The organism is Arthrobacter sp. AG1021, assembly GCF_003633665.1.
Taxonomy (GTDB): Bacteria; Actinomycetota; Actinomycetes; order Actinomycetales; family Micrococcaceae; genus Glutamicibacter; species Glutamicibacter soli.
In genome coordinates this window covers 57,027-285,416 of sequence record NZ_RBLB01000007.1, presented here as the reverse complement: position 1 = coordinate 285,416, position 228,390 = coordinate 57,027, and the positions used below count along the sequence as shown (strand labels likewise).

Annotated in this window: 211 protein-coding genes, 4 tRNA genes, 5 pseudogenes and 1 riboswitch (2 of these 221 running past the window's edge); of the genes and pseudogenes, 143 read left to right on the top strand and 77 right to left on the bottom strand. The window is 63.8% G+C overall.

What is annotated here, in order from left to right; all coding sequences use genetic code 11:
• The 12 genes from DFO58_RS06815 to DFO58_RS06760 form a co-directional block, all read left to right on the top strand.
• Positions 1-506: the end of a formimidoylglutamate deiminase gene (locus tag DFO58_RS06815; RefSeq protein WP_120989834.1), read on the top strand. Its footprint begins 724 nt before the window's first position; only the last 506 of its 1,230 coding nucleotides appear in the window; its start codon lies beyond the left edge, outside the window; its stop codon occupies positions 504-506.
• A complete protein-coding gene (hutI, locus tag DFO58_RS06810; protein WP_047118553.1) occupies positions 503-1,702 on the top strand; it encodes an imidazolonepropionase in 1,200 nt (399 codons plus the stop codon). Before DFO58_RS06815 ends, hutI begins: the two co-directional genes overlap by 4 nt.
• Positions 1,703-1,747: 45 nt before the next feature.
• Positions 1,748-2,245, top strand: a complete 498-nt coding sequence (gene tpx / locus DFO58_RS06805) for a thiol peroxidase (RefSeq protein WP_047118554.1) — start codon at positions 1,748-1,750, stop codon at positions 2,243-2,245.
• Between the two features lie 274 nt (positions 2,246-2,519).
• Positions 2,520-3,422 carry an SIS domain-containing protein gene (locus tag DFO58_RS06800; protein ID WP_120989832.1) on the top strand — a complete coding sequence of 301 codons (903 nt, stop codon included), beginning with the start codon at positions 2,520-2,522 and terminating at the stop codon, positions 3,420-3,422.
• Positions 3,423-3,427: 5 nt separating this feature from the next.
• Positions 3,428-4,366 (top strand): ROK family protein, encoded by a 939-nt coding sequence (locus DFO58_RS06795; protein ID WP_047118556.1) that lies wholly within the window; start codon positions 3,428-3,430, stop codon positions 4,364-4,366.
• The gene (locus DFO58_RS06790; RefSeq protein ID WP_053797591.1) at positions 4,363-5,295 is read left to right on the top strand and encodes a 1-phosphofructokinase family hexose kinase; all 933 of its coding nucleotides are present in this window, start codon (positions 4,363-4,365) and stop codon (positions 5,293-5,295) included. The genes DFO58_RS06795 and DFO58_RS06790 overlap by 4 nt, the downstream gene beginning before the upstream one ends.
• Positions 5,296-5,309: 14 nt before the next feature.
• On the top strand, positions 5,310-6,161 hold the full coding sequence (locus DFO58_RS06785) for a class II fructose-bisphosphate aldolase (RefSeq protein WP_053797592.1): 852 nt from the start codon (positions 5,310-5,312) through the stop codon (positions 6,159-6,161).
• A 193-nt stretch (positions 6,162-6,354) separates the two neighbouring features.
• Entirely contained in the window at positions 6,355-7,614 is a 1,260-nt protein-coding gene (locus DFO58_RS06780) for an extracellular solute-binding protein (RefSeq protein ID WP_120989830.1), read from the top strand.
• A gap of 132 nt (positions 7,615-7,746) precedes the next feature.
• Positions 7,747-8,664, top strand: a complete 918-nt coding sequence (locus DFO58_RS06775) for a sugar ABC transporter permease (RefSeq protein WP_286163511.1) — start codon at positions 7,747-7,749, stop codon at positions 8,662-8,664.
• Between the two features lie 2 nt (positions 8,665-8,666).
• Entirely contained in the window at positions 8,667-9,524 is an 858-nt protein-coding gene (locus DFO58_RS06770; RefSeq protein WP_286163510.1) for a carbohydrate ABC transporter permease, read from the top strand.
• Positions 9,524-10,231, top strand: a complete 708-nt coding sequence (locus tag DFO58_RS06765) for a copper homeostasis protein CutC (protein ID WP_120989826.1) — start codon at positions 9,524-9,526, stop codon at positions 10,229-10,231. Before DFO58_RS06770 ends, DFO58_RS06765 begins: the two co-directional genes overlap by 1 nt.
• A 12-nt stretch (positions 10,232-10,243) precedes the next feature.
• Positions 10,244-11,023 carry a DeoR/GlpR family DNA-binding transcription regulator gene (locus DFO58_RS06760; RefSeq protein ID WP_120989824.1) on the top strand — a complete coding sequence of 260 codons (780 nt, stop codon included), beginning with the start codon at positions 10,244-10,246 and terminating at the stop codon, positions 11,021-11,023.
• 40 nt (positions 11,024-11,063) lie between these two features.
• Here DFO58_RS06760 and DFO58_RS06755 read toward each other — a convergent pair whose 3' ends face one another.
• The gene (locus DFO58_RS06755; protein WP_060617033.1) at positions 11,064-11,918 is read right to left on the bottom strand and encodes an aminoglycoside phosphotransferase family protein; all 855 of its coding nucleotides are present in this window, start codon (positions 11,916-11,918) and stop codon (positions 11,064-11,066) included.
• Positions 11,919-12,009: 91 nt separating this feature from the next.
• On the opposite strand from DFO58_RS06755, the gene DFO58_RS06750 reads away from it, so the two are divergent.
• The 3 genes from DFO58_RS06750 to DFO58_RS06740 all read left to right on the top strand — a co-directional run bounded on the left by DFO58_RS06750 (position 12,010) and on the right by DFO58_RS06740 (position 14,656).
• Positions 12,010-12,792 carry a CPBP family intramembrane glutamic endopeptidase gene (locus DFO58_RS06750; RefSeq protein ID WP_120989822.1) on the top strand — a complete coding sequence of 261 codons (783 nt, stop codon included), beginning with the start codon at positions 12,010-12,012 and terminating at the stop codon, positions 12,790-12,792.
• Between the two features lie 20 nt (positions 12,793-12,812).
• Positions 12,813-13,226: a GNAT family acetyltransferase gene (locus DFO58_RS06745; RefSeq protein ID WP_120989820.1), complete on the top strand. Its 414-nt coding sequence runs from the start codon at positions 12,813-12,815 to the stop codon at positions 13,224-13,226.
• A 125-nt stretch (positions 13,227-13,351) separates the two neighbouring features.
• Positions 13,352-14,656 carry a hypothetical protein gene (locus DFO58_RS06740; RefSeq protein WP_120989818.1) on the top strand — a complete coding sequence of 435 codons (1,305 nt, stop codon included), beginning with the start codon at positions 13,352-13,354 and terminating at the stop codon, positions 14,654-14,656.
• Positions 14,657-14,742: 86 nt separating this feature from the next.
• Here DFO58_RS06740 and DFO58_RS06735 read toward each other — a convergent pair whose 3' ends face one another.
• Positions 14,743-15,387 carry a VOC family protein gene (locus DFO58_RS06735; protein WP_120989816.1) on the bottom strand — a complete coding sequence of 215 codons (645 nt, stop codon included), beginning with the start codon at positions 15,385-15,387 and terminating at the stop codon, positions 14,743-14,745.
• Positions 15,388-15,560: 173 nt separating this feature from the next.
• Positions 15,561-15,679, top strand: a riboswitch (SAM riboswitch).
• A gap of 91 nt (positions 15,680-15,770) precedes the next feature.
• Here DFO58_RS06735 and DFO58_RS06730 point away from each other — a divergent pair.
• Both DFO58_RS06730 and DFO58_RS06725 read left to right on the top strand, forming a co-directional pair.
• Positions 15,771-17,114 carry a bifunctional o-acetylhomoserine/o-acetylserine sulfhydrylase gene (locus tag DFO58_RS06730; protein ID WP_120989814.1) on the top strand — a complete coding sequence of 448 codons (1,344 nt, stop codon included), beginning with the start codon at positions 15,771-15,773 and terminating at the stop codon, positions 17,112-17,114.
• 2 nt (positions 17,115-17,116) lie between these two features.
• Positions 17,117-18,265, top strand: coding sequence for a homoserine O-acetyltransferase (locus DFO58_RS06725; protein WP_120989812.1), 1,149 nt, complete (start codon positions 17,117-17,119; stop codon positions 18,263-18,265).
• A 65-nt stretch (positions 18,266-18,330) separates the two neighbouring features.
• On the opposite strand, the gene DFO58_RS06720 is transcribed toward DFO58_RS06725, so the two are convergent.
• Together DFO58_RS06720 and DFO58_RS06715 are read right to left on the bottom strand one after the other, a co-directional pair.
• The gene (locus DFO58_RS06720; protein WP_120989810.1) at positions 18,331-19,188 is read right to left on the bottom strand and encodes an SGNH/GDSL hydrolase family protein; all 858 of its coding nucleotides are present in this window, start codon (positions 19,186-19,188) and stop codon (positions 18,331-18,333) included.
• A gap of 49 nt (positions 19,189-19,237) precedes the next feature.
• Positions 19,238-19,618, bottom strand: coding sequence for a hypothetical protein (locus DFO58_RS06715; RefSeq protein WP_053797598.1), 381 nt, complete (start codon positions 19,616-19,618; stop codon positions 19,238-19,240).
• Between the two features lie 182 nt (positions 19,619-19,800).
• On the opposite strand from DFO58_RS06715, the gene DFO58_RS06710 reads away from it, so the two are divergent.
• The 3 genes from DFO58_RS06710 to DFO58_RS06705 all read left to right on the top strand — a co-directional run bounded on the left by DFO58_RS06710 (position 19,801) and on the right by DFO58_RS06705 (position 21,748).
• Positions 19,801-20,454 (top strand): alpha/beta fold hydrolase, encoded by a 654-nt coding sequence (locus tag DFO58_RS06710; protein WP_053797599.1) that lies wholly within the window; start codon positions 19,801-19,803, stop codon positions 20,452-20,454.
• A 76-nt stretch (positions 20,455-20,530) separates the two neighbouring features.
• Complete coding sequence (locus tag DFO58_RS18180; protein WP_147407211.1) at positions 20,531-20,818, top strand: class I SAM-dependent methyltransferase; 288 nt, start codon at positions 20,531-20,533, stop codon at positions 20,816-20,818.
• Positions 20,819-21,193: 375 nt separating this feature from the next.
• Positions 21,194-21,748, top strand: coding sequence for a GNAT family N-acetyltransferase (locus DFO58_RS06705; RefSeq protein ID WP_120989808.1), 555 nt, complete (start codon positions 21,194-21,196; stop codon positions 21,746-21,748).
• Positions 21,749-22,048: 300 nt separating this feature from the next.
• On the opposite strand, the gene DFO58_RS06700 is transcribed toward DFO58_RS06705, so the two are convergent.
• A complete protein-coding gene (locus DFO58_RS06700) occupies positions 22,049-22,279 on the bottom strand; it encodes an RNA-binding S4 domain-containing protein (RefSeq protein ID WP_047118645.1) in 231 nt (76 codons plus the stop codon).
• A gap of 181 nt (positions 22,280-22,460) precedes the next feature.
• Between DFO58_RS06700 and DFO58_RS06695 the strand changes: the two genes are divergently transcribed.
• From DFO58_RS06695 to chrA, 4 genes are all read left to right on the top strand, one after another.
• Positions 22,461-23,846, top strand: a complete 1,386-nt coding sequence (locus DFO58_RS06695) for a glycine--tRNA ligase (RefSeq protein WP_047118567.1) — start codon at positions 22,461-22,463, stop codon at positions 23,844-23,846.
• Positions 23,847-23,853: 7 nt separating this feature from the next.
• On the top strand, positions 23,854-24,783 hold the full coding sequence (locus tag DFO58_RS06690; RefSeq protein ID WP_120989806.1) for a GNAT family N-acetyltransferase: 930 nt from the start codon (positions 23,854-23,856) through the stop codon (positions 24,781-24,783).
• An 82-nt stretch (positions 24,784-24,865) separates the two neighbouring features.
• On the top strand, positions 24,866-25,873 hold the full coding sequence (locus DFO58_RS06685) for a DMT family transporter (protein WP_120989804.1): 1,008 nt from the start codon (positions 24,866-24,868) through the stop codon (positions 25,871-25,873).
• 55 nt (positions 25,874-25,928) lie between these two features.
• On the top strand, positions 25,929-27,152 hold the full coding sequence (gene chrA / locus DFO58_RS06680) for a chromate efflux transporter (protein WP_120989802.1): 1,224 nt from the start codon (positions 25,929-25,931) through the stop codon (positions 27,150-27,152).
• Positions 27,153-27,336: 184 nt separating this feature from the next.
• Here chrA and DFO58_RS18415 read toward each other — a convergent pair whose 3' ends face one another.
• From DFO58_RS18415 to DFO58_RS06665, 4 genes are all read right to left on the bottom strand, one after another.
• Positions 27,337-27,489: a hypothetical protein gene (locus DFO58_RS18415; protein ID WP_181728039.1), complete on the bottom strand. Its 153-nt coding sequence runs from the start codon at positions 27,487-27,489 to the stop codon at positions 27,337-27,339.
• 252 nt (positions 27,490-27,741) lie between these two features.
• Positions 27,742-28,026 carry an antibiotic biosynthesis monooxygenase gene (locus DFO58_RS06675; RefSeq protein WP_120989800.1) on the bottom strand — a complete coding sequence of 95 codons (285 nt, stop codon included), beginning with the start codon at positions 28,024-28,026 and terminating at the stop codon, positions 27,742-27,744.
• A 209-nt stretch (positions 28,027-28,235) separates the two neighbouring features.
• Positions 28,236-29,909, bottom strand: coding sequence for a DUF5671 domain-containing protein (locus DFO58_RS06670; protein WP_120989798.1), 1,674 nt, complete (start codon positions 29,907-29,909; stop codon positions 28,236-28,238).
• Between the two features lie 2 nt (positions 29,910-29,911).
• On the bottom strand, positions 29,912-30,373 hold the full coding sequence (locus tag DFO58_RS06665; RefSeq protein ID WP_147407210.1) for a hypothetical protein: 462 nt from the start codon (positions 30,371-30,373) through the stop codon (positions 29,912-29,914).
• 103 nt (positions 30,374-30,476) lie between these two features.
• Here DFO58_RS06665 and dusB point away from each other — a divergent pair, with 103 nt between their 5' ends.
• The 4 genes from dusB to DFO58_RS06645 all read left to right on the top strand — a co-directional run bounded on the left by dusB (position 30,477) and on the right by DFO58_RS06645 (position 35,032).
• Positions 30,477-31,661 carry a tRNA dihydrouridine synthase DusB gene (gene dusB / locus DFO58_RS06660; RefSeq protein ID WP_120989796.1) on the top strand — a complete coding sequence of 395 codons (1,185 nt, stop codon included), beginning with the start codon at positions 30,477-30,479 and terminating at the stop codon, positions 31,659-31,661.
• 65 nt (positions 31,662-31,726) lie between these two features.
• Complete coding sequence (locus DFO58_RS06655; protein WP_120989794.1) at positions 31,727-33,010, top strand: deoxyguanosinetriphosphate triphosphohydrolase; 1,284 nt, start codon at positions 31,727-31,729, stop codon at positions 33,008-33,010.
• A 9-nt stretch (positions 33,011-33,019) separates the two neighbouring features.
• Positions 33,020-34,903 carry a DNA primase gene (dnaG, locus tag DFO58_RS06650; protein WP_120989792.1) on the top strand — a complete coding sequence of 628 codons (1,884 nt, stop codon included), beginning with the start codon at positions 33,020-33,022 and terminating at the stop codon, positions 34,901-34,903.
• Positions 34,904-34,956: 53 nt separating this feature from the next.
• Positions 34,957-35,032, top strand: a tRNA-Asn gene (locus DFO58_RS06645).
• Positions 35,033-35,086: 54 nt separating this feature from the next.
• Here DFO58_RS06645 and DFO58_RS18745 read toward each other — a convergent pair.
• Together DFO58_RS18745 and DFO58_RS06640 are read right to left on the bottom strand one after the other, a co-directional pair.
• Positions 35,087-35,224 carry a hypothetical protein gene (locus tag DFO58_RS18745; protein WP_286163508.1) on the bottom strand — a complete coding sequence of 46 codons (138 nt, stop codon included), beginning with the start codon at positions 35,222-35,224 and terminating at the stop codon, positions 35,087-35,089.
• On the bottom strand, positions 35,224-35,907 hold the full coding sequence (locus DFO58_RS06640) for a hypothetical protein (protein ID WP_286163507.1): 684 nt from the start codon (positions 35,905-35,907) through the stop codon (positions 35,224-35,226). Before DFO58_RS06640 ends, DFO58_RS18745 begins: the two co-directional genes overlap by 1 nt.
• Before the next feature lie 196 nt (positions 35,908-36,103).
• Between DFO58_RS06640 and DFO58_RS06635 the strand changes: the two genes are divergently transcribed.
• Positions 36,104-36,925 carry a DUF4190 domain-containing protein gene (locus DFO58_RS06635; RefSeq protein WP_120989790.1) on the top strand — a complete coding sequence of 274 codons (822 nt, stop codon included), beginning with the start codon at positions 36,104-36,106 and terminating at the stop codon, positions 36,923-36,925.
• Between the two features lie 75 nt (positions 36,926-37,000).
• Here DFO58_RS06635 and DFO58_RS06630 read toward each other — a convergent pair whose 3' ends face one another.
• Genes DFO58_RS06630 through DFO58_RS06615 form a run of 4 tightly spaced genes read right to left on the bottom strand, consistent with a single transcriptional unit; the run spans position 37,001 to position 39,248 of the window.
• Positions 37,001-37,768 (bottom strand): ABC transporter permease, encoded by a 768-nt coding sequence (locus tag DFO58_RS06630; protein ID WP_120989788.1) that lies wholly within the window; start codon positions 37,766-37,768, stop codon positions 37,001-37,003.
• Between the two features lie 2 nt (positions 37,769-37,770).
• Positions 37,771-38,535, bottom strand: coding sequence for an ABC transporter ATP-binding protein (locus DFO58_RS06625; protein ID WP_120989786.1), 765 nt, complete (start codon positions 38,533-38,535; stop codon positions 37,771-37,773).
• Between the two features lie 2 nt (positions 38,536-38,537).
• The gene (locus tag DFO58_RS06620; RefSeq protein ID WP_047118256.1) at positions 38,538-38,909 is read right to left on the bottom strand and encodes a DUF1048 domain-containing protein; all 372 of its coding nucleotides are present in this window, start codon (positions 38,907-38,909) and stop codon (positions 38,538-38,540) included.
• Positions 38,910-38,912: 3 nt separating this feature from the next.
• A complete protein-coding gene (locus DFO58_RS06615) occupies positions 38,913-39,248 on the bottom strand; it encodes a PadR family transcriptional regulator (protein WP_047118257.1) in 336 nt (111 codons plus the stop codon).
• A 181-nt stretch (positions 39,249-39,429) separates the two neighbouring features.
• Here DFO58_RS06615 and DFO58_RS06610 point away from each other — a divergent pair, with 181 nt between their 5' ends.
• A complete protein-coding gene (locus DFO58_RS06610) occupies positions 39,430-40,059 on the top strand; it encodes a maleylpyruvate isomerase family mycothiol-dependent enzyme (RefSeq protein WP_120989784.1) in 630 nt (209 codons plus the stop codon).
• A 56-nt stretch (positions 40,060-40,115) separates the two neighbouring features.
• Here DFO58_RS06610 and DFO58_RS06605 read toward each other — a convergent pair whose 3' ends face one another.
• From DFO58_RS06605 to DFO58_RS06595, 3 genes are read right to left on the bottom strand one after another with little or no spacing between them, the layout of a single operon-like run.
• Positions 40,116-42,467 (bottom strand): GNAT family N-acetyltransferase, encoded by a 2,352-nt coding sequence (locus DFO58_RS06605; RefSeq protein WP_120989782.1) that lies wholly within the window; start codon positions 42,465-42,467, stop codon positions 40,116-40,118.
• 8 nt (positions 42,468-42,475) lie between these two features.
• Positions 42,476-43,786, bottom strand: coding sequence for a SidA/IucD/PvdA family monooxygenase (locus DFO58_RS06600; RefSeq protein ID WP_286163506.1), 1,311 nt, complete (start codon positions 43,784-43,786; stop codon positions 42,476-42,478).
• A complete protein-coding gene (locus DFO58_RS06595; RefSeq protein WP_120989780.1) occupies positions 43,783-45,303 on the bottom strand; it encodes an aspartate aminotransferase family protein in 1,521 nt (506 codons plus the stop codon). Before DFO58_RS06595 ends, DFO58_RS06600 begins: the two co-directional genes overlap by 4 nt.
• Before the next feature lie 334 nt (positions 45,304-45,637).
• On the opposite strand from DFO58_RS06595, the gene DFO58_RS06590 reads away from it, so the two are divergent.
• The 8 genes from DFO58_RS06590 to DFO58_RS06555 all read left to right on the top strand — a co-directional run bounded on the left by DFO58_RS06590 (position 45,638) and on the right by DFO58_RS06555 (position 51,749).
• Entirely contained in the window at positions 45,638-46,315 is a 678-nt protein-coding gene (locus DFO58_RS06590) for an MFS transporter (protein ID WP_120989778.1), read from the top strand.
• 2 nt (positions 46,316-46,317) lie between these two features.
• On the top strand, positions 46,318-46,902 hold the full coding sequence (locus tag DFO58_RS06585; RefSeq protein WP_183043121.1) for a hypothetical protein: 585 nt from the start codon (positions 46,318-46,320) through the stop codon (positions 46,900-46,902).
• Between the two features lie 51 nt (positions 46,903-46,953).
• Positions 46,954-48,069, top strand: coding sequence for a glycosyltransferase family 1 protein (locus DFO58_RS06580; protein WP_120989774.1), 1,116 nt, complete (start codon positions 46,954-46,956; stop codon positions 48,067-48,069).
• 96 nt (positions 48,070-48,165) lie between these two features.
• Positions 48,166-48,238: transfer RNA gene (locus DFO58_RS06575), tRNA-Asn, on the top strand.
• Between the two features lie 269 nt (positions 48,239-48,507).
• Positions 48,508-49,350 (top strand): phage holin family protein, encoded by an 843-nt coding sequence (locus DFO58_RS06570; RefSeq protein WP_052772603.1) that lies wholly within the window; start codon positions 48,508-48,510, stop codon positions 49,348-49,350.
• 69 nt (positions 49,351-49,419) lie between these two features.
• The gene (locus DFO58_RS06565) at positions 49,420-50,340 is read left to right on the top strand and encodes a DMT family transporter (RefSeq protein ID WP_120989772.1); all 921 of its coding nucleotides are present in this window, start codon (positions 49,420-49,422) and stop codon (positions 50,338-50,340) included.
• 49 nt (positions 50,341-50,389) lie between these two features.
• On the top strand, positions 50,390-51,577 hold the full coding sequence (locus DFO58_RS06560; RefSeq protein ID WP_120989770.1) for a glycosyltransferase: 1,188 nt from the start codon (positions 50,390-50,392) through the stop codon (positions 51,575-51,577).
• Between the two features lie 98 nt (positions 51,578-51,675).
• Positions 51,676-51,749 (top strand) — tRNA-Ile (locus DFO58_RS06555).
• Between the two features lie 265 nt (positions 51,750-52,014).
• Here the strand turns inward: DFO58_RS06555 and DFO58_RS18175 are convergent.
• Positions 52,015-53,229 carry a hypothetical protein gene (locus DFO58_RS18175; protein WP_147407209.1) on the bottom strand — a complete coding sequence of 405 codons (1,215 nt, stop codon included), beginning with the start codon at positions 53,227-53,229 and terminating at the stop codon, positions 52,015-52,017.
• A 128-nt stretch (positions 53,230-53,357) separates the two neighbouring features.
• Here DFO58_RS18175 and DFO58_RS06550 point away from each other — a divergent pair.
• Positions 53,358-54,748: pseudogene (locus tag DFO58_RS06550) on the top strand (IS256 family transposase).
• Positions 54,749-56,134: 1,386 nt separating this feature from the next.
• On the opposite strand, the gene DFO58_RS18170 reads toward DFO58_RS06550, so the two are convergent.
• The 6 genes from DFO58_RS18170 to DFO58_RS06520 all read right to left on the bottom strand — a co-directional run bounded on the left by DFO58_RS18170 (position 56,135) and on the right by DFO58_RS06520 (position 60,069).
• A complete protein-coding gene (locus tag DFO58_RS18170) occupies positions 56,135-56,779 on the bottom strand; it encodes a hypothetical protein (RefSeq protein WP_147407208.1) in 645 nt (214 codons plus the stop codon).
• Between the two features lie 46 nt (positions 56,780-56,825).
• Positions 56,826-57,485, bottom strand: a complete 660-nt coding sequence (locus DFO58_RS06545; protein WP_120989768.1) for a hypothetical protein — start codon at positions 57,483-57,485, stop codon at positions 56,826-56,828.
• 66 nt (positions 57,486-57,551) lie between these two features.
• Entirely contained in the window at positions 57,552-58,205 is a 654-nt protein-coding gene (locus DFO58_RS18165) for a hypothetical protein (protein WP_147407206.1), read from the bottom strand.
• A 126-nt stretch (positions 58,206-58,331) separates the two neighbouring features.
• Positions 58,332-59,057 (bottom strand): hypothetical protein, encoded by a 726-nt coding sequence (locus tag DFO58_RS18160; RefSeq protein WP_147407205.1) that lies wholly within the window; start codon positions 59,055-59,057, stop codon positions 58,332-58,334.
• A gap of 119 nt (positions 59,058-59,176) precedes the next feature.
• The gene (locus DFO58_RS06525) at positions 59,177-59,770 is read right to left on the bottom strand and encodes a hypothetical protein (protein ID WP_120989760.1); all 594 of its coding nucleotides are present in this window, start codon (positions 59,768-59,770) and stop codon (positions 59,177-59,179) included.
• Positions 59,771-59,775: 5 nt separating this feature from the next.
• On the bottom strand, positions 59,776-60,069 hold the full coding sequence (locus DFO58_RS06520; RefSeq protein WP_147407204.1) for a hypothetical protein: 294 nt from the start codon (positions 60,067-60,069) through the stop codon (positions 59,776-59,778).
• 20 nt (positions 60,070-60,089) lie between these two features.
• Between DFO58_RS06520 and DFO58_RS18870 the strand changes: the two genes are divergently transcribed.
• Complete coding sequence (locus DFO58_RS18870; RefSeq protein ID WP_120989756.1) at positions 60,090-60,764, top strand: ISAs1 family transposase; 675 nt, start codon at positions 60,090-60,092, stop codon at positions 60,762-60,764.
• A 473-nt stretch (positions 60,765-61,237) separates the two neighbouring features.
• Complete coding sequence (gene ltrA, locus DFO58_RS06505; protein WP_286163505.1) at positions 61,238-62,203, top strand: group II intron reverse transcriptase/maturase; 966 nt, start codon at positions 61,238-61,240, stop codon at positions 62,201-62,203.
• A gap of 30 nt (positions 62,204-62,233) precedes the next feature.
• On the opposite strand, the pseudogene DFO58_RS06500 reads toward ltrA, so the two are convergent.
• A pseudogene (locus tag DFO58_RS06500) lies at positions 62,234-63,444 on the bottom strand (IS3 family transposase).
• A 93-nt stretch (positions 63,445-63,537) separates the two neighbouring features.
• On the opposite strand from DFO58_RS06500, the gene DFO58_RS06495 reads away from it, so the two are divergent.
• From DFO58_RS06495 to DFO58_RS18410, 4 genes are all read left to right on the top strand, one after another.
• A complete protein-coding gene (locus tag DFO58_RS06495) occupies positions 63,538-64,083 on the top strand; it encodes a hypothetical protein (RefSeq protein ID WP_147407203.1) in 546 nt (181 codons plus the stop codon).
• A 5-nt stretch (positions 64,084-64,088) separates the two neighbouring features.
• Positions 64,089-64,667 (top strand): hypothetical protein, encoded by a 579-nt coding sequence (locus DFO58_RS06490; protein ID WP_120989750.1) that lies wholly within the window; start codon positions 64,089-64,091, stop codon positions 64,665-64,667.
• A gap of 58 nt (positions 64,668-64,725) precedes the next feature.
• Positions 64,726-65,214, top strand: a complete 489-nt coding sequence (locus DFO58_RS06485; protein WP_147407202.1) for a hypothetical protein — start codon at positions 64,726-64,728, stop codon at positions 65,212-65,214.
• A gap of 262 nt (positions 65,215-65,476) precedes the next feature.
• Positions 65,477-65,583: transfer RNA gene (locus tag DFO58_RS18410), tRNA-Met, on the top strand.
• Positions 65,584-65,685: 102 nt separating this feature from the next.
• Here the strand turns inward: DFO58_RS18410 and DFO58_RS06480 are convergent.
• On the bottom strand, positions 65,686-66,405 hold the full coding sequence (locus DFO58_RS06480) for a M23 family metallopeptidase (RefSeq protein ID WP_286163504.1): 720 nt from the start codon (positions 66,403-66,405) through the stop codon (positions 65,686-65,688).
• A gap of 202 nt (positions 66,406-66,607) precedes the next feature.
• Here DFO58_RS06480 and rpsB point away from each other — a divergent pair, with 202 nt between their 5' ends.
• The 6 genes from rpsB to DFO58_RS06450 all read left to right on the top strand — a co-directional run bounded on the left by rpsB (position 66,608) and on the right by DFO58_RS06450 (position 71,928).
• Complete coding sequence (gene rpsB / locus DFO58_RS06475) at positions 66,608-67,423, top strand: 30S ribosomal protein S2 (RefSeq protein WP_047121036.1); 816 nt, start codon at positions 66,608-66,610, stop codon at positions 67,421-67,423.
• A gap of 141 nt (positions 67,424-67,564) precedes the next feature.
• Positions 67,565-68,401: a translation elongation factor Ts gene (gene tsf, locus DFO58_RS06470; RefSeq protein WP_047121193.1), complete on the top strand. Its 837-nt coding sequence runs from the start codon at positions 67,565-67,567 to the stop codon at positions 68,399-68,401.
• A gap of 192 nt (positions 68,402-68,593) precedes the next feature.
• Positions 68,594-69,316 (top strand): UMP kinase, encoded by a 723-nt coding sequence (gene pyrH, locus DFO58_RS06465; RefSeq protein ID WP_047121037.1) that lies wholly within the window; start codon positions 68,594-68,596, stop codon positions 69,314-69,316.
• A gap of 77 nt (positions 69,317-69,393) precedes the next feature.
• Positions 69,394-69,951 carry a ribosome recycling factor gene (gene frr / locus DFO58_RS06460; protein WP_047121038.1) on the top strand — a complete coding sequence of 186 codons (558 nt, stop codon included), beginning with the start codon at positions 69,394-69,396 and terminating at the stop codon, positions 69,949-69,951.
• Between the two features lie 50 nt (positions 69,952-70,001).
• On the top strand, positions 70,002-71,204 hold the full coding sequence (locus DFO58_RS18735) for a phosphatidate cytidylyltransferase (RefSeq protein ID WP_286163502.1): 1,203 nt from the start codon (positions 70,002-70,004) through the stop codon (positions 71,202-71,204).
• A gap of 151 nt (positions 71,205-71,355) precedes the next feature.
• A complete protein-coding gene (locus DFO58_RS06450) occupies positions 71,356-71,928 on the top strand; it encodes a DivIVA domain-containing protein (protein WP_047121039.1) in 573 nt (190 codons plus the stop codon).
• Between the two features lie 98 nt (positions 71,929-72,026).
• Here DFO58_RS06450 and DFO58_RS06445 read toward each other — a convergent pair whose 3' ends face one another.
• From DFO58_RS06445 to DFO58_RS06430, 4 genes are read right to left on the bottom strand one after another with little or no spacing between them, the layout of a single operon-like run.
• Positions 72,027-73,451, bottom strand: coding sequence for a cation acetate symporter (locus tag DFO58_RS06445; protein WP_053799343.1), 1,425 nt, complete (start codon positions 73,449-73,451; stop codon positions 72,027-72,029).
• 43 nt (positions 73,452-73,494) lie between these two features.
• Positions 73,495-73,887 (bottom strand): hypothetical protein, encoded by a 393-nt coding sequence (locus tag DFO58_RS06440; protein WP_053797619.1) that lies wholly within the window; start codon positions 73,885-73,887, stop codon positions 73,495-73,497.
• Positions 73,888-73,902: 15 nt separating this feature from the next.
• Entirely contained in the window at positions 73,903-74,619 is a 717-nt protein-coding gene (locus tag DFO58_RS06435; RefSeq protein ID WP_047121040.1) for a LytTR family DNA-binding domain-containing protein, read from the bottom strand.
• A 49-nt stretch (positions 74,620-74,668) separates the two neighbouring features.
• The gene (locus DFO58_RS06430; protein WP_053797620.1) at positions 74,669-75,850 is read right to left on the bottom strand and encodes a sensor histidine kinase; all 1,182 of its coding nucleotides are present in this window, start codon (positions 75,848-75,850) and stop codon (positions 74,669-74,671) included.
• A gap of 211 nt (positions 75,851-76,061) precedes the next feature.
• Here DFO58_RS06430 and DFO58_RS06425 point away from each other — a divergent pair, with 211 nt between their 5' ends.
• From DFO58_RS06425 to DFO58_RS06405, 5 genes are all read left to right on the top strand, one after another.
• Complete coding sequence (locus DFO58_RS06425; protein WP_047121042.1) at positions 76,062-76,409, top strand: DUF485 domain-containing protein; 348 nt, start codon at positions 76,062-76,064, stop codon at positions 76,407-76,409.
• Positions 76,406-78,028: a sodium/solute symporter gene (locus DFO58_RS06420; protein WP_181728037.1), complete on the top strand. Its 1,623-nt coding sequence runs from the start codon at positions 76,406-76,408 to the stop codon at positions 78,026-78,028. Before DFO58_RS06425 ends, DFO58_RS06420 begins: the two co-directional genes overlap by 4 nt.
• Before the next feature lie 805 nt (positions 78,029-78,833).
• Positions 78,834-79,751, top strand: coding sequence for a PIG-L deacetylase family protein (locus tag DFO58_RS06415; protein WP_120989747.1), 918 nt, complete (start codon positions 78,834-78,836; stop codon positions 79,749-79,751).
• The gene (locus DFO58_RS06410; RefSeq protein WP_120989745.1) at positions 79,752-80,648 is read left to right on the top strand and encodes an ATP-grasp domain-containing protein; all 897 of its coding nucleotides are present in this window, start codon (positions 79,752-79,754) and stop codon (positions 80,646-80,648) included.
• On the top strand, positions 80,645-81,928 hold the full coding sequence (locus DFO58_RS06405; protein WP_113606683.1) for a glycosyltransferase family 2 protein: 1,284 nt from the start codon (positions 80,645-80,647) through the stop codon (positions 81,926-81,928). Before DFO58_RS06410 ends, DFO58_RS06405 begins: the two co-directional genes overlap by 4 nt.
• 87 nt (positions 81,929-82,015) lie before the next feature.
• On the opposite strand, the gene DFO58_RS06400 is transcribed toward DFO58_RS06405, so the two are convergent.
• The gene (locus DFO58_RS06400; protein ID WP_053799345.1) at positions 82,016-82,498 is read right to left on the bottom strand and encodes an Lrp/AsnC family transcriptional regulator; all 483 of its coding nucleotides are present in this window, start codon (positions 82,496-82,498) and stop codon (positions 82,016-82,018) included.
• Between the two features lie 150 nt (positions 82,499-82,648).
• Here DFO58_RS06400 and pdhA point away from each other — a divergent pair, with 150 nt between their 5' ends.
• The 11 genes from pdhA (at position 82,649) to DFO58_RS06345 (ending at position 98,391) form a co-directional block, all read left to right on the top strand.
• Positions 82,649-83,767: a pyruvate dehydrogenase (acetyl-transferring) E1 component subunit alpha gene (gene pdhA, locus DFO58_RS06395; RefSeq protein ID WP_120989743.1), complete on the top strand. Its 1,119-nt coding sequence runs from the start codon at positions 82,649-82,651 to the stop codon at positions 83,765-83,767.
• Positions 83,767-84,768 carry an alpha-ketoacid dehydrogenase subunit beta gene (locus tag DFO58_RS06390; RefSeq protein ID WP_113606681.1) on the top strand — a complete coding sequence of 334 codons (1,002 nt, stop codon included), beginning with the start codon at positions 83,767-83,769 and terminating at the stop codon, positions 84,766-84,768. The genes pdhA and DFO58_RS06390 overlap by 1 nt, the downstream gene beginning before the upstream one ends.
• Positions 84,768-86,102 carry a dihydrolipoamide acetyltransferase family protein gene (locus DFO58_RS06385; protein WP_053797624.1) on the top strand — a complete coding sequence of 445 codons (1,335 nt, stop codon included), beginning with the start codon at positions 84,768-84,770 and terminating at the stop codon, positions 86,100-86,102. The genes DFO58_RS06390 and DFO58_RS06385 overlap by 1 nt, the downstream gene beginning before the upstream one ends.
• 196 nt (positions 86,103-86,298) lie before the next feature.
• Complete coding sequence (locus DFO58_RS06380; RefSeq protein WP_047121047.1) at positions 86,299-87,945, top strand: ABC transporter substrate-binding protein; 1,647 nt, start codon at positions 86,299-86,301, stop codon at positions 87,943-87,945.
• 190 nt (positions 87,946-88,135) lie between these two features.
• Positions 88,136-89,062 carry an ABC transporter permease gene (locus tag DFO58_RS06375; protein ID WP_047121048.1) on the top strand — a complete coding sequence of 309 codons (927 nt, stop codon included), beginning with the start codon at positions 88,136-88,138 and terminating at the stop codon, positions 89,060-89,062.
• A complete protein-coding gene (locus DFO58_RS06370) occupies positions 89,055-90,065 on the top strand; it encodes an ABC transporter permease (protein ID WP_082124092.1) in 1,011 nt (336 codons plus the stop codon). The genes DFO58_RS06375 and DFO58_RS06370 overlap by 8 nt, the downstream gene beginning before the upstream one ends.
• A 3-nt stretch (positions 90,066-90,068) precedes the next feature.
• Positions 90,069-91,712, top strand: a complete 1,644-nt coding sequence (locus DFO58_RS06365) for an ABC transporter ATP-binding protein (protein WP_113606679.1) — start codon at positions 90,069-90,071, stop codon at positions 91,710-91,712.
• A 458-nt stretch (positions 91,713-92,170) separates the two neighbouring features.
• Positions 92,171-93,973, top strand: coding sequence for an ABC transporter family substrate-binding protein (locus DFO58_RS06360; RefSeq protein ID WP_120989741.1), 1,803 nt, complete (start codon positions 92,171-92,173; stop codon positions 93,971-93,973).
• Between the two features lie 139 nt (positions 93,974-94,112).
• Complete coding sequence (locus tag DFO58_RS06355; RefSeq protein ID WP_047121051.1) at positions 94,113-95,630, top strand: ABC transporter permease; 1,518 nt, start codon at positions 94,113-94,115, stop codon at positions 95,628-95,630.
• A 17-nt stretch (positions 95,631-95,647) separates the two neighbouring features.
• Positions 95,648-96,703 carry an ABC transporter permease gene (locus DFO58_RS06350; protein ID WP_047121052.1) on the top strand — a complete coding sequence of 352 codons (1,056 nt, stop codon included), beginning with the start codon at positions 95,648-95,650 and terminating at the stop codon, positions 96,701-96,703.
• Positions 96,700-98,391, top strand: coding sequence for an ABC transporter ATP-binding protein (locus tag DFO58_RS06345; RefSeq protein WP_120989739.1), 1,692 nt, complete (start codon positions 96,700-96,702; stop codon positions 98,389-98,391). Before DFO58_RS06350 ends, DFO58_RS06345 begins: the two co-directional genes overlap by 4 nt.
• Before the next feature lie 90 nt (positions 98,392-98,481).
• On the opposite strand, the gene DFO58_RS06340 is transcribed toward DFO58_RS06345, so the two are convergent.
• Both DFO58_RS06340 and DFO58_RS06335 read right to left on the bottom strand, forming a co-directional pair.
• Positions 98,482-98,943 carry a GNAT family N-acetyltransferase gene (locus DFO58_RS06340; protein WP_047121054.1) on the bottom strand — a complete coding sequence of 154 codons (462 nt, stop codon included), beginning with the start codon at positions 98,941-98,943 and terminating at the stop codon, positions 98,482-98,484.
• 67 nt (positions 98,944-99,010) lie between these two features.
• Positions 99,011-99,631 carry a TetR/AcrR family transcriptional regulator gene (locus DFO58_RS06335; RefSeq protein WP_047121055.1) on the bottom strand — a complete coding sequence of 207 codons (621 nt, stop codon included), beginning with the start codon at positions 99,629-99,631 and terminating at the stop codon, positions 99,011-99,013.
• 228 nt (positions 99,632-99,859) lie between these two features.
• Between DFO58_RS06335 and DFO58_RS06330 the strand changes: the two genes are divergently transcribed.
• The 14 genes from DFO58_RS06330 (at position 99,860) to DFO58_RS06265 (ending at position 114,628) form a co-directional block, all read left to right on the top strand.
• Positions 99,860-101,014: an acyl-CoA dehydrogenase family protein gene (locus DFO58_RS06330; protein ID WP_113606677.1), complete on the top strand. Its 1,155-nt coding sequence runs from the start codon at positions 99,860-99,862 to the stop codon at positions 101,012-101,014.
• Positions 101,015-101,074: 60 nt separating this feature from the next.
• Positions 101,075-102,289, top strand: a complete 1,215-nt coding sequence (gene dxr, locus DFO58_RS06325; RefSeq protein ID WP_120989736.1) for a 1-deoxy-D-xylulose-5-phosphate reductoisomerase — start codon at positions 101,075-101,077, stop codon at positions 102,287-102,289.
• Positions 102,286-103,641: a site-2 protease family protein gene (locus tag DFO58_RS06320; protein WP_060617057.1), complete on the top strand. Its 1,356-nt coding sequence runs from the start codon at positions 102,286-102,288 to the stop codon at positions 103,639-103,641. Before dxr ends, DFO58_RS06320 begins: the two co-directional genes overlap by 4 nt.
• Positions 103,642-103,664: 23 nt before the next feature.
• Positions 103,665-103,964, top strand: a complete 300-nt coding sequence (locus DFO58_RS06315) for a YciI family protein (RefSeq protein WP_120989734.1) — start codon at positions 103,665-103,667, stop codon at positions 103,962-103,964.
• A gap of 89 nt (positions 103,965-104,053) precedes the next feature.
• A complete protein-coding gene (gene arfB, locus DFO58_RS06310; protein WP_047121060.1) occupies positions 104,054-104,476 on the top strand; it encodes an alternative ribosome rescue aminoacyl-tRNA hydrolase ArfB in 423 nt (140 codons plus the stop codon).
• Positions 104,477-104,600: 124 nt separating this feature from the next.
• Positions 104,601-105,155 carry an NAD(P)H-dependent oxidoreductase gene (locus tag DFO58_RS06305; RefSeq protein ID WP_047121061.1) on the top strand — a complete coding sequence of 185 codons (555 nt, stop codon included), beginning with the start codon at positions 104,601-104,603 and terminating at the stop codon, positions 105,153-105,155.
• A gap of 152 nt (positions 105,156-105,307) precedes the next feature.
• Positions 105,308-106,474: a flavodoxin-dependent (E)-4-hydroxy-3-methylbut-2-enyl-diphosphate synthase gene (gene ispG, locus DFO58_RS06300; RefSeq protein WP_047121062.1), complete on the top strand. Its 1,167-nt coding sequence runs from the start codon at positions 105,308-105,310 to the stop codon at positions 106,472-106,474.
• Positions 106,475-106,511: 37 nt separating this feature from the next.
• The gene (locus tag DFO58_RS06295) at positions 106,512-107,324 is read left to right on the top strand and encodes a DUF4081 domain-containing GNAT family N-acetyltransferase (RefSeq protein ID WP_120989732.1); all 813 of its coding nucleotides are present in this window, start codon (positions 106,512-106,514) and stop codon (positions 107,322-107,324) included.
• Positions 107,325-107,420: 96 nt separating this feature from the next.
• Positions 107,421-108,107, top strand: coding sequence for a hypothetical protein (locus DFO58_RS06290; protein WP_113606674.1), 687 nt, complete (start codon positions 107,421-107,423; stop codon positions 108,105-108,107).
• A 49-nt stretch (positions 108,108-108,156) separates the two neighbouring features.
• Positions 108,157-108,870, top strand: a complete 714-nt coding sequence (locus DFO58_RS06285) for a hypothetical protein (RefSeq protein WP_120989730.1) — start codon at positions 108,157-108,159, stop codon at positions 108,868-108,870.
• A 78-nt stretch (positions 108,871-108,948) separates the two neighbouring features.
• Positions 108,949-109,695 (top strand): hypothetical protein, encoded by a 747-nt coding sequence (locus DFO58_RS06280; protein WP_053797633.1) that lies wholly within the window; start codon positions 108,949-108,951, stop codon positions 109,693-109,695.
• A gap of 302 nt (positions 109,696-109,997) precedes the next feature.
• Positions 109,998-111,809, top strand: a complete 1,812-nt coding sequence (locus DFO58_RS06275; RefSeq protein WP_120990191.1) for an amino acid transporter — start codon at positions 109,998-110,000, stop codon at positions 111,807-111,809.
• Positions 111,810-111,984: 175 nt separating this feature from the next.
• A complete protein-coding gene (locus DFO58_RS06270; protein ID WP_120989728.1) occupies positions 111,985-113,772 on the top strand; it encodes a proline--tRNA ligase in 1,788 nt (595 codons plus the stop codon).
• A 46-nt stretch (positions 113,773-113,818) separates the two neighbouring features.
• Positions 113,819-114,628 carry a TSUP family transporter gene (locus tag DFO58_RS06265; RefSeq protein WP_082124093.1) on the top strand — a complete coding sequence of 270 codons (810 nt, stop codon included), beginning with the start codon at positions 113,819-113,821 and terminating at the stop codon, positions 114,626-114,628.
• A 317-nt stretch (positions 114,629-114,945) separates the two neighbouring features.
• Here DFO58_RS06265 and DFO58_RS06260 read toward each other — a convergent pair whose 3' ends face one another.
• The 3 genes from DFO58_RS06260 to DFO58_RS18155 are packed head-to-tail and all read right to left on the bottom strand — an operon-like array spanning position 114,946 to position 117,145.
• Positions 114,946-115,620 carry a response regulator transcription factor gene (locus DFO58_RS06260; RefSeq protein ID WP_120989726.1) on the bottom strand — a complete coding sequence of 225 codons (675 nt, stop codon included), beginning with the start codon at positions 115,618-115,620 and terminating at the stop codon, positions 114,946-114,948.
• Positions 115,617-116,819 carry a histidine kinase gene (locus tag DFO58_RS06255; RefSeq protein WP_183043118.1) on the bottom strand — a complete coding sequence of 401 codons (1,203 nt, stop codon included), beginning with the start codon at positions 116,817-116,819 and terminating at the stop codon, positions 115,617-115,619. Before DFO58_RS06255 ends, DFO58_RS06260 begins: the two co-directional genes overlap by 4 nt.
• On the bottom strand, positions 116,813-117,145 hold the full coding sequence (locus DFO58_RS18155; protein WP_147407199.1) for a hypothetical protein: 333 nt from the start codon (positions 117,143-117,145) through the stop codon (positions 116,813-116,815). Before DFO58_RS18155 ends, DFO58_RS06255 begins: the two co-directional genes overlap by 7 nt.
• 306 nt (positions 117,146-117,451) lie before the next feature.
• On the opposite strand from DFO58_RS18155, the gene DFO58_RS06245 reads away from it, so the two are divergent.
• On the top strand, positions 117,452-118,597 hold the full coding sequence (locus tag DFO58_RS06245; RefSeq protein ID WP_286163501.1) for a YihY/virulence factor BrkB family protein: 1,146 nt from the start codon (positions 117,452-117,454) through the stop codon (positions 118,595-118,597).
• Positions 118,598-118,674: 77 nt separating this feature from the next.
• Here the strand turns inward: DFO58_RS06245 and DFO58_RS06240 are convergent, their stop codons facing one another.
• Together DFO58_RS06240 and DFO58_RS06235 are read right to left on the bottom strand one after the other, a co-directional pair.
• On the bottom strand, positions 118,675-119,124 hold the full coding sequence (locus tag DFO58_RS06240) for a hypothetical protein (RefSeq protein ID WP_082124095.1): 450 nt from the start codon (positions 119,122-119,124) through the stop codon (positions 118,675-118,677).
• A gap of 502 nt (positions 119,125-119,626) precedes the next feature.
• On the bottom strand, positions 119,627-120,697 hold the full coding sequence (locus DFO58_RS06235; RefSeq protein ID WP_147407198.1) for a hypothetical protein: 1,071 nt from the start codon (positions 120,695-120,697) through the stop codon (positions 119,627-119,629).
• A 174-nt stretch (positions 120,698-120,871) separates the two neighbouring features.
• Here DFO58_RS06235 and DFO58_RS06230 point away from each other — a divergent pair, with 174 nt between their 5' ends.
• The 5 genes from DFO58_RS06230 to rbfA all read left to right on the top strand — a co-directional run bounded on the left by DFO58_RS06230 (position 120,872) and on the right by rbfA (position 126,531).
• Positions 120,872-121,438: a hypothetical protein gene (locus DFO58_RS06230; protein ID WP_082344667.1), complete on the top strand. Its 567-nt coding sequence runs from the start codon at positions 120,872-120,874 to the stop codon at positions 121,436-121,438.
• A gap of 2 nt (positions 121,439-121,440) precedes the next feature.
• Positions 121,441-122,424 (top strand): transcription termination factor NusA, encoded by a 984-nt coding sequence (nusA, locus tag DFO58_RS06225; protein ID WP_047121075.1) that lies wholly within the window; start codon positions 121,441-121,443, stop codon positions 122,422-122,424.
• A gap of 138 nt (positions 122,425-122,562) precedes the next feature.
• On the top strand, positions 122,563-122,883 hold the full coding sequence (locus DFO58_RS06220; protein ID WP_082124096.1) for a YlxR family protein: 321 nt from the start codon (positions 122,563-122,565) through the stop codon (positions 122,881-122,883).
• Between the two features lie 167 nt (positions 122,884-123,050).
• Positions 123,051-125,990: a translation initiation factor IF-2 gene (gene infB, locus DFO58_RS06215; RefSeq protein ID WP_113606668.1), complete on the top strand. Its 2,940-nt coding sequence runs from the start codon at positions 123,051-123,053 to the stop codon at positions 125,988-125,990.
• A 100-nt stretch (positions 125,991-126,090) separates the two neighbouring features.
• On the top strand, positions 126,091-126,531 hold the full coding sequence (gene rbfA / locus DFO58_RS06210; protein WP_047121077.1) for a 30S ribosome-binding factor RbfA: 441 nt from the start codon (positions 126,091-126,093) through the stop codon (positions 126,529-126,531).
• A 132-nt stretch (positions 126,532-126,663) separates the two neighbouring features.
• Here rbfA and DFO58_RS06205 read toward each other — a convergent pair whose 3' ends face one another.
• From DFO58_RS06205 to argE, 8 genes are all read right to left on the bottom strand, one after another.
• Entirely contained in the window at positions 126,664-128,217 is a 1,554-nt protein-coding gene (locus tag DFO58_RS06205) for a molybdopterin-dependent oxidoreductase (RefSeq protein WP_053797641.1), read from the bottom strand.
• Positions 128,218-128,321: 104 nt separating this feature from the next.
• A complete protein-coding gene (locus DFO58_RS06200) occupies positions 128,322-129,137 on the bottom strand; it encodes an anti-sigma factor (protein ID WP_120989718.1) in 816 nt (271 codons plus the stop codon).
• Positions 129,137-129,739, bottom strand: a complete 603-nt coding sequence (gene sigK, locus DFO58_RS06195; RefSeq protein ID WP_286163499.1) for an ECF RNA polymerase sigma factor SigK — start codon at positions 129,737-129,739, stop codon at positions 129,137-129,139. Before sigK ends, DFO58_RS06200 begins: the two co-directional genes overlap by 1 nt.
• A 155-nt stretch (positions 129,740-129,894) precedes the next feature.
• Positions 129,895-130,578 (bottom strand): fasciclin domain-containing protein, encoded by a 684-nt coding sequence (locus DFO58_RS06190; protein WP_053797642.1) that lies wholly within the window; start codon positions 130,576-130,578, stop codon positions 129,895-129,897.
• Positions 130,579-130,786: 208 nt separating this feature from the next.
• Positions 130,787-130,912: a putative transporter small subunit gene (locus DFO58_RS18665; RefSeq protein WP_047121081.1), complete on the bottom strand. Its 126-nt coding sequence runs from the start codon at positions 130,910-130,912 to the stop codon at positions 130,787-130,789.
• Entirely contained in the window at positions 130,913-132,613 is a 1,701-nt protein-coding gene (locus DFO58_RS06185) for a sodium:solute symporter family protein (protein WP_286163498.1), read from the bottom strand.
• Between the two features lie 926 nt (positions 132,614-133,539).
• Entirely contained in the window at positions 133,540-134,817 is a 1,278-nt protein-coding gene (locus tag DFO58_RS06180) for an MFS transporter (protein WP_053797644.1), read from the bottom strand.
• On the bottom strand, positions 134,814-136,031 hold the full coding sequence (gene argE / locus DFO58_RS06175) for an acetylornithine deacetylase (RefSeq protein WP_120989714.1): 1,218 nt from the start codon (positions 136,029-136,031) through the stop codon (positions 134,814-134,816). The genes DFO58_RS06180 and argE overlap by 4 nt, the downstream gene beginning before the upstream one ends.
• Before the next feature lie 304 nt (positions 136,032-136,335).
• Between argE and DFO58_RS06170 the strand changes: the two genes are divergently transcribed.
• Positions 136,336-138,198 (top strand): HNH endonuclease signature motif containing protein, encoded by a 1,863-nt coding sequence (locus DFO58_RS06170; RefSeq protein WP_120989712.1) that lies wholly within the window; start codon positions 136,336-136,338, stop codon positions 138,196-138,198.
• A 253-nt stretch (positions 138,199-138,451) separates the two neighbouring features.
• Here the strand turns inward: DFO58_RS06170 and DFO58_RS06165 are convergent, their stop codons facing one another.
• A complete protein-coding gene (locus tag DFO58_RS06165) occupies positions 138,452-139,573 on the bottom strand; it encodes a ScyD/ScyE family protein (RefSeq protein ID WP_052772609.1) in 1,122 nt (373 codons plus the stop codon).
• 581 nt (positions 139,574-140,154) lie between these two features.
• Here DFO58_RS06165 and truB point away from each other — a divergent pair.
• From truB to rpsO, 6 genes are all read left to right on the top strand, one after another.
• The gene (gene truB, locus DFO58_RS06160) at positions 140,155-141,078 is read left to right on the top strand and encodes a tRNA pseudouridine(55) synthase TruB (protein WP_082124099.1); all 924 of its coding nucleotides are present in this window, start codon (positions 140,155-140,157) and stop codon (positions 141,076-141,078) included.
• A 48-nt stretch (positions 141,079-141,126) separates the two neighbouring features.
• Positions 141,127-141,480 carry a hypothetical protein gene (locus DFO58_RS06155; RefSeq protein ID WP_047121207.1) on the top strand — a complete coding sequence of 118 codons (354 nt, stop codon included), beginning with the start codon at positions 141,127-141,129 and terminating at the stop codon, positions 141,478-141,480.
• Between the two features lie 10 nt (positions 141,481-141,490).
• Positions 141,491-141,958, top strand: a complete 468-nt coding sequence (locus DFO58_RS06150) for a hypothetical protein (RefSeq protein ID WP_183043116.1) — start codon at positions 141,491-141,493, stop codon at positions 141,956-141,958.
• 67 nt (positions 141,959-142,025) lie between these two features.
• Positions 142,026-142,979 carry a bifunctional riboflavin kinase/FAD synthetase gene (locus DFO58_RS06145; RefSeq protein WP_047121087.1) on the top strand — a complete coding sequence of 318 codons (954 nt, stop codon included), beginning with the start codon at positions 142,026-142,028 and terminating at the stop codon, positions 142,977-142,979.
• A gap of 5 nt (positions 142,980-142,984) precedes the next feature.
• Entirely contained in the window at positions 142,985-143,770 is a 786-nt protein-coding gene (locus DFO58_RS06140; protein ID WP_053797647.1) for a class I SAM-dependent methyltransferase, read from the top strand.
• 105 nt (positions 143,771-143,875) lie between these two features.
• Positions 143,876-144,145 (top strand): 30S ribosomal protein S15, encoded by a 270-nt coding sequence (gene rpsO / locus DFO58_RS06135; protein WP_047121089.1) that lies wholly within the window; start codon positions 143,876-143,878, stop codon positions 144,143-144,145.
• 74 nt (positions 144,146-144,219) lie between these two features.
• Here the strand turns inward: rpsO and DFO58_RS06130 are convergent, their stop codons facing one another.
• Positions 144,220-144,963 carry a type 1 glutamine amidotransferase domain-containing protein gene (locus tag DFO58_RS06130; RefSeq protein WP_053797648.1) on the bottom strand — a complete coding sequence of 248 codons (744 nt, stop codon included), beginning with the start codon at positions 144,961-144,963 and terminating at the stop codon, positions 144,220-144,222.
• Positions 144,964-145,374: 411 nt separating this feature from the next.
• Here DFO58_RS06130 and DFO58_RS06125 point away from each other — a divergent pair, with 411 nt between their 5' ends.
• Together DFO58_RS06125 and DFO58_RS06120 are read left to right on the top strand one after the other, a co-directional pair.
• Positions 145,375-145,884 carry a DUF2127 domain-containing protein gene (locus tag DFO58_RS06125; RefSeq protein WP_183043115.1) on the top strand — a complete coding sequence of 170 codons (510 nt, stop codon included), beginning with the start codon at positions 145,375-145,377 and terminating at the stop codon, positions 145,882-145,884.
• Between the two features lie 117 nt (positions 145,885-146,001).
• Positions 146,002-147,099 carry an alanine--glyoxylate aminotransferase family protein gene (locus DFO58_RS06120; protein ID WP_120989708.1) on the top strand — a complete coding sequence of 366 codons (1,098 nt, stop codon included), beginning with the start codon at positions 146,002-146,004 and terminating at the stop codon, positions 147,097-147,099.
• Between the two features lie 108 nt (positions 147,100-147,207).
• Here the strand turns inward: DFO58_RS06120 and DFO58_RS06115 are convergent, their stop codons facing one another.
• Positions 147,208-148,227, bottom strand: a complete 1,020-nt coding sequence (locus DFO58_RS06115) for a S66 peptidase family protein (protein WP_120989706.1) — start codon at positions 148,225-148,227, stop codon at positions 147,208-147,210.
• A 282-nt stretch (positions 148,228-148,509) separates the two neighbouring features.
• On the opposite strand from DFO58_RS06115, the gene DFO58_RS06110 reads away from it, so the two are divergent.
• The 3 genes from DFO58_RS06110 (at position 148,510) to DFO58_RS06100 (ending at position 149,922) form a co-directional block, all read left to right on the top strand.
• A complete protein-coding gene (locus DFO58_RS06110; RefSeq protein WP_120989704.1) occupies positions 148,510-148,950 on the top strand; it encodes a DUF4282 domain-containing protein in 441 nt (146 codons plus the stop codon).
• 127 nt (positions 148,951-149,077) lie between these two features.
• Positions 149,078-149,311: a biotin/lipoyl-containing protein gene (locus DFO58_RS06105; protein ID WP_120989702.1), complete on the top strand. Its 234-nt coding sequence runs from the start codon at positions 149,078-149,080 to the stop codon at positions 149,309-149,311.
• Between the two features lie 116 nt (positions 149,312-149,427).
• Positions 149,428-149,922 carry a hypothetical protein gene (locus DFO58_RS06100; RefSeq protein WP_147407196.1) on the top strand — a complete coding sequence of 165 codons (495 nt, stop codon included), beginning with the start codon at positions 149,428-149,430 and terminating at the stop codon, positions 149,920-149,922.
• Positions 149,923-149,980: 58 nt separating this feature from the next.
• Here DFO58_RS06100 and DFO58_RS06095 read toward each other — a convergent pair whose 3' ends face one another.
• The 6 genes from DFO58_RS06095 to DFO58_RS06070 all read right to left on the bottom strand — a co-directional run bounded on the left by DFO58_RS06095 (position 149,981) and on the right by DFO58_RS06070 (position 157,772).
• Positions 149,981-151,216: an acyl-CoA dehydrogenase family protein gene (locus DFO58_RS06095; protein ID WP_120989698.1), complete on the bottom strand. Its 1,236-nt coding sequence runs from the start codon at positions 151,214-151,216 to the stop codon at positions 149,981-149,983.
• Positions 151,217-151,323: 107 nt separating this feature from the next.
• Positions 151,324-152,277, bottom strand: coding sequence for a helix-turn-helix domain-containing protein (locus DFO58_RS06090; RefSeq protein ID WP_120989696.1), 954 nt, complete (start codon positions 152,275-152,277; stop codon positions 151,324-151,326).
• Positions 152,278-152,485: 208 nt separating this feature from the next.
• Positions 152,486-152,905: a DUF6069 family protein gene (locus tag DFO58_RS06085; RefSeq protein WP_120989694.1), complete on the bottom strand. Its 420-nt coding sequence runs from the start codon at positions 152,903-152,905 to the stop codon at positions 152,486-152,488.
• 234 nt (positions 152,906-153,139) lie between these two features.
• The gene (locus DFO58_RS06080; protein WP_120989692.1) at positions 153,140-154,168 is read right to left on the bottom strand and encodes an NAD-dependent epimerase/dehydratase family protein; all 1,029 of its coding nucleotides are present in this window, start codon (positions 154,166-154,168) and stop codon (positions 153,140-153,142) included.
• On the bottom strand, positions 154,165-156,750 hold the full coding sequence (locus DFO58_RS06075; RefSeq protein ID WP_120989690.1) for an alpha/beta fold hydrolase: 2,586 nt from the start codon (positions 156,748-156,750) through the stop codon (positions 154,165-154,167). The genes DFO58_RS06080 and DFO58_RS06075 overlap by 4 nt, the downstream gene beginning before the upstream one ends.
• Positions 156,747-157,772: a 3-oxoacyl-ACP synthase III gene (locus tag DFO58_RS06070; protein ID WP_047121097.1), complete on the bottom strand. Its 1,026-nt coding sequence runs from the start codon at positions 157,770-157,772 to the stop codon at positions 156,747-156,749. Before DFO58_RS06070 ends, DFO58_RS06075 begins: the two co-directional genes overlap by 4 nt.
• 341 nt (positions 157,773-158,113) lie before the next feature.
• On the opposite strand from DFO58_RS06070, the gene DFO58_RS06065 reads away from it, so the two are divergent.
• Positions 158,114-159,490 (top strand): plasmid pRiA4b ORF-3 family protein, encoded by a 1,377-nt coding sequence (locus tag DFO58_RS06065; RefSeq protein ID WP_183043114.1) that lies wholly within the window; start codon positions 158,114-158,116, stop codon positions 159,488-159,490.
• Positions 159,491-159,567: 77 nt separating this feature from the next.
• On the opposite strand, the gene DFO58_RS06060 is transcribed toward DFO58_RS06065, so the two are convergent.
• The 4 genes from DFO58_RS06060 to DFO58_RS06045 are packed head-to-tail and all read right to left on the bottom strand — an operon-like array spanning position 159,568 to position 163,129.
• Positions 159,568-159,969, bottom strand: a complete 402-nt coding sequence (locus DFO58_RS06060) for a universal stress protein (RefSeq protein ID WP_120989687.1) — start codon at positions 159,967-159,969, stop codon at positions 159,568-159,570.
• Positions 159,966-161,621 (bottom strand): tripartite tricarboxylate transporter permease, encoded by a 1,656-nt coding sequence (locus tag DFO58_RS06055; protein WP_120989685.1) that lies wholly within the window; start codon positions 161,619-161,621, stop codon positions 159,966-159,968. Before DFO58_RS06055 ends, DFO58_RS06060 begins: the two co-directional genes overlap by 4 nt.
• Positions 161,622-162,125, bottom strand: coding sequence for a tripartite tricarboxylate transporter TctB family protein (locus tag DFO58_RS06050; RefSeq protein WP_047121100.1), 504 nt, complete (start codon positions 162,123-162,125; stop codon positions 161,622-161,624).
• Entirely contained in the window at positions 162,122-163,129 is a 1,008-nt protein-coding gene (locus tag DFO58_RS06045) for a tripartite tricarboxylate transporter substrate-binding protein (RefSeq protein WP_113606646.1), read from the bottom strand. Before DFO58_RS06045 ends, DFO58_RS06050 begins: the two co-directional genes overlap by 4 nt.
• A gap of 231 nt (positions 163,130-163,360) precedes the next feature.
• Between DFO58_RS06045 and DFO58_RS06040 the strand changes: the two genes are divergently transcribed.
• From DFO58_RS06040 to DFO58_RS06015, 6 genes are all read left to right on the top strand, one after another.
• Positions 163,361-164,968: an ATP-binding protein gene (locus tag DFO58_RS06040; protein WP_120989683.1), complete on the top strand. Its 1,608-nt coding sequence runs from the start codon at positions 163,361-163,363 to the stop codon at positions 164,966-164,968.
• Positions 164,969-164,977: 9 nt separating this feature from the next.
• On the top strand, positions 164,978-165,649 hold the full coding sequence (locus DFO58_RS06035; RefSeq protein ID WP_120989681.1) for a response regulator: 672 nt from the start codon (positions 164,978-164,980) through the stop codon (positions 165,647-165,649).
• An 85-nt stretch (positions 165,650-165,734) separates the two neighbouring features.
• The gene (locus DFO58_RS06030) at positions 165,735-166,748 is read left to right on the top strand and encodes an ADP-ribosylglycohydrolase family protein (RefSeq protein WP_120989679.1); all 1,014 of its coding nucleotides are present in this window, start codon (positions 165,735-165,737) and stop codon (positions 166,746-166,748) included.
• Between the two features lie 163 nt (positions 166,749-166,911).
• Positions 166,912-168,198: an MFS transporter gene (locus DFO58_RS06025; RefSeq protein WP_120989677.1), complete on the top strand. Its 1,287-nt coding sequence runs from the start codon at positions 166,912-166,914 to the stop codon at positions 168,196-168,198.
• A 5-nt stretch (positions 168,199-168,203) separates the two neighbouring features.
• Positions 168,204-168,893: a FadR/GntR family transcriptional regulator gene (locus tag DFO58_RS06020; RefSeq protein ID WP_053797665.1), complete on the top strand. Its 690-nt coding sequence runs from the start codon at positions 168,204-168,206 to the stop codon at positions 168,891-168,893.
• Positions 168,894-169,466: 573 nt separating this feature from the next.
• A complete protein-coding gene (locus DFO58_RS06015; protein WP_120989675.1) occupies positions 169,467-171,695 on the top strand; it encodes a polyribonucleotide nucleotidyltransferase in 2,229 nt (742 codons plus the stop codon).
• A gap of 140 nt (positions 171,696-171,835) precedes the next feature.
• On the opposite strand, the gene DFO58_RS06010 is transcribed toward DFO58_RS06015, so the two are convergent.
• The gene (locus tag DFO58_RS06010) at positions 171,836-173,179 is read right to left on the bottom strand and encodes an MFS transporter (RefSeq protein ID WP_120989673.1); all 1,344 of its coding nucleotides are present in this window, start codon (positions 173,177-173,179) and stop codon (positions 171,836-171,838) included.
• A 115-nt stretch (positions 173,180-173,294) separates the two neighbouring features.
• Here DFO58_RS06010 and DFO58_RS06005 point away from each other — a divergent pair, with 115 nt between their 5' ends.
• Positions 173,295-173,759, top strand: a complete 465-nt coding sequence (locus tag DFO58_RS06005) for a thioesterase family protein (protein ID WP_120989671.1) — start codon at positions 173,295-173,297, stop codon at positions 173,757-173,759.
• A gap of 8 nt (positions 173,760-173,767) precedes the next feature.
• Here the strand turns inward: DFO58_RS06005 and DFO58_RS06000 are convergent, their stop codons facing one another.
• On the bottom strand, positions 173,768-174,784 hold the full coding sequence (locus tag DFO58_RS06000; protein WP_113606632.1) for an AraC family transcriptional regulator: 1,017 nt from the start codon (positions 174,782-174,784) through the stop codon (positions 173,768-173,770).
• 142 nt (positions 174,785-174,926) lie between these two features.
• Between DFO58_RS06000 and DFO58_RS05995 the strand changes: the two genes are divergently transcribed.
• The 6 genes from DFO58_RS05995 (at position 174,927) to DFO58_RS05970 (ending at position 183,102) form a co-directional block, all read left to right on the top strand.
• Positions 174,927-175,715, top strand: coding sequence for an SDR family oxidoreductase (locus DFO58_RS05995; RefSeq protein WP_120989669.1), 789 nt, complete (start codon positions 174,927-174,929; stop codon positions 175,713-175,715).
• Positions 175,716-175,767: 52 nt separating this feature from the next.
• Positions 175,768-177,003 (top strand): styrene monooxygenase/indole monooxygenase family protein, encoded by a 1,236-nt coding sequence (locus tag DFO58_RS05990; protein ID WP_120989667.1) that lies wholly within the window; start codon positions 175,768-175,770, stop codon positions 177,001-177,003.
• Between the two features lie 20 nt (positions 177,004-177,023).
• Complete coding sequence (locus DFO58_RS05985; protein ID WP_120989665.1) at positions 177,024-178,751, top strand: flavin reductase; 1,728 nt, start codon at positions 177,024-177,026, stop codon at positions 178,749-178,751.
• Between the two features lie 67 nt (positions 178,752-178,818).
• The gene (locus tag DFO58_RS05980; RefSeq protein ID WP_113606628.1) at positions 178,819-180,426 is read left to right on the top strand and encodes an NAD(P)/FAD-dependent oxidoreductase; all 1,608 of its coding nucleotides are present in this window, start codon (positions 178,819-178,821) and stop codon (positions 180,424-180,426) included.
• A 124-nt stretch (positions 180,427-180,550) separates the two neighbouring features.
• Entirely contained in the window at positions 180,551-181,318 is a 768-nt protein-coding gene (locus DFO58_RS05975; RefSeq protein WP_113606627.1) for a cyclase family protein, read from the top strand.
• Positions 181,319-181,449: 131 nt separating this feature from the next.
• The gene (locus DFO58_RS05970) at positions 181,450-183,102 is read left to right on the top strand and encodes a thiamine pyrophosphate-binding protein (RefSeq protein WP_113606626.1); all 1,653 of its coding nucleotides are present in this window, start codon (positions 181,450-181,452) and stop codon (positions 183,100-183,102) included.
• A 101-nt stretch (positions 183,103-183,203) separates the two neighbouring features.
• Here the strand turns inward: DFO58_RS05970 and DFO58_RS05965 are convergent.
• A pseudogene (locus tag DFO58_RS05965) lies at positions 183,204-183,515 on the bottom strand (IS3 family transposase); the annotation flags it as partial.
• Between the two features lie 10 nt (positions 183,516-183,525).
• On the opposite strand from DFO58_RS05965, the pseudogene DFO58_RS18730 reads away from it, so the two are divergent.
• A pseudogene (locus DFO58_RS18730) lies at positions 183,526-184,262 on the top strand (integrase core domain-containing protein); the annotation flags it as partial.
• Between the two features lie 61 nt (positions 184,263-184,323).
• Here DFO58_RS18730 and DFO58_RS05950 read toward each other — a convergent pair.
• A pseudogene (locus tag DFO58_RS05950) lies at positions 184,324-184,573 on the bottom strand (transposase); the annotation flags it as partial.
• A gap of 523 nt (positions 184,574-185,096) precedes the next feature.
• Positions 185,097-185,639, bottom strand: a complete 543-nt coding sequence (locus tag DFO58_RS05945; RefSeq protein WP_113606623.1) for a helix-turn-helix domain-containing protein — start codon at positions 185,637-185,639, stop codon at positions 185,097-185,099.
• Between the two features lie 165 nt (positions 185,640-185,804).
• Here DFO58_RS05945 and DFO58_RS05940 point away from each other — a divergent pair, with 165 nt between their 5' ends.
• From DFO58_RS05940 to DFO58_RS05930, 3 genes are all read left to right on the top strand, one after another.
• The gene (locus DFO58_RS05940; RefSeq protein ID WP_113606622.1) at positions 185,805-186,170 is read left to right on the top strand and encodes a hypothetical protein; all 366 of its coding nucleotides are present in this window, start codon (positions 185,805-185,807) and stop codon (positions 186,168-186,170) included.
• 61 nt (positions 186,171-186,231) lie between these two features.
• A complete protein-coding gene (locus DFO58_RS05935) occupies positions 186,232-187,737 on the top strand; it encodes a Na+/H+ antiporter NhaC family protein (RefSeq protein ID WP_113606621.1) in 1,506 nt (501 codons plus the stop codon).
• Between the two features lie 34 nt (positions 187,738-187,771).
• The gene (locus DFO58_RS05930; protein ID WP_113606620.1) at positions 187,772-188,920 is read left to right on the top strand and encodes an aminotransferase class V-fold PLP-dependent enzyme; all 1,149 of its coding nucleotides are present in this window, start codon (positions 187,772-187,774) and stop codon (positions 188,918-188,920) included.
• 532 nt (positions 188,921-189,452) lie between these two features.
• On the opposite strand, the gene DFO58_RS05925 is transcribed toward DFO58_RS05930, so the two are convergent.
• The 6 genes from DFO58_RS05925 to DFO58_RS05900 form a co-directional block, all read right to left on the bottom strand.
• Positions 189,453-189,857 (bottom strand): hypothetical protein, encoded by a 405-nt coding sequence (locus DFO58_RS05925; RefSeq protein ID WP_113606619.1) that lies wholly within the window; start codon positions 189,855-189,857, stop codon positions 189,453-189,455.
• 227 nt (positions 189,858-190,084) lie between these two features.
• Positions 190,085-192,481 carry a bifunctional salicylyl-CoA 5-hydroxylase/oxidoreductase gene (locus DFO58_RS05920; protein ID WP_113606618.1) on the bottom strand — a complete coding sequence of 799 codons (2,397 nt, stop codon included), beginning with the start codon at positions 192,479-192,481 and terminating at the stop codon, positions 190,085-190,087.
• A 66-nt stretch (positions 192,482-192,547) separates the two neighbouring features.
• Complete coding sequence (locus tag DFO58_RS05915) at positions 192,548-194,179, bottom strand: AMP-binding protein (protein ID WP_120989661.1); 1,632 nt, start codon at positions 194,177-194,179, stop codon at positions 192,548-192,550.
• A 60-nt stretch (positions 194,180-194,239) separates the two neighbouring features.
• Positions 194,240-195,124, bottom strand: coding sequence for an acyl-CoA thioesterase domain-containing protein (locus DFO58_RS05910; RefSeq protein ID WP_113606616.1), 885 nt, complete (start codon positions 195,122-195,124; stop codon positions 194,240-194,242).
• Complete coding sequence (locus tag DFO58_RS05905; RefSeq protein WP_120989659.1) at positions 195,121-195,603, bottom strand: cupin domain-containing protein; 483 nt, start codon at positions 195,601-195,603, stop codon at positions 195,121-195,123. The genes DFO58_RS05910 and DFO58_RS05905 overlap by 4 nt, the downstream gene beginning before the upstream one ends.
• Positions 195,604-195,663: 60 nt before the next feature.
• Positions 195,664-196,512, bottom strand: coding sequence for a fumarylacetoacetate hydrolase family protein (locus DFO58_RS05900; protein ID WP_120989657.1), 849 nt, complete (start codon positions 196,510-196,512; stop codon positions 195,664-195,666).
• Positions 196,513-196,645: 133 nt separating this feature from the next.
• On the opposite strand from DFO58_RS05900, the gene DFO58_RS05895 reads away from it, so the two are divergent.
• Positions 196,646-197,062 carry a RidA family protein gene (locus tag DFO58_RS05895; protein ID WP_120989655.1) on the top strand — a complete coding sequence of 139 codons (417 nt, stop codon included), beginning with the start codon at positions 196,646-196,648 and terminating at the stop codon, positions 197,060-197,062.
• A gap of 100 nt (positions 197,063-197,162) precedes the next feature.
• Here DFO58_RS05895 and DFO58_RS05890 read toward each other — a convergent pair whose 3' ends face one another.
• Positions 197,163-198,050: a PaaX family transcriptional regulator C-terminal domain-containing protein gene (locus DFO58_RS05890; protein ID WP_120989653.1), complete on the bottom strand. Its 888-nt coding sequence runs from the start codon at positions 198,048-198,050 to the stop codon at positions 197,163-197,165.
• Between the two features lie 173 nt (positions 198,051-198,223).
• A complete protein-coding gene (locus DFO58_RS05885) occupies positions 198,224-198,784 on the bottom strand; it encodes a purine-nucleoside phosphorylase (protein WP_120989651.1) in 561 nt (186 codons plus the stop codon).
• A gap of 125 nt (positions 198,785-198,909) precedes the next feature.
• Between DFO58_RS05885 and DFO58_RS05880 the strand changes: the two genes are divergently transcribed.
• The 15 genes from DFO58_RS05880 to DFO58_RS05810 all read left to right on the top strand — a co-directional run bounded on the left by DFO58_RS05880 (position 198,910) and on the right by DFO58_RS05810 (position 216,987).
• A complete protein-coding gene (locus DFO58_RS05880) occupies positions 198,910-199,401 on the top strand; it encodes an S-ribosylhomocysteine lyase (protein WP_120989649.1) in 492 nt (163 codons plus the stop codon).
• A gap of 133 nt (positions 199,402-199,534) precedes the next feature.
• Positions 199,535-199,912: a hypothetical protein gene (locus DFO58_RS05875; protein WP_053797687.1), complete on the top strand. Its 378-nt coding sequence runs from the start codon at positions 199,535-199,537 to the stop codon at positions 199,910-199,912.
• A 144-nt stretch (positions 199,913-200,056) separates the two neighbouring features.
• On the top strand, positions 200,057-201,478 hold the full coding sequence (locus DFO58_RS05870; RefSeq protein ID WP_120989648.1) for a 3' terminal RNA ribose 2'-O-methyltransferase Hen1: 1,422 nt from the start codon (positions 200,057-200,059) through the stop codon (positions 201,476-201,478).
• Entirely contained in the window at positions 201,475-203,994 is a 2,520-nt protein-coding gene (locus DFO58_RS05865; protein WP_120989646.1) for a polynucleotide kinase-phosphatase, read from the top strand. Before DFO58_RS05870 ends, DFO58_RS05865 begins: the two co-directional genes overlap by 4 nt.
• 168 nt (positions 203,995-204,162) lie before the next feature.
• The gene (locus DFO58_RS05860; protein WP_120989644.1) at positions 204,163-205,920 is read left to right on the top strand and encodes an FAD-binding protein; all 1,758 of its coding nucleotides are present in this window, start codon (positions 204,163-204,165) and stop codon (positions 205,918-205,920) included.
• 16 nt (positions 205,921-205,936) lie between these two features.
• Positions 205,937-206,839, top strand: a complete 903-nt coding sequence (locus tag DFO58_RS05855) for a LysR family transcriptional regulator (RefSeq protein WP_120989642.1) — start codon at positions 205,937-205,939, stop codon at positions 206,837-206,839.
• 98 nt (positions 206,840-206,937) lie between these two features.
• Positions 206,938-208,299, top strand: a complete 1,362-nt coding sequence (locus DFO58_RS05850; RefSeq protein ID WP_120989640.1) for an MFS transporter — start codon at positions 206,938-206,940, stop codon at positions 208,297-208,299.
• 1 nt (position 208,300) lies between these two features.
• Positions 208,301-209,167: a shikimate dehydrogenase gene (locus tag DFO58_RS05845; protein ID WP_120989638.1), complete on the top strand. Its 867-nt coding sequence runs from the start codon at positions 208,301-208,303 to the stop codon at positions 209,165-209,167.
• 66 nt (positions 209,168-209,233) lie between these two features.
• On the top strand, positions 209,234-210,397 hold the full coding sequence (locus tag DFO58_RS05840) for a Gfo/Idh/MocA family oxidoreductase (protein ID WP_120989636.1): 1,164 nt from the start codon (positions 209,234-209,236) through the stop codon (positions 210,395-210,397).
• A gap of 26 nt (positions 210,398-210,423) precedes the next feature.
• Positions 210,424-211,254: a TIM barrel protein gene (locus tag DFO58_RS05835; protein ID WP_120989634.1), complete on the top strand. Its 831-nt coding sequence runs from the start codon at positions 210,424-210,426 to the stop codon at positions 211,252-211,254.
• A 69-nt stretch (positions 211,255-211,323) separates the two neighbouring features.
• Positions 211,324-213,102: an FAD-dependent oxidoreductase gene (locus DFO58_RS05830; protein ID WP_120990189.1), complete on the top strand. Its 1,779-nt coding sequence runs from the start codon at positions 211,324-211,326 to the stop codon at positions 213,100-213,102.
• 28 nt (positions 213,103-213,130) lie between these two features.
• Positions 213,131-213,415, top strand: a complete 285-nt coding sequence (locus DFO58_RS05825) for a YciI family protein (RefSeq protein ID WP_120989632.1) — start codon at positions 213,131-213,133, stop codon at positions 213,413-213,415.
• Between the two features lie 46 nt (positions 213,416-213,461).
• Entirely contained in the window at positions 213,462-214,547 is a 1,086-nt protein-coding gene (locus DFO58_RS05820; protein ID WP_120989630.1) for an alcohol dehydrogenase catalytic domain-containing protein, read from the top strand.
• Positions 214,544-216,223, top strand: coding sequence for an FAD-dependent oxidoreductase (locus DFO58_RS05815; protein WP_120989628.1), 1,680 nt, complete (start codon positions 214,544-214,546; stop codon positions 216,221-216,223). Before DFO58_RS05820 ends, DFO58_RS05815 begins: the two co-directional genes overlap by 4 nt.
• Positions 216,220-216,987: an SDR family NAD(P)-dependent oxidoreductase gene (locus DFO58_RS05810; RefSeq protein ID WP_120989626.1), complete on the top strand. Its 768-nt coding sequence runs from the start codon at positions 216,220-216,222 to the stop codon at positions 216,985-216,987. Before DFO58_RS05815 ends, DFO58_RS05810 begins: the two co-directional genes overlap by 4 nt.
• A gap of 91 nt (positions 216,988-217,078) precedes the next feature.
• Here the strand turns inward: DFO58_RS05810 and DFO58_RS05805 are convergent, their stop codons facing one another.
• Complete coding sequence (locus tag DFO58_RS05805; protein ID WP_353616379.1) at positions 217,079-217,576, bottom strand: arginine deiminase family protein; 498 nt, start codon at positions 217,574-217,576, stop codon at positions 217,079-217,081.
• A gap of 34 nt (positions 217,577-217,610) precedes the next feature.
• On the opposite strand from DFO58_RS05805, the gene DFO58_RS18865 reads away from it, so the two are divergent.
• Together DFO58_RS18865 and DFO58_RS05800 are read left to right on the top strand one after the other, a co-directional pair.
• The gene (locus DFO58_RS18865) at positions 217,611-217,757 is read left to right on the top strand and encodes an LPXTG cell wall anchor domain-containing protein (RefSeq protein WP_353616378.1); all 147 of its coding nucleotides are present in this window, start codon (positions 217,611-217,613) and stop codon (positions 217,755-217,757) included.
• A gap of 197 nt (positions 217,758-217,954) precedes the next feature.
• Entirely contained in the window at positions 217,955-219,319 is a 1,365-nt protein-coding gene (locus DFO58_RS05800; protein ID WP_120990187.1) for a pitrilysin family protein, read from the top strand.
• An 18-nt stretch (positions 219,320-219,337) separates the two neighbouring features.
• Here the strand turns inward: DFO58_RS05800 and DFO58_RS05795 are convergent, their stop codons facing one another.
• Positions 219,338-220,120, bottom strand: coding sequence for an alpha/beta hydrolase (locus DFO58_RS05795; RefSeq protein ID WP_120989622.1), 783 nt, complete (start codon positions 220,118-220,120; stop codon positions 219,338-219,340).
• A gap of 48 nt (positions 220,121-220,168) precedes the next feature.
• Positions 220,169-220,522 carry a hypothetical protein gene (locus tag DFO58_RS05790; protein ID WP_147407195.1) on the bottom strand — a complete coding sequence of 118 codons (354 nt, stop codon included), beginning with the start codon at positions 220,520-220,522 and terminating at the stop codon, positions 220,169-220,171.
• Between the two features lie 243 nt (positions 220,523-220,765).
• Between DFO58_RS05790 and dapB the strand changes: the two genes are divergently transcribed.
• Complete coding sequence (gene dapB / locus DFO58_RS05785; RefSeq protein ID WP_047121138.1) at positions 220,766-221,524, top strand: 4-hydroxy-tetrahydrodipicolinate reductase; 759 nt, start codon at positions 220,766-220,768, stop codon at positions 221,522-221,524.
• Entirely contained in the window at positions 221,521-221,976 is a 456-nt protein-coding gene (locus DFO58_RS05780; RefSeq protein WP_047121139.1) for a tetratricopeptide repeat protein, read from the top strand. The genes dapB and DFO58_RS05780 overlap by 4 nt, the downstream gene beginning before the upstream one ends.
• Before the next feature lie 99 nt (positions 221,977-222,075).
• On the opposite strand, the gene DFO58_RS05775 is transcribed toward DFO58_RS05780, so the two are convergent.
• Positions 222,076-223,263 (bottom strand): heparan-alpha-glucosaminide N-acetyltransferase domain-containing protein, encoded by a 1,188-nt coding sequence (locus DFO58_RS05775; protein WP_120989618.1) that lies wholly within the window; start codon positions 223,261-223,263, stop codon positions 222,076-222,078.
• 67 nt (positions 223,264-223,330) lie between these two features.
• On the opposite strand from DFO58_RS05775, the gene dapA reads away from it, so the two are divergent.
• The 6 genes from dapA to DFO58_RS05745 form a co-directional block, all read left to right on the top strand.
• Entirely contained in the window at positions 223,331-224,242 is a 912-nt protein-coding gene (dapA, locus tag DFO58_RS05770) for a 4-hydroxy-tetrahydrodipicolinate synthase (protein ID WP_120989616.1), read from the top strand.
• Between the two features lie 19 nt (positions 224,243-224,261).
• Positions 224,262-225,968 (top strand): ribonuclease J, encoded by a 1,707-nt coding sequence (locus tag DFO58_RS05765; RefSeq protein WP_047121141.1) that lies wholly within the window; start codon positions 224,262-224,264, stop codon positions 225,966-225,968.
• A gap of 249 nt (positions 225,969-226,217) precedes the next feature.
• On the top strand, positions 226,218-226,952 hold the full coding sequence (locus DFO58_RS05760; protein ID WP_147407194.1) for a hypothetical protein: 735 nt from the start codon (positions 226,218-226,220) through the stop codon (positions 226,950-226,952).
• A gap of 187 nt (positions 226,953-227,139) precedes the next feature.
• The gene (locus tag DFO58_RS05755) at positions 227,140-227,637 is read left to right on the top strand and encodes a hypothetical protein (RefSeq protein WP_120989612.1); all 498 of its coding nucleotides are present in this window, start codon (positions 227,140-227,142) and stop codon (positions 227,635-227,637) included.
• Positions 227,638-227,683: 46 nt separating this feature from the next.
• The gene (locus tag DFO58_RS05750; RefSeq protein WP_147407193.1) at positions 227,684-228,166 is read left to right on the top strand and encodes a hypothetical protein; all 483 of its coding nucleotides are present in this window, start codon (positions 227,684-227,686) and stop codon (positions 228,164-228,166) included.
• Between the two features lie 162 nt (positions 228,167-228,328).
• Positions 228,329-228,390: the 5' portion of a TM2 domain-containing protein gene (locus DFO58_RS05745; RefSeq protein ID WP_120989608.1), read on the top strand. 343 nt of this gene lie beyond the right edge of the window; the window shows 62 of its 405 coding nt (coding positions 1-62); the start codon lies at positions 228,329-228,331; its stop codon lies beyond the right edge, outside the window.

Here is a 228,390-nt window from a genome sequence, read left to right as displayed (position 1 = left end):
CCACCCACCTGAGCGATGCGGACATCGCCGCGCTGGGCGCCGCCGGCGCGGGCATCGTCATGTGCCCCACCACCGAGGCGGACCTGGGCGACGGGATCGGCCCGGCCCGCGAACTGGCGGACGCCGGCGCCGTGATTTCACTGGGCAGCGACCAGCACGCGGTGCTGGACCCCTACCTGGAGCAGCGCGCCCTTGAACACGGCGAGCGGCTGCGCAGCGGGCAACGCGGGCGCTTCTCCCCGGCGGAAATCTCCGCCGCCGCCCGCGAGGGCGGTCTGCGCTCGCTGGGCCTGGCGGAGAACGAGGACCACCTCGTGGTGCGCACCGACACCATGCGCACCTCCGGGTCGCGCACCGCCCAGCTGCCGCTGAGCGCCACCGCCGCAGATATCGCGCAGGTCCACGTCAACGGCAAGCTGGTAGCCAGCAATGGCCTGCACACCACGCTGGGAGACCCGGCGGATTTGTACGCAGCATTCTTCACCGAGTACCCGGAGTTTTCATGAGCACCACACTGATCACCAACATCTCCGAGGCATTCATCTCGGACGCGGCGCACACCCTGGTCGAGAACGCCGCCATCCTCATCGATGGCCAGGACATCGCCTGGATCGGCGAAGCCGGGCAGGCCCCGGAGGCCGACACCGTCATCGACGCCGGCCAGCGCGCAGCGCTGCCGGGCTGGGTGGATTCGCACAGCCACCTGGTGTTCGCCGGGGACCGCAGCCGCGAGTTCGTGGCCCGCATGGCGGGGCAGGACTACGCCGCCGGCGGCATCGCGGTGACTACCAAGGCAACCCGCGCCACCACTGATTACGACCTGACCCGACTGGTCATGGGACGGGCCGCCGAAGCCCTGGCCGGAGGCACCACCTACCTGGAAACCAAAACCGGCTACGGGCTGAACGTCGAGGAGGAAGCGCGCCATGCGCGTATCGCCTCCGCGGTGGTCGACCAGGTGACATTCCTCGGAGCCCACCTGGTTCCCGCGGACATGGATGCCCAGGAATACACGGACCTGGTCTGCGGAGAGATGCTGGAACGTGTGCTGCCCTTTGTGCAGTTCGCTGACGTGTTCTGCGAACGCGGCGCGTTCAACGAGGCCCAGTCGCGCCAGGTGCTCGCCGCCGCGAAGGACGCCGGGCTCGGCCTGCGCGTGCACGGCAACCAGCTGGGCCCGGGCCCCGGTACCAAGCTGGCAGTGGAATTCGGCGCGGCCAGCGTCGACCACGTGAACTTCCTGGACGAACAGGACGTCGCGGCGCTCGCCGGATCCTGGGCGGACTGGGATGCCCAGTCCCGTACCGGCACCGCGGGAACCGTGGCCACCTGCCTGCCAGCCTGCGACCTGTCCACGCGGATGCCCTTCGCCCCGGGCCGTGAGTTGATCGACGCCGGGGTGCAGATCGCCCTGGCGTCGAACTGCAACCCGGGAACCTCCTACACCTCATCCATGGCCTTCTGCGTCAGCACCGCGGTGCTGCAGATGCACCTGAGCATCGAGGAAGCCATCGTGGCAGCCACCTACGGCGGCGCGCTGGCGCTGGGCGTGCAGGACCGGGTGGGAAGCCTGGAGGTGGGCAAGCGGGCTGACATCCAGCTGCTGAACGCCCCGTCCGTGGCGCACCTGGCCTACCGCCCCGGCATGAACCTCTCCGGTCCAGTCTTCCGCGCCGGCGAGCTTGCCTCGGGCAGGTTCTAGCGCGCCAGCTAGTGATGCCGGGCACCTTCGTGGTAAACAAGGTGTATGGCTAACACTGCATTCAAAGGTACCCCTGTCCAGACCATTGGCGACCTGCCGGCCGTAGGCTCGCAGGCTCCCGCCTTCACCCTGACCGACACCGGCCTGGCCGACGTCACCAGCGAGTCGCTGGCCGGCCGCCGCGTGGTGCTGAACATCTTCCCATCGGTTGACACCGGTGTGTGCGCAGCCAGCGTCCGCCGCTTCAACGAACTGGCCGCCGGCCTGGAGAACACCACCGTGGTGTGCGTCTCCGCCGACCTGCCATTCGCCATGGCCCGCTTCTGCGGTGCCGAAGGCATCGAGAACGTCGTATCCGGCTCCGTGTTCCGCTCGGACTTCGGCTCCGACTACGGTGTCACCCAGATCGACGGCCCGCTGGCCGGCCTGCTGGCACGCTCGGTTGTCGTGCTGGACGAGTCGGGCAAGGTCATCTACACCCAGGTGGTCCCGGAGATCACCACCGAACCTGACTACGATGCAGCTATCGCAGTCCTGAACTAGCAATCAGCCGGCGGCCGTGCGCCGCTGAGGTGATTGCCCAATGGCGTCTTTGCCGACCTGTGGTCGGCGAAGACGCCATTTTTGTATGCGCCCGGCCCCGCTGTCCAAGATTCCCCAACGACTTTGCTCCAGGGGATTCTCAAGACGCACTTCTATCCCTATACTCGTTGTAGATTGCTTATGATTGTTATGAGCGAAAAAGAATCACAAAACATCAGACACGTTTCACTGAGTAGTCAAACGGTTTCACTGTGAATGAGCAAGGAGATTATCGATGAGCGAGCAGTCAGTCCTGGGTGCGCACATGGAGCGGGAGCTGGTTTCCCAGCCAGAGATGTGGGGCCGCGCCATCGCCCAGCAGCAGTCCGAAGACCTGCTTCCGACCAAGGGCGCCAAGGTCGCGGTCGTCGGCTGCGGCACTTCCTGGTTTATGGCCGAAGCCTACGCCGCCGCCCGCGAAGCCGCCGGCCACGGCATCACCGACTCCTTCGCCGCCTCCGAGGCGCGCATCGCCACCCGCGACTACGACGTGCTGGTGGCCATCACCCGCTCCGGCACCACCTCCGAGGTGCTGCAACTGCTGACCGAGCTGGACGGCAGCCTCCGCACCGTCGCCGTAATCGGCGACACCAGCTCGCCGATCGTGCAGCAGGTCGACGCAGTGGTGGAGCTGCCCTACGCGGACGAGCAGTCGGTGGTGCAGACCCGCTTCGCCACCACCGCGCTGGCCTACCTGCTTTCAAGCGTCGGCGAGGACCTGGAGCCGGCCATCGCGCAGGCGCAACAGCTGGTGAACTCCGCCACCCCGCAGGAACTGCTGGACGCCGAGCAGTTCACCTTCCTGGGCCGCGGGCTGTCCGTGGGACTGGCCCACGAGGCCGCGCTGAAGATGCGCGAAGCCGTGCAGGGCTGGACCGAGGCCTACCCGGCCATGGACTACCGCCACGGCCCGATCTCCATCGCCGCGCCAAACCGGGTAACGTGGATGCTTGGCGCCCAGCCCGAAGGCCTGGACGCCGACGTGACCCGCACCGGCGCGATCTACGTGAACGAGGACCGCCATCCGCTGGCCGACCTCGCATACATCCACCGGGTGACCCTGGACCGGGCTCGCGCGCGCAATCTCGATCCGGATAGCCCACGCAACCTGACCCGATCGGTCATCCTGGAAGGCTAAAGGCCATGAGTGAACATTTCCTGCTCTTTGACGTCGGAGGCACCGACATCAAGGCGGGGCTGGCCAACACCAACGGCGAAATCCTCCAGGTGCTGCGCGAACCAACCCGCAAAACAGCACCGGAGGAATCCGCCGCCGAACTGGTCACCCAGCTCGGCGAAATCTCGCGCCGCCTGACGGCCGACTCCGGCACCACCCCGGTTTCCGCGGGCCTGGCCGTCTGCGGCCTGGTCGACCCGGAGACCGGCACCGGCATCTTCTCCGCCAACCTGGGCTGGCGCGACGCGCCGCTGCAGGCGATGGCCTCCAAGGCGCTTGGCATCCCGGTCGGCTTCGGGCACGACGTGGCCATGGCCGCGCGCGCCGAGCTGGAACTGGGCAGCGGGGCCAAGGACGCGGCGCTGCGCCGCAACGCCGTGGTCATGGTCATCGGCACCGGCATCGCCACCGCGCTGATGGTCGACGGACGGCTGGTCAGCGCCGGGGGATACGCCGGGGAACTGGGCCACGCCCAGGTGCCCGGCGGGCTGCCGTGCGCCTGCGGCGCCACCGGCTGCCTGGAAACCCTGGGCTCCGCCGGCGCCATCGCCAAGCGCTACCTCGCCGCCACCGGCAAGCGCGGGGGAGCAAGGGAAGTGTTCGCCGCCCGGGCCGCCGGGGACGAGATCGCCGCCGGCATCATCCACGATGCCATCGAGGCGCTGACCTTCACCATGGCACAGCTGTGCTCCTCGGTCGCCCCGGAGGGCATCGTGCTGGGCGGAGGGCTGGCCCAGGCCGGGCCGTCGTTCTTCGCCGAACTGCGCGAATCCCTGCACCGCAGGCTGTCCTTCCACCGCGAACCGCGGCTGATCCCCGCGCACCTGGGCGCCGACGCCGGCCTGCAGGGCGCGATGATCCTCGCCCGGGACGCGGCCGGACGCTCGACCCGCATCGCCCTATGATCCTCACGCTGACGCCGAACCCGGCCATCGATGAAACCTACAGCGCCCCCGGGGTCGCGGTGGACGCCAGCCACACGGTGGTGCGCAGCCACAGCCAGGCCGGAGGCAAGGGCCTGAACGTCGCCAGGGTGCTGCACTCGCAGAAGCTGGCCGTCCACGCGCTGTTCCCCGCCGGGGGCGCCTCGGGCCGGGAACTCGCCGCCGAGCTGTCCGCCGCCGGCCTCGACTTCACCGCGGTCCCCGTGTCCGGGGCAACCCGGCGCTCCATGGCCTTCGTGGACCCGGAGGCCGACACCACCACCATCTTCAACGAGGCCGGATCCGCCGTGGACCCCGCCGAATGGGAGTCGCTGGCGCAGGCCTACCAGGGACTGCTGGAGCACGCCCGGGCGGTGGCGATCTGCGGATCCTGGCCTCCGGGGACCGAACGCGAAACCATGCGCACGCTGATCAAGGCCGCCGTGCAGCGGGAAATCTACACCGTGGTGGACACCAGCGGCCCGCTGCTGCTGGACGCCGCGGCCTGCGGCGCGGTGCTCAAGCCCAACCACCACGAACTGCTCGCCGCCACCGGTGCCGGGTCGCTGGCCGAAGGGGCCGCGGACCTGCTGGAGCGGGGCGCGGCGGAAATCTATCTCAGCGCCGGCGAAAACGGGCTGTACCACTTCACCGGGGAGACCCCGCTGGTGGCCCATGCCAAGCTGCCGCGCAAGCTGACCGGCAACCCCACCGGCGCCGGGGACTCGGCCGTGGCCGCGCTGCTGTCCAGCAGCGTGGCGTCGCTGGACCGCGAGTCCACCTTGCGCCGGGCCGTGGCCTGGTCCGCCTCCACGGTGCTCATGCCCACCGCCGGCGCGCTGTCCCCGAAGCACGAAGCGCTGCTCGCCGACGTTACCTACCGCATCCTGCCCGAGGGCGAGGACATCTAAAGGAGAAAACTCCCATGCCGTTGGTTCCAACAAGTCAGATCATGCAGGCCGCCGTTGCCGGGGGCTACGGCCAGGGGGCGTTCAACGTCATCCACCTGGAGACCGCCCAGGCGCTGGTGTCCGGCGCCGAGCAGGCCGGATTGCCGGTGATCCTGCAGATCAGCGAGAACTGCGTGAAGTACCACGGGGGACTGCGCCCCATCGCCGCCGCCTCGCTCGCGTTGGCCGAGGAAGCCAGCGTGCCGGTCTCGCTGCACCTGGACCACGCCGAGGACGAGGAACTGGTGTACCGGGCCCTCGACCTGGGTTTCGGCTCGGTCATGTACGACGGGGCCAAACTGCCCTTCGGAGAGAACGTGGCCGCCACGCAGCGCGTGGTCGCCGCGGCACGGGCCGCATCAGCCACGGTGGAAGCCGAGCTGGGCGAAATCGGCGGCAAGGACGGAGCCCACGCCCCTGGCGTGCGCACGGACCCGGACGAGGCCGTGCAGTTCGTCGAGTTGACCGGCGTCGATTCGCTGGCTGTGGCGGTGGGCTCCTCGCACGCGATGCTGGAACGCGGCGCATCGCTGGACCTGGACCTGATTTCCCGGCTGCACCGGGCGCTGGAGGTCCCGCTGGTGCTGCACGGCTCCTCGGGCGTTCCGGATGCGACCCTGGTCGCGGGCATCGAGGCGGGCATGCGCAAGATCAACGTCTCCACCCACCTGAACGGGTTCTTCACTCGCGCCGTGCGCCAGTGGCTGGCGGCTAATGAGCAGGCGGTGGACTCCCGCAAGTACCTGGGGGCGGGGCGCACAGCCATGGCCGCAGAGGCCGCCCGGATGCTTGAGTTGTTCGCCTCCGCGGGACGGAGCCGCGCCTAGCAGGCAGCCTGTGAGCGTTTCTGATTTCTTGGATTGTTTCCTGGTCGAAAAATATCAGTCACACCCTTGACGCTTGGTGTGGCGCACTTCATACTCGAGGTGAACATGATTTTTCTTGATTGAATGTTCCCGAAAAAATCATAAAAGAATCACTCGCTTTGGTGCTGCGGCATCACGAACCCTGAGGAACACCATGAAACGAACCAAGCGCTCCGCGGTACTGGCTCTCTCGGCCGCAGCAGCACTGCTCCTGACCAGCTGCGGGTTCTCCGGCGGCAATGACAGTGGCGGATCGGCCGAGTCCGAAGGCGCACAGACGACCTTGGAAATGCTCGTCCCGACCTACTCCACCGGCACCAAGGCGCTGTGGGAAGGCGTCATCGACGACTTCGAGACCGAGCACCCGAACATCAAGGTGAACCTCGAAGTCCAGTCGTGGGAGAACATCGAGAACGTCCTGAAGACCAAGCTGCAGGGCAACCAGGCGCCGGACATCTACAACGGCGGCGCCTTCGCGGAATTCGCCGCGGAAGACCTGCTGGCCCCTGCCAGCGACGTCGCCTCGGCCGAGACCCTGGCCGACTTCCAGACCACCTTCGCCGACGCGGAGAAGTACCAGGACACCCAGTACGGCCTGCCGCTGATCGCCTCCGCCCGCGCCCTGTTCTACAACAAGGACCTGATGGAGGAAGCCGGGGTCAAGGACGTCCCGACCACCTGGGACCAGCTGCATGACGCTTCCAAGGCCATCAGCGACAAGACCAAGGCCGACGGCTACGGCATGCCGCTGGGCAGCGAGGAAGCCCAGGGCGAGTCCCTGATCTGGTTCGCCGGCAACGGCGGCAACTTCGGCGATGCGCAGAAGATCGCGGTGAACACCCCGGCCAACCTCGAAGCCGCGGAATTCATGAAGAAGATGATCGACGACGGCGTCACCCAGAACGACCCGGGAGCCACCCAGCGCACCCCGATGCTGAACACCTTCATCCAGGGCAAGCTGGGCTTCGCCTACGCGCTGCCGCAGACCGTGGGCCAGATCAAGAAGGAAAACCCGGACCTGGACTACGGCATCGCCGCCGTGGCCACCAAGACCGGCTCGCCGGCCACGCTGGGTGTCGCCGACCGCCTGATGTCCTTCAAGAACGACGGCAGCAAGTCGGCCGCGGTCAAGGAGTTCTTCGACTACTTCTTCTCCGCCGACGTCTACACCGACTGGGTGTCCACCGAGGGCTTCCTGCCGACCACCAAGTCGGGTTCCGAGAAGCTGGCCGGGGACGAAACCCTCAAGCCGTTCCTGGACCTGCTGCCGAACGCGGTGTTCTACCCGACCACCAACCCGGCCTGGAACGCCACCGACGGCGCGTTCAAGTCGCTGATGGGTGAAATCGCCACCGGCAAGTCCGCCCAGGAAGTGCTGGACGCAATCCAGGCGAAGGCCGACGCCGCCAAGTAAACGGCAGGCGACCTAGTTCGCAGGGGAGGCCCGACGTCGCCACGCCGGGCCTTTCCTGCTGGATCGGCACATGATTTTCCGGTCCCCTCCCGAACAGCATGCAATGAAAGCGAGCCTTCCATGAGCTCCCCAGTGCCAGTCAAAGCACCGGCCGGACGCAAGCTCCGGCGCAGCACCGATACCCAGTCATTCATCTCCTCGCTGCCGTGGATCGGCCCGGCGCTGCTGCTGATCTTGGCCATCGTGGTGTTCCCAGCCGGCTACATGATCTACAACTCCACCCGGAAGATCTCCTCGGTCGGCACCGACCTGCACTCGGTGGGCCTGGCCAACTTCTCCACGATCTTCGCCGATCCGGCGCTGCCGCGGATCCTGGCCAACACCTTCTTCTGGGTGGTCTCGGTCGTGCTGATCACCGTCGTCATCTCCCTGGCGCTGGCCCAGTTCCTCTCCAAGCCATTCCCCGGACGCACCATCGTGCGCATGGCGGTGATCGTCCCCTGGGCCGCCTCCGTCGTCATGACCACCACCGTGTTCTACTATGGCCTGGACCCGAACTACGGCATCTTCAACCACTTCTTCGTGCAGATCGGCCTCATGGACGAAGGCTTCGGCTGGACCAAGAACGCGATCCCGGCCATGGCGGTCTCGGTGGTCGTGGCAATCTTCGTCTCGATCCCGTTCACCACCTACACGCTGCTCGCAGGCCTGCAGGCCGTGCCGGGCGACACCCTGGAAGCCGCCCGCATGGACGGGGCCGGCCGCTGGAAGACCTACCTGTTCGTGGTGCTGCCGCAGCTGCGCTCCGCGCTGGCAGTGGCGGTGCTGATCAACATCATCAACGTCTTCAACAACCTGCCGATCCTGAAGGTCATGACCGGATCCATCCCGGGCAACAGCGCCGACACGCTGATGACCTACATCTTCAAGGTCCTGCAGTTCGACCGCCGGCTGGATTTGTCCTCGGCCCTGTCGGTCGTGAACTTCGCGATTGTGCTGGTCATCGTCGCCATCTACGTCAAAACCGTCAAGCCGATGCAGGAGGTGTGATCGTGGCTTTCCTCGATACCGAAGACCGCGCCAGCCGCAAGACAGTAATCGGCCGCATGATCATCGGCCTGGTGGTCGTTATCGTCTTCCTGATCCCGTACGGCACCATGATGATCGGCTCGCTGAAGACCCAAGCCGAAATCCTGCAGATCCCGCCGAGCTTCATGCCGCAGGACGGGCTGCAGTGGTCCAACTACGTCAGCATGTGGGACACCCCGGAAACCCCGGTGCCCTACAACCTCATCTCCACCATCGTGATCTCCGTGTTCGCAACCCTGCTGGTGCTGCTGGTGGCCACCCCGGCCGCCTACTTCACCGCGCGCTTCAAGTTCCCGGGCAAGATGGTGTTCATGTTCCTGGTGATCGTCACCCAGATGCTGCAGCCGGCGGTGCTCACCGCCGGCCTGTTCAAGCAGATGCTCGCCTGGGACCTGAACGACACCTGGCTGGCCATGATCCTGATCAACGCGGCCTTCAACCTGGCCTTCGCGGTGTGGATCATGCACTCCTTCTTCGCCGGGGTGCCGCGCAGCATCGACGAGGCGGCGCAGATCGACGGCGCCGGCAAGCTGCGTGTGCTGTTCACCATCAACCTGCCGCTGGTCTGGCCGGGCATCGTCACCGCGGTGATCTTCACCTTCGTGTCCTGCTGGAATGAATTCGCCGCCTCGCTGGTGATCCTGTCCACGGCCGAGAACCAGCCGCTGAGCGTGGCGCTGACCAAGTTCGTCGGCCAGTACGCCACCGCCTGGCAGTACGTCTTCGGCGTCTCCATCGTGGCCATCGTCCCGGTCATCATCCTCTTCGCGCTCATCGAGAAGCGCCTGATCGGCGGCCTGGCCGCCGGAGCGGTGAAGTAATGGAACCGAGCACGGCCCTGGAAATCGTCGCCACCAGCGGGCGGTGCGCCCGGACGGCCACGGCCGCCGGGGCTGACCGCCTCGAGGCCTGCGAAGCCCTGGAACTGGGCGGCATCACCCCGGGACCCGAAGTCCTGGACGACATCCTGGAACACCGCCCGGCGCTGGGGGTGCACGCGCTGCTGCGCAGCCGGCCCGGCGACTTCCACTACGAGGACGCGGAGTTGCGGGTCATGGAACGGCAGGCGAGGCGGCTGGCCCGCTCCGGCGTGGACGGGCTGGTGCTCGGGGCGCTGGACACCGGAAGCGCGGTGGACCTGGAAGCCGTGGCACGGATGGCCGCGGCCGGCCTGGAGGTGAATCCGGAGCTTGAAATCACCATGCACCGGGCCATCGACGCCAGCGCGGATCCGGTGGCTTCCGTGACACAGCTTTTGGCACTTGGCATCCACCGAGTGTTGACTAGTGGAGGACGAGACGCCGCCGGCGAGGGCCTGGAGGTCATTGCCCGGATGGCGAAGGCGGCCGCCGGCAGGATCCAGATCATGGCCGGCGGCGGCATGAGGGAGCAGGACATCGGCCCGGCGCGCGGCGCCGGTGCGACTGCCGTGCATTTCTCCGCCAAGACACACTATGCCGGCACCATCAGGGTGTCGGAGCAACAGGTGCGCCAGCTGCGCAGCACGCTGAACGCACTGACCAAGTAAGGGGCAGGATCCATGAAACGCGAGGAGCGGCTCAACCACATCCTCGACCTGCTGGCCGGCCGCGGCCAGATCGACGTCGATGAGATCGTGCAGCAGCTGGACACCAGCCCGGCAACCGCCCGCCGGGACCTGGATTCACTGGCCGCGGCCTCGCTGCTGACCCGCACCCACGGCGGAGCGGTCTCCAACTCCGTGGCCTACGAGCTGCCCTCGCGCTACCAGCGCGAGGAGCACGACGAAGAGAAGGCCCAGGTGGCCAAGGCCGCCGCCGCGCTGGTGCGCAAGGACATGGTGGTCGGCTTGTCCGGAGGCACCACCACCAAGGCCATCGCCACCGAGCTGGGCTTGCGCCAGGAACTGGTGGGGGAGCCGGGGCGGGTCACCCTGACAGTGGTCACCAACGCCGTGAACATCGCCTCGCTGCTGGCGGTGCGCCCGCACATCCGGGTCATGGTCACCGGCGGGGTGCTCAACGACCGCTCCTACGAGCTGGTCGGCCCCATGGCGCAGTCCTCGCTCGCGAAGATCACCCTCGACCTGTCCTTCGTGGGGGTCAATGGGCTGGATGCGGACACCGGCCCGATGGTCGGCGACGAGATGGAAGCGGCGGTCAACGAACAGCTGATCCGGCAGTCCGCGCGCAGCTTCGTGGTGGTGGATTCATCCAAGATCGGCCAACGCTCGTTCGTCATCCTGGATACCGAACACCTCACCGGGATCATCACCGACGCCAAAATCACCGCGGCCCAACGCAAGGCCCTGGCCGCCGGGGGCATGCCTGTCCTCGGCTAGCCGCACCCGCATGGCAGGACCCGACCGGAAGCCCGGCAGACTAACGCGGGCGGGAGCCCGCCGCCTCGGCCGCGGACAGGATGCGCGGGCCGATCTTGCGCATGAGCTTGTCCAGCCGGGGACTGTCGCTGCGCGTGAGCGTGTCGGAGAGCCGTTCAAGGCTCATCAGGCCCAGCCAGATCCTGGCTCTGCGGGCCTGCTCGGCATCCGGGGCAATCTGCTCGATCAGGTCCTGCCCATGCCACAAGGACAGGTAGGCCGTATTCAACGCAGGGTCCCAGGCGCAGGCAAGATCCCAGTCCAGGATTCCGACCAGCTTCCCGTCCACCCAGTGCATGTTGTGGCCAGCGAGATCGCCGTGGACCAAGCTGGTTGGGCTTTGCGCCAGGTAATCCAATTGATCCCACAGGAGCGCGGACGCCGAGCGGAGCTCTTCCGGAAGCGCATCGAAGCATTTCTGCTGGCGCGCCGGCGTCCACGGACCTCGAAATGCAAAGGGCTCGGCCAGTTCATCTTCCAGCGGCTGCAGGTGCACCTCGGCCAGCTCCCGAACCAAGCGGCGAAGTGGCGCAGGGTCTCCGCTATGCGGTTCGTGGGCGCTCCCCGGTACGAATACGGTGGCCACCGAAGATAGCCCGTCGATGGTCAGGATGTCGCTGCAGTCAGTGGGAAGCAGGTAATCCAGCTGCTCGGCAAGGAGCCGGTGGAGCCGGACGCTGCGCGGCATCTGGGCACTGGCTTGGGGTGTACGGGCCATGCGGATGACAGCTTGCTCGTTGGCCAGCAGCACGGTGTGGAACTGTCCGCCCTCGTTGACGACCCCTCCTTCCCAGGGCAGGTCCGGGCGCAGCATCGTGCCCAGGTTCATCTCGGCTTCGGTGGCGGGACGGGACACAGGCAACTCGCTTCGCGGATCAGGGAAAACAGCTTCTTCAGGCTATCGCACGGTGGCCGTTCGCTGGGCGTCCGCACAGCATGCGCGGTCTATGATCAAAGACGTGAATGCACAGACCAGCACCCAGACCGCGGACCGGCGCACGCTGAAGATCGAAATCGCGCTGGTGATGGCCCTGTGCCTGGGCCAGAGCGCGGTGTACTCGATCATCAGCTTCGCCGACAAGGTCACCAAGGCTCCGCTGTCCGAGCAAACGACCTCGATGAACAATCCGCTGAATACGCGCGAGTACTTCGACCTCACCTACCAGCTGCTGGACATCGTTTTCGCCTTGGTCCCGGTGCTGTTGTCCTTGTACCTCATGAAACGCAGCACCGGTACCACCGCGTCGACGATCGGCTTCGACTTGCGCAAACCAGGACGGGACACCCTGCTGGGTGCCGGGCTGTTCCTGGCCATGGGGCTGGGAACCCTCGGAGTCTACGCTGCGGGCAGGGCACTGGGCATCACCACGGCGCTGTCCACCGCGAACCTCGGGGACTACTGGTGGAGCGTCCCGGTGCTCATGCTCTCGGCCGCACGCCACGCGGTGCTGGAGGAAGTGATCATGCTCGGCTTCCTGTTCACCTACGCCCGCAAGCTCAAGCTGGGACTGTGGACCACGATCCTCGCTTCGGCGCTGATCCGCGGCAGCTACCACCTCTACCAAGGCATCGGGCCGATGATCGGCAACGTGGTCATGGGTGTGGTGTTCGGCTGGGTCTACCACCGCTACGGCCGGGTCATGCCCTTGGTGATCGCGCACTTCCTGCTCGATGCCATCGGCTTCGTCGGCTACCTGCTGCTCGGACCGGCGATTGGCATCGGCGCGTAGCCTTCCCATAGCCTTCTGACATGGAATTAATCGAACTTTCCGAGGCCTGGGTCGAGCGGGCCGTCGCGCTGTGGGAATACACCGGGCTGACCCGGCCGTGGAACGATCCGCACGCCGACGCCCGCAAGGCCCTCGCGGGCCCTGAGTCCACCATCCTGGCGCTCGTCCAGGGGGAGCGGCTGGCCGCCACCGCCATGGCCGGAGATGACGGGCATCGCGGCTGGCTTTACTACGTCGCCGTCGACCCCGACTTGCAGGACCAAGGCTGCGGGCGGCGCATCGTCGAAGCGGCGGCAGAATGGCTGCGCGCCCGGGGAACCGTCAAGGTCCAGCTGATGGTCCGCGCCGGCAATGACTCGGTTACGCAGTTCTACGAAAAACTCGGTTTCGAACGCCTGGACGTCGCAGTGCTGGGCAAACGGCTGGTTCCCTAACCAGCAGGGTATTTGAAGCGGACGTCCAGAAAAAGCGGATAAAGTTACTCCGGTACAAAATATCCGCCAATCTGATGAAAGCCTTCCTGACGAGAGAGCATCCGGCGGGAACTCGAAGGGAAGACATGCAGTTCGCCGAACTCTGGAGCAAGTCGCAGGCCTGCCTCGCGCTGATGGCGATGCTGATCCTCACCGAGCTCTTGGCGCTGCTGGTTCCGGTGGAGACCGAACATACCAGCAGGGAAGGCCTGAGCGTCGCCTCCTCCTTCGGCATACTCTTCTGCGGCGTCGTGCTGGGCACCTACGCCGCATGGGTGGGCGGCCGCTTCGGCATCGCGGCCCTGCGCCGGGTACGCGGACCGCACCGCATCGCGGCAACCGCCCTGCAGCTGCTGGCGCCCCCACTGGTTGTCGGCGCCAGCGCCTACCTGCTGGGCTACGCGACGGTGATGTACCGGATGGGCGAAGTGTTCGTCCCCGACCCCGGACTATTCCTGCTCTCCATGCTCATGATGCTGGGCCTGTGCCTGGGCGGTTTGGGGCTGGGACTGCTGTTCGCCCCGAAGCTGGCCATCGGGCTGAGCATCGTGTTGTTCTCCGGACTGCAACTGCTTTCCCTGGTGGCTCCTGGCCCCATGCTGAGCAACATGGCAGGGCTTTCAGGGTGCTGCACCCGGGATTCGGCACCGAATCCCATAGTCATCCAGGCAGTCGCCCTGTGCTATCTGGGCTGGTCGATGTTGGGCGTGCTGGCCATCTGCGTCAAGGCGCAGAACATGAACCGAATGGCGCGTCGCGCGCTGGCCGTGGCCGGAGCATTGTCGCTGACAGTGCTCTGGGGCGGCGGGGCGCTGGCGGCGCAGGATGCGGGCGAAGAGCAGCAGCTCAGCCGCACCTCCGAGCTGCGCTGCGAAGAACCCGGCGACGGGCACGAGTACTGTTTCTGGCCCGGGGAAGCGGAGCACTGGAACGACTGGAGGTCTAACATCACCGCGGGTGTCGGCCAGTTGGAACAGGCCACAGGAATCCAGCAGCCACGCATCATCACCAGCAGCAAGGCCCATGCCGAGGCAACTGGCGGTCTGCTGCTGGACTTCGAGGACCGCTATTCCCCGGAAACCGTCAAGTGGGACCTGGCCATGAAAATGTCGGTCAACCCCACTGAGCAATGTTTGGGCAGCCTTGCGGCGAGCCACGGCATTGTTGGCACCTCGAGTGCCGATACCGAAGCGCAGCAGCACATGTGGGCGCAGACCAACCTGCTGCACCAATGGTGGACCACAAAAGCAGACCGGGACTTTTTCGACTCGGCCGAGTCTGCGCAGCTCGACGCGCTGAACGCGCTGAACGAGCAGTCCCAAATCAGCTGGGTAAAGCGGGCGGCCGCGGGAGTCGAAAACTGCCAGCTGGTGCTGCTACCCGGATCCTAGGGCTGCACCAACCGTTCAATTAACGAGCAAAGGTAGGTGGGGACTCCATTGTCCCCGCCTACCTTGTGCTGTGGTCCCCGATGTTCCTAGAGGACGACCGTGCCCTTGGCGGTATTGAAAGTTACCGACAGGATGCCCGGCGTCCCGTTAGGAGCCTGGTACTTGGTGGTCACCGGTCCGAGATTCACGTTCTCCGGCTGCCCCAGCCATTCAAGCACGCGCTCGCGAGATCCTGCAATGTTGATCTCGCTGATTTCACCGGTAGGCTCCAGCGCGCGCGACGGATGCAGGTCCTCGGTGCCGTCGTCCCAGCGCAGCAGGTAGGGCACCTGCGGATCCGCGATCAGGCCCTTGATGCCGATCTGCTGCCAGGTCAGTTCGCGGCCGTCGGGGAACTTGCGGTTCCCGGGAACTGCCCTGCGTTCCAGGCGTTCTTCCGCTCCGCTCAGGTCGTCCAATGACACGCACCAACCCATCCAGCCGCCGCCCAGCTCGGAGCGCGCGCGCACGGCCTGTCCGAAAGGTGCCTTGAGGCTGGCCGGATGGTTCAGCACCTCGACGACCTCAAGGTACTGGTTGTGCTTCAGCGGGAAAATTACATTGCGAGTTCCAAACCGTGGATGCACGCCTCCCTTGACGAATTCCAGACCCAGGGACTCTGCAATTCTTTCAGCGGTTGGCATCAGCCCATCCGGGCCGCATGCGTAGGTAACGTGATCTAGCCTCATCATGTGCCAATCATGACAACAATGTGATCCCAGTCTCTACTTAGGCGAGCCTAAGATCTGGACTCTTGTCGAATTCTGTGCAATAAGAAGTCGCTCGAACGCGAATATGACCGATTGAGACTCTGGATCCGGCCCCGAGTTGCCAAGATATTCGATTTTCGGGCACACTGGTAGCAGGTCATGAGTCCCAGTAACAAGCCCCGGCTTACTGGGCGGCAACCCTCCAACCGCGGTGGGGTGCCCCGGGTGAAGACCTGGCCCTTGAGCCGCTCGGCGTCAAGGACAAGCGCGGGTTACCCCTCTGGCAGCACCTCGTAAGAGGTTCTTCCCGGTGGTGTGTGTTCAGTGGTGTACCCCCCATAGTTACAGAACTTTTGGAGGCTGCCATGAGCAACAATTGGTCGTTTGAAACCCGTCAGATCCACGCAGGCCAGAGCCCTGACCCGGTCACCGGTGCACGCTCCCTGCCGATCTTCCAGACCACGTCCTTCGTCTTCCCGAGCGCCGAAAGCGCCGCAGCACGCTTCGCCCTGCAGGAGCTGGAGCCGATCTACACCCGCATCGGCAACCCCACCACCGAGGCCGTGGAAACCCGCATCGCCGACCTCGAAGGCGGCGTGGGCGCACTGCTGCTGTCCTCCGGCCAGGCGGCAACCACCTTCGCGATCCTGAACATCGCCGAGGCCGGCGACCACCTGGTGGCCAGCCCGAGCCTCTACGGCGGAACCCAGAACCTGCTCAAGCACACGCTGAAGAAGCTGGGCGTCGAGGTCACTTTCGTTTCCGACCCGGACAACCTGCAGGAATGGCGCGACGCCGTCCAGCCGAACACCAAGGCGTTCTTCGGCGAGACCATCTCCAATCCGCGCCAGGATGTGCTGGACATCGAGGGCATTTCCGCGATCGCCCACGAGGTCGGCGTGCCGCTGCTGGTTGACAGCACCCTGGCTACCCCGTACCTGATCCGCCCCATCGAATGGGGTGCGGATATCGTGATCCATTCGGCCACCAAGTTCCTCGGCGGCCACGGCACCGCGATCGCCGGCGTGATCGTGGATTCGGGCAACTTCGACTTCTCCAAGGATCCCGAGCGCTTCCCGAGCTTCAACACCCCGGACGAGTCCTACAACGGCCTGGTCTACGCCCGCGACTTGGGCGTCAACGGCATCCTCGGCGCCAACCTGGCCTACATCCTCAAGGCCCGCGTGCAGCTGCTGCGCGACCTGGGTTCGGCCCCGGCGCCGTTCAACGCGTTCTTGATCGCCCAGGGTCTGGAGACCCTGTCCCTGCGCATCGAACGCCACGTGGAGAACGCCTCCGCTGTCGCGAACTGGCTCGAAGCCCGCGCGGATGTGGAAGCTGTGGCCTACGCCGGCTTGGAATCCTCGCCGTGGTTCGAGCGCGGACGCAAGTACAGCCCGAAGGGCGCCGGCTCGGTGCTGGCCTTCGACCTGCCCGGTGGAGTCGAAGTAGGCAAGGCTTTTGTGGACGCATTGCAGCTGCACTCCCATGTGGCGAACCTGGGTGACGTCCGCTCGCTGGTCATCCACCCGGCCTCCACCACCCACGCTCAGCTCTCCGACGCGGAGCGCCTGGCCGCCGGGGTGCGCCCGGGACTGGTGCGCCTGAGCGTCGGGCTGGAGAACATCAACGACATCCTGGCCGACCTCGAGCTTGGGTTCCAGGCGGTCGCAGCCCTTGAGGGCAAGGAACTGCAGGAAACCCGCTAGGCATGGCATCCATTGTGACTACCGAAGACACCATCGGCACCGAAGAGCTCGCCGAAGGGACCCACGGCATTTTGCGCCGTGCGTCCGTGGGCGAGTACTCCTTCGAGTTCGGCGGCTACCTGCCGCAGGTGGACCTGGCCTACGAAACCTGGGGGGAGCTGAATGCCGAGCGCAGCAACGCAGTGCTGGTGATGCACGCCCTGACCGGAGACGCCCACGTCTCCCGGGGCGATTCGCAGACCGACGGCTGGTGGGAGGACTTCGTCGGCCCCGGCCTGACAGTGGACACCGACCGCTTCTTCGTGGTCTCGGTGAACATGGTCGGCGGTTGCAATGGATCCACCGGCCCCGCATCGCTGGATGAGCAAGGTGTGCCGTGGGGTTCGCGTTTCCCGTTCGTCACCATCAAGGATTCGGTACGGCTGGAGCAAAGGCTGGCTACGCAGCTGGGAATTGAGCGCTGGCATACCGTGCTCGGCGGGTCCATGGGCGGAGCCCGGGCCCTGGAATACGCGGTTGAATTCCCTGAGCAGGTCGCGAACCTGGTGGTCATGGCTTCCACCGGCCAAGCCAGCGCAGAACAGATAGCGTTCGCGCAGGTGCAGACCCAATCCATCCGGCTTGATCCGCATTTCGCCGGGGGAGACTACTACCTGAACCAGGCGCGCCCGGACGAGGGGCTGGGACTGGCCCGCCGGCTGGCCCACCTGACCTACCGTTCCGAGGCGGAGCTGGAGCACCGCTTCGGCCGCAAGGCGCAGGAAGGCGAGGTGCCGGCAGGCCCCTTCGAAGGCAAGCGCGGCCGCTACCAGGTGGAAAGCTACCTGGACCACCAGGCCAGCAAGCTGGTCAACCGCTTCGACGCGAACAGCTACCTGGTGCTGACCGAGGCCTTGATGAGCCACGACGTGGCGCGCGGGCACGGCTCCTATGAGCAGGCGCTGGCCCGGCTGGAGCAGGTCAATGTGCTGGTGGCCGCCGTGAAATCGGACCGCCTGTACTACCCGGAGCAGTCGGTGAAGCTGGCCGCCTCGTTGGCCACACCCAAGCCTGTGCACTACATCGATTCGCCGATCGGCCATGACGGCTTCCTGACGGACGCCGCCCAGCTGGATGGGGTGCTGCGTACCCTGGTCTTCGACGAAGACTGATCCACGCATAAAGCGAAGGCCGCGCCACCAGTTATCGGTGGCGCGGCCTTCGCCGTGTCCGGGGGCTATCGGGCGCTGTCGCCGGCGCCCAGCGAGTCGTTCGGGGCGCTGTCCGCAAAGGGCATCGGGGTGGGGCGCTTGGCGGTGATGCCATCTCCTGAGGACTGGTGGCGCAGCCGGCGCAGTACCCATGGGGCCAGGTGCTCGCGGGCCCAGTGCAGGTCCTCGATCCGCGCTTCCTTCCAGCTACGGGTGTCCTCGACTGCGTCGATGCGGGTGTCAAGCGTGTGCGGGACGTTCAAGGCATCCAGTGCCATCGCCGCAATGCGCTGGTGGCCCAGCGGCGAGAAGTGCAGGCGGTCCGCAGACCACATCACCGGCTGGTGCAGTTCGCGCAGCGCCCACATGTCTGCCACGATCGCGTCGTAGCGTGCGGCGACGGTGCGGACATTCTCGTTGTAGATGGCCACGCGGCCGCGGATGCTTCCGAGCACCGGAGTATCCCGGATATCCGGCCCGGTGAACAGCAGGATGGTGGCCCCCGTGGAATTCAGCCGGGAAATCGTGGAATCGAGCTGGTCGGCGATCTTGTCCGGATCCCCTCCCGGGCGCAGCACGTCGTTGCCTCCGGCGCAGATGGAAATCAAGTCGGGCTTCAGATCAATGGTCGGCTGGACCTGCTCCTCGATGATCTGGGCAATCAGCCGGCCGCGGATCGCGAGGTTGGCGTAGGCGAAGTCAGGCACGCCCCGACTGAGCTCCTGGGCCAGACGGTCGGCCCAGCCTCGGAAGGACTGCGGGGCCAGGGGATCGGGGTCTCCCACGCCCTCGGTGAAAGAATCGCCGACCGCTACATAGCGCCGCCAAGGGTGCACCGTGGAATTCTCGGAATCAGGAGTTTCGAAACTTGGGGAAATAGCCACAAGCTACATTGTTACTCGTTAGTAACGTTGTGTCAACGATTCGAGAAAACTATCCGAGCAGGACCTTGCTGCGGGCCTCGGCGTATTCCTCGGCGCTGATCAACTGCTTGGAACGCAGATCGTCCAGCTCGCGCAGCCGGTCCTCCTTTGACTGGGCCGGGGCGAGCAGCGCGGACTTCGAGGCCTTTGCCGCGATGTCGGTCTGCACGGTGAAGATGTCAACCCCGGCGTTCTTCGCCGCCCGGTAGTTGCGTACCCAGACAACGATGATGAATACGACCACCAGCGTGAAAATGACAATGAAGAGTATGGACAAGATGCTGACGCCGGCAAAGGCGGATTCCATGGTGCCGGTCGGGTCGGAATCGAACAGTGTTTCCGGATCGTTGAGCTCTTCGATCAGTTCCGGCGGGGCGTCATCAAAATTCATCGCGGAGGCTGCTTTCGGTGGGTGGAGCAAACATCGTTCATCTATTTCCACAAGTCAACCACGATGGTTGAGCCAACGTCCCGAGTAAATCCAAACGTTACAGAATTGCAACGGGGCGATTGGTACTTTTGGCGTCGTCCGATGCGCTGGCGAGGGGCGGGGGTCGCTAGGCTTGAAGTACTATGACTAATCCTGAAGCATCCACGGTAGCGCTGATTTCCCGCAACGATGAATCCCGACTGGGCACACCGCTGCTGGTGTTCCTGCACGGCTACGGCTCGAATGAAGAAGATCTGATGGGCCTGTCGCGCTATTTGCCGCAGGAATTCACCTATCTTTCGGTGCGGGCTCCGCTGCAGGCCGGACCGGGGTTCAGCTGGTTCCCGCTGTCGCAGGAGATCGACTACTCTGTCGACGCAGTGGCGCAAAGCGTGAAAGACCTCTGGACCTTCCTGGAACCGATTGCGGCGCAGCACTCGTCCCTCACGCTGCTCGGCTTCTCGCAGGGCATGGCCATGGCCACGTCGCTGGCCCGCTACCAGCGCGAGGCGGTGTCCGCAGTGGTCGGCCTGTCCGGTTTCGCAGTAGAAGCCGCGGAACTGGAGATCTTCGACGACTCGAAGCTCAAAGCCAACCCGTTGCCGCTGTTCTGGGGTCGGGACCTCGCTGACCCGGTCATCACCCGTGACAAGATCGAATTCACCCTTGGCTGGGTTCCATCCCACACCGAGCTGACCAGCGAGACCTACCCGCAGATTGCCCACTCGGTGAGCATGGAAGAAATCCAGGATGTCGATGCCTTCCTCAAACGCGAAGTCTTGAAGCTGGAATCCTAGGCCGGATCTGCAGAACCTGAGTGCTTGGCTCAGGCCCTGTGGCCCGCGATGAAGGGCTCTCAGCCTGGACTATGATATGGAAGTCGATGTTCGGTTTGTTGACATGATGATCAAGCGAAATTCCATTGTCCTTGATATCGGGTGCGGCATCGGCAATGCCGTCAACGGGTTGCGAACTCTTGGGCATGATGCTTACGGAGTTGATCCAACAACTGAAGTCCCCGACGTTGCAGGAGACCTCTATGGCCATGCGTATTTTCGCAACATAGCGGCCATCGACACCACATCCGGAAACCTCGCTCTGAAAGGTCTTCCCGATCCTATGATGCAATCCTCATGTCGGGGAACATTCCTTCTTTCTTGAAGGTTGATGAACCCAAGGCAAGTTTTCGCCAGGTCGCAGAATTGCTGAATCATGGCGGCATTTTCGTCCTTGGTATGACTACAGATTTCCAAGGCGGACAGAAAGCTCATGACAAGGCTGTAGCCGGAACGGGCGGAACCTGATGCACCGATTCTCCGATTCTCCGATTGGCATCTAACCCCATTTCGCCTCACATCGCCATGGCCAGTGAGCGTCTTTTCTGCAAATGAGCCGGTGTCGTTCGGCGACGGACCGAACGGAATTTTTGTTTTACGCGGATAGGCGGACATGAACCCCATCATCACCTGTAAAAACCCGGTCTACGGGCAGCCCGGCATCGACCGTACAACCAGTGCATCGGCTTAGACTCGAGGCATGGACGGAGTTATGCAGGTGCGTCGGCACTTCGAGCTTACGGCGGAAGAAATTGGTGCACTTGAGAGACTTTTCGACAGTGAGTACCTAAACGAGTTCGGCGCATGGGACTCTGAACAACCCTACGGCTATTCTCCTGCCGATACTCATGTGTTGGCGTTCCATGGACGAGAGTTGGTTGCACACGTTGGTTTCCAGCGTCGACTGATTTTAGTCGGGACACGGGACATCCTGGTTGCAGGAACAGGCGGCGTCCTAGTAGACAAACGTTTTCGCGGGACCGGCATCGGTAGACAAACAATGCGCTGCGCTCAAACTGTGATGCGCGACGATGCTGGCATCGAATTTGGTTTTCTTGGATGCAGAGAAGAAGTTGTACCGTTTTACGAGTCTGCAGGATGGGTTCGGATTTACGCCACGGAGCGTAGTTTGTCTCGTCTCGACCAGAGCTCAAAAATTGTGTCAGCGGGAGCCCTGAATCTCGTCTGTTCCGTCAAGCGCCATGCGAGTGAATGGCCGGAAGGCGATATCGATCTTCGGGGGACGCCTTGGTGAACGGTCGGTCATCGGCAGCGTTGGCTTCATGGCACACCCAGACGATCGCCTACGGTTCTAAGCGATAGATAGTCGCTTCAGATTGCCAACAGGCACTTTGCAGCCAGAAGCTTTGACACAATATGCGCCGTCCGGTCCATCCTGGTAGCAGAACGGCATCCTTCTTGTTCGGTTGCCCGCGTCCAGTCTCCATCAGCGACAAGCCGGTACTTGAAGATCGAGACTTGCCCTGTGGATACCGACATCTCTTCCCAATCAGTCGGCAAGCGCCTTCGCCCCCAGAAGCCGAACTTCCTTGAACTAAGCGCGGCTGGAAACCTTCACGCATTCTCCGTTGACGCACACCACGTCGTCCTGGCGGATCTGGGCGCCGCGGCGGGTTTCCACCTGGCCGTTCACGGTCACTTCGCCCTCGGAAATCAGTTCCTTGGCGTGGATGCCGTCTTCGGCAAGATTGGCCAGCTTCAGCAGCTGTCCCAGCCGGATGGACTCGTCGCGGATTTCAAGTTCAAAAGCTTCGGAAGCACTCATGTGCTCCATTCTTCCCTATGCACGGGGTGTCCATGCGCTGCTGTGGCAAAAGAGCGGGGAAGTTCACCTGCCGATAACTTGGACCGACTTAGTTTCAGAGGCCTTGAAACGATAGTCTTGGAGGGTATGTATTTTTCTACGGACCGCAACCAGCGGCCTCGTAATTTCCTATGGAGTTGATATGGCGCCACAGTCCAAGCTTGATCAGGTCATTTCCCTCGCAAAGCGTCGCGGGTTCGTCTTCCAGGCCGGTGAAATTTACGGCGGTTCCCGCTCCGCATGGGACTACGGGCCCCTGGGTACCGAACTGAAGGAAAACATCAAGCGCGAATGGTGGCAGAACTTCGTGCGCGGCCGCGAGGACATGGTGGGTCTTGACTCGTCCATCGTCCTGCCCAAGGCCGTCTGGGAGGCCTCCGGCCACGTCGCAACCTTCACCGACCCGCTGGTCGAGTGCACCCAGTGCCACAAGCGCCACCGCCAGGACCACCTGATCGAGGCCTTCGAGGCCAAGAAGGGCCGCGCCCCGCAGGACGGCATGAGCGAAATCGCCTGCCCCGACTGCGGCACCAAGGGCCAGTTCACCGAACCGCAGCAGTTCTCCGGCCTGATGAAGACCTTCCTCGGCCCGGTGGACTCCGAAGCCGGCCTGGCCTACATGCGCCCGGAGACCGCCCAGGGCATCTTCGTGAACTTCGCCAACGTGCTCACCGCCAGCCGCAAGAAGCCGCCGTTCGGCATCGGCCAGATCGGCAAGGCCTTCCGCAACGAGATCACCCCGGGCAACTTCATCTTCCGCACCCGTGAGTTCGAGCAGATGGAGATCGAATTCTTCACTGCTCCGGAAGACGCACCGAAGTTCTTCGATGCGTGGGTTAAGGACTGCTGGGACTGGTTCCTGGACTTGGGCATCAAGGAAGAGAACCTGCGCCAGTTCGACGTTCCCGAGGATGAGCGCGCCCACTACTCGGCCGGCACCATCGACTTCGAGTACCGCTTCGGCTTCCAGGGTTCGGAATGGGGCGAGCTCATGGGCGTCGCCAACCGCACCGACTACGACCTGTCCAGCCATGCCAAGGCCTCGGGCGCAGAGCTGAGCTACTTCAACCAGGCCACCGGCGAACGCTACACCCCGTACGTGATCGAGCCGTCCTTCGGCCTGACCCGTTCGATGATGGCATTCCTGGTCGACGCCTACACCGAGGACGAAGCCCCGAACACCAAGGGCGGCGTGGACAAGCGCACCGTGCTCAAGCTCGACCCGCGCCTGGCTCCGGTCAAGGCCGCGGTGCTGCCGCTCTCGCGCAACGAGAACCTCTCGCCGAAGGCCAAGGACCTGGCCGCCGAGCTGCGCAAGCGCTGGAACATCGACTTCGACGATGCCGGCGCCATCGGCCGCCGCTACCGCCGCCAGGACGAAATCGGCACCCCGTTCTGCATCACCGTGGACTTCGACACCCTCGAGGACCAGGCAGTGACCATCCGCGAGCGCGACACCATGGCCCAGGAGCGCGTCTCCCTGGACCAGGTGGCGACCTACCTCGCCGAGCGTCTGAACGGAGCCTAGGCGCCCGATGAATGAACTGGAATTCCGCCCCTGGCGTTCCGGGGACGACCTTGAGCTGCTGCAGATCTTCGGCGACCCGCGTTCCCCGCAGGCCCACCAGGATCGCACCATGCTGCGCGAGAACAGCGATGCGCCGTTCTCCCGCACGCTGGTGGCCACCGTCGACACGGTGGCCGTCGGCGCGGGCGTCGTCTTCGCCTCGTCGCTGCACCCGCAGCGGCTGTGGCTGTACGTCGAGGTCGCCCCGGACATGCGCCGCAACGGCGTGGGCACCGAACTGGTGGCGCGGCTGCGCGAGCAGATCCCGGCGGGGACCGCGAGCGAGCTCAAGGCCCGCTACACCGTGACCGCCGGCGACAGCGCGCAGGCCGCCGCGGCGTTCTGCGCCGCACTGGGCCTGGGCGAAATCCAGGTCTCGCGAGACGTCATCATCGAACCCGGAGCCCTGGCGGAACCGGTGTTCGACACCAATGACCGCGTCATCGAGGAGCTGTCCACCGGCAGCGTGGAACTGACCCGCCTGGTCATGGACTTCTACAATGCGGTGCACTCGGACTGGGACCCGGCGGCCATGACCGTGGGCTCGGCCCAACGTATGCTGCTGGACGAGAACACCGGGGCGCAGGCCGCGCTGGTGCTGCGCGATAAGCCGAAGTCCGAGGGCGGGGTGCCGCTGGCCTTCGCCGTCAGCTACATCCCTGCCCGCGAGAACGCCCCCTCCGACGTGCTGGTGGGACACAACCCGGCCTTCAGCGACGACGAGGTGGCCGAGGCGGTGCGTGACATGGTCGCCATGCTGGTCTACCAGTACCCGGTGAAGCTCGAAGTCGACTCGTCGATGTTCGTGCTCTCCTCGCTGGTCGATGCGCTGGCCAGCGTGGAGCAGGCCACCGTCATCTCCACAACCCACATCATGGCCAGCGACGCAGCTCGCTAGCCATGGCACACCGCAACGGGACCTGCATTGCAGGTCCCGTTGCAGTTTGTGAACCGAACATCTACCGCACGAAAGCCAGCTCTTGACCTCCCGCACCACCACGTTGCCGGTTCACACCGGCGGTACCCTGCTTTTCATCCTGCTCAGCGTCGGTTCCGGGCTGCTGCTGTCCATCCAGTCGTGCATCAACGGTGCGCTGGCCACGGCGCTGGGCGACCCGATCGCCGCGGCCACGTTCAGCTTCGGGGTGGGCATGCTGGCCCTGGTGCTCACCGCGCTGGTGACGCCCACGGCCCGTCGGGGTGCGCGGCGGATCCCTGCGGTGCTGCGCGAGCGCCGGTTCCCCTGGTGGTACCTGGCCGCCGGAGCGGTCGGAGCGATGATCGTGTTCAGCCAGTCCGCCACGGTCCCGCTGATCGGGGTGGCCCTGTTCACCGTCTGCCTGGTCACCGGGCAGTCCATCGGCTCCATGGTGATGGACCGCGTGGGCTTCGGCGGGGCGGTGCCGCGCAAGATCAACGCGCTGCGCGTGGCCGGCGTGGTGCTGACCATTGCGGGTGTGGTGTGGGCGGTGAACCCCGGCGCGGCCGGAACCGAGCTGTCCAGCCAGCTGCTGCCCATGGGCTTCGCCCTGCTGGTGGGCATGCTGATGGGCTTCCAGGGCGCGGCCAACGGGGCGCAGTCAGCGGCCTACGGCAGTGCGATCGCCGCCACCATGGTGAATTTCGTGGTGGGCTTCGCGGTGCTGGCCACCGTGCTGCTCGCGCGCTTGGCCGGCGGGGTGGAGCTTGCGCCGCTGCCCACCGAGCCCTGGTACTACATCGGCGGGCTGCTGGGCTGCATCTTCGTGGGCCTGACCGCCACCGTGATCAAACGGCTGGGGGTGCTGGTCACCAGCCTGGCCGCGGTGGGCGGGCAGCTGGTCGGTTCGCTGGTGCTGAACATCGTGGTGCCGGCCGCCGGCAGCCACGTGAGCACCGCGACGGTGCTGGGCACCTTGCTGACCCTGCTGGCGGTGGCGCTGGCTTCGGTATCGGGGGCTCGCGGGACCACCGCAGCGGTGGAAACCCGGCAGAAAATCCACCGCTAGTTCTGGACGAAACGCCGTTTACCTGGTGTTTTCCTTGCCCGAGTAGGCTGATTCCATGAACAGCGAGCAGCACACCCCAAGGGGATCGGCGTGGGAAGTGTTCCGGGTCTTCCTGAAGCTAGGATTAACCTCTTTCGGCGGGCCGATAGCGCACCTGGGCTACTTCCGGACCGAGCTGAGCGAACGCCGCCGCTGGGTCACCGACACGCAGTATGCGCAGCTGGTGGCCCTGTGCCAGTTCCTTCCCGGGCCTGCCTCAAGCCAGGTGGGTTTCGCCCTGGGCCTGCATCGCGCCGGGATGCGCGGGGCGCTGGCCGCCTTTGCCGCCTTCACGCTGCCCTCCGCGGTGCTGCTGGCCCTGTTCGCCTACGGCGCCTCGCTCTTCTCCGGGACGATAGGCCAGGGGGTGCTCTCCGGGCTGAAGATCGTGGCGGTGGCCATCATCGCCCAGGCGGTGCTGGGCATGGCCAAGACGCTGACCCCGGATACCACCCGCGCCACGATTGCGGTGGCCGCCGCGCTGGCCGCCCTGCTGCTGGGCGGCAGCCTGGGACAGGTGCTGGCGATCGTGCTGGGTCTGGCGGCCGGCTACTTCTTTTGCCGAACGCCTGAGCTTGCACAGGCAGGGAGCTCGGAGGCGCCGCTGCGTTTCACTGTCAGCCGCCGTGCCGGCGTTGTCAGCCTGGGCACTTTGGCCCTGCTGCTGGTGGGTGCCCCGATTGCGGCGGCGGCCACGGGGTGGGGAGCGCTGTCGCTGTTCGACGCGTTCTATCGTTCGGGCGCGCTGGTCTTCGGCGGCGGGCATGTGGTGCTGCCGCTGCTGCAGGGCGCGGTGGTGGACACCGGCTGGGTCTCGAACCAGGATTTCCTGGCCGGATACGGAGCGGCGCAGGCAGTGCCAGGGCCGCTGTTCACCTTCGCCGCCTATCTGGGAACCATCTCCACGGTGGGTCCTGGCGGCGTGCTCGGTGCAGCGATCGCCTTGGCGGCCATCTTCCTTCCCGGCTTCCTGCTGCTAGTGGGGGTGCTGCCGTTCTGGAACAAAGTGTCAGCGCATCCGCGGGCGCAGGCCCTCATGCGCGGAGCCAACGCGGCGGTGGTGGGTATCCTGGCCGCCGCGCTATACAGCCCGGTGTTCACCAGCGCGGTCACGGGAGCAGGACAGTTCGCCCTGGGCCTGCTGTGTTTCGTGCTGCTGGTGTCGTGGAAGCTTCCGCCGTGGAGCGTGGTGGTTATCGGCGCTCTGGGAGGAGTTCTGCTGGCGCTGGTCGGAGCCTGAGGACCTTGGTGCCGGCCGCCTGGTCATGCGGGCCGCGGCCCTCGCGCTGTACCTCGGGCATCAGCAGATAAATCGCCGGCAGCACGTTGACGACAACCGCCGCCGTGTAGAGCCAGACCGGAAACATGCTGCTGGCGGTGGAAGCGATGGCCGCGAAATTCCAGACGGAGAAAGGCGCGATCTTCTACGGCAGCAGCTTGCCCGCGATGCGCAGCAGGATCTGCGGTAAGGAAGCCCGTTCACCGGTGCGCCCGTCGACGACCTGCAGCTGCAGCCGGCGTTGGCCCAGTGTCGCCCGGGCGGCGGAGGACTCGGTGGGAAACAGGGAGCTGCCCACGGGCAGCGCCAGGACCGCGAACCCAGCAGCTGTGCGCCGGTCGGGCTCAGCTCAAGCCAGTTATAGATCTTGCCGGTGCTTAACCAGAGCAGAGCGACGGTGGCCGCGAGCGCCAGCATCCACCCGAGGATCACCAGGTAATCCACGAGCGAAGCCAGAACCCGACCCCAAAAAGCGGGTCTGGTCGACTCCTGCGCGCCCGCCACGGCTGTACGCTAACACGGCTCCGGAGGCCTGCCATGGCTTGCGGCGTTATCGGCCCAGCCCGCTGATCGTGTAGTCGCGGGTGATTGCGCTGGTCATTCGTCCCCACAAACTCGAAGCCCCGCGTTCTTGGTGGGTCCTGAACGCCTCTGGATCGGTGAAACGTTCCTCGACCAACCAGATCAGCGGATCCTGCGTCGGTGCGACCTCGAAAAGGATGCAGCCCGGCTCCTTGCGGGTGAGCTCGATATGCCCGGGGAGATAAGCCGTCACCAGTTCGGCTTCCGTCGTGTTTTTGCACAGCAGCTGGCCGCTCAAGCGCACGTGGTCCATTCGTCAATTCTCCGTTTCGGTTGAGTCCCGGTCGGATTCCTTCGCCCGTTGATGCCTAAGGGTTCAATACCGATCGACCCCTGCAGGCTTCGAGCCCAAAGGCAAGAGGCGAAGGCGCCCTGGCCAGTCGTTGTCCGCCGTGGGATCACGCGTCGTCTCCGGCCAGGAGCGCGCCTTCCTTGCCGCACCCCTCGCGGCGGTGCCCGGGATCAGTCCGCCAGTTCCGTGAAACTCACCTGTCCGTCGGGTCCGGCCACGGCCAACAGCGAGCCGGGCAGGGTGGCCAGGGCCTCGGTGATCCGGTTGGCCAGCTGCTGGGTGATTTCCTCGGGCAGCCGGGGGCCGCTGGACGCGATCCAGCGCACCGCCAGGCCTTCGGTGAGCTGCAGCGTGGACAGCAGGTGGTCGCTGCCGTGCGGCGCAACCACGATGAGCGTCCGTGCTGCTGCCGGGGCCGGCTCGGTCGGAACCGGGGAGCCTGCGGACGGGGCCGACGGGGCTTGGGGCCGTCCGGCGGCCAGCCGTTCCCGATCCGACTTCCACAGCGCGAAATGGTAGGCCGATACGCCCGCGGTGGCGAGCAGCCATCCCAGCGGGCCGCGGATGTAGTCCAACAGGTTCAGCGCAGCAGACGTGCCGGCCACCAGGATCTCGAAGACGCGGTAACCGACAATCAACAGCGCAACCAGGGCGACCACGGCGCTGACCCCGAAGAAGAGCACCAGGTACACGCGCCGGGACTCTGGATCTGCCGGGACCCCCGGACGGAAGTACAACGCCCAGAACACCACACCGACTACTGCCAGCGCGATGCCGGTGCGCAGCACCGACGGCGCGGTGTCGGAATTCAGCGGCGAGGAGACCGAAGCGAGCAGCGCGTTAACTACCATGCCCAAGCCGCTGGCCAACAGCGCGAGTGAAATGCCGCTGATGATCTGCCGCGACACCGTTACCACCAGCAGGCCGCGGCCGACGAGCTGCCAGTGGTGGTAGATCCAGAAAATGGCTCCGGACAGCAGCGCGGAGATCGCCAACGGCCCCGAGTCCGCGAAACGTAGGCCCATCTCGGTGAAATCCCACGGCAGCGGGATGACGATGTTCAACGTCGCCGTGGCCGCCAGCAGCGTGGCCAGCGCGGCCAGGCAGACGCCGACCAGCATCACCACGAAGGAGTTGAAGTTATCGCGCAGGGCCTGGACTCGTTGCAGCTTCCAATGCCAGAACCACAATGCGGCGGCGCCCAACACCCAGATCACCGAGCCCAGCAGGCGCGGCAGCGGACTCTGGCCCACCAGAGTGACGGAGGGAACGAACAGCAGATCCAGTGCGGTGCGCAGTGCCACGGCCAGGGAGAAGGCGGTCAGGCCCAGCGCATAGGCGTTGCCCAGGCAGGCCGCAAGGTGCGGCAGTTCGCGCGGCGCGTACTTCACTGAATTCAGCATCCGGAATTGCCAGAAGGCCACCAAGCCCCAGCCCACGACGGTGCCGGTCAACTCCTGCCAGGAATTCGAGGCAATGCCGTCGACCTGGCCGGACAGCAGCCGCAGCAGCGCGACCGAGGACATCACCAGCGCGATCAGGTAGACGGCAGCCCCCTGCAGGGACCAGATGGCCGAATCGGTGGGGTGCGCGTCGATTAGCTTCTTGCGGATCCACACCCACAGCAGCCAAGCCAACGGCCCGGGGATGACGGTGAAGGCCAAGGCGGTGGCCAGGACCAGCTGCCGGTCGTCGTCGACGACCAGGCCACGCAGGGCCATGCCGACGAGCAACGACAGCCCCGTGCCCAGCAGGATCAGCAAGACCAGCAGCAGGCCGTGCAGGATCAGGCCGCGCAGGGCATTGACGGTCTGCCCGGTGGCGTATTTCGACGGTGAGCTCATGGCTAGAGCCCCATTTCTTCGGCGGTGCACAGGCCCATCTGCCACGGTGTAGCGGTGATCAGCCAGGTGCCGTTGACCTTCTTCAGTTCGAAGACGTCCTGCGATTCGTAGGATTCGAAGAACAACCCGCCTTCGCTCCCATAGGCCATGGACACGGTAATGGTCGACGTCTGTTCGGTGGTGGCCTCGCGAACCAGGCTGACCCGCGCGGTCTCACCGCCGCTCGAGTAGGGGTCGCAGACCTGCTTGTCGCCGCCGTCCTCGACAAGCTTCTGCGCCGCGGACAGGTCCGAGGACTGGAACGCGAGCACGTAGCGCTGGACCACCCCGGCAGGGGTGTCCGCATCGCGCAGCGGAGGAGCAGGGCGCAGGGAAACAACAATCAGGGCGGCTATAATCAAGCCCACACTGATTGTTGCCAGGGCGATCAAGGCACCCTTCGCGGGCGCAGAAATACTTGTCATAGCCTAATTTTCTACTACCGCGGATTGATAAACCAGTACAGTGACATTGCGGTTTGATCAAGATCTCACCACGGGATTTGCCCCCATGGGCGATAATGGAGAGGTGACGACCCTGACTGATGTGCAAAGCGAAACGCCGACCCTCAAGCTGCCCCCGCTGCAGCTGGGCAAACTCACCATCGAGACCCCGGTGGTGCTGGCCCCGATGGCCGGCGTGACCAACCGCGCCTTCCGCCGGCTGTGCCGCGAATACGGCGGCGGGCTGTATGTTACCGAGATGGTCACCGCCCGCGCGCTGGTCGAGCGCAACCCGGAATCCATGCGCATCATCTCCCATGACGACGACGAAGACATCCGCTCCATCCAGATCTACGGCGTGGATCCGGCCACCGTCGGCGCCGCCGTGCGCCTGGTGGTGGAAGAGGACCGCGCAGACCACATCGACTTGAACTTCGGCTGCCCGGTGCCCAAGGTAACCCGCAAGGGCGGCGGCTCGGCCCTGCCGTGGAAGACCGACCTGTTCACCTCGATCATCGAGTCGGCCACCCGCGAGGCGGCCAAGGGAGATGTCCCGCTGACCGTGAAGATCCGCACCGGCATCGACAACGACCACCAGACCTACCTGGAATCCGCCAAGATCGCCCGCGACCACGGCGCCGCCGCGGTGACCCTGCACGCGCGCACCGCGGGCCAGTACTACGCCGGCCACTCCGACTGGTCGGCCATCACCACCCTGCGCGAGGCCATGGACGACATGCCGGTGCTGGGCAACGGCGACATCTTCAGCGCCGAGGACGCCATCGAGATGGTGGAGCAGACCGGCGCCGCCGGCGTCATGGTCGGCCGCGGCTGCCAGGGCCGCCCGTGGATCTTCGGCGACCTGCAGGCGGCCTTCGAGGGCCGTGCCGACCGCATCCGCCCCGGCGTGCGCAAGGTCGCGGACACCGTGTACCGCCATGGCGAGCTGCTGGCCGAGTTCTTCGAGGACGAGGGCAAGGGCATGCGCGACATCCGCAAGCACATCGCCTGGTACTTCAAGGGCTACCCGGTGGGCGGGGAGATCCGCTCCCAGCTGGCCCAGGTCCCGTCCCTTGCACGCCTGCGCGAACTGCTGGACCAGCTGGATTTGGACCTGCCGTACCCGGGCGAGGCCGCCGAAGGCACCCGTGGACGCGCCGGCCACCCCAAGAAGACCCACGTCCCTGACGGCTGGCTGGACACCCGCACCATGACCGATGCGCACCGCGAAATGATCAAGGCCGCCGAGCTGGACATCTCCGGCGGCTAGGCCAGCTTCTACGCCGACGGTGGATAACCCCGGCGGCCCGCCAATTAGTCACTAGACTTGGAGCTATGACTCAGATCCCCGGATACACCGATGCCGATGCGGAACGCTGGGTGCCCGAGCCGGCCAAGAAATCCTACCGCACCGCCTTCGAACGTGACCGCGCCCGCGTGCTGCACTCCTCGGCGCTGCGCCGGCTGAGCGCCAAGACCCAGGTGGTCGCCCCGACCCAGGACGACTTCGTGCGCAACCGGCTGACCCATTCCCTGGAGGTGGCCCAGGTGGGCCGCGAGCTGGGCGCGGCGCTGGGCTGCGATCCGGACGTGGTGGACACCGCCTGCCTGGCCCACGACCTGGGCCACCCGCCCTTCGGGCACAATGGCGAGAAGGCGCTGGACAAGCTGGCCGCTGGCATCGGCGGCTTCGAGGGCAATGCCCAGACCCTGCGGCTGCTGACCCGGCTGGAAACCAAGACCTTCAGGCACAACGGCCACTCGGCCGGGCTGAACCTCTCGCGCGCCTCGCTGGACGCTGCCTGCAAGTACCCGTGGCTGCGCGCCGACGCTCCGCATGTCGACGGGAAACCCACCCGCAAGTTCGGGGTCTACGCGGATGACGCACCGGTCTTCGACTGGCTGCGCTCGGTGCCCGAGGCCCAAACCGGCGTGGTGTGCATGGAGGGCCAGGTCATGGACCTGGCCGATGACATCTCCTATTCAGTGCATGATGTGGAGGACGCCATCGTCGGCGGCAACCTGCAGCTGCGCTGGCTGAAGCAGGACGCCGCCCGTGCGCGGGCGCTGCAGGTCACCAAGGACTGGTACCTGCCCACCACCGCGGAAGAGGACATCGAGGCGGCGCTGCGCCGCTTGGAGCAGAGCCAGGAATGGGTGGCGCACTTCGACGGATCGCGCCGCTCCATGGCAGGGCTGAAGGACATGACCAGCCAGTTCATCGGGCGCTTCGCCGCGGCCGCGATGGACGCCACCCGCGCCCGCTACGGCACCGGGCACCTGACCCGCTACAACGCGAGCCTGATAGTCCCGGAATCCACCGCGCACGAGATCGCGGTGATGAAGGGCATCGCCGCCAGCTACGTGATGACCTCTGAGGGGCGCCAGCCGCTCTACGAGGACCAGCGCACGCTGCTTTCGGAACTGGTCCAGCTGCTGATGGAGACAGGCCGGGACAACCTGGAGCCCATCTTCGCCGCGGACTGGGAGGACGCGGCGGATACGGACGCGCAGCTGCGCGTGGTGATCGACCAGGTTGCCTCGCTCACCGACGTGTCGGCCACCCAGTGGCACTCCTACCTGGTCAAGGGCGAGGCCCCGGACGCAACGCTGTTTTAGAAGGGAATCATGGCAGGGCTGATCAAGCGCGAAGACATCGACGAGGTGCGCAACCGCACCGACCTGCGCGAGGTCGTCGAATCCTATGTCACGCTCAAATCCGCGGGCATCGGCTCCTTCAAGGGGCTGTGCCCGTTCCACGACGAGCGCAGCCCCTCCTTCCACATCCGCCCGCAGCTGGGCACCTTCCACTGCTTCGGCTGCGGGGAGTCGGGCGACGTCATCGCCTTCATCCAGAAGATGGACCACTCCTCGTTCACCGAGACCGTGGAGCTGCTGGCCGCCCGCATCAACTACGAGCTGCACTACGAGGACGGCGGCCCGGGCCCGCGCCGCGAGGACTACGGCAAGCGCCAGCGCCTGGTCGACGCGCACAAGGTCGCCGAGGAGTTCTTCCGCGCCCAGCTGGAAACCCAAGAGGGGGCCGCGGCGCGCGAGTTCCTCACCGGCCGCGGCTTCGACGAGCAGGCGGTGGCGCACTTCTCGGTGGGCTACGCGCCCAAGGGCTGGGACGGGCTGCTCAAGCACCTGCGCAGCCGCGGCTTCGTGGACGAGGAGCTGAAGCTCACCGGCATGTTCTCCGAGGGCAACCGCGGTATCTACGACCGCTTCCGCGGCCGGGTCATGTGGCCGATCCGCGACCTGTCGGGGGCGACCATCGGCTTCGGCGCGCGCAAGCTCTACGAGGACGACCAGGGCCCGAAGTACCTGAACACCCCGGAGACCCAGCTCTACAAGAAGTCCCAGGTGCTCTACGGGCTGGACCTGGCCAAGAAGCAGATCTCCAAGGGACGCCAGATCGTGGTGGTCGAGGGCTACACGGACGTCATGGCCTGCCACCTGGCCGGCATCACCACCGCGGTGGCCACCTGCGGCACCGCCTTCGGCACCGACCACATCAAGATCTCCCGCCGGCTGCTGCAGGACGACGGCACTGGCGGCGAGGTGATCTTCACCTTCGACGGCGACGCGGCCGGTCAGAAGGCGGCGCTGCGCGCCTTCGAGGAGGACCAGCGCTTCATCGCCCAGACCTACGTGTGCGTGGAGCCAACCGGCGCCGACCCCTGCGACCTGCGCCTGCACCGCGGGGACGAGGCGGTGCGCGAGCTCATCGAGAACAAGCGCCCGCTGTTCGAGTTCGCCATCCGCGCGGAGCTGAAGAAGTTCAACCTCGACACCGTGGAGGGGCGCGTCCAGGCGCTGCGCCAGACCGCGCCGATCGTCGCGGCGATCCGCGACTCGGCGATCCGCCCGGCCTACGCCCGCGAGCTGGCCGGCTGGCTGGGCATGAACAACGAGGACGTCAACCGGTCGGTGGCAGCGTCCATCAAACGGGCCAAGCTGCCGCGCAACGCCGCCGCGGCGCAGCCCCCGGCACACGCCCAGGACCACGCGCCGGGAGCCCAGGCGGCGCCCGCCTTCGAGCGCCCGGACAGCCGCGACCCGGTGATGCGCCTTGAACGCCAGGCCCTGGAAGTTGTCATCCAGCAGCCGCAGCGCCTGGCGGATGAGCAGTGGCAGGCCTTCTACGAGGCGCGCTTCATGGCCCCTGCCCACGCCGCGGTGCATGACGGGATCGTGGCGGCCTCCACCGCGGGCGCCTCCGCCGCGTCCTGGGTGGAGGTCATCCGCGAGGAGGTGCCCGAGCAGCTGCGCAGTTTCGTCTCCGAGCTTGCGGTGACCATCATTCCGGCGCTGGACGAGCACAACCTGAATCGGTACTGCTCGGATATCATCAACGGATTGATTGAGCTTCAAATCACACATCGCAAGGCGGAGCTGATCGGCAAGCTGCAGCGCGCCGAGATGGATCCGGACGGCGACGAATATTCCCAGATCAACAAGGAATTGTTGGAGCTGGAGATGCGCCGGAGGATCCTTCGCGGAACCTAGCGCACCGATTTTGCATTCGGGAATACCTCGGGTAAAGTTATATCTCGTTGCAATCCTCCATAGCTCAATTGGCAGAGCATTCGACTGTTAATCGAAGGGTTACTGGTTCAAGTCCAGTTGGAGGAGCCAAGGAAAATCTCCCTGCCGTATCATACGGCTGGGAGATTTTTGTTTCCCCGGAAATCAGTGCTCCCAGAGCCTGCGCGATTCCAGGTACCAGAAGTAGGCGAACAGCCCGATCTGGAACCATTCAACGATGAACACCGCCTGCCGCACCCCCAGCCAGACGAGGACCGGCCAAGCGGCAAGGCCCGCTCCCATCAGCCAGAGGATCGCCGCGTAGTGGGTCCGCCGTCCACCGCTGGTGTCGCCGTCGCACAGGCCCCGGTTCCCAGATGGCTGGCGATGGCCACAGCCATCGAGCACACCAGCAGGAACGCCGCGGTGATATGGACGCCGGCAAAGTACGTTCCCTCGATAACCCGCCAGATGACCAGCAGCAAGAATGCTGCCAGCAACAGCCCGCACAAAATCATCAAGAAGCGCCGCCGCGGCGTGCCCAGCAGGTCGGGGCTCGGCCAGCGCCGGGTCCGCCGGCCCAGATAGGCAAAGACCGCGGTGACGATGAGCACCGCGATGATGGCCACGCGCACGGACAGGACGGCGCGCGAACGCCCCGCCTCATCGAGCAGGTCCAGCGAGGCTTCGAAGCGGGTGGGAACCAGCGCGACGAACATGGCGTAGAACCCCGCCAGGTTCAGGGCCAGATCCTCCATCGGCGTTCCGGAATACACGACCAGCAGGATGCCGGTGGCGACCACCATGGCGACGAACAGGTCCCGGGCCGGTCCGAGGTAGTAGGAGCTGATCGAGTCCTCGATCCGGTGGTTCACCACCGCGTAGATGAGAATCGCGACGATCAGCAGCAGCGGCACGACCAGCAGCATCAGCCGCACGTAGCGCAGGGTCTCCAGTCCGTGGGGACGATCCGTCATGTTGCCCATAACCGCATTCTGCACCGGGGCGGCAGGCTCTGGCTAGGGGAAAGGGAGGGAATATCGAGTGGAGCCATTCTGTCGGTTGCCCTTGGAATGATGAATTCCAGGTCGTTCAAGACCTCGGCAGGCAGGAGGGCTGCACCTTCTGCCGCTGCTGAAACCCGGTGCGCCGAGTGCGCCATCATCACTCGAGGAATCATTCATGTCTGTTGGAAATCAGCTGGACCCCGGCCCCCAGATGCCGGCACCGGCACCCGCCCCGGTTGCGAAGTCGTCCGCCGGAAAGGGCCTGGGCGTCGCGGCCTTGGTCATCGGCATCGTTGCACTGTGCCTGTGCTGGGTGCCGATCGTCAACAACTTCGCCGCGGTGCTGGGCTTCATCGCCCTGGTCCTCGGCGTCATCTCGCTGATCATCGCGTCCAAGAAGAACGGCGGCAAGGGGCTGGGCATCGCCTCGACCGTCATCGCCGTCGTGTCCATCGTGCTGGTTTTCGTCACCCAGGCCGCCTACGTGAAGGCGCTGGACGAGCTGTCGGCCACCATCGAGGATGCCAGTGACGGCGAAGTCGCCGCGTCGGACGAAGTGCTGGAACAGGCGCAGGATCCGGCCCAGGCTCTGGGCCTGGGGCAGTCTGCCGGCATCGGCGAATACACGGTCAGCGTGGATGCGGTGAACCTGGAAGCCGACAAGGAAATCGCCGCCGCGAATCCGTTCAACGAGAAGCCCGAGGGCCAGTACGTGCTGGTCGACCTCACCACCGAATTCAACGGTGCCGAGGAGGGCGACCCGTGGATCGACCTGACGGTCGAGCTGGTCGGCTCCGATTCGCGCATCTACAGCACCACGAGCAGCATGGCGGTGACTGAGCACCCGGCAACGGATGTGCCGACCCTGACCGCCGGGGGCGAAGGCTCCTACCAGCTGGCATTCGACGTGCCTGCCGCGGCGGTCGAGGACGCCAAGATCCGCGTGACCGAAACGCTGTCCTTCAAGGACGAGTCCGGCCTCTGGGCCACCAAGTAGTTCCAGCTCGCACGAACAGCCGCAGGATTGAATCCTGCGGCTGTTTGTTTTTGGCCGTATCGTCCGCCCCTGGTCTCAACCGCGGGTCTTGCTCCTGAATACGAACAGGGAGATGACCCATGCCGCTGCGAGCAGGCCCAGCAGCCAGGCCACGGAGACCCAGATCGACGCATCCAGAGCGGCCCCGGTGAGCAGCGAACGCAGCGAATCAACGATGGCGGTGATCGGCTGGTTCTCGGCGAACCAGGCTACTGCGCTCGGCATGGAATCGGTGGGAACGAACGCCGAGCTGATGAACGGCAGCAGGATCAGCGGGTAGCTGAACGCGCTGGCCCCGTCCACGGTCTTGGCGCTGAGCCCGGCGATAACCGCGATCCACGTCAAGGCCAGGGTCGTGAGCAGCAGCAGGGCCGCGGCGGCCAGCCAGTCCAGGACGGTGGCCTGGGGCCGGAAGCCGGCCAGGAAGGCCACGCCGATGACCAGCAGCAAGGAGACGGCGTTGGCCGCCAGCGAAGTCAGCACATGGCCCCACAGCATGCTCGAGCGGGAGATGGGCAGCGAGCGGAGCCTGAGCATCATGCCCTCGGACATGTCCAGGAACAGCCGGTAGGAGGTGTACGCGACGCCCGAGGCGATGGTGATGGCCAGGATTCCGGGCAGCATGTAGTTCACGTAGGATTCGCTGCTTCCGGTGTTGATCGCCCCGCCGAAGACGAAAACGAACAGCAGCATCATGGCAATCGGGGTGATCGCGGTGGTGATGATGGTGTCGGGGCTGCGCAGGATGTGGCGCAGCGAACGCCCGGTGAGTATGCGGGTGTCGTGCAGCGCTGCGATGCTCATGATCAGGCTCCTTCCGGGGCGCCGGCGGAGCCGACGAGGGTCAGGAAGATGTCTTCCAGCGTCGGTTCCTTGAGAACGTGTTCGATCGTGGCCGGCGGCAGCAGCTTGCGCAGATCGGCCAGGGTGCCTTCCTGGATGATGGTGCCGTCGTGCAGGATGGCGATCCGGTCCGCCAGCTGTTCGGCCTCGTCCAGGTATTGGGTGGTCAGCAGCACGGTGGTCCCGGAAGCCGCCAGCTCGCGGATGATGTTCCACATCTGGATCCGGGACTGCGGGTCAAGGCCGGTGGTCGGCTCATCCAGCAGCACCAGCGGGGCGCCTCCGACCAGGCCCATGGCCAGGTCAAGCCGCCGGCGCATGCCGCCTGAGTAGGTCGAGGGCCGGCGGGCGCCGGCTTCGGTGAGGTCGAAGCGTTCGAGCAGCGCGTCGGCTGCCCGCTCCGGGTCCGGATCCCGGCGCAGCCTGGCAAGCAGGATCAAGTTTTCCCGGCCGGTGAGCACGCCATCGATGGCGGCGAACTGTCCGGTCAGGCTCAACGACTCGCGCACCTGGCGGGGCTGGGCCGCGGTGTCGAAGCCGTTGACCAGCACCTGCCCGGCGTCGGCGGACAGCAGCGTGCTGATGATCTGGACCAGCGTGGTCTTGCCGGCTCCATTGGACCCCAGCAGCGCGTAGATGCTTCCGGCGGGCACTGCCAGGTCCACCCCGCGCAGCACGTGCAGGTCCTTGTAGGACTTGCGCAGCCCGTGGACCTCGATTGCCTGCATGGCTACTGCCCTTCTTCCTTCCGTTCGGCCTGGTCGATTGCCTCGATCAGCCGGGTGCGTTCCTTGTCGATCCAGCGCTGGCCTCCGTAGGCCGCGGTGAATTCCTCGGCGAATTCCACCGGGTTCTCACCGACGATGTCGCGTACCGGAGTGCCGGCCGCGGCGGCATCCTCGAAGAGCTCGGCCAGGTCTCCGAGCATGGCGACCAGGATGTCTCCGTCGGTGACTCCGCCCTGGTAGAGGAAGTAGCGCTGCAGCGCGGCGGCAGTTTCCTTGTACGGGGAGGCCAGTGCCTCCAGCCGCGCGACGTTGCGCTTGTACTGCTTTTTCTGTTCCAGGGATCCGGTCATCATTTCGATCCATTTGGCTGCCATGATTCAGTGTCCTTTGCTTTCGTGGGGGAGGTTGTCGATGCGGCTGACCAGCTCGTTCCAGGTGGACCAGAAGTCCCTGAGCTGGGCCCTGCCTGCGTCGTTGAGGGTGAAGACCTTGCGCGGCGGCCCCTTGGCGGAGGGGACCTTGTCCACCGCGACGAGCTTCTTGGTTTCGATGCGGATCAGCAGTGCGTAGATGGTGCCTTCGGCGATGTCGGTGAAGCCGCGTTCGCGCAGTTCAGCGGTGATCTCGTAACCGTACGCGGGGCGTTCAGCGAGGATCGAGAGGACAATGCCTTCAAGGGTGCCTTTCAGCATTTCGGTCATCTGTGTTCCCATGGCATCTCCTGTCTACTTAGCGATGTTGAGTACAGGTAGATAGTAGAACTCAGTAGTGGTAGTTAGCAACACTTAGTAGTGAAGTTTTTTCCAGTTCAGGGCAATCGCGGTTCCCACATGGAATTGGGCGCGCACAAATTTTCCGGTCGGAAGACCCCGACAACTAACTAGGCTGGGAACCATGGACGATGCAGCAAGATGGCGGTTGATTGATGAGGAACGCCAGCGCCTGGACAACGTGCTGGCGGCGCTTCAGCCCGGGCAATGGGAGCTGCCGACGCTGTGCGAGGACTGGGACGTGCGGCACGTGGTCGCGCACCTCAGCGCGGCGGGGTCCACCGCGACCCCGGGGTGGCTGGTGAACATGGCACGCTCGGGGTTCAACACCGACCGGCACAACACGCGGCTGCTGGCCGGCCAGCTGGGGCGGGACTTCTCCGAAACCTTGGCGCGCTATCGCCTGGCCCGCACCCGCCGCATCGCCCCGTTGGGCTCCAGCCAGGGTTTGCTCGGCGAGGTGCTGGTGCACGGGCAGGACATTGCCCGGCCCAACAACCTGGCTTTGGAGCCATCGGCCCCGGCGGTGCGGGAGGTCGCAGAGTTTTTCGCAGCCAAGGATTTCGCGGTGAACAGCAAGGGCCTGGTCAAGGGGCTGGCCCTGGTTGCGCTGGACAATGATTTCGCCACCGGGGCCGGCCCTGAAGTGCGCGGAAGCCTGCTGGATCTGGTGATGGCAATGGCCGGGCGGCGCGAAGCCTGCCCCCGGCTCGAGGGCGACGGAGCCGCCGCCCTCGCCGCCCGCATCGGGTAGGGCGCCGCAGCGGAACACAGCATGGTCCCGGCGTGGCGCCCGTAGAGAAGAAAGGGCTACTTCATGGCAACGAGCGCCGAAGCCAACGGGTTCTCCAACTCTCCGGCATACAGCAGCCCGCCGGACTGGTCCGCAAGATTCAGCATCTGCTGGTTGTTGCGCAGCTGGAGGCGGTTCAGGCAGGAGAGCGGGAATGCTTGAACGAACAGCCCCAACCGGTCGAAGTCCTCGGCGAATAACGGGTACGCGCTGCGGTAGCCCAGCAGACGCTGGGAGACAATGCGCCAGAAGTCGTCCTCGCCCAGCACCTCTTCGGCATCCAGCAGCGGCGCGAGGAAGCGGAAGAACGAATCGAAGACATCGGTGAAGATCGACAGCACCGGGTCGCCGCCGGTGCGTACCCGGCGAATCTCTTCGGGCAGTTCAACCCTGTCCGAGAGCACCGCAATCTCCTCGCCCAGGTCCTTGAGCAGCACCCGCTGCACCGCCCCGTCCTTGAGCACCAGGATGACGTTCTCGCCATGCGGCATGAACACCAGGTCATAGGCGGCCAGGCAATGGACCAGGGGAACCAGATACGCGTCAAGGTAGGCGGCCAACCACTGCTCGGGGTCCAGGCCGCTGCTGCGGATCAAGGCCGCGGCGAAAGACCGGCCCTGGTCATCGACGTGCAGCAGGCTTGCCATGGTGGCCAGGCGCTCGCCGTCGGCCAGCGTGCCGATAGGGGATTCCCGCCACAGGGCTGCAAGCATCTTGCGCTGCGCCGCCGAAGCGTCGGTGGCTGCCTCGAACTGGGGGTTGCGGTATCCCACCGCGGCGACTTCGCGCAGCAGCGCCACCGGCTGGGTGGAAAGCACCGCGTCCTTCTCGAAAAGCTCGCCCAGCCATTGGTTGATCGCCGGGGTGGCCTTCATGTATTCGGCGCTCAGGCCCCGCATGAAGCCCATGTTGAGGATCGACATGGCTGTCTTCACGTAGTGCCGTTGCGGGGCATCGACGTTGAAGAAGGTGCGGATGGACTGCTGCGGCTGGTAGTGATCCGCGCTGGCGCCCAGCCAGATCAGCTTCCGGGCGGCGATGTCGTTCGCAAAGGTGATGGACAGCCTGTTCTCCCACTGCCATGGGTGCACCGGCATCAGGATGTAGTCCGCTGCGGTGCCTCCGGTGTCGCCGGTGTCGCGGAGTGCGCGCTCCAGCACCCCCTCTAGCCGTGCGCGTTCGCCCGGGTCCAGTTCATCGGCCAGCAGGCCATCGTAGTCCAAGGTGTCGATCGAGCTGAAATGCGCCCGCGAACGGTGGGCCGCGACCCAGCCCAAGGGCAGTGCCGTTCCCGTCTCCGGGGCGTAGCGCAGGTAGTCTGCGCGGCCCAATCCCATGCGCCCGTTGTTGGCGACGAAGCATGGATGTCCTTCGGTCATAGCCGCTTCGATCCGCTGGAACGACTGCGCTGCAGTGCCGGCGAACTGCGCCAGCTGCGCGCTGGAGTGCGAGGCCTGCAACTGCTTGTAGCAGTGGCTGCTGAGCGTCGAGGAGAGCTCTTCCAGGTAGGTGGGCAGCTGCGCTTCGCTCAGGGTGAGCTCCTGGCGGTAGAGCGTGACGAAATCGAGCACGTCGACCCCGGCCGGCTGCCAGGAACCGTCAGCGAAGCGTTCGTGGATGATCGAGGACGGCTGCACCAGCCAGTGGTTCATCCGGTACCGCCCGGCGGTGAACCGGTAGCGGTGCCCGTCCTTGTGCAGGCTGTACCACTGCTCGCCGTGCTCTGCCGGTTCCAGCAGCCGTTCATGGCTGAATTCGCCCAGCGCCTTGGCCAGCACATGGCGGTTGGCGCGTTCCCAGCGCTCGGGGGACAGCACGGTACCGGTCAGTACCGCGCCGGTGGCCTGTTCGAATTCAGCGCGGGTGATGATCGACAGCAGCGCATGCTTGGTGCCGCCGTCCGCCTCGGTCAGCCGCACCGGGCCAACGGGCCTGAAGCCCACCCTGGCATTGAGCGCATGGATCGACTTGTTGCGCAGGTCCGGTTCGACGATGATCCGCTGCACCCGCGGATCGTCGAAGCCCTGCTGCACGGCGGCGGCCAGGGCACGGTAGGTGAACCCCGCTTCGGGTGCGGTGGCGGCCGGGGCCAGGAAATGCAGACCGAGATCGCCGGGAATGTGGCGGTAGGCACCGGCCAGCGGGGACTCCAGCGGATCGTAGAGTTCCACCAGGAAGCGGGGATCCTGGTGCTCCAGTCCCAGCAGCACTTGGTAGCGCGGCGTGTCCAGCAGCTGCGCGTAGGCCGACTCCACCTGTGCAGCGGTGGCGTGGCGCATTCCCCAGAACGCGGCGTGCTCGGTGGCGATCCAGGAATGCAGCAGCTGCGTGTCGTGCGGCAGGCTGACGGTACGGAATTTAAAAGTCATGGGTGCTCCTAGGCGTGGGTGGCCGTTGCGGTGGGCAGGGTGTCGAGGGACGCGGCGCCGAAGCGCTGGAAGGCGATGCGTTCTTCCACCGGGTAGGCGGTGCTCCTGGTGATCCGGTTGAGCAGCACCGAATTGCGGTAGGCGCCCATCCCCAGATCGGGGGCGGTGAACCCGTGGGTGTGCAGCTCGGCGTTCTGCACGAAAATGTCTTCACCGATCCCGTACTCCCGGTCAACGTCCAGCCGCCCGTCGGGCAGGGTGTTGATCCGAGAGCTGATTCCGGTCAGGAAATCGGGCAGCTGGCTCTTGTAGCCGGTGGCCATCACCAGCTCGTCGGTGACGAAAGACAAATCCTGCGCCGTGCGTTCGTGGCGCAGCTTCACGGCCAGGCCTTCGGGCCGCAGCTGGATGTCGGTGGCGGCGCACCCGGTGCGCAAATGGACGTCGGGGCGGCCGGCCACGCTGCGTTCGTAGAGCTCGTCGTAGATCTCGTTAACCAGGTCCGCGTTGATGCCCTTGTAGAGCCCCTTTTGTTCGGCGGCCAGCTGGTCGCGCGACTCCTGGGGCAGCGCATGGAAATGGTCGATGTATTCCGGCGAAGTCATCTCCAAGGTCAGCTTGGTGTATTCCAGCGGGAAGTAGCGTTCCGAACGGGTCGCCCAGATGAGGTGGTCTTCGTCCGGCAGGTTGCGCAGCAGGTCCAGGAAGATCTCGGCCGCGCTCTGCCCGCTGCCCAGCACGGTGGTCACGTGCGGGCGTGCCGTGCGCGGCTGCAGCAGGCGGTCGCGATGGCTCAGGTAATCGCTCGAATGGACGGCGCGGGCCGCGGCGCCCTCGCCGAGCACCGGCGGGAGGTAGGGCTGGGAACCGGTGCCGAGCACCAGCTTGTCGCAGCTGAATTCGTCAACGCCCCCGGCGCTGAGCACGAAGAGGCGGTAGCTGCCCGCGGAGTGCTCGACCGCCAGCACCCGGTGGCCCAGGTGGACGCTGGCCAGTTCCCCGGCGGCCCAGGCGAGGTAGGCGCTGTACTCGGAGCGCAGGGCATAGAAGTCTTCGCGGATGTAGAACGGGTAGATGCGGCCCTGCTGCTTGAGGTAGTTCAGGAACGAGAACCGGCTGGTGGGATCCGCCATGGTAACCAGATCGGCCATGAAGGGGACCTGGAGGTGGGTCCCGGGCAGCATCATGCCCGGGTGCCAGCTGATAGTTTCCCGGGCTTCGAAAACGGCCAGGCTCAGCTGGTCCAGCGGTTCGGCCAGCGCTGCCAGACCGAGGTTGAAGGGGCCGGCCCCGATGGCAATGACGTCAAAATGCTTCACAGTGATACTCCAGCTTCGAAATCGGAAAGTACTTCGCGTCCTGCCTTGCAGATGGCATCGAGGATGGCGCTGATATCGGACAGGGACGTGTTCGGGTTCAACAAGGTGAGCTTGAGCAGGCGCTCGCCGTGGTGGGTGGTGGCGGCGATCATGGCTTCGCCGGAGGCATAGAGCCGGTGGCGGATCTGGTCGGCGAGCTGGTTCTTCTGCGCCTGCGGCAAGGAAAGATGCGGTTGGTTGAAGGCGAAGACCAGCGTGCTCAGCTGCACCGGGGCGGCCAGCCGCAGCTCGTCGCGCAGGGCCACCTCGCGCTCGGCCATCTCCGCCAGCTCGATCACCTGGTCGAACATGGATCCCAGCCGGTCTGCGCCCAGCGTGCGCAGCGTCGTCCATAGCTTCAGGGCATCGAAGCGGCGCGTGGTCTGCAGGGACTTGTCCACTTGGTTGGCGCTGCCAGCGGCTTCGGAGCGCGGATTGAGGTACTCGGCGTAATGGGCGATGGAACCGAAATCCCGGCCGCGGGCCAAAATGAGCGCGCTGGATCCGATGGGCTGGAAGAACGACTTGTGGTAGTCCACCGTCACGGAGTCCGCGGATTCGATGCCGGCTAGACGGCTGCGGTGGTGCCGGGAGATCAGCAAGCCGCACCCGTAGGCGGCGTCGACATGCAGCCAGGTTCCGTGCTCCGAAGCGATGCGCCGCAGTTCGAGCAGTGGATCGATGGCGCCGAAGTCGGTGGTGCCGGCCGTTGCGCTGATGCTCATCGGCTGCAGCCCTGCCTGCAGATCCGCATCGATCTGCCGGCGCAGGGCGGCTGGATCCATGCGGTGCAGGCAGTCGGTGGGAATCGCTACGGCTGCCTCGCTGCCCAGGCCGAGCAGCATGGCGGCATCGCGGATGGAGAAATGGGCATCGGCAGAGCAGTAGATCCGGAGCCTCGACAGGCGGTGGGGCAGCGGACCGTCCAGCTTGGAGGCCGCGATGTTCCGGGCGATCAGCATGGCTTGGAGGTTGGATTGGGTGCCGCCGGAGGTGAAGATCCCATCCGCGCCCTGGACATCGAAGCCGATGAGGCCGGCGGTCCAGTCCACGAGCTTGCGTTCGATCAGGGTTGCCCCGGCGCTTTGATCGAAGGTGTCCATCGACGTATTCACGCTGGTGACCACTGCCTCGATGGCTGCCGCGGGGATGGCCACGGGGCAGTTCAGATGGGCGGCGTAACGGGTGTCGTGGAAGTAGATCGCATCGCGCAAGTAGAGATGCTGGATTTCCTCCAAGGCCTCGGTGAGATTGCCCAGCGGTCTGTTCAGGTCCACCGCCTCGATGGCCGGCCGGAGTTGATCTGGGGTTGCGCCGGTGGCGGGAGAGGCCACGGTGGATAGCTGCGCGGCCACATGGCTCACTACGCGGGCGGTCTCGGTTTCGAATTGCGCCGCGGTCTGCGCGCATAACAGCGAGCTGTCGCCGGGCGGCGAATCGACGGTGACTCTTTGCATGGAAGGCATTGGCGTACCCATGTGTATGCTCCTCAGCTTGGCGGATATGTATGGTCAGGCTTACCTAACGAAAACTATTAACAACATAGGATAATTAGTTAATGCAAACCGGGTAACTCGAATAGAAAGTTTCGTGACGCAGGGGTCGTTGGCCAGCATTCTGTGGTATGGGAGCAGGTTTCTAACCCGTTTGACTTGGTGGTTTCACTGCTCCGTGCGCCCAACTCGGCGCCGGTAGCGGAGTGTTTTCCGCCGAAGCGGTCAACTTGAAACTTTGAGCTAATCGATCGACATGCATGAGAGGGTAAAAGTGGCACCTTGACTGGTAAGTTTCAGTAATCAAAGGAGGGTCCGCATGCCTGATCTGCAAAAGTCGCAACGAATGCTGCTGCGCTCGAATGCTGCGGACGCCGCTGGCAGAAATCTTGGTGATTTCACCGTGGAACTGCTCTTCATTTCCACGTTGGCAGCCGACGCCTTCGACATGGGTCTGCTCAACGCCCTGGGAACGCTGGCGTTCGTGGCGGCCACGCTCCCAGCGGGATATTTGGTCGATCGGCTCGGGCCATTGCGGGTTCTGCGGCTTGGTCTCGGAGCCAAAGTCGCGCTCATGGTGTGCCTGCTGATCCTCAGCGCCGCCGGGGCGCTGAGCGTCGCGCTGGGGCTGGTCTTGGCGACACTTCTGGGCTTCTGCAACGTTTTCAGCGAAACATCCCAAGCGGCCGCCGCCCCGGCGCTGGCCGATGAGCGGACATCGATGGCCAGGCTCATTGCGCGGCTGGCCGCCGCCGACCAAGCCTTGAGCATCATCATTCCTGCAGCTGCGGGAACGCTGTTTGCGCTTTTGGGCGCTCCGCCGTTGCTGGCTGCCGCCGCAGCCCTACTGCTCGCGGCCTTCGGCACCTCGTACGCGGTCCGGGGGAAGACAGCTACGCGTCCAACCGAGGCTGAAGCCGGGCGAAGCGCTTCGCGACAGGGGGCCTTCGCCGCCGGTTTGCGATACGTGTGGAACAGCCGGTACTCAAGGCGCTGACCTTGAGCGTCGCGTTCTCCAATTTGGGACTGGCGATCGGCTCCGCCGTCGAAGGACTTTTTATCATCAATGAGCTGGGGCTGGGCGCTGCAGGGTTCGGCCTGTATGCGGCGCTGGGCGGGCTCTCCGGGCTGGCAGGTGCCCTGCTGGCACCGCGGTTGGCCGAAAAGTTTACGCCACGCGAGCTCGCCTTGCCGACCATCGCTGGACAAATTGTCTTATCGGGGGTGGTGCTTGCCGCCGGATTCGCTGCGCCGCCGCTGGCCATCATTCTGCTCGTGGTACATGCCGCAGGATGGGGTGTGCTCATCTTGGTGTTCAATGTGTCAATGGCAACGTGGGTGGCTGAGATTACCCCGGAACAGCTGCTGGGGCGCGTGACCAGCGCACGTCGTTTGTTCACCTTCGGCGTCGTGCCGCTCGGAGGCCTGCTGGGTGGAGGGATCGGCGCGGTCTTCGGAATTCGCGCGGCCTTGGGCGCCTGGGTACTGGCGAACGTCCTGGGATTGGTTTGCTACCTGTCGCTCGCCATGGCGGGCCGGCGTGCGCAGGATCCGTCTGTCGATGAAGAAGTCCCCGAACCGTAGCGGATAGGCTTAACTTCCCATACGCTGCCAACGACAAAGGCGACTCACCTCGTGAAACTCGTGATCGATGCCCGATATACCCGCATTACCCACCACGATGGGATCAGCCGTTTCACGGCAGGGCTGATCGCGGCGGCCTCCGAGCTGGCCGAGGTCACGATGCTGGTCAACGATCCGAGGCAACTGCCGATGCTGCCGGACGTGCCCTACTTGAAGGTGTCATCCCCAACCAGCGCACTGGAGCCGCTGGTGGCGTTGCAGGTCAACAAGCTGAACCCCGACGTCGTGTTCTCGCCGATGCAGACCATGGGAACCTTCGGTCGTAAATACCCGGTAATCCTGACCCTGCATGACCTGATCTATTATTCGCATCCCCATGCCCCGAAATTCCTGCCGGCTCCGATCCGGCTCGGCTGGTTCCTCTTCCACCAGGTGTATTGGCCGCAGCGCTGGCTCCTGAATCGGGCGGATGCGGTGGCCACGGTCTCCAATACGACAGCCTCCCTGATGCGCAAGCACAACCTGACGCGCAAGCACATTGGATTGGTCTCGAATGCGCCCAGTGGAACCTTCGCTCGGCGCTCGGAAACTGCCGAGCCCAAGAAGACCCTGCTGTACATGGGTTCATTCATGGAATACAAAAACGTCGAGACGCTGCTTGCCGGCATGGAATTCTTGCCCGACTTCGAACTGCACCTGCTGAGCGGAATCGCCGAGCAGCGCCGCAGCGAACTTGAGCAACAGATGCCCGAGGGGGCAAAGGTCATCTTCCATAACGGCGTCAGCGACCAGGAATACGAAGAGCTCTTGGGAGAATGCACCGCCTTGGTGACCTTGTCGCGTGAAGAGGGCTATGGGCTGCCGCTGGTTGAAGCCATGAGCATGGGAACTCCGGTGGTCGCCACCGACATGCCGATCTTCCGGGAGGTCGCGGATGATGCAGCTCTCTTTGCCGCACCAGACGACCCCCGAGGTTTTGCGGAGCAAGTGCGCCGGTTGGCGGATCATGAGACTTGGAGCCGGTATTCGCGACTCGCGGTGCTGCGCGCAGAAAATTATTCCTGGGAGCGCTCTGCCCGCCAGTTGATAGAGCTCGCGGAATATGCTTCAAATCACAGGGCAAAGTTGAGGGGGAGCGCGGGAAAAGCTTTCCGATCCAAGCGGTGAAACCCGGAAATTCAAGGCGAAAATACCCCTCGGGCGCGGGGCCGCCGCCGATTTGAAAACCCGGCTTGGCCAGTGATAAAGTATATCTCGTTGCAATCCTCCATAGCTCAATTGGCAGAGCATTCGACTGTTAATCGAAGGGTTACTGGTTCAAGTCCAGTTGGAGGAGCGAAATAGACCTCCCAATCGCCTGTGGTGATTGGGAGGTTTCTCTTTTTCGTAGACAGAAGTGCTCAGGTACTGGTCAGGGCACGCACAAATTTTTGCATCGCTTATAGTCAGCCGGTTTCAGGCGATAGACTTTCGAACGAGAACAGATACACCCGTGGCATGAGATCGAGCCATGAGTATTACGCCTGAAGACTGAGTCGCCCGCGACAACTGGAGTGCTAGCGTGAGTACTACCGGTTATCCGGCGATCAAGAATATGGAGAAACCATGTCTGAAGCTGAATCGACGCAGACTGATGAAAGTCTGAAGTCGAGCGTCAAGAGTGCCAAAGCGCAAGTTGAAGGCCTCAAGGAACTTGTTCCGCAGCAGATCTCGGACGAACTCAAGCTCGCGACAACCTTGCTCAAAAGCAAGGGCATCAGCCTGGGCATGGCCGGCGCCATGGCAGGCGCGGCCTTGGTCCTCGTCCTGCTTTTCGGCATTGCCGCCGTGGTCACGTTGATTAACGTACTGGCAATTTGGCTCCCCGGCTGGGCAGCAGCTCTGATCTTGGCCGGATTCTTCCTGATCCTTGCCGCAATTCTGGGACTCGTCGGATACCGCAAGATCAAGAAGGCCATGCCGCTCAAGCCTGAAGCAGCGATCCGCGGCATCCGCCACGATATCGGTGTTCTCAAGGACGGCAGCAACTTCGACGTCAGCACCTTAGACGAACCGCTGAAGAAGAAGTCCGAAGACGCCGAAGGCAAGGACTCCAAGCCCAGCGAGCCGAAGCCTCCGGCACCAAGCGCCGACGAGCTCATCCTGCGCACGAAGCGGCGCCGCCGCCAGATCCAGGCCCTGCGCGACAACCTCGGCGAAAGCATCCAGGTTCCGTTGGCCAAGGTCGACAAGGTGCGCCACTTCGCTGAGAGCACCGGTGAGCGCGTCAGCAATGCCGCCGCCAAGGCACGCAGCTTCGTTCGCCCGTCATCCACTGCCGGTGAAGACCTATCGGAGTCCGACAGAGCCGCTGCAGAACGCATGGAAAAAGCCAAACCTCTCGTCGTAGCAGCAGGATCGGCAACCGCCTTGGCGGTTGTGATCCGCAAGCTCTTCAAGCGCTCCTAGGCTTTGATGCCCAGGGCGGACACGCAACGCCTCGCGGCATGAAAACAACAAGGCCAGAAAGGCACTGACATGGTTTGGATCGCTATTACAGCGGCTCTATGCAGTGCCTTTTGCCTTGCCTTCGGTGCGCATTTCCAGGCCATGGCCGTGCGCAATTCAGTGGGCGGGCTCGACCTGAAGATCGGGAACATCAGCAAACTCGTGTCCAACGGACGCTGGATGAGCGGATTGCTCCTGATGGTCCTGGGCATGGCGCTGAATGTCTTCGCACTGGCGAACGCTCCGCTGACGGTCGTGCAGCCGATCGGCGCCATCGCCTTGGTCATCACCGCCTTGGTCAATGCCAGGGAATCCGACCTGACGATGAACCGGCCCACGGTACTGGCAATCGCCAGTTGCATGGTCGGCTCGGTGGGCTTCGTGCTCATGGCCATCATGGTGACGAATACCAACCAGAGCATGACGCAGGCCGAAGCCCACCTGATCGAATTCATCCTCGCCTGCGTGGTGGTTGCGGTGGCCCTGTGCACCGTGCTGTTCCACAAAAAGCTCGGGGCCTTCTTCTACATCGCCGGCGCTGGAATCCTGTTCGGGTTCGTCGCCGTGCTGGTACGCATGATTGCCGTGGCAGTCCTGGATCTGGGGGACTCCAGCCTGTTCAAGCTGCCGTGGCTCGCCGGACTCTCCGTGGTCGTCGCAGGCTTGCTCGGCTCGTATTTCGTGCAGAAGGCCTACTCCAAGGGGCCTCCTGATCTGGTCATCGCGGGACTGACCGTCATCGACCCGATCATCGGCATTGCCATCGGCGTGATCATCCTCGGAGAGCTCCGGCCGGATGTTCCGGTATTGATCTCGCTGGCCATGCTGGTTGCCGGCATTTTGGCAATCATCGGCGTGGTGGCCCTGTCCAGGCACCATCCCGACGTCATCGAACGGCGGGCCAAGCATGCAGCGCAGGGCAGGAAGAGCCCGCAGGGCGAACAAGAATAGCAGTGCTTCGCAGCACGCAATGGAATCTGTACATGTTGAACGACAAAGGATGCTTGTGGCCGAGGATAAACCGCTGACCATCGTCATCGCCGCCGATACCTACCCGCCGGATGTCAACGGCGCCGCCATGTTCTGCTACCGCCTGGCTACGGCCATGCACGAACGCGGACACCGGGTCCACGTTTTGGCCGCGCGCGGCGAGTCCGGCCGGACCTACACCGAGGTTCGCGACGAGGCCATCGTCCACCGGCTGAAGTCGCACTCCGTGCCGACCCACGATTATTTCCGCATCGTTTTCCCGTGGGAGGTCAATCGGCAGATCGATAAGCTGCTGGCGGAGATCAAGCCTGACGTAGTGCATGCGCAAAGCCATTACATGATCGGCCAGCACACCATCGCCTGGGCGAGGAAGAACAAGGTCCGCTCCATCGCGACGAATCACTTCATGCCCGAGAACCTGGATCCATTCCTCCCGTTCCCGGTCTGGTTCAAGAAGATCGTCGCGCACAACTCGTGGCGGGACATGGGAAAGATCTTCGGCCGCGCCGAAGCCGTCACCACACCGACGCCACTGGCCGCGAAGGCCATGCGCGAACGAGCCCGGCTCAAGGACGTCCTTCCGCTGTCCAACGGGATCGAGGTCGGGAACTACGAACTGGCTGCAGGGGAGACCGTCTCCAAGAACGCGGAGCCGACCATTCTCTTCGCAGGCCGCCTGGCCGTGGAAAAGAACATCAACGAGTTGATTGAAGCACTGCCGCTGATGCACTCGGTGTCGAACGCGATTCTCGAGATTGTCGGAGGCGGAGAGCAGCGCAAGAACCTGGAACGCATCGCGGCCGAGCAGAAGGTCAGCGACAGGGTGCGATTCCTGGGCCATGTATCGGACGAGGAATTGCGCAAGGCCTACCTGCGCTGCGACGTGTTCTGCCAGCCGGGCACCGCAGAACTGCAGTCGCTGGTGACCTTGGAGGCGCTGTCCGCGTCCAAGCCCGTGGTGCTGGCCAACGCCATGGCCCTGCCGCACCTGGTAGATGAGGGCGTCAACGGCTACATGTTCACTCCGGGCGACCGGCAAGACCTTGCAGAGAAGCTGGAGAAGGTCCTGCAGCTCGACGAAGCTGGCCGGGCCAAGCTGGGCAAGGCTGGGCACCGCAAGGTGCTGAACCATGCGCAGGAGAAAACAATGAATGCCTTTGAAGCCCTGTACCGCGGACACAAGGTGACCATGCACTAATTGGGTTCGGGCCCGTGCGCCGAATCGGCGTTTGGGCTGGTGATGCCCTAGAATATTTCGAGTGTGCTTCCCCTGAAACTTCAGGAAAGCTCGCGGATGGGGAGTTAGCTCAGTTGGTTAGAGCAGGGGACTCATAATCCCTTGGTCGTCGGTTCAAGTCCGTCACTCCCTACAAGGTAAACACCGTGTTGACTAGGTATTTCTTAGTCAACACGGTGTTTGTTACTAATGTGAAAATCGGTTTTGGGGACGATAGTGGGGACGATTATCAGCCACTGTTGGGGCAAAAGTTGGCGATAGTAGGATTTTGAGTGATTGGGGATGCGTAGTCCCTTGGTCACTTTTTGTTGGTTTGAAAGCCATGCTCAGAGAGAACCCCGCTACTCAGCAATCAGTTGAGTAGCGGGGTTCTCTTAGATAGTTTTAGCTAGTGCTGACTAGCTCTTAGATTTGCGGTTACTGATAGAACGAGCGAGCGAGATGCTCTGATTCGCGATGACCAACGCTGTTGCGAGTCCAGTAAGTGCTAGAACTGTGATTGCTCCGATTCCAAACCCTGCAATCTTCCCCATCACTGCTTGCTCTTTATCGAGCTTCTCGAGATCATGAAGCTTCTCAGCATCTGACTTTCCAGAGAACTCCTTATGACTTGAACGAGGGGAATCAATCTGAGTCTCGCGCGGGGTGCTATCACTACGCTGGACTACCTTGGAGTCTCGCTCTAAAACCTCTGGCTTCAACACTTCGTCAACAGTATTTGCGCTAGAAATCATCACTGGGCGAACAATGCTTGATGTTGAAAGGATTCCGTTTGAATCAGTAAAGGTAATAGGTGCTTCCACAGGCGCTGTGCGCTCCTCTGTCGGCTTCACAGCGGTTTTGCCAGTAGTTGATGCTCCCGGGTGTTCAATCGCCTTAGAATCGCTTACAGGGGCTTCTGCCGCTTTTGGAGCTTGAACAGCCTTGACGGTAGCTTTTTCGGTGACCTTGGCATTCGGGGTTACAACCTTAGTATCAATGGTTGTCTTGACCTCTGGTTTTGATTTCTCGGGAGTGGTCACTGTCTTGGCAACTTCTTCCTTGGCTGACTCTTCCTTTATCTGCTCATCAACTGCTGGAGGTGCTTTTGGCCGTGTTGGCGCAATGAGGGTTATAGGGGTTGAGTCAGATTTAATTTCTGGCACTTCCTCTACTGAGGTATCCGCGTCAGTTTTTAGATCAGAAGATGAGTTGAAGTTGGGGTTATCAACGGTCACCCTGAAATGAGAATGATGGGTCAAGCGGGTTTGAGATGATGAGCAACCAGTGTCAGTGCATTCCTTGACTGTCTTGGTGGTTTCGCTGATAAAAGTGATCGGATAAATTTTTTCAGGTGCGTCCTCATTAATAGAGATTGCTACACTCCGCTTGTCGGTTGAGAGATCACCTTTGAGTTGTTCAGGCATGAGAACCTCGACGCTCTCAACCTCATATTCATCAGTAACAAGGTTTTCGCTGATAGTTGGCAAGATGAATGATTCGCCGGTTTGAGCACTGGCCATGGATATTTTCGAATCACCTACTGGCGGTTCGATTGTCACGGCACTAGCTGAACTGATGCCTACCACTGTCAGGCCAATGCCAACGAGAACTGCGAGACTTAGCTTTTTCATTTTTTGGTTCCTTTCAAAAAGTGGATTGATGCCTTATATATCGGTCATCAGCGCCAAAACTGAGCCTGTCAGGCTGATTGTGTAAGACCCCTAGTCAATTGATAGAAAGAGACTAGGAAAAACACGATATGACCATCCAGAAAGACCAGGCCGAACAGAGCATGGAAAACGCCTCCGACGTCGCCGAGAAGATCGCAGCCCTCGGATCCATGGACGCCGTGAAGGACTCCGGGGCCTTCGAGGAGCTCATGGGTTTCATCGACCGCGGAGAAATCCAGCTCGACGGCAAAGACGGGTTTATCCAACAGATCATCCGTGCCGGCCTGGAACGCGGCCTGAAATCCGAGCTGAGCAGCCACCTGGGCTACGAGCAAGGCGAGGCCCACGGCCGGCTCCTGCCGAACTCCCGCAACGGTTCCTATCCGAAGACCGTGTCCACGGTGGCCGGGGATATTGACCTGCAGATCCCCAGGGACCGGGCCGGTACCTTCGCCCCGACGCTGGTGCCCAAGGGCTCGCGCCGCACCGGCGGCCTGGATGAAATGATCATCTCCCTCTATGCCGGCGGCATGACGGTGCGGGATATTGCCTATCATCTGGAAACCACGGTCGGCACCCAGCTGTCCCACGACACGATCAGCAAGATCACCGACGAAGTGCTCGACGAGGTTGCCGCCTGGCAGGAACGCCCGTTGGAAGAGTTCTACCCGATCCTCTATCTGGATGCGCTGGTGGTCAAGGTCCGTGACGGGCACCAGGTGCGCAACAAGGCCGCGCATATGGCCATCGGCGTGATTGTGGAAGGCGTCAAGCATGTGCTGGGCCTGTGGGTCACGGAGAACGAGGGTGCGAAATTTGCAGGCGCTGTGTCTGCGCGCAGTTGGCTAACCGCGGAGTCAAGGATGTCCTGATTGCCTGCTGCGACGGGCTCACTGGTTTCCCCGAGGCGATCGAGGCAACGTGGTCGCGGGCGACCGTGCAGACCTGTGTGGTGCACCTGATCCGGGCGGCGAACCGGTTCGTCTCCTACGGTGACCGCAAGGCGGTCAGCGCCCAGTTGAAGAGCATTTACACGGCCCCGAGCATCGAATCAGCCGCGAAGGCGTTGGATGATTTCGAAGCGTCCGAGCTGGGGCAGAAGTATCCGTCGGCGGTGGCCACCTGGCGCAACGCGTGGGAACGCTTTACCCCGTTCCTGGAGTTCGGCCCAGAGCTGCGCAAGGTCATTTACACGACGAATGCGATTGAGTCGATGAACTACCAGTTGCGCAAGGTCACCAAGTCCCGGGGGCACTTCCCGTCCGATGCGGCGGCGGTGAAGATGCTGTGGCTGGCGATCTGCAATATCGAGGGCAAGCGGGCCAGGGAGCGGTTCAAGGATGCGCAGAAGAAGGGCCGCACCCCGAGGGCCGGCGCCGGGTCGCATCTGGTGGAAGGGGCCGGGACGAATGGCTGGAAGCAGGCGTTGCAGCAGCTGGCCATGGCCTATCCGGAGCGCATCGAGCCGTATTTGAAGTGAGTGTTACGAAGCCCTGAATAACGGACGTGACTAGGGGCTTACACAAACACTCTGACAGGCTCCGTGGGTATTCTGCGATTACCGCGGTCAACACGAGCATCAATGCTTCAGACACTCAATTCCCAGCGTTCAGCCCTTCCCCGCCTCCGTCAACGAACCCTATAAGGGAACTCGGGCTTACCTTCGGGCTCCACACCCGAAGTGAATTCCTAGGCAGGTACTATGACCTCTGCTGACTTCTGTCCCATCAATCCCGTCCTCGCGGACAGGATCGCTCCACCAGCTAACGCTGGTGACGCACTGGGACAGACCTCCCCGGATAAGAACATTCACTTTCCCCCTGCGCCTGCCACATTTACACATCCGCCGTTTGTTGATGGAACAAAACTGGTGGGACGGGCTTCACCATCTTTTGCTGGCTTACCCCGACGAATATGCCTTCTATGTGGTTCGTGTTCCTCAGTGCAGGGTTTTGCCTCCGGCTTCCTTCCCACCCCACCTCGCGGTGACGCAGTTGCCATTGGCTAGGCCTTAAACCACCTTCTCGGCCAGAGGACTTTCACCTCCAAGTGAATGCCCATGCCGGGCGTACCACAAGAACCCCCGTATGGAATCTAATCCATACGGGGGTTCTTTATGCGTCTAACTTTGATGCTTTGGCTAGCCTCCGCCTCTGCTTCCGCACTGCTTTGCGTCGAATACGACTGATTCGCCTTCGCTGGCGACGATTCCTTCTCAGTGCTCTGGTTCGCCGGTTCTTTGTGAGTGTCAGTGTGGCATGTCGTTTCAGCTCATCACGAGGATTAGTGATGAGACTACGAATAAGCCAGTTCCACAGCCTGACAAAGAACGGTATAGCTTCTTGCAGTTCAGCTCGCATGTAGGTTCCAAGTTGGTCTATTGAAAGGCTCGTTCTTGCTACCTGTGACTGATGTAGTTCATGGTTAAGCCCGTTGTCTTTGACCAGTCGCCAATACGCTCCGAGTTCGAGCATTGCACGGCTGTAAGCATCGACTACTTTTCGACTTCCTAGCAGTCGAATCTCATTGGTTTTTAGGCTAAGGAACTTCTTATACCGTTCGTCAGGAGTGAGATTCCCATCCTTGAATACGAGGGCGGTCTGCTCAATAAAATCACGACAGTTGTCAAGAAACTTCGTATATATTCTTAACTTTTCTTCTCTCAGCCACTTTCGTGTCTCATTGCGATGGTTCATGGAAGCAACAGTGAGACTGATGATTCCTGCAATTACACCCGCGACCAAACCTGACAGAAGGACACTCTGAGTAAAAGGGTTGTCGGGCGGTGGAGCTGGGGTTTGGGTTGACTCTGCCAGTGTGGTGGCAACGAAGCTGATGAGCATAACTATTATTTGACCATGCCTGACTAGTTGGACTTGTCATGTTCGTCATCAATAACCCACTTGAAGTCCTGTGAAATCCTAGGTGAACCCAGATCTTCTCGCATTTCGTTTAAGAGTTCCCTGAGAGACTTAGTGAGCGAATCCGCAGTCTTACGGCGACTACTGTAAATTGCTCGTTCTATTTTGTCCTCTGGTATGGGTATAAGATGGTTATAAAGTGATTGATAGAAAGTTCCAGCCTTTTGATTCACAGATTCACTTGCTACAAGTTTTAGACTATAAATCGAAACATTTTTCATGGCTTGTAGTCTGTCTGATCGTTTTGTTAGGTTCGGCAGATTAGTATCCAGTGCGTCACCCATCAATTCTTGTGCATTCTGAGCAAACTTGTTGTATAAGCTTAACTTTTCGTTGCGCAACCAGTTCTGCTGTTCACGCTTTTCCTGAGCCTGAGCACTTAACCTTGCCATGAGCATCTGTTGGCTAGCGGCCGTGGTATCACGCCTAACCTGTCGCTTATGGTTTAGATGCCCAATAATCAAGTTCACTACACCCGTCAAAATTGCACCAATCACACCACCGAGGATTACGAGGAATGCATTGTTCGATACCTGAGGTGAGGTTTGAGCACGTAGGCTTTGAGAAATAATAAAGATCGAGGTATGCATATGTTATTTCAACTCACTTGCATGCCATAGACCCAAGGGGATGGAATTATTTCTTCTTGGTCTTTTCGTCATAAAGCTTCTCAATACCTAGATCTTCCCTCATTGCATTCGACACGCTTTTTGCTGTCTTCTTATAAATCTTAAACAACTTTGCAGTCTCCTCAGTTTCCTCTCCCTCAAAATAGTGATTATTCACCTTGTGGAGTTCATCAACATAGCCGATGAAAGCTTCACGAGTCGCTAGCACAGCATCAACCACAGGCTTAGAGGCAATCACAAGCAAGTTTGGACGGAGGATAACATCAAAGTGTTCGACAATCTCTGTTTGGGATTCATCGCTGGCTCCGATGAACTTCACGCTGGACAAGGATTCGACAGCAATCAGATAGTCCGAATACAGAGTTTCCTTTCGCGTGCGCTTCCAAACTTGATGCTCATGCTCGGCTTTTCGCTCAGCCTCATCAGCTTCACGCTGAGCTTGCCAACCCGCGTTCAACTCATTGATTTCAGATTGAGCTTCGAGAGTTTGCTCAGTAATTCGTCGCTGAGCTTGAAGGGTGGAATAATTGTTCGCCAAGCTAATGATCGCAGTGATGAGTGCTCCGAAAACACCGCCGATGACTGCGGACAATATAGGTGATCCGCTGGAACCGCCACCAGAGGATTGCGTCTCAGCGACTAGATAGAGCATGGAAGAGATGAGCATAGCTTTCATTTAACACCAAGAACCCTCGGAGCCTGATTTAGCTACGAGGGTTCAGAGGTCTAGTTTTTAGAGTTTACTTGACGGGAGAATATTAGAAAGGAGAATCGAGTATCCAAAGTCCTGTCGCATGATATTTTCCAGATCTCGGATCCAAATACTCAGGTCATTCCCTACCTCATCGAACCGAGTCTGAGTTGTTGTTGGACTAGCTTTGGCAAGTTTGTAGTAGATATCCAACCGCTTCACCACCTGCTCAAAGGTTTCCATCGTCCTGTCAGATGCCAGCATGACAACATTTGGATTCCTGAGGTTTGAACGCAATTTGTCAATCGAATCAGTGCTCATGTGTTGTGTGGTGTAGTGATGAGTGATCTGCCGAAACAACAAGTGAATGTTTGCAAGGAATACTCCATAATGCTTCAAGCGTTCAGAGTTCTCCCACTGCCGTTGCAACCCATCTTGCTGAGCTTCGAGCAGGTGCTTCTCCCTAGCGAGTTGAGCTTCCTGACTAAGCTTTTCTCGAGCGAGTTGTGCTTCCTGACTTTCCCGCTGAGTCTTGGCATTGGCACGATTATTCAACCAGTTCGTGATTGATACGGAAATGAGCGACAAGACTGTTGCGAGCACGACGCTGAACAGCGCCGAGGATGAATTAAGCGACTCTGGCTCTTTCGGGGCAGTGTCCTGAACCGTGGCGAGTAAGACTAATGCGGTGTTCACAGACTACTTTCTGTTGGGTGAACGGTGGACTTGTTCAGGGCGAACCCTGACTCACTTCCGATTAAATAGCACAACCCCACTGAGAGAAGGTTTCAGTGGGGTTGGCGGGGACGCTTTCATCCGCAACTACTGCACATCGCCAATCGAGCGAATGTATTGGAGTCCGATCTCCTGCTTGCATTCTCCCGAGGTTGGCACTGTCACTGTGGTGCTCTGAGTGGTAACCGTTCCCTTGTCGGAATCAACAGAGGTTATCTTGATGGACTTGACCTTCTTTGTTCCAGTCCAAGATAGCTTCTGTCCAATCTTGGTCTGTCCGTTAGGGTTTGATGCTTGGTAACCCATCACGAAAACACTTGATACATTCCCATTTTGAACACCAGTCTCACCAGCGTTTTTGAGTCCCAGTCCAGAGGTGGTTCGCATCTCGAGGAGATTCTTGTTGAGCTTCTGGCTTGAATCCCAAGAAGTTCCACTTCGAGTGAACTGTGTCTTGATGCTTTTCACTGTGATGTTCTTACCAGAGATTTCCTGTGAGAACTTCACTTCACGACGCTCCCCATCACGCATCATCTGAATAGTCTGGTTGGTTGGCACTGATTTCCAGTAACGAGCTTTCGTATCAGATACATCAACCTGAACGGCTGGCTTCTTGCAAACATATGAGGATTGGTAACTACCTTCGCAACCTGCATCAGTCCAGAAGCTCGGAGCATTCAGTGACGGACTCTTCCAACCATTCTTGCAATCCAGTGAACCTGTCATGCCTACGCGAGGAGCTGTATTGAATGCTGGGCTAACACCAACCACTTTGAGCTTGTCGAAAGTGCCTGTGTATTCGTTGCGAGTCACAGGGACTTGGATTGTCATCTTCTGAGCACGCTTCCAGACCTTAGTTGAATACATTCCATATTCTGTGACTGGAACGGATACTTGAACTGCGCCTGAACTGGAAATGCACGAGTTGTAGTTCAATGACCCTTCGCGGAAGCCAGTTTTTTAGTGACTGATTTGAGGGTTTTCTTGTCTGGGCGAACCTTATCCAACGACACAGAGTTACTGATGTTGCAGGTAATCACCTTGCTGACATACGCGGATCCATATAAGCAATCAGTGGACATGAGCTTAAACTTCTTCCAAGCGTGCTTGCCAATGCTGTTGTAGTAGCCCTCATACTTCCATCCACCTCCCGCTGGTGGAGTTTTCTCGTCAGTATTCCTGTATATCTCGCGGAAGCTCTTTTTGAGCTTGACTGGTTTTGCACCGTCGCCTCTGACCGAACAACCTGATGGGGCTTTGTATTCGATGCGCCATGTTGAGCCGTCTCCCGTGCCTGAGCCACCACTTCCCCCACCGTTCGAGGAACCGCCTCCACCGCCTCCGCTTGGTGGCTTCGATGGTGTCCCTCCACTATCAGGGTTAGTTGGTGGACTCGTGATTCCTCCACCATCGCAAAGTGTTGCCACACCACAACCAGCGGCCTGGGCATCAGGAGCTGTTGCCGTCATAACAGGGAAAAGCAGTAAGCCTCCAAGTGCTATCGAAGTTGCAAGTTTCTTAAACATGGTTCCTATTTCACCGCTTTCAAAGTAGCGGTATCAGCAGTCCAACCAATGTTTTCAATCTTCCAAGAATCACCAGATGGAATCATGCCAATGTAGTAAATTGCTGAAAGCTCGAACTTCTCGCCCTTAGTCGAGGTGAAAGTCATTTCTCGCTCGCCCTGAACATATAGAATGTCGGTATCGGTCAGGGCGTCTGCAAAGTTGTCAAGCCCAACCAGCATCTTAAAATCTGAGACGATCGACGAAAACCCTTTTAAGGTACCGGAACTCCTGTTAAACATGTGAATGACCAAACCCACATGCACACAGGAGTTCCTACGTGTCATCGTCTCATTTGCACGCCTTCATTGACCAATTTGAAGCACACGACCCCACAGATTTTCACCCGAAAAAGCTGCTCCGAGCCTTCGCTGACCTGCCTGATCCACGCGCTAAACGCGGAATCCGCCACCCACTGGCACACATCCTGGTCATCATGATCTGCGCGGTGATCGCCGGAGCAAAAACACTGGTTGAAATCGCTGAATGGGCCCACGACACCGCAAGGAACCAGCTCGCCGACTACGGAATCAGTGCCCCGCACTCGACCACGATTGCCCGCGTCTTCCAACGCCTGGACACCGGTACCTTCGAGTTCCTCTTTGCCAACTGGGCCCAAGCACTGACCACAGGTGAGGCCATTGCGGTGGACGGCAAAGAAGTCCGCGGCGCGAAGAACGGCGGGCAAGACCGCGTGCACCTGCTGGCCGCACTCGACCAGGACACCGGGGCAGTCTGCGCTCAAGTCCCTGTGGGGACCAAGACGAACGAGATCACCCAATTCTCCACCCTGCTCGACCATTTCGTGGATCTGAAAGGCAAGGTCATCACCGCTGATGCGCTGCACACACAGACCGCTCACGCCCGTTATTTGCAGGCTCGTGGAGCACATTTCGTGTTCACTGTGAAAGGCAACCAGCCCAAGCTGCAGGACGAACTACTGCAGATCCCGTGAGACCACGTGCCGGCCGGGCATCGGAGCGTGGAAACAAAGAATGGGCGCCGAACCATCCGTACCATCAAGTGCGCGACGGTCACAACCGGGATCAGCTTTCCTCATGCCGCCCAAGCACTACAGATCACCCGTAAATCCCGGGCAATAGGGGCAACGAAGTGGCACAAGGAAACGGTTCACGCGTTGACGTCCTTACCGACGCATCTGGCTGGTCCCGTGGCGATTGGTGGGCTGATCCGAGGCCATTGGGGCATCGAGAATGGGTTGCATTGGCGGCGGGACGTCACGTGGAGCGAGGATAAATCTCAAGTGGGGAAAGGGAATGCTCCGCACGTGATGGCAATACTGCGGAACATTGCCATCACCTTATTGAAGCTGAATGGTCATCGGAATCTGGCCAGGGCTACGCGCAGGCTGCGGAATCAGCCCGGAACGGTGCTAGCCATGATTGGGTTGGGTGCGGCTCACTGACTTTGCAGACGCCCTGGCGTAGTGGTGAACCGGTGGTCAGTGGGGAAGGGCTCAGGGATCAACAGGTTGATTTGTGGGAGCAGGTGTTCTCGCGAGGCAATCTGTTGATTGCATTGAAACGTGTTGAGCGGAATAAGGGTACTGCCGGTGTTGACGGGCTCCCAGCGCAGGAACTGCGTGCATGGTGCCAGGATCATTGGGCAGAGACCCGGAAGGCGCTTGATGCTGGAACATATGTGCCGTTGCCGGTGCGTCAGGTGATGATTCCGAAACCTAATGGCGGTCAGCGGATGCTGGGTGTTCCCTCCGTGCTGGATCGGTTGATCCAGCAGGCTCTCGCGCAAGTCTTGTCCCCGATGTTCGATGAGAGGTTTGTGCCGGTGTCTTATGGGTTCCGGCCGGACAAGAGCGCCCATGATGCTGCTGTGGTGGCCCGCACGGTCATGGAGCAGGGGTATCGGTGGGTGGTCGAGGTTGACCTTGATGCCTTCTTTGATCGGGTGAACCATGACGTGCTGATGTCCAGGGTTGCGCGGAAGGTGAAGGACCGGCGGGTTCTGAAGCTTATTCGGAAGTATTTGACGGCTGGGATCATGGCGCAGGGTGTCCGGCGGGAAACGGTGGAGGGCACCCCGCAGGGGTCGCCTTTATCGCCGTTGCTGTCTAACATCATGTTGGATGATTTTGATCAGGAATTCTGGTCGAGGGGGCACCGGTTTGTGCGTTATGCGGATGATATTCGGGTGTTCGTGAAGTCGAAGCGTGCTGCCGAGCGGGTGTTGGCTCAGGCGACGAAAGTCCTTGAGCAGCGTCTGAAGTTGAGGGTGAATCGGCAGAAATCTGTGGTCAATCCGGCGAGTGTAGCTACGTTGCTGGGTTTTGGTTTCTACTTCGTCAAAGGAGGGCAGGTCAGGGTCCGGGCCGCTTCGAAGGCGTGGAAGCGCATGATGAGCTGGTCAAGTTTCTGAGACACGATCTTTGATCTTTTCTAATTATTCTCAAGCCGCAAGGGCCAGAGAATTCCTTTCCCAATATGAGTCCAGAACTGCTTGGGGGCTGAGCCCTCCATTAGCTGTATGCGGTCGTTTCCGGTTGTACCAAAATTCGATGTATTCCATCACCGCGGTCCGCGCTGCCACCCTGCTGGTAAATGCCCGGTGATGGTACATTTCGTTCTTGATGGTCGAGAACGTTGACTCGGCCACGGAATTATCCCAGCACACCCCGGTGCGCCCCATCGATTGCCGCACGCCGTGGGCAGCGCATCATGCCTGGAACGCGTCCGAGGTGTACTGCGTTCCCCGGTCCGAGTGGAACACGCTGCCAGGCTGGATAAACCCCCGCGACGCGGCAAGCTCCATGGAGTCGATGACCAGCTGAGTTTGCATGTTCTCGCCCATTGACCAGCCCACGATCTGACGCGAATACAAATCGATGACCGTCGCCAAGTACAGCCAGCCCTCTCCGGTGCGCAGGTAGGTGATATCGCCAACCAGCTTCGCCCCAGGCTGGCAAGAGCGGAAGTCCCGCCGGCCGAGCTTGTCGACCATATGGTTCTTGATATGCGCTGTTCGCGCTTGGTGGTCACGCACCGTCGTGGTTTTGAACGCACTCATCCGTTTGGCCTGGATTCCCAAGTCTTTCATAATCGAGAGCACCGTGGACTTCGGAATCTGCATGTTCTGGTTGTTGCGGAGCAAGTCCACCAGTTGGCCGGCCCCAGCAACCTGATTGGATGCTTCAAACTCAGTGTGGACCAGTTCGGTGCGGCGCATGCGCAGTGCTTGGGCTTCGCTTAGCTCCTCGCAGGGGTTTAGCCACCGGTAATAGGATGCCCTGGAAACCTGCAGTTTCTGGCACATCCACTTCACCGGGTACTGGCCGGTATGGGCTTTGATGAAGGTGAAGACTGCGCTTATTTCTTGCCGTTCGAGGCGAAATAGGCGCTGACATCTTTTAAAAAGTCGTTCTCCCGTTTCACCTCCAGCAGTTCCTTGCGTAGCTTCTCGTACTGGGCCCATTCCACCGGTCCGCGTTCCTCGCTTTCCGCTTCGGGGTGCTCAGTGCGGTAAGCACGGACCCAGTTGCCCAGGGTTCCTTCGTTGATGCCTAGAGAGGCTGCGACCTCGACCAGGCTCTTCTGGGAGGAGATCACTAGCTCGACTGCTTCGGCGCGGAACTCCGGGGTGAACTTCTGACGTTTGGACATGCACTCATTCTCCTACGAACGCGTGTCTCACAACATCATGACAGCTCACCAGTATCAGATTCGATACTGGGGTTTTTGTGATCTACTCAGACCATGGAAACGGTAGTTGCGGCCTTGATAGGCGGTATCGGTGGTGGTGTCCTTTCGTTTGTTGCGAATCTTGTCGTGGCACACCTAAACCACAAGCGAACACTCGAGCGTGACAAGCTCAACAACGATAGTCAACTGCTCCGAGATGAAGTCGTTTGGAAGCGTTCTGAAATGATGCGGATCTATGGCAGGTTCATCGAACAGGCTACTGATATTAACAAGCGAGTTCTATCCATCAAAGAAGATGATGAGGTAGGACAGCAAAGCATGAGTAATATTGCTGGATCCCTGCCAGTGCACGAAGTTCGTCTCGTTGCGAGTGAAAATGTAAGTCAAGTGATGAGCAAGTTTATGCTTAAGCTCGTTACAACGATTCATTACAGGCCGAAAAATATAGTTGACCGGGCGCTGAAAATGTCAAGCATAAAACAGTCAGAACTGATTGAGGCTTTGCAAGATCTGGAAAATGCTATGCGTAAAGATATTGATGCTCAATCAGTAGGACTCACCGCCGAAAGCTCTATCCCAGAATCAGAGTCGAAGGATTAATAACCATGGAAAGTCTTGTTGCGGCCTTGATCGGTGGTCTGATCGGAACGATTCTCACCTCCCTCATCAATCTTGCTATCAACCATTCCAATAATCAGACGATGAAGGAGATTAACGAGAATAACGCCGCATGGACAGCCCAACGGGAAGAAGATGACGCTGTTAGGAAACATGCCAACGAGCGAGAGGTTTGGATTCGTGAGCAGAAGGAAAAAGCCTATAACTCGATCATGAACGCTGGGCAACTCTTAAAGGACAAGGTTTTCGATCAAAGCACACCGTTCAACAAAGATGTTCTCTCGGCAATCGAAACGATAGCTAACCCACCGATTATGGTTGTCGCTCCACGGAAGGTCGTTTCATCTCTCATTGCTACGCGGAACAGTATGAGTGGGTATATTGCCTCAATGTATACGGATGAGGGTGATTTCTTATTTGGCTCTCTCGCAAAAGATCGAGAGTCGCTTCGCAATAAATTCACAACTGATCTCAATAAAGCTGTTGATGTTATGCGTGAGGATTTGGGATTCGAGGAACTGTATACGGCAAAGGCGAAGGGTATGGAGCCAAAAGTTGATAAGTAGCGAACTCCTAGGAGTCATCGTTGGTGCTGGCATATCCGCAGTTGTGGCTCTGGGTGGCTTGATCATCAATAACATTGCGCAATCCAAGCGTGATGAGAAGAATCGCGAAGCCCAGTTCGCTCAGCTTCAACTTACTCATCAATACACGAAAGCTCGGGAGAGTAGCCAGTGGCTGAATACTGAAAAGTTACGGCACTACTCTGCCTTTCTAAGGGACGCGCTCGCGTTCATGAAAGCTATCCAGTCAAGCTATGAGAACGAGCGGTTCGATACAAAGAAGCTTGACGCACTTCGGTTCCAGTTGAGGCAAGCTGAGGTCATCATGCTAGCTAACGATGAAGTTACAGAGGCTTACGAGGTTCTAGTTGATCAGCTCAGGGACTTCTATCAATCCGCAAGCAATGACACTGACTTCTCGAAGCATGATGAGCTGATGGGCAAGGAAATCTCTACTGCACTCGCTATCCGAACTCTCGAGAACGCAATGCGACTCGACAGGGGGCTACCTGCTAATGGTTCTAACATCGTTGGTTATACAACCATGTAACTGGCAGTCAGTGAAAATAATTGGGGACGATAGTCCCTTGGTCTAAGGGATTCTGGGGACGATAGTGGGGACGATAGAAAACCTACTATCGTCCCCAGTTCGTTTTGGGTGAAAAATGGCGTTGCTCCGTTTTGAGTGTCTGGGGACACGAATTGAACCAATGAGATGTGAGTGAAAACTGTCAGGTGAAGGCTCTACTTCCCTTTACCTACAAGGGTTTCTTATGATTTGGCGCGTGATTGCTGAACCAGTGAGGTCGGTAAGGTTAGAGTCGGATAAGGCGCGAGAGAAGTGTGAAAATGGGTATCAGATGCACATTACAGGGGACTCATAATCCCTTGGTCGTCGGTTCAAGTCCGTCACTCCCTACATCTCGGGTCGCCCGGTGATCTGCGCCAGCAGATCGCCGGGCGATTTTTCGGTTTCAAGTCTTCAGTGAATTGCCTGCAGTCCTGTTGAAACGGCGCAAGCCTAATGCAAAGGCAACAGGATCGATGGCCGCAGATCCCTGATAAGCAGCGCCGGATCAATGTATTCGCCATCGAGTCGGATACCCCAGTGCAGGCAACGCTTCGAGCAATGCGCTCCGGTGGCCACGGTTCCGACGTTGTCTCCCGCCTCGATCCAGGCGCCGACCGCGAGCTCGCTGCTGACAGGTTCCAGGCTGGTGACAAAACCAGAGCCGTGGTCGATCACAAGCACTGGTCGGTCCACGACCGTGGAACGGAACGCGACCTTTCCCCGGTGGGGTGCCAGCACGCTTGTGTCCTCGGCTGCCCGCAGGTCCACACCGCGGTGCCCGGCGAGCCATTTCTGTTCGGGCTTGTCGAACGGGGTCAGGATTGCGGGCTCGCCGGCCAGCGGCCATTGCCATCCCGGGCGGGCGGCGGCTGTGGGCAAGGAACCTTGTGCGGCCGTGTTGCCAGATGTGCCCGCGGCAGTCAGCATGATGCCCAAAATCAGCAGTTGGATCAGTGCGAGTACTCGAAGGGGTTTCATGGATCTACCCTGCGATGCCCCGGGCCGACCAGTGTTGGATTCACCGCTGATTGTGGGCAGCGCGGTGGGCGCTAGATCACCTTGCTCTCGGGCGAAGCGGCCCCTGGGGGTGTAGTACACTGAAAAGTGCAGTTTTCTGTCAGAGGTGTGTCCAAAATCGGATGCTCCGGGCAGGAAATTGACTTCGCGCATGAAGTTCTTCCTCGCGCAAGCGGGGAAGCCGGCCGTTCCAGTGGTCCGAGAGAATCGGTGGACGGCGTGCGGAATGCCAAGCATTCCGGGGTTCATGCCAGGGCGGATGTTCACAATGTACATCTGCAACAACCCAAACAACTAGGGCAGTTACCGCGGGCGTTTGTGCGCCCGGTCCGCTACTGCTGAAAGGAGTTGCGACATGCCAGTCGTAACCATGCGAGAGCTGCTGAACAGCGGCGTACACTTCGGCCACCAGACCCGTCGCTGGAACCCGAAGATGAAGCGTTTCATCCTGACCGAGCGCAACGGCATCTACATCATCGACCTGCAGCAGTCGCTGTCGTTCATCGACCGCGCCTACGACTTCGTCAAGCAGACCGTTGCACACGGCGGCTCGGTGCTGTTCGTCGGCACCAAGAAGCAGGCTCAGGAAGCAATTGCCGAGCAGGCTAACCGCGTTGGCCAGCCATACGTGAACCAGCGCTGGCTCGGCGGTATGCTGACCAACTTCCAGACCGTCTCCAAGCGCGTTCAGCGCATGAAGGAACTGGAAGAGATCAACTTCGACGACGTTGCCGGTTCGGGCCACACCAAGAAGGAACTGCTGCTGCTGAAGCGCGAGCTGACCAAGCTGCAGAACAACCTCGGTGGTATCCGCAACCTGACCCGCACCCCGTCGGCTATCTGGATCGTTGACACCAAGAAGGAACACCTGGCAATCGACGAAGCTCAGAAGCTGGGCATCCCTGTTGTCGCCATCCTGGACACCAACTGCGATCCTGACGAAGTCACCTACCCGATCCCGGGTAACGACGACGCCATCCGCTCCGTCAACCTGCTGACCCGCGTTGTTGCCGACGCAGTGGCAGAGGGCCTGATTGCCAAGAACAACAAGGCTGCAGGCAAGACCGAGGGCGCCGCTGAGCCACTGGCTGAGTGGGAGCGCGAGCTGCTCGAGGGCGAGAAGGCCAAGGCCGAGGCTGCTGCCGAGACCGAGGCTCCAGAAGCCAAGTAGTCACTTCCGTGACTTCTGGAGTTTCCCTTTAGGCACTAGCGTGCTGTGAAGGGAAACTCCACACTCTCGTGGGACGGGTTGGGTATCCGACCCGTCCCACGGGCAAACTAACTTGAAACTCCTAGCTGAATGGGATTGCACGTGGCAAACTACACCGCTGCTGATATCAAGGCACTGCGCGAGCGCACCGGCGCCGGCATGATGGACGTTAAGAAGGCTCTGGACGAGGCCAACGGCGACGCCGAGAAGGCCATCGAGATCATCCGCGTCAAGGGTCTGAAGGGCGCTACCAAGCGCGAAGGCCGTTCGACCGCCGAGGGCCTGGTTGCCGCCAAGGTCGAGGGCAAGGCCGGCGTCATGATCGAGATCAACTGCGAGACCGACTTCGTTGCCAAGAACGACAAGTTCATCACCCTGGCCAACAAGGTCCTGGACGCAGCTGTCGCCTCGGGCGCAGCCGACGTCGAGACCCTGCTGGCTTTCGAGGTTGACGGCAAGACCGTTGGCGACACCGTCATCGAAGAGGGCGCAATCCTCGGCGAGAAGGTTGTTGTCCGCCGCGTAGCACGCGTTGAGGGCGAGCACGTTGCTGCTTACCTGCACAAGACCAGCAAGGACCTGCCTGCCCAGGTTGGCGTGCTGCTGGCTGTCGACTCCGCTTCGGAAGCTGCTGCTGCCGTGGCCCACGACGTTGCAGTGCACACCGCCGCAATGGCACCGACCTACCTGACCCGCGACGAGGTTCCAGCAGACAAGGTTGCCGACGAGCGCCGCATCGCTGACGAGACCGCTCGCGCCGAAGGCAAGCCAGAGGCCGCCCTGACCAAGATCGTTGAAGGCCGCCTGACCGGCTTCTTCAAGGAGCTTGTCCTGGTTGACCAGGCTTTCGCCAAGGATGCCAAGAAGTCCGTTGGTTCGGTTCTCGAAGAGGCCGGCACCAAGGCTGAGGCCTTCGCTCGTTTCCGCGTAGGCGCCTAAGCTTCACCGCCGAAGGCAATCGCACGAAATGTGTTCGCGGCCGCTAGCCGGCCGCACTAGAGAAAAGGGAGGTGGGCACCGAGCATACACTCGGTGACTCGCCTCCCTTTTCTCGAGCCCGGATCTCAAGGTAGCTTGGGACTCGGGATGATCCCCTCACCACAGAATTACCAACTGCAGGAGTTAGACCCCATGTCAACCAGCCCAGAAACCAAGCGTCGCCGCGTACTGCTCAAGCTCTCAGGAGAAGTTTTCGGCGGCGGCAAGGTGGGCGTCGACCCGAAGACCGTGCGCGGCATCGCCGAGCAGATTGCCCAGACTGTGGGCGAGGTCGAGGTGGCGATCGTCGTCGGCGGCGGCAACTTCTTCCGCGGCGCCGAGCTGTCGGCTTCGGGCATGGACCGCTCCCGCGCAGACTACATGGGTATGCTCGGCACCGTGATGAACTGCCTGGCCCTGCAGGACTTCCTGGAGCAGTGCGGCGTCGAGACCCGCGTGCAGTCGGCCATCGCCATGGCCCAGGTCGCGGAGAACTACATCCCGCGCCGCGCAATCCGCCACATGGAAAAGGACCGCGTGGTCATCTTCGGCGCGGGCGCCGGCCTGCCGTACTTCTCCACCGACACCGTCGCGGCCCAGCGCGCCCTGGAAGTCGACGCCGACGAGGTGCTGATGGCCAAGTCGGGCGTGGACGGCGTGTATACCGCCGATCCGAAGACCGACCCGACCGCCACCAAGCTCGACACGCTGACCTACACCGAGGCGCTGGTCAAGAACATCCGCGTGATGGACCAGACCGCCATGACCATGTGCCAGGACAACAAGCTGGACATGCTGGTCTTCGGCATGGAAGGTGAGGGCAATGTCACCCGCGCCATCCGCGGCGAGCGAATCGGCACCACCGTCACCGCATAAGCGGTGAACGTGGCATAGGATTGTTCTAGATTTATTTTCCCTTGGTGGAAACAGCAATGAGTACTTGAGGAGTACCGGTGATTGACGAAACCCTGGCGGAGACCGCCGAAAAGATGGACCGCACCATTGAGGCCGCGAAGGAAGACTTCGCCACGATCCGCACCGGCCGTGCACACCCTGGCATGTACTCGAAGGTCATGGTGGACTACTACGGCTCGCCGACCCCGCTGCAGCAGCTGGCTTCCTTCGCCGTGCCAGAGGCCCGCACCATCACCATCACCCCGTTCGACGTGACCGCCCTGCGCGAGATCGAAAAGGCGCTGGGTGATCCAGAGGTCGGCGCCAACCCGTCGAGCGACGGCAAGATGATCCGCGTGACCCTTCCGGTGCTGACCGAGGAGCGCCGCAAGGAGTACGTCAAGCTGGCCCGCGCCAAGGGCGAGGATGCCCGCGTTGCACTGCGAAACCTGCGCCGCAAGGCCAAGGACGCCATCGACAAGTTCGTCAAGGACGGCGAGATCGGCGAGGACGAGGGCAACCGCGGTGAAAAGGATCTGGACGCACTGACCAAGAAGCACGTTGACGCAGTCGACGAGATTCTGAAGAACAAAGAAGCCGAGCTGCTGGAAGTCTAATGCCAGGCTCGACAGATCACACTGAGGGCACGGCTTCGGCGGTGCCCTCAGTGGCATCCGGTGAAGCCAAACCCCTGACCCGCCGCGAGGCGAGAGCCCTGCACGAAGCCCAGCAGAAGGAAGCCAAGCGCCGCGGCAAGAAGGAAGCCGCGCGCGAACCCGAGGACGCAGGCCCGCCGCAGCCGGTGATTGAACCGGGGATGCCAGCCGCGAGCGCCGCGGTGGACTCGCAGCAGGCCAAACAGCGCGCCAAGGCGGCTTTCACCGCAGAGGACCGCTCTCCGGTTCCTCCCGAGGAACTCAAGGTCGAAGGTCCTGCCGAGCCCCCTCCGGTCAGCGAGTCCAAGGACCTGGCTGAAACCGGTGAACCGGACGCCGCCCGGGCCTCGATCCCGACCGAACTGCTGGTCGGCGCGCCGGCCGAGCCCAAGAAGTCCCGGGCCGGGCGCAACCTGCCGGCCGCCATCGGCGTCGGACTGCTCATGCTCGGACTGGTGCTCGCGGGCCTGTTCCTCTACGAGCCTCTGCTGGTCGGACTGATTGTGGCCCTGGCCGGGGTGGGCAGCTGGGAAGTCGCCCGTGCGACCACCCACGCCAAGACCTCGGTCCCGCTGGTTCCGCTCTTCCTCGCCTCGGCGATGCTTCCGATCAGTGCGATCTGGGGCGGGCTGGAAGCCATGGGCTTCACCTACATGATCTGCCTGGTCATCGCACTGCTGGTGCGGTTGACGGAGGGACTGAAGGGGGCCGCGGCCTCGGTGATGAGCAGCATGTTCATCATCAGCTGGGTCCCGCTGTTGCTGTCCTTCGCGCTGCTGATCCTCGAGGAGCCCAACGGCCAGTGGCTGATCGCAACGATCCTGCTGCTGGCGGTCAGCAACGACACCTTCGGCTATATTGTCGGGGTGCTGTTCGGCAAGCATCCCATGGCCCCGAAAATATCGCCCAAGAAGTCCTGGGAGGGCTTCGCCGGCTCGATGCTTGGATCCATGGCGGTCGGCGCCCTGGCCATGCACTTCTGGCTGGACATGCCATGGTGGACCGGCGTGATCCTGGCGTTCTTCACCACGATCGCGGCAACCACGGGAGACTTCTCCGAATCCATGATCAAGCGCGAGCTGGGCATCAAGGACATGAGCAACCTGCTGCCGGGCCATGGCGGCATCATGGACCGGCTGGACTCGGTGGTCTTCGTCGTCCCGTTGGGCTACCTGATCTCCCACTTGCTGACATGGAGTGTTTCCCTGTCATAGGCCGCAGCACCGGCGCGGTGTGATCCTTTCCCATGGATGACGCCCGCCGGTGTGGCTTTTAACCCATGCCTTGGCTCACGCCATAGAATAACTAGGGATCGCGGATCACCTCGATCCGCCCCTGACTTTATCGAGAGAAGAAGGATCAGTCGTGTCGCAGCAGCAAGATGCTCCGTTTTCCCGGGTCCCGGATTCGGAATTCGGCTACAACGTCAAGCAGGTTGATGCGTTCCTCAGCCGCGCCCGTGCCACCTTCAACGGCGGGGGCAACGACGACAGCGTGGTCACCAGCCACCTGATCCGCCGCACGACCTTCGCCCCGCAGAAGGGCGGCTACCAGGCCCGCGAGGTCGACGGCGCGCTGGACCGGCTGGAAGACGTCTTCGCCAAGCGCGAGCGCGACGACCTGATCGCCCACCAGGGCGAGGAAGTCTGGCTGCAGCAGGTAGGCCGCCTGGCGGCGATCCTGCGCGGGCGACTGCACCGTGCCAAGGGGGAGCGCTTCCGCCGCCCCTCGCGCACCAACGCTTCGAGCTACAACGTCGAAGACGTGGACCGCTTGTGCGACCAGCTGATCGACTACTTCGAGAAGGACGTGCCGATGTCAGTGGACACCGTGCGCCGCGTGGAGTTCCGCTCGTCCACCGGAACCGACGGCTACGAGGAATCGCAGGTCGACGCGTTCCTCGACCGCGTGGTCGAGCTGATGGCCTCGATCGACTAGCACCGCACAGCTTCACAGGCCGCCGCCTGCCCGGGTTATTCTCGGCGACCGGCGGCCTTGTGCGTCTCTGCACCCTCCACGTGCTGGTGGGCGGTGGATCAGAAGGCGGAGTCGCGGTCCGGAACGTGCAGCCGGGCCATGATGCGGTCCGCATTGGCGGGGACGCTGCGCGCGGTGGCGCGGGAGACCGCGATCATGACCACGAAGGCCAGCGGGACGCTCCAGGCGGCCGGCTGGCGCAGCATGTGGAACCAGAGGGTGTCGACCTCGGGCAGCAGGCTGGAAATCATCAGTGCCAGGCCGCAGGCGGCCGCGCCGGTCAGCATGCCGGCAATGGCTCCGCGGGCGGTCAGCGAGCGCCACCAGATGCCCAGCAACAGCAGCGGGCAGATGGTCGAGGCGGTGAAAGCGAAGACGTTGCCGATCGCTCCGGCCAGCGCCAGCGAGCTGGTCACCACCGCGATGAATACCGGCAGGGCGGTGGCCAGCACGGTGGAGATGCGGAAGCCCCGCACGGTCCCGGCGAAGAATTCCTGGGACAGCGCCCCGGCCAGCGAGACCACTAGCCCGGAGGTGGTGGACAGGAACGCGGCGAAGGCGCCGCCGACCACGATCGCGGTCAGCGCGTCGCCCAGGAACCCGTCCAGCACCGCCGAGGGCAGCAGGAGCACCGTGGCGTCGGTCTCCGCGTTGCCGCCCAGCTGCGGGGCGTAGAGCAGACCCAGCACGCCGAGGGTGGTGGGCAGCAGGTAAAACACCGAGAGCAAGCCCAGCACGATCACGGTAGTGGAACGTGCGGCCTGCCCGGTGGGGTTGGTGTAGAAGCGCACCAGCACGTGGGGAAGGCCCAGGGTGCCGAAGAGCAGCGCGAGGATGATGGAGATGGTCTCGTACAGGTTCAGCCCGGCCACCGATTCCAGCTGGGTCGCGATGCTGTCGAGGCGCGCGGTGCTGGACTGCTCTGGGATCACCTGGATGAGCAGGAAGATCGTGGGGACCACGAGCGCCGCCAGCTTGAACCAGTACTGGAAAGCCTGGACGAAGGTCACCGAGCGCATGCCGCCGGAGACCACCGTGATGCACACGACCGCAGCCACGATCACCGGGCCGAGCCATCCGGGCAGCCCGGTGGCGATCGACAGGGTCAGGGCCGCCCCATGCATCTGCGGGACGATGTACAGCCAGCAGATCACCACCACCAGGTAGGTGGTGATCTTGCGCAGCGACTTGGATTCCTCGAAGCGGATCTGGGCGAAGTCGGGGATGGTATAGGCCTGCGAGCGGCGCAGCGGCGCGGCGACGAACAGCAGCAGCATCAGGTAGCCAGCCGTGTACCCGATGGGGAACCAGAGCCCGGACTGGCCGGAGAGCACAATCAGCCCGGCCACACCCAGGAAAGAGGCGGCCGACAGGTATTCGCCGCCGATGGCCGAGGCGTTCCACCACGGGCGCACGGTGCGGCTGGCCACGTAGAAATCGCTGGTGGTGCGCGACAGGCGCAGCCCGTGGAAGGCGATCAGCATGGTGGTCACGCAGACCACCACCAAGGCCAGGGCTGAAAGCAGATTAATCACGGCTGATGCTCCGGTAGCGTTTTTCATTGCGGGCCGCCGCGCCGTTGAACAGCATGCCGGCCACGATGATCAGCGGATAGATCCCCACCCCGAGAATCCACCATGGCAGGGGTATATGCCACAAAGTGAATTCATAGACCGTCGGCCAGAGGGCCAGCAGCGCACTGATGCCCACGAGCATGGCCAGCAGCCCTGCGGCCACGGCGCAGGCCAGCCGCAACTGGGAGCGGATCAACTGCTGGACGTAGAATTCCTGGGCCGTATGTTCCGGCTTGACCGCGGAAACGGTCAGCGAGGCATTCTGGGGAGCCTGGACGCGTACCCGCTGCGGACGCTGCTGGGCAAAGCGTCCAGGCAGGGGAGCCTCCGGGGAGTCGCGCTTCACGGAATCACGCCGGGCCTAGAGCGGGCGGACGCGGTTGGCGGCCAGGCGCTCGCGCAGGTAGGGCAGGGCGCGCCGGGAGATCGGCAGCTCGGTCCCGTTGACCAGCACGGCCGCCTTGCCGGTCTGCAGCCGGACGTTTTCGATCTTGTCCATGCTCACCAGGTAGGAGCGGTGGATGCGCACGTAACCAGACTCCGCCCATTGCTGCTCCAGATCATTCAACGGGACGCGGATCAGATAGCTGGAGTCCTTGGTATGCAGGCGCGCGTAGTCCCCCTGGGCCTGGACGTAGGCGATGTCGCCGCGGGGGATGAGCTTGGTGATGCCGCCCTGGTCCACGGTGATCATTTCGGGTTTGGCGGGGGCTTCCTCTACGAGCTCGCACAGGCGGCGCACGGACTCGGCCAAGCGCTGCGGGCGGATGGGCTTGAGCACGTAGTCGACCGCGGCGAGCTCGAAGGCTTCCAAGGCCTGGTCCTCGTCGGCGGTCACGAAGACCACCAGCGGCGGGTTGGCAAAGCGGGAGATGACCCGTGCGATATCAAGGCCGGAGAGCGCGGGCATGTGGATGTCGAGGAAGAGCGCGTCCACTTCGTTTTCCTCCAGCGCTTTCAACGCCGCGGCGCCAGAGGTTGCGCGGTGGATTTTCCCGATCCGGGAGTCCTGGCTCAGGAGGAACGCGATCTCTTCCACTGCCGGAAGTTCATCGTCGGCGACAACCACATTAATCATGAGTTGATTCTATCGTTTCTGTTGTGTTTGCCTTCGGGACCCATGGAATTCATTCGTCGATCGATGCCGTGCCCGGAGCCAGGAACTTCGGGATGCGCAAGGTGATCTGCGTACCTGCGCCTGGCGCGGTGTCGATGATCAGCCCGTTCGAATTGCCGTAGAGCTGGCGAAGCCGCACGTCAACGTTGCGCAGACCCACATGCATGTTGACCGTGGTGCCTGCCAGCACGCTGGACAGCTGCTCCGGATCCATGCCCACACCGTCGTCTTCCACGCTGATGACCGCGTGCATCCCGTCCTCGGTAGCGGTGATGGAAATAACCCCGCCGTCGGGCCTGGCTTCCAGGCCGTGGCGCACCGCGTTTTCTACCAGCGGTTGCAACGAGAGGAACGGGATCCTGGTCGAGAGCACTTCCGGGGCGATCTGCAAAGACACCTTGATGCGGTCGCCGAAGCGGGCCTTTTCCAGCAGCAGGTAGCGGTCGATGGCCTCCAGCTCCTCGGCGAGGGTGGTGAATTCCCCACGGCGGCGGAAGGAGTAGCGGGTGAAGTCAGCGAATTCGATCACCAGCTCGCGGGCGCGGGCTGGATCCGTGTTGATGAACGAAGCGATGGCGTTCAGCGAGTTGTAGATGAAGTGGGGCGAAATCTGCGCGCGCAGGGCCCGCATCTGCGCTTCGAGCAGCATCGCCTTGTTCTCATCCAATTGCGCGGTGGAGACCTGGGCGGAGACGAAAACCGCCACCTCCGAGACGGCGCGGACGAATCCAGCCCCGGCACGCGGGGTCAGGGCGGTCACCGTACCCACCGGCTGGTTTCCCACCATGATCGGGGCAGCCACGAAATCCTGGCCGGAGAGCCGCTTCACCTGCGTTTTGCCGGTGGCCAGCGCGGTGCTGAATGCTTCCCAAGCTTGCTCTTCGAGATCCGCGGTGAATTCGATGCCGGCATCCGTGGCAAGGATGTTGCGGGTGTCGGAGATCAGCAGGACCGGGCAGTTCAGCAGCCTGCGCAGCGCCTTGGCGCTCTTCGCGGCTCCTTCCACCGTCAGCCCCCGTTCCAGGTGGGGAACGGCAACGGACATGTGGTGCAGGGTGGTGAAGGTCGCTTCCTCCGCGTCGGTGCCCATCTCCTTGGTCGAGCGGGAGATCTTGAATCCGAAATACCCGATGACGGCAATGCCGACCGTCACGATGGTGACGATGAGGGTGATCTGCAGGGCTGGGGACATACATCAATCCTAAGGTCACAACCCGTTGCCCGACCGCTTGTCGTCGATAGATGTGCCGTTGGGCGCAGGTTTTGCTCCGCTGAGCCATGGCTGGGCCCAAACCCCTAGTCGGGGACGGAACTTTCGCAGATAGTGAACTTAGTCACAGTCGAGATGTGCCTTGCATCACATCAGGTTTCAATCATCCAACCACCCGCACAAGGAGGGCATCATGAGTGCCAATCCCCACCACAATGTCGAAGACGACATTGATTTCGTGGCGGAGAGCAAGTCGGAGGAATTCCAGGAACTGCGCCGCACCCACCGCAGCTTCGTATTCCCCATGGCTATCTTCTTCCTGGTCTGGTATTTCGCCTACGTTCTTTTGGCCGATTACTTCCACGACTTCATGTCAATCAAGGTCCTGGGCAACATCAACATGGGCATCGTCCTGGGCCTGCTGCAGTTCGTGTCCACCTTCGCCATCACCGCGGCCTACGTGAGCTTCTCCAACAAGAAGCTCGATCCGAAGGCCACCAAGATCCGTGAGCGTCTGGAGAACCAGGGAGCAGATCAGTGAACAACCTAACCATCCTTGCGGCGGCGGCTGAGAAGACCACTGTCGGCAACCCGCTGGTGAACATCGCCATCTTCGTAGCCTTCGTCGGCGTCACCCTGGTGATCGTGCTCCGAGCCAGCAAGAACAACAAGACCGCCGCTGACTACTACGCCGGCGGACGCTCCTTCACCGGAACCCAGAATGGCACCGCCATCGCCGGCGATTACCTGTCGGCGGCATCCTTCCTGGGCATCGTCGGCGCCATCGCCATCAACGGCTACGACGGCTTCCTGTACTCCATCGGCTTCCTCGTGGCCTGGCTGGTTGCCCTGCTGCTCGTGGCCGAGCTGCTGCGCAACACCGGGAAGTTCACCATGGCAGATGTGCTTTCCTTCCGCCTGAAGCAGCGTCCCGTGCGCATCGCCGCGGCGATCTCCACCCTCGCGGTGTGCGTGTTCTACCTGCTGGCGCAGATGGCCGGCGCCGGCGCACTGGTGTCCCTGCTGCTGGGCATCGACTCCAAGGCAGGCCAGTCGCTGGTGATCGTTATCGTCGGCGCGCTGATGATCCTATACGTCCTGGTCGGCGGCATGAAGGGCACCACCTGGGTGCAGATCATCAAGGCCTGCCTGCTCATCGCCGGCGCCCTGATCATGACCGTGTGGACCCTGGCCATGTTCGGATTCAACTTCTCCGAGCTGCTGGGCAAGGCCGCCGAAGTGGCTGGCAACCCTGAGATCCTGAACCCGGGCATGCAGTATGGCAAGTCCGAAACCTCAAAGCTCGACTTCATCTCCCTGGCCCTGGCCCTGGTGCTCGGCACCGCAGGTTTGCCGCACGTGCTGATGCGCTTCTACACCGTGCCAACCGCCAAGGAAGCCCGCAAGTCGGTCGTCTGGGCCATCTGGCTGATCGGGGCCTTCTACCTGTTCACCCTGGTCCTCGGCTTCGGCGCCGGCGCCCTGATCGGCCCGGACAAGATCAAGGCCGCCCCGGGCGGCGTGAACTCCGCAGCCCCGCTGCTGGCCTACGAACTGGGCGGCACGCTGCTGCTGGGCCTGATCTCCGCGGTGGCCTTCGCAACCATCCTGGCGGTGGTAGCCGGCCTGACCATCACCGCAGCTGCTTCCTTCGCCCACGATGTCTACGCATCGGTCATCTCCAAGGGCAAGAGCACCCCGGAGAAGGAAATGAAGGTTGCCCGTCGCACCGTACTGGTCATCGGCGTCTTCGCGATCGCCGGCGGCATCGGTGCCCAGGGCCAGAACGTCGCCTTCCTGGTGGCGCTGGCCTTCGCGGTAGCCGCCTCGGCCAACCTTCCGACCATCCTCTACTCGCTGTTCTGGAAGGGCTTCAAGACCCGCGGTGCAGTCTGGTCGATGTACGGTGGCCTGGGCTCGGCCATCCTGCTGATCATCTTCTCGCCGGTCTTCTCCGGTGCGGCAACCTCGATGATCCCGAGCATCGATATCTCGATCTTCCCGCTGGCCAACCCGGGCCTCGTCTCCATCCCGCTGGCATTCCTGCTCGGCTGGCTGGGCTCGATCACCGATCCGGGAAGCGAGGATCCCAAGAAGGCGGCGGAAATGGAAGTTCGCTCGCTGACCGGTGTCGGTGCAGAGAAGGCAGTCGACCACTAGCCTTCTGCTCAATCACCTAGCGGAAAACCGATGCGGACGGGATCAGCCACTCAGGCTGGTCCCGTCCGCATTTCTGAGCCGCCATGCTGTGGCGCGCCGCTGCGCGGTGTCATGCATCGACCTGCCTGAGGGCGGAGCAGCCACCTCGGATACGGCGGATTGGGTGTTCCTGCCGGCCTTGCCAAGCGCTGGCCTGGGACAGTCGGGCGACCCGGCAGTCAGGTGCTCGGCAGACCCGGTGACGCGACTTTCCGGACGGGGAAATCCATGGACGCAAGCGCGTGGAGGGGTCGCTGATTGCGAAAAAGACACATTGTTACGCGAGGATTTTCAACGTTCCGAACGAAATTTTTGGGTACTTGGAGACGCGGATTAATGACTTTCCTGCTAGCTCGGAACTTCTGCGCCAGCGGTGATTTCATGGCCGCGGCCAGGGATTGAAGGCCGGAATTACGGCGCGGAAGGCAGCATCTACGTTCGCCCAACTGCACGTGAAGCCGCAGTTCGAGCGAGTGGGGTGGAGCCTTGAAAGTTCGTGGATTTCGAGTGGGATGCGCGAAATCGTGGAAGAAGTTTTGCCTGGATGCACGAATCAGGTACCTTGAATTTGCAAGTTGCGACGTAAATGTCGAGAACTGCACCAAGTATTGATCTAGGGGAATTATCAATACGCGTACCTTTTCATGAGCAAGAGTCTTTGCGATGGGGATCGTGAAGTCTTAAGTCATTGTTTGTGATTTCCGGGCAAGCAGCTAACTGCTTTTCTGGTTAATTGGTGCGCCGACTTTTTGGGGGAAATCGGCTTATGCCATGGTCATCTGTAATTTCTGCTGCCTTGTGCCTTTCGGCAGCACTCGTCTTCGCGCTTCCAAGCCAGCGCAAGCATCTCAAGCGGCGTTTCCGCCGCGGTTCGCAACTCATCGCGGTACTGGTCGTGGGATCCATAGTCCTGGCCATGGTCAACCTGCTCGTGGCCAGCGGCCCATGGCAGTCGGAGCCTTTGCGCGAAATGGCAATCCAGGTCACCCTGGTCTTCGCCTTCGGCATGGCGATCTTCGCGATCACCAACCAGATCGTGCCCGTCGTTCCGCAATCGCGGCAGCGGGTTGTCTTGGCGATCGGCGCCCATCCCGACGACCTCGAAATTGCCTGCGGTGCCACCCTGGCCAAGCTGGCCGATACGGGACACGAAGTTCACGTGCTGGTGATGAGCAATGGCGCGGTCGGAGGTGACGAAGCCGTTCGCGAAAACGAGGCGATGCGCGGAGCCCGTTTCATGGGAGCCAAGAGCGTGGTCACTCACAGCCTTCCGGATACCAAGCTGTCCGATTCAACGAACGAGATGGTCCAGGCCATTGAAGAACGGGTGACGGTCCTGAATCCCGACCTGATTTTCACGCATTCCGAGCACGACCAGCACCAGGACCACCATGCTGTGCATTTCGCCACCCTCCGTGCGGCCCGCCGGCATTCGTCGATCCTGTGCTTTGAGAGCCCGTCGGTCACCAGGAAGTTCAATCCTGCCGTGTTCATCGACGTAGCCGACTACATCGGCGTCAAGGTCCATGCGGTGGCTCAGCACGCCGACCAGAAGGGCAAGCCCTACATGACCGAAGAGAATCTCAAGGGTATTGCCGCTTTCCGCGGCAACCAGGCCAAAACGAAGTATGCCGAGGGATTCGAGCCAGTGCGCCTGCTCGGTTCCGCGATTGGAGTGTTCTAAATGCGAATCCTGATTACCGGAGCGAACGGACCTGCCGGCCGAGCCCTCGGGGCGCAGCTTGCCTCAAGCGATTTCACCGTCATCGGCGCCGACATGGACAGCACTGCCAATGAGTACTACGCGGCCATCGAGAAGGTCCCGGCGGCCAGCGACCCGTCGATGATCGGCCGCTTGGCCGAGATCATCCGCGAGCACCATATCGACGTGCTGATTCCCACGGTCAGCGACGAGCTTCCCGCCGTGGCGGCGGCTGCCGGCGCCGAGCTGGCTGGATGCACCGTCATGATCGGATCGCCGGAAGCCGTATCCACCGCCCACGACAAGTGGCTGACCATGCAGGTCCTGGCAGCGGCCGGGGTGCCGGTCCCGCGCTCGGCGCTTCCAAGCAGCTTCGAGAACCTGGATGCGGCCTTCGAGGCGCTCGGCCGTCCACTGATCGTCAAGCCGCGAGTCGCCCGGGGCGGCCGCGGAGTCGGCGTGGTGGGGAACCACAGCGATCTGGATTTCTCCGCGCTGGATGATTCATGGGTCCTGCAGGAATTCGCCAGCGGGGAAGAATTCGCGCCGATGGTCTTCAACGGCAACGGCGAGAACGACCTGGCAGTGGTCGTGCGCAAGACCGAGCTCAAGCAGGGAGTTGTGGGCAACGCGGTGTCGACCGAGCGCGTGGCAGCTGATGAAGCCGTGGACGTGCAGCGGATCGCACTGGCCGCGGTGCGCGCGGTGGGCCTGGAATACCAGGCCGACCTCGACATCCGCCGCCTCGCCAACGGCCAGCCGGTGGTGCTGGAAATCAACGCCCGCTTCGGGGCGAACTCCCGGCAGGCTCCCGAGCTGCTGTCCACCGTGCTGCGCGCATCGTCCCGCGCACTAGCAGCCGTCGGGGGCAGGCCATGACCGAATTCCTGAATGGTTTCTTTGACGGGATCACGACGCCCATCGGCATGGTGGTCGTGGGGCTGTTCATGGTCGGCGGCGGGCTGATCCTCGGAATGGGTTTGGTCAAGCTCTGCTTCATTCCCATGTCGCTAGCGTTTGTCGCTCGCGAGCGCCGCCGCGCCAAGAACAACAAGCAGCTGGTCTTCGAATCCCGTCCGCGCGTGAGCATCGTGGTGCCCGGGTACAACGAGGAAGTGGTCATCTCCAACTGCGTGGAGTCAATTCTGCGCAGCAATTACGAGGATTTCGAGGTGATCCTCGTTGACGACGGGTCGACTGACGGCACCGCCAGGATCATGGATGAATGGGCGGCGAAGGACCACCGGGTCTCCAGTATCTCCCAGCCAAATGCGGGAAAGGGCGCAGCGCTCAATCGCGGGTTCGCGGCCAGCGACGGCGAGGTGGTGCTCTTCGTCGATGCCGACGGCGTGTTTGGCGAGGAGACCATCAACGAGATGCTCAAGGGGTTCAACCACCCCAGCATCGGCGCGGTGTGCGGGGACGACCGCCCGGTCAACCTGAATACCGTGCAGACCCGCCTGCTCACCGTCATCTCGCACCTGGGTACCGGCGTCGTGCGCCGCGCCTTGGCGCTCATCGGCTGCCTGCCCATCGTGTCCGGCAATTCCGGTGCGTTCCTGCGCTCCGCCTTGAATGTGGCCGGCAATTTGGATGAGCGGATTATCGGCGAGGACCTCGAACTGACGTGGCGCATCCACAAGGCCGGATACCAGGTGAACTTCGCGCCGCGGGCCCTGGTCTACGCGGAATCTCCGTCAACCCTGCGCGGGTTGTGGAAGCAGCGCGTACGGTGGGCGCGCGGACTGCTGCAAACCATCAAGATCCACAAGTCCATGCACGGCAATCCGCGTTTCGGAGCCTTCGGATTTTTCCTCGTCTTCAACACCTTCAACATGGTCGCCATGCCGGTGATCCAGCTCCTGGTTCTCTTGTCGATCCCGGTGATGTTCCTGCTGGGAAGCAACCCGATTGGCGATGGCGTGTGGGCTTTCCTCGCATGGCTCGGCATTCTTGTCTCGATTGCACTGGCCATCTACGCCATCGCGCTGAATCGCGCGGCGGCGGATCTGCGCCACCTGTGGACGATTCCGCTTTGGCCGATCTACTCAGTCTTGATCGGGCTGACGATGCTCAGCGCACTGTTCAAGGAGATCACCAACAAGCCTGCGAACTGGAACAAACTCGATCGCTCCGGCGTCGTGTCGGTCGGCAGGTAGCCCTCCGGACCTTTATGACGCCTCCCTGCTGCGCCCGCGCGATTGCGCCCGCGCCGCAGGGAGGCTTTGGGCCGTTGCTCATGCAGGTTACTTGCGCGCAGGCCCGTCTGCCAGCGAATGCTCCAGCAACCGCGTGGTGCGGTAGGGGACCAGCTCCGCCATCGACAGCGCCGAATCGGCCCGGTTGACCCCTTCGATATGCAGCAGCTGGCCGTGGACCCGGAAAAGTTCTTCGGCGTCCTTGGCGGCGACCCGGACCAGGATGTCCGCCGAGCCGGTCAGTCCGTGCGCCTCGAGCACTTCCGGGATCTGTTCCAGCTTGGCCGCGATGTCCTCCAAATGGCGTTGGTCCACATGAAGCTCGACGAATGAGAGCAGCCCGTAACCCAGCGACTTCGCGGGGATGCGCCGGTCGAGCGAATCGAGGACCTCGTTCTCCAATCGGGTGATGCGGGTCTGCACGGTATTTCGGCCCAGGCCCAAGGTGGTTGCCACGGCTGAGGCAGTCCGCTTGGCGGCGGTGGACAGGGCAAGCAGGATGCGGCGGTCCGTTTGGTCAAGTAGCTGCATAATGAGCACGTTAGCACCGATACCGGAGGGCGGACAGTGCGTTTTGCCCGAATTCGAATCTGGCCATTGTGCAATCTGCTTTGCGTGAGTAGCATCACATTAAGCCTGAAGTGTGAAACTGCCTCGGGCACCGACTACGCGAGAGTAAGGATGCTGATCGTGTCCACCAAGCACATCGATGTAGCCGCGGAGTGCATACCTACGCACCAGCTGCTGAACGTCGCCGGGGAACGGGTCCCGGACCGAGAACTAGACCATTACGTTGCCAAGTTGACCGAGTCGGACTTGGCGGATTTTCTGCGGGACATGGTTGTCCTGCGGCGGCTGGATCACGAGGCGACCGCCTTGCAGCGCCAGGGCGAACTGGGCCTGTGGGCCCCGCTGCTCGGCCAGGAGGCTGCGCAGATTGGTTCGGTGCGCGCCGCCCGCGATTCCGATTTCATCTTCCCTTCCTACCGCGAGCACGGCGTGGCCTGGGCCCGGGGTGTTAAGGCCGAGGACCTCCTCAGCGTCTGGCGCGGGGCGCAGTCCAGCGGGTGGGACCCCAACGAGGTCAACATTGCCTGCCAGCAGATCGTGATCGGTGCGCAGACCCTGCATGCCGCCGGCTACGGCATGGGCATCAAGTTCGACGGAACCGACGACGTGGCCATCACCTACTTCGGCGACGGCGCCACCAGCCAGGGCGACGTCAGCGAGGCCATGGTCTTCGCCGCCAGCTACCAGGCGCCGGTGCTGTTCTTCTGCCAGAACAACCAGTGGGCCATTTCCGAGCCGGTGGCGCTGCAGAGCCGCACCCAGATCGCCGACCGGGCCCACGGCTTCGGATTGAAGACCTGGCGTGTTGACGGCAACGACATCCTGGCCGTCTACGCCGCGACCCAGGCCGCTTTGGCGCACTGCCGCAACGGGCTGGGCCCGACATTCATCGAAGCCGTCACCTACCGCATGGGTTCGCACACCACCGCCGATGATCCGACGCGCTACCGCAAGGATGAAGAGCTTCAGAAGTGGAAGGCCAAGGACCCGATTGACCGGCTGGTCAAGTACCTGCACGTGATCGGCGCCGATGTCCAGTCCTATGAGCAGCGCGCGCAGAACGCCGCCGACGACCTGGCCGCGCAGCTGCGCGCCGCCATCACCGCGATGCCTGATCCCGTGGTGGGCGAGCTGTTCGACAATGTCTATTCCGAGGCGCACGAGCCCAGCACCCGGGCACGCGAGGGCTACCTCAGCTACCTGTCGGAGTTCGAGGGGGAGGGGCACTGATGGCCACCACCATGCTCAAGGCGCTGAACCAGTCGCTGCGCGATGCGCTGACCGAGGACGAGAAAGTGGTCCTGCTCGGCGAGGACATCGGAACCCTCGGCGGGGTATTCCGCGTCACCGATGGCCTGAAGAAGGACTTCGGCGAGCACCGGGTCGTCGACACCCCGCTGGCCGAATCCGGGATCGTGGGCGCCGCCATCGGCTTGGCCTACCGCGGCTACCGGCCGGTGGTGGAGATCCAATTCGACGGGTTCACCTATCCCGCTTTCGACCAGCTGGTCTCCCAGCTGGCCAAGCTGCACTACCGCTCGCGCGGCCGGGTGAAGATGCCCGTGACAGTGCGCATTCCCTACGGCGGCGGCATCGGTTCGCCCGAGCACCACAGCGAATCCCCGGAAGCCTACTTCGCCCACACCGCCGGGCTGCGTGTTTTCGCGCCGTCCAGCGTGCAGGACGCCTACACAATGCTGCGTCAGGCCATCGCCAGCGATGATCCGGTGATCTATTTCGAGCCCAAGCGCCGCTACCACGAAAAGGCTGAGGTCGAGTTGGCTACGCCGGAGAGCGACTCCTCGCCGAAGGCCAAGGTGCTGCGCGAAGGCGACGACGTCACTGTCGTGGGATACGGCCCGACCACCTACACGCTCATGGACGCGGCGCAGGCGGCGGAAGACGAGGGCGTCGGCCTGGAAGTCATCGACCTGCGCAGCCTGGACCCGCTGGATATCGATACCGTTGCCGAATCGGTGAAGCGCACTGGCAAGCTCGTGGTGGTGCACGAGGCCAGCCGCACCAGCGGGATGGGAGCCGAGATCTGCGCCCAGATCACCGAGAGCTGCTTCGACTACCTGGAGCACGCCCCGCTACGGGTCACGGGCTTCGACGTCCCCTACCCGCCATCCCGGCTTGAAAGCCACCACCTGCCTGATCTCGACAGGGTGATGCATGCGGTCGACACCGTGATGCGCCACCACGAGGCAACCGAAGGAGCTGCCAAGTGATGACCGCCCAAACCTTCAAGCTGCCGGATCTCGGCGAAGGGCTGACCGAGTCCGAGGTGCTGAACTGGAAAATCAAGGTCGGCGAGCACGTCAGCCTGAACCAGATCATTGCCGAAGTGGAAACCGCCAAGGCAGTGGTTGAGCTTCCCTCGCCCTTCGCTGGCATCGTGCAGAAGCTGCATGCCGACGAGGGCCAGGTGGTTCCCGTGGGAGGCCCCTTGGTGACCTTCGACGACAAGCCTGTGGACCTGGACGGCAAGGGCGGTGCACAGCCAGGAGCTGAAGCCCCGGGGGAGAAGGAGGGCGCCGCCGAGCGGACTCCGACGCTGGTGGGCTACGGCGCTCCGGCGGCCAGCGGCAAGCGTCCGGCTCGCCGCGGCCGCGGCAAGACCGTTGCCGCCGACGGTGCTGCTGCAAGTGCTGCCGCGGTGCCCGAAGCGGCGCGAGCCACCGTGGCACGCAGCACGCCCCCGGTCCGCAAGCTTGCCCGAGACCACGGCATCGACATCGCCGAGGTGAGAGGCAGCGGGCCCGATGGCCTGGTGCTGCGCCGGGATATTGAAGCTCTGGTCAGTTCTCCCGCGGCACCCGCTGCAGAACCGCGGCCTGTTGCGGGCGAGCCGGCTGTCGTGGATGGGCAGAGGCGGGTGAAGATCAGCGCCATGCGACGGGCCACCGCGAATGCCATGGTGCAGTCGGCATTCACGGCGCCGCATGCCACCGAGTTCTTGACGGTTGATGTCACGAAGTCGTTGGAACTGATCGACAAGCTCCGCGCCCGCCGCGAATTCAGGGACCTGAAACTGAACATCACGTCGCTGACGGCACTGGTGGTTTCACGCCTGCTGCTGAACTTCCCCAGCGTCAATGCGCGCTGGGACGGCGAGAACGATGAAATTATCCAATTCGCGGACGTGAATCTCGGTATGGCGGTCGCGAGCGACCGCGGACTGCTTGTCCCCGTGCTCAAACAGGCGCAGAATAAGCCACTAACATTGTTGGCCGCTGAATTGACCGAGCTGATCGACCATGCGCGGGCCGGCAGCCTGACGGCGTCCCAGCTGACCGGCGGTACTTTTTCAATCACTAACGTTGGGGTGTTCGGCGTCGATGCCGGTACACCTATTCTGCCTCCGGGGCAGACAGGGATTCTCGCCTTAGGCCAAGTCAAGCCTAGGCCTTGGGAGTACCGAGGAGAAGTAGCACTACGGCATACTTCAACGCTGGCCTTGTCGTTCGACCACCGGGTCGTGGATGGCAAGGAAGCCAGCGAGTTACTTGCCGGTATCGGTGCGGTCCTTGAGGATCCCGGAATGATGAACTTTTTTCTTTGATTACGTCTAGTCTTTGACTTGTAATCATATTATAAGTTTGAGTGACTAAAAGATTATCAAGCACTACTTTCACGATTATTCATTGGTTGTTTCGCAATCTTTGATGTAATCTCATTCACTAAGTGCTATAGCTCACGCTATACCGCACGGCTCCGCGAATTGCGGAAGCAGCAACGAACTGTTGAGGAGAAGAAGGATGCGAATCTCGCACGCATCGAAGGCCGTAGCTCTGTCCGCGGCCCTGGCATTGACCCTGTCGGCATGTGGCGGCGGCTCGTCTGAAACCCCTGAGGGTAACGGCGACGCCCAGGCAGGCGACACTTCATACGTCGTTTCGGCAAACACCACCGAACCGCAGAACGGCCTGCTGCCGGCCAACACCAACGAAGTTGGTGGCGGCCGCGTCATGGATCTGATCTTCACCGGCCTGGTGAGCTACACCGCCGATGGCAAGACCCAGAATGAGCTGGCCGAGTCGATCGAAACCACCGACTCCCAGAACTACACCATCAAGATCAAGTCCGGCCAGACTTTCTCCGATGGCTCGCCAGTGACCGCTGCTTCGTTCGTGGACGCCTGGAACTTCGGCGCCGCTGCAAAGAACGCCCAGCTGAACTCCTACTTCTTCGAGTCCATCAAGGGCTACAAGGAAGTTAGCGCAGAGAACGCCAAGAAGGACACCATGGAGGGCCTGAAGGTCGTGGATGACACCACCTTCACCGTAGAGCTCTCGCAGCCTGAGTCCGACTTCCCGCTGCGACTTGGCTACACCGCTTTCTTCCCGCTTCCTGAAGCAGCGTTCGAGGATCCCAAGGCCTTCGGCGAAAAGCCGGTCGGCAACGGTCCATACACGCTGGCCGAGTGGAACCACGACGTCAACCTGAAGCTGGAAGTCAACGAGAAGTACGACGGTCCACGCAAGGCCCAGAACGGCGGAATCGACTTCAAGGTATACCAGTCGACTGACTCGGCATACCAGGATCTCATTTCCGGCAACTTGGATGTCCTGGATCAGGTTCCGCCAAGCCAGCTGGCGTCGTACCAGAGTGACTTGGGTGACCGTTCGGTCAACTCGCCTTACGCAGGCAACGCGACCATCACCATCCCGGGCTACCTGGATCACTTCAAGCAGGGCGAAGAGGGCAACCTGCGCCGTGCCGCTATCTCGCAGGCTATCGACCGCCAGCTGGTCATCGACAAGGTGTACCAGGGCGGCAAGGTCATCGCCAAGGACTTCACCGCACCGGTAATCGACGGCTACTCCGACAGCATTCCAGGCAGTGAAGTGCTGACTTTCAACGCCGAGGCCGCCAAGAAAGCCTGGGCCGACGCAGATGCCATTTCGAAGTGGGATGCAGATGCAGAATTGTCCATCGGCTACAACGTTGACGGCGCCGGCAACAAGGAATACGTCGAGGCTGTTGTCAACCAGCTGAAGAACAACCTGGGCATCAACGCCGTGGCCAAACCATACAGCTCCTTCAAGGAACTGCGTGAGCAGGTCACCGAGCGCAAGATGACCGGCGGCTTCCGTACCGGCTGGCAGGCCGACTACCCATCGCTGTACAACTTCCTCGGCGCCCTCTACGGCACCGGCGCAGGCTCCAACGATGGCGACTACTCGAACAAGGAGTTCGACGCCAAGCTGAAGGAAGGCTTGGCAGCGACCGATCCTGCTGCAGGTGCCGAGATCTTCAACCAGGCCCAGGAAATCCTGATGAAGGACCTTCCCGCCATCCCGCTGTGGTACCAGGCTGTTCAGGGCGGCTGGAGCGAAAACGTCTCCAACGTCGAATTCGGCTGGAACGGTGTCCCGCTGTACAACGAGATCGCCGGCAAGTAATTACGTTCAGCGTTTAGCCTGATCAAAGGCTCGAATAGCTGGGAACAACGTCAAGGGAGACCCGCAACAACTAGGGTCTCCCTTTGGCGTGTCTGTCCTGCCTCGCAAAAAAGTAACGTCGGATAATCTCCGACGGAAAGAGGAAAATAATGGCCAAGCGCCCTCTGGTGTCTCGAGGTGAGATGCAAGCATGTTAAGTTTTACCCTCAAGCGCATTGCGCAGCTGATTCCGGTATTCATCGGAGCTACGTTGCTGGTGTACTTCCTGGTTTTTGCGACCCCGGGTGACCCGATCGCGGCACTATCCGGTGGCAAGCCGATGACGCCTGCGACCGAAGCAGCGCTTCGCGCACAATACAATCTTGACCAGCCATTCTGGATCCAGTACGGGCTCTACCTGAAGAATCTGGTGACCTTCGATCTCGGCATGTCCTTCTCTGGCCAGCCTGTGGCCGACCTGCTTGGACGGGCTTTCCCAGTGACCGCCCGTTTGGCGATCCTGGCATTGTTGATCGAAGGCGTTTTCGGCATCATCTTCGGCGTGATCGCCGGTATGCGCAAGGGCAAGTTCTTTGATTCGACCATTCTGGTTGCATCGCTGATCGTCATCGCGGTTCCGACCTTCGTGCTCGGCTTCGTGCTGCAGTTCGTGATCGGTGTGAAGCTTGAATGGGCCAAACCCACTGTCTCCGGTGCCGGCACGTGGAGCGAGCTGATTCTCCCCGCCATGGTTCTGGGCTTGGTTTCGCTGGCCTACGTGATCCGCTTGACCCGTACCTCCGTGATCGAGAACAAGAGCGCGGACTATGTGCGTACCGCTACGGCCAAGGGATTGAGCCGCAACCGTGTGGTGCGTGTCCACGTCCTGCGCAACTCGCTGATTCCCGTGGTGACCTTCCTTGGTGCCGACCTCGGATCGCTCATGGGCGGCGCCATTGTGACCGAGGGTATCTTCAACGTCCCCGGTGTCGGAAACCTTTTGTACCGAGCGATCCTCAAGGGCGAGACGCCCACCGTCGTCGCCGTGGTCGGTGTCCTGGTGATCGTGTTCGTGATCGCCAACTTGATCGTGGATATGCTGTACGCCCTGCTTGACCCTAGGATCCGTTATGCCTGAGAACCAGAACTTCAATTCCGAGGCCGGCCTGCCCGTCAACCGCCGAGCTGGCAAGGTCTCCAAGTACAAGATCGAGCACTATGTGGCTCCGTTGGACGAGACACCTCTGCAGGCAGTCGACTCCGTCAAGGAGACGGGCAAGCCGCTGTCCATGTGGGCCGAGGCCTGGCGCTCGCTGCGCAAGCAGCCTTTGTTCATCATTTCCGCAATCCTGATTCTCGCTGTCATCATCGTTGCCGCGTTCCCTCAGTGGTTCACGTCGCAAGACCCCACGTATTGCGCGCTGGAAAATTCGAACGAGCCGGGGCGTGAAGGCCACATCATGGGCTTCAACCTCCAAGGTTGCGACATCTACTCCCGCGTCATCTACGGCACGCGTGCTTCCCTCCTAGTCGGCATCTTCACGACCTTGATCGTAATTATCGTTGGCGGCACCATCGGTGCGCTGGCAGGCTTCTACGGAGGCTGGATCGACACCATCCTGGCTCGCTTGGGCGACATTTTCTTCGCCCTGCCGCTGATCCTCGGTGCAATCATCGTCATGCAGCTGCCTGCCTTCCGAGACAACAAGAGCGTCTGGACGGTGATCATCACGTTGGCCATCTTCGGCTGGCCGCAGCTGGCCCGCATCACCCGCGGTGCCGTCATCGAGGCGCGCAATGCGGACTTCGTCAAGGCTTCGCGCTCGCTGGGCCTGTCCAAGTTCAAGTCGTTGGTCAAGCACGTGCTGCCGAACTCGATCGCCCCGATCATCGTGGTTGCGACCGTGAATCTCGGTGTATACATCGTTGCCGAGGCAACCTTGTCCTTCCTGGGCGTTGGCTTGCCGCCGGATATCATGAGCTGGGGCAACGACATTGCCACCGCCCAGACCCAGCTTCGCAGCAATCCGATGATGCTGATGTGGCCAGCACTGTTCCTTTCAGTAACTGTCTTGAGCTTCATCATGCTCGGCGATGCAGTGCGCGACGCACTGGATCCCAAGGCCCGGAAGGGAGCCTAGCCCGTGAGCGAGAACGCAACTCCCAAGCCGCTGCTTGAAGTCAAGGATCTGGCGATCACCTTCTCCACTCCTGACGGACCGGTGCACGCGGTGCGCGACGCCAACTTCACCGTGATGCCCGGCGAAACCGTGGCCATCGTGGGCGAGTCCGGATCCGGCAAGTCGACGTCGGCACTGGCCGCCATCGGCCTGCTGGCCGGCAACGGCCGTGTGTCCGCAGGACAGATCCTGTTCGATGGCGAAGATATTGCCAACGCCAGCGAAAAGCGATTCGTTGAGCTGCGCGGCAACCACATCGGCATGGTTCCGCAGGACCCGATGTCGAACCTCAACCCGGTATGGAAGATCGGATTCCAGGTCAAGGAAACCCTGAAGGCCAACGGCTTGGCGGGGGACAATCCCAAGAAGCGTGTGGCCCAGGTGCTGGCCGACGCAGGCCTGCCCAACCCGGAGGCCCGCGCCAACCAGTACCCGCACGAGTTCTCCGGCGGCATGCGCCAGCGCGCGCTGATCGCCATCGGCCTCGCCTGCCGTCCTCGCCTGCTGATTGCCGACGAGCCGACCAGTGCGCTGGACGTGACGGTGCAGCAGCAGATCCTGGATCACTTGGATACCATGACGAGCGAGCTGGGCACCGCCGTGCTGCTGATCACCCACGACCTGGGCCTGGCCGCAGAGCGTGCCGAGAAGGTCGTCGTGATGTACAAGGGCCGCGTGGTCGAGTACGGGCCGGCGCTGGAGATCCTGCGCAACCCGAAGCACCCGTACACCCAGCGCCTGATCAACTCGGCTCCATCGCTCTCCGCTGCACGCGGCGACAAGCATGAGGCCATTGTCGAGGAGACCTCCCCGGCCAAGGCCGAGCCGCTGCTGTCCGTCAGCAACCTGACCAAGGTCTTCGACATCCGCAAGGGTTTCGGCAAGAAGGAAAAGTTCACCGCGGTGGACAACGTCTCCTTCGAGATTCCGAAGGGCACCACGACTGCAGTTGTGGGCGAATCGGGCTCCGGCAAGTCGACCATTGCGCAGATGGTGCTGAACCTGCTGGATTCGACCAGCGGCGAGATCACCTTCGACGGCCAGCAGATCGGCAACCTGAGCGAGAAGCAGCTGTTCAAGTACCGCCGCCGCGTCCAGCCGATCTTCCAGGATCCGTACGGCTCCCTGGATCCGATGTACTCGATCTACCGCACGATCGAGGAGCCGCTGCGCATCCACGGCATCGGCAACTCGGCCTCGCGCCAGAAGAAGGTCAAGGAGCTGCTTGACCAGGTCTCCATGCCTGCGGCAACCATGCACCGCTTCCCGAACGAGCTCTCCGGCGGCCAGCGACAGCGCATCGCGATTGCGCGTGCACTGGCCCTGCAGCCGGAAATGATCGTCTGCGACGAGGCGGTTTCCGCGCTGGACGTCCTGGTCCAGGCCCAGGTGCTGGAGCTCCTTGATGAGCTGCAGCGCGACATGGGGCTGACCTACCTGTTCATTACCCACGACCTTGCGGTCGTGCGCCAGATCGCGGACAACGTCTGCGTGATGGAACGTGGAAAGATCGTCGAGCAGGGTTCTGTCGACGATATTTTCGACGCGCCGAAGAGCGATTACACCCGTAATCTGCTGGCAGCCATCCCGGGGGCAACCCTGATCTAGCCGACGCTGAGCACGCCGAAAAGAACGCCGCAACCGATACCGGTTGCGGCGTTCTTTTCAGTTTTGATGACATGCCTGCCTGTCTTGATGACGTGCGAGGACATCGATATTCAAGATTTGCTTGAGATTATTACGGGAATCATCCGGCGTTACCAAACTGTTATAAACGACTCCAGGGCAAGACTTGGACTCAGCTATGCATCTGGTTGATTTTTCCCAATCTGAAAGAAACCCTTGAAATCTTGCGGATGTGAGGCAACTCGCATTAACTCGCCGGTAACATGCGAAATCCTGCATTAACTTTTCGTGGCCTTCCCGTGACTATCTGAAGCGAGTCTTTCTATATCCAAGACCGGAAATTCCCGTTAGTCTATTGCTCATTGGATCGGGTGTGACTTGATCCACACTGATTCGGAAGTTTCAGAACTCGTATCAATCGAAGATCTCAAGGAGGCGAAATGCGGTTCCAACGCGTTTCGAAGGCAGTCGTCGTAGGCGCAGCGATGGCACTGGCGCTGTCTGCATGTGCCCCAGGCGGAAGCGAAACCAGCCCATCGGCCAGCGAATCCGCAAGCGGGGGCAACGCCGGCGCAGAGGCGACCACTACCGGTCTGGCGGACCTGGGCGACATCACGACCAAGGATGGAGCCATCAAGGTTTCCATCGGCGCCCCTGAATTCATCAGCTACAACGGCAACACGCCTCAGACCTACTCCACCTACAACTCCGGCATTACCGACCGGATGTTCGCGAGCTTCGTCTACTTCGGTACCGACGGGAAGATCTACCCGAACGAGGACCTGGGAAGCTTCGAGAAGATCAGCGACGACCCGCTGACCATCAAGTACACCATCGCAGACAACGCCAAGTGGTCCGATGGCACCGACATCACCACCGCCGACGCGGTACTCGCGTGGGCTACTCAGAACCTGAACCTGAATTCGGGATCAAAGGACAAGCCGCTGTTCAACTCGGTCTCCACCGACCTCGGCGATACCGTCCCGAAGGGCCCCCAGGGCGATCCTGCGGGCAAGGAGTTCACCGTTGAGTTCAAGGCCCCGGATCCGGATTGGCAGATCCAGACCTGGATGCTGCACCCGGCCCACGTCGTGGCCAAGAAGGGCGGCCTGAGCACCGAAGAGTTCGTCGCTGCCGTTCGCGATGGCGACTCCAAGAAGCTTGAGAAGGCCGCAAAGTTCTGGAACGAAGGCTGGACCACCAAGCCGGGCACCCTTCCAGACGAAGCAGACATGCCGGTATCAGGCCCATACAAGCTCAGCTCTTGGAAGGCCGGCGAGTCCGTCACCCTGACCGCCAATGAGAACTACTACGGCACCCCGGCGGCAACCAAGGAACTGAACTTCCGCTTCCTTGCCGATTCCGGCATGGTCCAAGCACTGCAGAACAAGGACCTCGACGTTATCGGCCCACAGCCGACCGTCGATACCCTGGAACAGCTCAAGGGGCTGGGCAGCGCCGTCAACATCCAGCAAGGCGACACCCTGACCTGGGAGCACCTGGACTTCAACTTCGTCAAGGGCAACACGATGACCAATCTGGAGCTGCGCAAGGCCTTCGCCATGTGCGTTCCGCGCCAGGAAATCGTCGACAACCTGATCAAGCCGCTGAACCCTGAGGCTCAGGTCATGAATCTGCGCGAAGTCTTCCCGTTCCAGGAGAACTACGCGGACACCGTGGCAGCAGCCTATGACGGACGCTACGACCAGGTCGACATCGAGGGTGCCAAGAAGATCCTCGAGGAACAGGACGCAGTCGGCACCAAGGTGCGCATCGGCTACTCGGCGCCGAACGAACGCCGCACCAACGAGGTCGCGCAGATCAAGTCCTCGTGCGACAAGGCGGGCTTCGAGATCGTGGATGCAGGCGACCCGAAGTTCTTCGCACCGGGCGGAACCCAGGAGCGCGGCGACTACGAGGTAGCACTGTTCGCGTGGGCCGGTTCGGGCCAGATCACATCCGGCCAGAACATCTACGCGACAGGCAAGCCGCAGAACTACGGCAAGTACTCGAATGCTGAGGTCGACGCCGCGTGGGAGACCCTGGCCACCTCGCTGGACCCGGCAGTCCACGCGGAGCAGACCAAGAAGATCGAGAAGCTGCTGTGGGATGACCTGTTCGGCATCCCGATGTTCGCCCACCCGGGTCTGAGCGCCTCGGGCGCAGACATCCAGAATGTCCGCCACACGGCAACCCAGAACGGCATCGTCTGGAACGCCGAGCAGTGGATGCGTGCTGAGTAGGCCTTCGGCCTGAACAAACGCATACACCAGCTGTGAGCGCCCGCGGGGCCCGATCATCATCGGGCCCCGCGTCGTGTCCGGCTCCAACATCGCGGAGGCGGGAGCGCCACAAGGCGAGAAGAAAGAGGACGTTAGTACCGTGTTGAAATTCATCCTGAAGAGACTGGGGTCGGCCGCCGGCGTGCTGTTAGCCGCATCGCTGTTGCTCTATATCCTGGTCATTAATTCCGGCGACCCGCTCGGCGATCTGCGTGAAAGCAACGCGGAAAACCGCGAGTACCTGATGCAGCAGCGCACCGAATACATGAACCTGGAACAGCCCTGGTACCTGCGGTACCTGACCTGGCTGACCGGTGTTTCCAAGTGCTTCGTGGGCGCCTGCGACCTGGGCCGCAATATCAACGGCATCGAGGTCACGGACCTGCTGGCCAACGCCGCATCATCAACCCTGCGACTGGTGCTGCTGGCAACAGTCATCGCAGCCATCCTGGGCATCGCCATCGGCGTGCTGACCGCCGTGCGCCAGTACTCGGGTCTCGACTACCTCGTCACCTTCCTGACCTTCCTGTTCTTCTCGCTGCCGGTGTTCTGGGCCGCGGTGCTGCTCAAGGAATACATGGCCATCGGCTACAACAACTGGCTGGAGAACCCCCAGATCTCACTGGGCACCAGCATCCTGATCGGCGTGGTCGCAGGTCTGGTCCTGCAGATGCTGCTAGCCGGTTCGCTCAAGCGCCGCGGCATCACCTTCCTGGCCACTGCCATCTTCGTGCCGCTGCTGCTGCAGTACAGCGTGTGGCTGAACTTCTACCGTTTCCCGCAGATGGGACCGGCAGTCATCATCGTGCTGACCGTGCTGCTGGCGCTGTCCGCCACCGCCATGAGCGTCGGGCTCAAGGAAAAGCGCGTGCTGTACCCGGCCTTGATCACCGCGGTGCTAGTGCTGGGCATGTACTACGCGACCTTCTGGCTCCTGGCGGAACCGAACGGATGGCTGCTGCTGGGCGGTGCCATCCTGGCCGTGGTCATTCCGGGCCTGATCGGCAAGCTCATGGGGGGCCGCCTGTCCAAGGCCGCCATGGGCGTTTCGGTGACCGTCGGCCTGGTCGGCGCCGGCCTGACCGTGCTGGACCACATCTTCCGCGCGTGGCCTGGCTTCCTGGACCTCAAGGGACGCCCCATCGCAACCATCGGTTCCTCCACCGCGAACCTTGAAGGCGGCTTCTGGGACCATTTCCTGGACAACGCCACCCAGCTGCTGCTGCCAACCATCGTGCTGGCCATCATCTCGCTGGCAAGCTACTCGCGCTACACCCGCTCATCGATGCTGGAAGTGCAGCAGCAGGACTACATCCGCACCGCACGCTCCAAAGGCTTGAGCGAACGCACCGTGATCTTCCGCCATGCATTCCGCAACGCGCTGATCCCGATCGCCACCATCGCGGCCTTCGACTTCGCCGGCCTGATCGGCGGCGCTGTGGTAACCGAGACGGTGTTCGGCTGGAAGGGCATGGGAGACCTGTTCAATACCGGGCTGCATGCGGTGGACCCCGCACCGGTCATGGCATTCTTCCTGGTCACCGGCACCGCAGCGGTGCTGTTCAACCTCCTGGCAGACATTGTGTACGCGATTCTCGATCCGCGGATCCGGGTCTAGGAAACTAAGGACATTCGATGAGTAACACAAACGACAAGATGCCAGGGAACCTGACATCCATTGCAGAGGTCGAAGACGCCAAACTCGCTGTCTCGACCGAAACTTCCAAGAGTCAGTCGCGGATCGTCCTGGAACGCTTCCTGCGCCACAAGCCGGCCATGATTTCCGCGATCGTCCTCGTGCTGATCACTTTGCTGGCATTCACCTCGATCGGCTACGGGCCGATTCCCGGCTGGTGGAAACAGAGCTACCTCGACGCCGGCGCCGTGGTCAACGGCGGCAAGCCCACCTTGTCGCTGCTGCCCACCTGGCTCGGCGGCTCGGGCATCCAGATCGGCGAGCACCCCTTCGGCCAGGACTCCATCGGCAAGGACTACTTCGCCCTGGTCATGAACGGGACGCAGAAGTCCATCATCATCGGCGTGGTCGTCGGGCTGGTGGCCACCGCGATCGGCGCAGTCGTCGGCGCGCTGGCCGGATATTTCCGCGGCTGGATCGACGAGGCGCTGATGCGCATCACCGACCTGTTCATCGTCATCCCGCTGCTGGTGCTGGCCGCGGTCTTGGGCCAGATCGCCGGGCGCGGATCCAGCTCGATCATCCTGCTGGCGCTCATGCTGGGACTGGTGTCCTGGACCGGCATGGCGCGCCTGGTGCGCGGCGACATCCTGTCGCTGCGTGAACGCGAATTCGTCTCCGCGGCCCAGGCCATGGGCTCCAAGACCTCGCGGGTGATTTTCAAGCACCTGCTGCCCAACACCATCGGCGTGATCGTGGTGAACTCGACCTTCCTGATCGCCGGGGCGATCCTGCTGGAATCCTCGCTGTCCTTCCTGGGCTTCGGGGTCCAGCCTCCGGAATCCTCGCTGGGCCTGCTGATCAGCCAGTACCAGAACGCGTTCACCACCCGACCGTGGCTGTTCTGGTGGCCGGGCATGACCATCGTGGCCATCGCCCTGTCGGTGAACTTCCTGGGCGACGGCCTGCGAGATGCCTTCGACCCACGCCACAGTGGCAAGCGCCGCCGCCGCGCGGGCCTGTTTGCCATGCCAACCCGCAAGGAGAAGCCATGAGCCACGCCGCACCAACCAATGACTCTGCCGGGGGCTACGCGCTGAGCTTCAACAACCTGCAGGTGACGTTCGAGACCGCGGGCCCCGACGTGCACGCGGTCAAGGGGCTGTCGCTGGCAGTGAAGCCCGGCGAAGTGGTCGCGCTGGTCGGCGAGTCCGGCTCCGGCAAGTCGGTGACCTCCACCGCCGCCATGGGCCTTCTGCCTGAGAACGCTAACGTCTCGGGCGTGGCCAAGGTGGGCAACGTGAACGTGGTGGGCCTGGAAGCCGGGAAGATGCGCAAGATGCGCGCCACCGACATCGCCATGGTCTTCCAGGAGCCGATGACCGCGCTGAATCCGGTGCTGACCATCGAGCGCCAGCTGACCGAGGCGCTGGAACTGCACGGCATCGCCTACGGCAAGGAAGCCACCGCCCGCGCCGTGGAGCTGCTGACCCTGGTCGGCATTCCCGACCCGGCCAAGCGCATCAAGCAGTACCCGCACCAGTTCTCCGGCGGCCAGCGCCAGCGCATCGTGATTGCCATGGCGATCTCCTGCGACCCGAAGGTCATCATCGCCGACGAGCCGACCACCGCGCTGGACGTGACGGTGCAGGCCGAGATCCTCGACCTCTTGCGTGAGCTCAAGGACCGGCTGAACACCGGCATCCTGCTGATCACCCACAACATGGGTGTAGTGGCGGACATGGCGGACCAGGTGGCCGTGATGTTCCAGGGCAATCTGGTGGAGACCGGCACCGTGGAGCAGGTGATGCTGCATCCGCAGCACGAGTACACCCAGCGCCTGCTGTCGGCGGTGCCGAAGCTTTTGCCGGTGGTGATCGACGCGAACGCCGCCCACGCCGAGCAGACCGCCTCCGCGGGCCGCGAGCTGGTGCTTGAAGCCAAGGACCTGGTGCTGGAGTACGACATGCGCGGCACCAAGTTCAGGGCCGTTCAGGGCGTGAGCTTCGACGTGGCCAAGGGCGAGGTGCTGGGCATCGTGGGCGAGTCCGGATCCGGCAAATCGACCATCGCCAAGGCGGTGATCGGCCTGCTTCCGGTCGCCGAAGGCACGCTCTCGGTGCAGGGGCACAACCTGCCCAAGCTGTCGCCGCGCGAAGCGCGCAAGGTGCGCAAGTCGATCGGCGTGATCTTCCAGGATCCCGCCGCCTCGCTGAACCCGAGGTTCCCGATCGGCGAATGCATCACCGAGCCGATGGTGGTGCACAAGGAGGGCACCAAGGCTAGCCGCATCCAGCGCGCCATGGAGCTGCTGGACGCGGTGAAGCTGCCGCGCAGCGTGGTCAACCGCTATCCGCACGAGCTCTCCGGCGGCCAGCGCCAGCGTGTGTGCATCGCCCGCGCGTTGACGATGAACCCGGAACTGCTGATTGCCGACGAGCCCACCAGCGCGCTGGATGTCTCGGTGCAGGCGGTGGTGCTGGAAATGCTCCAGGACCTGCAGCGGGACTTCAACTTCGCCTGCCTGTTCGTCAGCCACGACCTGGCAGTGGTGGACATGCTCGCCGACTACGTGGTGGTCATGCAGTCAGGCCGTGCGGTGGAGCAGGGCAAGGTCAAGACCGTGCTGCACGCCCCGCAGCACGACTACACCCGTCGCCTGCTGGCGGCCGCTCCGGTGCCGGATCCTCATGAGCAGGCGGTCCGCCGCGAGGCCTGGCGGACGCTGAACGCCACCAGGTAGCGCCGGCCGGGGCGCGGTGATTCGCCCCGACAACGCACTGAGCCGGTTCCCGCAAAGGGAACCGGCTCAGTGCATCAATGCTTGGCGCCGCTAGTCCAGCTGCATGACGTTCTCGGTGACGACTTCTGCGCGGGCGTTGGAGAAGATCTGCTCGGTGCCCACGGTCTTGAAGCCGCGGCGCTCAAGGACCTTGATGGAGCCGAGGTTGTCCTGCACCACGTGGGCCATCAACGGGCGCTTGGTGAACTCGGCCAGGAACGCATCCACCGCGCTGGTGGTGATGCCCTTGCCCCAGAACTTGGTGGAGGTCCAGAAGTTGATCTCGGGGGCTTCGCCGTCGAAGACCAGGATCGAGCCGGCGACTTCGCCTTCGTGCTCGATGGTGCGCACCAGCACCGTGGGATCGTTCAGGATCTGGTTCCAGTGGTGGTCGAACACCGAACGATCAGCAGGGTTGCGCGCCTGGTAAGCGGCCATCAGATTCGCTTCTGGTTCCTGCTGGTGAGCGAAGAATGCGTCCAAGTCGGAAGCGCGGACCTCACGTAGCTGCACGGCAAAGGCCTTTCGATCGGGTGGGAAGCGTGCCGGTTGGCAGGCTTCAAAGAGCAAGGGCTTAGAACTAGGTTACCGGTGAAGTCAGTGCCGCAAGCGCCATATTAGACAGCAGCGGCTTTAATCCCGACTTTTTGGTGCGCGGATTGTGCGCCGAATGCGCGGTGGAGTTCAGCAGGCCGAACACCGCGTGCGCGCGGAAGCGGTGCGACTGCGCCGAGTCCCTGGGATGCAGTTTGGCCAGCTGCGCGGTCCACAGCGCGATATAGGAGTTCTGCAGCTTGCGCACCAGCGCCAGCTCGGCCTTGGGCAGCGATTTCAGGTCCCGGTCCTGCACCTGCAGGATGTCGGGGCGCGAGAGCGAAAAATCGGTGTGGAAATCCACCAGCCGGGAGAGCACCTCGATCGGCTCGCCACCGGCCTCGGCCGCGGCCTGCCCGCCGTCGTGGATGTCCTTGGACATGTCCACCAGCAGGGCGATGAGCACCGCCTGCTTGCCGGCGAAGTGGCGGTAGACCGCCGGGCCCGAGATGCCGCACGCGGCGCCCAGGTCTTCCAGCGACACCCCGGCGTAGCCGTGCTGGGCGAACAGGCGGGTTGCCTCGCGCAGCAGCGCCTCTCGGCGTTCGGCCTTGGCGCGCTCGCGGTCCGTTGGCTCATGCAGCGGCTGGTACCTTGCCACAGGCATCATCTCCTTGCGAATGCCGACCCCGACTATGGACAACTGTGATGCCTGCCACTAGTGTCAAAAATGTGGCTGATACTAAAAAATATCGGCGATCAGTTAACGAATATTAACCATACGCGCCTTGGGTGTGAGCGGCCAAGTAATGCTGGCCTCAGGGCGACACGACCCGTCATCCGGTGCCGGCACACCGCGCAGCTGGATGGGGAACCCCGATGGAGAGAGAGCCCCATGCTTGATCTGGAACTCGATGAGCAATACCAGGACCTGGTAAACCTCGTTCGCGACTTCGCCCAACAGGTCGTGGCCCCGCAGAGCGCGGCCAACGACGCCAACAAGACCTTCCCCTATGACATCGTGAAGCAGATGGGTGAACTGGGCTTGTTCGGGCTGCCGATCTCCGAGGAATACGGCGGCTCGGGCGGGGACTACTTCCACCTGGCCCTCGCGCTGGAGGAACTGGGCAAGGTGGACCAGTCGGTGGCCATCACCCTGGAAGCCGGGGTGTCGCTGGGCGCCATGCCGCTGTACCGCTTCGGCAGCCAGGAGCAGAAGCTGACCTGGCTTCCGGAACTGGCGGCCGGGGAAAAGCTGGCCGGCTTCGGGCTGACCGAGCCCGGGGCAGGATCCGACGCCTCGGCAGCGCTGACCCGCGCCCGACTCGAGGGCGGCGAATGGGTGATCGACGGGGGCAAGGAATTCATCACGAACTCCGGCACGGATATCACCTCCCTGGTCACGGTCACCGCGGTGACCGGCATGGACGAATCCACCGGAGAGAAGCAGATCTCGGCTATTATCGTCCCCTCGGGCACCCAGGGGTTCACCGTCGCCCCCGCCTATGACAAGGTCGGCTGGAGGGCCAGCGACACCCATGCGCTGCACTTCGACGGCGCCCGGGTGCCGCAGGAGAACCTGCTCGGCGAGCAGGGGCGCGGCTATTCCTACTTCCTGGAGATCCTCGACGAGGGGCGCATCGCCATCGCCGCCCTGGCCACGGGCGCAGCCCAGGGATGCCTGGACGAGGCGGTGGCCTATGCCAAGACCCGCACGACCTTCGGCACCCCGATCGGCAAGAACCAGGGAATCTCCTTCATGCTGGCCCGCATGGCGACCCGCGTGCATTTGGCGCGCCTGGCCTACTACGCGGCGGCGGCGAAGATGCTGGCGGGCAAGGACTTCAAGGTGGAGGCCGCGCACGCCAAGCTGGTGGGCAGCGAGGCGGCCATGGACAACGCCCGGGACGCCACCCAGATTTTCGGCGGCTACGGTTTCATGAACGAATCCCTGGTGGCCAGGCACTACCGGGACTCCAAGATCCTTGAAATCGGGGAGGGAACCACCCAGGTGCAGCAGCTGCTGATTGCCCGCAGCCTGGGGCTGTGAGCGCCGGCGCGGAGGCGGCGCTCTTTGGGACCTCACAGTTAGAAGAACCATAATGGATGGGTGAGCACCAAAGATTTTTCTCCCGAACCAGGGCGGCCGCGCCGCGTCACGTTGATCGGTTCCACCGGGTCCATCGGCACCCAGGGGCTGGATGTCATCGACAACGCGCCGGAGCAGTTCAGCGTCGCCGCGCTCAGCGGCGGCTACAACCTGGAGCTGCTGGCGCGCCAGGCGGTGAAGTTCCGCCCTGCCGTGGTGGGCAGCGCCGTGGATTCCACGCAGGAGCTCGCCGACGCGATCGCCGCGGCCGCGCATCAGGCCTCGGTGCACGGCTACGCGCCCGAGCTGTTCGCCGGCCCGCAGGCCGCCACCGAGGTCGCCGGGTTCGCGGACGCCGACGTGGTGCTCAACGGCATCACCGGCGCTATCGGCCTGGAGCCGACCATCGCCGCGCTGAAGGCAGGGCACCTGCTGGCGCTGGCCAACAAGGAATCATTGATCATCGGAGGCCAGGTGGTCAAGCAGTTCGCCGCACCGGGGCAGATCGCCCCGGTCGACTCCGAGCACTCGGCCCTGGCCCAGGCGCTGCGCTCGGGCACCCCTGACGAGGTGGCCAAGCTCATCGTCACCGCTTCCGGCGGGCCGTTCTTCGGCTACAGCTACGACCAGCTTCGCGATGTCACCCCGCAGCAGGCCATGGCCCACCCGACCTGGGACATGGGCCGCGTGGTGACCACCAACTCAGCCACCATGGTCAACAAGGCACTGGAAGTCATCGAAGCGCACCTGCTCTTCGACGTGCCGCTGGACCGGATCGAGCCGGTGGTGCACCGCCAGTCGATCATCCACTCCATGGTCGAGTTCATCGACGGGTCGGTCATCGCCCAGGCCTCGCCCCCGGATATGCGACTTCCCATCGCGCTGGGCATCAACTGGCCGCACCGCGTGGCCGGCGCCGCCACAGCCTGCGACTTCTCCACCGCCTCCAGCTGGACCTTCGACCCGCTGGACGAGTCGGTGTTCACCGCGGTGAAGCTCGCCAAGCTGGCCGCCGCGGCCTCCGGAACCCACATGGCCGTGTACAACGCCGCGAACGAGGTCGCGGTGGATGCATTCCACGACGGGAAGATCCGCTTCACCGACATCGTGGAGACCATCGAGCGCGCGCTGGATGACTACACCCCGGTCAACGCGGAGCCCAGCGTGGAAGTGGTGCTCGAGACCGACAAGTGGGCTCGCGCCCGCGCATCGAAGATCCTGGGGGCCGGCGCATGAGCACCGTGCTGTTCATCCTCGGAGTGGTCTTCATGGTGCTGGCCATCGGGGTCTCCATTGCGTTGCACGAGGTCGGGCACCTGGTGCCGGCCAAGCTGTTCGGGCTGCGTGTGCCGCAGTACATGATCGGCTTCGGCAAGACCCTGTTCTCCTTCAAGCGCGGGGAAACCCAGTATGGCATCAAGATGCTGCCGCTGGGTGGCTACATCTCCATGGTCGGCATGTACCCGCCGCGCCCGGCCGCCGAAGGCGAGGCGGGGGCGCCGCGGAAGAAGCCGAACCTGTTCCAACGCGTGTTCGGCCAGATGGTCGATGACGCGCGCTCGCAGGCCAACGAGAACGTCAAGCCCGAAGACGAAGGCCGGATGTTCTACCAGCTGCCCACCTACAAGCGGATCATCATCATGCTCGGCGGACCGTTCATGAACCTGGTGATCGGCTTCGTGCTGATCGGCATCGTGCTCACCAGCTTCGGCATCGCCACCACCACGACCACGGTTTCCGAGGTCTACAAGTGCATCGCCACCGCGGAGAACGCCGACCAGACCGAATGCTCGGCCTCGGACCCGGCCGCTCCCGCCTACGAGGCGGGGCTGCTGCCCGGCGACACCATCACCTCGGTGAACGGCATTGCCGTGGCGCAGGGGGAGTGGAACAAGCTCACCGACGTCATCCGCGAGAACCCGGGCCAGCCGGTGTCCCTGGAGTACACCCGCGACGGCACCAGCCGCAGCACCACGATGACCCCCTACCTGACCGACCGCCCCGTCACCGACGCCAACGGCTACCCGGTGAAGGGCGCGGACGGCGAATACGAAATGGCCAAGGTCGGCTTCGTGGGCATGAGCTCCACCGTGGAGAACCTGCCCCAGCCGCTGCGCGAGGTGCCCGGCGTGGTGGGCACCCAGCTGGCCAACATCGGCAACGTGATCCTGCACCTGCCGCAGCGCATGGGCGATGTCGCTCGGGCGGCTTTCGGCAGCGAGGAGCGGGACCCGAACGGCCCGGTGTCCATCGTGGGGGTCGGGCGGATTGCCGGGGAAATCAGCGCGGAAGACTCGATCTCCGTGGGGGACAAGTTCGCCACGCTGCTCTCGCTGGCCGGCGGACTGAACCTCGCACTGTTCGCATTCAACCTGATCCCGCTGCTGCCGCTGGACGGCGGCCACGTGGTCGGCGCGCTCTACGACGGACTGAAGCGCACCGTCGCCCGAATCTTCAACATCAAGAACGTCAAGCCGGTGGACACCATCAAGATGCTGCCGCTGACCTATGTGGTGGTCGTGGCCATGCTGGCGATGGGCGGCCTCTTAATATACGCGGACATCTTCAAGCCGATTCAGTTGTTCTAGGCGCAAGGATTTAAGCTGAACCCATGACTGTTTTTGCTGTTGAATACGTATACGCCGAGAACTCCGCGCAGCTGCGCGACGAGCACCGCCCGGCCCACCGGGAGTTCCTCGGAGGTTTTGTGGGCGACGGACCGGTGCAGCTGCTGGCTTCAGGCCCGACGCCGGTCAACGACGGCGCCCTGCTGATCCTGGCCGCGCAGTCTGAGGCAGCGCTCGTCGAGGTGCTGGAGCAGGACCCGTTCAGCACCACCGGTGCCCTGGCGCAGCGCATCATCACCGAGTGGAACCCGGTGACCGGCCTGCTCAAGGACTTCGCTTCCTAGAAGCCGCCATTCCACGCCCGCCCGGCGCCTGCACTGCGCAGCTTGCGCAGCGGGCGCCGGCCTGCGTTTGCCCGTGGGAGACTGGGGAGATGGACCTGCACATTTCCCGTTCGCTGGTGATCCCGGCCGCCGAGCTGTCCTGGCACTTCAGCCGCTCTTCCGGGCCCGGCGGCCAGCACGTGAATACCTCGGACAGCCGGGTGGAACTGTCGTGGTCCATCGCAGGGTCCAGGGCGCTCTCGCCCTGGCAGCGGCAGCGGCTGCTGGACAAGCTGTCCTCCCGGCTGACCGGCGGGATGCTCGTGGTCGCCTCGGCCCAGGAACGTTCGCAGTGGCGCAACCGGCAGAATGCCCAGCAGAAGCTGGCCGAGCTGGTGGCCGCCGCGTTGCGGCCCGACCCGCCGCAGCGCCGGGCCACCAAACCCACCAGGGGTTCCCAGCGCCGCCGGCTGGAGACCAAGTCGAATCGCTCAGCGACCAAGCAGCTGCGCCGCCGACCGCCTATGGACTAGATGCGGCATCCTCCGCCAGTGAGCCAGATCACCGGAAATCGGGGAATGGATCCGGGTTGCCTCCGGGTTGAATGTAGATGAAGCGTCAGCTTTCTAACTTTCCCCTTCTTTAGGAGTATTGCCCATGGCAACCAAAGTCCTCACTCTCGTAGGTTCCCTGCGCAGCGGCTCGACCAATCAGCAGTTGGCCGAAGCCACCGTCGTCAACGCCCCGGAAGGCGTCGAGGTCGAGCTGTTCGCAGGACTGGAGAACATCCCCTTCTACAACGAGGACAAGGACGTGGCAGGCAGCGTCCCCGCCGCGGCGCAGGCACTGCGCGATGCAGCCACCGCAGCCGACGCGCTGATGCTGGTCACCCCCGAGTACAACGGCACCATGCCGGCCGTCCTGAAGAACGCCATCGACTGGCTGTCCCGTCCGTTCGGCGCCGGCGCCGTCAAGGACATGCCATCAGTGGTCGTGGGCACCGCCTTTGGGCAGTACGGCGGCGTGTGGGCACAGGACGAAGCTCGCAAGGCCCTGGGCATCGCCGGAGCCAAGGTCTTGGAAGACGTCAAGATGGCCATCCCGAACTCGGTGGTCCGCTTCGCCGAGCTGAACCCGAAGGACGACGCCGAGGTCGTCGAGCAGGTCGCCGGCGTGCTGAACAGCGTCAAGGCCGTCGCCGAAGCCAACTAGGTTTCTGCCCCGCCGCAGCGGATTCCCGCGCGGCAAACAAGTAGAAAGGCCACGGTTCTTCCGTGGCCTTTCTCGCATAGACCACCGCTTTGAACGAGTCGGTGACATACTTGGGTAGAGAGTATTACCCACAATCCATTCGGAGGCATCCATTGACTTCGGTCAGCCTAGGCATGCCGGCAGCCCCACCGCCGGTTCTCGCTCCACGTCGTAAGACCCGCCAGATTCAAGTCGGGTCGGTTGGCGTGGGGTCTGACTCGCCGATTTCGGTTCAGTCGATGACCACCACCAAGACCCACGACATCAACGCCACCTTGCAGCAGATTGCAGAGCTGACCGCTTCGGGCTGCGATATCGTGCGTGTCGCCTGCCCGACGGACAAGGACGCCGAAGCGCTGAAGATCATTGCGATGAAGTCGCAGATCCCGGTGATCGCCGACATCCACTTCCAGCCGAAGTACGTCTACGCGGCCATCGAGGCCGGGTGCGGCGCCGTGCGCGTGAACCCGGGCAACATCCGACAGTTCGACGACCAGGTCAAGGAGATCGCCCAGGCCGCCAAGGACCACGGCACCTCGATCCGCATCGGCGTCAACGCCGGCTCGCTGGATCGCCGCCTGCTGGCCAAGTACGGCAAGGCAACCCCGGAGGCACTGGTCGAATCCGCCATCTGGGAAGCCTCGCTGTTCGAGGAGCATGGATTCCACGACTTCAAGATCTCGGTCAAGCACAACGACCCGGTGGTCATGGTCCGCGCCTACGAACTGCTGGCAGAAAGCGGCGACTGGCCGCTGCACCTGGGCGTCACCGAGGCCGGACCAGCCTTCCAGGGCACCATCAAGTCCGCGACGGCTTTCGGTGCGCTGCTGTCCAAGGGCATCGGCGACACCATCCGCGTCTCGCTCTCGGCCCCGCCGGTCGAGGAAGTCAAGGTCGGCAACCAGATCCTCGAATCCCTGAACCTGCGCCCGCGCAAGCTGGAAATCGTTTCCTGCCCGTCGTGCGGCCGCGCCCAGGTCGACGTCTACACCCTGGCCGACGAAGTGACCGCCGGGCTTGAAGGCATGACTGTTCCGCTGCGCGTGGCCGTGATGGGCTGCGTCGTCAATGGTCCGGGCGAAGCCCGCGATGCAGACCTTGGCGTAGCCTCCGGCAACGGCAAGGGCCAGATCTTCGTCAAGGGCGAGGTCATCAAGACCGTGCCCGAGGACCAGATCGTGGAAACCCTGATTGCAGAAGCCAACCGCTTGGCCGAGGAAATGGACTTGGGCGATGACGAGAATCCTGCCGCGGGTTCTCCAGTGGTCTCCGTCAGCTAGATCTGGCCGACGAGTCGACGAGGGACAACCGCGCATCTTGGGCCGCAGGGACACTGCGGCCCTCATCGAGCTGCTCGACCGTGACCCCGTGGCCAACATCTTCACCAGGTCCCAAGTGGAATTGCACCGCTCGGCAGTGCCGGACGGGTTCGCCCACGTGCTGGGGGTCGACGGTGAAGAAGGCCTGCTGTCCGCATGCTGGGTGGGCGCCAACATGGCGCCCACCGCCATGCCGGACGATCACGCCCACGAATACGCGCTGATGGCGCTGGCCACGCGCCAGCGCTTCGCCTCCATCTTCGGTCCGGCATCCACCGTGCTTGCCATGCACGAGGTGCTTCAGGACGGGCCGCAGCCGATATTCGACGTGCGCCGCAACCAGCCGCTGATGGAGATCCACACCAACCCCGAAGGCATCCAGCGCCGTCGTCTGCGCGTGGCCCAGCCCGCGGAGTTCGACAAGGTCCTGCCTGCCAGCGCAGCCATGTTCGAAGAGGAACTCGGGTATTCGCCGCTGGAAAACGGCGGCAGCTTCTACCGGGGCCGCGTTCGCCAACTCATCCGCCAGGGCCACACCCTGATTGACACGGACGAGATGGGGCACATCGTTTTCAAGGCCGACCTGGGAACCGTCACCGAACAGGTCGCGCAGATCCAAGGCGTCTGGATCAACCCGATGTACCGGGGCCACTCGCTGGCCGCTGGGTATATGGCATCGACTGTTGACTATGCCCTTCAGCAAGCGCCGATCGTCAGCCTGTACGTCAACGACTTCAACGAGGCGGCGGTACGCACCTACCTGAAGGTCGGTTTCACCCAGGTTGGAACCTTCGCAACGGTCTTGTTCTAGGCCGAACCGGGAACGGGGCCGGCATCCGGCATCCCGCACTTGCCCCGGTCCATCCCATAGACTCGATTGCAGTCTCTGTAAACGACGGGAAGTGAAGTGCTGGCGCATCGACCACAAATTCTGCGGGCGGCATCCCTGGCCGTCGTCGCGCTCGTGATGGCCTCCTGCAGCGCCCCGGCGCCGTCGGACACCAATGATTCACTGGGCCCTGCCATTGAACGCAACGCCCAGCAGCTGGAAGAGGCGCTCAACCAGTTCGCCGGCGACCAGCCGGGGGCCACGGTGATCACCGACGCCCAGCTGCGCTCGATGATTCCCAAGGCGCAGCAATGGCTTGAAGACGTGGAGGTGAACCCCAGCAAATGCGGAATCACCTTCGCCGCCCCCATCGCCGAGCAGCTGCAGAATTCAGTGATGGGCGCCGTCGAAGCGGGGGACCGGCTGATCACCGTCGCCGTGTACCCTGATTCCGAAACCCTCAAATCCCAGTGGGACGCGCAGGCGGCCGCCAGCGCGGACTGCTCTCGTTACTCGGTCAAGGTCGATGGCGAATCCCGCGCCTTCCATCTGGCCAAGCAATCGGTCCAGAGCACAGCGAAACTCACCGAGGGGTACGTTGTCACCGGCAGCGACGGCAAGAAGACCTCCCAGCAGCTGGTAGTCCGCGCCGCCACCGCGAATATCCTGCTGGGCGTCCAGCAGGATACCAACGGGGCCACGATGCCGGAACATCTGGCAGCCGCTGCCGAAACCGTAGACAAGCTCATCGAGCAGCTGAACTGACGCAGAGCTGAAATCCGTCCCCGACACCAAAACATAAGGAAAATACTTCATGTCACATCGGTTCCTCTGGTTCCTTCCCCTGGCCGCAGCGCTTGCCTTGACCGGTTGTTCATCCGCAGGCCAGACGCAGCCGGAACCAGAGCAGTCCCAGACCCAGTCGCAGGACGGGAACCTGGATGCAGGGCAGGTTGAAACGGTGGTCAGGACCCTGTTGGGGGAGGATCCCTCGCTGACGGTCGTCGGAAACGAGACCATGCAACAGCAGCTTCAAATGGCCAAGGGCATGGGCTCGACCTCCGGAATCACCCCGGAAAAATGCGCCAAGCAGATGGAAAAATACACCGTCACCGACCTGACCGCGTCGGTCTCCGCCACCGGAAGCGTCACGGCTGAAAGCCTGGGCAAGGTGGTCCAGGTCTTCTCCATTACGGATGAAGCGACACGCAAGAAAATTTCCGATGCGCTTACGCTGGATGACATTTCCGGCTGCGAAAAAGTGACAGTGGAACAAAGCGGCGAAAAGCTGAGCGCCGATCGGCAGATCCTGCTCTTGAAGGTCGACGCCGACCAGTCGCTGACGATGTCCACCCAGATGGACGTCGGAGGTGGGCAAAAAATGAGTTCAGTAGTTGTGCAGGCATTGAAGGGCAACAACTTCGTCATCGTCACTTTCCAGACCGGGCTCGCCGAGTCGGCAACGATGTCTGCAGAAGCTGTCGAATTGATTAACAAGGCCTTCGCTGAAATAGAAACGCTCAACTAAGCGGTAAAAATGTTTTATTTCTAGTTGGTTGTGAAATAGAGTTGTGTCCATCACCACCAACTGGGAGGACAAAACATCATGAAGAAGCGTTCATTCCTGCTGCTTCCGCTCGCTGGCGCACTGGCGCTTTCCGGCTGCGGCGGCTCGGGCAGCGACACCACTGAGGGATCCGCGGACGCCGGAGCCGCCCAGGAGCAGTCGGCCCCTGCGACCGCAGCGCTGAGCACCGAGCAAGCCACTGCCATCGTCACCAAACTCGCCGGAGATTCCAGCGGCGCCCAGATCATGGACGGCGACACTATCGCCGCTTCGCTGCCGCAGGCCAAGAAGCTGATCGAGCAGATGGAAATCAAGCCGGAGAAGTGCGCGGAGTTCGTCAGCCAGCAGGGTTCATGGGACATCGAAGGCATCAACATGGCTGTTGCCGTGCTGATGGATGAAGCCACTATGGCCTCGACCAGCTACAGCGTGGCAGGGTATGAGGACACCGCGAAGCTGGACAAGATCACTGAACAGGCCAAGAACAAGGACCTGCAGGGCTGCGATTCATTCAGCATGGCGGTATCCGGCCAGGAAGTCGAAGCCAGCGCGAAGATCCTGGACGCTTCCTCGGATGCCGACCTGACCTACGCCACCAGCAGCGCCATGAAGATGAACGGCACCGAGGTGCCCGGCGGCAGCTACCAGATGCAGGGACTGGTCGGAAACAACGCGGTCTCGGTGGCCATGACCGGAACCGGTTCAAAGTCCGAGGCCGACATGCTCAAGAAGCTCACCGACGAGCTGAACAAGGCCGTCGCTGAGGTCAAGGCAGTGGCCAAGTAGCCACGCGAAAGCACCCGGAAGCGGGGGCCGGAATTTCGGGGATAACCTGTTCCGGCCCCCGTTTTTGTGGATTTCGAGGCCCGGGAAAATCCCCTGATTTCTTTTGTGAAAACCAGTGACGCGGGGACGATACAGGCGTACAGTTCTCATTCGTGAATACGAATATTGGGACGCTGAACGTCTCTCAGTCTTCGAATTCGGACTCGGCCCGCCGCCGCCTCTACCGGTGGTTGAATGACCAATCCGTGGGCCACGAAGACCCCGGCGATGACAAGAAGCACGCCGGAAAATGGTGGCAGGTCATGTGCCTCTCGGGCCTGGATTACTTCTCCACCCTGGGATACCAGCCCGCCATCGCCGCCCTGGCCGCCGGGGCTTTGGCCCCATTCGCCACACTGATCCTGATTGCCGTCACGCTGGGAGCGGCCTTGCCGGTATACCGCCGCGTCGCCGCGGAATCGCCGCACGGGCAAGGATCCATCGCCATGCTCGAACGCCTGCTGCCGCACTGGAAAGGCAAGCTATTGGTGTTGATCCTGCTGGGATTCGCGGCCACCGACTTCATGATCACCGCGACTCTTTCCGCGGCGGACGCGTCCGCCCACCTCATCGAGAACCCCTTCACCCCCGCATGGTTCACTGGCAAGCAGATCCCCTTGACGGTGATCCTGCTGCTCCTGCTCGGAGCCTTGTTCATGCGCGGATTCAACGAGGTCACCTGGATCGCGGTGACGCTTGTCGGCACCTTCTTGACCTTGAACTTGGTGGTCATCGCCGTCTCATTCACCAATATCGCCGCGCACCCGGTCGTCCTGGGCAATTGGATGGACTCCTTGCTGGCCGCGCACGGCAATCCAGTGATGATGCTGCTGGTTTGCCTCATCGTGTTCCCGAAACTTGCCCTGGGCCTGTCCGGATTCGAAACGGGTGTGGCCGTCATGCCACAGATCAACCTGAAACCTGGTGAATCGGCCGCAAATCCCTCCAGCCGCATCCGCGGCGCCCGCAAGCTGCTGACCACCGCCGCCTTGATCATGAGCAGCTTTCTGGTGCTGTCCTCGGTGGCCACCACGGTGCTGATCCCCGCCCCGGAATTCCAGGAAGGCGGAACCGCCAACGGCCGCGCCCTGTCCTGGCTGGCGCACCGGCTGATGGGGGACGGCTTCGGCACCGTCTACGACGTCTCCACTATCCTGATCCTCTGGTTTGCCGGCGCCTCGGCCATCGCCGGGCTGCTGAACCTGATCCCGCGCTATCTGCCGCGGTTCGGCATGGCGCCCGAATGGGCCCGTGCTTTGCGCCCGCTGGTGGTTGTGGTCATCCTGGTGGCGCTGGCCATCACCTGGCATTTCGAGGCAGACGTCAATGCCCAGGGCGCGGCCTACGCCACAGGCGTGCTGGTGCTGATGAGCTCGGCCGCCATCGCGGTGACGATCTCCGCCCGGCGGCGGCGCGAGCGCGGAAAAACAATCCTCTACGTATTCGTCTCGCTGGTCTTCCTCTACACCACGGTGGTTAACTGCTTTGAGAGGCCCGAGGGCCTGAAGATCGCGGCGTTCTTCATCGGCGCGGTGCTGCTGGTGTCGCTGTCCTCGCGCTTCCGCCGGTCGACCGAGCTGCGCGCCACCTCGGTGCGCTTCGACGCGGTCGCGGAACACCTGATTTCCGAATCAGCGCGGCGGGGGATCGTGCAGCTGATTGCCCACGAGCCGGCCAACACCACCAAGGCACGCTACCGCCGCAAACTGCACCATGCGGTGCTGGCAAGCCACATCTCGGACAAGGCCCCGGTGGTCTTCCTGGAGGTCAAGGTCTCGGACTACTCAGACTTCGCCGAGGATATCGAGGTCCGCGGCATCACGCGGCATGGCTTCTGGATCCTGGAGGCGACCGCGCCGTCGGTGCCCACCGCGATCGCCGCGATCTGCCTGGCGATCAGGGACGACTACGAGGTCATGCCGCACATCTACTTTCGCTGGACCGAGGGCAACCCGCTGAGCAACCTGGCCCGCTTCCTGCTCCTGGGGCAGGGCGAAATCGCGCCGCTGACCCGCGAGGTCCTGCGCGAAGCGGAACCGGACCTGCAGCGCCGGCCCTGGGTGCACGTGGGCTAGGAGCCTGTGCCCGGTGCATCGTGTGTCGGCGCCGGAACCGCAGTGCCCGGGCGAAGAGCCGAACCCGGTAGGATTGGAGGTGGTTGCCACGACGGCAGCTCACAACAGATTTTGCCTAGCACGGCGGCAGCTGCTCATCTATGGGTCTGCCGTCATACGGAAAAGGACACCACGCGTGGTTTTGAAGCTTTCCACAACGTTCCTGCGCACCCTGCGCGAAGATCCGGTTGACGCCGAGGTTGCCAGCCACAAACTCTTGGTTCGCGCCGGCTACATCCGCCGCGCCGCACCTGGCATCTACACCTGGCTCCCGCTGGGTCTGCGGGTCCTGGCACGTGTGGAAGCCATCGTCCGTGAAGAGATGAACGCCATCGGCGCCCAGGAAGTCCACTTCCCGGCGCTGCTGCCGCGTGAGCCGTACGAGCAGACCGGCCGCTGGACCGAATACGGCGAGGGCCTGTTCCGCCTCAAGGACCGCAAGGACGCCGATTACCTGCTGGCTCCGACCCACGAGGAAATGTTCACCCTGCTGGTCAAGGACCTGTACAACTCGTACAAGGACCTGCCGGTCTACCTGTACCAGATCCAGAACAAGTACCGCGACGAGGCGCGCCCCCGCGCAGGCCTGCTGCGCGGCCGCGAATTCATCATGAAGGACTCCTACTCCTTCAACATCGACGACGAAGGCCTGGACGAGGCCTACATGGCCCACCGCGGCGCCTACCTGAAGATCTTCGAGCGCCTGGGCCTGGAAGTTGTCCCGGTGTTTGCCCAGGCAGGCGCCATGGGCGGCTCGAAGTCCGAGGAATTCCTGCACCCGACCGCCATCGGCGAGGACACCTTCGTGCGCTCGCCGGGCGGCTACGCGGCCAACGTGGAGGCAGTGACCACAGTGGTCCCGGAGGCCATCGACTTCACCGATGCCCCGGCTTTCGAGGTGCTCGACACCCCGGATACCCCGACCATCGACACCCTGGTCGCCGCCGCCAACGAGCTGCGCCCGCGCACCGACCGCGCCTGGGAAGCCAAGGACACCCTGAAGAACGTCGTGCTGGCGATCATCGACCCCGAGGGCAACCGCCACCTGGTCGTGCTGGGTGTTCCCGGCGACCGCCAGGTCGACGAGAAGCGCTTGGAAGCAACCATCGGCGCGGCCCTGGGCATCAACGGCGAGGTCGAGGTCGAGCAGGCCACCGCCGAGGACCTGAAGAGCCACCCGGAGATTGTCACCGGCTACCTGGGCCCCGCCCTGGGACTGGACCAGCAGCTGCTGGGCAGCGAAACCGAGCACGGCGTCACCTACCTGGTCGACCCGCGCGTGGTCTCCGGAACCACCTGGATCACCGGCGCCAACGAGAAGGGCAAGCACGTCTTCGGCCTGGTGGCCGGCCGCGACTTCACCTTCGACGGCACCATCGAAGCTGTCAACGTGCTGGAAGGCGATCCGGCACCGGACGGCTCCGGTCCGCTGCGCACCGAGCGCGGCATCGAGATGGGCCACATCTTCCAGCTCGGCCGCAAGTACGCGCAGTCTCTGGACCTGAAGGTCCTGGACCAGAACGGCAAGCTGCAGGTTGTCACCATGGGCTCCTACGGCATCGGCGTCACCCGCGCGGTGGCGGCGCTGGCCGAGGCCTACCATGACGAGAACGGCCTGGCCTGGCCAAAGCAGATTGCCCCCGCCGACATCCACATCGTGGTCACCGGCAAGAGCGCTGAGCTGCTGGAAGCCGGCGACAAGCTGGCCAAGGAATTCGAAGCCGCCGGCAAGGAGGTCATCTTCGATGACCGTCTGAAGGTCTCGGCCGGCGTGAAGTTCTCCGACGCCGAGCTGATCGGTGTGCCGACCATCGTGGTCGTCGGCCGCGGCCTGGCCGACGGCCTGGTCGAGGTCAAGGACCGCGCCACCGGCGAACGCCGCGATGTGCAGCTGAGCGACGTGGTGGTCGAGCTGTCCGCCTAGGACGCCAGCCGGCGAAGCCCTGACAATTGAATAGGAGAGTAGCGCGGTGCAAGAGGTTCTCGATTTCCTGTCCGTCAACGGCGAACCAGTCTCCCTGTGGCCCCTGCTCCTGCTGCTGTTGGCAGGGTTCGGGGCCGGGTGGATTGATGCGGTGGTTGGCGGCGGGGGATTGATCCAATTGCCCGCGCTGCTGCTCTTTCCCGGCATCAGCCCGGTCCAGGCGCTGGCAACGAACAAGATGGCATCCATCTTCGGAACCGCAACCAGCGCCGTGACCTATTACCGGCGGACCAGTCCAGACCTGAAAACCGCCATACCCATGGCGCTGACCGCGATGGTCGGCGCCTTCGGCGGCGCGGCGCTGGCCACGATGCTTCCGGCCGCCGCCATCAAGCCGATCATCATCGCCGCGCTGGTGGCGGTATTGCTGTTCACGATGCTCAAGCCCAGGGCCGGTGAACTTTCCCGCCTGCGCTACAGCGGCAAGCAGCACTACCTGCGCGCGGTGCTCATAGGCCTGGTGATCGGCGGTTACGACGGGATGATCGGCCCGGGCACCGGGTCCTTTTTGATCATCGCCATGGTGACGGTCCTCGGGTACAATTTCCTGCAGTCGTCGGCGAAGGCGAAGATCGTCAACCTGCTTACCAACTTCGGCGCCCTGGCCTTGTTCCTGCCCACCGGCCACGTGCTGCTGGGCGTGGGGCTGGCCATGGGCGTGATGAACATGCTCGGCGGCTATCTCGGCGCGCGCATGGCCATATCCAAGGGCAGCAAGTTCATCCGCATTGTTTTTGTGGTGGTAGTTGCCGCGCTGATCCTGAAGCTCGGTTCCGATCTGGTCTTGGGAAACTGACCCGGAGCGGCCGCGGCAGGGCCGTGGAAAAGGATAATGCCCATTGCGTGCCCGGCGAAGACCCGGGTACACAATGGGCTTGTGGTTATCCTCCCCCAAGGAACACCACAATCGATTCCGTTGAGTGACGCAAAGTTCGTCATGCCGAACAGATTGCGGTGAAGACCGCTCAACCGATTAGGAATCTTTATCTCTATTACGCGTGGTCGAGAACCTGCGCGTATTTCAAAATGCCTCTCCAAGGTGCCCGAAGAGATCCATTTCCCTTAAATCATCGCTTAGAATTCGAGGTAAAACGTCATACCAGGACGGTATGTTCAGGCCGGCAGCGGGTCGTCCGGGCGGACGAAACCCGAGCGATAGGCCAACGCGACCACCGCGGCGCGGTCCCGGGCACCGGTCTTGAACAGGATCCTGGCAACATGTGTTTTCACCGTCGCCTCGCTGAGCACCAGCGACTCGAGAATCTGCTGGTTTGACCGTCCGGCGGCAACATGGCGCAGGACTTCCTGCTCCCTGCGGGTGAGCACCTGGCGGATGTCAATCTGCTCATCGCTGCGCTCGCGCAATTTGGCCACCAGCCGCGTGGCCGCGGTGGCATCAAGCCAGGTATCCCCGCCGGCTACCCGGCGCAGCGCGTCGGCAATTTCGGTGGGGGACGCGTGCTTGAGCAGGTAGCCGCTGGCGCCGGCCTGGAGCGAGGAGACGACGATGTCCTCGTCATCGAACGTTGTCATGATCAGCACCCGGACCAGATGGTCCGGGTCACTGCCGTTCTGCCGGATGAGCTCGCTGGTTGCGGTGACCCCGCCCATGCCCGGCATGCGCACATCCATCAATACCACATCGGGAGCGACCTCTTGGGCGAGCGCCAGGGCTTCGGCACCGGATCCAGCCTGTCCGACGATTTCAATGTCGTCCTCCGCGGAGAGAATCATGCTGATCCCGGCTCGAACCTGGGGCTGGTCGTCGACAATCACCACTCGAATCACGACGCCTCCTGGGTCTTTGCTGTATGCGTACTTCGCTGGTCGGAGGCGGAAGCATCTTCGGGCTTGTCGACCGGAAGCGAGGCCTTGAGCAGGTAACCGCTAGGGGTTGGGCCGTGGCTCAGCGAACCACCGGAGACTCCGACCCGCTCGCGTAGTCCGAGCAGCCCGAAACCGCCGGATACCGCAGGCCTTTTCGCGACCCCGGAAATGGACGTCACGGAGATCGTCAGTTCCGTCGGCATCCAGTGCGTCGCGATTTCCACCCGGCAGCCTTCGCCACCGTGCTTCATCGCATTGGACAGGCCTTCCTGCACAACGCGGTAGCCGGCATGGCTGATACTGGGGTCCAGCATTTGCGCTTCGCCGTTGCAGGTCACCACGACATCGAGGCCGGAATCCTGCGCTGACGAAACCAGCGAGGGGATGTCGTCAAAGGAATGCGACTGCCCGACCTGGGATTCTTCCTCGCTGCGCAGCATGCCCAGCAGTCGGTGCAGCTCGCGCATGCTCTGCTCGGCGGTCACCTGGATGTCGGCGAGCACCGGGTCGACCTTCTCGAACTCTGCGCCCTTCTTCAAGATTGCGCGCACACCGGCGACCTGTAGCACCACAGCGGTCATGGAGTGCGCTACCGAGTCATGCAGGTCGCGGCTGATGCGCAGGCGCTCTCCGGCGCGGGCTTCCTCCAGCGCAGCGTCAGCCCACCGCCGTTCGGTTTGCAACCGGTGCTCGGTTCTCCGCTGCGTCCGGGCGGCGAAGTAGCAGAGGAATGCAACTGCGGCATAGAAGCCGATATTCCACGCCATCAGACCCAGCAGATCCTCGGACCGGCCGTCGTAGCTCACGGAGCTGTAGGTCGCCACGAAAACAGGCAGGATCATTCCCGCCAGTGCCGTATTAGCCACTCGCGTGCTCGAATGCCGGACCATGAGGAAAAACGCCATGTAGGTTCCGACGATTCCAACGATGGAGGCCACCGCGAGACCCAGCAGCGAGATGAGGAGGAAAACGCTGAACCCTATCCAGATCCTGCGCTGGATCAGCAGGACCGCATACGCGCTAATCAGCGCTGCGGGGACCAGCCACACCGGCAGCACCGCACCGCCCGGCGTGGTGACGGCTCCTTGCCACAGGAACAGGTCAAATACGAAGGCGAACAGGCCGACAACTACACGCACAACGTGCCGGCGCTTTAGCATCCCGGAAGCCATGGAAACAGCCGGCACCAGGGGGATTCCCTGAGGTCGTCGTCGGGGTCCAGACCTTGGAAGCCTGGCGGGAAGGCGTCGTGCCCGACATGCAGGGTGCCCGTTTCCAGGAGCAGCAGGGTCCAAGGCTCCCAACCCTTGAGCTCGCGGCCGACGTAGCGGATCGTTGCGGGTTCGACATGCTTGCCGTGGATATCAACATGGACGGACTCGCCCAAGCCGCCAGCCTGGACCAGGATTGCGTCGGATCGGATAGCCCAGCCGACCAGCAACAAATCGTCGACATGGACCGGATATGAACGGGCAACAGGAAGCAAGGGGCGATTTTTCCCCGACGTTGCGCCCCCGGAAGTCTCTGGCATGGTGTTCTCCTCAAGCGAGTGCCGTTAGAAGAATCGTGACACATTCGCTATCCGGGTGCATCATCCGTGCACTGTATGTCTGCCTCAGGCCCTTGACACCGTCGGCCAGCTGGCGCAGGGGAGGTCTGTGCCGTAGAGCGCTCCGGGCAAGGAAGCTGGTTTCAGGCTGCGTATTGGGGAAAGTATGTTGAGCCGATGCGGTAACCCTGTTTGAATGGCCGAAAGGGTACGTACAGAACACGCAGACTTCGGGGTGGGCAGATGTCCGATAACAACCAGACGAATCCACTGGGTACGGAAGCGCAACCGGGCACCAGCATGACCGGGCTTGCCGGCATTGACGGGGAATTTGAAACAGCGGTCAAGACGCAACTGGACAAGCCGCAAAGGCTGCGCGCGGATTCATGGAAATATGTCGTTAAACGCTCCCTACATGAGTTCTCCAGGAACAAATGCACCGATCTGGCCGCGGCGCTGACCTACTACACCATGCTCTCGATTTTCCCGGCATTGCTGGCAGTTGTCTCCTTGCTGGGCGTCGTCGGGCAGGCGGAGACCACCACTAAATCGATGCTGTCGCTGCTGGAGGAATTCGCCAGCCCGCAGGTGGTAGAAACGCTGCGCCAACCCATCGAGCAGCTGACCTCGACACCCGCGGCGGGGCTGGCTTTGGCCGCTGGTCTCCTGGGCGCGATCTGGAGTGCCTCCGGGTACGTCGGTGCGTTCGGCCGGGCAATGAACCAGATCTATTCGGTGGATGAAGGCCGTCCGTTCTACAAGCTCAAGCCGATGATGCTTCTGGTGACGCTTTTCCTGCTGGTTGCCGCGGCGGTCATGGGCGCCTTGTTTGTGCTGTCCGGTCCCATCGCCCAGAAACTGGGCAACTTCATCGGGCTCGGGGAATCGGCGCTGCTGGTATGGAATATCGCCAAATGGCCGGTGATGGCCGTCTTCGCGGTCATGCTGGTCGCGGTGCTCTACTACGGGACTCCGAACGTCAAGCACGCAAAGTTCAGGGTGCTCAGTGTCGGGGCCTTTGTCGCACTCATCGTCCTGGCACTGGCCACGTCCGGCTTCTTCTTCTATGTCTCCAACTTCGGGAACTACAACAAGACCTACGGCGCGATCGGTGGCGTCATCGTGCTTCTGCTCTGGATCTGGATCGCCAACTTGTCGCTGCTCTTTGGCGCGGTGCTGGATGCGGAGCTCGAACGCGGTCGCGAACTGCAGGCAGGTCTCAGCGCCGAGCATTCCCTGCAGCTGCCGCCGCGCGATGTCGCCGGACTGCAAAAACAGACTCAACAGAAGGAGCAGGACATTCGCGACGGCGAACAGATCAGGATCGTGAGCGAAATCGCCGCGGTCGACAAGGTCGAGCAGGAATCCGGGCAGCGGGAACGCGATTAGAAAACGAAACGCCAGCCGCTTCGGGCCGCCCGCAAGGAGCTGGACCGGAAGTGCGGCTGGCGAAGATGGAGTCGAATTCAGGCGCGGCGGACGTCGACGGCGCTGGGCAGCCCCGGGTACTTCACTCCTGCAGACTTCTGCAGTGGAGGAATTGCGTGGGCGATTGCGCTGTGTGTCAGCGGTGCGACCCGGAAGGTCAGGCATGGGGTCGATTGCGCTTCGCGGTAAAGGTCCAAGATGGAGTCCTTCGCGTCGCGTGGGGCGACAACTTCAAGATCGGTGCATCCAATCACGACATAGGTGAAGCAAAGGTCGTTGGACTGCGGATCCAGCGTCGCGATCAACACCGGCGGTTGGTGCACTACTGTCAAGGCCATGACATCGGTGAGCTTCTCGTCATGCTGGGCGATGACGATGGGCATGCCCTCGCTCCAACCATGCTCCTTCAATACCTCTCGACCGTGGCGCGACCCGATGGTCTCCGCAGCGAGCTCTGCGATCTTCGAGCGGACAATGCGTCCTGTCATGGTTTTCTACCTCTATCTGATGGGAGCAAAACGAGTGGCTGCACTGGCTGAAGCCTGGCACTCGAAGCGGAATATTCCTCTCCGGAAAAATGACGGATTCGATGATTTAAAATCTCGAATTTAAAACTTCTAATAATTAGACCCTAACTCTCATAGGGCAAAATTGCGAGGTCGAATCATTCGGTTCGAACGGGGAGCGATCCGGTTCTCCGAGGATGCCGATCTTCGGAAAGTACGTAAAGGAACTGGTCGATGTAGGTTTTATCGAGAGCTGAGGACGGCAGGACGGTAGCTGTCGTGCCGATTTGAAGTTTTTATGAACCAGGGAATTCACTTGGCGGAAAGCGAAGATTTCACTTGGTGGGCACGAGGCCGCAAGAATAAACTTGCCGCCGGAATGCTGGATTTATTTTTACTGCTGTGGTGGTGTGGAATTCGGTAATGGTTCGAGAATTGGACGGTGCCGGTTCGGTTGCGCGGCGGAGACCTGGAAGCGAGCGCTCTACTCGGCGCGCGAGCGCAGGATGCGCTCCGCCTCGGACTGCGACTGCTGGGCGCCCAATGCGCTATTGACGACACCGGCAACGGTGGATCGCTGGTCCCTGGTGATATTCCCCGCCGCCGCGAGCAGCGCATTCGAGTAGTCGGATTGTGCCGCAGCGGCGACCTTTTCCAGCCGGTCCAGCCCGTTCTCCGGGAGCTCGTAGGCGGGCAGGCGGAGATCCGGGCAGTCCTCGGGCAAGGCTGAACGCAGGGTGCGCAGCTGTGAGTTCAGGGCGGTCCGCTGCTTTTCTGCTGCTTGCGCCGTCGCGTTGCCGCCCCTGGCCGCGTTGAGCTGCAAGGTGTAGTCCAAGGCGTATCCGCGATCCAGGGCGCGGGCCAGCACGACGGGTTCAAGGAGTTCCTGGTCTGCTGGCGACGACGTGCCTTCGATCAAGCTGTGGTCAGCAAGGCATGCCACGGTTTGCGCGGCCTCCGGCGAGTCCGCCTTGCCTGCGCTGATTGCCGGGGGCAGCTGTGCCGCTTGTTTCTTGTCCACCAGCTTCAAGGCGTCCCGGGCATCGAAGTTGATCTGGAACGCTATTCGCGCCAAGGTCTCGCCACGCTGGAGATCGGGATCAGCGAACTCGGGAATGCTCGAACTCAAGGTCGCGACCGATGACGCCAAGGCGGCCAGTTTTTCGGGGGAGTAGCTCTCCGGCGCGTCGGCCGGAGGCTGGTCGTCGAAATGCAGCTCGCCCAGCAGGGCTGCGCCCTGCGAGAGCGACGTGCCCAGATCGGCAAGCGCCGCGGCGATCTTCTCGTTCTCGGCCAGTGAAGCCATCGCGGCCGCCTGGCTTCCCAGGTCGGCCAGTTGGGCTCCGTACCCCCACTGCGCCTGTTGGTCGGCCGAAGCCTCGCTGACCGCATCCGGAAGGCCGCGGTCGACTAGCGCGCCGCGGAACACTGTGACGCCGATTCCCCAGGTGGCGGCCCCGGCAATGGAAGCGACCAGCACCGGGGCGATCCAGCCGGGGGCGCGTTTGGCCGGCGGCTGAACGGGCTTTGCGGGGCGGGACGATAGATCAGTCATAGCGAAATGATCATCCCATGAAGTGGGCCGGCGACCCGGCCTTTGGCCATTCTTCCGTGGCGTGGTGCAAAAGACCGGCGTGAGTTCCTTCACCTGAGCCGGTCAACGAGTTCTCAAGCGGGGTTCGGGGAGATACGCTTAACGGACAACATCGAATAGCGTGGGAGGATATCCATGACCGGTATGCCGGCCGATACCGAACAGGAAGCGCAGCGTCTGAGTACTGCGTTGAAACCGGAAGTAGAATCCCACGGATTAATTCTGGAAGAAGTCTCTCTTCGCCCGTCGGGCAAGCAGATGATCATCCAGGTCATCGTCGACAAGGCCGACGGCCGCGAGTCGGTGAATCTCGATGCGCTCGGTGAAGTCACCACCACCATTTCAAACGCCTTGGACAAGGACGTCGTCTACGCCTCGGCATCCCCCTATGAACTTGAAGTCAGCTCGCCAGGCCTGTCCCGTCCGCTGACCGCGCCACGCCACTGGGTGCGCGCACTGAACCGCATGGTCAAGCTCACGCTGACCGACGGCACCAAGCTTCGCGGACGCATTAACGAGGTTTCCGACGATGAGGTCGTTATTGCCGAACACCGGGAGCCTGCCAAAAAGGGCATGAAGACCAAGATCCTTGATCCAGTCAGCTACTCCTTTGAAAACATCCGCAAGGCCGTGGTCGATCCGGAGCTGAACTTCGACGACGAGCTGTTTGACACCATTGACACTGAAGATTTGGAGGGCTAGGCGTGGATATTGATCTCGACGCACTACGCATTCTGGAAAAAGACCGCGATATCCCGATGGATGTCCTGATCCCGACCATCGAGTCCGCGCTGCTGCTTGCCTACAACAAGACCGAAGGCGCCATGCCCGGCGCCCGTGCCCACATCGAGCGCAGCAACGGCCACGTCTCGATCCTCGTTGAGGACCGCGACGCAGCCGGCGTGCTGCTGGGCGAATTCGACGACACCCCGCACGGCTTCGGCCGCATCGCGGCGTCGACCGCGCGCCAGGTCATCATGCAGCGCTTGCGCGAAGCAGAGGATGCCCAGGTTGTCGGCGAATACGCCGCCCGCGTGGGCACCCTGATCTCCGGTGTCATCCAGCAGGGCTACTCCTCGCACATGGTGCAGGTCAACATCGGCGCCGTCGAAGCGCTGCTGCCTCCCGTGGAGCAGGTGCCGGGCGAGAAGTACCAGCACGGCAACCGCCTGCGCGCCTACGTGGTCTCCGCGGAACGCGGCAACAAGGGCCCTGCCGTGACCTTGTCGCGGTCGCACCCGAACCTGGTTCGCCTGCTGTTCGAAATGGAAGTTCCCGAGATCGCCGACGGCACCGTCGTGGTCGAGGCACTGGCCCGCGAAGCCGGGCACCGCACCAAGATCGCCGTCCGCGCCACCAAGCCGGGCGTCAACGCCAAGGGCGCCTGCATCGGCGAAATGGGCACCCGCGTGCGCGCCGTGATGAACGAGCTGAGCGACGAGAAGATCGATATCGTTGACTACAACGAGGATCCGGCCAAGTTCATCGCCGCCGCCCTGTCGCCGTCGAAGGTGGTCTCCGTGGAGATCCTGGATGAAGCCGAACGCCGCGCCCGCGTGGTGGTTCCGGATTCCCAGCTTTCGCTGGCCATCGGCAAGGAAGGGCAGAACGCCCGACTGGCCGCCAAGCTGACCGGCTGGCGCATCGACATCCTGGCCGCTTCGGGCGGCAAGGAGCCCCAGTACTAGAACTGGCTGGGATAAGTTTGCGGTCTGCCGCGGTGCGCCCTGAACGTGTGTGATACCAAACTCACGCGCACACCGGGGCGCAAACGCGCTAGACTGGTAGTTGGTTCATTTCAACGGGAAGGTGGCGACGGCGCTCGCATGAAGCTGCATCAGCAACGCACGTGCATTGGCTGTCGGACCTCTACCTCCAGAAATGATCTGATTCGTTGGGTTCTCACCGAGCAGGCACCGCTTCACGCGGTGCTTCTTGATGTCGGCGCTTCCGCCCCTGGGCGGGGCGCCTGGACCCACGGGATTGAAAAGTGTGTGCGGCAGGCAGTGCAGCGACGAGCGTTCTCCAGGGCTTTCAAGTCCGCGGTCAACGCCGATACGGTGCTCGCGCAATTCACCGCATACGAAGATCGACCGGCCGCAGGCCGGCCATCTGGCAAACATGATGAAAGCGGGTCAGAAATCTGATGGCAACCCGATGAGTCCGCAATGTTGAGCGCACACCGATGAACAATCAGTTCTGCGTGATCCACCGTGCGGCGGAAGAATTTCACGAATTACACAGCTGATCTGCCAGAACACCTAAGTCCCCAGGGACTCGGGGTTTATGCAGATCACATCAAAACAGGAGAGATGTGGCTAAACCCCGCGTTCACGAGCTCGCCAAAGAGCTCGGAATCACTTCGAAAGAAGCACTGACCAAACTGCAGGACATGGGCGAGTTCGTTCGCTCCGCGTCCTCAACCGTTGAGCCCCCGGTCGCCCGCAAGCTGCGCGACGCATTCCCGGGCGCCAATGGCGGCGCAGCCAAGCCTGCCGCCGCACGTCCGGCGGCAACCCCGGGCGCCGGCCGCCCGGCTGCTCCGAAGCCAGCTGGCGCCAAGACTGCTGCTACTCCGGGCCCGCGTCCGGCAGCCAAGCCTGCCGACGCCGCGCCGAAGACCGCACCGGCTGCCCCAGCGGCACCGGCAGCCCCGGCTGCACCTAAGGCCCAGGCCACCCCGGGCGCACCTGTCCCAGGTGCCCCGAAGCCAGGCGCCCGTCCGGCTCCGAAGCCGGGCACCCCGCGTCCGGGCAACAACCCGTTCAGCTCCCAGCAGGGCATGCGCACCGGCGAATCGACCGACCGCCGTGGCGGCGGCCGCGATGGTTCGCGCGCTCCTCGTCCGGGTGCTCCGCGTCCAGGCGGCCCACGCCCGGGCAACAACCCGTTCAGCTCCCAGCAGGGCATGCGCTCCGAGGGCGGCCAGGGCGGCCCGCGTCCATCACGCGACGGCCAGCGCGGCCCGCGTCCGGGCGGCGCAGGCCAGGGCGGTCCACGCCCATCACGCGACGGCCAGCGCGGCCCGCGTCCAGCTGGCCAGGGCGGTCCACGTCCAGCCGGTGCCGGTGGCCCGCGTCCAGCCGGCCAGGGCGGCCCACGTCCAGCCGGTGCCGGCGGACCACGCCCAGCAGGCGCACCGCGTCCGGGCGGCACCACTGCCACCCCGCGCATGATGCCTAACCGCACCGATCGTCCGGCTCCGGCCGGCGGCGGTCGCCCAGGCGCAGGCGCCGGCGGCCGTGGTCGTCCAGGCGGCGCAGGTGGCGGCGGCGGTACCGGTGGCGGCTTCCGCCCAGGTGCACCACGCGGCCGCGGCGGCGTGGGCGGTGCCTTCGGCAAGGGAGGCGCCGGTCGCGGCAAGCAGCGCAAGTCCAAGCGCGCGAAGCGCCAGGAATTGGAGCAGATGAGCGCTCCGTCGTTGGGCGGCGTGAATGTTCCACGCGGCACCGGCGACACCGAGATCCGTCTGCGCCGCGGCGCATCGATCACCGATTTCGCTGACAAGATCGGCGCAAACCCGGCCGCACTGGTGACCGTGCTGTTCCACCTCGGCGAAATGGCCACCGCCACCCAGTCGCTGGACGAGGCAACCTTCGAGGTCCTCGGCGAAGAGCTGGGCTACAAGGTTTCGGTCGTCTCCCCGGAGGACGAGGACAAGGAACTGCTCGAAGGCTTCGGTCTGGACCTGGATGCCGAGCTCGAGGCTGAGGGCGAGGACGTGCTCGAGGAGCGCGCCCCGGTCATCACCATCATGGGCCACGTCGACCACGGTAAGACCCGACTGCTGGATGCCATCCGCCAGTCCAACGTGATCGAGGGCGAGCACGGCGGCATCACCCAGCACATCGGCGCCTACCAGATCACCCACGAGCACGAGGGCCGCGAACGCGCGATGACCTTCATCGATACCCCGGGCCACGAGGCGTTCACCGCCATGCGTGCCCGTGGTGCCGAGGTCACCGACGTGGCTGTGCTGGTGGTCGCAGCGGACGACGGCGTCATGCCGCAGACCGTTGAGGCGCTGAACCACGCGCAGGCCGCAGGCGTGCCGATCATCGTCGCAGTGAACAAGGTCGACAAGCCGGAAGCCAACCCGGACAAGGTCATGGGCCAGCTCACCGAGTACGGCCTGGTGCCCGAGGAATACGGTGGCGACACCATGTTCGTGAAGGTTTCCGCGCTGCAGAAGCTGGGCATCGAGGAACTGCTCGACGCCGTGCTGCTGACCAGCGACGTCATGGAGCTGCAGGCGAACCCCGACAAGTCCGCCCGCGGTGTGGCCATCGAAGCCAACCTGGACAAGGGCCGCGGTTCCGTGGTCACCGTCCTGGTGCAGTCAGGTACCCTCGCAGTCGGCGACACCATGGTGGTGGGCACCGCCCACGGCCGCGTGCGCGCAATGTTCAACGAGAACGGCGAGAACCTGGACATCGCCCTGCCGTCGCGTCCGGTGCAGGTTCTCGGCCTGTCCTCCGTGCCGCGTGCAGGCGACAGCTTCCTGGTCACCGAGGACGAGCGCACCGCCCGCCAGATCGCCGACAAGCGCGAGACCGCTGAGCGCAACGCCATGCTGGCCAAGCGCCGCAAGCGCATCACTCTGGAGGACTTCGACAAGGCAGTGGCCGAGGGCAAGATCGATACCCTCAACCTGATCCTGAAGGGCGACGCCTCCGGTGCCGTCGAGGCACTGGAAGACTCGCTGATGAAGATCGACGTGGGCGAGGACGTGCAGCTGCGCGTCATCCACCGCGGCGTCGGCGCGATCACCCAGAACGACGTCAACCTGGCGACCGTGGACAACGCGATCATCATTGGCTTCAACGTGCGTCCTGCTGAGCGCGTTGCCGAAATGGCCGACAAGGAAGGCGTTGACATGCGCTTCTACTCGGTCATCTACGCAGCCATCGACGACATCGAAGCGGCGCTCAAGGGCATGCTCAAGCCGGAGTACGAAGAAGTGGAGCTGGGCACCGCCGAGATCCGCATGGTCTTCCGCTCCTCGAAGTTCGGCAATATCGCCGGTTCGATCATCCGCTCGGGCACCATCAAGCGCAACACCAAGGCCCGCCTGGTGCGCGACGGCAACGTGGTCGCCGACAACCTGTCGATCGACTCGCTGCGCCGCGAGAAGGACGACGTCACCGAAGTCCGCGAGGGCTTCGAGTGCGGTATCGGCCTGGGGTCGTTCAACGACATCAAGGAAGGCGACATCATCGAGACCTTCGAGATGCGCGAGAAGCCACGCGCCTAGCAGCAACCCGCTGGTAGCTTCGTGACTTGCCGATTCGTGGGCGTTTGACCGCTTCCAAGCGGTCAGGCGCCCACGAATTTTGAACCATAAGGAGATAATCATGGCTGATTCAGCCCGTGCCGCACGCCTTGCCAAGCGCGTGCAGGTCCTCATGGCCCAGTCCCTGCGCACCGTCATCAAGGACGAGCGCATCGACAACGTGACGGTGACCGACGCCCGCGTCACCAACGACCTGCAGCACGCCACCGTGTACTACACGGTGTTCGGCGACGACACTGCCAAGGCAGAAATCGCCGAGCTGCTGTCCAAGCGCGGGGGAGCCCTGCGCAAGGAGCTGGGCCGCAACCTGACCATCCGGCTGACCCCGACGCTGACCTTCGTGGCCGACGAGATCCCCGAGGGCGCTTCGCACCTTGAGGAACTGCTGGCCAAGGCCCGCGAGAAGGACGCCGAGGTCGCGGCCCTGCGCGAAGGCAAGCACTTCGCCGGCGACGAGGACCCGTACAAGAAGGACGAGGACCAGGACGCCGAACAGGCCTAGGCGCACCTGCGCTGCCTGGCCCGGATCCGGGGCCCAAAGCCGGGAAATCCCCGGCGCCTGCACGATGCATATCGTGCAGGCGCCGGGGATTTCGTTTTTCCCGATACCTTGCGCCGCCCGCGGCGACGCGGCTCATTCCACCGTGAACTGCACCCGGTGCCAGCCTGACGCTCCGTCGGGCACCGGGTCGGCGCGCTCTTCGGTCTGCAGCTTGCCGCTGCGGTCGTAGGCCCGCACGGCGACCGCATGCGTGCCGGGCGCCGCGTCCTCCCAGCGGTAGCTCCATTGCCGCCAGGTATCGAGCGTCGCCTCCTCGGCCAGCGTTGCCTCGCGCCAGGAACCGCCGTCGATGCTGACCTGGACCCGGGAAATGCCGCGGGTCTGCGCCCAGGCGCTGCCGCCGAGATCCACCCGTCCGGCGGGCACCGTGGCGAAGGACTGCGGGGTGTCCACGCGGGATGACATCTTTATCGGGCCGCGTTCGGACCAGCCGCGGGTGGTCCAGTAGGCCGCCTTGTCCGCGAAGCGGGTCACCTCAAGGTCCACCACCCATTTGGTGGCCGAGACATACCCGTAGAGCCCGGGAACCACCATGCGCACCGGGAAGCCGTGCTCCATGGGCAGCGGCTCCCCGTTCATGCCCACGGCCAGCAGCGCCATGCGTTCATCGGTCAGGGCTTCGAGCGGGGTGGACGCGCTGAATCCGTCGATCGAGGTGGACAGCACCATGTCCGCGCCCGCGGCCGGCTTGGCGCGGGCCAGCACCTCGCGCAGCGGATAGCCCAGCCATTTTGCGTTGCCCACCAGATCCCCGCCCACCGGGTTCGAAACGCAGGTCAGCGTCAGGTAGTGCTCCACCAGGTCCTGGCTGAGCAGCTCCTGGAAACTCATCGTGAACTCGTGCTCCACCAGGCCATGGACCCGCAGCGACCACTGCGCCGGGTCGATTCCGGGCACCCTCAACGCGGTGTCGATGCGGTAGAAATCCTGGTTCGGGGTGACGAACTCGGGCATCCCCGGCAGATTGACGTGGGCGCCCGGCGGCACCGCGAGAGCCGTGGTCTTGGCGGCCGGAAGCCGCAGGGCCTTGCGAGCCAGCTGCGCGGTGTTCCGGGCCGCGGACAGCGACGTGGACAGGATGGCAGCGCCCGCCGCGAGCACCACGGCCCCGGCGGCCCCGAGCATGAAGTTGCGCCGGGCCACGCCATCGGGCGACTCCGAGTGCGCGGGATCCAGCCGGGAAGCCAACGAGCACAGCCACCGCAGGACAAGCAGCGCCGCCGCGGTGCCCAGGGCGGTCGGGACCAGATCCAGCGGACCGGTGGCTGAACGCGAGATCACCGCGGCGCCCAGGATCCCCGCCAGCACCAGCACCGCGGCCGAGGCCGCGGCGGCGCTGCGCCGCGCCAGCAGGCCGATCAGCGCGGCGAGCACCACGGCCACCGCGCCCATCGAGACGAACAGGGCCAGCTTGTCGTTGGTGCCGAACAGCGAAATCGCCAGGTCCTTCAGCCACGGCGGGGTGAAGTCGATGACAGCGGAGCCCAGCGCCACCAAAGGTGCTGACGACGAAGCGAAAAAGGCTGACGCCAGCTGGGCGACGCCGAACAGCACCCCGGCCGAGCAGAGCCCCGTCAGCGCATACGCTCCGCGTGCTCCCAGGTTGTGCCTTGGCGTTTCCTTCACGGCATGTCACCTCCGGTGAGTAGCTGCCGCCCGGCGTTCCGGGTCGGCTGGTCCTTCAGCAACTGGTTCGGAGCCGGGCCGGGGGCGGATTGGCCCGGGCATGCTCAGAGTTCCTGGACCATCAGCGGTTCGGTGGTCGGCGCCGGAGAACCCGTGGCCGGTTCAACGGTGATGCCGAAATGCGAGACCCCGTCCATGGCACCGGTAAGCAATTTCAGGCCGTCGGCCCCGGTTCCCGGCAGCATGCCGGCCGGCTGGGCGCCGTCGGCGGAGATGAGCCACAGCTCGTAGCCCTTGTCCTTGGACAGCTCAGGCATTCCGGCGGTGGTGACTGCCATCAGGCCCCGCTCGACGGAATAGGACAGCGTCACCGTCGCCCCATCGGCCATGGTCTGGGTTTTGGTTTCCACATCCGGCGCGCCCAGCAGCTCGGTGAGCTCGGCCTGGCGAGTGCTGAGATCGGTGAGCTGGGCCTGCAGCTGGCGCTGTTCGGCCTGCTGCAGGTAGACCACGGTTCCCAGCCCCGCCGAGCCCAGCAGCAGGATGGCCGCGGCCAGGGCGAAGAACTTCGCGGACTTGCGGCGGGCAGGCCATCCCTGCCGCGCGGGCACGGAATCCGGGGCTGGCGCGTGCTCGGGCTGCGGAATTGCTGCCGGCTCGTCCGCTCGTTCGTCCGCGGGATCCTCCGCCGGCAGCTGCGGCCGGCGGGCGATCTCCTCCATGAGCCGGGATTTCACTCTGGCCGGCGGGGACACCGGTGCGCTGCCCAGCGCGAGCATGGCGGCGGTCTCCTCCATGGCATCCATGTCGGCCTGAAGCGCGGGGGAGTTCGCGGCCTGTGCCAGCAGCCTGGCGCGTTCCTCGTCGCTCAGCGCATTCAGGGCGTAGCTGCCGGTCAGCTCGTTCTCGTTCCGTTCCACTACGCCACCCCCATCAGGTCTCGAAGCTTAATCATGCCATCGCGGATGCGCGTCTTGGCGGTGCCCACCGGGATTTTCAGCAGGTCGGCCACCTCGTGGTGCGTGTAGCCCCCGAAGTAGGCCAGTTCGATGGCGGCGCGCTGGGCCTCGCTCAGGCGCTTGAGCGCCTGCACGATGCGTCGGCTCTCGTCATGCAGGATTGCGTTCTCTTCCACGTCGTTGTATTCCGTGCCGATCTCCTGCAGCCCCATGCGCAGGTCTCGTTCGCGGCTCGCCTGGCTGGAGCGGATGCGGTCCACCGTGCGGCGGTGCGCCAGGGTCAGCAACCAGCCCGCGGCGCTGCCGCGGGCAGGGTCGAAGCGGGCCGCATGCTGCCAGGCCTGAACGAAGACTTCCTGCAGGATCTCCTCGCTTTGCGCCTCGTCCCTCAGCAGGCGCCGCACCAGGCCGTACACGCGCGGCGCGAGGCAGTCGTAGAACTGCTCGAAGGCGCGCTCGTCGCCGCCGGCGATACGGCGCAGCAGTTCCTCGGGTGCTGCCGTCACCGGCTCTGGAACTGCGTCGCTCATCTCCGAACTCATGGACCCAAGAATCTCATGCACGAGGCGATCATTCCCATGGCTCTCATCCACCATTCAGTTTCAGGGGCGTTCCCCGCGGGTTCCCGGGCGCGCGGGGCACGGCGACGCCCGGCTCCTGTGCCGGAACCGGACGCCGCCATGGCTGGTTTACGTAGGACAGAATCCAGGCGCCGCGGCTACTTGTCGGCCGGCGGCATCAGGACGGTGTCGACCAGGTAGACCACCGCATTGGCGGTCTGGACTCCGCCGCAGACGACCTTGGCGTCGTTGACCATCAGGTTGTCTGCGCTGCCTGTCACTTCCAGGTCCTGGCCCTCAACCGTGGTGTGCGTTCCCGCGATGTCGGCGGGCTGGATCTCCCCGGGTACCACATGGTAAGTGAGCACCTTGGTCAGCATGTCCGAATCCTTGACGACCGCGTTCAGGTCCTTCTCCGGGATGGCGGCGAAGGCTTCGTCTACCGGTGCGAAGACGGTGAATTCGGCCCCGTTCAAGGTGTCGACCAGATCGACGTCCGGGTTCAGCTTGCCGGAGACCGCCTTGGTCAACGTCTTCAGCAGCGGGTTGTTGGATGCCGCGACGGCGACCGGGTCCTGGGCCATCCCGGCGACCGAGCCGTCGCCGCTCGGCACGGCTTCGGCGTAGGCCGAGCATCCCGAGCCGACAAGATTCGCGGTCGGGTCCATGCTGCTGTCCGCGGCCGGGCTGCTTTCGGTGGCCATCTCCGAGCTGGAGGCTTCGGGGGCGGGTGCGCTCGATGATTCCGGGGTGTCGCTGTCCATCGAACAGGCACTGAGTCCCAGCGCGGCGACCGCGATCAATCCCAGGGCTCCGGCGAACGTTCTCTGCGTGTGCTTCATGTCGTTCTCCTCCTGTGGCGACGGCAAGAACCGTCGTGGTGTCCCTCCCCGTCGGGGCGGGCTTTCACACGGTATTCGGGGCGCGGCACGGTGCGGATTGGACCGGATCGAAAAAATTTTGCAACCTCCGCACCAAGCACGCGCGCCGGCCCTCCCCCGATGCAGGGGAGAACCGGCACGCGCGCTGTACGGCTAGTGGGCGGGGCGCCTAAATCAGGTCCTCGCCACGGCGCTTCGCCTCGCGGGCTTCGGAAATGAAGGCCTTGGAGATGACGATGGCGACGACGGCCACGATGACCGGCCAGATGAGGACGTAGAGGCTGAGGGCTAGCATTTATTCACGCTCCTGGGCTGTTCTGGTTGAGTTGCGGCTGCCGGCAGGCACTGCAGCGACCGGCTGTTCCCCGGTATCGAAGTCTCCGGCCCGCTCGGCGATCACCGCGAAGTCGAAGTTCTGCGTGGACCTGAAGGACATGAGATAGCAGATGATGGTGCTGACCGAATAGGCGACCAGCGAGGCCGACAGGGTCGTGTAGTCGCGCAGGAAGCCGAAGCAGAACGGCGCGGCGACCACGCTGGCCCCGATGCCGATAACCATTGCCGGGCGCAGGCCGAAGAAGCCGAAGGCCATCAGGCCCAGGACGATGCCGATGCCCAGGATGGCCAGCAGCTCGATCAGCACGGCGGTGATGCCCGTCATCGGGATCAGGTCGAAACGCACCGGAATGAATACCGCCAGCGCGGCGATCACCGAAACGGTGAAGGCCTTGTTGGTGACCTTCTTCCAGTAGAAGCTCGCCAGCACCGGGAACACCAGCGCGCCCCACAAGGCGCCGACGAAGACCAGCAGGTCCAGGATGTTCATCTGCATGCTGGCCAAAGCGACGGCCAGGGCTGTTGCGGCGACCATCGTCAGCCGTCCGACCAGCAGCATGGTTTTCGGGTTCGCCTTCTTCTTGCCCGCGATGTTCTGTCCGTAGATGTCGGCCATCATGATGGAGGACAGCGCGGAGAGGTCCGAATCGGCGGTCGAGGACAGCGCGCCGATGATCATGATGAAGAACAGCGCCAACAGGATGCCCGAGAGGTAGCTTGCCGCCATTTCGGGGATGATGTTGTTCAAATCCCCGCCGGTCGGGGTGAAGCCCAGATACAGCGCCAGCACGCCGAGCATGCCCACGCCGATGACCATGGCGCCGTAGCCGATGGTCGCGGTGATGAAGGTCGGCTTGATCAGGTCCTCGCGCACCGCGAACAGCCGCTGGGCGATGGTCTGGTTGCCGATGGCGTAGGCCAGCACCGCGGCGATGTACGGGGCACCCTGGTTCAGGAAGGCCTCGGAGGAGAAGAAGTTCGACTGCTGCGCGGTGAGGTTCGCTGCCCCGGTCTCGAACGCGGCGGGGAATCCCGCGGCGAAGAAGATGAACGGCACGATGATGGCCACTGCGCCGAGCATGGCGATGACCTGCATGAAATCGGTGAGCACCGAAGCGCGGAACCCCGACCACAGGGTGTAGAGCAGCACGCCGCCGGCCACGGCGAATACCCCCTGGATGAAGTTGAAGGGGGAGAGCATCGAAATCAGCACGCCACCGGCGATGAAGTTGGACATCAGCGAGATGACCGAGCCGACGACGTTGGACCCTGCCAGCATGAGTTGGCTGGAGCGGCCGTGGCGTACGTACATGACCTCGGCCAGCGTGTGGGCCTTGGGCGCCACCTTGCGGATGCGCTTGCCGAAGGGGTAGATGAACAGGATCATCAACGCGCCCCACAGGCCGTAGTGGATGGGGCCGCTGATTCCGTAGGTGTAGCCGGACGACGCCGAGGCATACATGGAAGAGGCCCAGATCCAGGTAGCGGTCATGCTTGCCGCCGAAATGCCGAAGCCGATTTTATTGCCGGCGGTCATGTACCCGTCGGCATTTTCGTTTTTCTTACCAATGCGAGTGGAAACGAAAAACGTTCCACCGTAAAACAAGACCAATAAAAGTACAATGGTCAGAGCGCTGAAACCGACTGCTTCCGGGTTCACACTCCTCCTCCTTAGGATCGACGAGTTCGAGAATCGACACCGGATCGGACAAGGATCCTCCGCGGTGCATGGTTCTGCACGTCTCATCCCGCACACTGCGATGGCGGGGTTCGATTAGCCGACGCACACAAGCCCTGGGGCCATCAATCACTCTCCGTCCGTTCTTTGGCTCATCTCTTTCTAGAACCAGCCTATTTTTACGCGCGCTGAGTCAGTTCGCTGTCGTCCTCATACATGCCTAGTTGAGGCCTAATACTTGGTGAATGGCTGGGAATTCGATCCTGATTGAATCGAACGCACCGAGTAAAGTGCTCGGTGACAAAATTGCCATTCGTGCGCGGTTCTTTCCCAATTGACGGCGAAATTCAAGCCGGTCAGAGAACCCGTCGATGCTCCGCTCGGTCGAGACGGCAACTGTCCTGCGCCTGCAGTTCACCGGAAAACCGGTGTTGTGGAGCTCGTCATGTCCGACTAGCGCCGTAGATCCGGCGGGATCATCGACTGTTTGAGCGTAGCATGAATCACAGGACTCTGCTCAAATCGCTCCGGATTAGTATCTCAAGTCAGGACTTAGTTCGTGTCGCATCGCCCCCTATTTCGATAATTCAAAAATGGTGATAAATCGTCATCTGGAGTTGAAATTTGTCGAAAATAAATTATTATTTTGGCGTCTATTTCCCGCTCGCAACACCTGGATTCTGAAGAGTGGATATTTCCCGCGGAGTCATGCCGGAACGGCGTCGTGCCCTGTTCTCCGACCGTGAGGACGAAAAGGTCGGGCTGTTTCGCGGCAGTCGTATGCCGGCAACAGGTTCTGATCGGCGGAATTCGGCGGGCCGCAGGTGAACCTGGCGCTGACATGACAAAGGGCCCGCGCTGCCCGAAAATTTTCGAGGAGCGCGGGCCCTGAGAATGACGTTATGCGGCTATGCCAACTTGTACCTGAGGCGAATGACCGCTAGTCCGATGAGCGAAAGGACTGCGATAGCCATGTAGTAGAAACTTGGGGCATCCAGGGAACCGGTTGCGCTAATCAGCCAGGTGAGCACGAGTGGCGCGATGCCGCCGAGTACGGTGACACCTACGTTGTACGTGACCGAGATTCCTGATCCGCGAATCGCTGCAGGGAACAACGACGAAATCAGCGCCGGAAGTGGACCGAAGTAGAACGCCATGATGACACCCAGCAGAGCGATCACGACGATCATGACTGGAACTGTGGGATTACCTGTCATCAACTTGAACAGCGGCCAGGCTCCCACGAGCGCGGCCACCGCTGCCCAAGTCATAACGCGCGCTGGCCCCACCCTGTCGGCAAGATGGCCGATGAACGGCACGCTGACCAGCGTTACGATGCCAGCAACCACGCCACCCAGGAATGCGGCATCGGCAGGGATGTGCAGATTCTGTACGGCAAATGTCGGCATGTAGAGAATCATGTAGACAGAGATCGTGGCGACGCCGATCGCCGCTGCTCCGGCCAAAAGCCGTCCGTAATTGTGGGCAAAAAGCTGCCCCAGCGGAGACTTCGACTTTTCAACCTTGATGAATTCTTCGGTCTCTTCGAGCCGTGCTCGGATGTACAGCCCGACCGGACCGATGAGCAAACCGACAAAGAACGGAACGCGCCATCCCCAGCTCTCCAGGGCTTCGGTGGACAACTGTGTAGTCAGGACGAACCCGAAAGCAGAAGCGAGCAGCATGGAGGCTCCCTGCGCCGCGACCTGCCAGGAGGAGTAGAAGGCCTTCTTGTGCGGGGCGGTTTCAATGAGGAATGCCGTGGCGGTGCCGAATTCGCCACCCGCCGAGAAACCCTGGATCAGGCGTGAGAGAAGGATAATCAGGGCACCCCAGACACCCACCATTTCGTAGGTCGGGGCAACGGCCATGATCAAGGTGCCGACCATCATGAGCATCAATGTGAGCGTTAGCGCAGCTTTGCGTCCCTTGCGATCTGCGTAGCTACCCAGAACCATGCCGCCCAAGGGACGGATGACATAGGAAATAGCGAAGGTGGCGAATGTGAGGATTAGCGCGAAAGTTGCATCCGACTCGGGGTAGAACAATTTGGCGATTGTCGTGGCGAAGGTTGCATAGACAATGATGTCGAACCATTCCAGGGCTGCGCCGATGGAAGAAGAAATCACTGCCTTGCGTGCGTCGGCAAGCTGCTGCGTGGTCGGGGATTGCGGTGAAGCGGTCATGAGGAAAGTTCCTTGATCAGTTGATCCATGAATCCTTCGCAGGCAACGATTTGTTCGAGTTCAATGAATTCGTCCGGTGCATGGGCCTGGGCGATGTCGCCCGGACCGCAAACCACGGTCGGAATGCCTGCGGCGGCGAACAGTCCGGCTTCCGTGCCGTAGGTAACCTTGTCGTCGGCGGCGATGGCGCCGCATCGAGCGGCAAGATCGACGATCTCTTCCGACGGGGCGGTGTCCAGGCCCGGGGCACCTGCTACCTGCTCGAAGGTCATGGATGCCTGTGGGTTCCGGGCGCGCATTTCTTCGTCCAGTTGGCTCGCGAAATTCTTGATTCGGGCGGTCAGCGCCTCGCGGTCCACGACCGCCAGCGAACGGAACTCAAAATGCACTGTGCAGTCTGAAGGGATCGTATTGACGGCAATTCCACCGTTGATCAGATTCACGTTCATCGTCGTGGTGGGTTCGATGAAAGCCGGGTCGGAAGGGCCCTCCGTCCGCAGCTCATGGGCGATCTCTTCCACGAAGCTGGCGAAACGAAGGCCGTAGGAGATGGCGTTGAGTCCTTCGCTGGGCAGCGATGAGTGCGCTGCGACCCCGTGGAAGGAAACCTTGAAAACATTCATGGACTTGTGCCCGCGGATTGCGCGCATGCTGCTTGGCTCACCGACGAAGCAGCCGCGAGGGGCCAGTTCCTGGCTCACGATTTCATCAACGAGGCTCACCGCACCGACGCAACCGATTTCTTCGTCATAGGAGAATGCGAGGTGAATCGGCTGCGAAAGCTTGGCGGAGATGAACTCGGGCAGTTTGCCCAGGATGACCCCGATGTAGGACTTCATGTCGCAGGTGCCACGCCCGTACAGCTTCTCATCACGCTCATGGACAGTAAACGGATCGCTGGACCAGTTCTGTCCGTCGACCGGGACGACGTCGGTGTGGCCGGAGAGGACCACGCCCCCGCGGCGGCTTCCGTCGTCCGCCGGAATGGTTGCCAGCAAATTGGCCTTACTTCGATCTTCGTTGTAGATCCGTTTGGAATCGATTCCAAACGCTTGAAGTTTTGCTTCGAGCAGATCGATCAGCGGCAGGTTGGTGTCCCTGCTAGTGGTGTCGAGGGCAATGAGGTCGCTAATCTCGCGAAGGCTTGCCGATGATGGGCGCGTCATGAGGTTCCTTGATGTAGGTTTTATCTTTGGTTGAAGACATATTGTCATGGGTGAGTGGGCTCACAAAAATATGTTTCCCAAACGGACGAATCGTCAAAGGACGTTGAATGGGCTGCGAGCGAAACATCACCGGATTTTCGCTTTTGCGGCCAATTCACAAGTACGCAAAGGGCTAGTCAACATGCGGTCGGAACCAGCGCAGCGTGGTGATATGGATCGAGGATTACGGCAATGTGATGTCCTTCTGGGATAACGGAGGCCCAGCTGGTGGGTGGAAAAATATTTCCCCGACTTCTCCACACCCCGCAACCACCTCCCGCCGCCACCCGTAGACCCGGCGCAGGCTGGGCTCATGAGTATCCACCAGCTAGCCGCAGCACTACAGGTCCTGCACAACGCCATCACCACGAGCATCCCGCGCGGCGCGGCCTCCGCGGTGCTCGAGGTCATGGCCTCGTGCTGCGCCCTGCTGGCCAAGCTCTCCGAAGCCCTGCACGGCATCGAGGACCCTCGGGTCGCCGCCGCCCACGCCCACCTGATCGAGCAGCTGTTCCACTACACCCAGCGCGAGCAGCTGCGCAGCCAGCTCCATCTGGAATCCACCGGCGCGCACCTGCTCGAAGACGACGAGCTGGACGCCCTGCGCCAAGCCAGGGACCAGCACGCCTACCGGCAGCTGGACCTGGCGGCCGCTCCGCGCCTGCACGCGGGCCGCGCCCACTACACCAGCACCGCGGACTTCGCCGCGGCCTGGCTGGGGTTGAACTACTACGGGGCCGCGTCCCGGCTGCACGATGCGCACCTGCTGATCGCCCGCCGCGCCATGGACGGCGGCACGCTGACCCCGCGGCTGGCCGGGCTGGCCCGGCTGTACCAGGCTCCGGGAGCCGTGGACCCGCGCCGGATCGCGCAGGCGGCCCGGGCGCTGGACAAGTTCGAACCGGCCGACACCTGCTTCGAGGGGCTCCCGTTGCCGCCGACCGCCCGGCACGCCGACGGGGCACTCATGGAAGAGCACGTACTGGCCGCCTTGGCCGAGCCGAACCGCACCACCAGTGAGAAACAGGTCTCCACCTTGATCTCCGACTACCGGCGCGAGCACGGCAAGCAACGGGCCCCGGAGACCGGGATCTTCTTCCGCGGCACCCGCGCCGGGGTGGACTGCTACGACCTGCGCGCGGCGGGGGAGCAGGCCGAGCAGTTGCGCTCGTTGATGGGGCAGGCGGACAACCCGCGGACCCAGGCCGGCAAGGCCGCCCGGGCCGCCCGGCCTGGTTCCTCGAACCCCGGCCGCTCGGCTGCGGAGGCTGCGGACCAGGACGAGGTGCAGACCGATCCGTTGTTCAGTTCGGATGCCCCGGCTCCTGACTGGTCCGGCATCAATTCCGGCCCCGACAGCAGCCCCGATGCCGGGTTCGGGCATCGCCCGGCGGAGGAAGGCCGGGAGAACCTCCTCGACTTCAACGCGTGGCAAGCTGCCGGCGAAGGCTCCCCGGGTTCCTCGAAGAGCCAAGACGCCGAGGAAGAACAAGATTTTGACTGTGTGGAAACTGGTCACGAGGATGCAGGCCATGGCTCCGGGGATGCCGCCGGGCAGCCGCGGACCGAATACAGCGATCAGGACCCGGAGCTGGGCGGCGACGCGGACGTGCCGCCGGCCCAGCGCCGGTTGAACGCGTTCCTCGCAGCCCTCAGCTCCGGTCATCAGGGGCCGGGGGCGAAGACCATCGCGCCGCGGGTCGGGATCCACATCCAGCTCAAGGCCTTGGAGGATTTGCGGCACCCCGAAAAGCTCACCTCGACCACGGATCACGGGGTGGGGCTCGACGCGGCGGAGACCGGGAGGTTGATGTGCGAGGGAGCGATTTACCGGGTGATCTTCGGGCCCGACGGGCAGCCACTGGATGTGGGGCGGACCCAGCGGTTCTTCACCGAGGCGATCAAGCGGGCCGCGTTGGCCCGGGATCGGGGGTGTATTGTGCCTGGGTGCGCTGCGCCGCCGGAGATGCTTGAGTGCCATCATGATGATTGGTGGGAGCATGGCGGGCAGACCAGTTGCCGTAATGCGTCGTGTTTGTGCCGTCGGCATCATTTGGCGATCCATGCCGGGTTGCTGACCTTGGTCAAGATCGGGGGATTGGCGTATATCTTGTTCCCGAAGCATGTGGATCCGTTGCAGATACCGCAGCGGAACCGGCTCTACACCGCTGCCTAATTCCTGTTGATGGGTAGACAGAGTATGCGCAGACTTCGGTCCGGGGGATCTTGAGATCGTTGACGGGTCGTCTGGCAGATCCAGAGCTTCGCAAGCAACCGCTACAAGTTTCATACTCTTTGCGGATAGATTAATCGACTTGGAATTATCACACTCTGACCACCATCGCTCCCATTGAGGATTATTCGCCGGACAGGAGAAATCCGTGCAGGTCTCTCCAGAGACCTGCACGGATTTCGGTTTCCTATTTCACTCAGCGATGGCCATGATGGCTGTGGCCCAACGTTGCAGTGACTATTGATCCGGACGGCGTCAGCGCGTTTGTGCTGACAGCCATCCTGTGCCCGCTGATGGCGACATCGGAGGCCATCTGCGCTGGGAGCACATTAACCGCCTTGCCCTTCACGATCTTGGATACGCCTCCGCCGAACAGCTCGGTCACGTAGAGGCTTCCGCGATCATCCACTGCGATGCCGGTGGGCGCGCTCAGGCCGCTGGCCACGAGGTAGCTTTTCTTGCTGTGGAGATTCAACTTGTAGATCTTGCCCTTGGACATGGACTCGCCCGGAGCTCCCGGCAGTACGGTGTAGTACAGCCAATTGCCTCGAAGTTCGATGTCGGTAGGAACGGGCTGGGCCCAGTAGGTGCGTCCCATCATGCAATCGGGGACCGTCAGTCCTGCTTCTGCGGCTGCAGCGACGGCTGCCTCATCGATCACAACAGGTTCGGCGGGGAGCACCTTGACTACGCTCGCCTTGCCGTGTGAATTTACCTTCCACAGTGCGTTGCCGCCCGCGTCGCCCACATAGACATTGCCGCGCGACACGGCGGTGGAATACGGATGGGAATAGACCTCGCCGGTGGATTGCATCCACGGAGCTTGATCCAGACAGGTCTGAGGGGCGTCGCGCACACCGTAGACGGTCTTACCGTCCGGGTTGAGCTTGACTTCCCACTTGGTCATGTCGGTGATGGTCCGGGTCTTGCCATGGTGGCTGATGGACTTGAGCATTGCCGGGCCGATGGCCTCTGGATTTTCATCGGTGCCCGCCACGTTTTCAAAGTAGTAGGTGGTGCCGCGAGAGTACGACACGGCTCCGATTTCCTTACCCGGCGCAGAAGCCAGAACCTTTTTGGTTCCGTCCGATGCCACCGACGACAACATGCCGGCGAAAGATTCTGCGACCAGGATGTTGCCGTGGGATCCATAGGCCACTTTCAACGGCCCGCCGAGCCCCTCGATGAGGGTTTCGACATGCTGCACCGTCGTCCGGGAGTTATGGTGGGAGTCACCGCCGGCTTGTGCCGGGGCGATGTTCAACGTTGTTGCCAAAAGCGCCCCCGCAGCAACAGCTGCGAATGCACGGAATTTCATGGGGTGTTCCTTGCCTTGCTGGTGACTCGCGATCCATCACAGGGATCGCGCGCTGTGGATCGTCACCCGCAAGATCCGTGGAAGTCATCATGCGCAAATACTCCCCTGATGGCGCGCGGCCACAGGGAACAGTTTTTGATAGCCCCAAGAATTTTGCGAGTGAGTGGAAGCCGTGCGAGGCGGCTCGCGGCGAAGTGCCCCAGCCACCTCGTCCCCAACGTCACAGGCGTGATAAAACCACGCAAGTGGTTAGAGTTTAGGAGTGTTGACGTCGCCGGTCAATCGTTTCCGAGCAGTAACCTTTGGTTCCGGCCCAGGATCCGGGACGTCGTTGAGGTCTGCAGAAATTCCGGCGTGAACATATTTTTTGTTCATTCTTCGCTGCGCGGACGGCGTGGGACCAGCGCTCGGCAGCGCAGGGGGGTGTGTTGCAGCCGGCATCGCGTTGGCGCGCTATCGCACAGCCGAACTCAACGCGGTGTTTTCCGGGCCTGATGGGCCGACAGCGCGCTGGTGATGGGATCGACCACATCTGCGTCCCAAACAGGCTAATGACCGGGGCAGCGCCTATACTGGAACGCGTGAGTAAAGCCGGGCAGAACACTGAAGAGCAGGCCTCTGGCCTCGTACTAGTCGATAAAGAACAGGGCATGACCTCCCACGATGTGGTTGGTCGCATCCGCCGGCTGGCGGGCACCCGCAAGGTCGGGCATGCCGGAACGCTGGATCCCATGGCCACTGGCGTGCTGGTCATCGGCGTCAACAAGGCTACCCGCCTGCTCACTTACATCGTCGGCCACGACAAGACCTACACCGCCACCATTCGCCTGGGCCAGAGCACCGTTACCGACGACGCCGAGGGCGATATCGTCTCCGAGCGCATCGCCGCTGCGGTGACCGACGAGGACATCGAGCGCGAGGTGGCCAAGCTGCGCGGGGACATCCAGCAGGTCCCGAGCCAGGTTTCTGCGATCAAGGTCGACGGCAAGCGCTCCTATGCGCGCGTTCGCGCCGGCGAGCAGGTGGAATTGAAGTCCCGCCCGGTGACGATCAAGCGCTTCGACATCCACGAGATCCGCCGCGAGAATGGCGGCAAGATCCTGGATGTGGACGTCACCGTCTCCTGCACTTCGGGTACCTACATCCGCGCCCTGGCCCGCGACCTGGGCGAAGCCTTGAACGTCGGCGGCCACCTGACCGCGCTGCGCCGCACCGAAGTCGGCCCGTACAAGATCGAGCTGGCCCGCACCCTAGAGCAACTGGCGCAGGAGTTCGAGATCCTGCCCCTGGAAAAGGCTGCCGCGGCGATCTTCCCGAACCGCACCGTGAGCGTCGACGAAGCAGTCGAGCTGTCCTTCGGCCGCCCCATCGCTGCGTCATCCAAGACCATGGACGTCGCGGCAGACCAGCCCGTGGCCGCTTTCGCGCCCAACGGCGTGCTGGTCGCGCTGCTGGAAGACAAGGGCGACAAGGCCCGCACCACGCTGGTTTTCACCGCCAAGTAAGCCGCGGACCCGGAACGTAATCCAGGGAGGATTGCCCTTTTGATTGTCATGAACGGCTTTTTCGTCGCCGGCGCGATTGTCTGCGCGGTAGCGCTGCTTGTCGCGGTGATCGCCACGCTCATCCGCAAGCACCCTGACGACTGGGCCCTGGTCGGCGCGATCGCCACCGAGGTGTTCCTGATCGTCTACGGCATTGCCGCGGCCATCCGCCAGGCCGGGGGAGATGCTGTGGCAGGAGACCCGATCGAGTTCTGGGGCTACTTCATCACCGCGCTGATCATGCCGCCGATCGCGTTCTTCTGGGCCGTCAGCGAGAAAAGCCGCTGGTCAAACGCCTTGCTCGCGGCTTCGGCACTGGTCACGTTCGTAATGTTGTTCCGCATGGAACAGATCTGGCAGTAGGAGCCTCCACATGAGTCAGAAGCCACGCAATTCGCGCATCCTGCAGGCGGCCGAAGCCAAGAAAAGCGCTGACGGACCCAAGCCCAGCCGCACCACCGGCCTGGGCCGGGTCATCATCGCGGTCTACGGCATCCTCGCCCTGGCTGCGACGGTGCGCGCCGTCTACCAAATTGTGAGCAAGTTCGACGAAGCCCCGGAAGCCTACGTGCTGTCGCTGATTTCCGGCCTGATCTACTTCGTCGCAACCTTCTCGCTGTCCTCGGCCAAGCCGCGCGCGTGGATGGTGTCGCTGTGGGCCGTGGGCATCGAGCTGGTCGGAGTGCTGGTGGTCGGCACGCTGTCGCTGACCCACCCTGAGATCTTCGCCCACCCGTCGGTGTGGAGCGGTTTCGGAGAAGGCTACGGATACATCCCGCTGGTGCTTCCGATCATCGGCCTGTGGTGGCTGTACCGTAATCGTAGTGAGCGTCACAGCTAAACCCGTGTAAGAATTGCTTCGGCGGGTTTTTTGATCTGCCGAGGAAAGTACCCATTAAAGGAGCAAAGTGCACTATTGGAAGGGCCTGGACGCAGTCCCCACTGACGTGGCTCCCACCGTTGTGACCATTGGCAACTTCGACGGGGTCCATCTGGGACACTGCGAAGTCCTGGACGCCGTCGTCTCGCTGGCGAAGCAGCGGGCGGCCAAGTCGGTGGCCATCACCTTTGAACCCCACCCGGCATTGGTGCACCGCCCGGACAGCGCACCGGAATTGATCATGGGTCTCGCCGACCGCGTGGACACCCTGGCCAGCGTGGGCCTGGACGCCGTCCTGATGATCCACTACACCCTGGAATTCGCGGACCAGAGCGCCGAGGAATTCGTGAAGTCCATCATCGTGGACACGCTGCACGCCACCGCCGTCGTGGTGGGCCATGACGTGCGCTTCGGTCGCAACAACTCCGGCGACTTCGAGTTCATGCAGGAACTGGGCCGGAAGTACGGCTTCGACGTCATCGGCGTGGACGACGTGGGCGACAAGCGCCGCCTGTCCTCCACCTGGGTGCGCGAGGAACTGGCCGCCGGCAACGTCGAAGCCGCCGCCTCGATCCTCGGCCGCCCGCACCGCATGCGCGGTGAAGTGGTCCACGGGGCCGCCCGCGGCCGGGAACTTGGTTTCCCGACTGCGAACCTGTCCTCCGACGCCTCCGGCATCATCCCGGCCGACGGCGTGTACGCCGGCTGGCTGGTCGACGAGGCCGACGTGCGCTGGCCTGCCGCGATTTCTGTGGGCTCCAACCCGACCTTCGAAGGCATCTCCCGCGTCGTGGAAGCCCACGTCATGGACCGCCCGGACGAGGGCGTCGAGGACTTCGACCTCTACGGGCAGCAGGTCATCGTCGAATTCGTCTCGCACCTGCGCCCGATGGTCGCCTACCGTGGCATCGAGGCCCTGATCGACCAGATGGCCGAGGACGTCGAGCAGGCCCGCGCGGTCCTGGCGCTGGAGCAGCACTAGGCTCGATGGCTGAAATTCCCTCGTTGCCGCGGCGCGCCTTCACTGTCGACGCCGCGCGGCGCACCGACCTGGCCTCCGCCTTCCAGAGCGGGGCGGACAGCTACGACAAGATCCGCCCCTCCTATCCGGAGCAGGCGCTGGACTTCACGCTGCAGTCGCAGCCGAAAACCGTGGTGGACATCGGCTGCGGCTCGGGCATCTTCACCGAGCAGCTCGCGGCCCGCGGGCTGGAGGTCAGCGCGGTCGATCCGTCCGCCGACATGCTCCGGGTGCTGGCCGAACGCCTGCCCCAGGTAGTGCGCACCTGCGCCCCCGGGGAGGACACAGGGCTGCCCGAGAACGCTTTCGACCTGGTCACCTATGCGCAGGCCTGGCACTGGGTGGACCACCCCAAGGCCAGCGCCGAAGCCGCGCGACTGCTACGCAATGACGGTTGGCTGACCCTGCTGTGGAACCAGCTGGATGTCACCATTCCGTGGGTGCACCGATTGGCGCGGATCATGCATGCAGGCGACGTCCACCGGCCGGAGTTGGAGCCGCCACTGGGCGGGCAGTTCGGGAAGCCCGAGCACGGGATCTGGCATTGGTCCATGGAACTTGATTTCGCGCAGATCGTCGAACTGACTAAATCCCGAAGCTACTACCGCCGGGCCAGCGAGAGAACGCGCGCCAAGGTGGAGGGGAACCTCGCTTGGTACTGGATGGAGCATCTGGGACACACCGCCGAAGCAAAGGTGCAGGTGCCCTATCTCACGCATGCCTGGAGGGCGCGTCGACGCACCCGTCGATGATATGATTATTGATGGCCTTCGCTGCAGTCCGCGGTTGCGAGATGCCACCGTGAGCGTCTGACGCTCGCATTTGAATGAAACGCGGTCCAACTCTAGGAGTTTGTTATGGCACTGGATGCCGCAATCAAGAACGAAATCATCAAGGCTTACGCCACCCACGAGGGTGACACCGGTTCGCCTGAGGTTCAGATCGCTGTCATGTCCCGTCGTATTTCGGACCTGACCGAGCACCTGAAGATGCACAAGCATGACCACCACACCCGCCGTGGCCTGATGGCTCTGGTTGGTCGTCGTCGTCGTATGCTCGGCTACCTCAAGAACACCGACATCGAGCGTTACCGTTCGCTGATCGAGCGTCTGGGCCTGCGCAAGTAGTCTCCGGCTGTTCAGCCGAAACCCCCGATTCCTGCTGGAATCGGGGGTTTTCGCATCTGCCGGTGAGGAAGCGGCTACTCAGCTGGCTGGGTGGCGGCTTCAGCGGCTTCTTCCGCTTCGGCTGCTGCAGCCTTCTCGTGGTGAATCACCTCGGCCAGCAGCTTTTCCATTTCTTTGGCCACGCCTCCGGCGGAAGCAGGATTCTGTCCTGTCACCAGCCGGTCGGAGACCTGGACGTTCTCCTCGAAGTCGTCCGCTGCCACGTGGGTGGCTCCCTGCTCCTCCAAGCGGTCCGCCAGCAGGAACGGGACGATCTTCTCCTTGCCCACCGCGATCTCCTCCGAATTCGTGAAGGCGGCGACATGCTTGCCCGTCAGCAGCTTCATGCCGTGGTCGAGTTCCACATCAAGCAACCCAGCCGGGCCGTGGCAGACCGCACCGACGATGCCGCCCTTGAGATAGATGCTTGAAATCAGCTTCTGCAGGCCTTCGTTGTTCGGGAAGTCCCACATGGTGCCGTGGCCGCCGACAAGATAGACCGCGTCGTACTGCTGCGGGTCTATGACTTCAACCCTGGCGGTGTTGTACAAGCCGGCACGGGTTGTCTCGTCCTGGGTGAATGCCACCTGAATCGGGTCCGAGGTATCCACTGTGTCCCGCGGTGGCTGGCCTCCCTTGATGGAAGCGAAATCCACGAAGTGTCCGGAATCGCGGAAGACCTTCCACGGGTGGGCGGCTTCAGCGACGTTGTAGCCGGTCGGCTCCCCGGTATCGCCGAGTTCTGAAACGCTGGTAAGGACCATGAGGATTTTCTTCAAGGTGTGCTCCTTTCGCTTTCGTATCCCCAGCCTTGTTGATGCCTACCGGTGATTCAAGGAAATGGAGGGACTTGCCAGCTAGGTCTTGGGACGCTGATAGCCGGCGTTGGAGTCCAGGACGGATCTCTGGCGGCCCTCGGAAGCAGTCCTTTGCGAGTCGTGGCCGGGAATCTGATCAAATTTTCTGGTCACGAAATCTGTTTGGCAACCGTGCTTGTCGTCCCCGCCCGAGAATCTGATCAAAAAATCTGATTAGAAAAACTGTTCGCGAATCATCCACGCTGGAAAGTTGTGTTCGGGAAATGTACCGGCCGTGAGATTGCACTGATCCGTCAAACGAACGATGCGAGTGTGGAACAATCCGAATTAATGGTGTTCGGGAGATGGCGTAGGTGGTGGGAGGACCTCGAAATGGCCGAAGAGCATCAGCGCCGTGCACGGGTTCTTGACTGGATCTTTCAGGTAGGGCTGCTGTTCAAAGGCCTCGACGGTGGCTTGGAAATCGTCGGCGGCGCGCTTTTTCTCCTGTTCAAGCCCGACCAGTTGAATTCCCTGTCCCAGGCACTTACGCAGCATGAGCTTTCGGAAGATCCGGGAGACGCGATCGCCAATTTCCTGCTCCATGCCAGCGGGTCGCTGACAATTTCGGGATCATGGTTCGTCGCCGCCTATCTCTTGCTGCACGGAATCGTCAAAGTGGTATTGGTCTGGGCGGTGTTGCTCGACAAACTCTGGGCCTATCCGTGGATGATCGCCTTCCTGCTGATGTTCATTGGCTACCAGAGCTATGAACTGCTTGCCGGATTCAGCCTGGGAACATTGGCCTTGACGCTCTTCGACGTGTTTATTGTCTGGCTCACCGTGCGAGAGTACCGGAACCAGCGCCGACGCAGGCGGAAGAGCGGAAATGTCGACGTGTAGCTGACTTTCGAAATGGTGGAATTTTTGTCATACGGAAGTTAACTTTCGTTTTGATCGGTGACGGACGATAGGCTTGAAGCACGTTAGAGCTTCACCGTGTCAAGAAAGCGAGCCGTCATGACCCAGCCAGTTCTTCAACGCCAACTTTTCGGACCTGGTCCCAGCAACCCCTACCCGGAGGCCACCGCAGCCCTGGGCTTGCCGTTGCTTGGGCATCTGGACCCGGCATTCATTGCCCGCATGGACCGGGTCTGCGATTCGCTGCGAACCCTATGGGGAACGTCCAACGCTCGCACCCTGCCGCTGAGCGCCACCGGATCCGCTGGCATGGAAGCCGCTTTCGTGAACACCATCAACCCGGGCGATGTGGCAGTAATCGCCGTCAACGGCCTGTTCGGCGAGCGCATGTGCGAGGTGGCTTCGCGTGTGGGCGCCGAGGTCGTCAGGGTAGACCACGAATACGGGACTCCGATCGATGCGCAGCGTGTTGCCGAGGCGCACCCGAACCCGACGGTGATTGCCGGTGTGCATGCCGAGACGAGCACCGGCGTGCTGTCTGACATCGCCGCGTTGGGAGCCATCAAGGGCGATGCCCTGCTGATCACCGACGCGGTGACTTCCATCGGCGGCATGCCCGTGCTTGCCGACGAATGGGGCATCGACGTGGGTTATGCCGGCACCCAGAAGTGCATCGGCGTGGCCCCGGGCCTAGCGCCATTCACCATTTCGGACCGCGCCTTCGAGCGTCGGGTGCAGAAGCCCCAGTCCTGGTACCTGGACCTGGGCCTGCTGGGCGGATACACCACCGGTTCAACCGGCGGCGGCCGCACTTACCACCACACCGCTCCGGTGGCCATGGTCGCTTCGCTGGAGGCAGGCCTCGAGCGCATCCTCAGCGAAGGCCTCGACACGGTGACCGCACGCCACCAGGCAGCCGGCACGGCGCTGCAGAACGGCCTGCAGGAGATGGGGCTGGAGCTGTTTGCCGCGGAGGGCCATCGACTGCCGCAGCTGACCACCGTGAAGGTTCCCCAGTCCGTGGATTCCGCCAAGGTCCGAGGCTACCTGCTGGACCGGTTCAACATCGAGATTGGCGGCGGCGTGGGACAGTACGCCAATACCGTGTGGCGTATCGGGCTGATGGGCCCCAACGCAAACCCCTCGTCGGTGGCACTGCTGCTGTCCACGCTGAAGGAAGCCATCGACAAGGCGTAACTGAAACATCGCGATAGCGCGGCAATATCGGTCGCACTACACTGACGGGCCGGCACCCGCCGAAATCCTTCGGCGAGCGCCGGCCCGTTGCCGCTATGCGGCCGGAATTCAGCCTGCGAGGCCGTCGAGCTCATGGGCAAAATCCAGCCGCACGCTGCCATCGATGGAATTGAGCGAGGCCCAGCCGCCGATGGGCAGAGTAAACATCGGGCTGGTATGCCCGAAGTCGAGATTGGCGACCACTGGCACGGTGGACAGCAACGGATGCTTGGCGATCACCTGTTCCAGCAGCGAGCGGGTGATCTTGGAATCGAGCTGGAACCGGCCGAGCGCCAGACCGCGGATCTGCTCAGCCCCCGGCGTCTGCAGCAGCGAGGCGAGACTGCGCGCGAATTCGTCGATGTCCGCGGCTCCATCCTCCTCCAGGAACAGGAACGCGCCAGCCAGCCCGGGCATCATGCCGCCACCCTGCAGCAGCCGCAGCGTGCCGAGATTGCCGCCGATCACCCGGCCCGTTGCCTTCCCGGGATTCAAGACCCATGGGCCATCGGTCCCATGGACGGTGCGGTGGTCCTGGTCCATGAACCACAAGTCGTCGGTGAACTCCGTGCGGTGCTCGATGGACCATGACAGTTCATGCGTTGCCTGCCGGAACCACTGGCCTGTTGGTTCGAAATGCTCCCGCATCCCGAAGGAGGACCAATGGGCGCCGACATAGGTGATCAGCCCGGTCTTCGCATAGATGGCGTTGGCGAGGACGGTGAAATCCGAGTATCCGCAGAAGACCTTGGGGTTGGCGGCGATCAGCTCCCAATCCAGGTAGGGTAGCAGCTCGTTGGCGTTGAATCCGCCGATGACGCTGATGATCCCGTCGACTCCCGGATCCGCGAATGCGGCGTGCAGGTCCTCCAGCCGGGAGGCGATGGGGGAGCTGTCGAAGTCGTCCAGCTCATCCACGTGCTCGCCGAATTGCATCTGGAGTCCCATGGTAGCGAAGCGTTCGTTGATCCATTGCGTGTTGTCGTGTTCCATCACATAGGCACGCGAGCAGGACGGGGCGATAGCCCGCAGGGTGGCGCCGGGGACAAGCCTGGGGGCGATCTGCGGTGGCGGGGTCGAGGCGGTCATTTTCCCATCCTAGGCCTGCAGCCAGCCGGAAGGGGTGCTGCGAAGACCGGGAAGGCAGTTTCCGGCGGGGCGTCATGGGACGGGGAGAGGACCTCGACCGGCTACCAGCCGTAGGTCCGCCGAGGTAGCCGGGGACCACATGCTGGCGCTGGACGTGTTCTGCCGGTTCCCGAGACTTGGTGCAATTGATGGAAAATCCGGGTGAATACTCTTATCGAGCGGCGATTTGCTGGGTAGTCTCGGCATCATCGTCCGCAGCGGCATGAGAAAGCAGGCAAAACAGTGAAAGCCCTTTTCGATTTCGACTTCAGGAAATTCATTACCCCGTCGATCATCAAGATTGTCTACATCTTGATTATGGTGTTGCTCGTCATCGCATACCTCGTGTTCGTGATCGCCAGTTTCAGGTCCAATGGAGCCCTTGGGTTCACGGTGCTGATCTTGGTCGGTCCGCTGTTCGTGCTCATCTATCTGGTGCTGGCGCGTGCAGGGCTTGAATCCCTGATCGCACAGATCCGCACCGCAGAAAACACCGCCGAGCTGGTTCGCCTGGCAGGCGGCACTCCACCAAGCGAGCGGGATTCGTTCCAGATCAATCCGGCCCCGCCATCGGGACCGGCCGCCCCGCGAATGCCGAATCCAGGGCCTTCCACACCCCGGCCTCCGGAGGGGCCGACTACGGAGGGCGGTTCCTCGAAGCCACCGAACCCGTACAAGCAGTAGACGGCAGGGCTCAACCACCGCCCTGGGCCAGCTGACGGCCCGGGGCGGTGGCGTACGCAAGTGCCTGCACCAGAGGTCATTGCACTCTCCCGCGGGTCCTGCTCGGCCGATGGAAGGCGGTGGCACGATGAGCGAGATCCTGTTTCCTGTCCTGTCCGAGAAGAACCTCGAAGCCGGAGGGACCGTGGCCACCTGGTTCGCCCCCGGGCGGCACCGCAGTGGCCAGGACGAACGGATTGCGGAGCTCGCCGTGGACAAGGTGGACATGGAGATCACCGCACCCGAAGCCAGGACCCTGACCCACCTGGTGGAAGAAGGAGCCATCGTCAAACAGCAAACGGTGATCGCGACCATCGGCTGACGCCCAGCGCCGATGCCCGATTCATCGGCGGCCTCCGGACCGGCCGCCAACGGTTCCGCGGCCGCCCATGCGCGCCCGGCGCCGAATCGTCGGTGCCGCCTCCTAGGCTGGGGCCCATGATTGATACTTCACACGCTGTGGGCCGGCTGGTTCTGCACCACCGGCGCGAGTGGTATTCCGCGGAGGAACTGAACCTCCTGCCGGAGGATCCTGAACCGGATGAAGAGATGTTCTGGACAACCAGCGAAACGCCCGTGTGGGAAGAGCTCGAATCGATCCCGCAGATTGCCGAGGTGCTGCAGTCGCTGACGGAGCCGGGACAAACCTTCACTTTCCAGAGGGAGGAACCGATCAACAAATATGCGCAGGGCGCACGCCTGGACGACGGCAATTTCATGCTGGAGCTGGCAGTGGTCGACGACCGGGCCTACAACATGCGCATCGCATATGGTCCGGATGCGGACCTGATGACCAGCCATCCGGATGACGACGTGGAGCGCTACGGACCGCAGTCGCTGACACTGGCCCAGACCTACGAGGTCCTGGCCGGGTGGGTTTCCGGGCGCAGGCTTCCCACCGGGTACGGTGGAAGCATCCATATCTACGGGTAGCCAATTCCGGCGAAGGACCGGCAGCAGGGAAATGCGGAAGCGGCAGTCCTCGGATCGGCTAAGCCAGACCCGATGCGGCCAGCGGTTCGTAGGCATGGTCGCTCATCATCGCCTGAAGCTGGCGGCGGCGTACGCCGACGTTGCCGCCTTCGATGATCGGGTAGGCCAGGACATCCATCAGGTGGCGGAGCATGGGGAAATCGTGGTCGTAGGCGGTGACGCCGACGGCCTTGATAAGCGCGTTGATCACCTCGACCCCGGTTTCGGAGCCGAAGATCTTCGCGTGCAGCGACAGTTCGGGGGCGCCGGGCCGCCCGGCGAACACCGCATCCAGCGCCGACCACGACAGCAGGCGCACCGCTTCGATTTTTCCCTTGGCGTCGGCGAGGATATCGGCGACCGCCTGGTGCTCGATGACGGGGACAAGGCCGCCGCGCTTCTCGCTTTGGGCAAAACGCAGGGCGATGTCGAAGGCCTGGCGCATGGCCGCCACCGAAAAGGTCCCGATGGAGGCTCCGCTGGCCTGGAACGCATTGCGCGTCAGCCGGACTCCGTCTCCTTCGTCCCCCAGCAGGTAGTCCTTGGGAACCCTCACATCCCGCAACGTGACCCGCGTGGTGAGGCAGCCACGCAGGCCGGGAAGATCGTAGTACTCGTCCACGTCGATATGCCCGCGAAGCTGTTCGCGTTCGGCAACGATGAGCGATACGCCCCTGTCCGTCCGGCAGACGATGGTCATCAGGTCAGGCCCCTCGCCATCCCAGCCGCCCAGATGCGAGGCCCAGGCCTTGGATCCGTTGATCACCCATTCATCGCCGTCCAGGACCGCGCGCGTCCGCACGCCCTCGGCCGGCGACTCGGCATCGAAGTTTGCGCTGCCACCGGGTTCACTGTAGGCCATGGCCGCTACGGGTGCCCCGTGATCGGCTAGGAACGGCGTGACGAAGCGGGCAATCTGCTCGGCGGTTCCCACTTCGTAAACCGGCGCCAGTGCGATCAGCGGTCCGGCCATCGAGATCACGAAGTCCGGGCTTTCGGAAGCCAGTTCCTCAATGAAGATCGCCGCGTCCACGCCGCTGCTGGCCAGGCCGCCGAAGGGGACCGGGATCAGCGACTTCAGGAAGCCGCCCTGCACTGCCTGTTCCATCACCGGGCGCAGCAGCAGCGCACGCTGCAGCGGGTCCGCACTTTGGCCGACGGCGGTCATGAGCGGCCGCAGCTGCTCGCGGGCGAAGCTGCGGGCCTGCCGCTTCAGCTGTTCCTGGTCTGCGGTGAGCGAAAATGAAACGGTCATGATGATCTCTCTCAAATTTCCTAGGCGCTGGTGGCCCGAGCGAACTGGTCTTGAGATCCATATCACTGCTTTTTCCGTGCAATAGCTATGCAGTCCGTGCGGCGGTCCTATGCAGTTTGCGCAGCGCGGGCGCGGCGCAGCTCGAGGGGGCTCACATCGAAGTGCCGACGAAACGCCCTGGAGAAGGAACTGGGGTCGTAGAATCCGCAGATCCGGGCAAGCTCGGTCACGGACAGCGAGCAGGAGGGATCCGAGAGCACGTCGAACGCGTGCTGGAGCCGAAGCTGCCTGACCATCTTCGCGAAGGAGATGCCGGTGCCCTCGAAAAGAGTGTGCAGGGTGCGCGGGGAAATCGAGAATGCGCGGCTGACGAGGTTAACACCCAAGCCAGGATCCCCGTAGTTCCGCCTCACGAATTCCATGACGGCGGCCCGCAGGGGTGTTGTGCCGATGGAGTCGCCGGCCGGGCCGGGAGCCGCCGCCAGGGTTCCGATGACCGCAGACTCGAACGCCTGGACCAAGGCTTCTGCCGAAGCGGGCGGGAGGTCGTCAGGCAGGGAGCTCAAGCTGGTCATCAGGCTGGTCACCGCCGCACCGGCGCCGGTTGAGCCGATCGAAGTGCCCAACCGGGAGCGGAAAGCCGCCAGCCGATGGGCAAGGCTGGCATGCTGCACGCGGAAGGAGAGCATCCTCCAATCGCCCTTGAACTCGAATTCATAGGGTTCGGTGGTGTCGACAACCATGAAATCCCCCGGAGCAACCACGGAGCAGGTTCCCCCGACACGGGCCAAGCATTGCCCGGCAAGCTGCAGGTTCACGAAGAAATACGCCTGATCAGAAACCGCGATTTCCCGGGAACTGCGCCGGGTGATCTGCGCCTTGGACATGATGCTGGCGCGGTTGAGCGAACCGAGCGCGGAAGTTTCGACCTTCGAAGCGAAGCCCGTGATCTCGCCGGTCTTGACGGCCGACAAGGGCACGAACTCGCGGCAAATGACATCCTGCCAGTAGTCGAATTGTTCCCGCGTAGGGACGTCCGTCCCGTCCCACAGTCCCATCATGCCTCCCGACGTCCAGAAGCTCCGCCAACGGTTGTGCAAGCCAAGGAACTGCGGTAGGTGATCGCCGCCCTTGTTGAATACAGTGAACCACACTACGCCGCCCGATGGATGGCGGTCGTCGTCGTGGGCGCAATGCCGGCGTGCTGGACGGATTAACGCGCAAGCCGCGCCACCCCGAGGGGGCGACGCGGCGTGGAAAGCTCGGGGCCTAGTGTGCGGACGTGCGTCCTATTGCGAGGAACCAGGCGATGGCGCTGACGACGTGCATCAGGCCCAGCCAGGTGCCGGCGGCAAAGTTGTCGGTCGCGATGTAGGAGCTGGCGATGGAGCCTAATGCGACGATGACGCCGATCCAGCGGGCGGCCGGGAGCATGGACGGCTTGAGCCAGCCCAGGTACAGGGCGATGGTGCCCATCAGCAGGATCGGCACGAAGCTCGCCGCGCCCACCAAGGCGTAGCTGATTTCGTCGATCGGCGCCCCGGTGACATTGAAAGAGGCGCCGGTGGACCTGCCGGTGAAGTATAGCGCGGAGTTCACGGTTGTCGCGCCCACAGCAAGAATCAGCAGCTCGACCATGCTGACTCTGTACTTGGGTCGTGCTTCGGCCCGGGTGATAACGGCACTCATGTTTTTCGCTTCTCCTGGTAGGTGGGATTGTCCACCCCACCATACGTGTCGCGCGCATTGAAAAGCCGGTAATCGCGGGAAGTGAGAGCGACACCACCTTCGGTGCAGCCGAAAATGAAAAAGCCTAGTGAAAGCCCCTAAACGCAATACCCGTGGGCAATATTCCCTTTTTCGAAACTAAGTAGTTTCAAAAAAATTGGCCCTGCCCCCGGGCAAGGGGCAGGGCCAGGGGAATCAGCGGGCCTGCAACGGGGCTTTTCCTCCGTAGTGCGCCGCAAGCTGTGCCAGCCCCTGGTCGATCGTGACCCCGGGCCGCCAATCCAGCACCCGGCGGGTTTCGCGCTGGTCGAACCAGTGCGCGGTGGACAGCTGCTCTGCCAGGAACCGGGTCATGGGCGGCTCGTCCTGGACCAGGTTGCGTGCACCGGCGGCCAGCCAGGCGCGTTCGATGACCGCCCCGGCGCCGCGCGCCAGCCAGCCCGGCACGCTGAGCTTCGGAGCCGGCGCCCCGCCGGCTCGGCAGATGCCGGCGATCAGCTCGCCGACGGGGCGCGGTTCGCCGTTGGTGACAACCAGCGCGAGCCCTTGCGCCTGCTGCATGCGCTCCAGCCCCCGGACGATGGCGTCGGCCGCGTTGTCGATGTAGGTGGTGTCGATCAGCGCCGCGCCGCCATCCAGCAGCGGCAGCCGGCCGCCGGCGGCGCGCTCGATGACGCGCTCCACCAGCTGGGTGTCGCCCGGGCCCCACACCACGTGCGGGCGGATCGCGGCGACCCGGAACCGGTCGTTGTTGCGGGACAGGGCTTCGAGCTCCGCCGCCGCCTTGGACCGGGCATAGTTGCCTCGGGCCTTGGCCGGGTCGGCTGCCCCTGCCGCGGCGCCGGCCAGCGGCTGGCCGAAGTGCGCGACGGAAGGGGAGGAGACGAACACGAAGTCCTCCACCCCGGCCGCCTGCGCAGCATCCAGCAGGCGCCTGGTCCCCTCGATGTTCGTGGCGACGAAGTCGTCCCAGTGCCCGGTGAACGACACCTTGGCGGCCAGGTGGATGACGGCGTCCATGCCCTCGACCGCCCGGGCGATCTGCTGCGGGTCGGTCAGCGATCCCAGCACCTCGTCGGTGGCGCCGTGCGAGGCGCGGCGCTGGAAGGTGCGCACGTGGTGGCCCTGTTTGCGCAGCAGCTGCGCGACGGCTGCGCCGAGCATGCCGCTGGCGCCGGTGACCAGCACCCGGCGTGCGGTCATCGGCTGGTTGCGTGGTGTCATGGCTTGCGGATCCTTCCTCCGGCCAGCGTGGCGGCGGCCCAGCCGGCCAGGTGAGCCCGGTCGATCTTCGAATTGTGGCGGATGTCCGTGGGCAGCTCGGGAACCACCAGCACGGCCGAGACCTCGACGCCGGCGGTCGCGACGGCCCGGCGGATCTGCTGCGACAGCTCGGGGGATGCCGGGGCCGGCTTGCGGGCGGCAGGCACGGTTTCCATCACGATGACCGCGCTCTGCGTGCCGGCCGGCCCGACCGGAACAAGGGCGGCGCGCCCGGCGCCGGGCACGCCCTGCGCCAGGTTCTCGGCCGCCACCGGGGTGAGCGGTCCGCCGGCGGTGCGCAGCACATGGGCCAGGCGGCCCTCGACCCAGAGCCGTCCTTCGGTATCCAGATGCCCCACGTCGCCGGTGCGGTGCCACCCGGGGATGGACGTGCTCAGCTGCTCGGTGATCCACAACCGGTCGTAGCGGTCCTTCACATGCGGGGCGCGGACCAGGATCTCGCCGGTCAGCCCGGGCTCGGTGGACGGCTCGGCGGCGGGCTCGCCCGCGGAGTCCAGCACCGCGATGGCCACGCTGGCCCCGGCGACCGGGGTGCCCACGCAGACGCCATTGCCGGAACCTGCCGCGCGGATGCCGGCCAGGTCGATGTCCGTGACCGGCAGGGCCTCGGTCATGCCGTAGGGGGTGTGCACCGAGGCCTGCGGGGCCAGCTGCTGGACCTCGGCCAGCAGCGGCTCCGGGATCGGCGCCCCGGCCGACAGCAGCAGGGACACCTGCTCCAGGGCCCGGCGCTGCGCGGTGGTCAGCTCGTCCCGGGTAGCCAGCACGTTGGCCAAGGCTGCCGGGGAAGCGAAGACCACGGTGGCGTCGATCGCGGCGGCCGCGTCGGCCAGCGCGGCGGCGGTGAGCGTCTTCGGTGCGGTCACGTCCATGTCCGGGGTCACCGAGGTGGCGCCCAGGGCGGGGCCCAGCAGCGCGAACGGGGCGAAGCCCGCCACCAGCGCGGAACCGGGCTTCAGCTGGTAGGTGGCGGACAGCGTATCGCGCATGGCGGCCAGCTGGCGGTGGGTGTACACCACGCCCTTGGCCGGGCCGGTGGAGCCGGAGGTGAACAGCACCGCTGCATCCGCGTCAGGGTCCGCCGGGGCGAAGTCCCCGGCCTGCGGGGCGCCCGCGGCGCCGGCTTCCAGCAATTGCGGCACCGAGTGCCCGACGCCCAGGACCTTGGCCAGGGCCGGCGGCAGCTGCGTGGCGGAAATGCGCGTGCCCGGCCAGTTCAGCGCCTTGGCGCCGATGAGCGCGCGCTGGATGCCGATCAGGAATTGCGGCCCGGCGCCCTTGATGGCCCGGCCCAGTCCCTTGGTGCCCAGGCCCGCGTCGGCCACCACGATCACCGCGCCCAGGCGCAGGCAGGCGTAGATCAGCGTGGTCAGCTCGATGCCCGGCGGGACCAGCAGGTTGACCCGGGAGCCGGGGCGCACGCCGATCCGCTCCAGGCCCTTGGCCAGGGCGTTCACGCGCTGGCCGAGCTGCGCCCAGGACAGCGTGCGAGGCGGGCTGATGTCCACCACCGCGGGGCTGTGATCCGCGGTGCGCTCGTCGAGCTGCGCGAGCATCGGACGGTAGTCCTGCAGGCTGCCCGCGCGCACGGTCTCGCTAGCGCCGGCGGACTGGAGCCAGTCGAAGATCGGGGTGGCGATGTCGCGGTCCTCGGCCACCAGGTGCCCGGCGCCCTCGAAGCGGTGCACCTTGGCCTGCGGCAGGCGGTCCATCAAGTCGCGCAGGTAGCGGTCGGAGAAGACCGGGTCCTTCGGTCCCCACAGCATCAGGGCCGGCACGGTGAGTTCGCGGATGGCCTCGGAGATGGAATCCAGGGCCGGGCGGCTGGGATGGCCGGGTGCGAAGGGGATGTCTGCGACGAAGTTGCCCACCCCGGTGCGCTGCGCGGCGCTGGTGTAGGGGGACATGTAGGCCTTCCTGACCTCGGGGGCCAGCGCGGGGGTGGCCAGCGAGTGGGTGACCCGCAGGAACGCATCGGTGCTGGTGGTGCCCCAGCCGTGCACCGCCGGGTGGGAGGCCAGCTGCAGCGCGGCGGGCAGCTCGAAGCCGGCTGGGTGCACCGCGGTATTGGTCAGCACCACATTCGCCAGCTGCCCGCGGTGGGCCACGGCCCAGCCCAGGGAGATGATCCCGCCCCAGTCATGGCCCACGGTGGTGACCGGGCCGGACAGCTGCAGCGCAGCGGTCAGGTCGCCCAGGTCGTTGACCCGGTCGGCCAGGCGGCGGAAGACTCCGGTGCGCTCGGAGAAGCCCATGTCCAGCTGGTCCACCGCGACGATGCGCCAGGGCAGGGCGTGCCGTGAGACGTGGGCGAACAAGGAGCGCCACAGGTAGGACCAGGTGGGGTTGCCGTGCACGCACAGCAGGGTGCCGACCGGGGTGATGCCGCGGGATTCGAGTTCAGCCTGGTTGTCCAGCAGGTGCCAGCGGTGGCTGGTGCCCGGGACGTCGACCAGGGAGGTGGACGGAACTGTCAGGTGGCGGGAGTGCTGCTGGGCGACGCCGGGGAATGGGCCGGTCACCAGGCCAGTTCCATCATCGCGGTGTTCAGTCCCGAGCCCACCCCCATGCACAGCACCCGGTCCCCGGGCTTGAGCGACTTCGCCTCCTGCCACAGGGTCATCGGCAGCGAGGCAGGGCCCACGTTGCCCCACTTGGGGAAGGTCACCGGGACCTTGTCCTTGACCAGGCCCACGGCCTTGATGATGGCGTTGGTGTACGACTTGGAGACCTGGTGCGTGACGTAGCGGTCCATGGACTTCCAGTTCCAGCCGGCGGCGTGCGCCTCGTCCCAGGCGTCGACCACCAGTTCCAGGCCGTTGTCCAGAAGTCCCTTGCTGTCGGTGTACATGCCAGCCGGCCCGCCCACGCACAGCTCGTGGTGCGCGGTGCCGGCGCGGGAGACCCCGCCCAGGATCCGCGGCTTGCCCGGGTGCAGATCGGCCGGGCCGATGACCGCGGCTGCCGCGCCGGAGCCCAAGGTCAGGGTGGCGAACTGGCGCAGGTAGTCCTCGCGGGTGGAGTTCGGGTCGTTCAGCCGCTGGAAGGTGACTTCCTGGGTGGGCTGGGCGTCCTCGCCGGCGACGATCAGCGCGTAGCTGATCTGCCCGGAGTCGATCATGTTCGCGGCCAGGGTCATGCCGTTGACGAAGCCCAGGCAGGCGTTGGCGATGTCGAAGTTCATGGCGGAGGAGGGCAGGCCCAGACCGTGGTGCACCTTGGAGGCCACCGATGGCTCAAGGTTGCGTCGGGTCACCGAGGTGTTGATCAGCAGGCCGATCTGCCCGGGTTCGATGCCTGCGGCGTCCAGCGCCTGCTTGCCGGCCGAGATCGCGGCGTCGTCGAAGGTGGTTCCCGCCGACCACCAGCGGCGTTCGGCGACCCCGGAGACGCGTTCGAGCAGCTTCTTGGACAGGCGCAGCCGTTTCAGACTCGGGGCCAGCCGCTCGTCGAACTCGGCGGAGCTGAGCACCTCGTCGGCGAGCACGCTGTTCACCGAGAGCAGCGCTACGTTGTTGTGTCTGAAGGTTGCATTGCCGTTCAAGATTAAAGCCTTTACAGGGGACAGGCGTGCCAAACGGGGCCACGGCGCCGGGTGCTCGGTGGGCCCGTCGGGAGCCAACGAGCGGGTTTCCTCCTCTAACGGTATTCCCTCAAGCGCGGTTCCCCCTATTTCCGCAGGCATTTCAGCCGATAGCTCGAAAAAACCCATGCATTGCTGTATGGACGCTGATAATCGGCCGTGAATATCGGCCATCAATGCGACCGCGCGCCCGACGGCGGCGGCCAGCCAGATCAGGCGTCGATGAGGTGGGACGCGGGAAGCGTCGGGCGCCCGGCATCGGTAGAGTCATAGCCATGCCACACGTGATACCACTGCGTCGGATGCTCACACTGCGAATCGTGCTGGAAGGCTCCGCGCCGCCCATCTGGCGCACCATGGAAATTGACGACGGCATCATGCTCGATGAAGCCGGGCTGGCCCTGCAATGCGTCATGGGCTGGGAACATGCGCACCTCCAAGCGTTTCACAGCGCCGTCCCCTATGCCCGCGAGGATGCCGGACAGGCCATCACCTGGTACGAAGAGCAGAGCCGGCCGGAGATCGGGGTCGGCGAGCCCCAGGAGACCACCACGCTGGGCCAGGCCCTGGCCGCAGCCGGCGGCGAACTCTACTTCGAATACGACTTCGGAGACTGCTGGATGCACAAGATCACCGTTGAAGCGCAGCGGGCCAAGGCACCGGGTGAGGCGCCCTACCGTGTGGTGGCCGGGCAGCTGCGCGCCCCGCTGGAGGACAGCGGCGGGATCCACGGCTGGCAGGAGAAACTCTCGATCCTCCAGGGCAACCCGGCGCCGGAGGACCTCGAAGCGCAGGACATCGTGGCCTGGATGCACTGGCGCGGCGGACGCTGGAATCCGTTGGAACCCGCGGAATTCCGCGCGGACGTGGCCGACGCTCGCCTGGCCATGCTTGCCGCGCAATTCACCGGCGACAACGGACTGGGCCGCTGGTTCGACACGATGGAACCGGAGCTGCGCCGGGCGATCTCCGTGCCTGCCGCCCAGATCGGCCTGGGCTTGCAACCGGGCGGCATCACGATCCCGCCGTGGTTTGTCGATCTGATGCGGCCCTTCGCGGTGCTCACCGCCCTGTGCGACGCCCCGGTCAAGCTCTCGGCCGCCGGGTGGCTGCCTCCGAAGATCGTCGGAGAGCTGGTGGAACGCTCCGGGCTGGATGGCATCGACTACGAAAGCGGGAGCACGAAGCGCGAGAACAACATGATCACGGTGATCCGGCTGCGCGAATCGGCCCAGCAGATGGGACTGCTGCGCAAGGCCAAGGGCGTGCTCACCGCGACCCGGCGCGGACGCCAACTCATGGAGGACCCGGTAGCCCTGGCCGAATACGTGGCCCGGAAGCTGGCCCAGCCCAAGGCGGAGGGTCCGAAGGGCCGGGACATCGACAGCGACTCGACGTTCGCCGGGTGGTTTATCCGCGCCGGGGGATTCATTCCGGACCGGATGCAGCGCTACACGCCGCAGCCGGGGCTGTTCATGGACAAGTCCGAGCTGCTGGAAATTTTCGACTACTGGGATCCGAACCAGCGCTGCCCGGTCAACGAGCAGTCCCGCCTGCCTTCCCTGCAGTCCTGGTATCTGATCGAGCACTTGCTGGGCTACCGGATGCGCGCCGAGGGCATGACGGAGCGGATCCCGGAACGGCTGGCAGAACTCTCGCGCTACCTGTTGCAAGGGTAGCCTGCCCGCTGCACACCGGACATAGCGAAGGCCGTGGATCCCGCAAGGGGGAATCCACGGCCTTCGCCGAACTGCGTTTACAAATGGTCGGGTGCTTTGAGGGACAAGACCGGGCACGTGGCCTGCAGGATGATCCGCTGGGCGGTGCTGCCCATGAGGAACTTGCCCACTGCGCTGCGCTTGCGCAGCCCGATGACGATCAGCTCCGCGCGGCGGGCCTCGGCCACGCGTAGCACCTCGGCCGCCGCGTCGCCGCCCTGCGGGAAACGCTCGATCCAGAAGTCGATGTCCTCCCCGGCCAGCCTGGCTTCCAGCTCGTTGAACTGCCGGGCGTCGATCAGCCGGTCGTCGACCGGGGCGTCTCCCTTGGAGGAGTTCACCACAACCAGGATGCAGCCGGCGCGCCGGGCTTCGAGGACCGCCCGGTCCAGCGCCGCCTCCCCGGCCGGGGAAGGGATGTATCCCACCACGATGCTCATGGCTGATCCTTCCGTCGATGCTCGTCCTGCGGGGCCGGCTGCGGCACGGTGCGCGCGGCGCGGTCGGGGTCCTGCTCCTGCGCGGTATCAGATTCCGCGGCGGCATCCAGCGTGCCGGGCCCGTCCAGCGGCCCGGTGGCGGGGGCCGCCAGGGCCGGGGCTGAACCGCCACGCAGGCGGCGCACCAGCTTGAGGATCAGCGGGAAGAGCAGCACCAGCGCGATGATCACGTAGATCGCCACGGCCAGCGGTTCGCCGAACAGCCCGGAGACCTCGCCGCTGGACAGCTGCAGAGTCTGGCGCAGCTGCTTCTCGGCGCGCGGGCCGATGATCACACCGAGGATCAGCGGCAGCACCGGCAGCCCGAAGCGCCTCATCGCGAAGCCCAGCGCGCCGATGACCAGCAGCAGCACCAGGTCGGTGGCCTGCAAGTTGACGGCGAAGGCGCCGAGCGTGGCGAAGAACAGGATCCCGGAGTAGAGGTACGGGCGCGGGATCTTCAGCAGCTTGGCCCACATCGGCGCCAGCGGCAGGTTGATCAGCAGCAGCAGGGCGTTGCCGATGAACAGGCTGGCGATCATGGTCCATAGCAGGTCCGGCTCGTTGTCGAACAGGAACGGGCCGGGCTGGATGCCCTTCTGCACCAGGAATGCCAGCATGACCGCGGCGGTGGCGTTGGTCGGCAGGCCCAGGGTGAGCATCGGGGTCAGCGTGCCGGCGGCCGAGGCGTTGTTCGCCGCCTCCGGGCCGGCGACTCCCTCGATGGCGCCGTGCCCGAATTCCTCCGGGTGCTTGGTCAGCTTCTTCTCGGTGACATAGGACAGGAAGGTGGGTACCTCGGCGCCGCCGGCCGGCAGCGCGCCGAACGGGAAGCCGTACGCGGTGCCGCGCAGCCACGGCTTCCAGGAGCGTTTCCAGTCCTGCCTGCCCATCCACGGGGTGCCCACCGGGATGGTCTTCACCGGGGTGCGGCGCAGGTGAGCGGCGATCCACAGCGCTTCGCCGATGGCGAAGATCGCCACGGCCACCACCACGATGTCCAGCCCGTCGGCCAGCGGCGCGAAACCGAAGACCAGGCGGTTCTGGCCGGAGACCGGGTCCATGCCGACCAGGCCGATGGCCAGGCCCAGACCCAGCGCGGCGAACCCGCGGATCTTGGAGGAGCCGAGCACTGCGGTGACGGTGATCAGCGCCAGCAGCATGATGGCCATGTAGCTCGGGGCGCCCATGCTGACCGCGAAGTCAGCCACGATCGGGGCGAAGGCCACCAGCAGCGCGGTGCCGATGGTGCCGGCGATGAACGAGCCGATGGCGGCGGTGGCCAGCGCCTGCGCGGCGCGCCCGGCCTTGGCCATCTTGTGGCCTTCGATCGCGGTGATCACCGTGGCGGATTCGCCCGGGGTGTTCAGCAGGATCGAGGTGGTCGACCCGCCGTACATGCCGCCGTAATAGATGCCGGCGAACATGATCAGCGCCGCATCGGTCTGCATGCCGTAGGTGGCCGGCAGCAGCAGCGCGATGGCCATGGCCGGGCCGATGCCCGGCAGCACGCCCACGGCGGTGCCCAGCAGCACCCCAAGGAAGGCGAACAGCAGGTTGATCGGGGTCAGCGCGGAAGCGAAGCCCTCCATCAGCAGATTCAGGGTATCCATCTACAGCACCCCCTCCAGGATTCCGGCCGGCAGCTTGATGCCCAGGCCCAGATAGAAGCCGTAGAAGGAGCCCACGGCCAGCAGCAGCGAAATGAGGAAGGTCAGCACGTAGCGGCGGCCGCCCAGGGCGAGCACCGATCCGAAGAACAGCAGCGTGCCGGAGATGACCCAGCCGGCCCAGTTGATCAGCACGATGTTCAGCACGAACACGCCGACCAGCGGCAGCAGCGTCTTCCAGTCTGTCGGCTGGCCCAGATCGACGTCCTCGCCTTCGTCGCCTTCGGCCAGATTGCCGCGCAGCACCGTCACGCCCAGGGCGATGGCCGAGGCCATCAGCAGCCCGGCGACCAGGTAGGGGACCGTCTTGGGTCCCACCGGGTCGGCCTGGGAGTACGTCACATGGATCTGCGACGCATCAACGAGCACCAGAACGCCGAGGAGAAAAAGAAACGCGGCGAACAGCAGTTCGACGCGTTTCTTCGCCGGCGTGGCTACTTGGCTCACGCCAGCCCCAGGGCCTTCAGCACGTCGGCCACACGCTGGTCCTGCTCGGTGAGGAACGAGGAGAACTCATCGCCGGTGATGAACGCGTCGGTCCAGCCGTTGGTTTCCAGCGCCTGCTTCCAGGCGTCGGACTCGTGCATGGTGGTCAGCACGTTGATCCACTTTTCCCTGTCAGCCTCGGAGATCTCCGGCGGGGCGACCACGCCGCGCCAGTTGGTGAAGTTCAGGTCGATGCCGGACTCGATGAAGGTCGGAGCGTCCACGTTCTCCAGGCGCTTATCGCCACTGGTGGCCAGCACGCGGATCTCGCCCTTCTCGATCTGCTGCATGTACTCGCCGGCTCCCGAGGCGGCCACATCGACCTTGTTGCCCAGGATGGCCGGCAGCAGGTCGCCGCCGCCGTCGTAGGACACGAAGTTCACCTTGGTCGGATCGATGCCCACGGTCTGGGCCAGCTGCATCGGCAGCAGGTGGTCCGGGCCGCCCGGTGAGGAGCCGCCGCCGACGCTGATGCTGCCCGGATCCTTCTTCCAGGCCTCGACCAGATCGTCGATGGTCTTGAACTCGGAGTCCTTGGAGACCATGATCGCGCCGGGCTCCTCGATGAGCTTGGCGATCGGGGTGGTGTCGGTCAGCTTGGCGTCGGTGTCGTTGGTGTAGCTGGCGCCGACCACGCCAAGTCCCATGAGCATGGCCAGGTCGCCGTTGCCGGACTCGTTGACGATGCGGGCCAGGCCCACGGTGCCGCCGGCCCCGGCGAGGTTGAAGACCTCGGGGTTGGCTGCGATGTCGGTTTCCTCCATGACCTTGGCGGCCACGCGGGCGGTGGTGTCATAGCCGCCGCCGGGGGTGTTCGGCACCAGGATCCGCAGGCCCTCGACCGGGCCGGACGCGGCCGGTGCTTCGCTGGAGTCGGTGCCGGAGCTGGTCACTCCGCAGCCGGTGGCGGCCAGGGCTAGGCCGGCGGCGACGGCGGCCAGGCGCAGGGTCTTGAATGTTCGCATGGTGATTCCTCATCGAATCGGTGGGTGAGTGGAATTCCTCCACGCTATGCGCGGCGGTGACACGGCTCACTCTTGCGTACACAAAGTAGATAATGTTCATTGTGTAACCGGACGGGGGCCTGTGATTCAGGTCTCGAACATGATGGGGTAGTGAAGTCGCAAAAATCTACCCCATCCCAATGTTGCCGCACCGTCGGTGCGGGGCGGGATGCGAAGGCCGAAGGAGTGCTGATGCCAGCAGCCGGTGCCCCTGCTTCCGCCGGGCCCAGATTCAAGTTCACCCTAGCCGGCCAGTACCTGATCCTGCAGCTGCTGCTGATTTGCGTGGTGCTGGTCGGGGTGATTGCCCTGACCGTCGGGCAGGCCATCGACAGCTTCGAGGAATCCGAAGGCCGGCGCAGCCTGTCCGCGGCCGAATCGCTGGCGGCCAGCCCGTTGCTGCGCACGCTGCTCCCGGACGCCGAGCCGCGTCAGGGCGCCGCGATGCCGGCCATGGCCGAAACCGTGCGCAGCGTCTCCGGGCTGCGTTTCGTCAGCATCTCCGGCAGCGACGGGGTCATCCTCACCTCCAGCCGGCCGGACGAGATCGGCACGAAAACCATGCCGCCGGAGAGCACCGTGCTCGCCGGGAGGGCCTGGACCGGGGACGTGAAACGCGGCGGAAACCGAGTGCTTGTCGCCCAGGTCCCGGTCTACGACCTGGACAGCGAAATGGTGGGATTCGTGAGCGTCGGGCAGAACTATCCGAGCACCGAGGAGATCTTCAGCGAGGTCGCCCCGACCACCGCCGTGGTGCTGCTGGTCTCGGTGCTGCTGGGCGGCGTCGGGTCGGTACTGCTCTCGCGCCGGGTCAAGAAGCAGACCCTGGGCATGGAGCCGGCGGAGATCGCCGGGCTGGTGGAGTACCGCGAGGCGCTGCTGCACGGGGTGCGCGAGGGAGTGGTGTCCATCGGCTCTGACCGTCGGATCACCCTGGTCAACGACGAGGCACGCCACCTGCTCGAACTGCCCGCGCAGTGCGTGGGCCGTACGCTGGAGGAGCTGGACGTGCCCAAGGCCGTGAGCCAGGCGCTGATGATCGAGCAGCCGATCCCGGACCGGCAGATGCTGGTGGGGGAGAAGGTCATCGTCTTCAACCGCATGCTGGTCTCCTCTTCCGGACGGGACCTGGGATCGGTCACCACCCTGCGCGACCGGACGGACCTGACGCTGCTGGAGCAGGAGCTCGGCGACACCAAGGCCACCACCGACATGCTGCGCGCCCAGACCCACGAATTCGCCAACCAGCTGCACACGATTTCCGGACTGGTGCAGCTGCGGGAGTACGCGGAGGTGGTGAACTTCATCGACGGGGTCAGCTTCAGCCGCAGCCGCATCTTCGAGGACATCGCTGCCCGCATAGCCGACCCGACCATCGCCGCGTTGCTGATCGCCAAAACCAGCGTGGCCACCGAAAAGGGGATCAAGGTTCAGCTGGGCGAGGAATCGCGGCTTGAACGCTGCGACGACGAGCTGGCCCGTGACCTCACCACGGTCATCGGGAACCTGCTGGACAACGCCATGGATGCGGTCGGCGAAACCTCGGACCCGGCCATCCGGATTTCGGTGGCAGGGACCGGCGGGCAGGTCACCGTCGTCGTCAGGGACAATGGGGTGGGAATCAACGAGGCCGAACTCGCCGAGATCTTCACCCAGGGCTACTCCACCAAGGACAGTTCCAGCGCCGGCGGCCGGGGGTTCGGGCTGGCGCTGACCCGGCTGGTCTGCCGCAGGCGCTCCGGCGACGTGCAGGCAGTCAACGACGACGGCGCCCGTTTCACCGCTACACTCAGAAAGTAGGAAAACCGCGTGATCAAGGTACTGGTGATCGATGACGATTTCATGGTCGCCAAGGTCCATTCAGGATTCGTGAACAGCGAACCCGGCTATGAGGTGGTGGGTCTCGCCTACACCGCTGTCGAAGCGCTGCGCGCGGTGAAAACGCTGCAGCCCGACCTCGTGCTGCTGGACATCCACCTGCCGGACATGAACGGTCTGGACCTGCTCCAGCACCTGCGCGATGCCAAACCGGAACTGGACGTGATCGTGATCAGCGCCGCCCGCGAAATGGAGACCGTGCGCCGGGCCCTGCGCGGTGGAATAGTCCACTACCTGATGAAGCCGTTCTCCCGCGAGGACCTGCACCACCGCCTGGAGCACTACCGGAAGACCTACCGTTCGCTGCGCGCGCCCGACCAGCCGCTGGACCAAGAGGACGTCAACCGGCTCTTCGGGCTGGGCGGGCAGAGCAGGAAGCCGCTGCCCAAGGGCTGCAGCGTTGAAACCATGGGACTTGTCGAGCGGATCCTGCGCGAATCCGCGGGCCCGATTTCAGCCAGCGAAACCGCGGAAAAGCTCGGCACCTCGCGGGTGAGCGCTCGCCGGTACCTCGAATATCTTGCCGAAGAGGGGATCGCCCAGGTCAGCCTGAAGTACGGCGGGGTCGGGCGGCCCGAGCGCCGGTATGCCGTGGGAGCCTGAGCCGCAGCGCCCAACTGTCGTTGCCGTTCGATAGATTTGCAGCGGGCCGTAGGGACTTGAGAACGCCGAACGACAAGGGGAATGCATGCAGGGCAAGATCGATCTCGAAGACCGCGTGCGCGGGGTGCTGCTGGGGCTGGCAGCGGGCGATGCGTTGGGCGCCGGCTACGAATTCAAGCCGGCCATGGAAGCCAGCGAGCCGGTCGGCATGATCGGCGGCGGTCTGGGGGACTTTGCACCCGGCGAATGGACCGATGACACCTCCATGGCAATCGTCATGGCGCAGGCGCTGGCCGCCTTTGGCGGGACGGCCTCGGAGGAAGCTTGCACGCAGATGGTGCAGGGGTGGGCCGACTGGGCCAAGACCGCACCGGATGTCGGTGTGCAGACCAGCGCGGTCCTGCGGGCGGCCGAATCCCTCGCGCGGCGTGGCGGTCGGGAATTGCCGACTGCTGCTGATGCCATCCAGGCCGCGGCCGACGCGCATCAGCGTACCGGCCGATCGGGCGGCAACGGGAGCCTGATGCGCACCGCGCCGGTTGCGTTGGCCTACCTGCACCGCCCGGTCGAGGAAGCCTACACGGCGGCCGTGAAGCTCAGCGCCCTGACACACTTCGACCCGGAGGCCGCAGAAGCCTGCGGGCTTTGGACCGCTGCCATCCGCCATGCGGTGCTCACCGGGCAGCTGGATGTGCGCATCGGGCTGGGACTGCTGGAACCAGCCCGCGCCGGGCTCTGGGAACAGCGCATCGGTGCTGCGGAAGCCGGGGCGCCGAAGGACTTCGGCAACAACGGGTGGGTGGTTGAAGCATTCCAGGGTGCCTGGAGCGCCATCAGCGCCGCCACCGGCCGCAGCGCCGCGCAGGCTCCGCTGGAACGTCAGCTGCTGGTCGAAGCGCTGGAAGCCGCGGTGCGCGGCGGAGTGGATACCGACACCGTGGCCGCCATTGCCGGATCGCTGATCGGCGCCGCCTGCGGGGCCCGCGCGATTCCCGGCGATTGGCTGGGCATGCTGCACGGCTGGCCCGGGCTCGCCGCCAGCGATCTGGACGAACTGGCGCTGAATCTGGCCTCGGGGAGCCACATGGCGAGCGACTGAGCTTGCAGGGGACAGCAGGTTGCACTTAATAACGGCGGCCAGGAATTCCTGCCGACTGCTTCGAGGAGCCGGTGCCCCCGGAGTCTCCAGGGCTGCTGGCCCGCGACGTTGCCCGTATGCTGGCGGTTTGACCATAAAACATAAGACGTCTAACGTTTGACCAATGACTAAGCAGGTAGATTCCATCCCAGCCCCGGCGTCTTCGGCCCGCGGATCGCTCCCGGCTGCCGCGCCCGACGGGTATCGCCGAACCACCGTCGTCCTGGCCTTGGTTTCTGTCGTCCTTCTGGGCATGAATCTCCGTGTCGCCGTGGCGAGCGCCGCCGCGCTCTTTCCGGCCTTGCAGGAACTGCTGGGGTACGGGCCGCTTGTGGCCTCGCTGCTGCCGACCATCCCCGTTTTATGTTTCGCCTTCGCAGGGTTGGCGACCCCGCGCCTGATGCGGCTGCTCGGCCTGGAGCGGTCGATGGTGCTGTCCCTGGTGCTGCTCACCGCGGGGCTCGCGACCCGCTTGGCGCCGGCCACCTCGATGCTCCTGCTGGGGACCATCGTCGCGATGTCAGGCCTGGCCGTCTGCAACGTGGCCATGCCGTCGTTCGTCCGCAAGTATTTCCCGCATCGCACAGCGGGCATTACCAGCCTGTATTCCATCACCATGTCCGCAGGGGCGGCCTTGGCCTCCGGAATCAGCGTTCCCCTCGCCCTGCAACTGGACTCCCCGCTGGCGGCGCTGGGTGTCTGGGCCATTCCCACGCTGGTGGCTCTTGCCGCGGTGCTGCCGCTGGCGATCGGCTCTCGGCGGGAGAAGACGGTGGGCAATGCCGCGGCTCATGTATCCCCGTGGCCGCTGCTTGCAACCCGCAATGGGCTGCTCATCACCGGGCTGTTCACGCTTCAGGCGCTTTTGGTTTACAGCATCGTCGGGTGGCTGCCCTCGATCTTGATCCATCGCGGATTGGACCCCACGACCGCGGGTCTGCTGCTGGGCGCCCTGCAGCTGATCAGCATTCCTGCCACGCTCGTGGTCATGGGCCTTGCGGCCAAGGGCCGGCTGCGTGCGGCCTTCGCGATTGCCAGCGGCGCAGCCTTGGCGGGCTTCGTGTCCCTTGAAGTGCTGCCGGTGTCGCTTGCACTATTGCCCACAGTGTTCCTCGGCATTGGCTTCACCATGTTCCCTCTGGTAATGCTTGCAATCAGCCGCAGCGGCGAGAGCGTGGAGGAATCCTCGGCGATGTCGAGCCTTGCGCAATCGGTGGGCTATGTCGTGGCCGCCCTCGGCCCGTTTTCGCTGGGGTTGCTCTTCTCCCTGCTGGGCAGCTGGACCGTGCCGCTGTGGCTGCTGGTGGCTGCCGCGATACTGCAGGTCCTGCTGGCCCTGTGGCTCAGCTCCGGCAAGGGCGGGCGCACCAGCGGCCGGCTTGAGCAAGTTGGCGCCGGGGCAGGAGAATAGGCGATATGTCCTCCTCAGAGAATTTTTCGCAGCGCCGTCCCTTGTCGCATGATGTCACCAACTGGCTGCGTGAACGGATCATTTCCGGCCAATGGCCCCGTGACGAACGCATCCCATCGGAGTTCGAGCTCATGGAACAGCTGCAGGTTTCCCGGGGCACGCTGCGCGAAGCCATCAAGGCGCTGAGCCATGTGGGCATGTTGGAAGTATTGCGCGGGGACGGAACCTATGTGCGGGCAACAAGCGAATTCGATGGGGCCGCCCAACAGGTCTACCGGCAGCACAAGGACACTGATGTACTCCAGCTGCGTTTTGCCTTGGATACCCAAGCAGCGCGGCTGGCGGTGTTGAATGCGGAAGCCAGCGAGGTGGCTGCGCTGCGCGAACTGCTTAACGAACGCCAGCGTGCCTGGCAAGCCGAAGACATCCAAGGTTGGATCGATGCGGACTGGCAGTTCCATCTCATGATCGCCGAGGCGTCGGGCAACCGGTTGCTGCACGAGGTGTACACAAGCTTCAACGACATCTTCCATGGCTCCAAGATGCGCCACCGGCTGCTGTCGGGCTTCGACGGCTGCCTGGAGGCCGGGCACGAAGAGCTGCTGAAAGCCATCCAGGAGCGCGACGAGGATCTGGCCGTCTCCACCGTGCACGTCAATTTGGAATACTGCATGAGCTGGGCCCAGCGCGGCTGAGCATCACCGAACGCCGGGCAGCGCCCGAGTGCGGCGCTGGACGAATCTCGTGCGCGAAGCTCCGAACCGCGACTGTAGGGTGCGAGGATGAAGAGCGGTCAGGGTTTTCGAAGCCAGGATTGTGGATCGATTCGGTCCACTTCGGGACCCGCCTGGCCATAGGTTAAGTGGAGAAACAGGGGTTCGCGGCAATCCCGGAGTTCGTGATTCGGTCTAGCAGGGCGGCCCCGCCCGTGCGAACGGGACTTACCTGACGTCGGGCGGGATAAATAGTCGATGCGCGGGCGCAACACCCCTCGGGGCACGCCACGTGACCCAGCAGCCACTGCAGCTTTGGGTAATTCCCGGTAGGCTTAGAGGTGGGCCGGTGCAATGTGCGCTGCGCCCCGAAAGAAAACAACTCCCAGGACTGACCGACCGTTGGTCCCGACCGCCAGTTTCGCGGTCCTCGGTAGTGATCTTCGCGGAAACCCCTGGGGTTCACGCGCGGGTCTCGATCGAAGACCAGATCTGGGTAGGGCTAGCGGATCGCTCATCCGTCGCATGGGAGCGATTGAAAGGAGCACCCCCTTAATGGAGGGTCCAGAAATCCAGTTCGCCGAGGCCGTTATCGACAACGGCCGCTTCGGCTCCCGCACCATCCGCTTCGAGACCGGCCGCCTTGCCAAGCAGGCCGCCGGCTCCGCGATGGTCTACATCGACGAAGAGACCGCGCTGCTCTCGGCAACCACTGCCGGCAAGCACCCGCGCGAGGGCTTCGACTTCTTCCCGCTGACCGTGGACGTCGAGGAGCGCATGTACGCTGCCGGCCGCATCCCGGGCAGCTTCTTCCGCCGCGAAGGCCGTCCGTCGACCGAGGCCATCCTGGCTTGCCGCCTGATGGACCGCCCGCTGCGCCCGGCATTCGTCAAGGGCCTGCGCAACGAGGTCCAGGTGGTTGTCACCGTTCTGGCCATCGATCCGGACGAGCTGTACGACGTGGTGGCCATCAACGCCTCCTCGATGTCGACCCAGCTGTCGGGCCTGCCATTCTCCGGCCCGATCGGCGGCGTTCGCGTTGCACTGGTCGATGACGGAAACGGCGCCCAGTGGGTTGCCTTCCCGCGCCATTCCGAGCTGAAGAACTCGGTCTTCAACATGGTTGTCGCCGGCCGCATCGCCGGTGACGACGTCGCCATCATGATGGTGGAAGCCGAAGCTACCGACAACGCTTGGGAACTGATCAAGGAACGCGGCGCCGTGGCTCCGACCGAAGAGGTCGTCGCCGAGGGCCTTGAGGCCGCCAAGCCGTTCATCAAGGTATTGTGCGAGGCCCAGGCCGACCTGGCTTCCCGCGCCGCCAAGGAAACCGTCGAGTTCCCTGTCTTCCGCGACTACGAAGAGGATGCCTACGCAGCAGTCGAGGCCGCCGCTTCGACCCGCCTGGCGGAGATCTACACCATCGCCGACAAGCAGGACCGCGACAACACCGCCAGCGAGTACAAGGACGAGATCCTTGCCGAACTGGCAGGCGAAGGCAAGGCCTTCGAAGGCCGCGAGGGCGAAATCTCCAAGGCCTTCGGCGCAGTCACCAAGCACATTGTGCGCCAGCGCATCCTGACCGAGCAGGTCCGCATCGACGGCCGCGGCCTGGCTGACATCCGCCAGCTGTCCGCCGAGGTCGAGGTCCTGCCTCGCGTGCACGGTTCGGCCATCTTCGAGCGCGGCGAAACCCAGATCATGGGCGTCACCACCTTGAACATGCTGAAGATGGAGCAGCAGATTGACTCGCTGTCCCCAGTGAAGTCCAAGCGCTACATGCACAACTACAACTTCCCGCCATACTCGACCGGTGAGACCGGCCGCGTGGGTTCGCCGAAGCGCCGCGAAATCGGCCACGGCGCACTGGCAGAGCGCGCACTGGTTCCAGTGCTGCCAAGCCGCGAGGAATTCCCGTACGCCATCCGCCAGGTCTCTGAGGCGCTGGGCTCCAACGGCTCGACCTCCATGGGCTCGGTCTGCGCCTCGACCCTGTCGCTGCTGAACGCCGGCGTGCCGCTGAAGGCAGCCGTGGCAGGCATCGCCATGGGCCTGGTCTCGGACACCGTTGACGGCGAAACCCGCTACGCGGCCCTGACCGACATCCTGGGCGCCGAAGACGCCATGGGCGACATGGACTTCAAGGTCGCAGGTACCTCCGAGTTCGTGACCGCGATCCAGCTGGACACCAAGCTGGACGGCATCCCTGCCTCGGTGCTGGCCGCTGCGCTGACCCAGGCCCGCGAAGCACGCCTGCACATCCTGAACGTGCTGAACCAGGCCATCGACGCACCGGACGAGCTGAACGTCAACGCTCCGCGCATCATCTCGGTGAAGATCCCGGTTGACAAGATCGGCGAGGTCATCGGCCCGAAGGGCAAGATGATCAACCAGATCCAGGAAGACACCGGCGCTGACATCTCGATCGAGGACGACGGCACCGTGCTGATCGGCGCAACCAACGGCGAATCCGCCGAGGCTGCCCGTTCGGCCATCAACGCCATCGCCAACCCCCAGGTTCCTGAGGTCGGCGAGCGTTACCTGGGCACCGTCGTGAAGCTGACCACCTTCGGTGCGTTCGTTTCGCTGACCCCGGGCAAGGACGGCCTGCTGCACATCTCCGAGCTGCGCAAGATCAACGACGGCAAGCGCGTGGAGGACGTCGAAGACGTCGTCGGCGTTGGCCAGAAGATCCAGGTCGAGATCACCAAGATCGACGACCGCGGAAAGCTGTCACTGGCACCTGTAGTCGAAGGCGAAGACGAGGCCGCAGCCGCCGAGTAATCTCGCTGGCTAGTCTCCGAAAGGCCCCGTTCCACACAAGGGTGGGACGGGGCCTTTCCCGTCCCCGGACGGCGGCAAACGCGACGGTGCCCCGCCGGACAAAGCCGGCGGGGCACCGTTGCAGGGTAGCCGCACTGGAGCTAGTCTGCGACGAGCTCCTCGTCCGTACGGGCCACGCGAGGCTGGGCCTCGGTGATGCGCGGCGGGATCAGTGCGACGGCACCAGCCGCAATCACGCCGACGACGGCGAAGAAGATGAAGTTGAACTCGAAGCTGACACCAGTGGCGGCGATCCAGCCGCCGATGATCGGCCCGGAGATCGCGCCGATGCGGGCGAAGGACAGCGCCCAACCGGTTGCGGTGCCGCGCTGCGCCGCAGGGTAGTAGTCGGCGATGTAGCCGGTCAGCACCAGCGACGTGGAGATCGACCCGATGCCGGCGAATGCCACGAGGCACAGGTTCACGAACATGGAATTCGGGAACATCAGCAGCAGGATGCCGCCGGCGCCGAGCAGGTAGAACACCACCAGGATGATCTTCTGGCCGTACTTGTCGGCGAGGTAGCCGAGGATCAGTCCGCCAACTGCGGAAGCCAGCGAGAAGACCAGCAGGAAGGTCAACGACGAGCCCAGGTCGTAGCCGGCCTTGCGCATGATCTGCGGGAGCCAGGTGTTCAGGCCGTAGACCAGGACCATGCCGCAGAACAGCGAGATCCAGAAGAACACGGTTGAACGCAGGTACTTGCCGGAGAACATCGCACCCATGACTTCGCGCCAAGGCACCTTCTTGCCCGGGGCCTTGGGAGCCTGCGGCTGGTGGTCGCGGACGTTGAGTTTTGCTGCCAAGGATTTCGCTTCGGCAATCCGCCCCTTGGACACCAGGTATTCGAGGGATTCGGGCAGCATCCAGGCGATGACCGGCAGGATAAGCACTGGTAGGGAACCGACGGCGATGACCCAGCGCCAGCCGAGCACCGGCAGCAGCGCCATGGCGACAAGGGCCGCGGCCACGATGCCCAGCGAATAGCCCGAGTACATGATGCCGTAGTTCAGCGAGCGCTTCTTCGGCGCCGAGTATTCAATGGTCAGGGCCGCGGCGACCGGGATGATGCCGCCCATGCCCAGGCCGCCCAGCAGGCGGAAGAGCCCGAAAAGCTCCGGGGTGGGGGCCAGTGCCGCGCCGGCTTGGGTGATGGTGAAGATGACCATCGAGGCGAGCAACATCTTCTTGCGTCCGATGATGTCGCTGAGCGTTCCGATGAACAGTGCGCCGATGAGCATGCCGACCAGCGCGTACGCGCCCAACCCGCCGAGCTCCAGGGGAGTCAGCGACCATTCCTTGTATTCCGCGAGCGCAGGAAGCACTGCTCCGAGCACACCCACGTCGTAGCCTTCGGCCAGGATGGCCAGCCAGCAGGCGAACAGCACCAGCCCCGTGGTGCGTTTGGGAATGTTCCATTCCTCGACATTGTTGACTGTCGCCATGTTGCTCCTCGTTGACATGCAGTGCGAAATTGTCTGATTCACATATTATGGCGTTAATGTGACGGGCGTTACAATAGTTCGAGAGATTAAGTTTTTCGGGACCAGGGAGTGCGAAATGGGCGATACGGGACAGGCACAGCGAATTGAAGATGTGGTCGCAGACTGCCTCGCGGGAGCGGTGGCCGGAACTGCGAGCGAGCGCATCATCGAGTGGGTGGACACCGATGCGGCCGGCCATCAGCACAACTCGGTCATCATGAGATTCGTCGAAGCCGCGGAATCGAAACTGTTCCGCGAACTTGAGCTTCCGGAATACTTTCCCATCGCGCCACGCGTGCGCCAGGAAGTCGACTACAGGGCCAAGCTCTTTTTCGGGCAGCATGTTACCACCGTGCTGCGCATCGATCGGCTGGGGGAGAAATCCCTGAGCTTTTCGTTCAAGGTTTTCGGCCATGAGCACGAAGGGCGGCCAATCGTTGAAGCCGCTTCGGGCAAATTCGTCACCGCATGCGTCCCGCTGGGTGCGTTGTCTTCGGCTCCCTGGCCAGACAACGTCCGCCATGCAATTCTGGGCGGCTAGGGGACGCGCTAGCTTCCTTGTCCTCGCAGGGACGCCGAAGGGGAAACACCGAATTGGTGCTTGTAGCTCTGCGCGAAGCGCCCCAAGTGGGCGAACCCGCAGTCCTGGGCAATCTGCGAAACATTCGCCGACTGCGGGTCGGCCGCAATCAATAGATCACGCGCCCGTTCCAGCCGCGCCTTGCGCAGCTGGGCGGACGGCGTCGAATTCAGCTCCCGCGCCACGGCTACCTGCAAGGTCCTCGCCGCGACGCCCAGCGCCTCCGCCATATCCGAAACCGTGAGATCCTCCGCGGAATGGGCCCGGAGCAGGGTGAGGAATTCATTGACCAATCGCGAGGAATAACCATTGGCAGTCGGGGCATTCCATTGCTCCATGCTTTGCGCGAGATTCGAGCGATTGGCCATCAGCCAGCGAGCCAGGACCAGCTCGTGCTGCAGCCTTCGTGCGTAATCGCTGTGCCTGCCGTTTTTCTCATTGAGCATGTCATGCAGTTCAAAGATTGAACGCATGAATGCCTGTCCCTCGGCACTGGACAGATCCATGGACGGTGCCAGTCGCAGCGTGCCGTCGATCTGCGCCCCGTAGAGGCTCTGCGCCGCGGATTCGAGCGCCGCGCGCGGCGCGGTCAGAATCACCTGCGGGGTATTTTTCTCCCAATTCATGGAGAACTCGGCATCAATCGGCGGCACCGAGGCGATCTGCGGCGTGGAATCCACCTGCTGGCGACCGATTTGGAGGTCAGCGCGCCCCGAGAGCGGAATCTGCACCATGTAGAAAGTCTTCAGAGCCTCGGGGCTGATTTTCACGGACGCGCCGTAATCCAGCAGGTGCAGGCCGACGCCGGCGCCAGTTGAACGCAGATTCATCTTCAGTGTGCCCTGGGAAGCGCCCTTCTGCAGCTTGTGCGGGCAGAAGAGCGTGCCAATTTTCTCCCGCGCCTCGTGCAGGTCCGCGGTGGCAAGGGTCGGCAGCTGATCCAGAACGCGGGTTGAAGCTGGGCTCGCAAGAGGCTGGCTGAGCATGACGTGCGCTCCTTCGGGTGTCCATGCGTTCTTTGGATATCTGCTGCGTGCAGCGGATAGTACGCACCCCTGAAGCGGAGTAAGTTCTATCCAGAACACCAATTATGACATGCATCACAGCATGGGAAAGCCGAGGGGTGCAATGGAAGAACTGCAGGATCGCGTCGTTCTGGTGACCGGAGGGGCCACCAAGGTAGGCGTGGGAATCGTCCAGTGCCTGGCACGCTCCGGAGCGCACGTCATCGTCGTGGACATCGACGCCGAGGGCGGCGCGCAGCTGGCCGAGCAGATTCCGCAGGTCGAATTCCATACCCTGGACATCACCGACGACGGCGCCATCGGCTCGCTGATTGACTCCGTGTCGCAGCGCTTCGGCAAGCTCGACGGACTAGTCAATCTGGCCTGCAGTTACCTGGACGAAGGCGCAAACTCGCCGCGCGCCGACTGGCTGACGGCATTGAACATCAACGTGGTCTCCGCCGTGGTGCTGGCCAACGCGGCCCGGGCGCTGCTGGCCGCCTCCGGACATGGAGCCATCGTCAACTTCACCTCGATCTCCAGCTCCGTGGCGCAGACAGGCCGCTGGCTGTACCCGGCCAGCAAGGCGGCGCTGGTACAGATCACCCGCTCCATGGCGGCCGACCTCGCCGCCGACGGCATCCGGGTGAACTCGGTCAGCCCGGGCTGGACCTGGTCCAAGATCATGGACACGCTCAGCGGCGGCAACCTGGAAAAGACCGACGCCGTGGCCGCGCCGTTCCACATCCTGGGTCGGGTCGGCCGCCCCGAGGAAGTCGGCGAGGTCGTCGCCTTCCTGCTCTCGGACAAGGCATCCTTCGTGACCGGTGCGGACTGGGCCGCCGACGGCGGATACTCCGCTCTGGGTCCGGAACGCAACGAACCTGCCATCCCGCTGCTCGCCGCCGAATAGCCAGCCTGCCACGCAACACCCGCATACCACAAAACCCGAAGGATTGACGAACATGGATTCACGACACATCACCATCGTCGGCGCCGGACAGTCCGGCCTGCAGCTGGGCATCGGCCTGCTGGATGCCGGCTACCAGGTCACCCTGATTTCCAACCGTACCCCGGAGCAGATCCGCGACGGTTCCATCGCCTCCAGCCAGTGCATGTTCGACCAGGCGCTGGGACACGAACGCGCCCTGGGCCTGGACCTCTGGCCGGATGCACCGGTTGTGGAAGGGATTTCCTTCACCATCGCGCCCACCGAAGCACCGGGCGTGAAGGCCATCAGCTGGGACCACCGGCTGGACGCCACGGCGCAGTCCATCGACCAGCGAGTCAAGTTCCCGGCCTTCATGGCCGAATTCGAGAAGCGCGGCGGCACCCTGGTCTTCGAGGACGCCGGCATCGCCGAACTGGAACGCTACGCGGAAAACAGCGACATGGTCCTGGTTGCCGCAGGCAAGGGCGAAATCGCCCAGCTGTTCACCCGCGACGACCAGCGCAGCCACTACGCGGCCCCGCAGCGCGCACTGGCCCTGACCTACGTAAACGGCATGACCCCGCGCGAGGAATTCTCCGCAGTGAACTTCAACGTCATCCCGGGCGTCGGCGAATACTTCGTCTTCCCGGCGCTGACCACCACCGGACCGTGCGAGATCATGGTCTTCGAAGGCCTGCCCGGCTCGGACATGGACTCCTGGAAGGGGCTGACCCCGGCAGAGCACCTGGAGAACTCGCTGCGTGTGCTGCGCACCTACCTGCCATGGGAATACGAGCGCAGCGCCAACGTCGAACTCACCGATCCCAACGGCGTGCTGCAGGGACGCTTCCCGCCAACCGTGCGCCACCCGCTGGCCACCCTGCCTTCGGGCAAGACCGTGGTGGGCATGGCCGACGTGGTGGTGCTCAACGACCCGATCACCGGCCAGGGCTCGAACAACGCCTCCAAGTGCGCCGCCAGCTACCTGGCCTCGATCTTCGGCCACGGGGACGCCGCCTACGACGACTCGTTCAAGTCCTCGATGTTCGAGGAGTACTGGAAGTACGCGCAGCACGTAGCCCGCTGGACCAACACCATGCTGGCCCCGCCAGCCGAGCACGCACTGGGCCTGTTCGCCGCCGCGCAGCAGAACCCCGCCATCGCCCAGCGCTTCGCCAACGGCTTCGACTACCCGCCGGACTTCGGCTCATGGTTCCTGGACGCCCAGGGCGCCGCAGACTACCAGGCCTCGTTCAACACCGTGGCCTAGATCCGCCAAGGAGCAACATCATGCGAAAAATTGCAATCGTCGGCGCCGGCGAATCCGGCGCCCAGCTGGCCCTGGAACTGCAGCGGCTGGAACACGAAGTCACCTTGTTCTCCGACCGCTCCGCGGCCGAAATCCGCAGCGGAACGATCACCTCCAGCCAGTGCGTCTTCTCCTCCGCGCTGCGGGTCCAGCTGCCGCTGGACATCCCCGGCGCGGACAGCGAGAGCATCGGCATCACCGGGATGACCTTCAACATCAAGCCCGATGACGGCGAGGCCATCTCTTGGCACGGATCGCTGGAAAACCCTGCAATGTCCGTGGACCAGCGCGTGAAGTGCGCGCACTGGATCGAGCAGTTCATCACCCGCGGAGGAGACTTCCGCATCGAGAAGCTCAACGTGAAGCGCCTGGAGGAATTGGCGGCGATCTACGACCTGGTGGTCGTGTGCACCGGCAAGGGCGAACTCGGGCAGATCTTCTCCACCGACAAGTCGCGCAGCCCCTACGACCGTCCGCAGCGCGCCGTCGCGGTGACCTACGTGAAGCCAGCCCAGAACAGCGGGCCGGAGAACACGAACGAAATCCGCATGAACATGCTCCCGGGCGTCGGCGAATTCTTCACCTTCCCGGGGTTGAGCACCGAAGGCGCCTGCCAGATGATGGTCTTCGAGGGCATCCCGGGCGGGCCGATGGATTGCTGGGACACCGTCTCGGATGCCGTAGGGCACTGGGAGACCTCCCTGACCATCCTGCGCGAGCACTTCCCGGTCGAATACGAGCTGTTCAAGGACAGCCAGCTCAATGATCCCGGCGCCTGCCTGCGCGGGCGCATCACCCCGGTGGTGCGCCATGCGGTGGGCAGCCTGCCCGGCGGGCGCGCCGTGCTGGGCCTGGGTGACGCGATCATGCTCAACGACCCGGTGACCGGCCAAGGCTCCAACAACGCGACCCTCGCGGCCGACCACTACGCCCGGGCGATCCACATCCACGGCGACGCGTCCTTCGACGAGGCGTGGATGACGCGGACCTTCGACGAATATTGGCGCGGCTGGGGCCAGTTCTCCACGGTGTGGACCAACTCGATGCTGCGCAGCAAGGACGGATGGCAGTTGGAGGTGCTGGCCAAGGCCAGCGAGCACCAGGCGCTCGCCGATTCCTTCGCCAACGGCTTCGACGATCCCCGGACGCTGTTCCCCTGGTGGTTCGACCGCCAGGAAGCTGCGGGCTTCGTCGAGCGGATCGTCGCCGAGGAAGGCGCCGCCTTCGACCTGCGCGACTTCCGCACCACCTTGGGCCAGTTCGCCACCGGCGTGACCGTGGTGACCACCCGCACCCCGCAGGGCGCGAAGGTCGGCATGACCGCCAACTCCTTCACCTCGGTGTCGATGGATCCGCCGCTGGTGCTGTGGTGCCCGAGCAAATTCGCCCCGTCGCTGCCTGACTTCGAGGCGGCAACGCACTTCGCCATCAATGTGCTTGAATCCTCGCAGCACGTGCTCTCGCGCCAGTTCGCCACCCCAGCCGATGACAAGTTCGCCGGAGTGAGCATCTCCGAGGGCGTCGCCGGACTGCCGTTGCTCGACGGCGCGGTAGCCACGTTCGAATGCCGGACAGTGGCTCGCCACGAAGCCGGGGATCACGTAATTTACGTGGGTGAGGTGGAAAAGTACTCGCGGGTCGACGGGGACCCGCTGGTCTTCCACGCCGGGGCGTACCACAGCACCGAGCTTCATCCGGATTTCAAGTAGACCCAAGCGCCTGCGCCTTTCCGGCGCAGGCGCTTGAGCCACCAGAATTGCAACAGTAGGGGAGAAGATGCACAGCGACTACGTCATCATCGGTTCGGGAATCAATTCCCTGGTGGCCGCCGCGGAACTGGCAGGCGCTGGGGCCTCGGTCACGCTGCTGGAGCAGCACGAGAAGATCGGCGGGTTCATCGATTCCGGGGAATTGACGCTGCCCGGATTCATCCACGATACGTATTCCTCCTGGCATCCGCTGTTCGTCTCGGGACCGGGTTATGCGGCCCTGGGCGAAGACCTCCACCGCCATGGCCTGCGCTACCGCAACACCGAGGACGCCGGCACACAGTGGGTGACCGCCAGTATCGGAACCGACGCCGAAGGCAGGCGGCTCACGTCGATGGCCACCCGCGACCCGAAGGCTACCGCGGACCTGTTCGAAAATGACGGCGACCGGCTGGCCTACCTGCAGATGATGGAGGAGTTCGGCGCCCAAGCGCCTGTGGTTTTCGGAGCCTTGGGCAGCGAGATGACCTGGCCGGCCCTGGCCAAGCTCGGATTCAAGGCGCTGCGCATGGGGGTGGGCAACGCGCAGAACTTGGTGAGGCAGGCGCTGATGAGCGGGCGCAACTACACCCGGAGCCGTTTCGCGGGAACTGAAGCAGACCAGCTGTGGGCCCCGTGGCTGCTGCACGCCGGGTTGGGCCCGGAACAGGCCAGCGGCGGCATCATGCTCCCCGTGATGGCCGCCAGCATGCACCAGTTCGGGCTTCCGGTGGTTGAAGGCGGCGCCGGGAACTTCCTGAAGGCCTTCGAAGCGCTGCTGATCGAACGCGGGGTGAAGATCCATACCGGAACGAAGGCGGAGAAGATCGGATCCCTGAACGGCGGGGTTCGGACAGTGTCCACCGATCGCGGGGACTTCACCGCACAGCATGCGGTGCTGGCTTCCGCCTCGGTGCCCGGACTCTACGAGGATCTGCTGGGGGAGCAGGACAGTGCGAAGACCTTCCCCCTCGGCACGGGCAGCTACCTTCCCGGGCGGGCCGCGATGCAGATCCACCTCGCGCTAGATGCACCGGTGCCGTGGAGCGACGAGCGGCTGGCAACAACACCGCTGGTCCATTTGGGCACCGGCTCGAACTCCACGGCGATCGCCTGCGCCCAGGCCGAGGCGGGCCTGCTTCCGGCCGAGCCGACCATTGTGGTGGGCCAGCAGTGCGTGTTGGATTCGAGCCGTGCCCCGGAAGGCAAGGCAACGCTGTGGATCCAGTTGCAGGAAGTGCCCTTTGCCCCGAAGGGGGACGCCGCCGGGGAACTGGATACGTCCCAAGGCTGGAGCGATGAACTGGTGGACCGGTACGTCGACCGGGTGCTGGCGCGCATTGAGGCATACGCCCCGGGCTTCAAGGACCTGGTCCTGGCCCGCAAGGTCATCAGTCCCGCGGCGCTGGCACAGGCCAACCCGAATGCCGTGGCCGGCGACCCCTACGGCGGATCTGCGGAGCTGTTCCAGAATCTGCTGTGGCGCCCGATGCCCGCGGCGGGCCGCGGCCGGCAGCCGGTGAAGGGCGTCTGGCATATCGGCGCGGCAAGCCATCCCGGTCCGGGACTGGGCGGCGGCTCCGGCCACCTGGCGGCGCAGCAGTTGATACGCGCAGCCAAGCGCCGCAGGAAATAGTCGGTCATTGACTGCCGAACTCTTCCCAGCGCAAACTACGACTGATAGATTGTGCTCATGCAAACTTCGTGACGATCGTCACGAATATTCCATATATGATTCTTTCCCTTTTCATGGAGGCGTAATGACTCAACTAACCCACGTGCTGACGTCGCTGGCTGCCGGATCGGTGACGGTCCAGGACCTCACCGCTCCGCTGTCCAAGGACACCCCAACGCTGGTTCTGCCGGATCCCTTCTCGAACCTGATCGACTTCAGCCTCGAAGAGGTGTCGGCCTACAATGAGCCCGGCCCGTTCTGGAAGCACCACAACATCCACACCGGTGAGCATATCGGAACCCACATCGATGCCCCGGTGCACTGGATCTCGGGTCGGGAGGGCAAGGACGTATCCCAGATTGATCCGCAGCGTCTCGTTGGACCCGCGGTGGTGCTCGACTTCAGTGCGGAAGCAGCAGCCGACCCCGACTACCTGATTAGCGTCGAGGATCTGAAGTCTTGGCAGGAGGCGCACGGAGAATTTCCGGCCAATGCTTGGCTGCTCTTCCGCACCGGCTGGGACCAGTACGGCGAGGACCGTGCCGCCTTCCTGAACTTGGACGACAATGGATCGCATACACCGGGGTTCACCGCCGAATGCGCCCGGTACATCGCCGAGGAGCTCGACATCTCCGGGGTCGGCGTGGAAACCGTGGGTATCGATGCGGGCAACGCGGCCCTGCTCGACCCGCCGTTCCCAATGCACAATTTCTTGCTGGGCAATGACAAGTACGGCATCACGTCGCTGAAAAACCTGTCCAAGCTGCCCATGTTCGGCGCGATGATCGTTGTCGCACCGCTGCCCATCGTGGGCGGCACCGGTGCGCCGACGCGAGTGCTGGCGCTGATGTAGCGGCCCAGCCCGCGCTCCAAGCAAGGATGAGCGCGGGCCGCCTCGACCATCCTGGACCAGCCCCGGCCGCTGCGGCCCGAACCCGGATCTGCCAGCTATCGGCACCCCGGCACGATAATAAGGAAACATCCATGAATGTTGCAGAACTAGTAGGAAAAACCCTCGCGGAGCTCGGCGTGGGTCATGCCTTCGGAGTTGTCGGCAGCGGAAACTTCACCATTACCAATGCCCTGATCGAACACGGCGTGCCCTACACAGCCGCCCGCCACGAGGGCGGAGCGGCGACGATGGCCGACGCCTACTCGCGCACCAGCGGCGAAGTCGGGGTGGTATCGGTGCACCAGGGCTGCGGGCTGACCAATGCCGCCACCGGCATCGGGGAAGCGGCCAAGTCTCGAACGCCGATGATCGTGCTGGCAGCCGAGGCCGCTCCCAGCGCAGTGTACTCCAACTTCGCCATGGACCAGGACTCGTTTGCGGCCTCCGTCTACGCGGTCTCCGAGCGGATCCACAGCGCGCAGAGCGCGGTGGCCGATACGGTGCGCGCCTACCGCACCGCAGTCAACGACCGCCGGACAGTGGTTCTGAATCTTCCGCTGAACGTCCAGGCCCTGCCGGCCCCGGAAACAACAGAGCAAATCGAGATCGTGCCGCGCGAACCGATCCGCCCTTCGCGCGATGCCGCGCGGGCCCTGGCGGTCCTGTTGGAAAATGCCCAGCGTCCGGTATTCGTTGCCGGCCGCGGAGGCCGCAACGCGAAGCAGGAGATCCTTGCACTGGCCAGCCATACCGGCGCACTGGTGGCTACCAGCGCCGTGGCCAAGGGACTGTTCAACGAGGATGAATTCAACCTGGGCATTTCCGGCGGCTTCTCCTCCCCGCTGGCCGCCGAGCTCATCTCCGGCGCGGACCTGATTGTCGGATTCGGTTGCGCACTGAACATGTGGACCATGCGCCACGGGCACCTGATCGGACGCGGTGCCAAGGTGGTCCAGGTGGATTTGGACGAACCGGCCTTGGGCGCGAACCGACCGGTCGACCTGGGCATCGTGGGGGACAGCGCCGAATGCGCCAAGGACGTGCTGGAGCTGCTGCTGGCCCAGAAGACCGCGCCGCACCGGGGCTACCGCACCGAGGACGTGAAGGAACGCATCGGTTCCCAGGCCCGGTGGCAGCAGGTCGGCTACGCGGACCTGTCCACCGGATCGTCCATCGACCCGCGGACGTTGACCAAGGCACTGGACGAGATCCTGCCGGCTGAACGCGTGGTGAGCGTGGATTCGGGCAACTTCATGGGATACCCGAGCCAGTTCCTGGATGTGCCGGACGAGCACGGCTTCTGCTTCACCCAGGCCTTCCAGTCCATCGGCCTTGGCCTATACACGGCCATCGGCGCGGCGCTGGCGCAGCCAGAGCGGCTGCCGGTGCTGGGCACCGGAGACGGCGGCTTCCACATGGCCATCTCCGAACTTGATACCGCGGTGCGCCTAAAACTGCCGCTGGTATGCATTGTCTACAACGACGCGGCCTATGGTGCAGAGGTGCACCACTTCGGCGAGGCCGAAGAGGCTCCGGACATGGGCTCGGTGGTATTCCCAGAAACCGATTTCGCCGCTATCGGGCGCGGGTTCGGGGCCCAGGGGATTACGGTGCGTTCGGTGTCGGATTTGCAGGCGGTGCAGACATGGCTGGATTCAGACCCTCAGGGGCCGTTGGTCATCGACGCGAAGATCGCCTCGGACGGCGGCGCCTGGTGGCTGGCCGAAGCCTTCAAGGGGCACTAAGCCCATAGAAGTGAAACGAAGACCTGCGGAGGCACGCCTCCGCAGGTCTTCTGAGCTGGTCAAGTTTCTGAGACACGATCTTTAATCTCTTCTAAATATCCTCAAGCCGCAAGGGCCAGAGAATTCCTTTCCCAATACGAGTCCAGCGCCGCCTGAGGACTGAGCCCGGCATTAGTTGTATGCGGGCGCTTCCGGTTGTACCAGACCTCGATGTACTCCATCACCGCGGTATGCGCTGCCATCCTGCTGGTGAAGGCCTGGTGATGATACATTTCGTTCTTGATCGTCGAGAAGGTCGACTCAGCGACGGCGTTATCCCAACCCCCGGTGCGGCCCATCGACTGGTGCACGCCCTGCACGGCGCACCATGCCTGGAACGCGTACGAGGTGTACTGCGTTCCTCGATCCGAGTTAAGCCGATATCGGCTTAACTCAGATAACGGGGATGCCCTGATTCCAATCCGCCGGGGCGTCACCAGCGAACTGGTCGCCTACGCCAACAGCCTGGGCGTCGCCACGATCACCGGCAAACCGTATAGGCCCACGACCCAGGGGAAGAATGAGAGGTTCCATTCGACTTTGTTCAAGTGGCTGAAGAAGCGGCCGTTCGCCAAGGACCTTGCCGAGCTGCAAGCTCAGGTCGATGTCTTTGACCAGGCCTACAATACCCAGCGTGGCCACCAGTCCCTGGAGGATCGCTGCACGCCACAGGAAGCATAGGATGCCACGCCGATTCCGCAGCCGCTGGCGCCAGGTGAATGGGTGAAGCTGAGCACCACGCCCAGCTCCACCATCGCCGAAGCAGCCCTTGCCACCCTTGCCGAGGCCCGGGCCAAGCCCCGGCTGCGGTTCCGGAGGTGGCGCCGGAACCGGTGAAGCTCAGCGCCACGCTGCGGGCTGATCAGATGGAACCTGCAGGCAGCCAGCTGATGAAAGTGAATAAGAACCGGTGCATGAAGGTGGCCGGGGTTCAGCTCTATCTGGGCAAGTTGCTGCGCTCCACCCACGTGAAGGTCATCTGGGATGCCGAGGAGCTGATGGTGGTTTCGATGGATGGCGAGCTGGTCACGAAATATGATTTCCCGTTTCCTGACGGGGTCACGTATTTGAGTCTGCGGCATGCGAAGGCGAAGTTCCAGAACATGCCTGAGGAGGGATAAGTCACCGATGTGATGAAACAGGATTGTTACCGCTGTGTCGAGACATCACACATTCTTTTAAAAAGTCGTTCTCCCGTTTCACCTCCAACAGTTCCTTGCGCAGCAACTTGTACTGGGCCCATTCCACCGGTCCGCGTTCCTCTGTTTCCGCTTCAGGATGCTCGGCGCGGTAGGCACGGACCCAATTGCCCAGGATTCCCTCGTAAATGCCCAGGGAAGCTGCGACCTCGACCAGGCTCTTCTGGGACGAGATCGCCAGTTCGACTGCTTCGGCACGGAAGCCCGGGGGTGAATTTCTGACGTTTGGACATGCGCTCATTCTCCTACGAACGCGTATCTCACAACATCATGACAGCTCATTCCTTTGCTGTTGGTAGTCGGTTCCGATAGCGTGATCCGCACCGAGGGCAGCAAACACATGTCGTAAGTCATTTGAAACTTTGCCACCTGCAGGGGCGCTTGCCGTGAATGAACACGATTCTCCGTAGCGAACTGGAGAACACTTCTCCAAGACTCAGCAGGCTCTGAGCCAACCGCAATGAGTACTGGAACAACCATTGCGGATGTTCTATTTGAACGCCCGAGTTCGTGGATGAAGTGGGCTGTGAACGAAACATCCCGACAGATTATCTCCATTGCCGTTGCCAGACCCGGGAAAGAAATAGGGCCATTCTCCCAGGGTGCTTGCATAGAAGACGAGTAGCAGTTGCGGGCTGACTTGCTCAACGGCCATCCCAGAGCACACATATATTGATCGATGCATGCACACGTGCCACCTAATGCCTGAGCGATCGTTGAAACGCAGCTCGTTGGCTTTCTGGCCAGGCTTTGGTGTCAATGGCTCGGTGGAGTCACTGCGACAATAAACCCGACACCTTCCTCCGTGTCGTTCACGAAGCGATGGGGAATTCGGGAATTGAAGTGGCAGCTGTCGCCCTCAGATAGCTCTAGGCGTTCGCGGTCAGTCTCAATCACGAGCCGGCCACGGGTCACCACGATGCATTCCTCCGCTTCGTGGCTCCATACAGTCTCGCGCGAGACGCCGCCCGGTAGCAGTTCCCCTGCAAGTACTTCGAGCTGCTTTCCGACCGTCGACTTACGACGGTACTTCAAATCCCCGGAGCTTGTTGTAAGCGTCATCTCGTCACCTGCGCGCAAGACGTGCATCTGCTCGCGGTCAACCTCTGGAACGAATAGTTCGAACAGCGGAACATCCAAGACCTGAGCAATCTGGCGCAAAGTCTCGAGGCTCGGGTCAACAAGACCCCGTTCAACCTGGCTGAGCATGGAAGCTGAGATTCCTGCCGACTCAGCGAGTTCATTTGCTTTTAGCCCTTTAGCCTGGCGGAGTCGTCGCACGCGCAACGGAAAGCTCATATTTCGTCCTCAACGATTGCAGGTTATGAAAAATGTAGTGCAATTTAAAAAAATTTACGTATACTAAAGTAACGGGCGTCACAGAAGCGAGATATTGACTCGATTGGACAAGGCCCTTTCAACCCTAGTTATCCAACAATCCTACTTCCTAGGAGTGTCTCTACGATGTTCGTGAAACCAACTGCCGAGCCACCCCACCGCGTCATGGTCCTAATGGCCTGCCGCGATTCATGGTACGAGGCGAGCGACGATGAACGTAACAACGTCGCACTACCAACCTTGCAGCATCTCCTCGAAGACTGGGAGGCGCTTGGGTTCGAATTATTGCATTCATTTGACGACGATTTCTTCCTTGTCGGTCAGCCGGGGTCTTTGCAGTTTCCAATCACGATTCTTGGCATGGTGCCGTCGCTGGACACTGTCGTTCAGATGATGAACCGTGCACGCACCACCGTAAATGGTGAGCGTGCAGATCGTTATTACCGGTTCGAAAGTCGTCTAGGACGCAAGCTATTCCTACTTCCTAGATGAGCCAGGATCCTCGCTAGGCATTCATATTCCGCTTCATCCGATCAAGAAAGGCGCCATCAACTTGAATACCAACAAACCACTTCAATTCCGAGTTGGCACTTTCGGTGCGTTTATCGCTCCAATCATCTTTATCGCAGGCGCAGTCGTATACTTCGTTGTATTCAAAGCGTTTGACACGACGGCACTTACAACCGCTGGCATCGTCGGCATTATAGTTGCCGGAGTTTTCGCCAAGGAGTACACCCGATTCTGGGACAGCGTGATCGCGGGCCTAGCGAACACTATTGCGATGACTGTAGTGATGATCTTGTTTGTCGTCGGTCCTTTGTCGTCTTTGCTTGAATCCACAGGAGTTTCAGAAGGCTTTGTCTGGCTTGCTGCCGAATTGAACGTGACAGGCGGCCTATTCATCGCCATCGTCTTTCTTGCGTGCTGCGCCATGTCGATGGCGACTGGAACCTCCCTGGGAACCTTGTTCACTGCGTTCCCGATTTTCTATCCTGCTGGTGCTAGCGTCGGTGCGGATGCACTGTTGCTCGCGGGTGCGATCTTTTCCGGTGCTATGTTCGGCGACAGCCTTGCTCCGATATCTGATACCACAATTGTTTCGGCATCCACGCAACGCTATCGTCGACGTAAAGGTAGTGCTGAAGTAGCCGGGGTGGTTGGCACGCGTGCTAAATACGCGCTGACTGCCGCTGGGATCAGCGCGATCTTGTTCCTGGTACTGGGTAATATTGCCGCACCACCAGCCGCGGGTGGCTCGGTCGACGCCAGCGGATACTCACCGCTCGGACTTGTCATGTTGCTTCCGGTCGTCGCACTCATCGTGGTCGCGTTTTGGAAGCGAAATCTTTACCTTGCCATCACAGTCGGCGTCGTCAGCGGTACCGTCGTCGCTCTCATCGCAGGACTGATCACGCCGAAGGACATCATGTTCGTTGCGGACGGCGCTCCGACAGGCTTCCTTTTTGACGGTGTCAATGGAATGCTGCCTCTGATCGGCCTGTCGATAGCGGTCTTCGGGATGATCGGGATCGTACGTGAAGCGGGCATATTCGAAATTATCATCAATGCGCTATCGCGCCGACCTTGGACGCAGAGTCCTCGTGGTGCGGAAACCGCCATTGCAGTCGGCCAAACGATCACAACCACCATGTTTGCCGGGGTTGTGGGCCCTTCGATCGTTCCGTTCTCCGCTATCGCCGATGAAATCGGCGCTCGTGCGAAGCTTCATCCGTATCGGCGGGCGAATGTAATGGAGGCGTTTGCCGCGGGTATTGCCTGCATCGTCCCCTCTTTCAGCGCGTTCCTTTTCATCATCAACCAGCTGACAACGGGTGTCGAGGGTATGCCAGTGATATCTCCCATCACCGTGGCGTTTGTATCCTTCTATCCCATCTTGTTTAGTGCAGTAATGATCTTCTCGATTATTACCGGTTGGGGCCGACGTTTCGAATCGGCCGACGGGGCCCCGGTAAAGCGATTCGAAGACATAGTTCCTGAGGCCCCGAACGAACTTGCAGATTCCACCGAAACAGAGCTAGCTCCCGCACCGCGCGGTTAGAAGACCCACCATCGACCACAGAATTGAGGAAATCATGACACTAAACGTCACTTCACGAGTTTCACTTACGCCCGAGCAGTTCCGTCGGAATTTTGCGCAGCTCGATAAAGCCCCGCATTTCGCGAGTTGTAGCCAAGGAGCACTTTCCGACCACTTGACGCAAACGATGCAGCGCATGACTGGATCACTCGTCGATTCCCAGGCACCTTGGGACGTGTGGGTAGGCGTTGTGGAGCAATACAGGGCTAAGAGCGCAGCGTTCCTCGGTTGTTCGAGCGATCAGATTGCAGTGATTTCATGTGCGAGCGAAGGTGCTTTCCAGACAGTCTCCTCGTTTGACTGGTCCGGTGAAAGGAATCGCCTTGTCACCTCCGATCTTGAGTTTCCATCGGTCGGCAACGTCTGGCGTGCTCAGCGTGAAGGCATTGAAGTTGTCAATGTGCCGGGTATCGAGGGAGCACTCCTAGCTGAAAACTGGATCCCGCACATCGATGAGCGCACAAAGCTGGTCTCGGTTCCGCTCGTGAGCTACATAAATGGCACGAGGCCGGAGATTGACCGCATCATCGAACATGCTCACTCGGTCGGTGCATTGGTTTTCGTCGATGCATACCAAGGTGCGGGCGTAGTTCCGTTCTCGGTTGACGAGCTCGAATGCGACTTCCTGGTCACGGGCAATCTGAAGTACTTGTTGGGATTGCCGGGTATCGCATCGCTGTATGTACGCGAACCCGAGAAGGCCGAACAAGACGCGATTCTGACCGGTTGGTTCGGGCGTGTTAATCCGTTTGCGTTCGATCCGGAGCTCGTTGACTACCCGAACAATGCGCGTCGTTACGAGACCGGTACCTACGCAATCCCCTCAGCGTATGCCGGAGTGGCAGGCTACGAAGTTCTCGAACAAATTGATATTGCCAGCTGCTGGCCGCATGTCGAAGCACTGCGGGAATCGCTAGCGGGGGAACTGCTTGCGCTCGGCTACGAGCTCGATTATCCCGAGAACCCAGCCCACCGCGGACCAGAAGTAGCAATCGTATGCGAGGACCCAGACGCACTTGCAGCTAAGCTCGCCGAGTTCCGTATCGGAACCTCACCCCGTGGTTCACGCTTGAGATTGTCTCTGCATGCGTATTCAGCTCAGAGCGACGTTGATGCACTTGTCAGGGCCCTGAAAACACTTTAGGTCCAACGCCATATACACAACGCGTCTCAGATACTCTTGCTTATTCATGACACATCGTGGAAAAGCACGGCCTGAAGCAGCGACAACAACCAGTCAAGGCAACTTGCCTCGGTGATGTAGCCGCGGAAATTGCAAAAATTGCCAAGGGGAGCGCAGTGTTGGGAACACACACGCTTGTAGCTCCTGCTAGTCTCGGCTTCCCAGTGCATGCACGGCCGTGACCTGTGGTTGTATTGCTTTAGATGCCAGGAACCCCGATTCACCGGGGTTCCTGGCAACTTTCGTTATTCGGGTGCGGGGTGCTTCTCGCTTTTAGACTTCCAGCGTCAAGCGGTACCCGTATGAAGGAGTCTTTGCTGTCCCCGCCTCCGGCGGGGTAGTTCATTGCAGTCTGGATTTCCAAGGACTGGGGGACCCGACAACATGGCCAAAATGGCCTTAGGATCAAGGTGGGCCGGCGGTGGGTAGTTGTATCGGCGGGGAGGCCACCGTATTCGGCCGCCGGAGGGGTGGATCTTTCAATTCCCGGTGTTCAGCCGGCGGTAGACAGCGCCGAGAACGGCGCCAGCGGCAGGATGTCCGTGGCCTGGGTGGCAAGCTGCTGGTCCAGGGCTACCAGCGCGTCTGCCTGCAGCACACCGATGGCCAGGTATTCGGCCCTGCCCAGTGATGCCCATCCGTGCTTGCGGGCGAGCTTCCAGGCGGTGCCCCGCGAACCCCTGTCGCCCAGGGTGCGGATCTTCACCGCCGTCATTGCATCGTGCAGCTCCAGGGCGGCGGCTTCTGGCATTGTTCCTGCCGCAACCTCGGTTAGCAGCAGTTCCATGGCCTCGACGCGGACGGCGTGCGGGGCTACGAGTTGGTGGTCGGAGTGGATCGAAACGCCTTCCTGCGCAATCGCCAGGAGCACAGGCGGGTCAATAAGGAAACGGGTCATGCGCCCCATGCTACGCCCGCACGAATCGTCTGTCAGCGGACTTCGGGTTGAGCGCCACCCGGAATTGCAACGAAGCGATCGGGCAACCTGGCCCGGAGTGCTCCGCTTCTCCCGCCCCGGCGGAGGTGCTGCGGGCATGCCCCAGGCACGACGAAGACAGGGAGCGCTGCGGGCGGTTTCCCGCTGATCGCAACACTCCCTGTCGAGCCTGGCCGTGCCAGGCGAGTCTAGGCGTTCGAGGCGATGGCCTCTGGCTCCTGGTCCCTGGCCGGGGTCCAGCGCAGGTGGACCTGCTCGTCGACTTCGGCCTCCTGCAGCAGCGACAGGCGCGGGCGGACAGCGTCGGTGCGTGCGCTTGGCGGCTTGCGGCGGCCGGCCTTGAACGGCAGCGGCCAGGTGGCTCCGGCGCCCACGTACTCCTGTTCGGCGGCGGCCTGCAGGGTCCACTGCGGGTTGTACAGGTGGGTACGGCCCAGCGCTACCAGGTCGGCACGTCCCGCCAGCAGGATCGAGTTCACATCGTCGTAGGAGCTGATGGCGCCCACGGCAATGACCGTCACCCCGGCGGCCGCGGCGACCTGGTTGCGGATCTTGTCCGCAAACGGGGTCTGGTAGCTGCGGCCGAAGGCAGGGCGCTCATTGCGCACGATCTGGCCCGAGGACACGTCGATCGAGTCGATGCCGTGGGCGATGAACGCCTTGGCGATCTCCAGCGCGTCGTCCTCGGTGTTGCCGCCCTCCGCCCAGTCGGTGGCGGAGATGCGGGCGCCCAGCGGCTTGTGCGCCGGCCAGGCGGCACGCACCGCGTCTAGGACCTCCAGCGGGTAGCGCAGGCGGTTCTCCAGCGAGCCGCCGTATTCGTCGGTGCGCTGGTTGGACAGCGGGGAGAGGAACGACGAGAGCAGGTAGCCGTGCGCGGCGTGCACCTCAAGCAGGTCGAAACCGGCCTCGTCGGCGCGCTTGGCGGCGGCCACGAACTGCTCGCGGACCTCATCCATCTGGGCACGGGTGATTTCCACCGGAACGTGGCAGCCTTCGCCGTACGGCAGCGCCGAAGGGGCCAGGACTTCCCAGTTGCCCTCTTCCAGCGGCTCGTCGAGGCCTTCCCACATGAGCTTGGTGGAACCCTTGCGGCCGGAGTGGCCGATCTGGGCGCCGATCTTCGCCTGCGAGTTGCCGTGCACGTACTGCGTGATGCGCTTCCACGCGGCGCCCTGCTCATCGGTGTACAAGCCGGTGCAGCCCGGGGTGATGCGGCCGATGTCGGAGACGCAGACCATTTCGGTCATGACCAGTCCGGCGCCGCCCATGGCCTTGGAGCCCAGATGGACCAGGTGGAAGTCGCCGGGCACGCCGTCGACCGCCGAGTACATGTCCATGGGGGAGACCACCACGCGGTTGACGAGCTCCAGCTCGCCGATCTTGTGCGGCTGGAACATCGCCGGGGCCACCACATCGGATCCGTTCAGGCGTGCGAAGTCCTCATCCACCTTGGTGGCGAACTCGGTGTCGCGCAGCTTGAGGTTGTCGTAGGTGATGCGGCGCGAACGGGTGAGCAGGTTGAAGCAGAACTGGACCGGATCCTGGTCCTTGTACTGGCCGATGTTCTCGAACCATTCCAGCGATGCCTGGGCGGCACGCTGGGTGGATTCGACCACCGGGCGGCGCTCGGTCTCGTAGGCTTCAAGCGCCGCCTCAACCGAGTTGTGCTCGTGCAGGCAGGCGGCCAGGGCCAGGGAGTCTTCCATGGCCAGTTTGGTGCCGGAGCCGATGGAGAAGTGCGCAGTGTGCGCGGCATCGCCCAGCAACACGATGTTCTCGTGGCGCCAGTGCTGGTTGCGCACCGTGGTGAAGTTGATCCACTTGGAGTTGTTGGTCAGCACGTCGAAGCCGGCCAGTTCGTCCGCGAAGATCTCCTTGACCTTGGCCACGGATTTCATGTCGCTCACGCCTGGAGGGAAGACCTCGTTTTCGCTCTCGTCGAAGCCGGCGGCCCGCCACACGTCCTCGTGCATTTCGACGATGAAGGTGGAGCCCTCGTCGGAGTACGGGTAGCCGTGGATCTGCATGGTGCCCGCGTCGGTTTCCTTGACGAAGAACTTGAAGGCCTCGAACACCTGGTCGGTGCCCAGCCACATGTACTTGGAAGCGCGCGGATCCAGCGAGGGCTTGAAGGACTCGGGGAACTTGGCGCGGACGGAGGAGTTCAAGCCGTCGGCCGCCAGCACCAGGTCGTACTGCGCCATCAGCTCTTCCACCGGCGGGGCGACGGTGGAGAAGCGCACGTCAACGCCCAGCTCGATGCTGCGGCGCTGCAGCAGCTCCAGCAGCTCCTTGCGGCTCATGGCCGCGAAACCCTGGCCGCCGACAGTGTGCATGGCACCGCGGAAGTGGATGTCGATGTCGCTCCAGCGGGCGAAACGGCGGGACATGTACTCGGCGATCACCGGGTCGGCGTTGCCGATGCCGCCCAGGGTCTCGTCGGAGAATACCACGCCGAAGCCGAAGGTGTCGCTGGCGGCGTTGCGCTCCCAGACCGTCACCTCGTGCGCCGCGTCCAGCTGCTTCATCAGGGCGCCGAAGTACAGTCCGCCCGGGCCTCCGCCAATCACTGCGATTTTCATGGTCTTAGTCCTTTCACCAGTCCCCGTGGGCACTGCGGTCAAAAATTTGTTGGGGTGGGCTGCCGGTTAGGACAGCGAATCGGCGTTCAGCGCCTCGCGCAGCTTGAAGTGCTGCAGCTTGCCGCTGGGATTGTGCGGCAGCTCGTCCACGAAGTGGATTTCACGCGGGTACTTGTAGGGGGCGATGGTCGCCTTCACGAAGTCCTGCAGTTCCTTGGCCTTGGCCTCGGACTGCTCGGCCCCGTCGACCAGCACCACGAACGCGCACACGATGGATCCGCGGTTCGGGTCCGGGCGGGCGATGACCGCGGTCTCCAGCACCTCGTCGTGCTGGTTCAACGCGTTCTCCACTTCCGGAGCCCCGATGTTGTAGCCGGAGGAGACGATCATGTTGTCGCTGCGGGCCTGGTAGATGAAGTAGCCCTCCTCATCCTTCATGAACACGTCCCCGGTGACGTTCCAGCCGCCGCTGATGTAGCTCAGCTGGCGTTCGTCGTCCAGATAGCGGCACCCGGTCGGGCCGATGACCGCGAGTCGGCCGATCTCGTTCGGGCCCAGCTCCTTGCCATGCTCATCCAGGATGGTGGCGCGGAAACCGGGGATCGCGGTGCCGGTGCGGCCGGGACGGATGTCCTTGCCGGCGGCCGAGATGAACACGTGCAGCATTTCGGTGGAGCCGATACCGTTGACGAGTTCCAGGCCCGTGGCCTCGTTCACCTGGCGCCAGGTTTCAGCCGGCAGGTGCTCGCCGGCCGAGACGCCGACGCGCAGCGAGCGCAGCAGGTCGGCCTTGCCGTTCTTGAGGATCGCCCGGTAGGCGGTGGGCGCGGTGAACAGCACCGTCGCCCCGGCCTTGTGCGAGAGCTCTGCCAGTTCCACCGGGGTGGCCCGCTCGGTCAGCAGCGAGCTGGCCCCGAAACGCAGCGGGAAGACAACCAGGCCGCCGAGCCCGAAGGTGAAGGCCAGCGGGGGAGACCCGGCGAACACGTCCTCCTTGGTGGGCTTGAGGATATGGCGCGCGAAGGTGTCCGCGTTGGCCAGGATGTCGCGGTGGAAGTGCATGGTGATCTTCGGCGTTCCGGTGGTGCCGGAGGTCGGGCCCAGCAGCGCCACGTCGTCGGCGGCGGTGTCCACGTTGGTGAACTGCCCCGACTTCGCCGCGGCCAGCTGCACCAGGTCGGATTCCCCGTCGCCGCCGAACGCCACCACCGGGTAGGCGTCGTCGGCGGCGAGCACCATGTCCTCGACGAAGCGGTGGTCGCACAGGGCCACGGAAGGCTTGGTCAGCTCCGCGATGGTTGTGATCTCCTGGGCGCGCAGCGCCGCCATGGTGGTCACCGCGACGGCGCCGGCCTTGAGCACACCCAGCCAGCAGGCGACCAGCCAGGCGTTGTTCGGTCCGCGCAGCATGACCCGGTTGCCCGGGACGATGCCGAAGTCCTCCACCAGCACCTGCGCCACCTGGTTGGAGCGGGCCAGCAGCTGGCCGTAGCTGAGGGTGGTTCCGTCGGGCGCCAGCAGGGCCGGACGGTCCGCGCCGAAGGCGGCGACGGCGTCGTCGATAAGCACGGTGGCCGCGTTCATCCGGTCCGGGTACTGCAGTTCCGGCAGGGTGAATTCCATCGTCGGCCACTGCTCCAGCGGCGGCAGATGGTCGCGGGTGAACGTGTCAACGTGGGACGAGGGTGATAGAGGCATGTCGTATCTCCAGTGGTCGTTTCGCCGTATACGGTGTGGTGAAGGATTTCGGGCGGTGCACTAGCCGCGTGGGCCGCGGATCATGCCCTCTTGGGCAACGGTGGCCAGCAGCTTGCCGTCCCGGGTGTAGAACCGGCCCAGGGCCAGTCCGCGGTTGTTCTGGCTGGAGACTGCCTCCTGGACGTAGAGTACCCAGTCGTCCACCCGGCCCTCGCGGTGGAACCACATGGAGTGGTCCAGGCTGGCAGTGGTCAGGCCCTCGGTGCGCCATGGCAGGTTCAGGCTGCGCAGGATCGGTTCCAGGATGGTGTAGTCGCAGACGTAGGTCAGCGCCGCCCGCTGGATCACCTTGTCGTCCGGCAGCGGGGAGAAGGCCTTAACCCAGACCGCCTGGTGCGGCTCGGTAGACCCTTCCACGCTCAGGTACACCGGCGATGGCACATGGCGCATTTCGAAGCTGCGCCCGGTGGACCAGTACTCGGCATCCGCGCCTTCGGCGCCTTCCAGCGCCTGGGCGGCGCTGTCCAGCGACTCCGGATCCAGGTCGAAGGAGCCTTCCGGAGCATCCTTGGACAGGTCCGGGCCCTGCTCGGGCACGTGGAAGGAACCCAGGGCGGAGAAGACCGGCTTGCCGTTCTGGAATCCACGCACCTGGCGGGTGGAGTATCCGCGGCCGTCGCGCAGGTGCTCCACCTCGTAGCGCACCGGCTCGTGCATGTCGACGGGGCGCAGGAAGTAGGAGTGCATTGAATGCAGCTCGCGGTCATCGCCCACCGAACGCATCATGGCCATGGCCCCCTGGGCCACCATGTCGCCGCCGTAGGCCTTGGGCCACGGAGCGTACTGCGGGGTGGCGTTGAACGCCTGGTCGAAAACCTCCGGCGCGGTCTCCGTCAGATCGATGGCCTTCAGGAAGATCTGGGAGTCGAGGGTCTGGGCGCTCATGCTCGGCGGTATCCTTCCAGCGATGCGTCGTCGACGTCTTCGAGGTTCACCACGATGTTTTCCGGGGTGCGGGCGGTGAGCCAGACGAGCTCCTCGGTGACCGACATGTTGGCTTCGACGTGAGGCATGAACGGCGGAACGAAGACCCAGTCGCCTGCGGTCATGTCCAGGTACTGCTCGTAGTTCTCGCCGAAGTAGATGCGGCCGTGGCCGCGCAGCACGTAGCCGCCGGTTTCGGCTTCGCCGTGGTGGTGCGGCAGCGAGCGGTAGCCCGGGGTATTGGAGACCTGGCCGAACCAGATCTTGGTGGCTGGGGTGTGCTGGATGCTGACGCCCGAGACGCGTACGCAGTCGCCGGACTGCGCGGTGTTGGTGTCTTCCTGACCGGCACGGGTGACTACGGGGACCACAAAACCGTCGGTGCCGGCGTACATCGAGTTGTCGCCTTCGGTGCGGTAGACCATTGGTGTTTCAGTCATGGTTTTTCTCCTTTGGAAGTGTGAACTGGAGTTCTGGTTGAGGTGAAGTTTGCTGGCGGATTAAGCGTCGGCCGGGATCCGCAGGGTGAACTTGTTGGACAGTTCGCCGATGCCGGGAACCTCCGTGGACAGCACGTCGCCCGATTGCAGGAAGCGCGGAGGGGTCATGCCCATGCCCACGCCTCCCGGGGTTCCGGTGAGCACCACGTCGCCGGCTCGGAGCGTGGTGAAGCTGGAAATGTAGGACAGCACGGCGGCCGCCGAGAAGACCAGGGTCCGGGTATTTCCGCGCTGGACCTCTTCGCCGTTGACCTTGCAGATGACCTCGACGCCGGCGACCGGGTCGATCTCGTCAGGGGTCACCAGGTACGGGCCCAGCGGGGTGGTGCCGTCGAAGGCCTTGCCTTGGAACCACTGGAGGGTGCGGCGCTGCCAGTCGCGCATCGAGACGTCGTTGGCCACCGTGTATCCGGCGATCGCCGCGAGCGCTTCGTCTTCGCTGGCATGGCGCAGGGTGGAGCCGACAACCACTGCCAGTTCGGCTTCCCAGTCGACGGACTCGGAATTTTCGCTGGTGATCTCGGCATTCGGATCGGTCAGGGTATCGGCGAACTTGGCGAAAAGCGTCGGGTATTCAGGCAGTTCGCGGCCCATTTCCAGGATGTGCTCGGAGTAGTTCAGCCCGCAGCAGATGACCTTGTTCGGGGCGGGGACGGGGTTCAGGATGGTTGCATCGGCGGTGGCGATGAATTCGGCGGATCCGGAGGCAAGAGCTTTCCGGGCCAAGTCCTGCCACTGCTCGTTGTCGAGGAGCTCACTGAGATTCTGGGCATTCAGCGGAGCAAAGCCGCCGTCTACCGCCACGGCTGCCATGCGCTGTGTTTTGTACTGAATCGAAGCGAGTTTCATGGTGTGCTTTCTCCCGGAGAACTATGTGTCGACTTTTTTACCGCCGTCACGTATGCTCAATGTAGCACGCATCACAATTTGTGCGCTAGACCTAATTTTTGGATATCGCATCGAATCTCTGAAAGGGATCACCATGGCCGAAACCGCAGTCTTCGAAAACCTCACTGTCAACCCGGAATCCCTGCCCAAGCCATCCGGCTATGCGCATGGAATGCGTGCTGGAGACACCGTTTACCTCGGCGGCCAGACCGCCCTGGACAAAAACATGCAGATCGTTCCCGGCGGCATCGTGGAACAGTTCAAGCAGGCTTTCGGCAACGTCTTGACCACCCTTGAGGAAGCCGGCGGCAAGCCGGAGGACCTGGTGACCGTGACCATCTACCTCACCGACGTCGACGACTACATGGCCAACGGCCGTGAGATCGGCAAGCTGTGGCGCGACATGGCTGGCAGCAAGTACCCGGCCATGGCCGGCATCGGCGTCACCCGCCTGTGGCAGAAGGAAGCGCTTATCGAGATCCAGGGCGTCGCCGTTATCCAGAGCCGCTAGGGATTTACCGGGCAGCAAAACAACAATAAGCCGCAGGCCAGTTCGCATGAACTGGCCTGCGGCTTATTGTTGGCCGGGCAGGCAGGCAGAAGCCTCGGAGCTAGATGCGGGCGTCGCTTTCCTGGGCGCTGATGGCGCGTTCCGCGTGCCGGGACGCCCTGAACCCGATGATTTCGTGGAGTTGCTGGAACAGGTCGGAGGCCGCGATGGCGTTCCACCCTTCTGGCAGGAGCTCGGCAGGGAGGCCCGGGTCGGAATACGGCAGCCGGCGCCACTGGGTAATCAACACGAGGTAGTCGGCAAACGCCTCGGCGTCGAGGTCCTCCGACTCTTGCGCGGTTGGAATTCCCGTCCATTTCTCCAGCAGCGGCCGATTGGTTTCCAGGAACTCGGAATAGAGGGAATCCAGCGATTCGAGGTCCCACCAAATGCCCATGTTCTTGGCCAGGTCATGGCTGCCCACATGCTCCGCCAGGAAGAACTCGAAGTAATCCGCCATCCCGTGTCGGTCGAAGTAGGACAGGGCCTCGTCCTTGAGGTGCTCCGGGGCAATCCACAGCCCGGGTGCGACGGCGCCGAATCCCATGCGGACCAGGGTCGAGCGGATCTTGTGCCGGATGCTGCGCTGCGATTCGGGCACCGTGAACGTGGCCAGCAGCCAGCGGCTGTCGGCGGTCGCCCGGCGGGGAGTGAAGATGCGTTCATCGCCTTCCGCGAACGCGGACAAGGCCGAGGGCGACAGCGCGTAACCGTTCCGGTTGTTGACCTTGACGCTGTCGATGACGCCGCGCTTCTTGAGCCGCGAGATCGAAGAACGCACGCCGGCCGACTCCACGCCGAGGTCGTTCATCAGCGAAATGATCGTGGACACCTGCAGCTCGCCCCCGTGCGCCCTGGCGTAGAGGCCGAAGAGGGAAATGATCAGCTGATGGTGGCGCGGCGTCGAATTTTCGCTGCCACCTGATGGTTGCTCGGTCCGTGGCGTCATGCGCTCACTGTATCGAATCCCAGGTCGATTAGACCAAGCGGCAGTTTGGACGCCGACCGTGTCGATCCCGTCCGGCCTGATCCCGGCGGGTTGGCAATGGCCAAGAACAAAGGGCAAGGGCAGCGTCCGGGTATCGACCCGCGGCGCTGTCCCTGCCCTCGGTGCGGTTGACGCTAGGCCAGGTTCTTTTCGTAGAACTCGCGCAGCTGCACGCTCTTGGCCTTGGCGATGTCGTCCCATTCATCGATCGACGCCGAGTCGTCCGCGTAGTCCGAAGGGATCTTGAAGATCTGCAGCGGCACGTTGAAGCGCTGGCAGATGCTGGCGTACGCGTAGCCTTCCATGTCCACCAAGGAGGCGCCCAAGCCGGAGATGTGCACGCGCTGCTGGTCGTCGGAGACGAAGACGTCGCCGGTGGCCATGGTGGCCTGGAAGTCGGGGAGCAGGATTTCGCCGGTTGGCTCGACGTCTGCCGAAGGCAGCGGGAAGTCGTGCTGGATCAGCTTGGTCACCTGGTAGATGGTGTCGAGGCTCGGGCGGTCCTCGCCTGCATGGCCGACCACGCCGGCGGTGCCCAGCACGACGACGCGTTCGATATCGCCTCCGGCCAGTTCGCTGGCCAGCGCCACGGCCGCATTGACCTTGCCCACACCGGAAATCAGGTGCTCGACATCGGCGAATGCCACGGCCTCGTCGCTGTGCGCGAATACGAGCAAGGTCTTCTTGTCCGACATGAAGTTCCCTTCTAGGAAGTAAGTTCAGGGTCCGCTGCTGCGCCCTGAAGTCTCACAAAATTCTATCGGTTACGCCTCATTAACCATCATCGCGTCGAGGCCAAGTGAGCGGATAGACTTTTGGCATGAGTGATATTGAACTTGCAGAAGTTGAGAGCTTCGCGCTGGACCACACCAAGGTCAAGGCGCCCTACGTGCGCAAGATCGGCGTCGAGCACGGCCCTAAGGGCGACGCCATTTCCAACTACGATATCCGCTTCGTCCAGCCGAACCACGGCGAGATCCCGACCGCCGGGCTGCACACCATCGAGCACACCTTGGCCGGGCTGATCCGCACCCGCTTCGAGGGCCTGATCGACTTTTCGCCGTTCGGCTGCCGCACCGGATTCCACCTGATCGCCTGGGGCGAGCCGACCCCCGAGCAGGTGGCCGCGGCCATCAAGACCTCGCTGGAGGACCTGGTCCAGAGGGTGACCTGGGATGACGTGCCGGGCACCGAGGCGGTCAGCTGCGGCAATTACCGCGACCACAGCCTGCACTCGGCCAAGGAATGGGCCAAGGTGATCCTGGAGCAGGGCATCAGCCTGGACGCCTTCGACCGTTCCCGCATCGCCTAGCCGCAGCACCCTGCGGCAGAGGATCCCGGCCCCGCCCGTGTGCGTGGCCGGGATTTTTCGCGCTCCGGGCACGGCCGGCGCGTGCTTGAAGCAACCCAGCCAATACCTATGTTGCATGGGTAGCATGGCATGTATGCGAAAAGTTCTGTCCTCGGCCGCTGTACTGTCGATCATCACGCTGGCGGCGGCCGGCTGTACGAACTTCGACGCCGCGGCGACCTCCCCGGTCAGCGACGCCTGCAGCGCGGCCATCCAAACGCAGAACGAGGCATGGTCCAATCCCGAGTCCTCGAACGAGCAGCTGCAGGAAGCCGAGCTGCGCGGACTGCAGGAGTGCAAGAACATCGACGAGTGGAGCACCGCGGTGTCCTACAACCCCGGGTCCATGGGCTACGACGTGCTGAGCACCGAAGAAGCCGCCAACCTGGTCTACATGGCCTGTGAAAGCGGGGACGCGGAGAACCTGACCCCGGTCTGCGCGGACGCCGCAGGCCGCGGCTACCTGAACTAAGCCCCCGGGCGGAGCGGAATTCCGCACCCCAGGCGGCACGCGGGACTGGCATGCTTCGCCACGCGGCGCCCTGAGACCCAGTTTTTCGGTAGTCTTGCATGAAACGCCAAGCCACCGAGCAAAAACTCCTGGGAAGTCCGCCCCGTGCTACTGACAATCACCCTAGAATCCGCCCCCGGGTCGGGGATCGACGCCACCGCCCTGTCGCATCTGCTGCGCAAGCATCCAGGCAAGGTACAGTCCTTCGACCTGGCGGTGGGCCAAACCCACGTGTTCTATCCCGAATATTCCAAGCAACGCGCCACCGCGGCCCTGCTCTTGGAAGTCGACCCCGTGGGGCTGGTGCGCAGCAAGCGCTTCCGCGGCGACGCCGGGGCCCTGGACTACTACGTCAACGACCGCCCGTACGCCGCGTCGAGCCTGATGTCAGTGGCCCTGGGCAAGGTGCTGCGCAGCGCCATGACCGGGACCAGCGAAAGCTACCCGGAGCTGGCCGCCGCGCCGCTGCCGCTGCGCCTCGAGCTGCCCGTGCTCTCCACCCGCGGGCACGCGGGCCGGGACCTGGCCAAGCGGCTGTTCGCGCCGCTGGGCTGGAACGTCGAGCAGACGCCCATCGCCCTGGACGAGCAGCATCCGCACTGGGGCGATTCGCAGTACAGCGCGCTGGCGCTCAGCGGAGAGGTCCGCTTGGACCTTGCGCTGCGCCAGCTCTACGTCCTGCTGCCGGTGCTGGATGACTCGAAGCACTACTGGGTCAACGACGACGAAGCGGAAAAGCTTGCCCGGCAGGGCGAAGGCTGGTTGGAGGACCACCCCGACCGGGAGCTGATCGCCCGCCGCTATCTGGCCCACCAGAAGGACCTGGTCGCGCTGGCCGAGGCCTGGATGGATTCGCCAGCCGTCCCGGAAGCCACGGCAGACCCGGGCATTTCGGAGCAGGCGGGCGGCGAAGCAGCCGTCCCGCTGCGGGTGCAGCGTGCCATGGATGTCATCGCCGCGCTCAAGGAACACGGAGCCCACCGGGTGGTGGACCTGGGCTGCGGGCCCGGTGCGCTGCTGCGCCGGCTGCAGGCGGACCCGTTTTTCACCCGCATCGTCGGCGCCGATGTCTCCGCGCGATCCCTCGAACAGGCTGCCGCCGCGCTGCGCCTGGAGGAGCGCACGGACGAGCAGCAAGAACGCATCAGCCTGCTACACAGCTCCGCGGTCTACCGCGATGACCGGCTGGCCGGCTACGACGCGCTGGTGCTCATGGAGGTCATCGAGCACGTGGACGCCTCGCGGCTGCCGGCACTGCAGGACGCGGTGTTCGCCGGCGCCGCCCCTCGCATGGTCGTGATGACCACTCCGAACGTCGAATACAACAGCAAGTACCCGGACCTGGAACACGGATCCCTGCGCCACGACGACCACCGTTTCGAATGGACGCGCGCGGAATTCCAGGCCTGGGCCGGAGCCGCCGCCACGGACTACGGCTACGCCGTGGAGTTCCGCGGCATCGGGCCGGTGGACGGCTCCGCGGGCACGCCCACCCAGATGGCGATCTTCCGAAAGGACGCGGCATGAACGAATTCTCCATTCCCGAGTCAGGGCTGGTGGTGCTCATCGGCGTCTCCGGATCCGGCAAGTCGACTTTCGCCGCCAAGCACTTCGGCCGCTTCGAGACGCTGTCCAGCGACTACTTCCGCGGCCTGGTGGGCAATGACGAGACCGACCAGTCCGTCACCGCCGCGGCCTTCGACGCGCTGCACTACGTGGCAGGCAAGCGGCTGGAAGCCGGCCTGCTGACCGTGGTGGATGCCACCAGCGTCCAGCCCGCCGCCCGGCAGAGCTTGATCGAGCTGGCGCGCAGCCACGACGTGCTGGCCACCGCCATCGTGCTGGACGTCCCAGTCGAGGTATGCCTTGAACGCAACGAGACCCGCGGCGAGCGCCGGGTGCCCAAGTCGGCGATCGACCGCCAGCACCAGCAGCTGCGCCGGTCGCTCAAGATGCTGCGCCGCGAGGGCTTCGCCCGGGTCCACGTGCTCTCGTCCTTGGCGGAGATCGAGGACGCGGTCATCACCCGGCACAAGCTGCTCAACGACTTCAAGGACCAGCACGGCCCGTTCGACGTCATCGGGGACGTGCACGGCTGCCTGGACGAGCTGGTGCTGCTGCTGGAGAAGCTGGGCTACGAACTGGTCCGCGACCGGCAGGGGCGCGCCGTCGACGCCTTCCACCCCCAGCGGCGTGCAGTCTTCGTGGGCGACCTGGTGGACCGCGGCCCTGATTCGCCCGGCGTGCTGCGCCTGGTGATGGGCATGGCCGCCGCCGGGCACGCGCTGGCGGTGCCAGGCAACCACGAGGACAAGCTGGTGCGCGCCCTGCGCGGGGCCAAGGTCACCCTGGGCCACGGCCTGGACAAGACCCTTGAGCAGCTGGAGGCCGAAGGCCCGGAATTCACGCGTAACGTGCAGGACTTCGCCCGTTCCCTGGTCTCCCACCTGGTGTTGGATGACGGCAAGCTGGTGGTGGCGCACGCGGGGCTGATCGAGAAGTACCATGGGCGGGCCTCCAAGCGGGTGCGGGCCTTCGCCCTCTACGGGCAGGTCAGCGGCGAGAAGGACGAGTACGGCCTGCCGGTGCGCTATCCCTGGGCCCGGGACTACCGCGGTGCGGCCGCCGTCCTCTACGGGCATACCCCGGTCACCGAGGTCGCCTGGATCAACAACACCGCCTGCCTGGACACCGGATGCGCCTTCGGCGGCCAGCTCAGCGCGCTGCGCTACCCGGAACGGGACGTCGTGGCCGTGGACGCGCTGGCGCAGTACGCCGAACCGCTGCGGCCGCTGGAATCCCCGCACGGGCCGCAGCGCGAACCGGGCGTGCTGTCCATGGCGGACGTCACCGGCCCGCTGCACCTGAAGGCCGGCGAGCGCGGCACCGTGAAGCTCAGCGCCGCGCAGGCCGCCGGCGCCCTGGAAACCATGAGCCGCTTCGCCACCGACCCGCGCTGGCTGCGCTACCTGCCGCCGACCATGTCCCCGGCGGAGTCCTCGGCGCGTCCGGGGTACCTGGAGCACCCGGACGAGGCCTTCGCCTACTTCCGCAAGCACGGGATCACCGAGGTCGTCTGCGAAGAGAAGCACATGGGCTCGCGCGCGGTGCTGCTGCTGGCCCGCAATCCCGGGCGCTTCGACGCGCCCGAGGGCTGGCTCGGCGCCCTGCATACGCGCACCGGGCGCGATTTCCTGGCTCCGGAGGTGGAGCGCGCCCTGTTGCTCCGCGCTCATGAGGCCGTGGAAGCGGCGGGCTTGTGGGAGGAACTGGGCTCGGACTGGGTCATCCTGGACGGCGAGCTGCTGCCCTGGTCGCTGAAGGCGGAATCACTGATCAAGGACAACTACGCTTCGGTCGGCGCCGCCGCGGTGGCAGCCACCTCGGCAGCCGTCGACCTGCTGGAGAAGGCTGCTGGGACCGGGCTGGAGTTGACCGCGCTGCTTGAACGCACCCGTGAACGCAGCGGGAATGCGCTGGCGTTCCGCGAGTCCTACCGGCGGTACGTGGGAAACAAGGACGAGATCCGCTTCGCCGCATTCCAGGTGTTGGCCTCCGAGGGCAAGACCCATGAAACCCGCGACCACGGATGGCACCTGGGCATTGCGCGGAAGCTGGCGGTGCAGGCGCCGGACCTGTTCAAGGACACCGCCTGGATGCGGGTGTCGCTGGACTCCGGGGAGTCGACGGATCAAGCGGTGCGCTGGTGGGAGGAGCTGACCATGGCGGGCGGCGAAGGGATGGTGGTCAAGCCGTGGCAGAACCTCACCCGCGGTCCCAAGGGCTGGGTGCAGCCGGGCATCAAGGTGCGCGGGCGGGAATACCTGCGCATCATCTACGGCGCCGACTACCTTCAGGAAGAAAACCTGCGGCGCTTGAAGCAGCGGGCCACCGACCGGAAGCGTTCGCGGGCCATGCAGGAGTACCTGCTGGGACTGGAAGCGCTGCGGCTGACCGCGGTGGGGGAGCCGCTGTGGAAGGTTCACCAGATGGTGTTCGGTGTGCTCGCGCTGGAATCCGAGCCGCTGGACCCGAGGCTTTAGGCCGCCGGCCGCGGGTTCCTAACCCGCGGCCACGAACCCGCCACGCCAAATTGAGTAGTTTTGGTACATAATAAATGATCAAAAACATCGTGGACAGTACATTGTTCTGCGTCACATAATGAACACCAGACCAACTGATGTCATGCGACGAGTACTGAGGAGCAAGCGATGGCGCGCCAGAAAAGTGAATGGGACCTCGAATACGATGTGGTGGTTCTGGGGACTGGGGCCGGCGGCCTTGCCGCCACGCTGACCGCCGCGGCGCACGGCGCCAAGGTGCTGACGCTGGAAAAGACCGAGTACCTCGGCGGCACGACCGCCTACTCCGCCGGCACCTGCTGGGTGCCGGACAACAAGTTCCAGCGCGAGCAGGGAATACTGGACGACTACGAGAAAGCCGTGCGCTACCTGGACCTGGTGGTGGGGGACAAGGCGCCGCGCGAGGCCCGGCTGGGATACCTCGACGCCGCGCCCAAGATGCTTGATGAACTCGAAGGACTGGGTGTGTGCTTCCTGCATTCGCCGGCCGTTGTCGACTACCACTCCGAGCTTCCCGAAACCGGGAAGACCGGCCGCGCGCTGGAACCCGAGCCCTTCGATGGACGCAAGCTCTCAGCCACCGAATTCCGCCGCATCCGCCGCCCTGTTCCCGAATTCGCGCTGATGGGCGGCACCCTGATGCTGCGCCGCCCGGACGTTGCCGCGCTGCTGAAGCTGTTCACGGGCAGCGCCGCCGAGCGTGCGAAGGCCGTGGGCCTTGCCGGCAAGCTGGGGCTGCAGTGGGCGCGCGACCGGGTCACCCGCCCGCGCGGTACCCGGCTGGTGATGGGCAATGGCTTGGTTGCCTCCATCTACCACCAGTCGCTCCAGCGCGGAGTGGACTTCCGCTTCAGCGCCCACACCACGGAGCTGATCCGCGGCAGCGAACGCATCGAGGGGCTCGTGGTGGTCCACGAGGGCAAAACCCTGAAGATCCGCGCCCGCCAGGGTGTGGTGCTGGCTGGCGGCGGCTTCTCGCAGAGCCCCGCGCTGCGCGAGCAATACATGCCCAAGCCCACCCCTCAGTTCTCCCGCGCCGGCGAAGGAGCCACCGGCGATACCTTGGCGCTGGCCGCCGGGGTCGGTGCGGCGCTGGGGCAGGACAACGGCGAAAACGCGCTGTGGTTCCCCAGCTCCATCGGGCGCCGTGCCGACGGTTCCCAGGTCGTGTTCCCGCATATCTGGGACCGCGCCAAGCCCGGTGTGATCGCGGTGGGCAGCGACGGCAAGCGCTTCGTCGACGAGTCCTGCTCCTACCACCGCTTCGTGCGCGCGATGTACGCCACCGACGGCCGTGCCATCCCGGCTTGGCTGATCGTCGACTCGCGCACGCTGGCCAAGTACGGGTTGGGCATGATCACCATGCCGCACCTGCCGCGGGCCGCGCTGCAACGCTACGTGAAGGATGGCTACCTCTACGAATCCGAGACGCTGGCCGGCCTGGCCGCGCAGATCGGGGTGGACCCCGCGGGCCTCGAAGCCACCGTGCGGCGCTACAACGGCTTCGCCGAAACCGGCAAGGACGAGGACTTCGGGAAGGGCGACCTGCTCTTCGGCCAAGTGGCCGGAGACCCCGAGCATGGGCCCAACCCGAACGTCGGGCCGGTGGCCCGTGCGCCGTTCTACGCCATGGCTTTGGTGCCTACCCCGTTGGCCACCGCCTTCGGGGTGCTCACCAACCCGCAGGCCCAGGCGCTGGACGAGCGTGGCGAGGCCATCGCTGGCCTGTACGCGGTGGGAAACGACGCCGCCTCCGTGATGGGCTCGGAATACCCGGGAGCCGGCGTGCAGGTCGGCTCCGGCCTGGCCTTCGGTTGGGCCGCCGCCCGCCACGCCACCGGGAGCCTGCCGCGCCCCGGTACGCTGGAGGAGTTGACGACCGACTAGGGAAAAGCGGGTAGGCATGGAAATCAGGTGGCTTGAGGCATTCATCGCGGTGGCGGAGGAGCTGCACTTCGGCAATGCGGCCTTGCGGTTGCGCATGGCGCAGTCGCCGCTGAGCCAGACCATCCGCAAGCTGGAGCGCTCGCTGGGCACCGAGCTGTTCGTGCGCAGCACCCGCTCGGTGGAGCTGACCGCCGCCGGCCATGCGCTGCTGCCGCACGCGCGGCAGGTTATGGAGGAGCTGACCATCGCCGCCCAGGCGGTGAAGGTGCCGCAGGGGAAGGTCTACGGAAAACTCTCGCTGGGCTTCACCGGCGTGCTCAACCAGCTGGCCCTGCCGCCCATGACCCGCGCGCTGCGCAGCACCCACCCCGACATCGAGCTGACGCTGGTGGGCCGCGTGATGACCCACGACGCGGTGCACCAGCTGGAAGCGGGCTCCCTGGACCTGGCGTTCGTCGGCCTGCCGGTGGATTCCGCACGCATCAATTCGCGCCTGCTGGCCCAGGAAGCCTTCGGCATGGTGCTGCCGCAGGAGCACCCGCTGGCCGACCGTGAGGGTGTCGAGCTCGCCGCCTTCGCCGACGACTCATTCATCACCCCGCCGATCTCCGCGGGGTCCGCGCTCTACCAGTCGACCATTTACGCCTGCACCGACGCTGGGTTCTATCCGACGGTGTCGCAGGAAATCACCGACCCCTACATGACCATGATGCTCGTGGCGGCAGGGGTCGGTGTCGCGTTCATGCCCGAGGGCATCGCCCATGTGGTGCCTCCGGGCGCCGTCTTCGTCCCGCTGCACGGCAAGCAGTACTACATGAACCACGGCCTGGCCTGGTCGGTGCGCCCCGGCTCGCTGGCCCGCGACGCATTCCTCGAATTGAGCGAAGAAGTGCTTCCGTCGCCCACCAAAATTATGTAGTTCTCACACATAGCTAATGTGCAATTAGGTCGTGGACATAATAAGTTAGGCGGGTCACACTAGATGATGTTCCTCTCGAAGAGGAGAAAGGACTCATCATGCGATCTGCAACTTCTTCCCCGGATGCCCTCCAGGCTCCCGCCCGTCCACAGGCCCGCCGCGCGGCCGTGTCCGGCTTCCTCGGCAGCGCCCTGGAATACTACGACTTCTTCATCTACGGCTCCGCCGCCGCCCTGGTTTTCTCCCACGTCTTCTTCCCTGAAGGCGGTGCCAACTCGGTGCTCCTGTCGATCTCCACCCTGGGCGTGGCCTACGTGGCCCGCCCGCTGGGCGCGGTGCTCTGGGGGCACCTGGGAGACCGTTTCGGACGCCGCAACACCCTCATGGCCTGCCTGTTGCTGATGGGCATTTCGACCTTGGCGATCGGCCTGCTGCCGACCTATGAGCAGATCGGCATCTTCGCACCGATCCTGCTGGTGGTCCTGCGCCTGTTCCAGGGCCTGTCCGCCGGCGGCGAATCGCCGGGCGCCGCTTCGCTGTCCATGGAGCACGCCCCGGAACGCTGCCGCTCCTTCTTCGCCTCCTTCACCATGAGCGGCGTGATGTTCGGCATCGTGCTGGCCACCGTGGTCTTCATCCCGATCGCTAGCATGCCCGACGAACAGATGCTTAGCTGGGGCTGGCGCATCCCGTTCCTGGCCAGCGTGGTGCTGACCGTCCTGGCCTTCTTCATCCGCCGCCACCTGGACGAGCCTGAGGCCTTCACCGAAGCCAAGGAAAACAACGAGGTCGTCAAGGTCCCGATCCTGGAGCTCTTCGCCCGCCACTGGACCTCGGTGGTGCGCGTGATGCTCTCCTCCACCTTTGCCATGATCAACACCATCGTGAACGTCTTCGCCCTGGCCTATGCGGTGGAGCACAACGGCATCGAACGCACCACCATGCTCGCGGCCATCGCCGCGGCAAACCTGGCCGCGGTCTTCACCCAGCCGCTCTATGGGATGCTGGCCGACAAGATCGGCCGCAAGCCGGTATTCATCGGCGGCGCCCTGGGCGCCGGAGCCATGGTCTTCATGTTCTTCAATGCCATCAGCACCGGCAATGTCGCGGTCATCTTCGTCTCAGCGATCATCCTGATCGGTGTCTTCTATGCGGCCCCGAACTCGACCTACATGGCAGGCTTCCCGGAGCAGTTCCCGGCCAGCGTGCGCTACTCGGGCATGGCCATCGGCCTGATGCTGGGCCTGCTGGTCTCCGGCTTCACCCCGGCCATCGGCACCCTGATGACCTCCGGCGACACCGCCAACTGGATGCCTGTCGCCTGGATGTGCATGGGCTTCGCTACCCTGTCCGCCATCGCCTTCGCCACCGGCCCGGAGACCTACCGCACCCCGACCGCCGAACTGGGGCTGACCAAGCTGCAGGTCCAGGCGCTGCGCGAGATGCAGGAGAAGAAGTAGCATGCGCCGCACCGCACACCGCATCGGCCTGATCGGCAACGACCTGGGCGGCTCGCTCTCCCCGGCCCTGCACCAGGCCGAGGCCCACGCGCTGGGCCTGCCCGACTACAGCTACGAGCGCATCGACCTGGAGGGGCGGACGGACGTCGACCTGGGACAGGTGCTGCGCGAGTCGTTGGCGCAGGGCTTCACCGGGTTCAACGTCACCCACCCGCACAAGCAGGCCATCATGCCGCATTTGGACGAGATCGCCCCGGACGCCGCCGCCATCGGCGCGGTGAACACCGTGGTGCTCCAGGACGGACGGCTGATCGGGCACAACACCGACCGCACCGGCTTCCTGGCCGGGCTGCGCCGGGGCTTGGCCCGCGACGCGAAGCGCGCCACCGTCACCCTTTTCGGGGCAGGCGGCGCCGGCTCCGCGGTCGGCGCGGCGCTGCTGGACTTCGGCGTGGCGGACCTGCGGATCATCGACACCGACGCCGGGCGCCTGGCCCAGCTCAAGGACCTGCTCACCGCCTCCTTGGGCGCTGGGCAGCAGGTGTCCACCGGCACCCCGGAACAGGCCCGCGGCTGGATCGCCGCCTCGCAGGGCGTGGTCAACGCGACCCCGCTGGGCATGGAAGGCATCGGCGGCACGCCCTTCGACACCTCCTGGCTGGCCGCAGACCACTGGGTGGCTGACGTGGTCTACCGCCCGGTGGACACCAAGCTGCTGCGTGACGCCGCGGCGCACGGCTGCACCACCGTGAAAGGCACCGAGATGCTCGTCGAGCAGGCGGCGGACACCTTCGCCCTGCTGGTCTGCACGGCCCCGGACCGCCGGCGCATGCGCAGCTCGCTGGAGCACCTGCTCGCCGCCGTTTAACCGCCGCGGCCCGGCCTGGCCCGGGCGCACAGCTATCGAAGCACATCGAATCCAAGGACCCACAACATGCCAACACCGCCACGCACCGCCACCACCGACGCACCCCGCTCCCTGCGGGTGGGCATCGTGGGCTGCGGCAACATCAGCGCCAACCACCTTGAAGCGTTCCAAGCCCTGGACTCGGTCACCGTGGCCGCGCTCTGCGACGTGGACGGGGCCCGGGCCGCAGCGATGGCCGCCGAATACTCGGTGGAGCACGCCGTCGATTCGGTAGAGCGATTGCTGGAACTGGGTCTGGACATCGTCTCGGTGTGCACCCCGCACCCCACCCACCAGCAGGTGGTGCTGGCCGCCGCGGCGGCCGGGGTGCACGTGTTGTGCGAGAAACCCATCGCGGTGGACGTGCCGGCGGCCGAACAAATGGTGCAGGCCTGCGCCGAGGCCGGAGTGAAGCTCGGGGTGCTGTTCCAGCGCCGCTTCTGGCCGGCGGCCGCCGAACTGCGGGCGCAGATCGATTCGGGCGCACTGGGCACCCCGGTGCTCGGCCAGGTCTCGGTGCTGCTGCACCGCGAGCACGAATACTATTCGGCCGCCGGCTGGCGCGGCACCTGGGCTGCGGACGGCGGCGGGGTGCTGATGACGCAGGCGATCCACTACCTGGACTTGCTGCAGTGGTACCTCGGCGATGTGGCCCGCGTGCAGGGCGAAGTCAACACCTACAAGCACGGCGAGCACATCGAGGTGGAGGACTCGGCCACCGCGCTGATCACCTTCACCAGCGGAGCCATGGCCACGGTGCTCGCCAGCACCAGCGCCGACCCCGCGCTGGGCGTGCAGATCCGCATCACCGGCTCCAACGGGGCCAGCGCTGAACTGAGCGAATTCCCCGAAGGCAGCGACGGCCGGCTGACCCTGCAGGCATCCGAGCACAAGATCGCCGCGCGGCCGGTGCACCCGGCTGGCGTTGACGCGAACGTCGAGCTGTCCCGGATCAACGGGGCGCTGAAGGACCACCACCGGGCGCAGATCACCCAGTTCGTGGCCGCGGTCCGCGAGGACCTGGAACCTGCGGTCACCGGCCGCGAAGCGCTGAAGTCCCTGCGCATCTTGCTTGCAGTCTACGAATCCGCCCGGACCGGACGCCCGGTCGACTTCGCTCCGGCTTCCAACCAGCGCACCATCGTTCCGCCGTCCGTCGCCGACCGGCTCTACACCACCGCCCGCGCCTAGAATCTTTCGACCACCAAGGACCCAGCATGAACACCACCACCCAGGAACTCGGACTGGCCCAGCTTTCGCTGCTGGGCAGCTCCCCGGCAGCACTTGTCTACCTGGCCGCCGACACCGGCTTCGACTTCGTCGGGGCCCGCGTACGCCAGGTGACCGAGGAGGAAAAATCCTACAACCTGCAGCCCGGCTCGCCGCTGCTGGCCAAAACCCTCAAAGCGGTCAAGGACACCGGCGTACGGGTGCACGACATCGAATTTATCCTGCTGGACGGCGCCAACCAGCGCGAGGCATGGCTGCAGATGCTCGACGCCGGGCAGGCGCTGGAGGCCAGGACGCTGACCGTCGCCGCCTCGGACGGCAACCTGCAGCGGCTCACCGAGAACCTGGGACTGATGACCGAGGACGCCCAGGGCTTCGGCATCGTGCCGACCTTGGAAGTCATCTCCTACCAGAGCGTGAACACCCTTGAACTGGCCGGCGAGCTGGCTCAGGCCAGCGGATGCCGGATCGTCGCCGACACCCTGCACCTGAGCCGCATCCAGGCCAGCCCCGCCCAGCTCGCGGCCCAGGCCCGGCACGTGGCCATGCTGCAGCTGTGCGACGCGCCGGCCCAGCGCCCGGACACCTGCGAAGGGCTGGTGCTCGAATCGCGCAGCGAACGCATGGTTCCCGGACAGGGGGCCGTGCGGCTGGCAGAGTTCGTGGCCGCCCTGCCGGCCGGAACGCCGCTGAGCGTTGAAACCCCCTCCGACTCGACCGTCGCCCGCATCGGCGCCCGCCGCTGGGCCGAAGAACTCAAGGCCGGGGCGGAACAGGTCCTGGCGCGGGCCCGCACCCTGCGCACCGCCGCGGTCTAAGCCGCGGCACCCACCGAACCGCCAAACACGAACCACCAAGCACGAACACCCAAGAAACGGATGATTTCCATGAGCACCGCAACCCTACGAAGCGCAACCGCCGACACCGCCGCCGATGTCGTGGTCGTCGGCTCCGGCGCCGGCGGGCTGTCGGCGGCAGTGGCCGCCGCCTACCACGGACTGAAGGTCATCGTGGTGGAAAAGGCCAAGGTCTGCGGAGGGGCGACCTCCTACTCCGGCGGCTGGGCCTGGGCCCCGGGCAACCCGCTGGCCAAAGCCGATGGCGTGGACGAGGACCGGGAGGAATTCCGCACCTACCTGCAGCACCGGCTGGGGGAGTACTACAACGCCGACCGCGTGGACGCCTTCCTCGAAGGAGCCCCGCAGATGGTGGACTTCTTCCACAACCACACCAGCTTGCAGTTCACCCCCGGCGCGCAGATCAAGGACATCTACGGCAACACCCCGGGCGCCGGCACCGGCCACCGCTCGGTGGGCCCGGCGCCCTACGACGCCCGCAAGATCCCGCGCGAACTGCGCGCCAAGATGCGCCACCAGCTCTACGCCACCAGCTTCCTGGGTATGGGCATCATGGCAGGCCCGGACCTTTCCAAGTTCCTCTCAGCCTCAACCGGCAGCATCCCGGGTCTCATCCACGCCGCCAAGCGCGTGAGCACCCATATGCTGTCCATGGCCGTCTACCGCCGCAATATGCAGCTGGTCAACGGCACCGCGCTGACCGGGCGCCTGATGAAGTCCGCCGACGACCTGGGAGTCGACATCCGCGTGTCAACGTCCGCGGACGAACTGCTCACCGATTCCACCGGTCGCATCACCGGGGTCAGGGTCAGCAGCGGCGCCACGGGCTACACCATCACCGCTGCGCGCGGCGTGGTGCTGGCCACCGGAGGCTTTCCGCAGAACGCCAAGCTGCGCCGGGAACTGTTCCCCAAGACCCCGACGGGCAAGGAGCACTGGACGCTGACCCCGCCGGAAGCCGACGGTGCCGGCCTGCGTCTGGCCCAGGCGGTGGGCGCCCGCTTCAACACCGACGTCACCTCCCCGGCGGCCTGGTGCCCGGTCTCGCTGATCCGCTACCCCAACGGAAGCACCGGGACCTTCCCGCACATCATGGACCGCGCCAAGCCCGGCAGCATCGGCGTGCTGCCCAACGGCAAGCGCTTCGTCAACGAGGCCAACGGCTACTACGACTACGTCGCCGGCATGCTGGAAGCCACCCCCGAGGGCCAGCCGGTGGTCTCCTGGCAGATTGCCGATTCGCGCTACGTGCGCCGCTTCCCGCTGGGCATGGCCAAGCCGCTGCCGGTGCCGCTGACCCCGTACCTGCGCAGCGGCTACCTGGTCAAGGGCGACACCCTGGCGGAGCTCGCCGCCAAATGCGGCATCGACCCGGCGCAGCTTGAAAAGACCGTCGAGGACTTCAACGCCAACGCCGCCAAGGGCATCGACCCTCAGTTCGGCCGCGGCGAAACCCCGTTCAATCGCTACGGCGGCGATGCCAAGAACACCCCCAACCCGACCCTCGGCCCGATCCAGAAGGGCCCGTTCTACGCGGTCAAGGTGGTTCCGGGCAGCTTCGGCACTTTCGCCGGGCTGGATGTGGACGCCAAGGCCCGGGTGCTTGACGAGCAGGGCGAGGCCCTGCCGGGGCTGTTCGCCGTCGGCAACGACCAGGCCAGCGTCATGGGCGGCCACTACCCGGCCGGCGGCATCAACCTCGGCCCGGCACTGACCTTCGGCTACCTGGTGGGCCGCGACCTGGCCACGGACCCCTCTGCCGAAAACCCTTCCAACGAGCCGACTTCGCGTTCCGCCGCCCGCAGCTAACCCGACCATCGAACAAGGAGCATCGAGCATGAACTTCTACGCCATCACCTACACCTACTCGCCGGCCACCAGCGACGCACGGGACCGTGTCCGCCCGACCCACGTCGAATTCCTGCAGCAGCGCTTCGAGAACGGCGAGCTGCGCGTGAGCGGACCGGTGGACTCCGGCGCCGGCGCGCTGCTGGTCATCGGCGCCGAATCCGAGCAGGCGGCGCTGGCGCTGATGTACCAGGACCCGTTCGCCCGCGAAGGCCTGATCGAGCAGCGCGAGATCCGCCGCTGGGACGTCTTCTTCGGCAAGGACAAACTCTAGGAACCCCGGCGGCGGCCCCGAGCCGCCGCCACGGAAGGACAGCACCATGCTCACCGCCACCACGACGGCCAAGCGATGCATTGAATACCGCGAAGTCCCCGCTCCGGCCCCGGCGCCCGGCCGCGCTCTGGTCCGGGTCCGGCACGTGGCCCTGTGCGGCACCGACGCGCACATCTGGGACGACGACTACCCGGCCGAGCTGCCGGTCATCCAGGGCCACGAATTCACCGGAATCATCGAGCAGATCGATCCCGGCGCCGTTGACCCGCGCAGCGGGCTGCCGTTGGTCCCCGGGCTGGAAGTGGCGGTGAGCCCCATGGTCTACTGCTCCCACTGCCCGCCGTGCCTGGACGGGCGGTACAACGTCTGCGAATCGATCTCCTGCCTGGGCTGCTACGAGGACGGGGCGCTGGCAGAAGTCGTCAGCGTCCCGGTGGACAAGCTGCATCCGCTGCCCCAGGGGCTGCCGCTGCATCTGGGCGCGCTGGGGGAGCCCGGATCCATCGCCATGCAGGCGGTCAACCGGGGCACCCCGGTACCCGGAGAAACCGCGCTGGTGCTCGGTTGCGGCCCCATCGGCCTGCTGGCCACGCTGTTCCTGGCCGAACGCGGGGTCCGGGTCATCGCCTCGGACCTGTCCCGGGCACGCATGGATTTGGCCCGCGACTTCGGCGCTGTGGCAGCCTTCGCACCCGGTGGCGGGATCCCGCGGGAGGCCTGGGGAGCCGCCGCGGGACCGACCCTGGTCATCGAGGCCACCGGCGTCCCCGCGTCCTTCGAAACCGCTGTCCGCCTGGCCGCGCCGACCGCACGCCTGGTGCAGGTGGGCATCTCTACCCGCCACGCCTCGCTGTCCCTGCGCGATATTCCCTTCAAGGAGCTGGACATCCGCGGCAGCCGCAACAGCCTGAACCTGATCCCCGACGCGCTCGACGTGCTCGCCCGCCATCAGCAGCAGGCAACGCGGCTGGTTACCCACCGCTTCGCCTTCGACTCGCTGGGCCAGGCCTTTGAAACCATGCTCGACTCCAGCCAAGCCGTCGGCAAGATCGTCATCGACCTGCCTGTCACTGGAGCAGGCATCCCACCGCAGGCCGGCACTGCCCGCCTGGAAAGGAGTACCGCCAGATGAGTACGACCCCCGAATCGACTCGCAACCCGCTGACCGCCATTCAGGAGCTGGATTCAGGCTACGACCTGGTGGTTCTCGGTTCCGGAGCCGCGGGACTGACCGCGGCGGTCCGGGCCGCCGCGTCAGGAGCCAGCGTGCTGGTGCTGGAGAAGGCCGGCAAGCTCGGCGGCACCAGCTCGGCCGGTGGTGGCGTCATCTGGGCGCCGAACAACCACCTGGCCAAGCAGGCCGGCTACCGGGACAGCGCCGCGGCCGGCGCCGCCTACCTGAAGGCCGCGGCCGGCCAGGTGATGAGCCCGGAGGAGATCGACTGGTTCGTGGACACCAGCGCGCAGGCGGTGGAATTCCTGGACACTCATACCCGGGTACGGCTGGTGCCGCTGGGGCGCCCGGACTACCACATGGAATGGCAGGGCGCGGCGTCCGGCGGGCGCAGCCTGGACAACCTGCCGTTCACCACCGAGGACTATCCGGGTCTGGCCGATGCGCTGCGCCAACCCACCTATTTCCCGCTGCTGAGCATGATCGAACGCGACGAGCTCAACGGCCGCGCCCCGGATCCGGAACTGCTGGCCCGGCGCAAGGCGTCGGGGGTGCGCACCATGGGCGGCGCGCTGGTCGGCTCGCTCGCGGCGAGCGCGCTGGACCGCGGCGTGCAGCTGGCGCTGGATGCAGAAGTCACCGGCCTGCGGCGGGAACAGGACGGCTGGATCCTCAAAGTAGCCGGCAAGCGGCAGGTCAGCGCCGTCAGCGTGGTCATCGCCTCGGGCGGATTCGAATGGAACCCGAGGCTGCGCGAGACCTACCTGTCATTCGATGTGACCCCGATCAGCGCGCCGTCCAACGAGGGCAGCGGCCTGGAGCTGGCGTTGGCCGCCGGCGCCGCGGTCAAGGACATGACCGCGATCTGGGGTGTGCCGGTGATCGCCGCTCCGGACGCCGAGTACGACGGCAAACCCTCCGGACGCATGGCGAATGTCGAGATGACCCTTCCGGGATCCATCACCGTCAACGCCTCCGGCCGGCGGTTCGTGAACGAGGCACTGAACTACCACGATCTGTGCCGGGTCTTCGGCAACATCGACCCGGTCAGCTCGGCCCTGCAGAACAGCCCAGCCTGGCTTGTCTTCGACGCTGACTATTTCGCAAAGTACCCGGTGGCCGGTTCCACGCCCGGGGTACGGCCCGACTGGATGCACAGCGCGCCGACGCTGCGGGAGCTGGCCGGGGAAGTGGGCATCGACGCGGCGGCACTGCAGGAGAGCGTCGAACGCTTCAACATCGGCGCCCGGGCGGGTGCGGACCCCGAGTTCGGCCGTGGCGCCACCGAGCAGGACCGGCATCTGGGGGATGCCGCGAATGCGCCCAACCCGTGCCTCGCCCCGTTGCAGCGGGGGCCGTTCTACGCGGTGCCGATCCATCCCGGCGTGCTGGGAACCTCGGGCGGGCTGTCTACCAACGAGCATTCCCAGGTGCTGGATCGCCACGGCGAACCGATCACCGGGCTGTATGCGGCGGGCAATGCCTCGGCAGGGGTGTTCCGCAACAACTACCCGGGCGGGGGCGCGACCCTGGGCTCGGCCGTCACCCGCGGCTACGCGGCCGGCGCCCACATTGCCGGCGCCCATGCGGCCCGGGAGCAGGCCGCAGCGGCATTGGTGGAGGCTGGCAAATGACGGATCAGGCATCCGCTGGCGTCCCCGGGCAGTTCGTTCCCTGGGAGGGGCGCTTTTCCGGGCGGGTGGTGCTGGTCACCGGGGCGGCCGGAGGACTGGGCGCCGACGCGGTGCGACGGCTGGCAAAGGAGGGAGCCACCGTGGTGGCCACCGACCTCGTCAAGCCACGGACCCCGCAGGCGGCGCTGTCCCTGGATTTGGACGTCGCGGATCCGCAGGCTTGGCAAGCCGCCGCACACAGCATTCGCGAGGCCTACGGCCAGCTGGACGGGGCACTGTTCTGCCACGGCATCCAGGGCCCGGAATATGCGGTGCAGGATGTGCCGGTGGCCGGGTGGAAGAAGACCCTTGAAATCAACCTGGACGGCTGCTTCTACGGTTTGCAGGTGGTTCTCCCGCTGATGAAGCAGGCGAACTACGGGCGCATCGTGATGCTCTCCTCCATTGCCGGGCGCGAAGGCAACGAGAACATGAGCGCCTACGCGGTGTCCAAGGCAGGGATGATCACCCTGGCCAAGGCAGTGGCCAAGGAAACCGCTCGCTTCGGGATCACCATCAACTGCATCGCTCCTTCGATGTTCAATACCCGGCTGCTCGAAGACCTCAGCCCCGAACGCAATGCGGCGCTGCTGGCGCGGGTTCCGATGAAACGCGTGGGGGAGCCGCAGGAATTCTCGGCGCTGGCCCTGTGGCTGCTCTCGCCCGAAGCCAGCTACATGACCGGGCAGGTGCTGGACCTCAGCGGGGGCCGCAACACCGCGTAAACACCAGGAGACAGGGACGCAAAGTTGATGCCCGGAGCCGCAGCCAGCTTCGTGGCCGCGGCTCCGGGCATCCGCGTGTTTTCCGGACCGGCTAGAAGTCCACGGCCTCGCGCGAGAGCGGATTGGTCATGCAGTGCCCGCCGCCGCGGCCGCGTCCAAGTTCTGCTCCGACAATCGTGATGACTTCCACGCCTTCCTTGCGCAGCAGTGCATTCACATGCGTGTTGCGGTCGTAGGCGAACACCACGCCGGGCTCCACCGCTACCAGGTTGTTGCCCGAGTCCCACTGCTGGCGCTCGCCGGCATACCATCCGCCGCCCGGCTTGATGGCGCGCAGCTTCTTCAGGCCCAGCGAATCGGCCGCCACGTCCACAAAAGGATTCTTCTCCTCGAAGACCTCCACCGATCCGTTGTCGGCAGGGCGCAGCGAGAAGGTGTGGATGCCGTCAACGATGTCCGGGAAATAGGTCACCACATCGCGGTCGGCGAAGGTGAACACGGTATCCAGATGCATGGCGGCGCGCAGCTTCGGCATTCCGGCAACTACCACGCGTTGCGCGGCGCCGGCGGCGAAGAGGTTCTGTGCCACCTGGGTGATGGCCTGCCGGCTGGTGCGCTCACCTATGCCACCATCCACCAGCGGGGACAAGCCAAAGGACGAAGATCTGGCGCAGACCGGTATCGCTGCAGCGGCACTGATGGGACTTGCAGGCGTGCTGATCCTGCTGGGAACCATTGCGGTCCTGGCGAGAAAGCGCCGGGCTCACTAATCAAGTTGAATTGATGCACCGATGGTGCCAGTCGGAACCGACTGGCACCATCGGTGTTTTTGACCGAACATACTTTCCTGCCGCCAGCCGGCCGGTGCCAGTTGCCAACACTTTTCGCCCGCTGTGCGAGAATTAATGAACGATTGCCAGCATGGTGCTGGCTGACTTCGAGCGATCTAAGGACGTACCCAGTGGTCATGATTCCGTTGCCGTTGCATTCGGTGGAGGATCAGCAGTTTTCGCCTCTCGACCCCGCGGACCTCACGCTGGTTCACCGCGGCGAGGGCGGTTCGGAAGTTCGCCGCAGCATCCTGCCCGGCGGCGTCCGCGTCTTGACCGAAGCCATGCCGGGGCAGCGCTCGACCACCGTGGGGTTCTGGGTTCCGGTTGGTTCGCGTGACGAGGAAGCCGGACACTACGGCTCGACCCACTTCCTGGAACACCTGCTGTTCAAGGGCACCACCAAACGCAGCGCGCTGGAAATCGCCCAGTCCTTCGACGCCGTCGGCGGCGAATCCAATGCGGCCACCGCCAAGGAATCGACCTGCTACTACGCGCGGGTCCTGGACACCGACCTGCCGATGGCCATGGAAGTCATTGCGGACATGGTCACCTCGGCCGTCATCGACCCGCATGAGCTGGAGCAGGAACGCGGTGTCATTATCGAGGAACTGGCCATGGACGCCGATGACGCCACGGATGTCGCGCACGAGCACTTTGTCGCCCGCGTCATGGGCAACCACCCGCTGGGCCGCCCCATCGGCGGCAGCCCTGAAGAGATCATGGCGATTTCCCGCGAGGCGGTGATGGAGCACTACCGCGCCCACTACCGTCCGAGCGAACTGATCGTCACTGCGGCAGGCTCGCTGGACCACGAGGAACTGTGCTCCATGCTGATGACCGCGCTGAGCGACGCCGGATGGGAACTGGACCCGCTGGCCGTGCCCGAGCCGCGCCGCAACCCGGAGCCGGCAAAAATCACCAGCATCCCCGGACTCGAAGTCATCAACCGCCCGGTGGAACAGGCAAACATCATCATCGGGTGTACCAGCATCACCGGGCACGACGACCGCCGCCAGGTGCTGGCGGTGCTCAACGCCGTGCTCGGAGGCGGCATGAGTTCGCGGCTGTTCCAAGAGATCCGCGAAAAGCGCGGCCTGGCCTACTCCACCTATTCCTTCTCCGCGGCGTACACCGACGCCGGCTACTTCGGCATGTACGCCGGCTGCGCCCCCGGCAAGGCCGCCGAGGTCATCGGGCTGCTCGGCGCTGAACTTGACCGGCTGGCCCAGCAGGGCATCTCTGCCGAGGAACTGTCCCAGGCCAAGGGCCAGCTGGCCGGCGGCACCGTGCTGGCGCTGGAAGATCCGGGAAGCCGCATGTCCCGACTGGGGCGCGCGGAAATGATCACCGGAGAATTCCACGACATTGATGAAGCCCTGTCCCGCGTGCATGCCGTGACTGCCGAGCAGGTCCAGGCGCTGGCACAGGAACTGGCCGCCCGGGAACGGGTCATCACCGTTGTGGGGCCGTTCGAAAACGAGGCGGCGCTGGGCCTGTAGGAGGATGTGGCCCTGCGGTCAGGCAGCTTCGGCCGGAACCGCGGGGACCCCAGCTGCATGGCCGGCTGCTCCGGCCCGCCGGATGATTCCTGCCAGTTCCGGCGCATGGGAGAAATTGAACCCATGCGCGGCCTGGCGCAGGATCGTCAGCCGGGACCCCGGGGCCTTGGCGGTGAGCCGCAGCCCGAATTCCGGCGGGGAGAGCGGGTCTCTGGTGCCGCACACGACATCCACCGGGCAGCGGACCGTGCCCAGCAGGTCGATGGTCGGATAATCCAGCATCTCCCGGCAGCTCTTGGCCCACCACGGGATGCCGCAGCGCAGGTAGTCCACCGCAAGGATTGCCTTGACCGAATTCAACTCGTTCGGGAAGTCCTCCAGCAGGCGCCGGGTCTGCCGGAACAGGGTGTCCTCCCGGTCGTTAACTGCCGGTGCGGCGACAACCAGGTGCTTGACCAGACCGGGCCAGGAGCGCGCGATTTCGATGGCCACCTGGGCTCCCATTGAATGCCCTACCAGCACCACGTTCTCGGCCTTGAGCTGGCGCAGCGCCAGGGCTACCTCGTGGGCAAACCTGGCCACCGTGACCGGTCTGCCGTCGTCCATGTTCTTTCCATGCCCCGGCAGTTCAGGAACGATCACGCGGTGGTCGGCGGCGAGCAGGTTGGCCAGCGGGGTGAAATACCGGCTGGACGCGCCGAGCCCGTGGATCAGCACCACATCGGGTCCCTGTCCCGCCATGCGCACCGACAGCCGGGTGTTCAGGGACTCGGGCAGTACTCCGAAGTATTCGTGCCTCACGGTGGCCTTTCGTGGTGTCAGAAATGACGGGGCTGGGTTGTGCGGCACTCAGGCTCCGCGGTGGCGCTGTTCGAGCGCGGACCACAGGTCCTCGGGAAACATCTCGTGCACGTCTTTGAGGTACCGGTCGCCGTCTTCGGGTTTCTGAACCGTGTCCCCGGTGATCTTGAACGGGAAAGAGGCGGCTTGGGTGGCGGGCGCGGGGCCCGGGCCCTGCGTCTCTATGCAGGTGGCCCAGCCGAAGGTGGCGGGATCCCCGATGCGGAAGACCTCGACCTGGCACGACGGCGCGGTGAAGTCAGTGCCGTGATCCTGGACCAGGTCGACGATGGCCTGCTGCTGGTCATCGGCCAGGGCGTCAGGTTCGCTGGCAGCCCCGCAGGCGGTAGTTCCACATGCCAATACCAGCACCGAAAGCGCACTGAATCCGATTCGCTTGATTGTTTGCCCCACTGAGTCCATGCCTGTCGATCGTGATGTGCCTGCACTCATCTTGGCCTAGCCTGCGCGGGAAAACCAAGCAACCCCACCGCACGGGCCCGCAGTGTCCGCAGAAACACAGCGGCAGCGCCCTGCGGTGCATCCAGTTGAGCTGCGCGTCACGCAAATCCATCGCACACCTTTGTTGGCGATAGGGTTAAAGGCATGAGTGCACAGATCAAGGTGGCCGTGCTCGGCGCGGCCGGACGTATGGGCTCGGAAGCGGTCAAGGCCGTCACCGACGCAGCAGATATGGAACTGGTAGCGAGCCTGGGGCGAGGGGACGACCTCCAGCAGATCATCGATGCCGGAGCCACCCACATCGTTGATCTGTCTGTCCCCGCCTCCACCGAGCAGAACGTGCGTTTCGCCATCGAACACGGGCTGCATGCGGTGGTCGGCACCACCGGGTGGAGCGACGAGCGCCGCGCTGCGCTCGAAGCGCTCCTGGCCGAGCACCCCGAGAACGGCGTGCTGATCGCCCCGAACTTCGCCTTGGGATCCGTGCTGGCCAGCGCGTTCGCGGCCACCGCCGCCAAGTACTTCGAATCGGTGGAAATCATTGAATTGCACCACCCGAACAAGGTCGACGCACCCAGCGGCACCGCCGTGCGCACCGCCGAGCTGATTGCCAAGTCCCGCGAGGCCGCAGGCGTCGCTCCGAGCCCGGATGCCACCGAAACCCAGCTGGACGGCGCTCGCGGAGCCGAGGTGGATGGCATCCACGTGCATTCGGTGCGCCTGCGCGGCCTGGTCGCCCACCAGGAAGTCCTGCTCGGCGGTCCGGGCGAGCAGCTCACCTTGCGCCATGATTCCTACGACCGCGCCTCGTTCATGCCAGGCGTGCTGCTGGGCTTGCGCACCGTGGCCTCGCGCCCGGGACTGACCTACGGGCTGGACGGTTACCTGGAGCTGGGCCAGTGAAAACAAAACTTTGGGTCGGCGGAATCCTCATTCTCTTCGCCCTGTATATCGGCATGGCATTCACCCAGGCGTTCCGCTTCATGGGTACCGATTCGCTGACGGCAAAGATCATGGGTGTCGCCATTCTGGTGGTTCCCGCGTTCGGCGTCTGGATCCTGATCCGCGAAGTCCTGTTCGGACTGCGCACCGAAGCCATGGGCAAGACCCTGGCCACGCTGGGCGAACTGCCCGAGGACCTGCCGCGCATGCCGTCGGGACGGTTCGTGCGTGAAGCCGCGGATGCCGACTTCCCCAACCACCAACGCGATGTGGAGGAAAACCCGGAGTCCTGGAAGTCCTGGTACCGTCTGGCCCTGGCCTACGAGGCCTGCGGCGACAAGCGCCGGGCGCGCAACTCGATGCGCACGTCCATCGGCTTCTGGCGCCAGGAGCAGAAGACCGGAGCGGTCTAATCCTGCGGCGCATTGCCTACGACAGCACAGGTCCCCGTCTTCCTCGACCAAGGAAGGCGGGGATCTTTTGGGTGTTCGTCGGGAGCCGGCGCCACCGGCTCAGCGGGACGGCGGGGCCGAAGCGCCCCTGCCGGGTGGCTCGGAGTCGGCGCCGCTCAGGACCCGCACCACGTATTCCAGAGGGCCGGTGGACTTGGTGAATCCGAGCCAGAGCCCCAGCGCCGCGGTAGCCGCGCACAGGATCCACCAGATCGCCATCGGCGGCAGGTAGTCCTGCATCAGGGGCAGGACCAGAATATGCCCCGCGTACAGCGTCAACGGGGCCCGTCCCGCCCCGGCAAGGAACCAGCCCACCAGGCCCAGCAACGGAACGACCAGCTGCATCAGGCCGATCGCCGTGACGGCGCAGGCGGCCGCATGGAGGGTGAAGACCAGTGAGGTGCTGTGCGCGGTGGGCAGCCAGATGTAGGAGGGGTCCGCCAACAACGGATCCAGGCTGACTCGCGGCAGACGGCCGGCGGCCACCAGTGCGCCCACGTCGTCCAGGGGGATCCGTACGGCGGCTGCGATCTGCTCGGTAAACCGGCTCGTAGCCGCCCAGCCGAGCGCGAGCGTCGTAAGGGCCGCCGCCGCCCCGCCTGCGGAGAGCTTTGCGGCGGTCGCCGGCGAAGCCAGGCACGTGCGCCCCAGCGCGATGCCCAGCAGCCCGAATCCGACCCAGACCATCAGCGGGTAGTAGCCGGTGACTAAGATGTCCTTGAGCAGCAGCCCTGGGGTGAGCAGGTCGAGAAAGGTCGGGTTGTGCCCGAGCGTCTGGCCCTCCCAGGCGTGCGCCAAGGGCCGCCACAGTATAGGCATGATCAGCAGCCATAGGGCTGAGACTACCCAAATTGTTGTTCTTGAGAGCCTCAGGGCCAGAGGAAGCAACAGGAAAAGTAGGCCATAGTGAACCAAAATGACCGCAATGCCTTCATTTGACGGTCCAATCAGCATTCCGAGCACGGGAATAATTGATGCTCTCAGGGCAAGGACTGAGTAAACCTTGGGGTTGGAAAAGCCCCTGCGCGCTAGCGAACGCGTCAGCAGCGTCAGCGAAACTCCGGCCAAAACCATGAACAAAACCGAAGCCCGCCCCGCGGCTACAGCCCCGGTAAACGTAGGGGAGTAGGCTCCTTCGGGCCCCCTTTCGTACAGGCTGAAAATGTGGGCCGCGAACATGCCGAGGATGGCGGCAAGACGTGCCGCATCCACCCCCAGCAGCCGTGACGGTTTGCTCGATTGGTCCATGGAGTTATCGCATCACGGAATTGTCGGAAGATGCCATCGCAACATGCGCGAGTGTAGATTTAATCCCATGGCTACAAGTGCAATTGATAATCAGGCGTTCCCCTTTGGCACGGTGCTGACCGCGATGGTCACGCCCTTCACCGACGCTGGTGAGGTCGATTATGAAATGGCCGCCAAGCTGGCCGCCAAGCTCGTGGACGATGGCTGCGACGGCCTGGTCGTCACCGGCACCACCGGCGAGACCTCGACCCTGACCGACGAGGAAAACGTGGGCCTGTTCCGCGCAGTAGTCGCGGCCGTCGGAGACCGCGCCGCGGTGCTCGCCGGATCCACCACGAACGACACCCGCCACTCCATCGCACTGTCGCTGGCCGCCAAGGAAACCGGCGTTGACGGCATCCTGGTCACCACCCCGTACTACAACAAGCCGAGCCAGGCAGGTGTCATCGCCCACGTGAAGGCGATCGCCGACGCCGTGGAACTGCCCATCATGCTCTACGACATCCCCGGCCGGGCCGGCATCTCGCTGGCCCCGCAGACGATCATCGAACTGGCGAAGATCCCGCAGGTGATCGCGTTGAAGGACGCCAAGGCCGATTACCAGTCCACCACCACCGTGCTGGCCAAGACCAACCTGCATGTGTACTCGGGCGACGACGGGCTGACCCTGCCGCTCATGGCCGCGGGCGCCGTCGGCGTGGTTTCGGTCTCCGCTCACGTCGCGGCCGCCAAATACCGTACGCTGGTTAATGCAATGCATGCCGGGGATCTGGCCACTGCACGCGCTACACACTTCGAGCTGGACCCGATCCAGCGCGGCATCATGAGCCACATCCAGGGCGCGGTCGCCGCAAAATATGGACTTCACTGGCAGGGTGTCCTGCCGAACACCGTCGTCCGACTGCCGCTGCTGGCACCGTCGGACGCAGAACTCGATGCCATCCGCGCGGACCTACGTGAAGGCGGATGGGATCTGTAACGAAAGGGTATAACCGCATATGACTGAGAGTTCAGTAGGAAAGGCCGATTCTGCGCGCATGCAGACCCCGGCCAAGGTGAAGAAGGGGACCATGCGCATCGTCCCCCTCGGAGGCTTGGGCGAAGTCGGCCGAAACATGACAGTGTTCGAGCTCGACGGCAAGCTGTTGATCGTGGACTGCGGCGTGCTCTTCCCCGAGGAGCACCAGCCTGGCGTGGATCTGATCCTGCCGGACTTCTCATACATCAAGGACCGCCTGGACGACGTGGTGGGCCTCGTGCTCACCCACGGCCATGAGGACCACATCGGTGCGGTGCCGTACCTGCTGCGCCTTCGCGAAGACATCCCGCTGTACGGGTCCAAGCTGACCCTGGCCTTCGTCGAAGCCAAGCTGGCCGAGCACCGCATCAAGGCCAACAGCAACATCGTGGTGGAGGGCGAGATCGCCCAGGTCGGCAACTTCGAATGCGAATTCGTCGCGGTCAACCACTCCATCCCGGACGCCCTGGCGGTCTTCCTGCGCACCGAGGCCGGCACCGTGCTGCACACCGGCGACTTCAAGATGGATCAGCTGCCGCTGGACGGCCGCATCACCGATCTGCGCCACTTCGCCCGCCTCGGGGAGGAAGGCGTGGACCTGTTCCTGCCGGACTCCACCAACGCGGAGGTGCCGGGCTTCACCGTCGCCGAACGCGAAATCGGCCCGGTGCTCGAAGCCAAGTTCGCCCGCGCCCGCCGCCGCATCATTGTCGCTTCCTTCTCCTCGCACGTGCACCGCGTGCAGCAGGTGCTGGACGCCGCGGCCATGCACGGACGCAAGGTGGCCTTCATCGGCCGCTCGATGGTGCGCAACATGGGCATCGCCGAACGCCTGGGCTACCTGGACATCCCGCCGGGCGTACTGGTCGACCTGAAGCAGATCGACCAGCTGCCGGACCACAAGGTCGTGCTGATGTCCACCGGCTCGCAGGGTGAGCCGATGGCCGCGCTCTCGCGCATGGCCAACGGCGAGCACAAGGTGCAGATCAACCCGGGCGACACCGTGATCCTGGCTTCCAGCCTGATCCCGGGCAACGAGAACTCGGTCTTCCGCGTGATCAACGGCCTGATGCGCTTGGGCGCCGAGGTCATCCACAAGGGCATGGCCAAGGTCCACGTCTCCGGGCACGCCTCGGCCGGCGAGCTGCTGTACTGCTACAACATCCTGCGCCCGAAGAACGTGCTGCCGGTGCACGGCGAAACCCGCCACCTGATCGCCAACGGCCGCCTGGCCGCGCAGTCGGGTGTGCCGGAGGAGAACGTGCTGCTGGCCGAGGACGGCTCGGTCATCGACCTCAAGGACGGCGTGGCCAAGCTCGTCGGCCAGGTCGAATGCGGATACGTCTACGTTGACGGCTCCAAGGTCGGCACCATCACCGACGACGACCTGAAGGACCGCGTCACCCTGGGCGAGGAGGGCTTCATCTCGGTCATCACCGTGATCAACCGCCAGAACGGCACCATCATCTCCGGCCCGGACATCCACGCCCGCGGCGTGGCCGAAGAGGACTCGGTCTTCAACGAGATCAAGCCGAAGATCGCCGCCGCGATCGTGGAGGCGGTTGCGAACAACCCGAACCACACCACGCACCAGCTGCAGCAGATCACGCGCCGCGTGATCGGCTCGTGGGTTTCGCGCAAGCTGCGCCGCCGCCCGATGATCGTACCTGTGGTGCTCGAAGCCTAGGCTTCTGGAACACCGAACCGCGGAACCCTGCCCCCGGGCGGGGTTCCGCTGTTTAACCCTGCGTTGTGCGATCCGCGGGTCTCCCGGTCCGTCGCGCGGCAAGGGCCGCACCCCAACGATTTATTCGTGATGTCGAGCCAGGGCGAAATATTCCGGCGAAAACCAGTAAAAATGTCCGATGCCTCCCATATGCTTTGTTGAGCTCGATGTCGCAACGGCATCGCACTCACACGCATTCTGGGGGACCTCATGAGGAAAACTGCACTATCACGCGCCATGGGCGCGCTGGCAACGATGGGCCTGGTCGGGGCCCTCACCGTGGCCGCGGCTCCGGCGCAGGCCAGCGAACGCCCGATCGACATCACCGGCTATTCGGTGTCGTCGATCACCGTCGGGGACTCGAGCTGCCGCAATATTCCGGTGTCTGCCAGCACCAAGATCAAAGGCGACTACGTCGATTCCTATGGGATTATCGACGTCACGCGAAACGGCGGTGTGGTTGATGCCTTGTGGATGGAGGGACGTCGCGTATCGGACAGGGCCTCTGTCTGCCCGAGCCTTTACGGCTTGGGTGCCTACAAGGTTGGACCGGCTGACATCTTCGCCGAGTACGACTACTGGGATTCGTACTTCGGCGAATACTTCTCCGACTACAGCGATTACACCGACTACAGCAGCAAGACGTTCTATGTGCGTGGCAAGACCAAGAGCACGCTGAAAGCGACCCGCTCGGGCAGCAAGGTCACCTTGACGGCCACGGCACAGGTTTATTCGCCGGAGAAGTACCGCTACGCCCAGTACAACGGCAAGAAGGCCAAGTTCCAGGTGAAGTCGGGCAACACCTGGAAGACCTTGAAGACCGTTGACCTCAAGAAGGGCGCGGCGAGGATTACCGTGAAGCAGTCGAAGAAGAAGAGCTACAGGCTGACGATTCCGACAGCAACATGGGCCGCGCCCACCACAACCAAGACCGTGACCAAGTAGTCTTATCCGCGATGCCGTAGCGGACCGGTTGCTCAGAAGCCTGCATCGTCCCGCCAGCCAGGGGAAGATGCAGGCTTTGCGCCGTCCGCAGGCCTCGTCGAGTCGAATCTGAGCAGGTTTGCGGAACAAGGCGTCATCTCCGGATTCCTCGGCGTCGACCGCGAAGCCCCCGGGCTAGGATTGGCCTATGATCCGTCAACGAGCACGCGACCTCGGCACCATGGGCAAACGGCTGTTCTGGACAGCCGCGGGCCTCGGGGTGCTGTCCGGAACGATTTCCGTCGCCGCTTGGTGGGGACCCCAATTCATCGGGACAGCACCGGAGGAGATGCTTGATGGCGGCTACCTCCTGGATCTGGCATTGGTGGTGCTTCCGGCCGCGATGCTCTGCGGCTTGGCGCTGGGAATACTCTCGTGGTCTGCGACCTATGCGGCCTTGGGAATCCTCGAAGCCCGACGCCCGGAAGCGACGGTACTTCAGCAAGCAGCCGCCGGTGGCATGGGCTCAATGGCCGGCGGGCTGATTCCCGCAGTGCTGATCTTCTCAACCGTTCTCAGCGAGGAACCAAATCTAGGATTCGTCTACGCCATCACCTTCGGCCTGCTGGCGTGGTGCTTCATCTTGGCCTTCGGAACCCTGCTGGTGTTGAACCGCACGGATGCCAGCCAAGGGCCCGCGACATGACAGCCCGTACCAGCATATTATTTGCCCAACCAAAGATTCTGCCCACGTGTCACACGCTCCCGCACCGGAAGTTCAACGGATTTCGCTTCGCTTGCTGGCCGGAACGGTGCTTGTCGGCGCAGCGCTCGGCGCTTTGCTGGTAATACTGAACCACCGGGGTCTACTGGTCGAAACGTTGACAACCGCGGGACGGCTGACGGATTCGTTCGCCATAGCTTTCGGCGCACTGGCCAACGGAGCCATGCTCGGTGCCGGCGCCGGGCTGATTCCCGGGTTGGGCGCCCTCGCTGGAATGGTGCTCCAGGCTCGTCGCCGGAATCCGGGCAGTGCGGCAACCCCGCGGGGTGCGGCGGCCACCGGGGCCGTGGCGACCATGCTTGTTTCCGGCGCCGGATTGCTGCTTCTCTTGCCGGGCGCACCTGCAGGGTGCTGGATCTGGAGTGCGGCAGGGTACCTCGCACTGTCCGTGTCAAGCGTTTGGATGATCACTCCAAGGTTGTCCGGACGCAATGCCGAATCAGCGGCCTGAGAGGCCAACCCGTTGTGAATCCATGCGTAGTTGGTAGGAGATGCCGCTATTCACTAGTGTGGATCCCGAGGAATCTCTAGATCAGATGTGCTTAAACATTGGTCTCCCATCCTCATCGAGGCCAGCGCCTCACCACCATCAACCGCATCGCGAGGATTCTTCATGTCAGTTCCGCCAAACCCGCCGAATTACTACGCCAACTCCACCAGCTCGTATCCGTCCAA

What these genes read in the sequence shown, in the direction of transcription:
- DFO58_RS06005 (WP_120989671.1), top strand. Translation starts at nt 173,295, where the DNA reads ATGGGCGATACGGGACAGGCACAGCGAATTGAAGATGTGGTCGCAGAC.
- chrA (WP_120989802.1), top strand. Translation starts at nt 25,929, where the DNA reads ATGAACAGCGAGCAGCACACCCCAAGGGGATCGGCGTGGGAAGTGTTC.
- DFO58_RS06010 (WP_120989673.1), bottom strand. Translation starts at nt 173,179, where the DNA reads ATGGCGACAGTCAACAATGTCGAGGAATGGAACATTCCCAAACGCACC.
- DFO58_RS06525 (WP_120989760.1), bottom strand. Translation starts at nt 59,770, where the DNA reads ATGTTTAAGAAACTTGCAACTTCGATAGCACTTGGAGGCTTACTGCTT.
- DFO58_RS06385 (WP_053797624.1), top strand. Translation starts at nt 84,768, where the DNA reads ATGACCGCCCAAACCTTCAAGCTGCCGGATCTCGGCGAAGGGCTGACC.
- DFO58_RS06725 (WP_120989812.1), top strand. Translation starts at nt 17,117, where the DNA reads ATGGCATCCATTGTGACTACCGAAGACACCATCGGCACCGAAGAGCTC.
- DFO58_RS05945 (WP_113606623.1), bottom strand. Translation starts at nt 185,639, where the DNA reads ATGAGCTTTCCGTTGCGCGTGCGACGACTCCGCCAGGCTAAAGGGCTA.
- DFO58_RS06785 (WP_053797592.1), top strand. Translation starts at nt 5,310, where the DNA reads ATGCCGTTGGTTCCAACAAGTCAGATCATGCAGGCCGCCGTTGCCGGG.
- DFO58_RS05840 (WP_120989636.1), top strand. Translation starts at nt 209,234, where the DNA reads ATGCCAACACCGCCACGCACCGCCACCACCGACGCACCCCGCTCCCTG.
- DFO58_RS06415 (WP_120989747.1), top strand. Translation starts at nt 78,834, where the DNA reads ATGCCATGGTCATCTGTAATTTCTGCTGCCTTGTGCCTTTCGGCAGCA.
- DFO58_RS06125 (WP_183043115.1), top strand. Translation starts at nt 145,375, where the DNA reads ATGGCCGAAGAGCATCAGCGCCGTGCACGGGTTCTTGACTGGATCTTT.
- DFO58_RS06705 (WP_120989808.1), top strand. Translation starts at nt 21,194, where the DNA reads ATGGACGGAGTTATGCAGGTGCGTCGGCACTTCGAGCTTACGGCGGAA.
- DFO58_RS06335 (WP_047121055.1), bottom strand. Translation starts at nt 99,631, where the DNA reads ATGCCTGTGGCAAGGTACCAGCCGCTGCATGAGCCAACGGACCGCGAG.
- DFO58_RS06105 (WP_120989702.1), top strand. Translation starts at nt 149,078, where the DNA reads ATGAGCGAGATCCTGTTTCCTGTCCTGTCCGAGAAGAACCTCGAAGCC.
- rbfA (WP_047121077.1), top strand. Translation starts at nt 126,091, where the DNA reads ATGGCTGATTCAGCCCGTGCCGCACGCCTTGCCAAGCGCGTGCAGGTC.
- DFO58_RS06495 (WP_147407203.1), top strand. Translation starts at nt 63,538, where the DNA reads ATGGAAACGGTAGTTGCGGCCTTGATAGGCGGTATCGGTGGTGGTGTC.
- tpx (WP_047118554.1), top strand. Translation starts at nt 1,748, where the DNA reads ATGGCTAACACTGCATTCAAAGGTACCCCTGTCCAGACCATTGGCGAC.
- DFO58_RS05800 (WP_120990187.1), top strand. Translation starts at nt 217,955, where the DNA reads ATGATTCCGTTGCCGTTGCATTCGGTGGAGGATCAGCAGTTTTCGCCT.
- DFO58_RS06020 (WP_053797665.1), top strand. Translation starts at nt 168,204, where the DNA reads ATGTCCTCCTCAGAGAATTTTTCGCAGCGCCGTCCCTTGTCGCATGAT.
- DFO58_RS06280 (WP_053797633.1), top strand. Translation starts at nt 108,949, where the DNA reads ATGAAGAAGCGTTCATTCCTGCTGCTTCCGCTCGCTGGCGCACTGGCG.
- DFO58_RS05850 (WP_120989640.1), top strand. Translation starts at nt 206,938, where the DNA reads ATGCGATCTGCAACTTCTTCCCCGGATGCCCTCCAGGCTCCCGCCCGT.
- DFO58_RS05865 (WP_120989646.1), top strand. Translation starts at nt 201,475, where the DNA reads ATGAACGAATTCTCCATTCCCGAGTCAGGGCTGGTGGTGCTCATCGGC.
- DFO58_RS05880 (WP_120989649.1), top strand. Translation starts at nt 198,910, where the DNA reads ATGAGTGATATTGAACTTGCAGAAGTTGAGAGCTTCGCGCTGGACCAC.
- DFO58_RS05980 (WP_113606628.1), top strand. Translation starts at nt 178,819, where the DNA reads ATGCACAGCGACTACGTCATCATCGGTTCGGGAATCAATTCCCTGGTG.
- DFO58_RS06655 (WP_120989794.1), top strand. Translation starts at nt 31,727, where the DNA reads ATGACTCAGATCCCCGGATACACCGATGCCGATGCGGAACGCTGGGTG.
- DFO58_RS06360 (WP_120989741.1), top strand. Translation starts at nt 92,171, where the DNA reads ATGCGGTTCCAACGCGTTTCGAAGGCAGTCGTCGTAGGCGCAGCGATG.
- DFO58_RS06730 (WP_120989814.1), top strand. Translation starts at nt 15,771, where the DNA reads ATGAGCAACAATTGGTCGTTTGAAACCCGTCAGATCCACGCAGGCCAG.
- DFO58_RS05775 (WP_120989618.1), bottom strand. Translation starts at nt 223,263, where the DNA reads ATGGACCAATCGAGCAAACCGTCACGGCTGCTGGGGGTGGATGCGGCA.
- DFO58_RS05755 (WP_120989612.1), top strand. Translation starts at nt 227,140, where the DNA reads ATGATCCGTCAACGAGCACGCGACCTCGGCACCATGGGCAAACGGCTG.
- DFO58_RS06620 (WP_047118256.1), bottom strand. Translation starts at nt 38,909, where the DNA reads ATGGCAGCCAAATGGATCGAAATGATGACCGGATCCCTGGAACAGAAA.
- DFO58_RS06570 (WP_052772603.1), top strand. Translation starts at nt 48,508, where the DNA reads ATGTCTGAAGCTGAATCGACGCAGACTGATGAAAGTCTGAAGTCGAGC.
- dapB (WP_047121138.1), top strand. Translation starts at nt 220,766, where the DNA reads ATGAGTGCACAGATCAAGGTGGCCGTGCTCGGCGCGGCCGGACGTATG.
- DFO58_RS06240 (WP_082124095.1), bottom strand. Translation starts at nt 119,124, where the DNA reads ATGACAGGACGCATTGTCCGCTCGAAGATCGCAGAGCTCGCTGCGGAG.
- DFO58_RS06590 (WP_120989778.1), top strand. Translation starts at nt 45,638, where the DNA reads ATGCCTGATCTGCAAAAGTCGCAACGAATGCTGCTGCGCTCGAATGCT.
- DFO58_RS06375 (WP_047121048.1), top strand. Translation starts at nt 88,136, where the DNA reads ATGTTAAGTTTTACCCTCAAGCGCATTGCGCAGCTGATTCCGGTATTC.
- DFO58_RS06065 (WP_183043114.1), top strand. Translation starts at nt 158,114, where the DNA reads ATGCTCACACTGCGAATCGTGCTGGAAGGCTCCGCGCCGCCCATCTGG.
- DFO58_RS05765 (WP_047121141.1), top strand. Translation starts at nt 224,262, where the DNA reads ATGACTGAGAGTTCAGTAGGAAAGGCCGATTCTGCGCGCATGCAGACC.
- DFO58_RS06350 (WP_047121052.1), top strand. Translation starts at nt 95,648, where the DNA reads ATGAGTAACACAAACGACAAGATGCCAGGGAACCTGACATCCATTGCA.
- DFO58_RS05900 (WP_120989657.1), bottom strand. Translation starts at nt 196,512, where the DNA reads ATGAAACTCGCTTCGATTCAGTACAAAACACAGCGCATGGCAGCCGTG.
- DFO58_RS06140 (WP_053797647.1), top strand. Translation starts at nt 142,985, where the DNA reads ATGGCTGAAATTCCCTCGTTGCCGCGGCGCGCCTTCACTGTCGACGCC.
- DFO58_RS06085 (WP_120989694.1), bottom strand. Translation starts at nt 152,905, where the DNA reads ATGAGTGCCGTTATCACCCGGGCCGAAGCACGACCCAAGTACAGAGTC.
- DFO58_RS06715 (WP_053797598.1), bottom strand. Translation starts at nt 19,618, where the DNA reads ATGAATTTTGATGACGCCCCGCCGGAACTGATCGAAGAGCTCAACGAT.
- DFO58_RS06565 (WP_120989772.1), top strand. Translation starts at nt 49,420, where the DNA reads ATGGTTTGGATCGCTATTACAGCGGCTCTATGCAGTGCCTTTTGCCTT.
- DFO58_RS18665 (WP_047121081.1), bottom strand. Translation starts at nt 130,912, where the DNA reads ATGCTAGCCCTCAGCCTCTACGTCCTCATCTGGCCGGTCATCGTGGCC.
- arfB (WP_047121060.1), top strand. Translation starts at nt 104,054, where the DNA reads ATGGACCTGCACATTTCCCGTTCGCTGGTGATCCCGGCCGCCGAGCTG.
- DFO58_RS06430 (WP_053797620.1), bottom strand. Translation starts at nt 75,850, where the DNA reads ATGTCCCCAGCCCTGCAGATCACCCTCATCGTCACCATCGTGACGGTC.
- DFO58_RS06690 (WP_120989806.1), top strand. Translation starts at nt 23,854, where the DNA reads ATGAATGAACTGGAATTCCGCCCCTGGCGTTCCGGGGACGACCTTGAG.
- DFO58_RS06400 (WP_053799345.1), bottom strand. Translation starts at nt 82,498, where the DNA reads ATGCAGCTACTTGACCAAACGGACCGCCGCATCCTGCTTGCCCTGTCC.
- DFO58_RS06025 (WP_120989677.1), top strand. Translation starts at nt 166,912, where the DNA reads ATGACTAAGCAGGTAGATTCCATCCCAGCCCCGGCGTCTTCGGCCCGC.
- DFO58_RS06410 (WP_120989745.1), top strand. Translation starts at nt 79,752, where the DNA reads ATGCGAATCCTGATTACCGGAGCGAACGGACCTGCCGGCCGAGCCCTC.
- DFO58_RS06100 (WP_147407196.1), top strand. Translation starts at nt 149,428, where the DNA reads ATGATTGATACTTCACACGCTGTGGGCCGGCTGGTTCTGCACCACCGG.
- DFO58_RS05975 (WP_113606627.1), top strand. Translation starts at nt 180,551, where the DNA reads ATGACTCAACTAACCCACGTGCTGACGTCGCTGGCTGCCGGATCGGTG.
- DFO58_RS05885 (WP_120989651.1), bottom strand. Translation starts at nt 198,784, where the DNA reads ATGTCGGACAAGAAGACCTTGCTCGTATTCGCGCACAGCGACGAGGCC.
- DFO58_RS05920 (WP_113606618.1), bottom strand. Translation starts at nt 192,481, where the DNA reads ATGAAAATCGCAGTGATTGGCGGAGGCCCGGGCGGACTGTACTTCGGC.
- DFO58_RS18865 (WP_353616378.1), top strand. Translation starts at nt 217,611, where the DNA reads ATGCCACCATCCACCAGCGGGGACAAGCCAAAGGACGAAGATCTGGCG.
- DFO58_RS18745 (WP_286163508.1), bottom strand. Translation starts at nt 35,224, where the DNA reads ATGGGAGCGGGCCTTGCCGCTTGGCCGGTCCTCGTCTGGCTGGGGGTG.
- DFO58_RS05970 (WP_113606626.1), top strand. Translation starts at nt 181,450, where the DNA reads ATGAATGTTGCAGAACTAGTAGGAAAAACCCTCGCGGAGCTCGGCGTG.
- DFO58_RS05915 (WP_120989661.1), bottom strand. Translation starts at nt 194,179, where the DNA reads ATGCCTCTATCACCCTCGTCCCACGTTGACACGTTCACCCGCGACCAT.
- rpsB (WP_047121036.1), top strand. Translation starts at nt 66,608, where the DNA reads ATGCCAGTCGTAACCATGCGAGAGCTGCTGAACAGCGGCGTACACTTC.
- rpsO (WP_047121089.1), top strand. Translation starts at nt 143,876, where the DNA reads ATGGCACTGGATGCCGCAATCAAGAACGAAATCATCAAGGCTTACGCC.
- DFO58_RS06120 (WP_120989708.1), top strand. Translation starts at nt 146,002, where the DNA reads ATGACCCAGCCAGTTCTTCAACGCCAACTTTTCGGACCTGGTCCCAGC.
- DFO58_RS06625 (WP_120989786.1), bottom strand. Translation starts at nt 38,535, where the DNA reads ATGCAGGCAATCGAGGTCCACGGGCTGCGCAAGTCCTACAAGGACCTG.
- DFO58_RS06665 (WP_147407210.1), bottom strand. Translation starts at nt 30,373, where the DNA reads ATGACAAGTATTTCTGCGCCCGCGAAGGGTGCCTTGATCGCCCTGGCA.
- pdhA (WP_120989743.1), top strand. Translation starts at nt 82,649, where the DNA reads ATGCTGATCGTGTCCACCAAGCACATCGATGTAGCCGCGGAGTGCATA.
- DFO58_RS06180 (WP_053797644.1), bottom strand. Translation starts at nt 134,817, where the DNA reads ATGACCGCTTCACCGCAATCCCCGACCACGCAGCAGCTTGCCGACGCA.
- DFO58_RS06030 (WP_120989679.1), top strand. Translation starts at nt 165,735, where the DNA reads ATGCAGGGCAAGATCGATCTCGAAGACCGCGTGCGCGGGGTGCTGCTG.
- DFO58_RS06345 (WP_120989739.1), top strand. Translation starts at nt 96,700, where the DNA reads ATGAGCCACGCCGCACCAACCAATGACTCTGCCGGGGGCTACGCGCTG.
- DFO58_RS06675 (WP_120989800.1), bottom strand. Translation starts at nt 28,026, where the DNA reads ATGGACCACGTGCGCTTGAGCGGCCAGCTGCTGTGCAAAAACACGACG.
- DFO58_RS06115 (WP_120989706.1), bottom strand. Translation starts at nt 148,227, where the DNA reads ATGACCGCCTCGACCCCGCCACCGCAGATCGCCCCCAGGCTTGTCCCC.
- DFO58_RS06320 (WP_060617057.1), top strand. Translation starts at nt 102,286, where the DNA reads ATGAGCACCGTGCTGTTCATCCTCGGAGTGGTCTTCATGGTGCTGGCC.
- DFO58_RS06045 (WP_113606646.1), bottom strand. Translation starts at nt 163,129, where the DNA reads ATGCGAACATTCAAGACCCTGCGCCTGGCCGCCGTCGCCGCCGGCCTA.
- DFO58_RS06750 (WP_120989822.1), top strand. Translation starts at nt 12,010, where the DNA reads ATGATCAAAGACGTGAATGCACAGACCAGCACCCAGACCGCGGACCGG.
- DFO58_RS06745 (WP_120989820.1), top strand. Translation starts at nt 12,813, where the DNA reads ATGGAATTAATCGAACTTTCCGAGGCCTGGGTCGAGCGGGCCGTCGCG.
- DFO58_RS06610 (WP_120989784.1), top strand. Translation starts at nt 39,430, where the DNA reads ATGGACGATGCAGCAAGATGGCGGTTGATTGATGAGGAACGCCAGCGC.
- DFO58_RS06735 (WP_120989816.1), bottom strand. Translation starts at nt 15,387, where the DNA reads ATGATGAGGCTAGATCACGTTACCTACGCATGCGGCCCGGATGGGCTG.
- DFO58_RS06795 (WP_047118556.1), top strand. Translation starts at nt 3,428, where the DNA reads ATGAGTGAACATTTCCTGCTCTTTGACGTCGGAGGCACCGACATCAAG.
- DFO58_RS06165 (WP_052772609.1), bottom strand. Translation starts at nt 139,573, where the DNA reads ATGAAATTCCGTGCATTCGCAGCTGTTGCTGCGGGGGCGCTTTTGGCA.
- DFO58_RS05990 (WP_120989667.1), top strand. Translation starts at nt 175,768, where the DNA reads ATGGATTCACGACACATCACCATCGTCGGCGCCGGACAGTCCGGCCTG.
- DFO58_RS05995 (WP_120989669.1), top strand. Translation starts at nt 174,927, where the DNA reads ATGGAAGAACTGCAGGATCGCGTCGTTCTGGTGACCGGAGGGGCCACC.
- DFO58_RS05985 (WP_120989665.1), top strand. Translation starts at nt 177,024, where the DNA reads ATGCGAAAAATTGCAATCGTCGGCGCCGGCGAATCCGGCGCCCAGCTG.
- DFO58_RS06670 (WP_120989798.1), bottom strand. Translation starts at nt 29,909, where the DNA reads ATGAGCTCACCGTCGAAATACGCCACCGGGCAGACCGTCAATGCCCTG.
- DFO58_RS06425 (WP_047121042.1), top strand. Translation starts at nt 76,062, where the DNA reads ATGAGTGCCAATCCCCACCACAATGTCGAAGACGACATTGATTTCGTG.
- DFO58_RS18175 (WP_147407209.1), bottom strand. Translation starts at nt 53,229, where the DNA reads ATGAAAAAGCTAAGTCTCGCAGTTCTCGTTGGCATTGGCCTGACAGTG.
- DFO58_RS06230 (WP_082344667.1), top strand. Translation starts at nt 120,872, where the DNA reads ATGACCGGTATGCCGGCCGATACCGAACAGGAAGCGCAGCGTCTGAGT.
- DFO58_RS06000 (WP_113606632.1), bottom strand. Translation starts at nt 174,784, where the DNA reads ATGCTCAGCCAGCCTCTTGCGAGCCCAGCTTCAACCCGCGTTCTGGAT.
- DFO58_RS06710 (WP_053797599.1), top strand. Translation starts at nt 19,801, where the DNA reads ATGACTAATCCTGAAGCATCCACGGTAGCGCTGATTTCCCGCAACGAT.
- DFO58_RS06760 (WP_120989824.1), top strand. Translation starts at nt 10,244, where the DNA reads ATGAAACGCGAGGAGCGGCTCAACCACATCCTCGACCTGCTGGCCGGC.
- DFO58_RS05875 (WP_053797687.1), top strand. Translation starts at nt 199,535, where the DNA reads ATGCGAAAAGTTCTGTCCTCGGCCGCTGTACTGTCGATCATCACGCTG.
- DFO58_RS06245 (WP_286163501.1), top strand. Translation starts at nt 117,452, where the DNA reads ATGTCCGATAACAACCAGACGAATCCACTGGGTACGGAAGCGCAACCG.
- DFO58_RS06695 (WP_047118567.1), top strand. Translation starts at nt 22,461, where the DNA reads ATGGCGCCACAGTCCAAGCTTGATCAGGTCATTTCCCTCGCAAAGCGT.
- DFO58_RS06275 (WP_120990191.1), top strand. Translation starts at nt 109,998, where the DNA reads ATGTGCCTCTCGGGCCTGGATTACTTCTCCACCCTGGGATACCAGCCC.
- DFO58_RS06545 (WP_120989768.1), bottom strand. Translation starts at nt 57,485, where the DNA reads ATGCTCATCTCTTCCATGCTCTATCTAGTCGCTGAGACGCAATCCTCT.
- DFO58_RS06740 (WP_120989818.1), top strand. Translation starts at nt 13,352, where the DNA reads ATGCAGTTCGCCGAACTCTGGAGCAAGTCGCAGGCCTGCCTCGCGCTG.
- argE (WP_120989714.1), bottom strand. Translation starts at nt 136,031, where the DNA reads ATGACAATATGTCTTCAACCAAAGATAAAACCTACATCAAGGAACCTC.
- pyrH (WP_047121037.1), top strand. Translation starts at nt 68,594, where the DNA reads ATGTCAACCAGCCCAGAAACCAAGCGTCGCCGCGTACTGCTCAAGCTC.
- DFO58_RS06080 (WP_120989692.1), bottom strand. Translation starts at nt 154,168, where the DNA reads ATGACACCACGCAACCAGCCGATGACCGCACGCCGGGTGCTGGTCACC.
- DFO58_RS06055 (WP_120989685.1), bottom strand. Translation starts at nt 161,621, where the DNA reads ATGGATACCCTGAATCTGCTGATGGAGGGCTTCGCTTCCGCGCTGACC.
- DFO58_RS05815 (WP_120989628.1), top strand. Translation starts at nt 214,544, where the DNA reads ATGAGTACGACCCCCGAATCGACTCGCAACCCGCTGACCGCCATTCAG.
- DFO58_RS05835 (WP_120989634.1), top strand. Translation starts at nt 210,424, where the DNA reads ATGAACACCACCACCCAGGAACTCGGACTGGCCCAGCTTTCGCTGCTG.
- DFO58_RS06640 (WP_286163507.1), bottom strand. Translation starts at nt 35,907, where the DNA reads ATGGGCAACATGACGGATCGTCCCCACGGACTGGAGACCCTGCGCTAC.
- hutI (WP_047118553.1), top strand. Translation starts at nt 503, where the DNA reads ATGAGCACCACACTGATCACCAACATCTCCGAGGCATTCATCTCGGAC.
- DFO58_RS06220 (WP_082124096.1), top strand. Translation starts at nt 122,563, where the DNA reads ATGAAGCTGCATCAGCAACGCACGTGCATTGGCTGTCGGACCTCTACC.
- DFO58_RS05930 (WP_113606620.1), top strand. Translation starts at nt 187,772, where the DNA reads ATGACACTAAACGTCACTTCACGAGTTTCACTTACGCCCGAGCAGTTC.
- DFO58_RS06305 (WP_047121061.1), top strand. Translation starts at nt 104,601, where the DNA reads ATGGCAACCAAAGTCCTCACTCTCGTAGGTTCCCTGCGCAGCGGCTCG.
- DFO58_RS06800 (WP_120989832.1), top strand. Translation starts at nt 2,520, where the DNA reads ATGAGCGAGCAGTCAGTCCTGGGTGCGCACATGGAGCGGGAGCTGGTT.
- DFO58_RS05760 (WP_147407194.1), top strand. Translation starts at nt 226,218, where the DNA reads ATGAGGAAAACTGCACTATCACGCGCCATGGGCGCGCTGGCAACGATG.
- DFO58_RS06480 (WP_286163504.1), bottom strand. Translation starts at nt 66,405, where the DNA reads ATGCGCGAAGTCAATTTCCTGCCCGGAGCATCCGATTTTGGACACACC.
- DFO58_RS06780 (WP_120989830.1), top strand. Translation starts at nt 6,355, where the DNA reads ATGAAACGAACCAAGCGCTCCGCGGTACTGGCTCTCTCGGCCGCAGCA.
- DFO58_RS06700 (WP_047118645.1), bottom strand. Translation starts at nt 22,279, where the DNA reads ATGAGTGCTTCCGAAGCTTTTGAACTTGAAATCCGCGACGAGTCCATC.
- DFO58_RS06330 (WP_113606677.1), top strand. Translation starts at nt 99,860, where the DNA reads ATGCTTGATCTGGAACTCGATGAGCAATACCAGGACCTGGTAAACCTC.
- DFO58_RS06285 (WP_120989730.1), top strand. Translation starts at nt 108,157, where the DNA reads ATGTCACATCGGTTCCTCTGGTTCCTTCCCCTGGCCGCAGCGCTTGCC.
- DFO58_RS18180 (WP_147407211.1), top strand. Translation starts at nt 20,531, where the DNA reads ATGGAAGTCGATGTTCGGTTTGTTGACATGATGATCAAGCGAAATTCC.
- DFO58_RS06445 (WP_053799343.1), bottom strand. Translation starts at nt 73,451, where the DNA reads ATGCTGATCGCCTTCCACGGGCTGCGCCTGTCGCGCACCACCAGCGAT.
- DFO58_RS05830 (WP_120990189.1), top strand. Translation starts at nt 211,324, where the DNA reads ATGAGCACCGCAACCCTACGAAGCGCAACCGCCGACACCGCCGCCGAT.
- DFO58_RS06090 (WP_120989696.1), bottom strand. Translation starts at nt 152,277, where the DNA reads ATGATGGGACTGTGGGACGGGACGGACGTCCCTACGCGGGAACAATTC.
- DFO58_RS05940 (WP_113606622.1), top strand. Translation starts at nt 185,805, where the DNA reads ATGTTCGTGAAACCAACTGCCGAGCCACCCCACCGCGTCATGGTCCTA.
- DFO58_RS06190 (WP_053797642.1), bottom strand. Translation starts at nt 130,578, where the DNA reads ATGAAGCACACGCAGAGAACGTTCGCCGGAGCCCTGGGATTGATCGCG.
- DFO58_RS06235 (WP_147407198.1), bottom strand. Translation starts at nt 120,697, where the DNA reads ATGACTGATCTATCGTCCCGCCCCGCAAAGCCCGTTCAGCCGCCGGCC.
- DFO58_RS06315 (WP_120989734.1), top strand. Translation starts at nt 103,665, where the DNA reads ATGACTGTTTTTGCTGTTGAATACGTATACGCCGAGAACTCCGCGCAG.
- DFO58_RS05905 (WP_120989659.1), bottom strand. Translation starts at nt 195,603, where the DNA reads ATGACTGAAACACCAATGGTCTACCGCACCGAAGGCGACAACTCGATG.
- DFO58_RS05820 (WP_120989630.1), top strand. Translation starts at nt 213,462, where the DNA reads ATGCTCACCGCCACCACGACGGCCAAGCGATGCATTGAATACCGCGAA.
- DFO58_RS06630 (WP_120989788.1), bottom strand. Translation starts at nt 37,768, where the DNA reads ATGAGCATCGCAGCGCTGCACGACACCCGCATACTCACCGGGCGTTCG.
- DFO58_RS06380 (WP_047121047.1), top strand. Translation starts at nt 86,299, where the DNA reads ATGCGAATCTCGCACGCATCGAAGGCCGTAGCTCTGTCCGCGGCCCTG.
- DFO58_RS06155 (WP_047121207.1), top strand. Translation starts at nt 141,127, where the DNA reads ATGAACGGCTTTTTCGTCGCCGGCGCGATTGTCTGCGCGGTAGCGCTG.
- DFO58_RS05895 (WP_120989655.1), top strand. Translation starts at nt 196,646, where the DNA reads ATGGCCGAAACCGCAGTCTTCGAAAACCTCACTGTCAACCCGGAATCC.
- DFO58_RS06015 (WP_120989675.1), top strand. Translation starts at nt 169,467, where the DNA reads ATGGAGGGTCCAGAAATCCAGTTCGCCGAGGCCGTTATCGACAACGGC.
- DFO58_RS05925 (WP_113606619.1), bottom strand. Translation starts at nt 189,857, where the DNA reads ATGACCCGTTTCCTTATTGACCCGCCTGTGCTCCTGGCGATTGCGCAG.
- DFO58_RS06765 (WP_120989826.1), top strand. Translation starts at nt 9,524, where the DNA reads ATGGAACCGAGCACGGCCCTGGAAATCGTCGCCACCAGCGGGCGGTGC.
- DFO58_RS06405 (WP_113606683.1), top strand. Translation starts at nt 80,645, where the DNA reads ATGACCGAATTCCTGAATGGTTTCTTTGACGGGATCACGACGCCCATC.
- DFO58_RS06490 (WP_120989750.1), top strand. Translation starts at nt 64,089, where the DNA reads ATGGAAAGTCTTGTTGCGGCCTTGATCGGTGGTCTGATCGGAACGATT.
- DFO58_RS05810 (WP_120989626.1), top strand. Translation starts at nt 216,220, where the DNA reads ATGACGGATCAGGCATCCGCTGGCGTCCCCGGGCAGTTCGTTCCCTGG.
- DFO58_RS06790 (WP_053797591.1), top strand. Translation starts at nt 4,363, where the DNA reads ATGATCCTCACGCTGACGCCGAACCCGGCCATCGATGAAACCTACAGC.
- DFO58_RS18170 (WP_147407208.1), bottom strand. Translation starts at nt 56,779, where the DNA reads ATGCATACCTCGATCTTTATTATTTCTCAAAGCCTACGTGCTCAAACC.
- dapA (WP_120989616.1), top strand. Translation starts at nt 223,331, where the DNA reads ATGGCTACAAGTGCAATTGATAATCAGGCGTTCCCCTTTGGCACGGTG.
- DFO58_RS05845 (WP_120989638.1), top strand. Translation starts at nt 208,301, where the DNA reads ATGCGCCGCACCGCACACCGCATCGGCCTGATCGGCAACGACCTGGGC.
- DFO58_RS06170 (WP_120989712.1), top strand. Translation starts at nt 136,336, where the DNA reads ATGAGTATCCACCAGCTAGCCGCAGCACTACAGGTCCTGCACAACGCC.
- DFO58_RS06255 (WP_183043118.1), bottom strand. Translation starts at nt 116,819, where the DNA reads ATGCTAAAGCGCCGGCACGTTGTGCGTGTAGTTGTCGGCCTGTTCGCC.
- DFO58_RS06560 (WP_120989770.1), top strand. Translation starts at nt 50,390, where the DNA reads ATGCTTGTGGCCGAGGATAAACCGCTGACCATCGTCATCGCCGCCGAT.
- DFO58_RS05855 (WP_120989642.1), top strand. Translation starts at nt 205,937, where the DNA reads ATGGAAATCAGGTGGCTTGAGGCATTCATCGCGGTGGCGGAGGAGCTG.
- DFO58_RS06095 (WP_120989698.1), bottom strand. Translation starts at nt 151,216, where the DNA reads ATGACCGTTTCATTTTCGCTCACCGCAGACCAGGAACAGCTGAAGCGG.
- DFO58_RS06060 (WP_120989687.1), bottom strand. Translation starts at nt 159,969, where the DNA reads ATGAGCATCGTGGTGGGATACATCCCTTCCCCGGCCGGGGAGGCGGCG.
- DFO58_RS06615 (WP_047118257.1), bottom strand. Translation starts at nt 39,248, where the DNA reads ATGGGAACACAGATGACCGAAATGCTGAAAGGCACCCTTGAAGGCATT.
- DFO58_RS06150 (WP_183043116.1), top strand. Translation starts at nt 141,491, where the DNA reads ATGAGTCAGAAGCCACGCAATTCGCGCATCCTGCAGGCGGCCGAAGCC.
- DFO58_RS06435 (WP_047121040.1), bottom strand. Translation starts at nt 74,619, where the DNA reads ATGATTAATGTGGTTGTCGCCGACGATGAACTTCCGGCAGTGGAAGAG.
- DFO58_RS06635 (WP_120989790.1), top strand. Translation starts at nt 36,104, where the DNA reads ATGTCTGTTGGAAATCAGCTGGACCCCGGCCCCCAGATGCCGGCACCG.
- DFO58_RS05825 (WP_120989632.1), top strand. Translation starts at nt 213,131, where the DNA reads ATGAACTTCTACGCCATCACCTACACCTACTCGCCGGCCACCAGCGAC.
- dnaG (WP_120989792.1), top strand. Translation starts at nt 33,020, where the DNA reads ATGGCAGGGCTGATCAAGCGCGAAGACATCGACGAGGTGCGCAACCGC.
- DFO58_RS05910 (WP_113606616.1), bottom strand. Translation starts at nt 195,124, where the DNA reads ATGAGCGCCCAGACCCTCGACTCCCAGATCTTCCTGAAGGCCATCGAT.
- DFO58_RS05890 (WP_120989653.1), bottom strand. Translation starts at nt 198,050, where the DNA reads ATGACGCCACGGACCGAGCAACCATCAGGTGGCAGCGAAAATTCGACG.
- DFO58_RS06390 (WP_113606681.1), top strand. Translation starts at nt 83,767, where the DNA reads ATGGCCACCACCATGCTCAAGGCGCTGAACCAGTCGCTGCGCGATGCG.
- DFO58_RS06040 (WP_120989683.1), top strand. Translation starts at nt 163,361, where the DNA reads ATGCCAGCAGCCGGTGCCCCTGCTTCCGCCGGGCCCAGATTCAAGTTC.
- DFO58_RS06595 (WP_120989780.1), bottom strand. Translation starts at nt 45,303, where the DNA reads ATGGGTACGCCAATGCCTTCCATGCAAAGAGTCACCGTCGATTCGCCG.
- DFO58_RS06605 (WP_120989782.1), bottom strand. Translation starts at nt 42,467, where the DNA reads ATGACTTTTAAATTCCGTACCGTCAGCCTGCCGCACGACACGCAGCTG.
- DFO58_RS06370 (WP_082124092.1), top strand. Translation starts at nt 89,055, where the DNA reads ATGCCTGAGAACCAGAACTTCAATTCCGAGGCCGGCCTGCCCGTCAAC.
- DFO58_RS05860 (WP_120989644.1), top strand. Translation starts at nt 204,163, where the DNA reads ATGGCGCGCCAGAAAAGTGAATGGGACCTCGAATACGATGTGGTGGTT.